The following is a 223,892-nucleotide window of genomic DNA, read 5'->3' on the forward strand; positions in this document are numbered from 1 at the left end:
GAGCGCCCGCTCCCGCCGTACGCCTGACGCAGCGGAGAGGTCGCGACGGGTCTCCGGGCAGCACCCTGGATAATGATACGTCGTCCACCGTGATCTACACTCCCTGGACTACACTCTTTCCCTCCCCGACGCTCTTCCGATCGGCATCGGTCACGCGGCCACCGCCTCGAAAACGTGCGGCGGCCCAGGGCCGCCGCACGCTCTCGTTCAGACCACAGTCCGCTCCACAGGGATCCACAGCTCCGCTTCCGCCTGTGTGGCGTCCTGCGACAGCCGGGTCCGCAGAATCTCCGGTCCCGGCCGGCTCCGGTATGGATTGGACGGGAACCATTGCGTGAACACGTCCCGCCAGAGGTACTGGAGCGCCTGCGGAAACGGCCCAGAGTTCTCGAAGACGGCCCACGTCCCGGCCGAAACGGTGAGCCCATCCATGTCCTGGGAGGCGGCGGCGCAGGTCACCACCCCGTGGTAGTAGTCGAGTTCGGTCCCTTCCGCCCGACTCGGGTCGAGGTTCTCACTCACCCCTACGATCCCCTGCGGCTCCTGATCAGACAGACTCTGAATGCGCTGCAGCGTCTCCTGCCCGATGCCACGGATGAAGTCGGCGATGGCAGGGTTCACCCCCTCGTGCACTAGCGGAACGCGCGCCTTCCTGCCGACCACACGGAACTCATCCTTCTCCACGACCCGGTATCGCATACTGCTGCTCCCTTCGACGGTGAGGCGGAAGGACAGCCGTGGCTGGGACTGCAGACTCGCACCGGACCGTCTGGCCTCGCCGGGACCGACGCCGTGCATGACGCGGAACGCACGCGCGAACGCCTCCCCCGACGTGTAGCCGTACCGCACCGCGATCTCCAACAGCGTCCGATCCCCGGCCAGCACCTCAGCACCAGCAACCGTGAGCCGTCTGCGCCGGATGTACTCCGACAGCGGAATCCCCGCCAGCGCGGAGAACAGCCGCCGCAAGTGGTACTCCGAAGTCACCACGATCCGCGCAAGGTCGGCCCCCTCGATCCGTCGATCAAGATGGCCCTCGATGTGCTCCATGGCCTGGTTCAGTCGCTCCAGCACCCCGGCCTCCTTCCCTTTCGATCACTCACGTTAGGAAGGACTCACCTTGCCGGACCCGACATCCTGTGCCCGATCCGGTCGGGTACGGGACGCTGCGATCACATAGCGGATGCTGCGGGCTCGGGAGGTCGCGAACATTCCCGTCATTCCTGAACCGGTCAGTGCTGAGCAGCGGGAAGAGGGGCCGTTGGACCCCAGCTGCGGCCGTGGCCGGGGCCGTTCGACCCTATCGGGACCAGGGGGCCGTCCGACGATCATGTGACGGCGGCCGGGAAGAGCCAAGTCCATGTCCCCCGTTGACGGCTCTTCCCGGCTCGTCAGCGACATGAGCAGACGGGAAGGACACCGTCCGGTGGACGAGGCACAGATACAGCAGGTCGGGACAGAGTGGCTGACGACCACCGACCACAAGAAGATCGGGACGATGTACCTGGTCACCGCGTTCGCGTTCTTCATCATCGGTGGCGTCATGGCACTGCTGATGCGTGCCGAACTCGCCCGTCCCGGACTGCAGATCATGTCGAACGAGCAGTTCAACCAGGCGTTCACCATGCACGGCTCGATCATGCTGCTGATGTTCGCCATGCCCCTGTTCACCGGCTTCGCCAACTGGATCATGCCGCTGCAGATCGGCGCCCCGGATGTGGCCTTCCCCCGGTTGAACATGCTTGCCTACTGGCTGTTCCTCTTCGGGTCTTCGATCGCGGCGTTCGGTTTCCTGACACCCGGCGGGGCGGCCGACTTCGGGTGGTTCCTGTACGCACCGCTGTCCGACGCCGTCCACTCGCCGGGCCTCGGCGCCGACCTGTGGATCATGGGCGTGGCCCTGTCCGGCTTCGGTTCGATCGCCGGCGCGGTCAACTTCATCGCCACCATCATCTGCATGCGCGCCCCGGGCATGACCATGTTCCGGATGCCCATCTTCACCTGGAACGTACTGCTGACCGCGGTACTGGTCCTGATCGTCTTCCCGGTGCTCGCCGCCGCCCTGTTCGCGCTGGAGTGCGACCGCAAGTTCGGCAGCCACGTCTTCGACGCGGCCAGCGGCGGGGCGCTCCTGTGGCAGCACCTGTTCTGGTTCTTCGGCCATCCGGAGGTGTACATCCTGGCGCTGCCGTTCTTCGGGATCATCTCCGAGGTCATCCCGGTCTTCTCCCGGAAGCCGATGTTCGGCTACAAGAGCCTGATCGGCGCGACCATCGCCATCGCGGGCCTGTCCGTGACCGTGTGGGCCCATCACATGTACGTCACCGGTGGGGTGTTGCTCCCCTTCTTCTCCTTCATGACGTTCCTGATCGCGGTGCCGACGGGCGTGAAGTTCTTCAACTGGACCGGCACGATGTGGAAGGGCAGCCTGTCCTTCGAGACGCCGATGCTGTGGACGACCGGCTTCCTGATCACCTTCCTTTTCGGCGGACTCACCGGCGTGGTCCTCGCCTCGCCGCCGATGGACTTCCACCTGTCCGACTCGTACTTCGTCGTCGCGCACTTCCACTACACGGTGTTCGGTACGGTCGTGTATGCGATGTTCGCCGGATTCCACTTCTGGTGGCCGAAGTTCACCGGCAAGATGCTCGACGAACGCCTCGGCAAGATCACCTTCTGGACGCTGACGGCGGGCTTCCACCTCACCTTCCTCGTCCAGCACTGGTTGGGCGCCGAGGGCATGCCCCGCCGCTACGCCGACTACCTGGCCGCCGACGGTTTCACCGCCCTCAACACCCTTTCCACGATCGGGTCGTTCCTGCTCGGCCTGTCGATCCTGCCGTTCTTCTACAACGTCTGGAAGACCGCCAAGTACGGCACGCCAGTCAAGGCCGACGACCCCTGGGGCTACGGCCGCTCCCTGGAATGGGCCACCTCCTGCCCGCCCCCACGCCACAACTTCGTCTCCATCCCCCGCATCCGCTCCGAGTCGCCGGCGCTCGACCTGCACCACCCGGAGTTCGCCGCCCTGGAACAGGCAGCGAGGTAGACCATGGCGCAAGCAGTTCTCGCCCTCGGCACTGCGATGGTGACCGCTTCCGGCTGCGTCTGGTACGTGCCGGCCCTCTGCGACCTGCGCGCGGGAGCCGACCGCCTGCTCTCCCGCCGCAGCGCGGCGGCAGCCTGCGTCAGCGGCTGGAGCACGACCGGGATCGTCGCCGTACTGCTGCTCCTGGCCGAGGCATGGTGGATACCGTGCGCCGCGGCCGTCGCGGGCGTACTCGTCACGACCGGCCTGTGGCTGCGTGCGGCCGTACAGCGGCGGCACGAGGTGCGGGAAGTCGCCCGCCAGTGGGGAGAGTTGGGCCACGCCCAGCCCCCGCCTGTCACCGACCGCTCCCGGTACGTCGTGCCCATCCTCGTCGGTACCGGGCTGACGGCCGCCGCGGTCACCGCGGCCTTCAGGCTGGCCACAGGGCCCAAGGACACCGCGGACTGGTTCGCGGTCGTCACCGCTTCCGCCACCGTCCTCGGGTTGTTTCTCACCATTGCGGTGACGTATACGCGCATGACCCGCCGTCGCACCCGGACGGACCATGGGCGGCCCTCTCAATAGAGGGAGCGTCGACTCCCCGTGAGCGGACGGAGGCAGGAGCCGGGCCTTTCCACAGGCAGACGGCCTCGTCGCCGTGCACGGTGGCCCGGTTGCTGGCCGACCGGCTCTCGCCCAGCATCCACCTGCACTACGTCGTCCTGCGCCCTGATCAGGGCACGACGCTGTACCGAGCGGCCAGCCGCGGAGGCGATGCGCTGACCGACCCGGAACCGATCCGTGCGCTACATCAGCAGTTCGCTGACATCCACTTACCTCCTCGAACCAAGGTCTGTCTCACAGTGAGCGAATGAACTGGTCCACAGCACTTGACGATTACATTTACCCGCGTGTCGCGTGCATCTCCTGGAACAACTCGAACTCGCCGTCGGGGGCGGCGCTGAACCCCTGCCAGCGGAAAGAGGTCGGCGTGACGTCGGTGAACGTCCACCGCGAGCGCCTGCCCTCCGAGTCGGTACCCTCCTGGATCATCCCACCGGCACCGTCAGGCCGGCCGATCTGTGAGAAGTACGACGGAAGCTTCGGTGAGATCCACGTAATCTGCCACAGCCCGGTCGTGATGTCGTACATGCGGATGGTGGTGCCGGGGTACCGATCGTGGAACTCCGGGCAAAAGAGCACGTCCTGCACCACCCGGCCGCCCAAGGCCCAGCCGAAACGCCACTCGCCCGCCGCGGTATGCCACTGTCCATCGGGGAACTGGTATCGGTTGCTGATGTTCCACGTTCCGACCAGCCTGCCGTAGAGCATCATCGCCTCGGCATGGTCCGGATCCGGGCCGTCGGCCGAGAGCAGCTCCAGCATCGAGTCACGAGACGACACAGTCATCAGGGCCTCAAACCTCCTGCTGATGGAACGCGGTTGACCCGCCAGAGGATAGCCCTCCCGTCTGACACGGCGACGGCGTTGGCATCGGCTGTGTCAGACGTGCGCGAGGAGGCGCTCCAACGGCCGGGGAACCCGCTCGAGGTGCAGGTGCCCGACCAGCGCCTGCGCGTAGAGCGCCTTGCGGCCGCTGTGCGTGCCCATGAAGCGTCGCAGCTGGTGTTCCACGGGCCGTTCCCGCTGTGCCGGCTGGCCCTGGAAGGTGCGGAAGGGGCGCAGCTCGCCCTGGGCCTCGATCACCTGCTGCACGCCCTCGGCCCCGACAGCGCGGATCAGCTCGTCCTCCAGGTCGGCGACGCACACATGGAACCCGAGTGTCTCCAACTTGGCCTGGGTGAGACCGGACCCGAGCCCGACCCGTTCAAGATGACGCCGGAAATGCCGCTCCTCGCCGATGTCGTAGAGACCGGCCAGCGGGAGGCCGAGCCCCGGAGGACCGCACACGTCCAGGAAACGCCCGATGTTCGTCGCGCCTCCGAGCGGTACGACCGCGACGCCCTCTGCACCGAGGTCGCGGCCGTAGCGCATGGCCAGCGCTTCGAGCGCGACCTGATCGCTGCTCCCCTCGACGAGCACGACCGTCCACACACCGCCGCCGGCCAGCTCCCGCGCCAGCGCGGCGGCCTCACCCGCCTCCGCTCCGCCCGCCGCCCACGCGACCAGCGCCAGGCGGAATCGCCTCAACTCGTCCACGAGACCTCGCTTCCCGGCGCCATCCTGGCACGGCCGAGATCCCGTACGCATGCACGTTTTCCGGGGCTGCCTCAACGCACCAGCCGGTATCCGGTGACCAGCTCGGCCTTGATGCGCACCACGTACTCCATGTCCCTGCTGACCCAGGGAGTGAGTTCCGCGTGGTAGCGGGAGAGCGTCGGCGGGTCGGTCACGCGGCTCGCCGTACCGGTGACCATCACGCTCCAGCCGGTATGACTGCCCTCGTCGATCCGGTCCGCCTCGTACACCACCACCTCCGACGCCGACGCGCTGGTCAGCAGGGCGGCCCCGGCATGCGTACGGATGACGACGTCGCCGTCGCCGGTGACGAGGTGGTTGACCGGCCGGATCACCGGCAGTGCCTGGCGGGTGAAGCCGACACGCCCCATGGACACGCTCGCCAGCAGCCTGAGCGACTCCTCCCGGCCCAGCTCGACCATGCGGGCGACAGCAGGGGAAGAAGGGGGCTGGCTGGTCATGACGGCTCTCCGCGAACGGCCTCGTGTTCGGCCCCCTGCGGCCAGAGCACCTCGACGTCGACGCCATGGCTGCGGGCATAGGCCACCAGGTGAGCCGTCGCGTCCCTCCCGTTGGACGGCGACCCGTCCCACACGGCCAGCACCCGTGCGCACGAGCGCAGCAGCCTCTCCTGGGCCGATATGCACGAGGTGCGGTCACCTGGGTCGTACTCCACCAGCCGCACCTGCTGTGACAGCAACAGCAGCTCCCCGGCCGCCTTGCGGTCCGGCTCGGCGACGTACGCGGGTACGCCGTTGCAGGACGGCAGCACCGTCACCAGGGCCAGCCCCGCCTTGCGCGCGGCCCGCCCGAACGCGAGCGGCAACCCCTTCCCGGCGCGGACCAGTCCCACTCGTCCCGCCCGGGCGAAGTCGGCCAGCCGGGAGCGCAGTTCCTCCTCCAGCAGCGCGAGCGTCGACGTGGCGAGATCGGGATGCCCCACAACAGCAATCACTCCCGGCTTTCCTTTCTCCCCATGCTCTTGATCTTCGTCACGCGCGGTCGGTGTGTGCAGGGGCCTGTCAGCCCCGAAAGCAGGGCCGTTCGGCCCTTGGGACTTCGGGAAGCGCGCAGCCACTCGCCGCTCCTCGGCCCCGCCTCAGCGCTCCCCGAGCAGCCGACAAGTCCCTACGGAATGGGAATGCCGCGTTCCCGCTCCCTTCGACGAGGTGGCAGCCCGGGCAGCGGTGCACATCGGAGCGGCACCCCCTGCGCCGACCCGGTGTGCCGGTGCAGGCCGGCCGCGGCGGCCACATAGTCCTGCGCCGTGAGCAGGCCGGTCAGTCGTCCGTGCGGGTCGGTGACCGGCAGCGCGTCCACATCCTCCTCAGTCATCACGGCCGCCGCGCGGAGCGTCGACTCCTCGGGATGGACCGTGACCGTGCGGCGCCCGCGCACGAGGTCGCGCACCCTCCGGCGGGACAGCGTCACCGCGGGGTCCGCGCAGGCGACGGCCAGCTCTGCGCGGTCCAGCAGGCCGGCGCAGCAGCCGTCCTGGCGGACCACCGGCAGATGACGCTGCCCGGACCGCTCGACCACCTCCCAGGCCATCAGCAACGTCTCGTCCTCGCTGATCGAGTACGGCGACCCGTTCATCATGGCGCCCACGGAAAGTCTCTCGTCCACGGCTGCCTCCTCCCGATCAGCGCCGACCGGGCCACGGGACGTCACCGGTGGCTTTTCCCAGGACGGTCAGGCGGCGGTGGTACTCGTCCTCGTCGATCTCGCCTCGGGCGAAGCGTTCGGCGAGGAGCTGCTCGGGGGACGGCCCAGGCGGCCGGGTGTCGGCAAGGTCCCTGCCCCCTTCTGGCCGCGCCAGGGCGCGGTACAGGAGGACGCCGAGGGTGATGATCAGGGCCCAGAAGAGGATCATGCCGGCTGACATGGCGAACCAGCCCCATCCGCCGACGTCGTGGTCGTACCAGAACATCACGGTGGCTCATCTCCTCCAGGGCGCCGGGAGCCAGGCCCCGGTGCCTGCGACTTTCGAAGTGTCCGCCTCTCACACTCGCCCGGACCGTGGAGCGCGTCATGGGCCGGTGAGGCCAACGCGCGGGGCCGATCAGCCCTCATCAACCGCTCCCCCGGCTGACCCTTGCGGCTCACAGGTGCAACGGCCCTCCCTGCGCACAGTGTGGCGGCGTGTTGTTGCCGCTCAGGTCGAAGTCCGCGCAGGTCAGAAACAGGTAGTTGAACTTGCCGAGCAGGAAGGCCAGGACTCCGACGGCGATGGTGACGCCCACTGCTCCCAGACGGTGAAACCGAGGAAGCTCCGCATAGTCGGGGAGCAGAATCTTCGACAACAGCCAGGCCAGCATCGGAGCACCCACCACGGTGAGGCCCACTTCGAGGTAGTGGAGGTACAAGGGGATGTGGGGTCCGGGTGTCAGGATGGCCAGGATGACCCACAGGGAGGGCAGCGCCAGAGCCAGCCAGCCTCCTGAGGGGACCGAGCTCTTCCTGTGCACAACCGCCCCTGAGAGGAGCACGGCGGTGGTCACGGCCCAGAGAGTGAGCAGGGCGTCGAAGAAGACGGCGTTGTACGCGCCCAGGGTGAAGGCGGGCCACCAGATGACGAGGGTTCCGCCCGTTGACGCGGCCGCCACAGCGCGCAGGCTCGGGTGCACACTGGTCCGACTGTCCTTCGGCTTCGCGTCGGAATCTTGTCGTGGTTCATCGGCCATGTTCGGCTTACCGTCCGAGTCGAGTGAGTGACGAAACCGCTGCGTGCAGCGAACAGCACCAGGACTGTCAGAGCAGTACCAAGACGGCGAAAATTTCCAGGTCCATTCAAACCTCCCGTCAGCGCTCGACCCGTCTGTCGACCACTCTCAGCCTGCCGGTTCCAGGTGCTGTGGGCGCGTTCTGTCGCCCGGACGGGTCTTCACCGAACCCTCGGCTCCACCGGCTCCACCGGCTGAGAAGGAACTCAGAGTTTGCTGTGCCAGGCTGACGCGCCCCTTCCCCTCTGGAGAGCGTCCCGATGAATCTGATCAACGGTCTGCCCGCCCATGTCCTGATGGTCCACGTGGTCGTCGTCCTGATACCCCTGACCGCACTGGCCCTGGTCGCGGCAGCGCTGTGGCCGCGCGCCGCCCGGCTGCTGGGGCCGCTGCTGCCGCTGGTGGCCCTCGTCGCCCTGGTCAGTGTGCCGCTGACCACGCACGCCGGCGAGTGGCTCGAACGGCACGTTGACGACGACGCCCTGGTACGCCGGCACACCGAGCTTGGCGACGGGCTGCTGCCGTGGGCCGTGGCTCTGTTCGTGCTGGCGGCGGTCGTGTGGTGGGCGGGCCGGCGGGCGCAGGCGGAGGCTGGCCGGGACAGCGGCATGCGCTGGTCCGCCCTGCCGGTACGCATCGTCGTGGGTGTGCTCTCGCTGGCCATTGCGGTCGGGGCGGTGGTGGATGTCTACCGGATCGGCGAATCCGGAGCGAAGGCCGCCTGGCACGACGCCTACTCGAAGACGGCGACGGGGTCGCAGGACGGTTCCTGATCCGGCCCGTCGGTCGGGGTCGGTTGCGTTGCCTCATGGTCGCGCCGCCGTGCCTGGACGAGGTTCGTGTACGGGCGGAATCCAAGGTCGGCTGGCCGCCGGAGGCGCGACTCGACGGCCCGCCTCAGAGCGGCCCCGGACGGAACGGGGGCTCGTCACCCCACAGACGTTCAGCCGTCCCAGCTCCACTCGGCAACCTCGGGCAGGTCGGTGCCGTGGGCGCGGATCCAGGCGTGGTGGCGGGTGCGGACGTCGACCATCGCCTGGCGTACGGCGGCGGCGCGTACGGCGAGGCCCGGGACGCGGTCGATGACGTCCATGACGAGCCGGTAGCGGTCGAGGTCGTTGCGGACCACCATGTCGAACGGGGTGGTCGTGGTGCCCGATTCCCTGTAACCGCGCACGTGGACGTTCTGGTGGCCGGTGCGACGGTAGGCGAGGCGGTGGATCAGCCACGGGTAGCCGTGGTAGGCGAAGATCACCGGCTTGTCCGTGGTGAACAGGGCGTCGTACTCGAAGTCCGTCATCCCGTGCGGGTGTGCCTCGTGCGGCAGCAGCCGCGTCAGGTCGACCACGTTGACCACCCGCACCGCCAGTTGGGGCAGGTGCCGGCGCAGCAACTGCGCTGCCGCCAGCACCTCCTGGGTGGGCACATCACCGGCACAGGCGAGTACGACGTCCGGCTCGCCGCCGTTCTCGGTGCCCGCCCACTCCCAGATCCCGGCGCCGCGCGCGCAGTGAACCCGGGCCTGGTCGATGCTCAGCCAGTCGAAGCAGGGCTGCTTGCCCGCCACGATCACGTTGACGTAGTCGCGGCTGCGCAGGACGTGGTCGGCCATGGACAGCAGGGTGTTGGCGTCCGGCGGCAGATACACCCGCACGACCTCGGGGCTCTTGTTGAGGACGTGGTCCACGAACCCGGGGTCCTGGTGCGAGAAGCCGTTGTGGTCCTGGCGCCACACGTGCGAGGTCAGCAGGTAGTTGAGAGAGGGGATCGGAGCCCGCCAGGGCAGTTCTCGGGAGGTCTTGAGCCACTTGATGTGCTGGTTGACCATCGAGTCCACGATGTGCACGAACGCCTCGTAGCAGGAGAACAGTCCGTGCCGGCCGGTCAGCAGGTAGCCCTCCAGCCAGCCCTGGCAGAGGTGCTCGGAGAGGACCTCCATCACCCGGCCGTGCCGGTCCAGGTGTTCGTCGACCGGCAAGGTCCCGGCCTGCCAGGCCTTTGCGCTGGCATCGAAGACGGCCTGGAGCCGGTTGGAGGCGGTCTCGTCCGGTCCGACGAGACGGAAGTCGCGGCGCTGCCGCGTGTCCTTCATGACCTGTGCGAGGAGACTGCCGAGGACCCGGGTGGGCTCGTGCAGCGTGCTGCCCGGCTTGTCGACGGGTACGGCGAAGGCGTCGAGGGACGGCAGCGGAAGGTCACGGACGAGGAGGCCGCCGTTGGCGTGCGGGGTGGCTCCGAGCCGCCTCGGCCCCTCGGGGACGCAGGCGAGGACCTGCGCGACGGGACGGCCCTCCAGGTCGAAGAGCTCCTCGGGCCGGTACGAGCGCAGCCACTCCTCCAACTGCCGCAGATGAGCCGGATTTTCGCGCACCTTTGAGAGCGGGACCTGGTGGGCGCGCCAGGTGCCCTCGACCGGTTCGCCATCCACTACGGCCGGGCCGGTCCAGCCCTTCGGCGTGCGCAGCACGATCACCGGCCAGTGCACGCGTTCGGTGACCCCTTCCTCGCGGGCGGTGCGCCGCATCAGTGCGATGCGGTCCAGCGCCTCGTCGAAGGCGCCGGCCAGGGCGCGGTGGACCGTGGCAGGGTCGCCACCGGTGACGTGCAGGGGTTCGTGCCCGTATCCCCGCAGCAGCGCGTCGAGTTCGTCCTCGGGAATCCGGGACAGCACGGTCGGGTTGGCGATCTTGTAGCCGTTGAGGTGCAGGATCGGCAGGACAGCTCCGTCGTGCACCGGGTCCAGGAACTTGTTGGAGTGCCAGGACGCGGCCAGCGGGCCTGTCTCCGCCTCGCCGTCACCGATCACACAGGCGACCAGCAGGTTCGGGTTGTCGAGGGCCGCGCCGTAGGCGTGCGCCAGGGAGTAGCCGAGTTCGCCGCCCTCGTGGATCGATCCGGGTGTCTCGGGTGCCACGTGGCTGGGCACGCCGCCGGGGAAGGAGAACTGCCGGAACAGCCGGGCCATGCCCGCCGCGTCGCGTGACACGTCGGGGTAGGTCTTGCTGTAGCTGCCGTCCAGCCAGGAGCCCGCGAGGACGGCCGGTCCCCCGTGTCCAGGTCCCCACACGCACAGCGCGTCCAGTCCGCGCGCCTTGATCACGCGGTTGAGGTGGGTGTACACGAGGTTCAGACCGGGCGAGGTGCCCCAGTGACCGAGCAGCCGCGGCTTGATGTGCTCGGGCTTGAGCGGCTCGGTCAGCAGCGGGTTGGCCATGAGGTAGATCTGGCCGACCGCCAGGTAGTTGGCGGCGCGCCAGTGCGCATCCAGGGCGCGCAGTTCCTCGTCGGTGAGCAGGGTGGCGTCCGGGTGGGCGGCCTTCGTCATGGGAACTCCTGTTTCGTCGTCCATGGGCGGAAAGTGTGCCGGGAATATCAGGAGACTTCGGGAACGACAGCCACTGGGCCCGCCGCGTCGTGCAGCACTCCGTGGGCGATGCGGTGGCGTTGTGGCCCTCGTGCGGCAGCGCGTGCACGGGTCCTCGGGCAGGACGTCGGATTCGACCGGGACGGCCGGGGCCTGCCGCCGGGCACGCTCCGTCGCGACGGCGACGATGGCAGTGGCAGACCGTGCATGGCCGCCTCGTCGGCCGCCCGGTCCCGCGACACCCACGACCAGGGGCAGACGCACAACCGCTCACCGCCTTTCGCCGGGCTGCGGGAACCTCAGCCGTCCGGTCCTGTTCTCACGCTCACACGGTCGACTCGGTGACCTCGATGGGCGGATCGGCCCTCGCGACCGGCAACGGACTCTCCCGAGCGGGACATTCGGCCCCGGGGCCAGGTCCGGACGGCCCCTGCCCCCGGGGAACAGGTGTCGCACAGGCTGGAGGCAGGACTCGGCATGCCGACCGGGTTCCTGTCGGCTGCCGAGCCGGGCACCCAGGGAGGCCATCATGAGCACGCCACCCTTCGACAGCTACAACGTCACCGCGCTGGTGGCAGCCGCCGTGGAAGCACCCTCGCTGCACAACGCACAGCCATGGAAGTTCCGTTACCTGCGCGACAGTGGTGTCCTGTGCCTCTACGCCGACCTGGCGCGTGCCCTGCCCCGCAGCGACCCGGACCACCGGAACCTGCACCTGGGCTGCGGCGCGGCACTGTTGAACCTGCGCGTGGCGGCTGCGGCGGACGGCCGGGGTCCGGTCGTCCGGCTCCTGCCAGAACCAGCCGATCCGGCGTTGCTGGCCGAGGTGGAGCTCGGCGGCACGGCGCCACCGGACGAGGCCCTCGCCGTGCTGCATCCGGCGATCCGCCGCCGGCACTCCAGCCGTCAGCCCTTCCGCGAGGAGGAGATACCGAGCGCGCTGAAGGACCGGCTGTGCGAGGCGGCCGGCGCAGAGGGGGCCCAGCTGCTCTTCCCCGGACCCTGGCATGTGGCGTCGCTTCTGGAGCTGGTAGAGGACGCCGAGGGCCGGGAGGCCCTGGATCCCGGCGTCCGGGGCGAGATGGCACGCTGGGCCCGGACGGAACCCGCAGCCGGCGCCGGGACGTCGGACGGCATCCCTCCTGAGGCCTTCGGGCCTCGCAGCCGCGTCGCCGGGACACCGGTACGAGATTTCGCCGCCGGTCGCCGGGTACCCGGACGGGGCTGGGCAGCCTTCGAGAGAGACCCCCAGATCGCCCTGCTGGGCACGGCTCACGACCGACCGACGGACTGGCTGCGCGCGGGCCAGGCGCTGGAGCGGGTGCTCCTGCGGGCCACGACGGACGGGCTGGTCGCCTCGGTGACGTCCCAGCCGCTGGAACGGGCCGAGTTGCGGTGGGCGGCCCGCGACCCGGTCTCGGCCATGGGCCATGTACAGATGGTGATCAGGCTCGGCTACGGGCCCGAAGGCCGTCCTAGTCCCCGTCGGCCGGTGACCGACGTGCTGGACGTCGTATGAGGCGGGACGCACCCCGGTCGGCACCCCGCCTCCGGGCATCCGACCGGAACGAGAAGCCGCATGAAGGTGTCCGCGGTGATGACCGCTCCTGCCGTGGCCGTCCCGCCTTCCAGTGATCGCGGCCGGGGGCTCAGGTCATGGCTTCTCGGAAGGTCACTGCTTCTCGGAACGCACGATCACGACCGGACAACTCGCGTGCTGCGCCACTCGCTGGCTGACCGAGCCGAGCAGGGCGCGCGCGAACCCGCCCCTGCCCCGGCTGCCGACGACCAGGATCTCGGCGCCTTCGGCGGCCCGCAGCAGAACGTCGGCGGGGTTGCCGTGCACCACCTGGCTCCGGACCGAGCCGGCCACGTCCGCGCCGAGCACGTCGGTCAGCTCCTTCCGCACCCGCTGCCGGGCCTCTTCCTCGTCGACGTCCATGTCCACGGCGGGGGCCGACCAGCCGTACAGGCCCGGCAGCTCCCACACCGCGACCGCCTCCACGGTGCCGCCGGCGAGGCCCGCGTAGCGCACGGCCCAGCGCAGGGCCTCGTACGAGGCCGTCGATCCGTCGACACCGACCACCACACGGCGCTCGGCGGCATCCCTGTCCATGTGTCCCGCCTCTCCTGCGGCTCTCCCGCCCTGTCGATCGGCCCCGTCGCTTCCACGCTGCACGCGATATCGCCATCTCGCCAGGCCAACGCGTCCGAGGCACTGCGGACTGCGCCTCGGGGGGTGATCCTCGGAGAAAGGGATGGCGACGGACGAGGAGTGAGTGCTTATGCGGGCGAACGCGGGTGACGTACCGCACCTCATGTCGCGGGAGGAGCTGTGACCAGGCGGCCCCTTGCCCGGTCGCCCGCCGAGTGGGGCGCCTGTAGCGCCCGGCTGCCGTCGCGCAGGGCGGCGCGCACCACCGCCGTGCGGGCCAAGGCCGCTACGGCGGAGGGCGACCGTGTACTGCTGCCCGGCGGCTCGTGGCGGCGCGTCGAGACGATCCGGGTACCCCGTCTGTTCGGCTGACCGCGCCGTGCGTTTGTGCCGCATACGCAGGCCCACACGCCAGTGCCCCCGGTAGTGCGGAGGCTCGCGCGTCGGCCTGCCTCGCGGAAGGCGAACCGCAGGGCTTCGGCGCCCGAGTCGGCGTCCCCCAGGCCGAGCAGGATCTGCTCGTGCGTACTACCGCCCGGCGGACAGGGATCGCCGCCCGCGCCAGGTCGTACTGCGGCGGTGTGACACCGGCCGGCGGCTTGTCGGAGGCGTTGTACGCGGGGCACGGACCAGGTCGCCTCACCCGAACCGGGTGAACGAGAGACTCATGGGTTCGAAGGGGGCGGTGTGTCGGCAGCGTCGGCGACCGGCCCCGTAGCGGCGGCGAGGACCGCGGTGACGGCCAGCACGGCCACGACCACGATGAGTACGACCGCCACCACGCCGACCGTGGGGTAGTTCCACAGCAGGAGAGCCAGGGCGCCCGCCCCGATGGTGACGCCGGTGGTCCAGGGCCGGTGAGCGGCCAGCCACGCTCCGGTGCGGCCGGTGCGCACGCCCACGCGGTGCAGCGCCTGCCCCGCGGCAGCCGTCCCCCGCCGCACCGCGGAACGCACGGCGCGCGCCACTCTGCCCGGCCCGTACAGGTAGGCGGCCACCGCCGTGATGAGGGAGACGGCGAGGAGCGAGCGGATGCTGTCGCGCAGGTAGCGGACGAAGGTGTCGTAGATCGCCGCGGCGGCGCCGGGTGGGAGCGTGGCCGGGGGGACCGAGTCGAGATAGATCCGCCGTACGACGGCCAGGGCGACGAGCAGCACCACCATCATCGCGCCGACGCCGAGGGCCGTACCCATCAGCATGACCCGGTGTCCGGGAGCTGCCCACACGGTCGCGGCGGCCACGGCGAGGGTCAGTACGGGCAGCCAGGTGCCGACGATGTCGAGCAGCCGCATCGCACTCTGAGCCTTGCTCAGTTGGTCGGTGCGGAACAGCGTGACCGTACGGTCGACGTTCGGGATGGCGGAGGCCTTGCCGAAGCCGGCGTCGACGAGGCGCTCCTTCACCTGGTCGACCACGACTCCGATGTCCAGCTGGACAGTGTCGCCCTTGGCCCGGAGCGCTCCCTGCCCCTCTCCGGTGAGCATGTACATCACCGAGGCCTGCGCCCGTCGGTTGGACTCCACCCAGGCCCGGTGGAAGAGGTCACTGGTGACGACTCGGTCGATGTTGCGCCGCGCGACGGTGCGTACGGCGGAGCGGAGCGGACCGGCAAGGGATTTCGAGGCGTCGACCACGCGGGGCGGCGCGCCATTGTCGGCTAGCACCTTCGTGAGGGAGGCCGTCACCGCATCGACGTTCACCTGGGCCACCACACGGTCGGTCAGCCGGTCGGCGACGACCTTCTGAACGGCCGGTTCGGACGCAAGAGGCGCGACGGTCTGCACATACCGGTCGGCGTCGGCGACCGTGCCGTGCACCCAGACCGCGACGACGGCCAGCGGGGCGAGCACGAGCGTCAGCACCAGAAGGACCGAGGCGCCGAGGTAGCGCAGGCGCCGGTGGCGTAGGCGCGAGGCACGGCGGAGCCGCAGGTACTCCGCGTGCTCCTCTTTGGTCAGGACATGACCGGCCTGCTCGGGCGAGCCCGAACGGGACGGCCCGGAGGCGGTGCCCGGAGCCATGGCTCCTCCTTAGGCATGCGACGGAGCGGACCAGGAGACACGAGATGACCGATCCAGTGGCTGCCCGGACGCCGGCCAACTCCGACCGGCCCTCGGCGAGGTGCGCGGCGGCGGCCAGCGACACGGGTGTGTGCCTCGGCCCAAGGGGACGCCACATCGGCTACGACGGCCCGGTCCGCCGCTTCGAGTGCGGCCTGCGTCTTGCCACGGGCCAGGAGGACACGCCCGGTGACGATGGACTCCCCCGCTTGCACCACCGGGTCCAGCAGCGGATGGCGCGCGTCCGCCGGGGCATCGAGGAGCGCCTCAGCCCGGTCCAGCTCGTTGCGGTCGACTGCCACTGCGGCCAGGACCAGCGACGCCAGCCGCGGCCCGGGCGCCGGGGGCGGGCTGCCACGGTCCGCCGCGGTGACCGCGGCCAAGGCCTTGCGCTCGGCTCTGCCCGGCCAGCCCCTGGGGTAGTCGATCAGGGCCAAGAGGCCCAGACACTCCTCGCGCGGTTGTTCCGTCGACGCCGCCCGGCCGGAGTTGACCACCGTGGTCAGGGCCGCGCGCGCGTCCCCGAATCGGCCGGCCCACAACCGTGTCGAGCCGAGATGAGTGAGCAAGAGCGCGATCAGCTCGGGATGTTCTTCCAGAAGCCGGCCGGGAACCTCGCGCTGAAGCTTCCCGGCGGCCTGGGCGGCCGTCTCCGCCCGTTCCGGCGAACCGGTCAGTCGCGCGGCCAGAGCTTCCAGGAGGGCACAGCTCAGCCGGGCCGCGGCCAGGTCGCAGACGTCGTCTTCGGAAGTTGCCTTCTGCCGCGCCAGGGCCTGTGCGGCCCGTTCCAGGCAGTACAGGCCACGCTCGACGTCGCACCGGGACAGTCCATGCGCCGCACGGACGAGGTCGGTGGCGGGACTCGTGGGTTCGGGCCCCATCCGTGAGAACAGCTCGGACAGTTCGCCGGAGTGCAGGCCGGTGAAGACCTCCCCGATGGCGAGATCGCCGACGAGGGCACCGGCGGCGGACTCCCAGTCGTCGGCTGCCGCCGCGTGGCCGACTGTCTCGTCGAGAGACCCTGAGCACCGCAGCCACTGCGCCGCACGGCGGTGGAGTTCGGCTTCCAGCCCGGGAGACTGCACCCTCAGGTGGGCGTGGAGGATCTCCCCGAACAGCGGGTGGAGCCGGAACCAGGCGTGTCCGAGGTACTCGACGAACGCATTCTCGCGGTGCAGACCGGTCAGGATGAGTTCGGCGTCGGTGCGCCCGGTGAGAGCGTTGGCCAAGTCGGGACAGAAACGTTCGAGGATGCTGATCCGCAACAGCAGATCCTGCGTCTCGGGCCTCTGCCGCTTGAGCACCTCGACCAGGAGGTAGTCGGCGATCGTGGTGCGGTCGGCCTCGAACTCCTTCAGATACGTCCGCGGATCCGTCTCTCCCCGCGCGGCCAGGGCGCTCAGCCGCAGTCCGGCTGCCCAGCCCCGGGTGCGCTCCACCAGCGCACCGATGTCGCCGGCCGGGAGGTGCAGCCCGTGCAGCGTCAGAAGTTCGGCCGCTTCGTCGGGGGTGAAGGCCAGCTCGGCGTTCCTGATCTCCGTGATGGCGCCGGCCGCCCGGTAGCGGTGCAGCGGGAGCAGCGGCTCGGTGCGTGTGACGAGGACCAGGCGCATGCCACGTCCCGCCTGCTGGGGGACGAATCCCAGTTGATCCGCGATCTCCGGGTCGGTCGCCCGGTCGTACTCGTCGACGATCACGATCACCGGCGCGTCCCTGGCACTCAGCTCGGCAGCGAGCCGTGTGAGAAGCACGTCGTCCACGCGGCCGGGTCGGGCGGGGGAACCGACGTCCGTGGACAGTGGCACGCCAGTAAGGCGCAGGGCCTCGAGGAGGTACGCCCAGAAGACTCCCGCTCCCTTGTCCGCCGACTGCGCGGTGAGCCAGGCGACGTGCCCGGCTCGCGCCGCTGCCCAGTCGGCGACCAGCGACGTCTTGCCCGCTCCCGCCGCTCCACCGACAACGGTCAACGGCGTCAGAAGGGCCTCGTCGAGGTGTCTGACCAGCCGGTCGCGACGCAAGAACGTCTCGGGACGCGTCGGTACGGCGAACTGGGTCCGGAGGAACGGATCTCCCCGGGGATCGGCATGCGGTGTGGGTGGAGCCAGTCCGTTCTCGTCCAGCACGGCCATGGTGAGCACCACCACTCATGATCGTCAGGTGGCGAACAGTGTTCCCGCTTCTCCATCATGCGTGTCCCGGTACTGCCACGCGCTACAAGGGCCAGTGGTCCCTACTGCCCGTGTCGCGCATGAAGTCCGTGCAGCAGTTGATCGATCTGGCCAGGGACCTGGGCGGGGTCGAGGGGTTGGTGGGCGACCAGGAGGCGGTACCAGAAAGGGCCCGGCGAAGGCGGGGTCCAGCTGGGCTTCCGCCATGAGGCCGCGCAGGGTCTTGACGCGGATGGGGTACGCGGTGACGCCGTACAGGGCAGTGACGAAGGCGGTCAGGTCGCCGGCGAGTGAGCCGGTGTCGGGTTCGCGCATCCGCTGTTCGACAGCCGTGCGGTAGGCGTCCATGACGAGGGGTGCCTTCGACTTCCGCCAGCAGTAGATGGTGCTCTTGGCGACGTCGGCGCGGGCGGCGACGGCCTCGGCGCGACCGCCGTTGTGACGCCCACCGGCGCACTTCGGGGCCATCCCGGACGACCACGTCGAGGTGCCGGAGGCCGTCCGCCTGGTCACCGAGCTGCTCGCGGCCTGACCGGCCCAGGGGCCTGCCCCAGGCAGGTGGCGATCTTCGTCGCCCACGTCCCGCACAGCGGCCCTCGCGGGTCCGAGGTGCGGGACGTGCTCATCCCGGTGGCACGCTCCTGCACTCAACCGCCAGGCGTCGTCGGCGTGGAGCGTCCCTGGGTCATCGCCGCCCGCCGAACTCCCAGTCGTGGACCTCGATGTCGGCATACCGGTCCGCGGTCAGGACGGCGCGTGCCGTGTCCGGGTCCACGGCCCGGACCAGCGCCGCCGTGCCCAGCCAGGTGGCGCCGTCGTCGGACAACAGTGGCCCGTAAGCGATCAATTCGTCCTGGTGGGCCGGCACGTCGACGTCGACGGACTGCCCCGAGCCGAGGCCGAGCACCAGGTACCGATTGCCGCCGGTCCGGCCACCAGGGAAATCCCACATGGTGCGCCCCAGCAGGTTGCGCCACCGACGCAGCAGCACGTCCCGGTACACGCCGGCCTGGTAGTTGGGCTCGTCGAAGGCGAACGCGCGGGCGGCAGCGGGATCCGGCAAGTCGACGATGTGCACGCTGCCGGTGGGCGTTTCGCCATCACTGGCGAAGGTCGGGCCGCGAGCGATGATCTCCTTCTCGTACCGGTCCATGTAGGACCAGTGCTCTTCCAGCAGCTCATGGCGCAACGCGAGGGATCCGGGCCGGTCGCGGTGGTAGCAGAAGTACTCCATGCCCCAGACCTTCCCCAACACGGGGCAGCGTCTCAACAGACTTTCGCAATGGAGGCCAGGCGCTCCACACGCGGCGCCGTCCCCTCAAACGGCCGCAGGGCCGGGCGTTGTCGTTCCCATCGCTAGAATCGTCGGGATGCCTGGACCGGACCGCAGGAGCGCCGTACCCGTGGGTAGGGCCCGCACGCTTGCTCAGGTGTACCGACACTTCGGTGAGGTCGACGCCGCCGGCACATCGCCGCTGTACGAGCGCGTCGCCGTCGCCCTGAGTGAGTCCGACGAGGCGCTGCGCGCCATCGAGGCGGCGCCGGCGCGCAAGCGGCACCCCACGGTGATCCTCGCCGCGCTGCACGACCTCGCCCTCGCCGGACACGCGCCGGCACTTGCCACGGCTTATGCCGCTGCGGACGGGGACGCTGCCGCCGGCGCTGCGATCGACACGCTGCTACGCATGACCGACGCGGTCGTGGCCACCGCCGGGCGCCGGAAGACGCGGACCAACGAGACCGGTCGCTGCGCCGTGCTGTATCCGGCCATCGCCGAGGCGGCGCGCCGGGCAGGCGCGGATGCGGTTGGGCTGATCGACGTGGGCTGCTCAGCTGGGCTCAATCTCAATGTCGATCGCGTCGGCATCACGTACAGCAACGGACAATCACTGGGCGACCCGTCATCTCCCGTGCAACTGTCGTCTTCGATCGTGGGAGACCGGCCCCTCCCGACGCGGGCGATGCCCGAGGTCGTCGCCCGGGTCGGCGTCGACCTCGCTCCGGTCGACGTGACCGACGCGGATGACGCCCGATGGTTGCGCGCCTGCCTGTCGCCGGATCAGCCGGAACGGGTCGCGAAGCTCGACGCGGAGATGGCGTTGGCGGCGACGGCTCCTCCGCTGCTGCTGCAAGGTGACGCCGTCGAGGTGCTCCCCGACGCCTTCGCCCGTGTACCCGCGGACGCCCTGCCTGTCGTCACCACGACGTGGGCGCTGTCGCACTTCCCGCTCGAGAGCCGCCTGCGCTTCCTGCACCGCCTCGACGAAGCGGCGGCCGGGCGGGCGGTGGCGTGGGTGTCAGCGGAAGGGGTCGGGGTCGCGCCGACGATTCCGACACTTGGCGATCGCCGCGCCTCCGGCCACAGCATCATCGGTCTGACGGTGTTCGACCGGTCGTCTCTGCGCGCCGAGGCCATCGGCCGCTGCTGGTCGCAGGGCCGCATGCTGGCGTGGCTGGCCGACTCCTAGTGTCCTGTCAGAGTTGAAGAGGCCGCATTCTGGCTGTCCGGATCCCGGGCGACCCACGCCTTGCGGATGCCAGAGCGACGCCTGCGCGCGCAAGGTTGCGGGCTCACTCCGGCGACCGGCGCGGCGGCGAATCCCGCAATGCCTGCGCAGTGTCGTAATACAGCGAAATCCAGGGGAATTTGAGGAGGTTTGACGGCCGGCGGCCCGGGAGATCTCAGCAGGTCGGGTGACGCCTGGGCGTTAGAATCGAGCTCAGAAATTCAGGTACCGCTCCAGTCGGATGGGCTCGGTGCTCCCCTTCACATAGACATCGGCTGTCAGGCTGAACATCCCCCAGGCTGCCGTGATGACCTCGAAGTCGGTCGAGCGATTCGTGACGGTGCGGTCGGGATCCCGAAAGGTCGGGTGCAAGTGGTAGACAACCCTGGCGACGCGGTCGAGATCGGATTCGCTGTCGCCCTCAAGGGCGATGCGGACCCGGAAGTACTTGTAGCCGTTTTTGTCGAGTGCGCTGTCACGGTGCGCGCTGTGAACCAGGTGAACTCTGGGAGCAGTATTGGTCGGGGCCTCGGTCAGTTCAGCCAGCGGCAGCGGTACTTCAAGGACAGGTTGCGCACCCGGCTGGGGCTCGGCCCCAGTCGGGGTCTGCGGGGACGAGGGGCCGAGCCTTATCCCTGATGCCCCCGCCTCGAAGGCATCGCCGCGCTCGACGCGGCTGTTGACCGCTTCGATGAGTCGCCCCAGCCCGCCGCGGAACTTGAACGCGAGGGTGAGCACCACGATCGGCCAGATCAAAGACTGCAGAAAAGGTATCCAGTCCTTCATTTCCCCCCTCAGGCCCGCCAGGTCGGCGCCGACCACCGACGCAGTCTCTCACCGGGCTTGCGTGAGTCACAACACAATCTGCGCCGCAGGATGGCGACGGCTCATCCCTGGACAAGGGCTCCCCCGAGTCGAGTACATCAGGGACTATGAAGCATGCGCCCGGATGACTGGCACCTCACCGAAGACGTCGACGACTTTCTCGCCCGTGCCGAAGACTTCCTGCGTTCACGCCCCGCTCTGCACACCACGCCGCTGACGTTGACCGAGAAACTGCGAACGCGTCGAACGGATGCGTACGCCGAAGCCACCGTATTCGGCCGACTGGAGTCAGGGGGCGAGGTCCGCGCCGTCTTTTACCGCCCTCCGTCCCACCGACTGACCCTCACCCCCCTCTCCCCCGAGCATGCCGACGCCCTCGCCGCCCACTTGGCCGACCTCGGCCACTCCCTCTCCGGCGTCACCGCGGACCACGACACCGCCACGGCTTTCGCCGCGGCCTGGCAGCGGCACACAAGCGCAGCGCCGGTACCCAGCTGGTGGGGCCGTCTCCACCGTCTCGGCACCCTCACCCCACCGGAGCCGCTCCCAGACGGCCGGGGTCGCGTCGTGGACGCGCAGGACCATGAGCAACTCATCCGCTGGTGCAGTGAGTTCGTCGCCGCCGTCGGAGAGGCCCCCTCCCCGGACGCCGGCTCCTGGGCCGACTCGCGCTTCGCCGACAAACACTTCACGTTCTGGGAGACCCCGGACGGCACTCCCGTCTCCATGGCAGGCTCGACTTCGATGGTCGGCGGCATGATCCGGGTTGACCCCGTCTACACCCCTGCCCACCTCCGGGGTCGCGGCTACGCGGGCGCAGTGACGGTCGAGGTGAGCAGAGCCGCGCTGACCGCAGGCGCGACGGACGTCGTACTGTTCACGAACCCCGCCAACCCCACCAGCAACGCCCTGTACCAGCGAATCGGATACGTCCCGGTTGCCGACTTCACCGAGTACGACTTCTCCTACCACGCACCAGAAGCCGGTTAGGAACAGACCGACTCCGACAGGTCATGGCGGAACATCAGCCACAACCGCTCCGCTATGGGACGGTCGGCGATGCCTGCGAGGCGAATGGATACGTCTGGCACGAGACTCCTTTGCAGAGGTGGTCGACTGGTGAGCGCCACATGCCCGGATCGGCGGTACCAGATCTCGGGACTGGTCCCCGGACAAGCGGCCCCAGGGCATGAAAAAAGCCTCCCAAGATCGCGTCCGTCGAACCGGCAGGGAATAACGAGTACCGGCACTTGGCCGATACGTGCACCCGGCCGGGGGCCGTTCGCATCGTCCGGGGGTTGCGCCGGGGCGGGTCCACTGTGACACGGGGCGGCTGATCGGGGGCCCCAGGTGGCGTTCCCGTCCGCGTCCGAGCGCCAGTACCAGCACGGGCTGCCGCCTTCGGGCCGGTCCTCGGGGGCGGCCCTGGAACAGGTCCAGGAACGGGACCGGGCCGTCGGGTCCGACGACCTCGACCGTCCCGTCGAGCTCCACCATCGGCAGTCGGCGGCGGGCCGCGGCGAGGGCGTCGCCCTCGCGGGTGTGGGCCTTCTCGCGGACCAGAAGCTCGTCACGGGCGGTCTGCCAGGTGGCCAGGTCGACGACGGGCGGGCGGCCGGGCAGCGCGATGGTCAGGTTCTCCGGCGTGGTCGTCATGGTGTCCGCCGTGGCGGCCTGCACGGACCACATCGGGCTGACGAGTACACAGACGCGCTCCGTGCTCTCTCAGCCGGCGTGAAGGATCCGGAAGCGATCGGATTCCGCCGGGTCTCGATCGACGACTTGGACTGGCGTCCAAGCCCATTGCCAAACGCTGATGCCTGGCGTGCGGGAGAACCGGATCTGCCCGCGGGTGCCTTCGACTGCAACGCGCGGCCAGGATTCGGCAGTGCGCGCCCGGCGCGGGCCGTGAGAACGCAGCACCTCGGCGAGGACGGCGACCGTGTCGTAACCCTCGAAGGCGACGAAGGAGGGCGCTTCGGCCAGCCGCTCGCGGAGGGCCGTCTCGACTCGTGCACCGAGCGGGCTGAGGCGCTCGGGCAGGTAGCGCAAGAACGGGATCGCGGCGCCGTCGTCGCCCAGCAACGTCGCCCATTCGGGGAACTCCGGTTGCCCGGCCGGAGCACCGATCATGAGCTCGGCGAGGCGCTGGTCGCGGCGGACGGACTTGACGATCGACACAGCCGGCTCCGGGTGGCCGACCAGAAGGAGGAGGGCTGTCGCGCGATTGGCGACGAGTTCGTCGCACACGGCCGTGGGGGCGAGCACGCGCATGTCGAGTTCGATGACGGTGCCGCCGCGTGGAGCGAGGTAGTCCCGCAGAATGCGGGCCCCAGACGCCCAGTAGACACTCGGCTCGGCTGCTACGGCGATTCGACTGTGGCCCGCGCTGAGGAGGAAGTCTGCGTAGATCCGCCAGCCGTGGGACTGCGCCGGGGCGAGGCGCGCCACCCAATCCGTCGGCTGTTCGGTGAGCGCGTCGAGAACCGCTGACGAGCAGAGGAACGGCAGGCCGAGGGCGTCAGCCCTGGCGGCAGCGGCGCGGGCGACGACGCTGTGATACTCCCCCGCCAGGGCAGCCACGCCCAGGCGAGCCAACTCATCTACGGCCGCCGCGGCCCTCTGTGGATCGGCCGCGGTGTCTCGGACCACCAGCTCGAGTGGCCTTCCGACGATCCCGCCGGCGTCATTGACTTCGCGAACGGCCAGCTCGAGTCCAGCGAGCAAGTGTTGGCCTGCCTCGACCCAGCCCGGCCGAGTGAGCGGAACGAGAGCGCCGATCTGGACGGATGATCCGTCAGTCCGCTCCGCTCCAGGTGGCGATGGTGGCGTATTCATGAGTGGGCGTCTCCCGTGTGGCGATTCGGTCGCAGTTTGCCCGGATCGCAGAGTGGCAAGGCCCGGTGGTGCGCGTTCTTCTCATCTCGCCGTGGCGGGCGCACCTGGGTGACCATGCCGGACATTGCATCCACCGCCATCGCCAACAGGCAACCGATTAATTGTTCGCTGAGCTGCCAGGCTGCAACAAGGGCTGCGGTCCACTCGCGCTCAGGAGCAGAGGTTCACGTGCCGGACGGCCAGGACGTGCCCCGCCGCGTCGATGAGGCGGCTGCGGGCGAGGTGTCCGCCGGCCACCGCATTGGTGATCGCCGAGGCGATCGAGGACGTTTGGGAGCTGACACTGCCCTTCAGGTCGAACATGACCATGTCGGCACCGGAGCGCAGGGCCTGGACGGCGGCGGCGGGGACGCTGAAGCCGGCGGCGGAGATCGCCTTGGCGCTGAGCGAGTCGGTGACCACCAGCCCCTTGAAGCCCAGCTTGCCGCGCAGCTCGGAGCTGATGACGGTGGGTGACAGGCTTGCCGGATTGGTGCCCAGACCCGGCACGATGTTGTTGGAGACCATGATGGCCGGGGCCCCGGCCTTGATGGCCGCCGTGAACGGCGGGATGCCCACCTTTTGCAGGGTGGACCAGGGCAGGGTGCGGGCAGGGCCGAAGTCGGAGTTGTAGCTGGAGCCGCCAAGGCCCGGGAAGTGCTTGACGACGGGTATCACATGTCCGGCGCGCAGCCCGTTCATGTACGCGACACCGTCCTTGGAGACCACCGAGGTGCTGCCACTGAAGGACCGCCAGCCGTCGGGGTTGGTCTTACTGGGGGCCTGGTTCCTGCCGTCGACGTCGACCACCGGCGCGAGGTCCATGTTGACCTGGGCGGCGGCCATCTTGGTGGCGACCTTCGTGACGTTCTGCTGGATCTGGGCCGTGCTCCAGTGCGTACCCATGTACGCGGGCCAGGGCAGGGACCCTACGAGATTCGCCATGCGCTGGATGCCGCCGCCCTCCTCGTCGGTCATCACCAGCAGGCCCAGTTTGCCGGGCACATGGGACTTCAGGGCGGTCAGTCGGGAGCCGAGGTCGGAGGGCGCCGTGCTGCCGAACAGCAGCACACCGCCCGCACCGGCGCTCACCTCGGAGGTGACATCGGACACCGAGGTCTCCGACACCGGCACGGCGATGGTCAGCATGGCCAGCCGGTGGTTCGACCACCCGGCCAGCTTCGTGCTGTTGGTGCACGCAGTGGCAGCGGTGGTGCGGTCTGGAGCGAGGGACGAAGAGGAGGCCGCCTTGGGGGCGCCCGTGCCACCGCACGCCAGGAGCACCGTCGCCACAGTGGCGGCGGTGCTCAGTCTGCGTGCGGTCGTGGCCCGGCCGGGGAGCTGCGGCCGTGCTGTCTCGCTTGTGCGGTCACGGTACGGCGGGACATTCATCGCCCGCCCTCCTTTCGCAAGACGCGACAGTGCCCGTCGCGCCGAGGGCCGTATGAGCATGAGGTGGGCTGCACAAAGCGTGAGATGCGCTCCAGCCCGCATTTGTTCGCTGGTCCGCGATCGGCCGTACTACCAGAATCTCGCGTCTCGGAGCAGGCCGAAAGTCCAGCTGCCGTGAGTGGCGGCCACGCGGGACTTTCCTTCTCCCAGGCTCCGGGGGACGAAGCTCCGGCCGCATCCCGCTCGCGGTGTCGCTGACCGGCGGAAACCGTGATCGGTGACCGGGGCTACGACCACTGGCCGAACTCCGCAGCCCGGTCCAGGTGGTCCCACAGAGTGAAGCCGCGGATGGTCAGGCGTTTGGCCAGGACGCTCAGCAGGTCACCCGGGCCCTCGTCGGGGTGGGCTGCGCTCTGCCGGTTGAGGGCTCCGCAGACCGCGATACGGCCGTGCACGTTCATGGCCTCGATGGCGGCGCGCAGCTGCTCGCCTCCCACGTTGTCGAAGTAGACGTCGACGCCGTCCGGGGCCGCTTCGCGCAGCCGGTCGAGTACCGGGCCGTCGTGGTAGTCAAAGGCCGCATCGAACCCGAGCTTCCCGGTCAGGTGGGCAACCTTGTCGGCGGAGCCGGCGCTGCCGATGACCCGGCCGGCTCCCTTGAGCCGGGCGATCTGACCCGCCATGCTCCCTGTGGCTCCTGCCGCGCTGGAGACGAAGACGGTGTCGCCGGGCCGCAGCTCTGCCGCGTCCATGAGCCCTACATAGGCGACCAGCCCGAATCCCAGGTGCATGGAGGGGCTCGGGTAGGCCGCCTTGTCCACGCGGCGGAACGCACCGGCCTCGGCCACGGTGTACTCCCGCCAGCCGAGCCGATGAACCACCAGCTCCCCCGCGCTCAGCGACGGATCGGCCGAGGCGACCACCTCGCCGACGGCGTCCCCGTACATCACCTCTCCCACCTCATAGCGCTGCGTCGGCAGCGGGGCGCCCGCGATCAACATGAGCATGCCGGGATCAAGCGACAGGAACAGGTTACGAACCAGCACCTGGCCCGGTGCGGGGTCCAGGACGGCAGCCTCAACGATCTCGAAGTGGTCGAGTGTCGGGAGCCCGTCGGGCCGTGCGGCGAGTCGGACCTCCAGGCCCGTCCTGGGCAGGCTGGAAATGGCAGGCGGCGTTGCGCTCTTGGCGACGTAATCCATGCCGCTGACGCTAGACATTGACCCATGCGTGAAGGTCAACCCAACCCGTCCGTGACTTGGTGCGCCAACGCGATGCCTCCACAGACCACGAGCCGTCAGTTTGCCCATGGCAGGACGGTGAGCTCCGGCCACTCGTCCTTCCATCGTGCGGCCTTGGTCTCATAGACCTCCCGCGGGGCAAGGACCGAGTTGGGTCGCACGACCAGGTTGAACACGTCGGAGAGCCCGTGAGGTGCGTAGACGCGCCATCCTCCATCGGATCCCAGCCGGACGCCCAGACAGCACGTCGTCGCAGCGAAGCAGTCGATCGCGGCCTCGGTGGACTCGTGGGGCGGACAGGGCACGCCGAACTTCTGCTCGTACCAAAGATGCACGCGGGCTTCGTTGCGGATCTCCACCTCGACCGGCAGGTCCGCGAACACATCCTGGCCCGCCTTGATCACGGTGTCCTCTGCTTCCCAGGAGAGGTCGCTGCCGTCGAAGTAGAAGACGTCGTAGTCCTTGATGCCGTTGGTCGGGGGCCTGCTGGTGACCACGTTCCACACCGTCTGGAACAGACAGCCCGCCGTCACGTACCAGCCGGGCAACTCCAGTGTTGCCGCCCTGGCCATCACGTCCGTCAAGATCTCGTTCTGGGAGAGCACGGATCGCAAGCCGTCGAGTTGTTCATCGAGAGGAAGTCGGCCAAGCATCCGCCTTGCCTACCACGATCACTGTGTCGCTGGTCAAGCGCGACATCGGCAAGGGACTTGGGCCACGAGGAAGAGCACGAGTCCGCAGGCGGCGACCAGGATCCAGCCAGGGCGGGACGCATGGGCCAAACCGGCCGGGGTGCTGTGCGCCACCAGGCTGCCGGCGAGGGCGATGCCGAGTGCGGAGCCGAGCTGTCGTGCGGTGGACGTGATCGCTCCTGCCACGGCGGCCCGTGCGGGAGGCAGCCCGCTGACCGCGGTGTTGGTGATCGGCGCGTTGGCGAAGCCGAACCCGGTGCCGATCAACAGATAGGCAAGGAGAAGCAGGGGCAGGCCCGTCTGCCGGTCGAGTCCCACCAGGCACAGCCCGCCGACCGTGATGAAGCCGCCCGCCAGGCTCAGGGGGCGCCGCGTTCCGGTACGACCGACCAGACGGCCGGACCACGGTGCGCAAAGCGTCGCTCCGACGGCCATGGGCAGCGTCGCCGCCCCGGCGGCCAGGGGTGTGAAGCCCCGGGTGTGCTGGAGATAGAGAGTGTTGAGCAGCAGCGTGACGTTCAGGGCGACGAAGACCGCCACTGCGCCGAGCACCGCACCGCTGAACCCGGGACTGCAGAAAAGCCGCAGGTCCATCAGCGGCTCGCGCCGACGGCACTCCACCCACACGAAACCGGCCCCCGTCACAGCGCCGAATCCATAGGCAGCCAGTGCCGCCGACGACGTCCAGCCGATACGCGGCCCTTCGATGAGTACGCCGACCCAGACAGCGATGAGTACGGTGAGGAGAACCTGTCCCGGAGCGTCGAGCCGCCGCGCCCGCGGCCCCCGGGACTCGGACACGAACACCGCGCTGAGCACCAGGGCGGCTGCGACGACCGGAGCGTTGATCCAGAACAGGGCCCGCCAGCCGAGCCCCGCGACGAGAGCACCTCCCGTGACCGGGCCAACGGCCATGCTGAGTCCGAAAACGGACGCCCAGACGCCGATCGCCTGCGCTCGCTCCCTCGGATCGGGCATCGCGTTCACCACGATCGCCAGAGCCACCGGGCTGAGCATGGAAGCGCCGATCCCCTGCACCGCGCGGGCCGCGACCAGCGCGCCCACCGAGCCGGCCGTGGCACAGACCAGCGAGGCCGCGCCGAACACGACCAGCCCCGACTGGAACACCCGTCGGCGCCCGAACCGGTCCGCCAGTGCGCCGGAGGAGATCAGCAGTCCGGCCAGGACGATGGCGTAGGCGTCCACGGTCCACTCAAGACTTCGCGTCCCGACGCCCAGGCCACGCCCGATGGCGGGCAGGCCCACATTGACGATGGTGGTGTCCAGACCCACCACGAACATGCTCAGGCAGCAGACGGCCAGCACCGTCCAGCGCCTGCGCGCGCTCAGAACGGCCTGAACAGGACTAGTCGTTGTGACGGTCATGGGCTGCCTCTCACCCCGGGGAGCACTACCCGGCCAGGCTCGGGCAGGACCACGACCACCGCCGAGCCCCTTTGCGAAGACCGCAAAAGATCTGACACTTAGCCGTATGGACACCGGACTGCAGCAGATACTCGATGCCATCGGGCCGAGGCTGCGCACACTGCGCCGGGACCGCGGACTGACACTGGAGGCGCTTGCAGCTGCCACCGGGCTCTCGGTGAGTACGCTGTCCCGTCTCGAATCAGGCAAGCGCCGCCCGACCCTGGACCTGCTCATCCCCCTCGCGCGTGCGCACCGCGTCGCACTCGACCAACTGGTGGACGCACCGGCCACGGGCGACCCCCGAGTGCATCTCACACCCCTGCGCAACAGACACGGCAGCGTCCTCGTGCCGCTGACGCGGTACCCGGGCCGCGTACAGGTCTTCAAGCACGTACTGGCCCCCCGCGAGCAGAAACTGGTGACCCACGAAGGCCACGAGTGGCTCTACGTCCTCGCCGGCGAACTACGCCTCGTTCTCGCAGACCGCGAATGCACTCTCCGCCCAGGCGAAATCGCGGAGTTCGACACCAGACAGCCTCACTGGTTCGGCCCGGCCGGCACACATCCCGTAGAGATCCTGCACCTGTTCGGACCGCGAGGCGACCAAGCCGTCGTCCGCACGAAGCCATCGTCCGCGGCCACCGCACCGCCGCCGTGATGTCAGATCGTCCGCTACGGCGCCGGGCTCATCGGAGAAGGCTGCGCAGGGCGGTGCCGATGAGGGCGATGCCTTCCTCGATCTCGTGGGCAGGGCCCGCCGCGTAGCCGAGGACCAGGCCCGGAGGGCCAGGGGCGATCCGGTGCCAGGACAGGGGGTGCAGCTTGACGCCCTGGGCCAGGGCGGCCTCCGCGAGGTCCGTGTCGCGGAAGCCGCTGCCACGAGCGCCGTCCCGCGGGTCGCCGAAGGTGACCATCAGGTGCAGGCCGGCGGCTGCCCCGTGGACGCGGGCGGTGGGCAGGTGCCTCTCGATCGCTCGCAGCATCACGTCCCGGCGCCGGCGGTGGCGCAGCCGGACATGGCGCAGGTGCCGTTCCAGCTCCCCCGAGTCCATCAGGCGAGCGAGGACGAGCTGGGTGAGGACGCCGTTGCCGAGATCGGCGTACCGCTTGGCCGCCACCAGGGCGTCCAGCCGGTCCGCCGGTACGAGGAGCCACCCCACCCGGAGCGCGGGCGCGAGCAGCTTGGAAACGCTGCCCGCATAGCAGACACCGTCGGGCAGCAGCGAACGCAGCGCGGGCACCGGCGGCCGGTCGTAGCGGTGCTCGGCGTCGTAGTCGTCCTCGATGACCACCCCGCCTTCGGCCGCCCAGCTCAGCAGTTCGCGGCGGCGCTCCCCGTCGAGGACGACACCGGTGGGGAACTGGTGGGCCGGGGTGAGCAGCACCGCCCGGGCGTCGCCGGCACGCAGCGCTCGCACGTCGAGGCCGCCCTCGTCCACGGGAACGGTCACGAGCTCGTGGCCGCCGTACTCCAACTGCTGGCGCGCACCGAGCGAACCGGGGTCCTCGACGGCGATGCGGCGGATTCCGTCGGCCCGCAGGATCTGCCCCAGCAGACCGAGAGCCTGCGCCACACCCGCGACCACCACCACCTCGCCCGGGTCGGCCCGAATGCCTCGGTTGCGGGCCAGCCAGCCGACCACGGCCCGGCGGAGAGCGGGGGCACCCCGGGGGTCGCCGTAGCCGAAGTCGGCCGGGGTGACGCTCGCGAGGACGGCGCGTTCGGCGCGCAGCCAGCTGGTGCGGGGGAAGGCGGCGAGGTCGGGGACGCCCGGTGAGAGGTCGATGCGGCAGGGCAGGGAGCGCAGAGCGTCGACCACTCCCTCGCGGTCGCCCGAGCCGAAGAGCGCGGGCCCGGATCCAGTCCCGGCTCCCGGACCCGCTACGTCGCGGGCGCGGGGCACGGCGGGCGCCGCCACGACCACCGTGCCGAGCCGGCCGCGACCGGCGATCTGGCCGGACTCGGCGAGCCGTCGGTACGCCTCGGTGACCACGCCCCGTGTGACGCGCAGTTCCGCGGCGAGCACCCGGCTGGCGGGCAGCCGGGTGCCGACGGGCAGCCGGCCGTCGGCGATGGCTGACCGCAGCCGGTCGGCGAGCCAGGCGGTGCGCCCACCGGGCGGGGCCGTGCCGATGTCCAGTTGCAGGAAGTCCGAGCCGACAGCGGCACTGAACGCCGGCGTGTTGTCCGCCGACGCGTCCGCTGCCGTCGCCGAGCCCTCCGGTCCGGCGGCCGGGCCGGTCCCCGGGTATGACTTTTTGGACCCCTGTACCGGTGGTGTTGTGGACCTGCCCATGCCGTCCATTGTGAAGGCACCGTGGACGGCATGGACTCACCTTCCGCTCCGTTCGCCCAGCTCGTCCCAGGCATGGTCGGGATGACGCTGGTCGGCAGCAGCGTCACCGTCTCGCACACGCTCGTCGACGCCCCGCTCTTCACCACCCAGGCGGTCCGGTACGTGGCCGCCACCGCGATCCTCCTGGTCATGGCCCGGATCACCGGTGCTCGCCTGGTGTGGCCGCGTGGCCGGGAATGGCTCTGGCTGGCCGGGATCGCGGTCACCGGTCTGGTGCTCTTCAACGTGGCCGTGGTCCGGGGCGTCGCCCACGCGGAGCCGGCGGTGATCGCCGTAGCAGTCGCCTGCGTACCGGTGGTGCTCGGGGTGGTGGGCCCGGTTCTGGAGCGGCGCAGGCCGAGCCGGCAGGTCCTGCTGGCGGCGCCTGTCGTCATGGCGGGCGCGGTGCTGGTGGAGGGAACCGGCCGCACCGATGCCATCGGAGTGGCCTGGGCGGGGCTGGCCCTGGGCTGCGAGGCCGCGTTCACCCTGCTCGCAGTGCCGGTACTGCGAAGGCACTCGCCGTGGGGCGTGTCCGTGCACGCGATGTGGCTGGCCGGCGTGCTGCTGGCCGTCCTCGGCGCTACGTCGGAAGGGCCTTCGGCGGTACGGGAGTTGAACGCGTCCCAGTGGGGGGCTGCCGGCTACCTGGCGCTGATGGTGACGGCGGTCGCCTTCGTACTGTGGTATTCGACGGTCCGCGCCGTCGGGGCCGGACGAGCCGGATTGCTCACCGGCATCGCGCCTCTCGCCGCAGCGGCCGTCGACACCGTCTCAGGCGGAGGCGCACCAGGGCCGTCGGTATGGCTGGGCATCGCCCTACTGATCCTCGGACTGGTCGCCGGCCTGCGCCCACGCAATCCTCTCGGCGCAGAAGTCGCGGACAAGGACCACTCGGCGATGGCGGCCTCTTCGCCCGCCTCGACACACTCCAGGTAGCGGCACGATGCGACCGCGCACTCGGCGTGAGGACGAACTGCGCTGGTTCACCACGGGCGTTCGGTTTGACGGGGACTTCGGCCCCCGTCACAGACGGGCGCGTCCGCGAGTTCCAGCATCAGCTTGTCGACGGCGGTCGCATCATCGAGGCCGGCACGCACCACGAACTGATGGGCCTCGGCGGCGAGCACGCCGCCATGCATGCCGAGCTGTTCCAGCCCGTCGCCGTGGTGGCATGCTCACTTCCTGACCGGAAGGCCGCATCCGGAGCTTCCTTCATGTGCTCGGCTGCTGGAGAACGCGCAGCTGTGCAGATCCGACCCGGAGGCCGTGTGTCGCCCGGCTCTGGCTGTCCGACACCAACACCCCTGCTTTGAGGTGATGATGTGTCGCCCAGTCCTTCCCGCATCGGCAGCACCATCGAGGCGTGCCGCACTTGGTTGCAGGCTAAACCAAGGCACGGGGCGGCGCTGCTGAGCACGACCTGCGGTGACGGCGTGGGTCACCGGGTGCGGTCGTGTCATCTGTGTCGAGGGACGTTAGCCCGGCGGAGCGACAGGACGCTGTGCTCCACGTTTGTCCGGGTACGGTCCATGCGGCGGTCGATTCGGGTCCTTCTTCCCTGACCCCGAGCCGTGTCCGGGCCGCCCCACCTCCGTGCCGACGCGTTCCCGAGGAGTGAGTACCATGGCCCAGCAGTCCGATCCGACGGTTCCCCAGGTGACCATGACGCTGGCTGCGCTCGCCGCCACCGGGGCCACCCCGCGTCCGTCCGGGGAAACCCTCGCGCAGCAGTCGGCGCGGATCTTCCAGGGCATCAAGACGCAACTGGCAAACCCGCAGCTCGCCACAGGGGGCACCTGGCAGCCGGTATGGCTGGCGCTGAGCCCGGACAACGCGAACATGGCGTACATCGCGCGCAACACCGACGGCTCGAACGAGTTCGCCGTGGTCACGCGTGGAACGACCGCCAGCTTGACCGACATCCTCGAGGACCTCGATGTCGGCACAGTCGTCCCGTTTCATGTGAACCCGTCGGCGAATCCCGTCGCCGTGTCCAAGGGGGCCATGGAGGCCTTCACACAGATCGCCAACGCGCCCTCGCTCATCCCGGTGGAGGACATGCAGGGTGTCGGGGCACGTGGGCCGGAGGCCGTCATTCCCCCTCTGGGCGGCACAGTCCGGGACGCGCTCGCAATGCTCCTCCAGTCGGTGCCTCCCTCCCCGCCCCCGACCGTCTACGTGACCGGCCACAGCCTGGGCGGCTGCCTGGCGACCATGATCGCTCCGTACCTGTGGACGGAGATCCCCCAGGCGAAGTTCGCGTTGATCACCTACGCCGCTCCCACCGCCGGACTGCAGAGTTTCGTCGACTACCTCAACACCTTCCCGTGGCTGATGAACGAGCGTCATGTCAACGCCTACGACCTGGTACCGCTGGCATGGGACGATCTCGCCGCTGCCAAGAACTGGTACCCGAGCCCGGGACCAGCGGCAACGGACGAGGTGAAGTTGCTTCTGGATGTGGCCGGCGGGCGCACGAAGGGCAACGCCTACGTCCAGCCCGGAGTCACCTCGCCGACGAACCCCAACTACACGGTTCTGGCGAAGAACCTGGTCAACAAGACCACCGCGGACTTCTTCGGCCAGGTCGGCTTCCAGCACGCCAACTCCACGTACCTGAGCCTGCTGGGGGCACCCGAGATCACCGCCGACCCCGTGGTGACCGGGGTGAGCCCGACCTTCGGTGAGTCAAGAACTACCGTGATCATCAGCGGCAGCGGTTTCACCTCGGACACTGTGGTTGACTTCGGCCCCATCCCCGTCCCCGTCAGCGACTTCGTCATCAATTCCGACACGCAGATCACAGCCACCGCGCCCCTCGGAACCGGCATCGTCGACGTCCGGGTCACCAACATGTTCGGCACCTCTCCAGCCGTACCGCTGGGGCAGTTCGCCTACAACGGACCCGCACCCGTGGTGGTCAGCGCGGTCAGCCCGACCAGTGGAAAGGCCCGCACCCAGGTCATGATCACCGGCTCGGGCTTCGGCTCCGACGCCACCGTGTACTTCAACAAGACCGCCGCGGCCTCGGTCACGGTCCACTCACCCAGCCAGATCACGGCTACCGCGCCGGTCCTGGTCGACGACAGCCAAACGGTGGACGTCACCGTGAAGGTCGGCCTCGCCACCTCTGTAACCAGCCCCGCCGACGAGTTCACCTACACGGGACTGTGACCCGCACACCTCACGAGAAAGGGGCAAGAGATGCCTGAAGTCACCACTCCGTACGCGACCGGCACCCCGTGCTGGGTCGATCTCATGGCGAAGGACCAGCAGGCCGCGCTGGACTTCTACCGCGACCTGCTCGGCTGGCAGGGCCAGCCCGGTCCGGCCGAGTTCGGCGGGTACGCGGTCTGCGAGCTGAACGGCAAGGCGGCGGCCGGCATCGGCCCGGCGATGGCCCCCGAGGGGATGCCGGAACCGCCGACCGTCTGGACCAGCTACCTGGCCAGTACCGACGCCCAGGCCACCCAGGAGCAGATCGTCAGCGCAGGCGGCACCCTGCTCGTCCCGGTGATGGACGTCGGTAACCTCGGCCGGATGCTGATCGCCGCCGACCCGCAGGGTGCGGTGTTCGGTGTCTGGCAGCCCGGCGAGTTCTCCGGCGCGCAAGTGGTCAACGAGGCCGGAGCGCTGACCTGGAACGAGCTGCACACCAATGACGTACCCGGCGCCACCGCCTTCTACGGCGAGGCGTTCGGCATCGAGATCGAGCCGCTGGAGGGCGCGGACTCGTACTGGACACTGCAAGTCGGCGGCCGTGCGGTCGGCGGCGTCACGCTCCTCGCCAACGACCCGCCGGGCACCCCGGCGCACTGGCTGACCTACTTCGCGGTCGACGATGTCGACTCCACCGTGGACGCCCTGGTCAAGCGCAACGGCACGGTCCTTGTCCCGCCGTTCGACATGATGGCCGGCCGGATGACGGTGGTCGCCGACCCACAGGGCGCCCCATTCGCAATGATCAAGCCGACCCCGATGTAATCCGCATCCGCGCCCCGCCCGCCCGCAGACCACGAGGCGGGCGGCGTCGGCACTCGGCGTACGATGCGGCTGACGCTGCGGCGGCTACGAGCCGGGGGATCTCAGACGGACACCTGTACCGCCCAACCGCAAGTCAGCGACGTTCAACGGGTCGGGCGGCCCTGTACCTCGTCAGGCCGAGCCGTGACCGCCCAGCAGGTCGATGACCTGCGAGCGGACGACCTCCCAGGCAGCGATCGGAAGGTCACCGAAGGTCGTGTCGCGCAGCGTCAGAAGGGCCCGTTCGGCACCGGTGTTGCACACCGTCGCGCCGCTGAGCACGTCGTAGCCGTCGCGCACAGCGACACGCAGGCGGACACCTGCGCCGTCATCCGTGTGCAGGGCCGAGGCGACGACGAGGGGCGGGCGTCCGTCCGGGCCGGAAGGCAGCTTGCGGTACGAGCAGGCGATCGGCTCACGCCAGTGGAGGCTGAGCAGCACGGGGCGCTTGGCCACCACTTCGCCCAGGTCGGTCTCGTGGACACCGTCCGACTCCAGCACTCTGGCCCGGGCCTCCAGGACGAGCGCACCGGGCAGCAGGCAGCGCAGTGTGCTGCCGACGAGATTGCCGCCGACCGTCGCGGTACGGCGCACGGCTCCCGTCCCCACCGTGGCAGCCGCCAGGCGCAGTACGTCCGGCACCCGGTCGTCGACGCGGTTCAGAACCACGGCGGAGCCGAGCGTCTCACGTCCGATGACGTTGGCATCCGGCAGGTCGCGCAACGACATGGCCAGTTCCGGGAAGCCGTCGCGCTGCCAGGTGGCCCACACGAGCGTCGCGCCACCGATCGGAACGGCCGCCTCGGCGAGACACTCCTGCGCTTCGGACAGGGACATGGGCAGACGCAACAGCACTCCGGTCGACCAGCCTTCCTCACGAGTTGGGCACTGGACAGGCTTTCGGCCACCTGCCCGCCGACAGGACGCAGTCTTCTCATACGGACAGGGGGCGCGTACAGGGCTCACGTCCGGATGCCGTGCGCCCTCATGCCAGGCCGGTGAAGCCCTGCCATGGCTCAGGGCCTTGCGCCGCACGCTGCGCTCGACGCCGACGCGATCACGGCATGGCCGGCACGGCTGGCACGGCTGGCACGGCCGGTTCGGCCGGTTCGGCCGGTTCGGCCGGTTCGGCCGGTTCGGCCGGTTCGGCCGGTTCGGCCGGTTCGGCCGGTTCGGCCGGTTCGGCCGGTTCGGCGCGGGGACGCCTCATGCGGCCCCGCCGCCGCGCTGAACCCGGTTCATCCTGCGGGTGATGCGGGCGGTGCGGACGGCTCGTTGGCAAGCAAGCAGGCGGCGAGGGCCGCGGTGTCGTCCGTCAGGCGGTTGTTGCTGAAGGCCAGCAGATCGTGGTGGAGCAGTGCCAGAAGCTCCTCGGGCGGGAGGGGGCCCCAGGAACGGAGTCGCTGGAGAAGAGGGTAGAAGGAACCGGCCGCGTCCCGCGTCTCCGTGACGCCATCTGTGTAGAGCAGCAGCTGCTCGCCGGGCCGGAAGGGGTAGACGTCGACGTGATGCGGGTCCGTGACCAGCATGCCGAGGTTCAAAGGCGGAGCTGACCGCCCCCGGTCCAGTTCGTGCACATCGCCGGCGCTGAAGAGGAGCGGAGGGGGGTGGCCGCAGTTGACGACTCGGACGTAATGGCCGCCGGTGGGGATCTCGGCGAAGACAGCGGTGACGAACCGCTCGCCCACCTCGCTTCCGCCGAGTTGCGTCGCCCTGCGGTGCATGCTCGTCTCCACGCGGTCCACCAGGGCCGGGAGATCGGGTTCGTCATACGCCGCTTCGCGGAACGCGCCGAGCAGGGTGGCAGCGGTCTCGACGGCGAGCAGACCCTTGCCGCGGACGTCGCCGATGAGCAACCGAACCCCGTACCCGGTGGGGACGGCCTCATAGAGGTCGCCGCCGATGCGTGCTTCCGCGGAGGCGGAGAGGTACAGGCTCTCCAGGCGCAGGTTGCCGATCCGGTGGGGAACCGGTCTGAGCAGGACGCGCTGCGCGATCTCGGCCACGAAGCGTACGTCGGCGAGCGTGCGCTCACGGCGGATCCGGTGGGCGGCCAGGATCGTGCCGAGGGCGCCTACCAGGCCGGTGCAGACATAGCTGGCCACGTAATGGCGGTCCCACAGGTAGCCGACGGGCCGGCCCGCACAGCACGGAGTGCCGGCCAGCACCCCTTCGAGGAGGACGGCGAACACCGCGGCGCCACCGACGACGACGGGTCCGTAGGCGAAGGCGGTCACCAGGGGCAGGGCGACCAGCAAGAAGCTGATCGGCCACTCCACAGGCGTGACCGGTTCGAGCACCAGAACGCCCGCGACGTACATGACCGGAAGCCAGAGCATCCACGCCGGAGGCGCGGACAACCTGGTCCGTGCGGCGATGCCGGCCTCGGTTTCCCGACCGGGACGTCCGTTCGTCACCCGTTACTCCAGAAAGTCAACGCCAGGGGACCGGGCAGAACGGCCCGATCGGCCTTGCCCGCGGGTGGTCGGCATACCGGACGGTTCCGCCTACGTGGTCTTCGCACACGGGACTCCTGTCACACGACACCGCCGAAGGTCCAGCCTGGTATGCGCCACCGCAGCCCGACGCTGATTGCTCCACTCAACGGCATGTTCCGACAGCTCGCCCGACCGGAGGCTACGACTCCCCGTGCGGGATGCGGTCTTACCGCCCCGCTCGGTTTCGGCCGACCCGGATGGCGGATCGTGCGCCGACTGGATACCGCGACGTCCCGTCCGAGCTTCCTGGACATCGACGACGCCGAGTGGCAACGGATCTTCGATATGACCCTGCTCAGCGCGGTCCGAGCCAGCCGTGCCGCGCACTCCGCGGCCAAGGCCGGGCTGGCCAAGTCACTGTCCGAGGAGTTCGCACCGCGAAGCGTCCGGGTCAACGCGATCGCCCCAGGCCGGCACCACCGCGCAGGAAGCCATCGATGTGGTCGTGCCGCAGAGCATGGGCATCTCCACCGGACGGGTCACGGTTCACCCTCGTGCCAGCGGGGGTGTCCACGGGTGCAGTCGTTGACCTTCCCAGCGGTGACTCGTGAAGGCCAGTGGCCGACCCTGCCCGTCACAGGCCAGATGGATCTTCGTGGTCGGCCCGCTGCGGGACGTCCTTGAGACGGCCGGTCACAACCAGGTTGCCGTCCGGGGTGCGCCACGCGAGGTTGCCGGTGCGGACGGAAAGGCGCTTGGGCCGCGATGTTTGCAGCCATCGCCGTGTGGTCGAAGCCCTGGTGCGTCGAGGGACCGACGTAGCCGACGGCTTCGGTGACCCGCACGACGTGGGACACCTCGGACGCGCGGTGCGAGAGCGGGCAGAACACGGGGACCGCGCCGACGCGCATCAGCGCGAACACGGTGATGACGAACTCGGGAACGTTCGGCAGCTGGACGACGACCCGTTGCCCAGCGTGTTGCCGCGCCAGTGCCCGGCCGCCCAGTAGCGGTCGACGAACTCCTCGGGCCAGGGCGTGCAGCCGCCGAGCATGGATGTCATTCGCTTCCTTACGTACCAGTTACTGAAGCGGAAGGGACGCGACCGGCCATTCGGCAAGTGTCGTGCCGGGTACCGCCGACCCGGTGCGTTGGCAACGCAATCGGTCAACACCCCTATACGCAATGCGCTTTCCCAACCAAGGATGCTGAATTCGATCAGCAGAAGGTCCAATGAGCGCCGCGCACCAGGAGGAACGGCCGGGGCCGCGGCATATCAGTCGTCCGGGGAGGGGCGGGCCTGGCATGGTGTTCGTCATGAGCTCCCAGCCCGCGCACCCCGAACAGGTCCGCCACCACGACCACGGCATGTGGCTCGTCCAGTTCACCAGCCGGGTGCTCGTTGTCTGCCCGAAGTGCGGTGGCCGCGCACTCGTCGTGCCCCTGCCCGGTCTCGCATCGCCGAAGTACTTCAGTGAGCTGCTCTTCCAGCCTCGCCGGCTCAGCTGCGCCGGCTGCGGCGCGGTGGCGGACTGGACCACCGAGCAGCGGGGCGCCGGCCTGGTCGGGGCTGTGGTCGGCGGCACCGAGGACCCTTTCTTCCGGCGTCCGCTCTGGCTTCAGACCCGCTGTGCAGGACGGATCCTGTGGGCCTACGACGAGGAGCACGTCGATGCTCTCGCCGCTTACGTGGGTGCCCGGCTACGCGAGCGTCACGCCTCCCCCACAATGGCGATGTTCGCCCGGCTGCCTGTCTGGATGAAGTCCGCTCGCCACCGGGACCAGGTGCTGGCCGGCCTGTCAACCCTCCGGACCCTCGCCCGGCGCTCGGCCCCGGCCGACCGCTCCGACGCGGCCCACGAACGCGGCGACCGCCCGCGCCACCACCACAGCGTCCTCTTCCGCGGCGGCCCCTACTAGGGCGCGGAAACGAGGAGGCTCTGGGATGGACTATGGGACGCGGCTCGAACGCGCCATCACGGCATGGGACGGGTGCGATGAGATCGAGATGGAACGACGGCCCGCAGACCGAGACCTGACGCCGGAGCGGCTCGCACTGCTGGCCGATACCGACCTCGTATTCGATCGGATCTCAGTGGGCTGTGGCACACGGCTCGACGAGGTCCTGCGGCCCTACCACTTCGCGGCCGACGAGTACCACGCGGAATGGATCACCGCGGATGACCGGGTTCGTGGCGAGTTCTGCCTGGGGAACCTTCACGACTGCCTGGTTGACGGCCATCTTCCGCTGACGGACGAGGGATTGAGCCCCGACGAGCGGCGGGGCTCGCCGAGTTGAGGATCTTCGATCAGGCTCCCTTCGGCGGCGCGGGTCAGGCGACCGGTTTGCGCGTTCACCAAGGGCACGTGGGGCTGGCAGTATCTCTTCGCCGACGTCGACCTGGCCGAACCCCAGTACCACGACGCCGCCGCGAACCTCGCCGCGATGTTCGAGGTTTTCCCCGTCCTGTCCCCCGAACACGACTACGAGCCATTGCGCGCACGTTGGCTCCGTCAGCGGTATGCCGACGCCCAGGACGATCGAGGGGACCCAATCGCAGGCAAGAGTGCAGCCTCGCGGTGACAGCCCGGCATCGCTTCGCGCGGGCACTGCGCGGCCGGACCCTGGGCTCAGATCCTCCGGCGCCGCCGGGTCGGCCCACGGCCCAGACTTACTTGTGCTAGCTCTATATAGGCCCTAGCCGATATTTGACACCATGGCTTATCCTGTGCTCCAGACACACCTGGAAGGAGACCAGCACCCCATGACCGCCACAGACCCCGCGCTGACTGCCCTGGCCAACGGATGGGGCGCCCTGTCTCTGCTGCACGGCAAGATCGAAACGCACATCGAGCGCGCCCTGCAGTCCCGGCACGACCTGAGCGTTCGCGAGTACTCGCTGCTCGACGTGCTCAGCCGGCAGCACGACGGCGAAGGAGGGCATCTGCAGATGAAGCAGGTCGCCGACGCGGTCGTTCTCAGCCAGAGCGCCACCACCCGCCTCGTCAGCCGTCTGGAAGACCGCGGCCTGCTGTCCCGGTACCTGTGCCCGACCGACCGCCGCGGCATCTACACCAACGTCACCCAAACCGGTCTCAAACTCCTGGAGGAAGCGCGGCCGACCAACGACGCCGCCCTCCGGGAGGCTCTCGACGAAGCCGCGAAGAACCCGGAGCTGACTCCGCTGGTCGAGGCGGTAGAAGCAGTGGACGCCCCGCCGGTACGCCCGTAGCACCGAGCACCCCGATCACTTCCGCCCCGGCCGATTCCAGAACCGCGCCGGGTTCCTGACGCAGCAGGCAGCCCGCCCAGTCCACGAGCGTCCCGGATTCGGTCAGATCGGCCCAGATTCGGAGGAATCCGCGTCGGGGGCACGCCGTAGTCGGCAGGATGTGGGCATGGACCTTGGGGATGTAGGGCCAGGCGGTGTGCGACCGGTGGTGGTGCGGGTTCCGGTGGAACCGGTCGAGGCCGCGGTGGAGGCCGACGCAGTCGACGCCGCCGTGCAGGCCGGCGCTGTGGCCTTCCGCGGTCCGCTGTTCGGTGTCGCCGCCCAGAGCGCGGACGACGGGCAGCGGTGGCGGGTGGTGGTCGCGGTGTCGGCCAACTGCCCGCAGATGGCGCGCGACAGCCTGAATTCGCTGCTCTGGTTCCGCGCGAAGGACGAGGCCCAGGACAGGGCGGAGCGTCGTGCGCTGCTGGCGGCGGTCGCCCGGCTGGAGAGGGAGCGCGTCGACGAGCTCAAAGTGCTCGAAACGCGCTACCGGATTGTGCGCGCCGAGGAGTACGCCGGTGCGGGCGCCAACGGTATCGAGCAGCCACGCCCGACCGATCCGGAGCCCCTCGCCCCTGACTGGAGCCCCGGCACCAAGGAGGCAGCGATCGACGACGGCCTGGTCCTGGACCCGGACGCGCCGCTCACCCCCACTCAGGCCGCGGAACGGCTGGCGCTGCGCAGTTTCGCCTACACCGGCTCCCGGTTTCCCGACGCCGTACGCAGCGAATCGCACCGGGCGTTGAAGACCCACCCCGACGTCCTGCTGCTGCCCGCGACGTTCACAGTCGTAGAGAAAGACCGCCCTGGGTGGCAGCCGGTCAGCCGCCCGCACGCCAGTGCGCATGGCGCACGCAAGACGCTGGACTTCTTCCTGACGTGGCTCGAGCCGCGCCAGCGCGGGCTCATCCCTGTGGACGCCGACCGGCATGTCGACGCCCGTACCGAGGTTGCCGAGAACGCCGGCTCCGCGGATGCGGAGCTGACCGCGTACGCAGAGGCCGCCGACCGGCTGCGCACCGGACGGGTCAACCAACTGGAGGTCCTGGACACCGTCTACCGGATCGCCCGCACCCGCCGCCTCCTGCGCTGGGGACCTGACGGGCCCGAAGGGCCGCGTCCGTCCGACGACAACGGTCATGCCCCCGACCGCATCCATCCCGTGCTCGACGAGGACGGCAACATCCACTACGAAGACGCTGAAGACTGAGCCCGGCAGGCACGCCAGAACGCCACGAAGGCCGGCTCCGTCATCAGCGTCCCGCGTGCGTGCCGCTCACGTACTGCACGGCTCGTCCTGCCACCGTTTGAAAGGCCAACAAGACAGCGCATCGCGCGTCGTGCAGCATGGTTGAAGGCCTTGCCTAGGGCAATGGGTGTGCGCGTGCGCGGCACCAGCGCCGCCATCGGGAACGTCTGGCGACACGGCCCGGCCTTTGTCAGCCGACGGCTGCGGCAATCCACTCCCACGAGCCGGTATTCCCCGGCGGGGTGGCTGGCTTCAGCGATCCGCCCGTACCGGCACCGTCATGTGAGGCGCCAGGCCCGCCACCAGCTCGCACGCCCATATGCACCACGACGACGCGGCAGATGCAGATGGAGGGACGAGCGATGACGACTGCGAAGGACATCATGCACCCGGGTGCCCAGTGGATACCCCAGCACGAGACGCTGGACCGCGCGGCGCAGATGATGCGGGACCACGGGGTGGGCGCGCTTCCGGTCAGCGACCCCAACAATCACGACCGGATGATCGGCATCATCACCGACCGCGACATCGTGGTGAAGTGCGTCGCTTCGGGTCACGACCCCGCGCGGATGACGTGCGGCGACCTGTGCGAGGGCACGCCGCGGTGGATCGACGCGGCTTCCGACATCTCTGAGGCCCTGCAGGAGATGGCGAGCCACCAGATCAAGCGCCTCCCTGTGGTCGAGAACAAACGAATGGTCGGAATGATCAGCGAGACCGACATCGCCCAGCATCTCTCCGACGACCAGCTCACGGAGTTCGTCCACCGGGTATACGCAAGGTGATCCTGGAGGATGCAGCACGCCTCCCGGCGTCGCTCTCCGCTGGTGATGCCTGATCCGACGACACATCAGGTTCGTCCTCGGGCCCACGTTGCGTGAACACCCGAAGTGGGCCCCCAGGCATCCCTTTTCCGTGCCCGGCCATGGGCCCCGCCCCTCCCCTGGCCACGCCTGCCGCCCCGACGTCCTGCTCACCGCGCACGGTCCGAAGATCTGAGAGCTCGATTTCGCACCCTCCGGTCGAGGCTGGGTGCCGTCCGGTCTGGTCAGCGACGCGGACCGGATCTCCTTCCTGCGGGAGTTCGCCCACTGGTACGAGGCCATGGGCGCGACCCGTGTGTACTACGCGACCGGCACCGTGACCGAATGCCGGAAGGAGGCCGACCTCTTCGCACGCGTCTGCGCGGCATGGTCGGCTTCGACATCACCTCGATCAACATCGATGTCGACACTCCCGCCCTCGCCTTCCTGCGCGAGGCGTGCATCGAGTCGTATCCGCTCGACGACGTCCTCTCGGACCTGGAGGCTTCGTGCCCTCTCTGGGCCCCTGTGTCTGCGACAGCACCCCTTCACGCACGGAACAGTGGACTCCCTGTCGATGTCTTTCCGGGCCAGGCGCGAAGATCATTCGTGAGCGGGGCGCGACGACGAGCTCATGCCGCTGATCGAACCACACGCGCTCCGAACTCCCGCTGCGCGCCCTGGAGATGGCGCTTCTGCGGAGGCGGACCATGACCGAGCGGCTACCGCCGCCTCTCACCCCGCCACTTCCTCGCACTGGCCATGCCGAAAAATTCCACTGAAACGGATATTCAACCCATGGTGCACATCACACGAAATATAGTTCATCCTTCAACTACATCGGCGTAGCCTCGTCAGTGCCTGAACAAGGAGGAAATGTCATGGCACACAAGATCACCCGCCGCGCCGCCCTCACAGCCGCCTCTGTCACAACGGCCGCGCTCCTCATCGCAGCGGGCCCTGCGTCGGCAGCCAACCATGGTGCTGGCGACAAGGCCGCCGCCGTTACGCATTCCGTGCAGTTTGCCGACGCCAACGACCACGACAGGCGCGAGGTCTGGGGCGAGGGCCGCGAGAGCCACGGCGGCGACCACGGCCACGGATTCCGGGGCCACCACCACGAAGGACGCCGCCACTGGGTCCGAGACCACGACCACGGTGACCACGCCGAGGCTCGCCGCGCCTGGGTCCTCGGGCAGGTCTACTGGATGCGTGACCACCAGGGCCTTTCCCTCCGATGGGACACCCACCACGGTCTGTACTCTCCTGACCACGGTCGGACGGCCGTAACGTCGACGGCTGTTTTCACTGACCTGGAAGGCAACCGCCAGGCGCGTGACTGACCGCGCCGCAGCATCCACCGCCCCCGGGTTGAACCGGCAATCCGCCACAGGAGCCGCGTTCCCCGGTGGAGCCGCTTCGACCCGCTGTCGCCAGTAACCGGCGCACAGCCGCCCGTAGTACATCGAGAGAAGCAACGCCATGGAGACCTTCGTCGAGCAGGAATGCGAGATGCGCCTGGTGGTCGCACCGGGCTCCAGCATCGGTGTAGCGACCCGTCTGTGGTACAGCCCGCATGATCCCTATGCCGTCTACGTCGATTTCCGCACCGGCCCCGATACCAGCACCACATGGGTGTTCGCTCGCGACCTGCTCGCCATGGGCACCGTCCGGCCGTCCGGAGACGGCGACGTGCGGATCTGGCCGACCCGTGCAGGCCGGCGACGCGTCCTGTGCCTGGCCTTGTCCGTGCCGGACGGACAGGCCCTGCTCCGCGCCCCCTTGGCCGCGGTGAAGCGATGGCTGGAGCGGACCTACCAGACGGTTCCAAGGGGTCAGGAATCGCAACTGCTCGATTTGGAAGACGAGTTGTGCGGGCTGCTGGGAGAGGCAGCCTGAACGGCCCGACAGCAGCCCGACCGGCCGCCGAATACCCCAACCTGGTCCTGATCCACGTACGGCCGACCATCCCATGGAACGCGACATCCGGACGACAGGGCTCAGGATGCGTGCCAACACGTACCGATGTGCGTGCCGGCTCCCTGTGACGGAGCAGCCGTGGTGGACATCACAGGATTAAAAGGGATAAAAGGTGCCATCATCGAGATCGTGCAGTTTTCAACCATTTTGCCGGGGGCTGCTCCACTGAAGGCGCCACGGCTGGCAGGTCGCCTCACGCGCGCGCTTCGGGCCCGTCAGCCCGGGCATGTGGTGAGCGGCGCCAAGACGCTGATCGCGGCCCTGCTCGCGTGGGGCGCCTCGGAGCCCTGGGCTCCGGCTGGGCGACCCTTCCTGGCCGTGGCAACGGCTTTGCTCATGGTCAACGCCTCCACGGTGCACCAGTCCGTGACGAAGGCGGTACACAGCGTGGCAGCGCGTGTGGCCGGCCTGGCCATTGCTCTCGGGGCTGCCCGGCTGCTGGGGCCGACTGCGGGCGCTGTGGTGGTCATCGCCCTCCTCGCGGTGCTGGCGGGCCCCCGCCGCACTGCCGATGATCGGCTGCAGATCGCCTCGACCGCGGTCATCGCGCTGACTGCCACGACGACCGGTCCCATGGACAGCCTCGTGTCCCCGGTCCTGGAGACCCTCATCGGAGCCGTCGTGGGCATCGTCGTGAACGCCGTCCTGCTGCCTCCGCTGTACATGGATGAGTCCGCATCCGCCGTGCGTGACCTTGCCCATGCCATGGGATCACTGCTGAGCGACATGGGAGCCGGTCTGGAGCACCGGCAGCTCAGGTCCAGGGCCCACGGCTGGCTCCACCGTGCCCGCAGCCTGGACAAACGTCTGGTTCATGCCGAGGAACAAGTGCGGCAGGCGGACGAAAGCCTTCGGTGGAACACACGCTGTGCGGCCCATACCCCGCGCAAGGAAGTGCCCTCCGGTGAGGCATTCCGGGCCTTGCGTGGGGTCGCTCTCCAGGTACGCGGCATCGCCCGGGCTCTGGCAGACAGCGCCCTGGACCGCCATGCCGATCACCACCTGGGCCACGAGTTCCTCGACCGCTATGCCGAGACCCTGCGGCTGGCGGGAGCGGCCGTCCAGGATTTCGTCGAACCATCCGGGCCGACCGGTTCATCCGACGCGATGCCCCGTGAGCGGCTGCGGCAGGCCATCGACGGGGTACTGGACTGGCACGACACCATGACCAGCCTCATCGGCCGGGGCACCCTCACCAAGCCCGGCGCATGGCACCTGTACGGCTCCCTCATGACCGACGTGGAAAGGCTCCTGGCCGACCTGAACCACGCGTTCGTGCACGCAAATCACCTTTCCCCACAGACTGTTTAGGGAAATTCGGCTATGGACCGCTGTGCCTGGCCGCCCGAGCGGCCAGTACGGCGACGGGCACAGCCGCCGCACCGCTACATGCACCGAACACCCGAACCCGTCACCCTCTGAGCCGCTCCGTGAGGAAGGCGATGATCTCGTCACGGGCACGCACCGTAGGGTGACCCCGCTCGTCCACGAGATGTGCCGTGACAACGCTGTGGGCGCACCCGACGACGTCGCGGAAGAAGGGCGGAGGGTTCGTGTTCGCCACGTCGGCGGGAAGCACGCGGCCGTCGAACGCTTCGCCGAGCAACGCTTGATAGGCCGCGAACCGCTGACCCGTACACCACCTGTCGTTCTCGAAGCGGTAGGCGAGTACCTTCACCCCGTCTCGTCCGATGCGTTCGGCCAGGGCCGCCGCGTCCTCGTCCCCGATCTCCAGGCCCCCGGGGTCGTCGAGCGGCAGCGAGGGATGATTGACGACCGGGGCGATGACGGCTGGTTCCAGCGCCATGGTCAGCGCGAAGTTGCCGGTGAAGCACAGCCCGACCGCGCCGACGCCCAGGCCGCCGCACTCCCTGTGCGCGTGACGGGCGAGGCCGCGCAGCCACGCCACGACGGGGCTGGTGCCGCCCCCGGCGAACGCGCGGAACTCGGCACTGACGCAAGCACGCCGGGCGACGGCCTCGCCTGCCTCGGCGGTCGGGTAGGCACCGTCGACGCCGAACAGAGAGGGCAGATACACACGGAAGCCGGCATCGCGTACCCAGCGCGCGAACCGCGCGACGTCGGGGCTGATGCCCGGCATCTCCGGCATCAGGATGACGCCGGGTCCCGTCCCGGCAACGTACACGATCTTGCTGACGCCATCGACGGTGACAACTCTCTGGGAGAAGTCGTCCAAGGGGTCGTCGCGCCGCGTTCGCATCGTTGTCATGATCGAGAGTGTCGCGAGACACTGTCCCCCACGAGAAGCGGCGAGATCGCCACATGGCGGGGTGATATCGCCACCTGCGCGGGGAGCCGGAGGGCCCATGAAACCGCTGCGCCTAGGCGTGCTGGCGTATCCCGGCTGCTTCGCCTCGGAGGTGTTCGGGATCCCCGACCTGCTGACCATGGCCGATCACATCGCGGCGGCGCACGGGTCGGACCGACCGCCGTACGAGGTGTGTGTCGTCTCGCCCCGGCGGCGGGTGGCCGCGTCCGGCGGCTCGGCCATCGAGGTCTCGGCACTGCGTCCTGTCGACGTCCTGATCGTGCCGGGTTTCGAGCTTTCGCCGAAACTCGATCTCGACGCGACGCTCGCGAACCTGACGCCCGAAGTGACGTCGATCCGGTCGCAGGCCGCCTCCGGTGTCGCCGTCGTGTCGATCTGTGTCGGCGCCTTCCTCCTCGCGGAGGCCGGCCTGCTCGACGGGCGCGAGGCGACGACGTCCTGGCTGTTCGCGGATCAGTTCGCCCGTCGATACGCCAACGTGAAGGTGCGCTCCGAGCGCCTGGTGGTCACCGATCGCGGTGTGACGACGACCGCCGCCTTCAGCGCCATGTACGACTTCGCGCTACAGCTGATCCGTGAGCACGACGGCCCCGGCATCGCCCGCAGCACCGCACGCATCGCCCTCGTCGACGACGCACGCTCCACCCAGGCTCCCTACGTCGACCTGGAACTACTGCCCACCGTCGGCCGTGAGTTCTCACGCGGTGTGAAGCGGTGGCTCGACCAGAATCTCGGGGCACGCTACGACCTGCCCGTCCTCGCCAAAGCGTTTCACGTGAGCACGCGAACCATGCTGCGTCGCTTCGGCGAGGAGGCCGGCCAGACCCCGCTCGCGTACTTGCAGTCCGCTCGGGTCCGCCGGGCTCGTCATCTGTTGGAGACGACCGACAGGACCGTCAGGCGCATCGCCGCCGACGTCGGGTACGCGGACACGAGCACCTTCAGCGCCATCTTCGCCCGGCACACAGGCCGACGGCCCCGGGACTACCGCGCCTCGTTCCGCCGGCCGCATCGCGAAGCGGGCCGCACCACCGCGCACGGCCCTGCTCTCCAGAGCCTGCCGACGGACTGACCGTTTGCTGCAGTCCCGCTGGTCGTTCTTAAGGCGCCGTATGCCAAGCTCCTCGCGTTCGCGACGTCCCTGATGGCGGCGCCGAGCGCGGCGCGGTTGGCGGCGGAGGTGACCATGCCCCGGTACGGGGTGCGCATGCGTACCTCCGCCTTGCCGTCGCCCAGCGTGGCCTGCTGGTAGGGAGTCTGTCGGTGCCGTCGTACCGGATTTCCCGAGGGGTGCGCACGTCGATGACCTTGCCGAGTCCCAGCTGGGCCAGCGTGGTCACACCGTCCGGCGGCATGCCGTCGTAGGTCGGATAGCTGCCGAGATCACGGGCGTTGACGGTGCCAGGGGCCGTTCGCATGCAGGACAGTCGGCTTCTGGTCGAGGCCGTACGATCGGCTCATGCGAGGGTGGACGAAGAGCCTGGACGCGGCCGGTGTCCGGGAGCCGGGGTTGCGTAGGGACTACGACCGTCAGCGGCACCTGGTGCGACGGTACCGGCGCACTGCGTACCTGGCGGCCAGAGTGCTGCTGCCACCGCAGTTGCTTCCGCACGTGGTCGCGGCGACCGCCGTGATGCACCACGGGGACAACCTCCTGGACACCGGGCCCCTGGCACAGCGTGAGACGGCTTGGGCGTCCTGGGAGCCGCAGGTGCGCGACGCGCTGCGCACGGGGACGAGTGACACACCGCTGCTCCGTGCGCTCATACACACCGTGTCCGCCCATCCCCGGCTGCGCGAGACCGTGGAGACCTACCTGGCGACCGCCACGGCCGAACTGCACTTCGCGGGCTTCGCCACCGAGGCCGACTACCAGGCCTATGTGGATGCCTACGTGTACCCCGCCTTCATGCTCGTCGCCGGAGTGCTCGCGCCGGGCGGCGACGACCAGCGGTACCGGGCCGCGTGCCGGACCTTCATCGACGGCAGTCAGCGGCTCGATTTCGTCAACGACCTCGCCGAGGACGTGCGGGAAGGACACGTGGGCATCCCGCTCGACACGATGGAACGTTTCGCGGTCACCGCGGACGATCTGGCGGCCGGTGTCGGCGGTCCAGCCCTGGAGGAGCTGGTGGCAGACCAGGTGACCACCGCCCGCGCCGCATTGGCGGCCGCGAGGGAGCTGCCGGCGCTCACCCCGGCATCTGGCCGACGGCTCGCGGGTGCGCTGGTGGAGATCGAACTGCTCACCGCGGACGCGGTGCTGGCACGCGGCGCCGGGGTGCTGCGCGGTTCCGTGAGCCCGCCGCTGGGCAGGACCCTACGCGTTCTCGCGCGCCGGTAGTGACGCCCTGGCGGTAAGTGCGGCTTTGCCCGCATGGCGCCAACGGAGGCACCTGCGTCGGATACGGTCTCTCTCGGCTGAGGGCGACGCGGGGATCTTCGAGCGACTTGAAACTGGCCGACACCCGTAACCGGTGCCGCCGATGCCCGTTGCGCCCGGCATGGACGAACTTCCTGATTCCATCTACGGCATGCCGGAGCTGCAGGAGCCGCGCTTGCCGCTGTTCACCCTTTCAGAGGCACACGAGCTGCTGGATGTCCTCCAGCACTTCGGTACGACCGACCATGACTGGGGTGCACGAGCCCGGCACTTCGCAGCCGAGCTGGCGGTGCGCGTGCCCTCACGCGACGCATAGTCTTCGGCGGCCCAGCCACCCTGATAATGGCACCAACACGGACCGAGAGATGAAGGATCAATGGCATTCGAAGTAGGCCAGCGGGTGAAGCTGGCGGCGGACCTCAGGCTGGCCGCGGCGGTCGCTCTGGCCGGGGACTCCGCGGCGGCGACGGGCACCGTCGCCGGCTCCCTGGCTCTGGCAGCGGGCACCGAGGGCACCGTCGAGCGGGTCGACGAGCCTCGGCACCCGGAACAGAGCCACGAGGTACGCGAGTACGTACGGCTCAAGGCGCTTCTCGACGACTTCGGCGTCCAGATGCCCCCGCAGAGCAGGAAGCAGCTCGAAGAGCAGATCGGCTCCCTGGAACCCGAGTGGATCGCCTACCAGGAGCAGAACCTCCGCGCGACCGTCCGCGTCCACTTCGACAACGGATTTGTCCTCGACGGTGCCCACGAAGACGTCTTCATCTCCGTCTGACTGCCTGCCAGACCACCTCGTCGATCGAGAGCCGAACGTAGCCGCGTCCCACAAGCGTTCGCTGGCGCAGGCCTTCGTCACCGCTCGGCCAACCCGGCGAACCTTGTGACGCAGTCAGAAGCTGCGGGACGCGAAGCGGGGCCGGGGAGAGAATGTGCCGCATGACGGACAAAGAGGCGACGAAGCTGCCACGCAAGACGTACGAGACCGAACTTCTGCGCCTGCAGACGGAATTGGTAAAGCTGCAGGAGTGGGTGCGAGCCGAGGGAGCCCGGCTCGTGGTCGTCTTCGAGGGGCGGGACGCGGCCGGCAAGGGCGGGGCGATCCAGCGCGTCACCCAGTACCTCAATCCTCGTCTCGCCCGGATCGCGGCGCTGCCCAAGCCGACGGAACGCGAGCGCACCCAGTGGTACTTCCAGCGGTACGTCGAGCACCTGCCGGCCGCCGGGGAGATCGTGCTCTTCGACCGGTCCTGGTACAACCGGGCCGGGGTCGAGCATGTCATGGGGTTCTGCACCGAGAAAGAGCACCAGCTGTTCCTGCGCCAGTGCCCGGTCTTCGAGCGGATGCTGATCGAGGACGGGATCCTGCTGCGCAAGTACTGGTTCTCGGTGAGCGACGCGGTGCAGCAGGAGCGCTTCCAACGCCGCCTGGAGGATCCGCTGCGACGCTGGAAGCTGTCGCCGATGGACCTGAAGTCGATCACCCATTGGGAGGCGTACTCCCGGGCGAAGGACGAGATGATGGTGCACACCGACATCGCCGAGGCGCCCTGGTACATCGTCGAGAGCGACGACAAACGGCGTGCGCGGCTGAACATGATGGCCCACCTGCTGACGTCCGTCCCCTACCGTGAGGTGCCGCCACCGGTGCTGGAGCTGCCCGAGAGGCCGCCGTCCACCGGCTATGAGCGGCCTCCCCGTGACCTGTACACCTACGTTCCCGACCACACGGGGCAGCTGTGAACTCCGTACGGCCGGGACCGGGTTCACAGGAACTCACGCGCGCGTAGCGAGGTCGAGGATGATGCGGGCTTTGACCGGACCTACGACGGTTACGGCACCGCCCGTGACTGCATGTGTTCAGTCGAGGACGGGTTATGGACCGGTTCGCCCACTGTTCGAACGTGTTCAGCCATCGCCTATCCATGTCGCGACAAGTCAGGGCAGTCGCGGGCCACTTGCGCTGGGATGTCCGCACCATTGCGAGCGACGTGGCGGGGTAAGAGATGAATGCTTTCGTGGAAGAGCCGACACGTTCGGCGGACCCCGCGGTCATGGAGCGGTGCCGGTGCCGCGCCCCGCTACCTCAGGGTGGTCCCTCGACGGCCGAGGAACGGTTCCGCGGACTTCTGGAAGCGGCGCCGGACGCCATGGTCATCGTCGACGACACCGGCATCATCAGACTGGTCAACGCCCAGACCGAGGCGCTCTTCGGATACCGGCGCGAGGAACTGCTGGGCCGGCCGGTCGAGTTGCTGGTGCCGCACCGCTTTCGGGACCACCACACCCGGCACCGCGACGGCTACGCGGCCAACCGGCAGGTGCGCCCCATGGGAGCGGGGCTGGAGCTGCACGGGCTGCGCAAGAACGGCAGCGAGTTCCCCGTCGAAATCAGCCTGAGCCCCATGGAGACGACGGACGGTCTGCTGGTGTCGGCGGCCGTGCGCGACGTCAGCGACCGCAAGGCGGCCGAGGCCCGCATCAACGAACTGGCCGCGCTCGTGGAGTCGTCCCAGGATGCCATCCTCGCCAAGACCCTCGACGGGGAGATCACCTACTGGAACGCCGCCGCCGCACGGCTGTACGGATACACCGCCGAGGAGGTCATCGGCCGGCATGTGACCCTGCTCGCCCCGGCCGAACTGCAGGACGACATCTGGGCACTGCTGGAACGGCTGCGGCACGGGGAGAAGGTCGAGCACTTCGAGACACTGCGGGTCACCAAGGACGGGTCGTTCCTGGACATCGACGTCACACTGTGGCCGACCAGGGACACCAGCGGGAAGGTCGTCGGCGCGTGCGCCATCGTCCGCGACATCAGCGACCGCAAGCGCGCGGAGGCCGAGTTGACGGCCCTGCTGGAACAGCAGCAGCACATCGCCCTCACCCTGCAGCGCAGCCTCATGGGAACCCCACCCGCCCTGCCCGGCCTGGACACCGCCAGCCGCTACCGGCCCGCCACCCAGGGCGCCGGTGTCGGCGGCGACTGGTTCGACCTCATACCCCTGGGCGCCGGGCGCGTCGGGGTCCTCATCGGTGACGTGATGGGCCGCGGGCTGGAGGCCGCCGCCGTGATGGGCCAGCTGCGCTCGGCCGCGCATGCGCTCGCCAAAACGGGCATGCAGCCCCGCCAGCTGATGCAGGCCCTCGACACGGTGGTCACCGACCTGGACGTCCCCGACCAGCTGGTCACCTGCTGCTACCTGATCATCGCGCCTGACGACGGTACCGTCACGGTCTGTTCCGCCGGACATCTGCCGACCCTCGTCGTCGGCCCCTGGGAGGGCGTCCGGGAACTGCCCGCGCCGGTCAACGCCCCGCTCGGCGTCGGCGACGTCCTGTACGAACAGTCCTGCACGGACATCACTCCCGGCGCGACACTCGTGCTGTACACCGACGGCCTGATCGAGACACCCGGCAGCGACATCGAAGCCCGGCTCGGTGAACTCACCACAGTCCTGGACACCTTCTTCCTGCATGACACCGGCCTGGAGGCAGCCGCCGACCATGTGCTGTCCGAGCTGCTCCCCGACGCCGAGGGCCACAACGACGACGTGACCCTGCTGCTGGCCCAGCTCCCGGCGGCGCCGCTCGCCGCCGTCACCACCGAGCTGCCCGCGACCCCGTCCTCCGTCCCCGACGGCCGTGATTTCCTGCGCCGGACCCTGGCCTCGTGGGAGTGCACGGTACCGGCCGACGACGCCCTCCTGCTCCTGTCCGAGACCCTCACCAACGCGGTTCAACACGCCGAGGGCCCCGTGGGGCTGCGCCTGTGCTACACCGCCACAGACCTCACCGTCGAGGTCAGCGACCACAGCCCGCACCTGCCCCAGCCCCGCCTCACCTCCGAGGACGAGGAGTCCGGCCGAGGCCTGTTCCTGGTACGCACCCTCGCCGACAGCTGGGGGGTACGGCCGACCGACGAGGGCAAGACGACCTGGTTCACCTTGAAGCTGTGAGCCACTGATCGCGCGATCGACGGCGTTCCTCGCCGAGGAACGCCGGATGTTGGGATCGCCGCGTCAGACCCCCGTGGCCACCATCACGGCCAGGACGACCAGGAGCAGGATGATGTACGCGGCCGAGTAGACACGGTCCGGGACGCGGCCGGTGACTCGCCGCATCACGGCGATGGTGGGCAGCGACCCGACGAGCAGGGCGGCGCCCGCGGTGAGATCGACGTAACCGAGCTGTCCTGCGCCGGTGGGTGTGGTGGGGGCGAGGACGTAGACGAGGGTGCCGGCCACGGCGACAGGGACGCTCAGGGGGTTGGCCATGGCGGTCGCCTCGGCCATGGGCAGGCCCCTGCGGCGCAGGAGTGGGACCGTCATGACGCTGCCGCCCACGCCCAGGGCTGCGGCCACCAGACCTATGCCCGTTCCGCCAAGGGTGACGGTGCCCCGACCAAGGGGCTTGGGACGCGTCTGGTGCGCCACGGAGAGGAAGCCCTTCCGCAACAGACTGTCGGCGATCGTCACCAGGAGGTAGGCGGCGAACAGCAGACCCAGCGCCGTACCGCCGATCAATGTGGCGGCGAAGGATCCGGCGGCGGCGCCGATCGTGATGTACGCCGCCAGCGGCCAGACGTATGCGCGGCGCAGCCGGCCCAGACGCCACTGGGCCAGCGTCGCCGCCGCGGCATTCACCACCATGACCGCTGCCGAGGTTGCCACCGCGACGTGCATGGCGTCCGGTCCCGGACGCGCCGTGGCGCTCAGGACGGCGTAGACGACGGGGACCGTGATGAAGCCGCCGCCGAAGCCGAAGAGCACGGTCGTGATGCCGGTCAGGCACCCGAACAACAAGAGAGTGGAAAGCGAGGTAAGCACTGGTGAAACGCTATGGATCACCAGGCTTGGCGGGCAATCGATGAATCGCCGACTTCCTACGCGCAGCAGACAGCCCGCGCGGTCCCACGTAACCTCGCGGCATGCGCAATGTCCCGGTCGCGGAGGTGGACGACCTCGATCGTGCCGTGCTGGCCATCGGCACCGACTACCCACATGACCACCTGCTCGTCTGGCACGAGCACCGCCGCGCCCAGGTCCTGTACGCGGCCACCGGTGTCATGCAGGTCGAGACAGCAGACGGCAGCTGGACGATTCCCACCGCCCGTGCAGTCATGATCCCGCCCCTGACCAGGCATCAGGTCACCATGACGGGGGTCAGCACCCGCAGCCTCTACATCGAGCCCGCTTCGGTGCCATGGTTTCCCGCCCGCTGCCGAGCCGTCGACGTTTCCACCCTGCTACGGGCCCTCATCCTGGAAGCCGTCGAGATGGAGCCGCGCTACCCAGAGCACAGCCGCGACGCGACAGTCGCCGCCCTCATCCTCCACGAGCTCAAGAACCTCGCCCCGCTGCCGCTCGATGTGCCGCTGCCGTCCGAGCCACAACTGCGCGGCCTGTGCGAGGTGTTCCTGCAGAAGCCTGACATCCATGAGCCGCCCGCACGTTGGTGCGCCGCCCTCAGCATCAGCGAACGCACCCTCGCCCGCCTGTTCCGGCGCGACACCGGCCTGAGCTTCTCGCAGTGGCGGCAACGCGCCTGCGTCCTGCACTCCTTGCAGCACCTCAGCGCTGGCGTGCCCGTCACGCGCATCGCGACCATGCTCGGCTACGACAACCCGGCCGCCTACACGGCCGCGTTCAAAAAGCTCCTCGGCCGACCGCCAACGGCGTACAGGAGTCCTGGCGCCAACGACCTCTAGTGCCGCATCAGCCATGAGGCATGGACGAGTTCGGCCCGCTCAGCCTCAAGCCCCACCGGGTCGGCAGTGGGCCGAACGCGGCGGCAGGCACAAGGACCCCGAACTGCGGGCCCCGGCCCCGCCGCCGGACGAACACCTACGAAAGTCGCCACCAGGACCAACGTTGCCTGATGCGGCTCAGGTGGCAGAGGCGCGGCGCCCGCCTCGGCGGTCGAGGCTGCGGCCTCCGGTGCCGACAGCACTACCCGTGGCTCCGCCGGCCGCCGCCCGTCGGCCGGACCCGCGGACAGCCTTGCCGGAGGCGGCCCCGGTTGCCGCACCGGCCGCGGACTGGCGGTCGGAATTGCGGCCGCCCGCTCCACCAGACCCTGTCGCCCCGGCCGCGGCCCGGCGGTCCGAGCCCCGGCTCTCCGTCCTGGTGGCAGCACCTGTCGCCGCTTTGGCCCCGCCGCCGTTTCGGCTTCGGCTGCCGGATCGCCTGCTGGGCTTGGTGCCGGTCTTCCGGTCCGGGCGGGACGCCGTCGGTGTCGCCGGCTGGGGGACCTCGATGGTGACGGCCACGCCGGAAGGCTCGCGGGCGCCGGTGATGGTGGCCAGTTCCGCGTCGCTCGACTTGATGCTGGCCGTCCGGGGCCGGATACCCGCATCCGACATGAGCCGGGTTACGTCCCGTTTCTGGTCGGGCAGGACCAGCGTGACCACGCTGCCGGAACCGCCGGCGCGGGCTGTGCGACCGCCCCGGTGGAGGTAGTCCTTGTGGTCGGTCGGGGGATCGACGTTCACCACGAGGTCGAGGTCGTCGACGTGTATGCCCCGGGCCGCGACGTTCGTCGCCACCAGCGCGGTGACCTGGCCGTTCTTGAACTGTTCCAGAGTGCGGTTGCGCTGCGGCTGGGAGCGGCCTCCGTGCAGTGCCGCCGCGCGGACACCGACCGCCAGGAGCCGCTTGGCGAGCCGGTCGGCGGACCTCTTGGTGTCGAGGAAGAGGATGACCCGGCCGTCACGGGCCGCGATGCGCGTGGTGACGGCCTTCTTGTCGGTCTCGTCCAGGACGTGGAGCACGTGGTGCTCCATGGTGGTCACCGCTCCCGCGGACGGGTCCACGGAGTGCACCACAGGGTCGGTCAGGAACCGCTGCACCAGGCGGTCGATGTTTCGATCGAGGGTGGCCGAGAAGAGCAGGCGCTGTCCGTCGGGCCGTACCTGCTGGATCAGCTTGGTGATCTGGGGCAGGAAGCCCATGTCGGTCATCTGGTCGGCTTCGTCCAGCACCGTGATGCGTACCTGGTCGAGCACGCAGTCCCCGCGTTCCACGAGGTCGTTGAGCCTGCCGGGAGTCGCCACGAGGACCTCGGCGCCGCGCCGGAGCGTACCGGCCTGCTTGGTGATGGACAGCCCGCCGACCACGGTGGCGAGCCGGAGGTTCACCGCCGTCGCGTAGGGGGTCAGCGCGTCCGTCACCTGCTGGGCGAGCTCACGGGTGGGCACCAGCACGAGGGCGAGGGGTGCCTTGGGCTCCGCGCGCAGTCCGGCCGTGCGGGCCAGGAGCGCCAGCCCGAACGCGAGAGTCTTGCCGGAGCCGGTGCGTCCTCGTCCCAGCAGGTCACGGCCGGCGAGCGAGTTGGGCAGCGTGGCGGCCTGGATGGGGAACGGGGTGGTCACACCTTGCGCGGTGAGGGTCTTCAGCAGCCCCGCAGGCATGTCCAGACCGGCGAAGTCCTCGACGGCGGGAAGAGCGGGGGTCGTGCTTTCCGGCAGCCGGAACTCTCTTGGTGACGACGCGGACGGTGGGGGTGACGAGGCACGCCGGTTCGACTTCTGGGGCCTGCGGGACATGCAGTGAAATGCCTTCCTGGAAAAAGCACAAACCGGGGTCCGCACCATGACGGTGCGGACCCCGGTGAGCGGATACGCGTCCGGCGATCAGGCGGGGAGGATGTTCTCCGCCTGCGGGCCCTTCTGGCCCTGCGTGACGTCGAAGGAGACCCGCTGGCCCTCCTGGAGCTCACGGAAGCCCTGGGTCGCAATGTTCGAGTAGTGGGCGAAGACGTCGGGACCGCCGCCGTCCTGCGCGATGAAACCGAAACCCTTTTCAGAGTTGAACCACTTCACGGTTCCCTGTGCCATGAACTTCTCCTTCTGTAGGCAGAGGCCCCATCCGGAGACGCCGGAAAACAAATAATGCGCCTGAGGAGAAGCATTCCCGTCAGGCGCACATAGGTTCATGGGTACCACAACTGCAACACCGAGACCCTAGCACAGCTCGGCGGCCCGTGGCCGGATCATCGAGGCGCGCGCCGGGGTTCCGCAGAGCCTTTCGGTGATCGTGACATTCGCCTGGCCGCCGCCTTCGGACACGGCCTGGAGCCCGAACCGGCCGTCGGCGACAGCCCGTTCGGAGGCGACACCTCGGCGATCTTCGGTTCAGGCCTTGCGGCGCGTGAGTGCCGCCAGCAGGACGGGGGCGGGGATGAGGTGCAGGGGGATCAGGCACAGGGCGGCGGTGTCGCTGACGCCGGGCTGGGAGGACGGCGAGGCGCCCAGCAGGCTGAGGGGCGAGGCGACGCTGAGCACCGCGAAGCCGACCGCGACGATGGTGAAGATCCGCTCCGGACGCGCGGCGAAGCGGCGTATCAGCAGAAAGACGCCGGTGCCCGCCAGCATCGTGATGAGCGTGGCCGCGATCACAGGCACGGGCTTCAGACCGATGAAACGCGAGTCGAGGTCGAACACCGCCTTCGCGGCGAGCGCCACTACGACGTTGAGGACCGCGGCGATGAGGGCCGCGACGGCCCCGCGGGCCCAGACGGTGCGGGTAGGGACGGCGGGAGCAGTCAGGGTGTCGGCGGTGGTCACGACGGGTCCTTCCAGGTGGGTCAACGGGGCGGAGCCGTGTGGCACCGCGGAAATATTGAAGCGTCAATATAACACCAGCAATTAGATAGCTGGCGAGGTAAATGTGAATGATTATCCTGTGGAGGCGTATCGCGCGCACTGAGGGATGACGGGAGCACATCAGAGTGACGGAGCCGACGCGACCCGACGGACAGGGTGGATGCACCGCGGGCGATGTCGCCCTGCTGGACCAGTGGCACACGCTGTACGCCGGCTTCCGTCGACTCACGGACGAGCTCCTCACCGACGTGGAGTCCGAGACGGGGGTCGCGCCGTCCTCGTTCGAGGTGCTGTGGTTCCTGACCATGAGGCCCAACCAGGCGGCCCCGATGCACCAGCTCACCAGGGTGCTCGGGTTCTCCACCGCGGGCACCACCAAGGTCGTCGACCGACTTGCCGAGGCCGGCCTCGTCGAACGTCACCCCTCACCGTCGGACCGCCGGGTGAACCTGGCCGCGCTCACCGCGGCCGGCGCCGAGGTGGCAGCCTCCGCCGCCCGGACCCTCGCCGGGGCGCTGCGCCAGCGGCTCCTCGAACCCCTCGGCAGCGAAGGCTTCGCAGCCCTGGCCGCAACCGTCGGCTCGCTCGCCACCTCGTCCGAGGGCTGCCCCGGGGACTAGGTCCCATCCGGCGGATCTTGCCGCAGACGCGGGTCGAGCCGCCCGGGGGAGAGGCATCACACCCTCCTCGCCGACACCCCTACCCGCCGCGGAACACGAAGCCCCGACCGGACTGCGGCCACCGTCCACCCCACCCACCCCATTTGCCCCATTCATCACAGGATGCGCACCTTCTGTAGCGACCTTAGGGTGATGTTCGCGAGGGCCGCGCCGTGTTCCCGCACCGGTGCCGCCCTCCAGCGCGTTCAGGCCGCACATCGCGAAAGTGAGGCAGAGATGGTTCGTCATCACGAGGAACCGGACCAGCGTCTCCGGCAGCCTCAAATACGCGCCACGCGCCGGCCGAACGACGACCTGACGGACGACAGACCGTGGCACAAGCCCGCCTACCAGGTGGTCGAGGCATCCATGGAGATGTCGGCGTACTTCCTCGCCGAACGGTAGGACGCGACACGGCAAGGAGAGATGAGGCGCCGTGCGGCTGCACCTGCTGGGTACGGCGGCCGGTGGCGGCGTCCCTCAGTGGAACTGCGCGTGTCCCGGCTGCACTGGGGCACGCGCGGTTCCGTACCGTCGCCGGCTGCACGCCTCGATCGCCGTCGAGACCGAGCCCGGCCGGGTCTACCTCGTCAACGCCACCCCGGACATCGCCGAGCAGATCGAGCGTTGTCCCTGGCTCCGCCCGGAAGGCCGCCGTACCCCGCTGGCCGGCGTGATCCTCACCGACGCCGAACTCGACCACACCCTCGGCCTGGCCCGGCTCCGCGAGGCCGACGAACTGGACATCATGGCGACCGACGCCGTACGGGGAGCGGTGAACGAAGGGCTACGGCTCGGGGAGATCCTCGCCCCGTACGTACGGCTGCGTTGGCGGGACGCCGAGGGGTTCGAACTGCTGCCCGTCTCGGACAAACGCCCCCGGTACGTCCGGGACTTCGCCGACGGCGGCTGGGTGAGCGCGCTGCGGCTCGGCGGGCTGCTGTACGCCCCGGCGATGGGTGTGTGGCCCGACGGGTTCGGCGAGGGCGCGGACGTCGTGCTGGCCGACGGCACCTTCTGGGACGAGGACGAGCCCCGCACGGCGGGCTTCTCGGCGAAGACCGCCACGGAGATGGGCCACCTGCCGATCCTCGCGACCCGGGACCGGCTGGCCGCACTGCCCGCCCGGTGCCTCTACACGCACCTGAACAACACCAACCCCCTCGTCGACCCGGACTCCCCGTTCCACACGGAACTGGCGGAGCGCGGAGTCGAGGTGGCCTCGGAAGGAATGGTCATCGCATGGTGATCGACTTCGAGAGCGAACTCAGGGCGGTGCCCGAACGCCGCTACCACCACCGGCACCCTTTCAGCCTCCGCATGCACCGAGGGGAGTTGACCCCGGCTGAGCTGCGGACCTGGATTCTCAACCGCTTCCACTACCAGCGGCACCTCCCCGTGAAGGACGCCCTTGTCCTCGCCAAGCTCGACGACCCCGCGCTGCGCCGCCGGTGGATCCGCCGCATCACCGACCACGACGGTACGGACGGCGACGAGGGCGGCATCGAGCGCTGGCTGCGCCTCGGCGAGGCCGCCGGACTCGACCGCGCCGACCTGCTCTCCGGAGAGAAGGTGCTGCCCGGCGTGCGGCTCGCCGTCGACGGCTACGTGAACCTGTGCCGCAACGGCACACCCCTCGAAGCCGTGGCCGCCTCGCTGACCGAGCTGTTCGCGCCCGGCCTGATGGCGACGCGGATCGCCGCCTTCGAGCGGCACTACACCTGGATCGACCCCGAGGGCCTGGCCTACTTCAAGGCCCGCGTCGACCAGGGCCGCCGCGACAGCGGCGAAGCGCTGTCTCTCGTGCTGTCCTGGGCTCGCACCCGCGCCGACCAGGAGGCGGCCCTCGCGGCGCTCGCCTACAAGTGTGAGGTGCTGTGGACCCTCCTCGACGCAGTCGAGCGAGCCCCGGTATGACCTGGCGTCCGGCCCTCAGCCCGTACGCCCGCCTGCGCCACTGCACGGTGCGGCAGAGCACGCTGCTGATCGTCCCGGAGCGGATCGTCGTCCTCAACGCCGAAGCCGCCGCGATCGTCGGCCTGTGCGACGGCACCCGGACCGTGCCGGAGATCGCCACCGAGTTCCCGGCCGAAGGCGCCGCTGACATCACGGTGTTCCTGGACGACCTCAAGGAGCACGGATGGTTGAAGTGAACCCGCCCTGGGCGATGCTCGCCGAACTCACCCACGGCTGTCCACTGCGCTGCCCGTACTGCTCCAATCCGACCCAGCTCACCTCCCCCCGTGCCGAATTGACGACCGAGGAATGGCTGCGCGTCCTTGAGGAGGCCGCCGGGCTGGGCGTCGCGCACGCCCACCTCTCCGGCGGCGAACCACTGCTGCGGCGCGACCTCACCGAGATCGTTGCGGGCGCGACCCAAGCCGGGATCTACGCCCAGCTCGTCACCAGCGGCCTCGGGCTGACGCGGGAACGACTGGCCGAGCTGACGGCGGCCGGGCTGCCCAGCGTCCAGCTCTCCGTCCAGGGCGCCGACGCCGCTTCCTCCGAACTGATCGCCGGACGACGGTCGTTCGCGGCGAAGCAACGGGCCGCCGCCCTGATCCGCGAGGCCGGATTGCCCCTCGGCCTCAACGTCGTCCTGCACAGCCGCAACCTCGACGACATCGACGCGATCGTCGAACTGGGCATCGCCTGGGGCGCGGTGCGTATCGAACTCGCCAACGTCCAGTTCTACGGCTGGGCGTTGGCCAACCGCGCCACCCTCATGCCCACCCGCGATCAACTGGTCCGCGCCCAGAGGGCAGTCGAGTCCTGGCGGGAGCGGACCGACCTGGAACTGATCTGGGTCGTCCCGGACTACTTCGAGGGCGTCGCGAAACCCTGCATGGGCGGCTGGGGCGCGATCTCCCTGACCGTCGCCCCCGACGGCCGGGTCCTGCCCTGCCCCGCAGCCTACGACCTCCCCCTGGACGCACCGAACGTCCGCGAGTCCTCCCTCGGCTGGATCTGGTCCGAGTCGCCCGTGTTCAACGCCTACCGGGGCACCGAGTGGATGCCCGAGCCCTGCCGGTCCTGCCCGCGCAAGGAGGCCGACTCCGGCGGGTGCCGCTGCCAGGCGTTCGCGCTCACCGGGGACGCGGGGCGCACGGATCCCGCGTGCTCCCTGTCACCGGACCACGCTCTGATCACCGAACTCGCCGCCCGGCAGGGCGGGGACTTCGTCTACCGCCGGTTCACTCGGAGACGAACGACGGCTCGACCGGCTGGCCGAGTTCCTCCAGTTCCCTGGTGACGGCTGCCGCCAGCCGCACCATCTGCTGCGTGTGGGAGGCGAGCCAGAAGATGTCGTTGGCTCTGCCACTTGGGGCGTGCGGATGGATGCGTGCCACACGAAGGGCGGGTTGTGGTGCTCTCCGGTGGCGAAGACGTCCAGTTCGACCTCGTCGGCCTTGCGCGCCCGCCGAGGTTGCGGGACGCACCGCCGACGAAGGCGACCTTGCCGCTGAGCGTCTTGTCCGCAGCGTCGGCCGGGCCGCGGCGGCGGGTCTTGGTCGAAGCGCTTGCCGCGCCGGTCAGTGCGCTTCCGGTGGCTGGTACCCGCCGGTGGCCGGGTCCGGTCCGAGGTGGCGGTGTACCGCGCCGGTGCCCAGGTCGATCGTGGCGCGCGTCCGCATAGGGCCGGCACCTCGGCGGGAGAGCAGTGCGACATCGGCTACACGTGCGTGCAGCACGCCGAGCCGGGCGGCGCATTCGGCCGCGAGGATCCTCGGGATGCGAGTGCGCCCGAGCGAGAGGTGCGGGATGAAGCGCGGGAAGCGGTCCGTGCAGTACGGGAAGGGTTCCGCCAGCGCGCGCCGAAGCTCCGTCCAGGGCTCGGCGCCGGCCGCCGCGGGATCGAGCCACACGGTGGAGTAGGAACGGTGGCGGAAGGCGCGGACCCCGCTGAGCCGGATGTCGAAGGGCAGGCACCCGGCGGCAGCGGCGGCCAGCAGCGGGAGCGCCGCCGGGAAGTCCTCCTCCGGTACGAAGCCGAAGATCAGGTTCACGTGGGGCGGCCAGCGGCGGATCTGCGGGTCGTGCTGGGCGCGGATGCGCTGGATGGCAGGCCACAGTCCCGCCGGGGGAAGCCACGCCACAGCGGTCCGAGGTGTGGGGGCCGACTCCAGGCGGCCAAGGCCGGAGGCCGGGCCAGGAACCTCGGCCGGGCCGGGCGTCGCAGGGCAGGGCACACCACCATCATGGCGCCGGCCAAGGGGCTTCACCATGCTTCACGGGAGTCCGGCCCGCTGAGCCTCGATCTACGGCGGTCGGGAAATCGATCAGATCCATGAGGGCCCTCTGAAGGCGCACCAGCCCGGGGTGACCATGGCCCACCGGGACGGATGCCAGCTCGCGGACACTCTCCGAAAGAGACTCGAACCAGGCAGCGAACTCGGGGTCGGAGGTGCCATCGACCTGCTCGGCACCAGCCACCCGGTCCTTGACCGCCGCCAGCTTCTCGGGGTCGCGTCCGGTCCCGTACATCTCCGAATCCCTGGAACTGTGTTGCGCTTGCTGGTGTTCTTGCCACCCTTCTATGAGCGATGGATTGAGGCGTCACTCGCGGCTCAACAGCGTTCCCGCGGCCCGTACAGCGCACTGTCGGATTCAGTGGCAAGGGCCCAGTAGCGATCGCCGAAGGACCAGTGCCACCACTCAGTGGGGTAGTTCACCAGCCCCACGGCGGTCAGTGCGGAACCGAGCATGCGACGGTTTGCCCGCGCTTCAGGGCCGACGTTGCCGGCGTGCGTGTAGCAAGCGCCGTCGCTCTCTTCCGGGCTGGCATTCACCCAGGTACCCATGTCGAGTTCCCGCCCGTCGACGGTGACGAGAGTGAGGTCCACCGCGGCGCCGGCGCTGTGCGGCGCGATCTCCGGCGGCGATACGTACCGGCTCGCGGCCTCGCGCACCTGCGTCGGCGACCAGTCCGGATTGCCGGCCTTCAGTTCGTCGGCGTAGCGTTCGAAATAGTGGCGCTGCAGCGCAGGCGGCCGGTACCCCTCGATGAACAGCAGCCGGATGCCGTGCGGGAGCAACTGCTGAGCCTTGAGAAGACGGGTCAGGACCCCTGCTCGCAGATGCGCGAACGCCCCTGAACCATCGGCTTTGCGCGAGTCGACGGCGAGAGATCCATCGAGCCGGACGTCAACGAGCGGTTCGCCGCAATCGGCTATCGGGACAGCCGCGACTTTTGGATCTGACATCAGCACGATCTCGTTCATGCACCGATCATTGCCGACCTCTCACTCAACGGAGGCCGCCCTGCGCGCCCTTGGCTAGAAGCCTTGCTCGGACTTCCACGCGAGAGCGTCTGCCGTCCGAGTTGCCAGAGATCCGGTCTGCCAGGATTCGGTGATGTCAGTCCAGTCGTGGAGGTAGGCGGTGCGGGCGCCGTGCTCTACTGACTGGTCGTAGAAGAGAAGGCATCTGTAGACCCTGCCGTCATCGGAGATGACCTGACCGTCCTCGTGATCTGGGCCGCCCTGCAAGAGGTCGACGACAATCGTTCGATCGGGATCGAGCCCCTGGGTCATCAGGAGTTCCCGCAGCCTGATCCAGAGGTCGTAGGTACTGGTCCGCAGTAGATCGGTGTACTGAACGACGATGCTTGACACCATGCACTCATGATCTATCTGGCGGCCGGTACAGGGAAGCGGTTCCAGCAGGCAGCTCATGGGGTCGTCCTCCCGGGGTGGTCGACTCGGTAGGTGCGGGTGGCGACGTCGTGGAAGAGGAGCTGCGGGTCGGCGTCGGAGCCGAGGACGTCGAGGAGGATGTGCGCGCTGCCGGGGGCGGTGATGCCGGGCTTGTCGATCGGATAGTTCGAGGCCCACATGGTCCGCTGGGGTCCGAAACAGTCGTGCAGGTGGCGGATGAGTGGTGCCGCGCGGTCCGCCAGCTCGCTGATCGAGGAGACGTCGTACGGGTGTCGGGGCACGTTGCCCAGGAGGGGCATGCCGAGACCCGAGTGCTTGGCGGCGACGTTCGGGTGTTGAGCCAGGGCGGCGAGGTCGTCCCGCCACCGGGCCAGGATCTCGGCTCGATCGCGGGCGGTGTGGCCGGTGTGGTGGCCTCGTGGACCGAACAGGCCGACCGGTGTCGCGTAGTGGTTGAGCACGAAGATGGTGTCCGGGTAGGTGCGGACGAGGTGCAGCGCCGTCGGCAACTGGTGGGCGTAGAGCCACAGCTCGAAGGACAGGTCGCGCTCGGCGATCGCGGCGAAGCCGTCGATGAACGCCCGGTCGGCCAGGGCTGCGGGAGCTTCATCGAAGCAGCGTACGGCGGGGTCGGGGTGGTGAGGCACCTGCTGCCTAACGCCTCTCACCAGCGGGCTCGCCGCGAGGTGCGCGTCCAGCACCTCGCCCAGCCTGTCCCAGCGTGGGTCGGCGTGGACCACGATGGCGCCCAGATTCGGCGTCCCGTCCTGCCCGAACGGCAGCGAGTCGACCCAGCGCGTCTCGTCGACCGATGACATCGGGTCATCGCCCAGCCAGGACGCCTCGACGTGCACCACGGAGGACACCGGCAGGTCGCCGACGTCGTGGCGGTACATCGACGGGAGGTACGGCTTGAGTACGTGGTGCGGGTCGCCGATGAACTCGCGATCGGGCCGAGGGACGAGCCGGTTGAGCGCGCGGGGGATCCGGGGCACCGGTCGCAGCAGGCGGGCCCGGCCGGTGACGTGCCGGGGTGTCCTGTACGGATCCCACTGGTGCATGTGCGGATCGACGACGGCCGTCGGCCAGAGTGCGGATGTGCTCATGGAGACCTCCTCGTGAGAGCGGTGAGGCGAACGTGGGGCAGCCCGTAGAGCTCGCGGAACGCAGTTGGATCGACCCTCCGGAGTGTCATGCCACCGCCTCTCTACACGTCGCAGGCGGCACCGGGACAGTCGTTGTCCCGCCACACGCCGCCGACATCACCGGCACGCTCGGTTGGAGTCCGTCCACAGAGGTCGCCTTGGTCATCCCAGCACTGTGGCGAGGGACCCTCGACCCGTGGGAGAAGTGACAAACGTTCTGCTGTCGGCCGATACCGTCGCGCCTCCGGCGGCATGGGCGACAGGATCCGACCGTGCGGCAGACAGTGATCAAGGAGCAGCCGACCCTGCCGCTGGCCTACTACGAACAGCACATCCCGGTCCCCGACGGCTGGGACGACCATCCCTGCTCCTACTTGCTGTTCGGCCCCCCGTACGACGACCTTGCCGCCGACGCACGTGAACGCGGCTGGCGTGTGGCGCACCTGCCCGGCGCACATCTCCATCAGATCCTTGATCCGGCCGGCACAGCCCGGCACCTCCTCGCACTCGCCGCTACGACGTGATCCCCCCTCCGACTCGCCGGTCTCGACGAGGAAGAGCCCGGGGCGGAGCGGTACTTGGTGCAGTACTGGTCGGAGTGACAGGTGCCCGCCGGGTGAAGCCGTGCCGGTCGCTCAGCCGCCGACCAGGGCGACGAGCTTGATGAAGACCAGGTCGGGATCGACGGTGAGGTCCACGACTTCTTCGAGGTCCTCGACCTGGCGGTCGCCGGCCAGCACGAAGAACCCGTTGGCCAGGAAGGCTCGTTCGGCGATCTCGGCCTGGCGCTCCCCCTCGATGCGGCGGGGTTCGCGGAGCCGGTAGCCGTTCAACTCCGTCTCGGCGTCGTCGGGGCGGACGAGGCCGTTGAAGCGGTCGCTGGGGCGGGCGTTGTGCCGGGCGACCTCGTGGTGGACTCGCAGCCTGATCAGCTCGCGTACGGTCATCTGTTCCGGCAGCCCGGTGACCGCCCACTCGGTGACGGGCTTGCCCGTCGCGGTCTCGTCCCGGAACGTCACGGTGGCCATCAGGCACCTCGCTTGATCTGCATGAGGATGGTCTCGTCGGTGATCTCGGTGTCCGCGGCAAGCAGGGAGGCCTTGCTGAGGATCAGCGAGAGGCGTTCGTCCTCGAACGGCAGAAACACCTTGCCGTCGCCCTTGCCGCGTGCCGGGACAATGCACAGGTAGGCGTCGTCCGGTTCCATCAGGATGTTGGCCGAGCCCAGGTGGATCCTGTACGTGCGCAGATCCCCGCGGACGACCAGGAAACGGCCGTCGAGCCTGCACCGGTCGGCGATCTTCAGACGCGGCAGGATCCGTTCCAGGGCATCGCGGCGGGCCTCGGCGCTCTCCGCCAGCTCGGCGAAGGAGGCCCGCTCCCAGTAGGTGCGCCCGGAGCCGCCGTCGGTCCAGTCGGGGTCGGCGGCGATCGAGGTCACGCCGACAAAGAGGTCCACGTCGCGCATCGCCTCGCTGAACACCAGCGGGGGCACGTCGGCGAGCGGTGCCGCGCGCCAGGCCCCCTCCCCCCGGCGGTCGAAGCGCACCTGGTCGGTCGAGGCCAGTTCGTCCTCGCCCGCCCAGTCGGCCCAGCTGTGGAAGAAGCGGACCCGCCACTCCCCCGCCGCGAGGGTACGCTCGGCCTCGTCGCCGTCCCCGCCGTCCCAAGGGCCGAGCAGGTCGCTCTTCCAGCCCCGGGCCCGGAACAGGGCGAACATCTTGCGGTAGTGGACGAGGTGCGCGGCGAAGCGGTTGGAGTAGACGCGGGTCTGCTCCTCGGCCGGGGTGAGCAGGTAGATCTCGCGGAACGCCTGCTTGAAGGGCTGCCGGATCCGCCGTTCGACGAGCAGGTCCCGCCAGGCCCGCACGGTGTCCGGCTGCGAGCGGATGGGGTGCCAGAGCCGCACGGATGCGTCGTCGCGCGCGTCGGGAAGGGGCTCGTCCGTCTCGGGCAGTATGGCCCGCCACTCGCCGGGGGCGACCTCGATCTCCCAGATCAGCCGACGTACCAGGGTCCGGGCCAGGGGGTGCCCGGCCAGCTCGGTGCGCCACCAGCCGTACGAATGGACGGCGTCGACGGTGAAGCCACCCTCCAACGCGCGTACCAGGGTGACGAGTTGGGCGTTGACCCGCTTCACCAACTCGCGCAGCTCCTTGACCAGGGCGGTGTGGTCGCGGCGGACCGGCGCGGGGACGCTGCGGAGTGGACGGCCGTCCTTCTCCCAGGTCAGCGTGGCGGTTTCGGCGACTGTGACGACGGCGTGGTAGTCGCCGGCCGTCCGGCGCAGGCGACCATCATCGCCGAACTCCAGCCTCGGCAGCCGGAGTGCCACGTCGGTGCGTTCGGCGAGGGCCGCGTCGACCTTCTTGAGCAGCTTGTCGAGCTGCTTGGGCACGCCGGCGTGCCGGACGGTCCGGCGCACGGTGCGGATCGCGGTCACCAGCTCGGGCGTCGGGAAGTCCTGCGCGGCGCGGACCACCTCGTACAGCAGGGCCTGCGACGGAAGCGTCTTGGCCGCCGTTGGGGCGAGGGTGACGCCGGGCAGCAGCCGCTCGAACAGCTCCGGCAGCCAGGGCTCGTCGCGCAGCAGCGCCACGCGCAGGGCCTGCCCGAGCGAGGTGATCTCCCGGTCTGTGAACGCCTTGTCCGCCCGGTAGGGGATCTCGCCGGCCCGGATCGCGTCGGTGCGGTCGGCCGCCGCTTCCAGCGCGCGGCGCGCGAACGCCACGTAAGCGGGGTTCTCGGCAGACCTGCGCCAGGCGAGCGCGACCGGCGAGGCCCACCTTTGGTCCCGGTCGATCACGGACAGCAGGGCCTGTTCGGCCGGGGGGAGGCCGGCGACGACGGTGATCTCGTCCGCGACGATGGGGCCCACGTCACGCGAGAGACGCTCCACGGCCGCGCACAGTGTCCCCTCGCCGGCGAGCCGCGCGACAGCGAGCAGCGCGTACGACTGACGCACGGTGTCCCTCTCCAGCCAGAACCCGACCAGGGCGCGGGCCGGTTCGGCCACGTCGGGCAGCGGCCCTGTACAGCGCTCCAGCGCGCCCAGGCCGAGGGTGAGGTCCGCCCAGCCGCGCTCCTCGTACTGTGCGACGAGTGCCTCGAACATCCCGCGGCACGCGTCGGGCGTATAGCGCGGCTGCCGTTCCATGGCCGCATCCTCGACCGCGAAGCGGACCCTCGTCATCGTGTGCGTGGCCGAGGCGTCCAGCCGGTGGGCCGCCACGAGCAGGCTGCCCAGCTCCTCGTCGGAGACCTGCGACAGATCCGGCTGTCTGTCCTCGTCCTCGAGTGTGAAGTCCGGGTCGGTCAGCGCGCGCATCAGCCGGGCGGCGACGTTCATCGGGCACCCCTCTTGATCTGGCGGAGGATGGTTTCGTCGGTGATCTTGGTATCGGCGGCGAGCAGGAGGGCCTTGCTGAGGATCAGGGAGAGGCGTTCGTCCTCGAACGGCAGGAACGCCTTGCCGTCGCCCTTGCCGCGTGCCGGGACAATGCACAGGTAGACGTCGTCCGGTTCCATCAGGATGTTGGCCGAGCCCAGGTGGATCCTGTACGTGCGCAGATCCCCGCGGACGACCAGGAAACGGCCGTCGAGCCTGCACCGGTCGGCGATCTTCAGGCGCGGCAGGATCCGCTGCAGAGCCTCGCGGCGGACCTCGGCGCTCGCAGACAGCGCACCGAACGTGGCCGAGCGCCAGTACCCGGCGTAGCGGTCCTCGCCCCGGTCGGTCCAGTCGGGATCGGCGGCGATCGAGGTCACGCCGACAAAGAGGTCCACGTCGCGCATCGCCTCGCTGAACACCAGCGGGGGCACCTCGGCCAGCGCAACCTCTCGCCAGCGGCGGCCGTCCCGCCGCTCGAAGCGGACCTGGTCCGTCGCGGCGTACTCGGGAGCGTAGCCGTCCTCGTCGGCGGGCTCGTGGTGGAAGCAGGACCGCCACTCGCCGTCGCCGAACTCGGCCCGTGCCGTCCCGTCGTAGCCGCCGTCGTGCCGGCCGAGGAAGTTGGCCTGCCAGCCGCGTTCCTTGAACAGCGCGTAGAGCTGCCGGTAGTGGACGATGTGGGCGGCGAACCGGTTGGAGTAGACGCCCGTTTCCTCCTCCGCCGGGGTGAGGAGGTAGATCTCCCGGAAGGCCTGCTTGAACGGCTGCCGCAGCCGATCGGTGACGAGCCTCTCCCGCCACTCCCTGATGTCGTCCGCCGACGCCCGGATCGGATGCCACAAGCGGACCCGCTCGGACCGGCCGGGCGGCTCAGCCATGGGTTCCGCCGCACGCCACTCGCCGTCCGCGTCCCGGAACTCCCAGATCAGGCCGCGGACGAGAGTCCCGGTGACCGGATGGTCACGGTAGTAGCGGCACCACTCGTCGTACGGCCACTCGCGCCCGGCCGACATCAGGGCCTCGATGCGAGCCCGCTCCCCCGACAGTGTCCCCCGCACTTCCTTCGCAAAGGCCTTCAACTCCCGCAACACGTCCGGAAAGCCGTCCTTCACCGCCGCCGGGGCCGTACGGGACGTGCTCCCGTCAGGGCGGGTGAACGTGAGCCGCACGGTGGCCGCTTCCTCGATCGACACCCGTACCCGGTGTCCGCCCAGCTCCCGTTCCAGCGAGCCGTCCGGCGCCAGTCCGTGGTCCGGCACGCTGCGTTCGACGAGCTGCGCCGCTGTGATGCCCTGCTTCCCCGCTGCCGTCACCAGCGCGGTGTCGAGCTGCTTGCGCAGAGCCCGGTGCTTGATCCGGGACTGCAGCCGCCACAGGGCCTCCAGAGAGGCCGGATCGCCGGTCTCGGCCAGCGCGTTGACCGCCGCGCCCGCGAGTTTGAGGTCGTCGGTCACACCAGTTCCGTGGCCGCAGGTCCGCAGCGCGAGCGCGGCAAGGTGCTGCACCACGGCCGGGCCGCCGGTCAGCGCAGCCGCCCAGACGACGCCGCGCGCCAGGTCACCGTCGTTCTGGTGGACGAGGTAGTGGTAGTGGTAACCGCTGTGCAGCCAGCCGGTGTGCGCCCCGCTTCTCCTGCTGCACAGCGGATCGTCCTCGGCCAGCGCCCGCAGGACGTCGGCCACGAGGTCCCTCGCCGACGCAGCGTCCGCGAGTTCGAGGCACGTCCGCCGCCACCTCTGCGCAGGACGCGGCCCCGACAGGCTCGCCAAGTGCCGTACGAAGCTCGCCAGTTCCGGTGTCGGAGAGGTCTTCGCGCGCTCGCTCAGCGGGGCGGCCCAGGGAGCGTCCGCGGGTATCAGTCCTTCGGGGATGTGCGCCTCGTCCACGGTCGCGAGCAGTGCGCGGAGGCGCTGGGCGAGCGACGCGTACAGGCGCGCCTCGACCGTGGTGTTCATGAGCTTCGTGTGTACGTGCCGCAGCCAGGGCAGGACCGCACGGCGGCCGTCGGGGTCGAGCTGATCCGCGGCGTTCAGCACCAGCCGCAGCGAATTGGCGAACCAGAACCCCATGTCGTACTCGGTGGCGCGGAGCAGCATCACCGCGACCTCGTCGGGCGTCCAGCCGCGCACCCGCGAGATCAGGCGCCCGAGCTCGGTCTCGTAGTCCCAGAAGCTGATGTCGTCGAAGCGGGCGGCCAGCATGAGGCACAGAACCGCGGCCCTGCCCTCCTCGTCCGTGCAGGCCGCGAGCCGCCCGTCGATCTCGGCCTCGGCCGACGTGCCGACCGGCTCGGATCCCCGGTGCTCGCGCCCCCTGGACCGCAGGAACTCGGCCCGCTGACGTTCCAGGAGGCCGGCGAGCCAGCGGACACGGTGGAGCGCGCCGGTCCTCACGGCGTCGAGCGAGTCGTTCCTTCGGGATGCGGCCACCAAGGCGTCGTAGAACATGGCGGGATGATGGCAGGGGGCACTGACATTGCGATCAGCGCGCCGCCCACGAAGTCGCGCCTGTCGTCGGACAGCCGCCTGCGATACGGCCCACCTGGTCGGGGCTGACCGCCAGCAGGCAGCTCGCGACGGGGTTCGCGTCGCGGACGGGTACGGCCAGGGCGCGGTCGGGCAGCCGGGTCTCGCAGCCGATCCGGTGGGTGAGCTTCTCGTCGGCCGAGCGGGCGATGCGGGCCAGGTGCTGACGGTCTGCCGCGGAGACGTCCTCGTAGTCGGCGCGGGCGGTGACGTCCAGCAGCTTCGGGGCCGTCGCGCTGCTGCCGGGTCCGCACACGGCGCGGACGGTGGTGAAACGACTCCTGTACCGGCCGAGGGCGTAGTCGCTGCCCTTGGCCCGGACCATCCCGCCCTGCAGGTCCATCACCGTGGCCCCGGACACGAGCCGGTTGCGCAGCGCGACGGCGCCCGAGGAGTCGATGCCGAGGTCACGGAAGGCGCGGAGTCGGCCGCAACGGCGGCCTGGTCGTCCAGCACCGCGGCGAGTTCGGTGCGCACCAACGTCATGAAGGCGCGTGGCAGTTCGGTGTCGGGCAGTGGGCGAAGCGGGAGGCGACGGCCGGCCGGTCCGGCTCCTGGGGTGCGCCGAAGTCGGCTGCGGGCAGCTCGACGGGGCGCGGGTCGCTGCCGGCGAGGCCGTCGGCCCAGTCCACCGACCCGCCCTGCACGTGGAGTTCGGCCATGCTGGTCAGGAACCGTGCCCGGCCGCCCTCGTCGCACCTCAGGGTGCCGACGACGGGGGCGTCGCTGCCGGCGTCGTCCAGGATCTGCTGGACGCCGAGGGTCAGCACGGGGTGCGGGCTGATCTCGATGAAGGCCGCGGGCTGTTGGGTGAGCGCGGCTCGGACGGCGGCTTCGAACAGGACGCTGCCGCGCACCATCTGGTACCAGTACTCGGCGCGGAGCCGGGTGGTGTCGTACCGGCCGCCGGTGAGGCCCGAGTAGAAGGGGACGGCCGAGGGGCCGCCGGTGATGGGGGCCAGGTCGTGCAGGAGCCGGTCGCGTACGGACTCGATCTGCGGGGAGTGGGCGGCGTAGCCGACCGAGATCAGCAGGGCGCGCACGCCGTCGGCGACGAGTTCGGCGCGCAGGGCGGTGACGGCCTCGGTGTCACCCGAGACGACGGTCCACGCAGGGCTGTTGATGCCGGCGATCGCGAGGCGGGCGCCCCACGGCTCCAGGCGCGGGCGCAGCCGCTCGGCGGGGAGCAGCACGGAGAGCATCTCGCCGTGGCCGACCAGGGACATCTGGGCCCGGCTGAAGGCGGCGACCGCGCGCAGGGCGTCGGAGAGTGCGAGGGCGCCGGCGACGTGGGCGGCGGCGAACTCGCCCGTGCTGTGGCCGACGACCGCGCCGGGTTCGACCCCGGCGGAACGCCACAGGGCGGCGAGGGAGATCATCACGGCGACGAGCGCGGGCTGGGCGACGTCCGGCCGCGCCCAGACGGCGTGGTCCTGATCAGTCGTCAGAACATCTTCCAGGGACCAGTCGACGTACGGCTGCAGCGCCTCGGCGCACTCCTCCAGGCAGTCCCGGAAGACGGGTGAGGAATGCAGGAGCTCGCGGGCCATCTCGGGCCACTGGGCGCCTTGTCCGGGGAACACGAACACCGGCGCCGTGCCGTCGTGGGTTGTTCCGGTGACGAGGTTGGGCGCGGCGGTGCCGTCCGCCAACGCCCGCAACCCAAGGCCCTGTTCGTCGCGGCCGGCGCCGATGAGCACGGCGCGGTGCCGTCCGGTGGTGCCGTCCGCGTCCGCGAGGAGTGCGTGTCCGATGTCAGCGACGGCCCACGCGGGCCGGACGTCAAGGTACTCCTGCAGCTGTCGTGCCCTCGCGCGCAAGGCCTCTTCTGTCGGCGCGGAAACAACCCAGGGGAACGCCGGCGAATCGTCGTTCATCCGTCCCCAAGAACGCGATTCCACCATGCCTACCCTGTCCCCCCGTAGTCGATTGATATCTCAACGGCTTTGCAACCGGGTGAAGGGTCGGCAATGCACAAGGGGAAACGATCGCAAATGCGCCACAAAGACCGGCGCGATAAACAAAACACAGCCCGCCGCCGCTGCGCACGTCACTTTCATCCCCCGTGTTGCACGGCGCGCTCAAACCCGCACCCCGTGATCAACTCGCTACCTAGCTAATACCGAGCCTCATCGCACTGTCAAGCGATGCCATTCCGCGCCGAACCCACGAAGAGTGACGCATTGAAGGACCGGCCCGCGGTCCTTCAACACTCCCCCTCTGTACGGCGGCGGCGCGTTCGTCACAGGCGGAGCCACCGGTGGCTCACCGAGGGCTCAAGGCCAGTCTCAGTGCGCCCGCGGCCTCGGACGTGGCCTCGCGGAAGCGGTGGCCGAGGCCCAGAAAGTTGATGTATCCGTGGAAGAGGTCCGGCTGGCGGCTGAGCGCGACCTTCACCCCGGCCTCGGACAGGGCTTGGGCGTATGCCTCGCCCTCGTCGCGGAGCGGGTCGAAGCCCGCGGTGGCGATGTAGGCGGGCGGCAGGCCGGTGAGGTCGGTGGCGAGCAGCGGGGAGAGCCGGGGATCCGTGCGGTCCACGCCCTCGGGCGCGTAGTGGTCGGCGAACCAGTCCATGTGGGCGCTGGTGAGGAAGAACCCGTCGGCGAACAGTTCCCGGGAGCGCCGATGCCGCGAGGCGTCGGTCGCGGGGTAGAACAGCAGCTGGAAGGCGGGCGCCGGTCCGCCGCGCCGGGTTGCCAACTGGGCGGTGACGGCGGCCAGGTTGCCGCCCGCGCTGTCCCCGCCGACAGCGATCCGCGCCGGGTCGGCGCCGAGGTCCGCGGCCTTGGCGTGGGCGAAGTCGAAGGTTGCCAGTGCGTCGTCGACGGCCGCGGGGAAGATGTGCTCGGGAGCCATCCGGTACTCCACGGACAGCGCTCGCACGCCCGCCCGCTGGGCGAGGAAGCGCACGGTGTTGTCGTGACTCCTCCGGCTGCCGATCACCCAGCCTCCACCGTGGAAGAAGACCAGCAGCCCGGACGACCCGTCCAGTCCGGCCGGCGTGTACAGGGTCGCCGCCAACTCGCCGTGCTCGACAGGGATGGAAATCTCCCGCGTGGCCACCGGCTCGAACGGCCGGCCGCTCACCAGATGCCGGCCGAGATCCAGCTCCGTCCGGGAGGGGCCGACCCCGCCGGGGCTGACCAGCTGATGGCCGGAGAGCTGCTGCAGGCGCAGCAGCAACTGCGCATCGAGGGCGAGCTGTTGACCGTCCCGCCGCACTGGCGCGCCCGCGATCAGCCGCCGCAGCGGACGGGGCAACGCAAAGGCTGCCCGTACGGCTGCTGCCTGGAGCCGGACCTGCACCGGAATCGTCATCGTGTCCTCCGCGGGCATCGGGGCGGTGCCCCGGCACGAATTATGCAACGGTGGCTCCGGTAAGGCTCCAGCTGGTCGCATTTTGCCATGCCCATCGGCGGTCACTGACGGCTGACGGTTCGCGTCACGCCGGTGATGACCGTCGTTGCCAGAATCCAGCCGGCGATGACGAGTGCGTAGGAGAGAGCCTGGTACCAGCCCTTCGGGGCGAACGCCCCTTCCTGGCCGAAGGAGATCACCGGCAACAGCAGGTCGAGCGTGAAGAACACCGGGCTGAAGTCGGGTGCCTCGGACGCCTTGAGCGGGGGTGGGTGGTGCAGGCCGTACGCGGTTGAGCCGACGGCCAGCAGGGACAGCAGCCACATGCAGGCGAGCATGGGACGGAAGCCGTAGCCGACCGTGACCTCTTGCAGGATCCCCCACACGCGGCCGTACCAGGGCAGGGTCCGGCGGTGTCTGCGGAGCTTGGCGAGCTGGACGACACGGGCGGCGTGGTCGTCGCCGACGCGGAGGAACGCGGCGGTCAGCTGCTCGTAGCCTTGCGGGAGATAGCCCTCGCTGTCGTTGTCCAGCATGGGCAGGCGGCGCTCTGCGGGCTCGTGCGGGGTGAGGTGGGTGTAGACGAGGCCGTTGAGGAGCACCGTGTCCGGAACCGCCTCCGGTTCCAGGAACAGCACCTCGATCTGAGCGCGGCGCAGGTTCAGGGTGCCCTGCATGGGCGGACTCCTGCGCACCCAGAGTTCCCCGATGGTGCAACTGCTCGCGCGCAGCGCCGCGTCGCCGGGGTTCGACAGATGTGCGTACGACAGGTCGAGCCGCCCGGTGACACGGGCGCCCCGCAAGCCGACCCAGCCTTGCGTGTGCACGCGCCGCAGGCGGAAGTCGGCGCCGACGACGAGGGTCTGCCCGTCGAGAGCGACGCTGTCCGGGTGGCTGAGCCGTGCGTCGTCGAGGCTGACCGACCCGGCGATCGAGGCACCGCTGAGACGCACCTCACCGTACGTTCGCAGTCCGGGTGCCCACAGGTTGTCGCCGATGGTCGCATAGTCGAGCCGGAGCGCAGGCCACGTGGTGTCCGGCGGGGTGATCTCGCATCCGTTCAGGAACAGCGCCCCGGCGATGTGTGCCCCGCCGAGCCGCACCGGCTCGAGGAACCGGCAGTCGCTCAACTGCACCATGCCCTCCACCCGCACGGTGGCGGCGGCCAGCCCGGGCAGTACGGAGCCGCTCAGGTTGAGCTGGCGAAGCCGGGCGGCGTACAGCAGAGGTGTTTCCTCGAAGTAGCAGTCGGTCAGCTCGATGGCGTGGTCGATCGTGCCGTACTGCACATCGAGGATCCCGGTGATCCGCGCGCCCTTGAGTCTGAGGGCGGGTATCTCCCCGTCTTCCAAGGGGCCGTTGAGAAGCAGAGCCCGCACCACGGCGGCCCTGACAGTCCGTTCCGGGCTCCAGTCGGCGCCCTGCGCCGTGTCCACGTCGTCCGCGGCCCGGAAGTCCACGGACATGCCCCTGGGAAAGGCCTGCCAGACCCGCAGCTCGGCAGACGTAAGATCGTTTATGTCCATCAGCCGGGACTCTAGCGAACCGGACCGCTGTCCGATTCGTTCAAGAGCGCTGGGCCAAGGGTCCGGGCGGCACCAACGAGAAGATCAGCGATCAGTGGGTCGCGCGTCGTCCCCCACGGGGCGCGTCACGGGGTGCGCGCCGCAATCGGCGTCACCGGGCAGTTCGCCGTTCCGGCACAGGCCCTGCTGTAGCCGTGGGGTGCGGTGGCCCATGCGATCACGGCGATCCGGACAACTCTGTCAGCCGGTCGTCGGGATGGCCCGTCAGCGTCTCGGACGCTGTGACGAAGGCGCGCACGAGGGGACGGTCGTCTCCTCGGCGGGTGGCCATGAAGATCCGGCTCACTGCGGGAGGTCCGTCGAGTTCGAGTCTTCGGACGCCTGGGGGGAGCCGTGCAGTGACGCTGTGCGGGGCGATGGTGACGCCGAGGCCGGCGGCGACGAACGTGATGATGGTGTGCCAGTTCGAGAACTCCTGGGCGGCCTGGACGTCGATGCCGGCGTCCCGCAACGGCTGCGTGTTCACGTCGAACGCGTGAGCCCCGGCTGACCGCGGGAAGAGGATCAGCGGATCGCCGCCCAGCGCGGCGGCCTCCAATTGTTCACCCCTCGCAGCGGGGTGCTCTGCCGGGACGACGGCAACGAACCGTTCCGCCGTCAACAGCGACAGGTCGATGTCGTCCCGCTCATCGGCGTCCCGCACGATCCCGACATCGGCCGTGCCCCTCTCGAGGGCCGCCAGGACGTCGACGGTGAACCCGTCGTGGAGCTTGACCTGGACGTCCGGGCGGCGGAGGGAGAAGGCCCGGAGCCGCTCGCTGACGATCGTCGTGGCGGAGGTGATGAAGGCGACGTCCAAACGACCGGCCTCGCCGCGACCGACACGGCCGGCTTCGTCGAGGTCGGCCGCCAGACGGCCCAGGAGGTCCCGCGCACGTGCCTGGAACGTCAGTCCCGCCTCGGTGAGGCGGACGCTGCGGGACGTCCGCCGGAGCAACTCGACGCCGACGAGCTTCTCAAGCTGTTTGATCTGCAGGGACAGGGCCGGCTGCGCGATGTGCAGCCGCTGGGCGGCACGACCGAAGTGCAGTTCCTCGGCCACGGTCAGGAAGTACCTCAGATGACGGAACTCGATGTGCCGATCCATAGCTTTAGCTTATCGATGGTGACCGGGATTTGTATTGGACGTATCGGTCGACGGGACCGGAGGCTGGTAAGCAGTCCCACCTGACCCGAAAGGAAGCCCGCCTGATGTCGTACACCTCTGCCCCGACAGTGGTCTCCTCGATCGCCTCACGGAGTGACGCCGACGCGTTCCGCGCGCTGAACGAGGAGTGGATCTCGCGCCTGTTCACCCTGGAGGAAGAGGACCGGGCCGTTCTCGGGGATCCGTTCGGCCACATCGTGGACCCGGGCGGGGACGTGCTCCTGGCGCGCGAGCCGGACAGCGGCACGGTTGTGGGGTGCGTGGCTCTGCTGGCCCGCCCGGACGGGGTGTTCGAGCTGGCGAAGATGGCCGTGGCCCCCGCCGCACAGGGACACGGCATCGGCCGCCTGCTCGTCACCGCGGCGATCGACCGTGCCCGGACCCTCGGCGGAAACCGCCTCTTCCTGGGCACGAACAGCAAGCTTGCCCCCGCCATCCACCTCTACGAGGACGCCGGGTTCGTCAGGATCACCCGCGACCGCCTGCCGGTGGCCGACTACTACGCTCGCGCCGACATTCTCATGGAACTCGACTGCTCGGCCGTGAACAACCGGGCTTCTTGATTCAGTTCATCACGGGCCCTGCGGGTGCCGGGGGTCAACGAGTTCCGCGCGCCTAGGGGACGAACTACCCGAGTAGCCACTAAGTTGTCCATTATGAGCAATTTGCCCGTACGTTCGAGCCGGGCCCATGTGTGCGTACGGCGGTGCTCCCCGTCTCCTCCCTGCCCGTCCCCACCGGAGTCGCCATGCCCATGACGCTCATTCAGGGCAAGTTCCGCCTGAAGAACACTCAGCCGGACGGAGACACCGTCCACTTCGTCGCCGACAACCCGAACGACTGGAAGCTCGTCGGCGGCCAGCACCCGGTCAATGCCACCACCACCGGCGAGGCCAAGCTCCGCTTCGAGGCCATCGACGCGCTGGAGACCCACTACGCCGGAGAACACCAACCTCTGCAGTTCGGTCACGCCGCCGCGGCGGAACTCCTCACGTTCCTCGGCTTCAACGACGTACAGCGCAAGCCGGACGAGACGGTCACCGCCTCGACGCCCGAAACCACACCCGGCTACGTCCTCACCGCGGGCGGCGACATCCACAACCGCGCCGTGGCCTTCGTCGGCCGGGGCGCCCCTCCCGCGGCCAGCGGTACGGCCGTCACGGTCGACGTGCCGCTGCTACGGCAGACCGCCAACCACCACCTGACCTCACTGGGCCTGGTGTACCCGACCTTCTACACCGGCCTGTTCCGCGACCTGAGGGAGGAACTCACCAGCGTCGCGCAGAGCGCCCGTACGGCCCACCAGGGTCTGTGGCAGGAGGACGTGACCACCTCCGGATTCAAGGTCAGCGACCTGTCCGCCATCACCGACAACGTCGTGATCCTGCCCAAGCTGTTCCGGCGGCTGGTGGACTACATGCACCTGGGCATGCCGGTCTCCTGTTTCCCCGCGTACCTCGCCGGCAAGGAGGACATGCTGACGGTCCTGTCCACCGGGGAGCGGCTCGTGGGCCTGCACCACGTCGTCACCGTCACCAACGGCCACACCGTCCGCATGACGCACCCGGCCGAAGACCTGCTCTTCGACGAGGGCTGAGAAGCGCGGCACCCGACGGCCGGGCTACTCGCTCAGTCCCACGACACCCCACCGTCGTCGGGCGGCTTCGGTGAGGACGTGTCCCCACTCCGTCAGTAGGCGCATGAACGCGCTGAAGTCGCCGACCCACCCGTCGGGGTCCGCGGCGTACTCGGTGAAGGCCCCCTCCATCCCGCCGAGGCAAGGCCGTACCCGTTCCCACGCTGCGGCCAGTTCCCGCACACTGTCCGGTGACCGCGCGAGCAGCACGCCGTAGGCATCCTCGCCGAAGAAGCCCACATCGGTGTGCTGCGCCTCGCCGTCCAGACCGCACCAGATCAACCCGCGCAGCAACGTGTCCACTTCGGCCCGCGCCACAGGATCAACATGGTCACGGACGGCTTCCCACCGCTGCCCTGCCCAGAAGTGCGCTTTGAACGAACCGCAGGTGTGCAGGAACTCGTACACGGCGAAGGAGGTGCGGTTGGACCCCTGCGGCCACACCCAGCCGCTCTCGACCTCCGGCGCATCGTGATCCCACAGCCCCGTCTCGTCGTCGTACCACGCATCCCTCAGCCGCGGCACCCGCTCCGATGGCGGAACCTCCCCCAGCCACGAACAGTCCGCAATCATCACAGTGATGTCCAGCCCCACGCTGGTGAGAGTACTGGGCACCCATACTCTTCTGGGCCCGCGCCCGTGAGTCGGTTGGCCATCGCGGCGCACCAGAGCAACGCACATACCTCGCGTGGAACGAACCCTGCCGTTCACCTCGCCGCGGGCGGCTCGGCCATCAGAGTGGTTCCAGGCCGTGTCGGGCCGCCGGGCCGCGACCGCTTGGCCATGCTGAGCCGAAAGCGGCACCACTCCCCCGTGACAAGGAGCACTGCATGCCGAGCGACGCGGTTCGACGATTCCTGGCGGCGCTGGACCCGGATCACCGGGAGACCGTCGGCGCCAAGCCGCGCGACGAACAGGAACGGCTCGCAGCCGCCTGGGAACGGGAACTGGAAGCGGACGACGAACTCGACACCCTCGACGAACTGTCCCCACCCGCCGCAGAAGCCGAAGCAGCCCGCCGCGTCCTCGACCGCGAGGCCCATCACTAGTGCTGTGACCGCATAGGTGCGCGGGGTTGGTCGGGCTGCTGGTGTGGGCGGTGTCGGCATGGTGTCCACCCCAGTCCCGTCCAACGTGCAGCCAGCGCCTTCCGCTTCTGTTTTTGTTCACTGGATGTTGGCCGGTTGACGCGCGTAGGTGCGGCTTCCGCTGCCAATGTTCCCGGCGTTCGGTTTCGCCCGCAGTCGGGAGGCATCCAGTGCAGTCGTCAGCCACAGGAGAGTCGGGAAGAAAGGCAGCGCGCCGAGTAGCGGCGGCAGCGGCCACCACGGCCGCCGTCGCCGCGCTTCTCGCGCCGTCCCAGGGCGCCGCGTACGCGGTGTCCCAGGACATCGTGATCAGCCAGGTCTTCGGCGGCGGAGGCAACTCGGGGGCCCCGTACACCAATGACTACATCGAGCTGTACAACCGCGGTACGACCGCGGTGTCCGTAGCCGGCTGGACCGTACAGTACGCCTCGGCGTCCGGCTCCGTCTGGTCGAAGACGGCGCTGTCGGGCACCATCGCGCCCGGTCACTACTACCTGGTCCAGGAAGCCGCCGGCGCCGGCAGCGGCTCGGCGCTGCCCACCCCGGACGCCACGGGCACCATCTCGATGAGCGCGAGCGCCGCGAAGGTGGCCCTGGTCACCAACACCACCGCGCTGACCTGCTCCACCGGCTGCGCGACCCAGGCCGGGGTGCGGGACTTCGTGGGTTACGGCAGCAGCGCCAGCTCGTACGAGGGCTCGCCGACCGGCAACCTGTCGAACACCACCGCCGCGCTGCGGGCCGGCGGCGGCGCGACCGACACCGACAACAACTCCGCGGACTTCAGCGTCTCCGCGCCCACGCCGCGCAACTCCAGCTCCACCGGTGGCGGCGGTGGCGGCGGCACCCACATCCGCGACATCCAGGGCGCCTCCCACAACTCCCCGCTCAACGGAAAAAGCGTCAGCGACATAGCCGGCGTGGTGACCGCCAAGTCCAGCACCGGTTTCTGGATGCAGGACCCGCAGCCCGACGCCGACCCCGCCACCAGCGAGGGCATCTTCGTCTACACCAGCACCGCCCCGACGGTCTCGGTCGCCGACTCGGTGACGGTCAGCGGGACGGTCAACGAGTTCCGCCCCGGCGGCACCAGCGGCACCAACAACCTGACCACCACCGAGCTCACCAGCCCGACGATCAAGGTCGTGGCTAGCGGTGTGGCGCTGCCCGCCCCCACCCTGGTGGGCTCCGGCGGCCGGGTCCCGCCGGCCTCCGTGATCGAGGACGACGCCACCGGTGACGTGGAGAACAGCGGCGTCTTCGACCCGGCCACCGACGGCATCGACTTCTGGGAGTCGATGGAGGGCATGCGCGTCGAGATCGACGACGCCGCCGTGGTCGGCCCGCGCACCAAGTACGGCGAGATCCCGGTCGTCCCGCAGGGCAGCACCACCCGCACCAACCGCGGCGGCATCGTGCTGCAGTCCAACGACACCAACCCGGAGCGGGTGCTGCTGGACGACGCGCTCGCTCCCACCCCGACCACGAACGTCGGCGACACCCTGTCCGGTGCCACCACGGGCGTACTCGACTACTCCTTCGGCGACTTCAAGCTGCTCCCCTCCACCACCCCCACGGTGACGAGCGGCGGCATCACGCCCGAGACCACCCAGGCACCCGCCGCCGGCGAGATGTCCACGGCCACCTTCAACGTCGAGAACCTCGACCCGTCCGACCCGCAGGCGAAGTTCGACGGACTCGCCGGTCAGATCGTGGGCAACCTCAAGTCGCCCGACCTGGTCGCCCTGGAGGAGATCCAGGACAACGACGGTGCCACGGACAGCGGCACGGTCGCCTGTGACCAGACGATGAGCAAGCTGATCGCCGCGATCACCGCGGCGGGCGGCCCGAGCTACAGCTACCGGCAGATCAACCCGCAGAACAACACCGACGGCGGCGAGCCGGGCGGCAACATCCGCCAGGTGTTCATGTACCGCGCCGACCGTGGGCTGGCCTTCGTGGACCGTGCCGGCGGAACCGCCACCACCGCGAACGCTGTCGTCAACACCGGTGGTGTGCCGTCGCTGAAGTACTCGCCCGGCCGCATCGACCCGGCCAACTCGGCCTTCTCCTCCAGCCGCAAGCCACTGGCCGGTGAGTTCACCTGGCAGGGCAAGCCGGTCTTCGTCATCGCCAACCACTTCAACTCCAAGGGCGGCGACCAGCCTCTGTTCGGTCACTTCCAGCCGCCGACCCGTTCCTCGGAGACGCAGCGGCACAACCAGGCGACCGTGGTGAAGAACTTCGTCGACCAGATCCTGGCCGTCGACGCGAACGCCTCGGTGATCGTGCTGGGCGACCTGAACGACTTCGAGTTCTCCCAGACGGCTGACATCCTCACCGCGAACAACGCCCTCACGGACCTGCCCCGCACGCTGCCCGACGCGGAGCGCTACACCTACGACTACGAGGGCAACTCGCAGGTGCTGGACCACATCCTGCTGTCGTCCGGCCTCGCCTCCAAGGCGTACAGCTACGACGTCGTGCACATCAACTCCGAGTTCGCCAACCAGCAGAGCGACCACGACCCGCAGGTCGTCCGCATCCCGCTGCCCTGACCCTCGGACCCGGCAGCTGCCCCGGTTCCCTGACGGCCTCTGTCAGGGAACCGGGGCAGACTTCCCTCATGCGTGCGAGCCGACTTCTGTCCGTCCTGTTGCTGCTCCAGACCCGCGGCCGGATGACCGCCCAGCAGCTGGCCGATGAACTGGAGGTGTCCGTCCGAACCGTGTACCGGGACATGGAATCGCTCGCCGCAGCCGGTGTCCCCCTCTACGGCGACCCCGGTCACGACGGTGGCTACCGGCTGCTCGACGGGTACCGGACCCGGCTGACCGGGCTGACGCGCGACGAGGCGGAGGCGCTCTTCCTGTCCGGACTGCCCGGACCGGCCGCCGACCTCGGCCTGGGCACCGTACTCGCCACCGCCCAGCTCAAGTTGACGGCCGCGCTGCCTGACGAGCTGCGCGACCGGGCCGACGTGATACGGCAGCGATTTCACCTGGACACCTCTGCCTGGTACGCCGTATCAGATCCCGCCCCGCACCTCGCCACCGTCACCGACGCCGTGTGGCGGCAGCACCGCATCCGGGTCCGCTACCGAAGGTGGCAGGCACCCCAGGAGGTGACCCGCACACTGGAGCCCTACGGGCTGGTGCTCAAGTCCGGCCACTGGTACCTGGTGGCGGGCCGACCAGACGCCGTCCGCACCTATCGCGTCTCCCAGATCCTCAGCGTCCAGGTACTGCAGGACCGCTTCGACAGACCCGAGGACTTTGACCTGGCCGCCCATTGGCGGTCCTGTCTGGACGAGTTCGACGCCCGCCGCTTCCAGGGCGAAGCGGTGGTACGGCTGTCGCCACAGATCCTCGAACGACTTCCGGACCTCGTCGAGCCGGCGGTGGCACACGCAGCCCAGAACAGCGCCGGGCCACCGGGCCCTGACGGCCGGATCCAGGTCGTCATCCCCATCGAGTCCGTCGAACACGCCGCCGGCACCCTGCTACGCCTCGGTGCCGAGGCCGAGGTGCTCACGCCCACGGAGCTACGGGACCTGATGGCGGAGACCATCGCCTCACTGGCCGAAACCTACCGGCGCCCGCCCAGCGCAGCTTGTCAGGACCGGGTGAGAGCCGAAACGAGCAGATCGGCGAGCAGCGCCGCGCAGGAGCCGTCCGGGTCGAGATCGGGGTCGTAGATGGTGATGTTGACCCCGACGCACCGCTGCGAACCGACCAATCTCCGTAGCAGCGGCGCGAGTTCGGCGGGCAGCAACCCGCCGTCGTCCGGGCTGTCCACGGCGGGCATCACCGATGGATCCAGGACGTCGGCGTCCAGGTGCACCCAGAAGCCGTTGAGAACCGGCGCCTCCAGCGTTCGCAGCGCCGCGTCGGCCGCCTGCCGGGCACCACGCTCTCTGATCTCCCCCACCGTCGTACTCGTGATGCCCGAGTCGGTGAGTTCCGTGCGCTCCTCGTCGTAGTCCCGGATGCCGAAGACCTGGACGTCGCTCTCCCGCACGTACGGCCGCAGCCCTTCGAGATCCGTGAGGTCCGCCTGCCCGCGACCGGTCGCGAGGGCCAGCTCCTCACCACCTGCGGCCCCGACGCGGTCGGAGTTGCCGGGATGCCGGAAGTCGGCGGATCCGTCGATCACGGCTATCCCGTACCGCCCGATACGGCGGAGCGCGAGCGAGGCACCGAGCTGGATGGAGCAGTCCCCGCCCAGAACCACGGGGAACTCCCCGGCGCGCACGTGCCGTTCGATACGGTCGGCGAGCTTGCGGGTGTACGCGGCGATGGCCTCCGCGTGGAAAACCCCGTCGCCCTCTTTCCAGTTCCCGCGGTCATAGCGGGGCGGCACGACGACTCCTCCCTCGTCGGCACCGAGCCGTGCCAGCAGCCGCTGCTCGCGCAGGGCACCGGCCAGCTTGTAACACCCGGGTACGGCCCCTTCGGCGGGCGGCCTGAGGCCGAGATTCGACGGGGCATCGAGGAGTACGAGACGACGGTCCATCAGCCCATTGTGGAGCAACAGCTAGCACAGACAACGCAATTGTCTCGTCGAGGCCGCGGCGCGCAACCGCCGCCTTCGACCGAGAGTTCACGAAGTGCCCACGCCCTCGGTGGTCATGGCCAGCAGGACCAGGGCGTCGTGCTCGGGCGTGCCGGGCGGGGCCTGGTAGATCAGCATGCGTCGGCCGTCGCCGACGGTGCCGAGCACCTCGTTGGCGAGCGTGATCGCGCCGATCACCGGGTGCCGGAACGCGGTCTGGCCGGCTCGCTTGACCCATACCTCGTGCCGGCGCCACAGCGCGGCGAACTCAGCGCTGCTCTCGGACAGTTCGGCGACCAGCGCGGCGGTGGGCTCCGGGGCGGTCAGTTGGGCCGTGTGCAGGTGCGCGACGCAGTTGCGGGCCACCCGGTCCCAGTCCGCGAACAGGGTCCGCGCGGCAGCGTGCAGAAAGGTGTAGCGGATCGTGTTGCGCTGCCCGGGTGGCCAGTCACCGAGCCCGGGCATCAGCGCAAGGCCCTCCGGGTTGGCGGCCAGTACGTCGTTGACCTCGTCGAGTACGTACGCCGGGCTGGGCCGGACCGACTCCAGCAGGAGCCGCAGGCCAGGGCCGGCCGATCGCGGGGCGGCGGGCCTGCGGCGCGGCGTCCGCCCGGCGACCTGGTCGGCGAGTCCGAGCAGGTGGGCGTGCTCGTCGTCGGTGAGCCGCAGGGCCCGGGCCAACGCGCCCAACACCGCGTCGCTGGGGGCCGTTTCCCGCCCCTGCTCGATCCGGATGTAGTAGTCCACGCTCACACCGGCCAGCGCGGCCAGCTCCTCGCGGCGCAGCCCGGGTGTGCGCCGGGCGCCCGGCCCGGTGGGCAGCCCGACGTCGGCCGGGCCGATCCGCCCGCGCCGGATCCGAAGGAACTCGGCCATCGCGTTCACGGTTTCGAGTCTGCCATGGGTGATCCACTCCTGGGTGGCCGTGGCGCACCCAGGAACCACGCGGCCTTCTTGCAACCGGTCCGGCAGCGCAGCCTCGACCCATGACTGACGCAATGATCATCGGTGGCAGCTCCGGCATGGGCCTGGCCCTGGCCCGGACTCTGCTCGCACAGGACCTGGACGTGACGATCGTCGGCCGGTCCGCGGACCGGCTTGCGAAGGCCCGGGCGGAACTGGAGCGTCCCGGGCACGGGAAGATCAGCACCATCGTGGCCGACATGGGGCGGGAGGAGGGCGTGGCCGAACTGTTCGCCCAGGTGGGGCAGGTGGAGCACGTGATGGTCACCGCGGCGGACGCGAACGGCGTGTACGGCCGGACCGCCGACGTCGCCACGGCCACCGCACGGGCCGTCCTGGACACCAAGCTGCTCGGTGCCTGGCTGGTCGGCAAGTACGCGTCCGGGCGGGTCACGGGCTCGATCACGTTCACCTCGGGCATCAACGCGTACCGGCCGAACGGGTCGAACACGATCATGGCCGCGGCCAACGGCGCGCTCGCGTCGCTGGCGTACGGGCTGGCGATCGAACTGGCGCCGGTACGAGTGAACGTGGTCTCTCCCGGTTGGGTGGACACCCCCATCTGGGACCAGCTCGGCATGGACAAACGGGCGGCCTTCGCCGAGCTGGCCGAGCGACTCCCGGCCCGACGGGTCGGTACCCCCGACGACATCGCCCAGGCATTCGTGTCGGTGATGCGCAACGGATTCATCAGCGGAACCGTGCTCCACGTCGACGGGGGACACCGCCTGACCTGACCAGGAGCTACCCGGTGATGGAGAAGAAGATCGTGTCCTGGGTGTACCAGTCGATGTTCTTCGTCGCGTACTCCCATTCGGTGTGCTCGAACTCGAGCTTCCCGATCAGCTCTTGCATGTCGTACCGGAAGCCCTGATCCATCTGGTCCAGCACGGCACGGTAGGCATCGGCAGCGGGCTTGGCCTTGGCCAAGGGGAACATGCCGATGTGCGGGCCATCCACGGGATAGGGGATGAAGAAGGGGATCTCCTCCGGTGGCCCCGAGAACAGGTGGTCGTGGAAGAGCAGATCGGCACTCACGTTCAGGCGGCGTAGTTCGTCGTCGACCAGACTGAAGAAGGTGGAGGGCTTGGAGTACACGCCCAGGTCGCTGGGATCAGAGCCGTTGCAGTCGATGATGTGCTGGAGGGCGCGGTAGTAGGCGCCGGCCGCGTAGCCGGCGTCCGAACTCGCGTGACCGGCCACGAGGTGGTCGAGCGCCTCGGGGATGGACAGGCCCCAGTCGAGGCCTTGGCGGTCGAGTGCGAGTTGGCTGTTCTGCGCCCTCTCGCGCACCATGCCGAGGACGCGCTGCTGGTCGGACGTGAGGTTTCCGGCGCCTCCGAGGAATCCCAGGACGTCGGCTTTGTCAGCGGTGTTGTACGAGATGATCCGGCTCATGATCTACATGCCGCCAGCCGCCACTGACACTCGGCGCAGGGCGTGAGCGGGTGTGGTCAGCGGTGGCCTTCTCGGCCAGGTCCCGCCCGTGCGGGGATGACGGGCGGGACTGCGGGCGCGGGAGCTATTCGGCGGTCAGATACATCCCGGTCGCGTCCTGGCCGGGGGTGTTGTGGCATGCGTAGGTGCCGGTCGGTCGCGCCCACAGGAGGGTCAGGCAGCGTCCGATCGCCTTCTGTCCGTAGTAGTTGGGGTGCATCGACTCCTGCACCGAGCCCTGCGTGGCTCGCAGGCCGCCCATGTCCAGGAACCGCGTCCACTCGCTGGTGGTGGCGGAGGGCCCACTGGTCGCTGCGGGCTGCCGGGTGGCCGTGGAACACACCTCGCGGCCCTGGAACATGTCCGAGAGGTCGAGGAACTGGACGTTCTTGGTGGCCGCAACCCCGGCCAGCGCCTTGGTGATCTGCGGCACCACGGAGTCCCGCGTCCAGTCCAGGTCGGCGTTCCAGAACGGGCAGCCGCCGATGTCGGAGCGGCTCGAACCGGTCTCCGGGTAGCGGCTCTCCGCGCTGCGCGGGAGCGGTGACGGGTACGACTGCAGCACCAGGCGGTAGTCACCCGGCGCGTAGCCGTCGTCGGACATCACGGCGCGGATCTCGTCGATCGCTTTGCCGACACCGGCCGTTGCGGCGGGCATCTTGGAGTCGATGGCGGCCTGTTGCGAGGCGTGGCAGGTGGTGCTCGAGGCGAGGTAGTCCGCGGCACAGGTGGCGATGACGTCCGCGAAGCCGAGATCGTTGCCGCCGATCGACAGCGTGATCTGCTTGACGTTGTTCTGCGCTGCCACGAGGGCGAGTTGGTCGCCCTGCGGGGCTTCGCCCCGGTACGGCTGGCCGCCGTCGGCGGCGCGGAAGACGTTGGTGGTGACGGCGCCGGAGCAGGCCAGGTTGATCTGCTTCTGCGTCCCGGTGGAGGCGCTGAGCACCTCGGCGACGTCGGAGCGGTCACAGCCGTTGACGGCCGTCGCACCGTAGACCTGGGCCGGGTCGTAGGAATAGCCGGTCCAGGCCCGGTCGGTGCCGTTGCGGCTGCCGGTGAAGGTTGCGGAGTTGCCCATCCAGCGGCCGGCCTCGCCGGAGATGTAGCTGTCGCCGAGGGTGACGCTCGCGGTCGGACCGCTCGGGGCAGCCGCTGCCGGTGCGGCGGCGGCCAGGCCGGCTGCCACCAGGCTGCCGGCGGCGAGTGGGAGGAGCAGGGCACGGGCCGTGACATGTCTGATCATGCGTACTCCTTCGAGGGGCGCACGGGAAGTGCGGAAGAGGCGTAGGCGCAGGTCCGGGGCCTGCCGGAGCCTGGGCCTGGGCGTGACGGACGCGTGTCCGGCGAGTTACCGGCCGGTAAGGCGTTGCTCCATCATGCGGGCGTATCGGTGCCGGTGATCCCGGGCCGGAGCCCAGAGTTCGGCGGGCCGGTGCTGTGACGGATCACAACATCGGACTCGTCGGCTGGTACGTGCGGACAGCCCGCGCCCTCGCTTCCTCTGTACTGCACATCACACGGCCGGAAGTCAACGGCGCCCTAGCATGGGCTTCGTGCCGAGTTCCCTGGTCGGCGCGGCGCGCCGCAGCACCGGAAGGCGTTGTTTGTGATGGCTCATAGCACACACGACGGGACGACCGGGCGAGCCATGGCCGAGCGGATGCTGGCCGAACTGCCCCGCCTGAAAACGGAGATCACCGCGCGGCTCATGGCCGAACAACCGGTCTACCGCCGGATGCCGGCCGAGCAACTGCAGCATGACGTCAACCGGGTCACCGAGCAGAGCATTCGAGGCATCGCCCAGTCACTGCGGACCGGTCAGCCTCTGGAGCCGGAGTGGCGTGCCTTCCAGCGCGCCTCGGCCGCCCGGCGAGCCGAGGAGGGCGTGCCGATCGAGGCGGTGGTCGATGCCTACTACCTCGGCGCGCAGGTGTGCGTCGACTTCCTGTGCACCGGGCTGCCCGCGGACCAGGTGGACATCGCCTACCGTGCTCTGCTGACCGGCCTGCGCGTCACCGTCGCCGAAGTCACCGCCGGCTACCTCGAGGAGCGGCAGGCCCAGGTCGGTGAGACCGGCGCCGCCCACCACACGATGCTCTCCGCGCTGCTGACCGGCAGCGACATCCACACCGTCGCCCGCCACACGGGCACCAGCCTTCCCCCCGCCTACCTGGTACTCGCCCTGGCCATAGGCACCCACCGCGACGAGCTGCGCGACGACGTCGACACCTCCGTCGCCGCCCGCCGGAAGATACGCAGGATCCGCGCCGAACTCGACCGGCGCATCGGCCGGCCCGTCCTCGCCCAGATGACCGCCCGCGAAGGCATCGCCCTGCTGCCCCGTACCGACGCCGCGGACCCGGACCATCGCTCGTGGCTGGCAGCCGCGATGGAGGATCTCAGCCGGGCCGCGGGAGTCCCGCTGACCGCCGGCGCCGCTCTCTGTGCGCCAGACCAAGTCCCGGACGCCGCCCGCCTGGCGACGGAGGTCCGGGACACCGCCGTCGTCTTCCAGCGGCCACCCGGCGCCTACCACCTCGACGAGCTGCTCATCGAGCACCAGCTCACCCGCCCCGGCGCGGCCCGCGACCACCTCGCCGAACTGCTGGCCCCCATCGCCGACAAGCCGCACCTCCTGCCGACGCTGCGGCTCTACCTCCAGAGCAACCTCAACCGGCGGCACGTCGCGGCCCGGCACCACATCCACCCCAACACCGTGGACTACCGCATCCGCCGCATCGCCACCCTCACCGGCATGGACCCCGCCGACCACAACGACCGCATCAAACTCACCGCAGCCCTCGCGGCCCTCGACACCCGGCAGAAGGAGAACACCTCATGACCGGGCCGGCCCCCTATGCTGCGGAAATGATCAAGCCCATCGAACTCGTCATATTCGACTGCGACGGCGTGCTGGTCGACAGCGAACGCATCGCCGCACGCGTACAGGTTGCTCTCGGCGCCGAGCTGGGATGGCCGCTGACGGAGGCGGAGGTCGTCGCGCGCTTCATCGGACGCTCGCACGCCGCCATCCGCGAACAGGTCGCCGAGCGGCTCGGCGAGGAGACGGCCGCGACCTGGTCGCAGAGGTTCGAGCAGTTGCACCGCGAGGCCGTGGACGCCGGGCTCACCCCGGTCGAGGGCCTGCCGGAGGCACTCGACGCGCTCACCCTGCCGACCTGTGTCGCCTCCAGCGGTTCCCACGACAAGATGCGGCACACCCTGGGCCGTACCGGACTCTACGAACGCTTCGCGGGCCGCATCTACAGCGCCACGGAGGTCTCCCGCGGCAAGCCCGCCCCCGACCTGTTCCTGCACGCGGCCCGGCAGATGGGCGTCGATCCCGCAGCCTGCGTGGTCGTCGAGGACAGCCGCCCCGGCGTCGAGGCCGCCCGCGCCGCCGGCATGCGCGCCTTCGGCTACGCCGGCGGACTCACCCCGGCCGAACGCCTCGAAGGCCGCGACACCGTCGTCTTCTACGACATGCGTAAGCTTCCGGCCCTCATCGCCGAGCAGTGACTCGACACGACGTGACCCCCTGCCCCCCTACGACCGTGCGGGCTGGTTGGCGATCAGAAGGGTGATGCCGGCAGGCCGGAAGCCCAGGCGGGAATAGATACGAGCGACGTTGTCCTGCGCGTAGGCGAGGAAGACGGTGCGCACCCCGTGGTCGCGGGCATGGGTGGCCAGGGCCGCCGTGACGGCCGCGGCCAGGCCCTGGCGGCGAGCGGTGGGGAGGGTGCCCACACCGCCGACCTCCGTGGTGCCGTCGGCCGGGTGGTAGTGGCCGGCAGCGAGCGGGGTACCGTCCGGGGCAAGGGCTGCGATGAGCACCTTGTGCCCGGCGCGGACACTGGGGCGAATGGTTGCGACCGTGCCGTCCGCGGTCAGTTCCTCGGCCACTGCCAACAGTTCCGCGCGGCCCGAGGACCCCACCGCCGTGCCCACCGCGGCGAAGGCCAGGCGGGGCAGGGCGAGCGTCTCGGGCAGGGCCGGGTCGTCGGCCGTCAGCACGCGAATCGTCACGCCGTCCGGCAGCACCTGCGCAGGCATCGGGGAGTGCGGGTCGAGGGCCATGAGCGGGCGCTCTTGCACCGGGAGGCCCGCCGCCTCGATCCGTGCACGCAGCATCGGCGCCGCCTCGGCGAGCCACTCGAAGGCTTCCGGCACGCCGAGTTCGCGCTGCCGTGCGCGCACCCGGGCGATGTCGGCAGCAGTTACGTTCCCGGATCCTTCTGCGGTGGGCTGAGCGTGACTCGGACCACCGTAGTACGGAGTTCCCGGCTCCTTACGTACGAACAGCCGCAGCGGACCGAAGTCTTCGGCGTCGGCAAACAGCCGGGGCACGGTCGCGTAGTACCGCTCGATACGAGCATGCAGAAGATCACTCATGCGGCGCATCCCACCACGGCGCGGCGACACGGCGCATCCGAAATCAACGGAGATCGTCATGGCCGCGCCGGACCGATCATGTGATGTGGGAACCCCGAACCCGCCCTCGCCGCTTCGGATCTGCACGTGGTGATGTGCTGTGCGTTGTGCACCTTTACCTGTACGCCGTGCTGAGCTGCGCTGTTCTGAGGGGAGTCGAACCCCCGCGTTGCTCTTCACGCGCCAGGAGTGGACCGGAAAACCGCCGGCCCTCGGTGTGTGCACGCCTCCGAAACGGCTACCTGCTCCACATCGTCATGCTCTGCCGGGACCGCTCAGTCCAGCAGATCGACCTCCCAGTTCACGCGCTGGATGCGCATGTCGATCTCCCGGATCTCCCGGGCGAGCACGTCCGCCTGCCGGCGCAGGTCGGCGACCGGAAGCGCGGGGAGCATCATCAGTTCCGACCGGAGCTGGCGGCCGTAGCCGCGCTCGCCGGTGCCCGCCGCCGCGTCTGCCGCGGCAGTGAGCACCGAGTGGCGCAGCCGCAGTGTGTCCCGGCGTGCGAGGGCATCGGTGAGGGTGCCGTCCTGGCCCATGTCCGTCAGGGCGTTGGTCTTGTTGATCCGCCGGATCAGCGTCTCCAGGGTGCCCAGTACGTCGTCGGCCTCGGCCAGCAGCTGGGCCGCATCCTCGGCCGGCGTCTCGCCCTCCTGATAGCGCGCACTGCTGACGATGCGTGCCCGTAGTTGCTCCACGCGGCGTGACGCTTCGGCCCTTTCGGCCAGCGCCTCGGCAAGCTTCACTGTGTCACTGTCCCGTCCGTTGCGAACCTCGCACGAGTATACGAACGGGAGCGGACGCGGCTGCACGCCCCGGCCATCCCTCATGGAAGCCCGGGGCGTGCAGGTTCCCCCTGCGGGCGGGTGCGTGGTTGGTCGGTTGAGGGTCGAGGTCAGCCGATCTTCATGGTCGCCATCATGCCCATCGCCGAGTGGTCGAGCATGTGGCAGTGGTACACGTACTCGCCCGCGTAGGTGTCGAAGGTCGCCTGGAGTTTGACCGTCTCACCGGGCAGGAGCACCACCGTGTCCTTCAGGCCCGATTCGGCGGGCCCCGGAGGGTTCCCGTTGCGTTCGAGCACCCGGAACTGGACCAGGTGCATGTGGAAGTTGTGCGCGGCCCTCACATTGGCGTTGGTGACGGTCCAGACCTCGCTGGCGCCGTAGCGGATCGTCGCGTCGATGCGGGCGGGGTCGTACATCTTCTCGTCGATGTATGCCTGGGGGTTGGGGCGGCCGTCCTCGTCCATGCGCAGCACGATGGTGCGGCTGTTGGTGGGGGTGGGCAGCGGCGGCAGGGCACGCAGAACGGGCGGGACGGAGCTGGGGTCGTCGGCGGTGCGGGTCACGTCGAAGCGCATCACCTGCCCGACCTGCTCGACGGGGCCGCGGCCTGCGGTGTTCTGCAGGACGATCTGCGTGCCGACGGGGTAACGCGAGAAGTCGATGACGACGTCGGCGCGTTCGCCCGAGGACAGGTACACGGACTTGGTGGTGTTCGGGCTGGGCAGCAGTCCGCCGTCGGAGCCGATCTGGATCAGGTCGCTGCCGTCGGCCAGGCGAAGCTCGAAGAAACGCATGTTGGAGGTATTGGCAAAGCGCAGCCGGTACTTGCGGGCGGCGACCTCGAAGTACGGGTAGGGGGCGCCGTTGGCCAGGAGGGTGTTGCGGTTGCGGTCGCTCATGGCGTACAGGAGCTGGCCGTTGGCATCGAAGTCGGCGTCGCGCAGCTGGATCACCACGTCGTACTCGCCCTTGGGCAGCGGCAGGGCGTTCTCGACGATGTCGCTGATCAGGTAGCTGCCCTGCAGGCCCCGGTAGACGTTCTCCGATTCCTGGTGGTGGGCGTGGTCGTGGTACCAGAGCGAGGCGTGACACTGCCTGTTGAGGTAGGTGTAGACGCGTTCGTCGCCGGGGTCGATGGTGTCCATCGGCCCGCCGTCGCTGTGGTGCTGCACGGAAGCGCCGTGCAGGTGGCGTGAGATGGGGACGTCCAGCCCGTTGCGCTGGCGGATGACGACGGGCCGGTACTTGCGGGCCTTGATCGTCGCGCCGGGGAACTGGCCATTGAAGGTGAACAGTTCGGTCTGGACGCCGGGCAGGATCTCCTTCGTGACCTTGCTCGTGGTGACCTCGTAGACGTCCACGCCGCCGATGGTGGAGACCGGTTGGGCCACCGGTATCAGGGGCATGGGCACCGAGAAGAGCGGGACGATCGGAGCCGTGGTAGCGGCCGGGGTGGTCGCGTCGGCGGCCTGGGCGCCGGGGGCGGTGAGCAGGGGCACGAGCGAGGCCCCGGTCAGTCCTGCGGCTGTGGTGGCGATGCCTGCGCCGAGCACACGGCGTCTGGTGACCATGGTGTGTCCTCCTTGAGCGTGCCTGTCGGGCGGAGCCGTCGGCAGGCGAGTGGGTCGCGGACGGCGTGGGGGCGGTGCGGCGAGGGGACAGTGTTGTTGCTTTGTGCTTTGAGGGGAGGCGTGCGCCCCGCCCCCGGGGGAAATGGGACGGTTACCGCCGACAGATGTGGCCTCGGACGCAGGGCAGGCGGGCTCGTCGGCGGGGGTGCATGCCGACGGGCTCACCTGGCGTGGGGGGCGGCCGTGTTGAGGGTGCGGACGGCACTCAACCGGCGTGACGAGGCGGGGGCATGGCTCCGGCCGGACGGTGGCACGAGTTGCCGGCTGTGGCTACGACTATGGGGCCACTCTGCTGTCGCGGGCGGTGTAGGCCCTCGTTCAGCTGCCCTTCCATAAGTTACCGTGCTCGACGATCAGCTCGTGCCGGTGAAGGCGGGCCGGCCCCGTCGTCTCCGCGAGGTATTTCTCGACGGTGGCGTGGTTCTTCTGGCGCAGTTCAACAGCGTCGGTGAAGCCGTGCGGTGCCGGTCAGCCATGCATTTCCCCCTAGCAGCGTGGCGTGGAGTGCGGTGCTGTGACAGCGCGACGGTCGGTCCGAACCGAAGCACAGGCGATTGTCGCGTCTACGGCTCGGCATTGACTCGGCGCACGCTCGGCGCTGACTCGGGCCTTGGTCGAGAGGCAGTCAAGAGCCCCTTGTGTGACGGGGGCCGGGGCGGATCGTCGTAGGCCGGCCGGGGGCCGGCTTCAGGGCTGGAGCCTCGTGGTCTCCCAGCCGGTTGCCGTGCGGTCGTAGCGCAGTCTCTCGTGCAAGCGGTCGGTGCCGTCGGACCAGAACTCCACGCTGGCGGGGGTGAGTTGGTAGGCCGCGAAGGTCGCTGGGCGGGGCAAGGGGCGCTGTGGGTCGCCCAGTTTGCGGGCCTGGGAGCGTAGTTCGGCGACGTGGTCGAGGTCGGTCAGGGGGCGGCTCTGGCGGGACACTGTGGTCATGGCGTGGGTGAAGACGGGCCGGGCGTACCACAGCCGCTCCGCCTCCGCGTCCGGCAGTTGGGCGACGGGCCCCGCCAGCGTGATCTGCTGGCTGGTTTCCCGCCAGTAAAGGACGCCGGACGCCCACGGGTTGTCGGCCAGCTCCCGGCCCTTTCGGCTGTCGGAGTGGGTGAGGAAGACGATCGACGTGTCGGTGACCGAGCTGAGCGTCACGATGCGCGAGGACGTACGGCCACGGGTGTCGGCGGTGGCCAGGGCCAGCGCTCGCGGCTCGCGCACCTCGTGGGCGATGCTGCTCTCCAGCCATGCCGCCAGCAGCCCCATCGGCTCGGCGGGCGGGGCGAGGAATTCAGGGAAGTCCGCCTCGATGGTGCCGGTGAGTGCCTCGGACCGGGTGGTGGTGCTCCCGCCCGGAGTTTGGCTGGACTGGGTGGGGTCAGACATGGAGGATCCCTTCGATGGTGACGACACCGTGGCCTGCGACCTCGACCACGTCGACGCGGTGGCCCGCTCCGCCCAACTGCGAACACCCCCGTAACGGCGAAAGCGGGCGAAGAAATCCCGCCGAATGTCTCCCGATCACAGGATGCCGAGTAAATCTCGTACGGAAAACAAGCATCCACAACCGAAATAGATGAATGGTCGATGGCCACTTGAGACACATTCGATTGAGGCCCCTCGCAGGATAGAAGACCGGGCGACTTGCTCCAGGGAGACGCGCGTCACACCCGTCCCCGTCACACTCCGCCGGGCCCTTTCGTCAAGGAGACGCACCCCGTACATCACACAAGGGAAACAGCATGGAAGCCCGTCTCAACCTCGCCGGCACCCCCGTCGTGGCCAAGGCCATGAAGTACTTCGGCTCGGCCAGCCGCACTCTCATCACCGACTCGACCCTGTCCGAGACCATCCAGAATCTCGTCATGCTCCGCGCCAGCCAGATCAACGGCTGCGGATTCTGCACCGACATCCACACCAAAGACGCCGCACACACCGGAGAAACCGCGCAGCGTCTGAATCTCGTCGCCGCCTGGCGCGAAACCAAGGTCTTCACCGAAGCCGAACGCGCCGCCCTCGAACTCACCGAACAGGGCACGCGCATCGCCGACGGCGCCGGCGGCATCACCGATGAGGCCTGGGACAACGCCGCCAAGCACTTCGACGAGGAACAGCTCTCCGCCCTCGTCCTGTTCATCTCGCTCATCAACGCGAGCAACCGCATGGGTGTCATCAACCGCCAGGCCGGCGGCGACTACCAGCCCGGCCAGTTCGGCTGACGGTCACCTGGCAAGAAAACACGCGGATCGGGGTGTCCTCGGGCATGGGCCGAGGACACCCTTCCGGTCTCACGGCGTGAGCGTGCCGCTGTCCTCGTGGGCCTCCGTGACGGCCAGGGCGAGGGCGTCCAGGAGGTCGCGCAGCTCGGCCAGGGTCTGCTCGTCCGTCAGCCGGCCGTTCGTGATCTTGCCGGTGGCCCGCGGGATGCGCAGGTCGCCGGGGAGGACGTGGGCACCCATCACGGTGAGGGTCTGGGTCAGCCAGGCGCGAGCGTGGTCGCCGCCGGTGTTCGCGGGGGACGCGCTCACCAGGGCAACCGGCTTGGCGGCGATCTCGCCGCCGCCCACCAGCCACTCCAGCGCGTTCTTCAGCACCCCCGAGGTGCCGTGGGCGTACTCCGGAGTCACGATGAGCAGGCCGTCCGCCGCGCCGACCGCAGCCCTGAAGTCCGCCACGCTCTGCGGCAGTGCGGTCATCTCCACATCGGCATTGAAGAAGGGAAAGCGTCCCAGATCGGGCTCGACGACGATTTCCCGCGGCGGGAGGGTTAATTCCACGGCCGTGCGCAGCACCGCCGCGTTGAGCGACTGCGAGCGCAGACTTCCGCACATTCCAAGGGTCTTCATGTCGATCAGCCTAGCCGGACCAGCGGCGCACCCAGGCCGTCGAATTTCCTCCCCGCGGACCGTTCAAAGTTTCCAAACCTTCCGGAAGTCAGCCACTACTCATTCGAGTAGTTGACTCACCTTTAGGGTTTGCGGTATTACGCGCACTTAATAGTTGGGTCCATGACTGTCACAACCAATTGGTTCTCCCTTGGCGAGATTGCGTTAGAGTGGCCCGCCAACGGCAGGGCATCGGGCCCAGCAGCTGTGCAAGACCTCGTTGGTCACCTGCTTTTCGGGCATCCGGCCGCCGTCGACCTTCTGACGAACCCTCAAATCTCGGGCGTCGCCGCGGGCCCGCCGGCGCTCCCGCCCGCCCGGGTGAAGGCGATGCTCCTGGTGGCGATGGCCGCGACGTTCATGGCGTCGATGGACTCCTACATCGTCAACGTCGCCATGCCGTCCATCCGCGCCGACCTGCATGCCTCCGTCTCGGCCACCGAGATGACGGTCGGCGCATACGTCCTGGTGTACGGGCTGTTCCTGGTCACGGCGGCCGACTCGGCGACATCGTGGGCTACTAGCGGATGTTCCTCGCCGGCCTCAAGCTCTTCACCGTCGCCTCCCTGTGCTGCGGCATCGCGCCCGGCCCCGAGGCCCTGATCGCCTTCCGCTGCGTCCAAGAGCTTCGCCGGAGCGCTGTTCTTCCCGCAGATCCTCTCCATCATCCAGACCTCGTTCGAGGGTGCCCAGCGCGATCGCGCGCTCGCACTGTTCGGCATCACCATCGGAATCGCCGCGATCACCGGCCAGTTGATCGGTGGCGTCCTGGTACACCTGGATCTCTTCGGCTGGGGCTGGCGTCCCATCTTCCTGGTGAACATTCCCCTGGGGCTGGCTGCGATCGTCGGCGCCGCGCTGACCATGCCCGGTGTCCGCGGCGCGCACCGGCCCCGCCTGGACCTGCGGGGTGTCGGGCTGCTCACGCTGGCTCTGCTGCTGTGGTCCTTCCCGCTGGCCGAGGGCCGGACGGCCGGATGGCCCGTCTGGTGTTTCGTTCTGATGGCGCTGTCCGTGCCGTTCTTCGTCGCATTCGGATGGTGGCAGCGCCGGCTGTCCGCGAGCGGCGGCCAGCCCCTGGTCAGCCCGCCGCTGCTCCGACTGCGGGGCTTCCGCTCGGGCAACGCACTGTTCCTCGCGTTCTTCGCCTGCAACGCCGGCCTGTTCTTCGTGCTCGCCATCCAAGTCCAGAGCGGCCTGGACTACTCGCCCCTGGAGTCCGGACTGCTGTTCGCCGTACTCGGCGTCGCGTTCGTGGGGACCTCCGCCGCACTGCCCAAGATCATGCCGCGGCTGGGGCTGCACATCCTGACCGCCGGATACGGCCTCAACGCCCTCGGCTACCTGATGCTGCTGGTCACGGCACTGATCACAGGGGACTCGCTGTCCGGGCCGATGCTCATCCCCGCCCTCCTCGTCATCGGCGTCGGGCAGGGCCTCGGCGTGAGCCCGCTGCTCGGCACCGCGCTGGCCGAGGTTCCGCCGCAGGAGGCCGGCAGCGCAGCGGGCGTACTGGAGACCGCGGGTCAGCTGGGCATGTCGGTAGGCATCACGCTGGTCGGGCTGGTCTATTTCACGACGCTCGGGGATTCCGAATCGCGGCACGCCTACGCGCACGCGTTCACGGTGACCCTGGTGCTCAACCTGGCGCTGTCTCTGCTCGCCCTGGCCTTCGTATCGCCACTGCGCAAGGCGGCAGCCAAGGCCACCGCCTGAATCCCCGGAGCCGACAGGAATGGTTCCGTGAGATCCGTCACATCGGGCACGCCCCTGAGCGCACCGGATAGGGGATAGCACTCTCTGAATAAACGGGATATGTCCGGTTTGCTTCACCGGTCGAGGTGCGCAAGATCCGAAAGCATTCCGCACGCTCGGATTTTCCGCCCATGCCTCTGAGGCTCAAGGACTTCTGACGGAACCACAGAATTCGAGAAAGAACGCAAGAGCCGGAACGAACACACCCCATTCCCCCGCATGGCCCTGTCAAAAATACGCGGCAAGGCAGTCCGAACCGTCGTTGCGCTCTTTGTGAGTTCTTTCTAAGAATGGCGACCCGCAGGACATCTCCGCAGTTCAGCAGCCGAGTCTGCGCAGGGCCCGCCGCACGAGGGGCGCTCGCGATCACCAGTGAGGTCACGCATGGGGAAGCATCGCCAGAAGCAACATCACCGGCGGATAATCATCGCCGCCATAGCCGTGGGCGTCGTCGGCGTGCCGACCGCCGCCATGGCTTGCGGCGCCTGGCCGGACAATGGCGGAGGCCGTCACGACGGCGCTGCCGGGCACGCGGCCGATGCTCCGTGGAACCGTCCCGACTGGTATCGCAACTGGCGCCACGACGAGGCCAAGGAGCCCACTCCGCTCGCCTCGACGACTCCGACCGCTTCGGCGCACCGGAAGACCGCCGCGCCGAAGCACAAGCCGAAGCACCAGACGCACCACCACCACGGCGCGCCGAAGGCCTCCGCCGCCCCGCACACGCAGACCGCCGCGCCGAAGCCCACGACGCCCGCTGCTCCCAGCACGCCGAAGCCCACCGCCACGGCGTCCGGGGTCGTCGCGCGCATCGTGCAACTGGTCAACGCCGAGCGCAGCAAGGTCGGTTGTGCGCCTCTGACCCTGAACGCGACCCTCACCAAGGTCGCGCAGGCGCACAGCGCGGACATGGCTGCCCACCAGAACATGTCGCACACCGGTTCCGACGGCTCCGCCCCCGGCGACCGGATCACGCGCGCCGGCTACAACTGGAGCACGTACGGCGAGAACGTCGCCTACGGTTACGCCACTCCTGAGCAGGTCATGGCGGGCTGGATGTCCAGCCCCGGCCACAGGGCCAACATCCTCAACTGCTCGTTCAAGGAGATCGGCGTCGGTCTCGCACAGCCCAACTCCTACTGGACCCAGGACTTCGGAACGGCCCGGTAGGACTGCGGGGCGCGAGTTCGGGTCACATCTTTTCGATGGTGACGGACTGGATGCTGATGTCCGTGAGGGGGCGGTCGTTTCGGCCCGTCGGGCTCTTCGCGATGGCGTCGACGACCTCCTGCCCCTGAACCACCTCACCGAAGATCGTGTGGCGGTTGTTGAGGTGCGGCGTCGGGCCCACGGTGATGAAGAACTGAGAACCGTTGGTGCCCGGCCCGGCGTTGGCCATCGCCAGCAGGTAGGGCCGGTCGAATTTCAGGGCGGGATGGAACTCGTCCTTGAACTCGTAGCCCGGGCCACCGCGGCCGTCTCCCTGGGGGTCACCGCCCTGGATCATGAAACCGTCGATGACGCGGTGGAAGATCGTTCCGTCGTAGAGCGGCCCCTCGCCCGGTGCGCCGGTCTCCGGGTTGCGCCACTGCCGGCTTCCGTCGGCCAGCCCGACGAAGTTGGCGACGGTTTCCGGCGCATGCTCCGGAAACAGCCGTACGACGATCTGGCCGAGCGTCGTGTTCAGGGTGGCCTTCAGTTCCTCAGCCATGGTCTCCGTCCCGTTCTCCGCGCCTCCCAGCGAGGCGGCCCACCACATCGAAGCACTCCCCCGACTGGCACGTCCCACAACACGCCATACGGGCGCGAGACGGCAGCCGGGCGGGGTCACTGGTCCAGGGCGGGCAGGCCGGCGAGACCGGTGTCCAGCATGATGCGGTCGACGGACCCGGCCAGCGTGCTGTCGGCGCCGATGACGGTCTCGCCCCCGCCGGGGAGCAGATCGAGCGGCCGGTACCAGTCACGCAACTCCGGCTCGCCGACCTTGTCGGCGATCGGCTTGGTGGCATGCCGGGCGAGCGTCTCCGTGAAGGGGACGTCGAGGTAGTAGCCGTGGGTCGGCCCGCGGTGGTCGGCGCGCAGCCGGGCGAGCATCGCGCCGTAGTGGTCGGCGTACAGGATGCCCTCGAGGATGACGTGATAGCCGGCGTCCAAGGCGTAGCGGGCGACGGTGTCGATCAGGCCGATGTTCGCCGCGCCGGGCCGGTCCCGCTCGCGCAGCACGGTCCGGCGGAGGTTGTCCTGGCCGACGATGGCCAGGCCGCGGCCGAAGCGGTCCCGGATGCCGGACGCGACGCTCGACTTGCCCGACGCCGAGTTGCCGCGCAGGACGATCAACCTGGTCTGTTCCGTGCCCACCAACACGGCACCCAGCCTACCGACGCACACGGACACCGGCCGGACGACAGCGACCGGGGGCGGCGTCAGGGCCGCAGGTGCCGGAGGGTGAACTCGGGGAGGGCGTAGGGGCCGGCCTGGGGGGCTGCAGGGTCGGCCGGGAGGTCGGCTCCGGTGATGTCCGCGGCGTGGAGTTCGGCGTTGTCTACGGGGGTGTAATCCAGGACCGCAGGGTCGGGGAGTTCCCAGAAGCGGCGGCTGTTGGCCGAGACGGCGTACGCCGTGGCGAACCGGACCGAGGGCGGCGCGGTCAGCGCGGCCCGGATGTAGCCGACGGCGTCGCGAGGGCTGAGCCATGTCGCCAAGTGCCGGGGCTCGGTGGGCCGGGGTTCGAAACTGCCGATGCGCAGGCAGATGACGGACAGGCCGAACTTGTCGGCGTACAGCTGACCGAGGGCCTCGATGGCTGCCTTGCTGACCCCGTACAGGCCGTCGGGGCGTACGGGCTCGTGCGGAGCGGTGCGGTGCCCGACGGGGTAGAAGCCCGTCGCGCGGTTGCTGCTCGCCAGCACCACGCGCTCGATGCCCGTGCGCCGCGCCGCTTCCAGGACGTGGTGGGTGCCGAGCACATTGGCGTCGAGGAGATCCGGGAGCGGCGCTTCGTCGGGCACGCCTCCCAGATGGATGATCTGGTCGGCTCCCGCGAGCGCCGACTCCACGGCGGCCTCGTCGCGCAGGTCGACGGTGTGTACGTCCTCGTTGTCGGCCTCCGGCCGCAGCGGCGCGCGGTCGAGAAGGATCAAGCGCGCCGCTTCACGCCGAAGTTCCCTGCGCACCACGGACCCGATGTTCCCCGCCGCGCCCGTCAGCGCCACCGCTCCCAGACCCATCACGCCTCCCCCAGTCGACGACACCCTCGCATCCTCGCTGCTCAAGATCGACCGGGCAACTCATAAAGGGGCGCCCAGTGTTGGGGGTATCGGAATGCTGCCTATGACGGCGCGCCGACAGTCGTACCGTCGCTGATGTGCAGGACCGCCTCGGCCCCATTGAGTGTCGTCGCGTCGAGGGGGTAGTAGCCCTGCTCCGGGGTGGTGTCGGTCCGCGTACGGGCCGGAGTTGCCGTGGTGCCCTTGGTGAGGCCCCAGGTGGGGATGCGGCGCCGAAGGAGTCCCTCGTGCGTATCCGGCTCGGGGTCTTCGAGCCCGACGGCTGCGCTGCGGCCCAGGCTGCCGGCGACGAAGGCGTACTGCTCGCCCAGCAGAGCCCCGACGATGGCGCCGGCGCAGAGCCACGTGAGGTCCTTGCCGTCGAGGTGCAAGGTGCTCGGTTCTCGCTGCAGATGAAGGTTGTGCGCGAAGACCAGGGTCGCGCCCCGTGGTGCCTCGATGCCTCGGATGTCGAGGAGGTTCTGGGCCATGAGCGCGTCCCGGGTGGCGATGAGGCGCGTCAACCGTGCGCTCTGGTCGAGGCGTTGTGCCGCCTCCTTGTGATAGCGCAGCAGGCCGAGGCCTGCGGTGAGGTGTGTCCTGACCCTGAGCCATGCGGCGCGTGAGGTTGCGGCGATCAGTTCCGGTGCGCGTGCGTCGAGCGAGTTGAGCAGGTGGTCGCCGATCGCTCGCACCCTCTCGGCCTCAGCCGTGGCACCGATCGACATGGCCGGGTCCATGACCGCTTCCGTGCGACTCCAGCGTTCGTCGTCACCGAGCAGGCTCGCGAGATCGGCATCGAGGTCGAAGTCGAGGTCATGTCCGAGGCGCAGGTAGTCGCGTGTGTGTTCCAGATAGCGCCGCGGGCTGGGTGCGCTCGCGTTCTCCGTCGGAGTGTCGAAGCCGTGGAACGTCAGTCGTTCCTCCGGCGGTCGGTTCTCGTTGTATTCGCGCATCCAGGCGATGAGTTGTCTGTTGGCGTCCAGCTTTCCGAAGTCGTGGGAGAAGCCTTCGCTCATCACCGTGTCGAAGCTGCCGACTCCCTCCTGGACGAAGTCGTTCACGCTGAGCGCGGCCACGCGATCGGTTTCGAGAGCGATCGACCGAAAGCCGCAGTCGACCAGTTGAGCGAACAGTTGGTTCCGGATCCGCCCGAAGGCCGGTTCACGGTGCGTCGGCTCACCAAGCGCCAGCAGGTGGCATGCCGCGGGTACAAAGTCTCGAATGTGCTGACTCATGAGCCTCAATCGTATCCTTGAAAAGACGGTTGAGGCTTTTTAGAGACGTCACCGCGGATTCAGCCGTCAGGCATGCAGTAAAGTCTCAAACCGGTGATCACCTTTGCGACCAACTGACCTCGCACGCGAACACGGCATCTCGACCCAGGCGGTCCGTAACTACGAGCGGGACGGGTTCATCCCACCCGCCGAGCGCACAGCCAGCGGCTACCGGGTCTACACCGAGGTGCACGCGGCAGCGCTCCGCGCCTACCTCTCCCTCGTCCCGGCCTACGGACACGCGGCCGGCGGCCAGATCATGAACGCGCTACACGGTGACCGTCTCGACGACGCCCTGACGATCATCGACCGCGGCCACAGCCAGTTGCTGCGCGACCGGGACACCCTCGACGCGGTGCGGAGAGCGGTGGATCACCTGACGGCGGAGCCCACGGAATCGGCGGGATCGGCGGAGTCGGTGGCGTCCGACGCCGCTCCGGACCGGTCAGCCGACCCCGGTGCCCGAACCGTCGGCGAACTCGCGCACCGGCTCGGCGTCACCCCGGCAACCCTGCGCAACTGGGAGGGGGCGGGCATCCTCACCCCCGTACGAGACCCCGTCACCGGCTACCGAGTCTTCGGCGCGAGCGACGTCCGCGACGCCGAACTCGCCCACCTCCTGCGACGCGGAGGCTATCCGTTGGACCGCATCGCGAGCGTGCTCGAGCAGATCCGAACGGCCGGCGGTACGGACGCATTGACCGCCGCGCTGGACGACTGGCAGCGCAAGCTCACCGCACAGGGCCTGGCCATGCTCAACGCGGCCACGCAGCTCAGCCGTTACCTGAGCCTGCTCGACCTCGCGGCGCCGCGGCAGATCGCGTACAACCCTGGGCCGCAGACGTGAGTCGTACTGCTGATCGGTGATCGAAGTGCGAGCTAAGGAACCACTACATGCGTATGCGATTCACGGTGGCCGCCCTGTGCGCCGCCGTGGCCACCGGCACGGCCCTCGCTCAGCCCGGCGCCGCCGCCACCGGGACTGTGCTGCCGGGCGACTACAACAATGACGGATACCCCGACGCGGTGATCGGCGCCGGCCTCGCGAACGTCGACGGCGTGACTCATGCGGGGTACATGACGACGCTGAACGGGTCGGCCCACGGTCTGACCACCAGCGGCGGCAAGCTGCTCAGCCGGGCCAGCCTTCCCGGGGACCCGCTGGCGGGCGAGGGCTTCGGCACCGATCTGGGCGGCTCCGCGGATCTGAACGGCGACGGGTACGCGGACCAGGTCGTCGTCGCGCAGGGGTATCCGCACCTGACGATCGTGTGGGGCGGCAAGGGCGGGCTGTCCGGCGGCAGCCGGGTGAGCGGCACCTACCCGTTGACCCCGAGCATTGCGCAGGCAGACGTGGGTGACGTCGACGGCGACGGCCACGCCGACATCGTCGCCCCGGCCGCCATCGCCGCCGACACCGCCGCGGGCCAGGGTCTCGCCGTGCTGCGCGGCCCGTTCAACCGCACCAACGGCCACGCGGCCTCCGCGGTCTTCTACCCCTCCCAGAACAAGGACGCCGTCCAGCCCGGGGGCGTCACCATGGGGGACATCAACCACGACGGCAAGGCCGACGCCGTGGTGCGCGGCTACACGGTCGACGCGGACGGCAAGCCGACCAAGCTGACGGTCGCCCTCTACCTGGGCGGCAAGGACGGCCTGGTCTACGCCGGCAAGCCCCTGGACGGCGTCTACCCGGACGACATCGCCATCGGCGACATCAACCACGACGGGTACGGCGACATCGTCGCCGGCACGTCCGGCACCGACAACGTGCCCGGCGGCCTCGGCGGCACCGTCACCGTCGTCTACGGCGGCCCGCAGGGGATGAGTACCAAGCTCGCCCCCCAGAAGATCACCCAGGACACGCCCGGCGTGCCGGGCACGGGCGAGGCACACGACTCGTTCGGCCGCTCCGTCTCGGTCGGCGACACCGACGGGGACGGGTACGCCGACATCGCGATCGGCACCCCGCGGGAGGCGATCGGCACCGGCACTGCCGCCATCCAGCAGGCGGGTACCGTGACGATCGTGCGCGGCGGCGCCGACGGGGTCACCGCCACGGGCGCGCGCCTCATCACGCAGGAGACGGCGGGCGTGCCCGGCACCTCGCGCTCCTACGACCACTTCGGCGGAGCGGTCTCCCTCATCGACGGCAACCGCGACGGCAGGGCGGACCTGGTCGTCGGCGCCTACCACAAGAACAACCAGTCCGGCCGCGCCTGGGTCCTGCCCGCGGCACCCGGCGGCATTACGGGCACCGGCTCCACCAGCTTCGACGGCACCGCCTTCGGGGCCCCCGCGGGCCGCGACTGGTACGGCGCCGCCATCTCCGACTGACGCAGCGTCACCGCACAACGGCCGGGCGGCCGGGGCCGGTTCTCCGGTCCCGGCCGTCGCCGTGTTCGCAGGGGAAGTTACGGCAGTTTCACGAACGGGGACAGGAAGGCTCGGGCTCCGGGTGTGTCCAGGCGGTACGTGACGTTCGTGGCGTAGCAGGGTGTGTCGCCGGTGATGGTGGTGGACGTGAGGATGTTCTTGCCGTCGATGACCGCGAAGTTGGGGCCGCCGGAGTCGCCGTAGCAGGCGCCGCCGTTGCCCTGCGGTGCGGTCATGCCGAGCCGGACCCAGGCGTTGTTGAGGGCATTGAACGTGACGGGCGCCTTCATGCGGACGCCACCGCCCGGATGCGTGTGGCCACCGGGGCCGTTGACGGCTTCCTGGGTGCCGTAGCCGGCGACGAACCAGTCGGTGGAGTTCAGCCGCTGCGGGGCGAGGTCGCCGAGCTGGTTGGCGGTCGGGAGCGTGGCCGGGGTGAAGGACCAGCGGGATGCGACCTTCGCGGCGTCGAGTTCGATGACCGCGATGTCGTGCGGGTCGGAGGCGGGGCCCGGGTAGTCGGGGTGGGTGTGGGCGGTGCCCTCGACGGCGACCGCGTTCGCCTGTGCGGCCGGATCGCCCGGGTACTTCTTCGCGGCGGCGTCGAGTCCGGCCTGGACGTCCTGGTCCAGCGACACGGAGAACCGGACACCGGCCGGCCAGTCGCTCGTGCAGTGCGCCGCGGTCAGGAACGTGTTCGCGTCGATCATCGTTCCCGAGCACACCCAGTCGACCCGGTCCGGGGTGGCCGGGTTGTTGTCGTCGTCCCAGGTGGCCACGAGCGCCCCGACCTCGGTGCGTTCGGGTGCGGGCGTAGCGTTGTACGAGTTGATCGCGGAGGAGGGCAGCGCGGCGGCGAGCACAGTGGCGCAGGCAGCCGCGGTGACGGCGGTGACGCGTGCAACAGTCAAGAATATCCCCTTGGTTGGGCGTGTGGGACGCGCGTTTCTCCTGTGGGAGGTAGGCAGCATTGAAATGCCTGGCGCCATCGCCGACAAGATGACGGAGGAGCACAGCTTTGACGATCAGGTGGCCGACGAAACCGGGGACGGTCAGCCCTGGTGGGGCGGCGGTTTCCGTGGTGTGCTGGTAGTGGCGGGAAGGACCCGAGACAGACGCGGAGAAGTGGCCGGCAGCCACGCACCGCGCAATCCGGATCCGCGAGAAGCGGGTGGCCCTTCCCGCCCTGCCTGTCGTACGCCTGGTGAGAGGCGCCCAGGCGTGGCGTTCAGCCCCTGCCGCCGCTCAGGTTCCCCCACCGGGGGCCGATCTGCTTCCACTCCTCGTCCCACTCGGCCATCCGCCGCCGGATGAGGCGGGCGCGGACGCCCCAGCCCACGACCCAGATCGCCGCACCGGTCGACGGGGCGACGAGGAGGCCGGTGAGCGCCGCCTGCACGGTGGCCGAGGCGCCGGTCACGGGGGCGGACACGACCTGGCCGGTGCGGTCCGTCCACACCGTGACCCGGCTGCCCGGACGGGCTCCCGGGAAGACCTTGGCGCGTTCTGTGTGCACCGTGCCGTGCGCGTCCGTCCAGCGCACGGTGGCCCACACCCGCGCGTCGTCGTATCCGGTCCCGGCGGGCGGGGTCCTCGCCGCGTCTCCGGTGAGCACGGCGGACACGGCGTGCACCTGGGCCCGGCGGGCCGCAAAGGCCGCGTCCGCGCTGTGGGCCGCCGCGAAGCCGGCGAAGGCCCCGCCGACCAGGGCGAGGACCCAGGTGGCGAGGACGATCCACGCCTCGACCACGTCGCTGTGCCGCCTGAGCGGATTGGCCCGCCACCGCCACAGCCGCACCCTGGCGACCGTCAGGGGAGGTGTACGTGTCATCGTCGCCGCCTCCTCCCAGTCGGCGGGGCTTGCGCGGCCCCACCGCTGAGCTTCACGACACCATCGTGCACCCCCAACCGGGTGGTCGGCGCGGGCTGGGCCGCGGTCCGGACGCTGAGGTGCGGTACTCCCCGAGCCGAGCTCAGCGGAGCGTAGGGCACCGACTCCGCCGCGCACACGGCCGAGTGCGTCGGGCCGATCGGCGCCGACGCACTCATGAGGCAGCGATGCCGCAGGTCAGCCGACCGACAGCGGGAACGGTCCCGCCAGCACCGAGTAGCCGTCGTTGGCGAGGTAGTAGACGTCGTACGTCCCCGGGCCGCTCAGTTTGCCGGTGGAGAAGGTCAGGGCACCGCTGGCGTTGGGGGCGTAGGCCCAGGTCAGCGAGGAGCGCTGGCCGGGGGTGACGCCTGCCGGGTAGATGCCGATCCAGTTCTTCGCGCTCACCTGCGAGGCGGAGGGCACCGCGTAGCGGAAGGTGACGTTCCCGCCGTTCGCGACCGCGTTCAGGGTGCCGGTGAGGGTCGGCGCGGTGGCCGTGGACGGCGCGAAGGCGGCGTTGAGCGGGGTGGCGTAGGTGTCATTGCCGGTCAGGCCGGGCAGGCCGAGCGCCGCCTCGATGGTGCGGGCGATGCCGTAGTGGTCGTAGTGGCTGGGGCTGCTGGTCCCGGCCGGGACGGTGCCCTGGGAGCCGAGGACCGTGGTGACCACGTGGTTGTACGCCTCGTTCTGGCTCTCGTCCCAGGTCAGGACGAGCAGCGAGCGCTGCTGGGTCCAGGCCGGGGAGGCCAGCACCGGGGCCAGGGTCTGCTTCAGCCAGCCGTCCTGCGTCTTGAGGCTGGTGGCGCTTCCGTTGCCGGAGGCCTCGCCGTCGTAGTAGTCGTCGGCGGCGATCCAGGAGAAGTTCGGCGTGGTCGACGCCGACTGCAGGTCGGTGGTCAGCTGAGTGGTGTCGAAGAGGTGGGCCGCGCAGCGGGCGGCGTCGCCGCTGGTGTCCGTGTAGTTGATGAACGGCGCGTCGTCGGGCTCGTAGTAGCTGTCGTAGGTGTTCTTGGTGTTGCAGGGTGTGCCCATGCCCTGCTCGTAGGCCTTCCAGGTCTTCCCGGCCGCTTCGAGGGTGTCTCCCAGGTTCCGCTGGGGGGAGTTGATGTTGGGCCAGTAGGTGGCGCCCTTGGCGTAGGTGTCGCCTCCGGCGATGGCGAGGTAGTTCTCGTCGCTCGGGTGGTACACGCCGTGGTAGTCCGTCAGGGTCGCGCCCTGGGACATGAGGCTGTGCATGTACGGCGTGTCCGCCGGGTCGTTCATGACCTGGGAGTAGTCGGTGTTCTCCATCATGACCATGAACACGTGGTCGTAGCCGGGCACTCGGGACGCGGGCGGGGTGACCGGGGGCGGCGCGGTGACCGGGGTGTTCAGGGTGAGGGAGAGGTTGTCGAGGTAGCCGGTCTCGTGGGCGCTCGACAGGAACTGGACCTCGACCTGGATGGACCGGGTCCCGGCAGGAACGGAGCCGGTGGTGGTGCGGGCGAGGAACTCGGTGGACAGGCCGCGGTCGGTCGCGGAGACGGTGGGCAGCTTGGCCGTCGCGCCGATCGGACGGCCGCTCGCGTCGTGGAAGTGGAGGCTGACGGCGACGTAGCCGCCGTAGGTGGTCCAACCGCCCAGCCAGCCCGAGAGGTTGTACGTGATGCCGCCGCCGTCGATGGCCGTGGCCGCCGAGGAGACGTCCACGGTCTGGGTCATCGCGCCGTCGCCGAAGTTGCCCGGCGCGAAGAAGGCCTTGCCGGGTGTCCTGCCGTCGCCGGGCAGTCCGAAGGATCCGGCGCTGTGGCACATGACGTTCGGACCGCCGGCCTCGGTGGTCCAGCCGGGCACGGTGCTTGCCGCCGCCCAGTCGTCGGTGCAGTAACCGCCGGTCTCCGCGTCGCCGTTGACGATCAGATTGCCGCTGCTCCCGGCCGCCTGGGCGGGGGCGGGAGCGGTGACTGTCAGTGCGCCGAGGAGGGTGAGGAGCCCGCCGAGGGATCTCCAGCGCAGTCGCATGCGTGTACCTCGTCCCGTTGATGAGGATGCCGTGCAGGGTCATGGCCTCACGGCCTGACTGTGCACATCGAACGGGACATGAGTACGGGATGCTGGCGTCAGCTGGAAGAACCGTGACCAAACTTGACCAGACAAGTTTGCGTCGGATGGGCACCCGGTGACGGGGTGGGTCCCGGCTGCCGCCTACCCCAGCGCGGCGAGCAGTACCAGGATCAACGTCATGGCGGCGCCGACGCCGTGGGCGACGACCACGGCGACCGGCAGATGCCGTTCGGCGGGGGTCGACTCCTCGTCGGCGCCGGCCGGAACGGCGGTGCGGTACACCGGGATCCAGCGGGCGAACATCGTGAAGCCGAGGATGGCGCCGGCGACGAAGATGACGAAGGACGTCCATGCCAGGGCCGCGCGGTCGGCCGCCAGGTAGATGAGCCAGACGACCAGTCCGGCGACGGCGAGCACGAAGTGGCCGAAGACGACCGGTGCCCGGAAGCGGGTCGTCCTCGACTGCTGCTGGCGCAGACCGCCGCGAGAGATCCAGCGGACGAGGAGGATGAATCCGCCGACGGCGGTGGCCACCCAGGCGATCAATGCGGCGATGTCCATGCAGGACTCCAGTGATTCGGGAGCGCGGCGTGCACCCCGTCAGGGCGGAGTGGACCCCGTCAGGAGGGTCGGGTGCGGTATCCCTCGGCCTGCACCGACTCCTCGGCTACGCGCACGCCGTAGCGGTAGGCGAGCTTGCCGCCGAGGTAGCCGGAGAGGCCGAGAATGGCGAGCGAGACGGCGGAGAGCGCCAGCTGCCCGTATCCGACGCACTGCCCTTCGGGGTATCCGCCGTGCTGCCGCCAGGCGAAACCGGCCGCGTAGGCAGCGGTGACGGTGAGGTTCAGGGACATGTGCACCAGGGCCGTGCGGAAGGCGGGCGTGCCGGTGGGGATGGCGAACAGGTCGAGGAAGCCGGCGCAGGCCGCCACCAGCGCGCCCAGTACGCCGATCGCGATCAGCCAGGCCGAGCCGTGCGTCAGGAAGGCCGGCCGGTCCACGATCCGCGAGGCGATGTCGAAGACCAGGCTGCAGACCCAGGCTCCGATCGGTACGGTCACCAGCAGCGGATGGAACGGATGGCCGTACGGTCCGGCCAGCGCGCCGCTGACCGGCTGCTTCGCCTGCCGATGAGCCGAGTTCAGCTCCATGCGGCACCTCGCTTCGCTACCCCGTGAGCTGTTTTCGCCAACAATGGTTGGCGTTATTCGGGGGGAGGGTCAAGCGGTTGGCGAGGCTGAGCAATTATTGCTAAGCGCCTCTGAATTTTTGACGCACCCGCATTCCGTTCACGGGATTTAATGCTCGACTCCCGGGTCGCAGCCGCGTACGGCGGCCTCCGGTCCTCGCGGGTCGTCGCCCCTCTCCCGCCGAGCCAGGTGAGGAACGTCAGCACGAACATCCCCTCGACGACCAGGGACAGAGCGCCGTACGGCGGCTCCCAACTGCGTTCGTAGTAGCCGTCGGGCAGCCCCACGGTGCGCGACAGCAGAAAGCCGACGATCATGCCGGCGCTGACGAGCGCTCCGGTGAACCAGGCGAGCGCGGGACGTTTCGCCATCACCAGCGCGGCGGCCACCACGAGCATGGTGGCAGCGCCCAAGGCGAACAGGACACCGATGTAGAACTTCTCCTGAAGGTGGGTGGGGACGAGGAGCCCATGCAGAACCGTGTTGCCGACGGCACAACAGGCTCCCAGTCCACGCAGGGTGATATCGGCGGCACGGGCGGAGGTCATCATCGCTCCAGCGCTTCACACGCGCGGATAAGGCGGCTCGGCGGGGCACCGACAGTTGGGAGCCGGAGCAGGGCGTGGCGTCGGCTCACCGCTCACAGGCGATGTCGGACTCCGGAGCCCCCTCGGTCCCGTCGTCGCCGCGCAGTTCGACGCAGCAGGAGTCGGGCCGGGGGGCGAGCACCGCTGTGGTCTTGTCACTTCCCAGGCCGTGCAGGAAGCCGGCCAGGAAGGCCTGATTGACCCCGCAGATCAGTTCCGGGGCCTTCGCTGCCATGGGGTGGAAGGGGCAGTTGCGCAGCCGTAGCAAGGTGGGCCCGACCCGCTCCGGTTCGAAGCCGAACTCGCCGAGCGTCTCGGCGGCCAGGCTCAGTCCCCGCTCTGCCCCGAGGCGTCCGGGGCGCACCCGCTCGCGCTCGGCGGCGCCGAGGGCCTCCCCGCGCTGGTGCGCCACGCGCAGCGCGGCGTCGTGCGCCGACTCGTCGTCCGTTTCCGTCAGCACGGCCTCGGTCAGTACATCGGCCAGCATTCCGTACCGGCGCTCGGGGATGGTCACCCCGATGGCAATGGTCACCGGCTCGTAGAGCTTGGGCCGGCGGCCGACCTTGACGATGCCGGCCGGGGACTCGCAGCAGGTGCGGAGCAGGCCGGCTGTCACCAGCTTGTCCAGGTGGAAGGCGGCGAGCTTGCGGGAGATACCGAGGTCTTCGGCGACCTCCTCGCGCGACACCGGCCGCCGCGCCTGCCGCGTGAACTCGAACATGCGCCGCCGCGTGGCGTCGCCCAGGACGGCCAGGGAAGTCAGCGAAGCATGATCCAGGCCCACACCGACAGTTTATCGCCAACGACCATTGGCGAAAAGTGCACTCTGACACCTTTTGACGATCCCCCTGACGATGATCACGCAATGTCAAGGTCAAGCTTTCCTGAAGCCTCACCCTCTGAGCTTGTTAGGTAAGGCTCACCTCCCTTACGTTCTGGGCGCTTCCTGTGCACGTCAAACCGGAGTCCCCATGTCCAGCACCAACATCGCCCTGCTCGGCGCCATCGCAGGGTTCACCATCTATCTCGGCCTGCCGCTCGGCCGCCTGCGCACCCCCACGCCCCGCCTCAAGGCCGGGCTCAACGCCGTGGCCATCGGCATCCTGATCTTCCTGGTCTGGGACGTGCTGACCCACGCCTGGGAGCCGGTCGACGAGGCGCTGAGCGACCACAAGTGGGGCACCGTCGCCTCCGGCGGCTTCACGCTCGCCGCGGGCCTGACCATCGGACTGGCCGGACTCGTCCACTACGACGCCTGGATCGCCCGCCGCCGGGCCGCCGCCGCACGCCCCGCGGGCCCCGGAGCCGCGGCCACCACCGAGCTGGCGCCGCGGACGCGCAGCCAGGCGGCTTCACTCGCCCTGATGATCGCGACCGGCATCGGCCTGCACAACTTCGCGGAAGGCCTCGCGATCGGCAACTCCGCCGCCAAGGGTGAGATCTCCCTCGCCGTCCTGCTGATCACCGGGTTCGGCCTGCACAACGCCACCGAGGGCTTCGGCATCGTCGCCCCGCTGGCCGCCGAAGGCGAGCGCCCCTCCTGGCTCACCCTGCTGTGGCTCGGCCTGATCGGCGGCGGCCCGACCTTCCTCGGCACGCTCGTCGGCCAGCACCTCGTCAACGACACCCTGTCGATCGCCTTCCTCGGCCTCGCCGCCGGTTCCATCCTCTACGTCGTCATCGAGCTGCTGGCGGTCGCCCGCAAGTCCGGACTCAAGACCCTCACCACCTGGTGCGTCCTCCTGGGCCTCCTCCTCGGCTTCGCCACGGACGCCGTCGTGACGGCGGCCGGAGCCTGAGACCACGTCGCTTCAGGGGCCTGATCCACACGACGGATCGGACCCCTGAGTGTTTTCGCAGTCCGGATGTACGCCGGTGGCGGGCGAGCTTCTCCAACTTACGGACGATCGGATTCGGATTGGCCCGGGCGGCGTACGCCGTACCCGCTGCCGTGGTCATTACCCGAATTCCCTGAATTCGCCGAGAGGTTGTGGCGTCACACCCTGGTCATGGCGTCCGTTCCCCCGCCGAGACCGGGCCGTGTATGGCTCAGCTTCGTCCGCCCTCGTAGGGTGATCGCCATGACGTCCATCAGCGTGACCAGCCACCCGGCGACCCGACCGCGCGTCGGGCGGAGTGGATTCCTGACGTGCGTTCCCCTGTACTGGGGCCTGGCGCGGAGTGCCGCTCTGCTGGACATCGACCTGGTGCAGGACACGCCGGACCGGCTGACCGGGCGGCTGCTGTCCGGGGACGTGGACGTCAGTGCGATCTCGTCGGTCGAGTACCTGAGGTACAGGAGCGATCTGGTGGTGCTGCCCGACATCGCCGTGGGGAGTGACGGCCCCATCCAGTCGTCCGTGATCGTCACGAAGGTGCCGCTCGACGAGCTGGACGGCCGTACCGTCGCGCTCGCCACCACGAGCCCCACCTCCGCGCAGATCTGCCGGCTGGTGCTGGAGAAGCAGTACAACGTTGCTCCCAGGTACGTGACGCAGCCGCCGGATCTGGAGGCCATGCTGAGTTCGGCCGATGCTGCCGTGCTGACCGGGGACGCCGCCCTGGCGATGACGCTGAGCCCGCCCGCTCGCCCCGGTCTCCACGTGTACGACCTCGGGGAGATGTGGAAGCGCTGGACGGGGCTGCCGCTCGTGCTGGCCGTGTGGGCGGTGCGAAGAGAGGCGGCGGAGCAACGGCCGGACATCGTCGACCTGGTGCACCGCAGCCTGCTGGCCGCGCGTGACCTGGCGCGGAGCGAGTCCGCCGTACTGGCCGGGCGGATGGCCGCGTGGGAGCCCTTCAGTTCCGGGAAGTTGGAGGACTTCTTCACGCGGGTGCTCGACTTCTCCCTCGGGAAGCGGCAATGGCTGGGGCTGAGGGAGTTCGCGCGCCATTCGGGCAACGGTGAACTCGCTCTCGCCGCGCCCGGGCCCGGGCCCGCCCTCTGATCGTCCGGGGAGGGGCCAGGCGCCCGCACCTGCTTGCCGCCTGCGCCGACTCGGTCGCGAAGCCGCCGTCCCCCCAGGGCAGTTAACCACAGTCGTATGCAGAGGCAAATACTGCTTCCGAGGCTGAAACAGATATCGTGACCCGCACCCCCGGTCGTTGAAGGAGTGTTGGCGTGGCCTTGAAGGCTCTGCGCTCGGCGTTGGAAGTGGTGTATGTGCGGCGCCTCGCCCGCAAGATGGAGGGCCTGCCCCGGCCGCGCCACGTCGCGATCATGCTGGACGGCAACCGCCGCTGGGCGCGCGGTGCCGGGCACGACGACGTGCGGGAGGGCTACCGTGTCGGCGGTGCCAAGGTCACCGACTTCCTGCGCTGGTGCACGGACGCCGGGATCAGGCACGTCACCCTGTGGATGCTCTCCGACGACAACCTCAACCGCCCAGCCAACGAACTCGGCCCTCTGCTCGGGATAATCGAGGAGACCGTGCAGCGCATCTGCTCGGTCGACGAGCCGTGGGAGATCGAGATCATCGGCGCGCTGGACCTCCTGCCCGGCGACACCGCCCGCGTCCTGAAGGAAGCCGTCTCCCGTACCACCGGCCGCAGCGGGCTGAAGGTGGACGTCGCCGTGGGCTACGGCGGGCGCCGCGAGATCGTGGACGCGGTCCGTACCGCTTTCGACAAGCACATGGCGGCCGGTGGCGATCCGCGCGACCTGGCGGCCGACTTCGACCTCGAGCACATCACCGACAACCTGTACTCGCCGACCGGTTACGACACCGACTTCATCATTCGCACCTCGGGCGAGCAGCGGCTGTCCGGCTTCCTGCTCTGGCAGTCCGCCTACGCCGAGGTGCACTTCGTCGATGTCCTGTGGCCTGCCTTCCGGCAGATCGACCTGCTGCGTGCGCTGCGCTCGTACGCGGCCCGCGACCGCCGATACGGCAGGTGACGGCACCCGCACCCGGACGACGGAGCCGCGGTCGGTCTTCGAGGGTCGACCGCGGCTCCGTCGTCGCTCAGGTGCCCGACCCCAGGGTCTGGGTCGTGTAGGCGCACTCGGTGTAGACGTAGCCGGAGCGGAGCTTGGCGGTGTCCGAGGCCGGCGTCGCGGTGCTGCCCCCGTGCGGCTTGTGCACGAAGTACGTGGTGCCGACGGGGAGGCTGAGCGTGCGCTGCGGGTAGTGCCTGCCACTGTCGTCGCAGGGCTTGAAGCCGTACCTGAGCGTGTCGCCGAGGCTGTACGACCTGCAGCCGCCGCACCCCTTGAGGGTGAAGCTGCCGGTGACGGGGCCGGTGTAGAGGACGGTGACCTCGTCAGGGCTGTCGTTCTTCACCGTGACCGAGATGCTGCCGCCGGAGGCGGTGGTGGGCAGCTTCTTCCCGGCGGCCGGGAGCGTCTGGGCAACCTCGGCGGCGATGGCGAACTTCTTCGCGCGGGGCACGTTCCCGTGGTGCTTGTTGTCGGCGACGAACTGCTCCATGGTCTTCTGGGCTGCTTCGAAATCGCCGTCCTTGTACTGGTCGACTCCGCAGGAGTACTGCCCCACACTGCCGCTCCTGTCGGCACGGTCCGCGGCCTTCGCCAGTCCGCCGTCCGTGTCGCCCGACGACGTCGACAGCTCGCCGATCTTCGTGTTCAGAGTGCGCAACCGCTCCACGGCCGAGCAGGGTTCGTCGCCGCGGACGGCCTTCTCCGCCGTCTTCACCGCCGAGTTGACGGCGGGTACGACCTTGGCCGCCGGCGCGGAGCGGGGGAACGTCTGGAGCAGGTCGCCGAAGTGGGTGTCCCAGTCCGCCTCGCCGGTGGACAGCCCGCTCGCTCCGCACTCGTACAGCGACGTGGCCAGCCGGTCGTCGGGCCAGCGGGCGAGCGAGCCGAGCTGGTCCTTCGGCATGGTGTCGGGCACGGTGCGCAGGTACTTCAACGCGTCGATGGCACCGCAGTAGTTCTTGTGGCTGTAGGCCGCGCCGACCGTGGTGTAGTAGCCGCGCAGCCGGTCGGGGACCTGGCGGGCCGCGAGCGAGCCGGAGTGGTGGAGCGCGAGGTCCCGGTAGGTCCTCAGGGCCGCCCGGTAGCCCGTTTCGGCTGCGGCGAAGGTCTTTCCGTCGCCCGCCGCGACCAGGTGGTCGGCCTGGTCCAGACGGTCGAGGAGCTGCTGCTCGACGGCCTCGTCGTGGGCGTCTTCGTACCACAGGCTCCCGCCGGCCGGTACGGCGAGCAGCAGCACGCCCAGCACGAGCGCCAGGGGTGCGCGCGCCGGCCAGACAAGCCTGGTGCGCCGGCCGACTAACGCTCCGTGGACGGCTGCCGCCAGCAGGAGGACGGCGTAGGCGGTCAGCGCTGCTCCTGGGACGCCGTCGGCGTCCGCGGGCAGGGCCACGAACAGCAGGGCGGCGGTCGCCGCCCAGCAGGCGGCCATCGCGAGCCGGCGCCGGACCAGTGCGTAGCCGAGGCCGAGACCGCTCAGGTTGAGCAGCGCCACCGCTGCCGCCCGCCAGCCGTCCGGGGCCGCGGGCGGCGGGCCCGGCGGTATCGGTGGCACCGGCGGCACGGCGAACCCGTAGCCCCCCTGGCTCGGGCCGTACGGACCTTCGGACATGATGGCTCCCCCCATCAACAATGCCCGCATGTCTGCGGATCCGCAGTTTATGGGGTTTCTGTACGGACCCGACAGAGGGGGAGCAACGGGACGCTGAAGTGTAACTTCCCCTGAGCCACCGGTAGTTGAATCCGGTAACCGCGTCACCGCGTCACCGCCACGGCCAGTACACAGGTCGGTTCATGAAGGCCGCTGGATGCCTTTGCAAGCAAGCGCATCCCCGTGCCGCCGCCCCAGCCGGCACCGGCGACCCATCACGGCCCGCAGCCACTCCCCGACTCAGCGTCACCACTCTGCGGCCCGGCGCGAGCATCACCCTTCCCGCCGAGATCGGGTACTCGCCGACGGCTACCGGCTGCACCTGGCGCTGGGCGGCTCCCCGGCAGGCGGAGCCTCACCTTCACCGTCGTCCACGACGGCGCCGTCCCGGCCTGGTCGGCCCAGCAGACGACGCACGTGGCCGACGTGACCAGCTCCGGCCCCGGATAGCCGACGGTCGGCAGGCGCACACAGGGGTACTCGTCCGGGGCCGTGCGGACATCGGGAGGAAGGGGCCGGCCTCATGCACCACGACGAGATGATGATCCAAGTGCAGGCCCTCGCCCAGCTGCCCGACCGGGCGGCGGCCGAGCGGGTCGCGCACGCTGTAGTGAGCACGCTGGCGGAGCGGCTGCCGTCCGGGCTCGTGCGGCATGTGGCCGCCCAGCTGCCGCCGGACATGGCGGAGGCCATGCGGCAGGTGGTGGACGCGTCCGCCGATGCCGACTCCGGCACGTCGGGCGAGCATTTCGGGCTGATCGTGTTCGCCGGGCGCATCGCGGACCGGACCGGTACGGACGAGGACACGGCGCTGCGCGAGGCCGCCGTCGTCCTGGAGGTGCTCGACGCCGCACTCGCGCCGGAACTGACCGAGCGGATGGCGGACGCGCTGCCCGCGGACATCCGCGAACTGATGCCGGTGGGACGTGCCACCGAGAGCGCCGGTGGCTGACAAGTTTCCCTGCGCGCCCGCGCCATGCCCCGACCGCCGATAATGATCAGTCGCGCAGGTGGGTACCGCCGGGGTCGGAGGGGATCGCGTGGGGGCTGGGCACAACAGGGAGGCGGCGGGGGCTCGTGTGACGCCGTTGGTCGGCCGGGCCAGGGCACTCGCGCGGCTGGAGGCGGTGCTCGCCTCGGGCGGTGAGCCCGGGACCTCGGTGGTGGACATCACCGGGGAGGCGGGCACCGGCAAGAGCCGGCTGCTCAGCGAGGTCTGCCGCAGGGCCCGGCAGCTCGGTTTTACGTCGCTCCGGTGCTGTACGGCTGTGCGCGCGGCGAGGCGGACCGGTCCCGGCTGCACCGGGCGACGGCCGCGCTGCTGTCCCGGATCAGCGGCCCCGGGCTGCTGGTGGCCCGCCGGGCCCGGCTGAGCCCGCCGCCGCTCGCCGCCTCACTGACCCGGGGCGTGGAGGCCGGCACGGTGCTGCGGCCGGGCAGGCACAGCCGCCGCCCGCGTCGGGCCTCACGTCCCTACTGCTGGAGGAGCTGGACCCGCTGTCGGCCGATCAACTCCGGACCCTGGACGACACGGACGGCCCGCACTCGCCGTATCAGGGGCTGCGCCCGACGGAGCGACCGGAGAGGTTCCGAACTACTGCGGATACGTAGGGAGTTACGTGGTACCACGGACGTGCGGGCCCCGAATGATCTGCGAGATTGACCGACGAGTTGAGGAAGTGCCCGCCCCTCGCGGACGGACCGTGGCCGGTGCGCGCGAGGCAGGCGGGGCGGAACGGAGAAGCGTGGGACACGCAGGGACGCACAGGCGCGGCGCGCGCCGGTGCGCGGTGCTGGCCGTCTGCGGGATGGTGCTCGCCGGATGTTCGAGCGGGGGTGACAAGGCGAGCGGGGACCACAAGACCGGCCGGAGCGGCGGAGCGAGCGCGTCGGCCGCTGCGTCGGCGAGTGCGCGGGCGGACGAAGATGGCGCCGCCGCGGCCGATCCGCGCTTCCGGGCGGACCCCGCGCGCCTGCCCCGGACCCCGGCCGCGGCCCTGGACCTGGTGCGTGCCGTGACCGCGGGTCCGGACAGCTACGGGCCCGGCTACGCGCGGCGCAGCCCCTACGAGAGCGACCCCAGCACCTGGCCGGTGCTCGGCGGCAACTGTGTGTGGCAACAGCAGCGCCTGCCCGGCGACGTGCTGGCCAGCCTCACCCGCTACAGCAGGCTCCCGGCCGGCGGCGGCAAGGGCGAGGTGCGCACCGCGGCGACGATCACCGTGCATCGCACCACCGCGCAGGCCGACTGGGAGATCGCCGAGACCCTGGAGGAGGCGCTGCGCTGTCCCGACCAGCAACTGCGGGCGACCCAGCGGATCTCCGGGCTGAACTCCGTCGGCTCCGGGTACGGCACCAACGGCAACACGTCCGCCGACGACGTCCTGATGGAGATGGGCAGTTACCTCGACCCGGCGCTCGGCAAGAGCGCGACGGCCTACCTGTGGTACCAGGTGCGGCTCGGCCCGGTGACGATCGCCGTCGCCGTCGAGGGCGGCAAGGGCTTCGCGCAGGCCGATCTGCTGACCGTGCAGGAACGGTCCGTGGCCGCGATGGAGACGAAGGTACGTACGGAGCTGGGAGCCTCGAAGTGACCGACCGTTCGCTGCGTCCCTCCGACCCGTCGTTCGTCGGTGGCCACCGGCTGCTCGCCCGGCTCGGCGAGGGCGGGATGGGTGTCGTCTATCTCGGGCGTACGGAGTCGGGGGCGCTGGCCGCCGTCAAGGTGATCCAGGCCGAGTACGCGCACGAGGAGGAGTTCCGGGCCCGGTTCCGCCGTGAGGTGCGGGCGGCGGAGCGCGTGGACAGCCCGTGGGTGGTGAAGGTGACGGGCGCGGACCCGGAGGCCGAACAGCCTTGGCTGGCCACCGCGTTCGAGCCCGGCCCGGCGCTTGCCGAGGCCGTCGCCCGGTTCGGGCCGCTGCCGCCGCGCGCCGTGCGGGTGCTCGGCAAGCTGCTGGCACGGGCACTGGGCGCGGTGCACGCGGCCGGGCTCGTCCACCGGGACGTGAAGCCCGGCAACATCCTGCTCGCCGCCGACGGACCGCGGCTGATCGACTTCGGCATCGCCCGCTCCGCGCACGACACCGCCCTCACCACGGCCGGGCTGGTGATCGGCACCCCCGGTTTCCTCTCCCCCGAGCAGGCCGCCGCCGAGCCGCTCTCCCCGGCGAGCGACGTGTTCTCGCTGGGCTGCGTGCTGGCGTACGCGGTGACCGGGCGGCCTCCGTTCGGCAGCGGGGCGACCGACGCCCTGCTGTACCGGACCGTGCACGACGATCCCGATCTCGAAGGCGTGCAGCCGGAGTTGGCGGCCGTACTGCTGCGCTGCCTCGCCAAGGAGCCCGGCGAGCGGCCCTCGCCGGCCGAACTGGACGCCGCGCTGGTGGAGGACGTGCCGTCCGGCACCGCGGACTGGCTGCCCGCCGATGTCGTCCGCATGATCGCGGAGCAGTCGGCGGCGATGCTGGCCCTGCCCGAGATCGAGGCCACCCTCGCCGCGCCACCGGCGGCGCCCGTCGCCTCCCGCCGGGGCTTCCTCGCCGCCGCGTCCACGGGGGCCGCCGTACTGGCCGCAGGAGGCGGGGTCGCGGCCTGGGCCGCCCTGCGCGGCGGTGGCGCGAGGAAGAGGTCCGCGCCAGGCTGGGCGATCGGGGTGCAGGCCGACCTCAGCGGTCCCGGTAAGGCGGCCGGGCAGGCCCAGGAGCAGGGCGCGCGGCTCGCCGTGGAGCAGTTCAACGCGCGCCGCGACAGGCCGTTCACGCTGGAGCTGCGCACGGCCGACGACGGCGGCAGCGCCGCACGCGCGGCGACAGCGGCACAGCAACTCACCGACGACGCCGATGTGTTGGCCGTCGTCGGATCCAGCACGGATGTCACCACGCAGGCCGCGCTGCCGGTCTACGACGCGGCCCTGCTGCCCGTGCTGAGCATGTCCGCCGGACAGAACCTGTTCCAGAACGTCCGGTCCTTCGTACACGGGCGCCCCCTGCACAACGCGGTCGCGATGAAGCTGGCGTTCCACTGGGCGGCCACGAGTGCGGCGGTGCCCGTCGGTCTGCTGCTGGACCGCAGCGGCGGCGATGTCTCGTGGATGAGCATCCAGATGGTCAACCTGATCGTCCGCAAGTACGGCGACCTGATCGTCCGGAAGCACGGCGACGCGACCCGTCCCCGGGTGATCCCCGCCGGTACGACCGACCTGGCGCCCGCGCTCGACGACATGCGGTCGGCGGGCATCAAGGCCTTCGTGTACGCCGGTCCCCTGGAGGGCGCGATCCGGGCCGCCCAGGGGATGGCCGACTTCGAGGGGCCCAAGTACGCGGCCGAGCCCGCCCTCGACGCCCGCTTCGCGGCCGAGCCCAGCGCGGCGGGCTGGACGGTCGTGGCGAGCGCGATCGGTCCCGCCGCGCCCCAGGTCCGCTCGTTCGCGCAGGCGTACCGCGCCCGGTACGGGCATGCGCCGGGCTTCTGGGCGGCCGAGGGCTACGACGCGGCGAACCTGCTGATCCGGCAGCTCACCGCGACCGGGGGGCGGCGGCCTGCGCGCAAGGCGCTGATCGGGCCGCTGATCAAGGCCAAGTACCACGGCATCACCCGTGACTTCGCCTACGATCCGCAGTATCGGCAGCTCAGTACGCCCGCCAGCTTTGTGCACCAGGTGCATGGGGGCGCCTTCCGCTATCTGGGTCCGGCCCCGGACAAGGCTCCGGCCCTGAAGGGGATGTGACGGTGCGTCCACTGACACCGGGCGATCCCGAGGCCGTTGGCGGCTACCGGCTGCTGGCGCGGGTCGGATCCGGCGGCATGGGCGTGGTGTACCTGGCGCGCTCGGAGGGTGGTGCGCTGGCCGCCGTCAAGGTCATCCGGGCCGAACACGCCGCCGATCCCGGGTTCCGGGCCCGGTTCCGGCGGGAGGCGCGGGCGGGTGCCCGGGTGGACGGCCGCTGGACCGCGCCGGTGCTGGCGGCCGACCCGGAGGCCGTCGCCCCGTGGCTCGCGACCGCGTTCGTCCCGGGCCCGTCGCTCGCCGAGGTGGTCTCCGGGCACGGCCCCCTGCCCGCGCCGACCGTGCGCGCGCTGGGGGCCCGGCTGGCCGAGGCGCTCGCTGCCGTGCACGCGGCCGGGCTGGTGCACCGTGACATCAAACCGGGCAACGTGCTGCTCGCGCTCGACGGCCCGCGTCTGATCGACTTCGGTATCGCGCGGGCCGGCGGCGCGACCGCGCTGACCGAGACGGACGTGGTGATCGGCACGCCCGGCTATCTGTCACCCGAGCAGGCGCACGCCCGCGACGGTGAAGCGGGCCCGCCGAGCGACGTGTTCTCCCTGGGCTGTCTGCTGGCCTACGCGGCGACCGGGAAGCCCCCGTTCGGCAGGGGTGTGCCGGCCGCGGTGCTCTTCCGTACCCTCCACGAGGAGCCGGACCTCGCCGACGTACCGGACGAGTCCCTGCGGGAGGTGCTCGCCCACTGCCTCGCGAAGGATCCGGCCGGCCGTCCCACCCTGCCCGAACTGCGTGCCGCGCTCGGCGACTTCGGCGCCGACGACTGGCTCCCGGACGGCCTGCCCGCGATCGTCGCCGAACGCTCGGCGGAGGTTCTGGAGCTGCCCGAGCCGCTGCGCGCCCAGGTCCCGGAGGACCCGCCGGCCGCGCCCAGCCGCCGCCGGTTCCTGCTGCTGGGCACGTCGACGGCCGGGGTGCTGGCGGCGGGCGGGGCCGGCGCCGTGTGGCTCGCCACGAGACGTTCCGCGTCCCCCGCTCGGCACGGCGCGCCGCCCTTGCGCACCATCGCCGTACATGCCGACCTGACCGGCCCCGGAAAGGCGCTGGGCACGGCGGTCGAGCGGGGCGTCCGGCTGGCCGTGGCCGAGCACAACGCCCGCGCGGACCGGACCTTCGGCCTCGCCGTCCAGGTCCACGACGACCGGGGCGACGCCGGCCGGGCGCGGGAGGTGGCCCGGCGGCTCGTCGCGGAGGGCCGGGTGTGCGCGGTCATCGGTCCGACGTCCGACGCCACCGCGCTCGCGGCCCGGGACATCTACAACCGGGTGCCACTGCCGATGATCACGGCGTGGGCGGGCGCGGACGAGCTGTACGTCACGGTGTCGACCACCGCGCCGGCCGTGTTCCAGCTCCGGCCCAGCGACTCGGCGCTCGACGCTCCGCTCATCCACTACTTGACCAGCGTCCGCCCCGCCCTGCGCACGGCCCTGATCGAGGACGGGGCAGCGCCCGGCTTCAGCTGGCTGATCGCGAAGTTCATCAAGGCCGCCCCGCCGTCGAAGGGCACGGTCGTCACGCACACGGTTCCCGCCGGCAGCGACGACTTCGGTCCGGCCGTGGCCGCCGCCCTCGCCGCTCGGGCGCAGGCCGTCGTCTACTGCGGTCGCTCACCCGAGAGGGCCGCGGCGTGCGCCCGGGCCCTGCGGGCGGCCCGCTTCACCGGTACGGCCGCGGCGACGCAGCCGGTGCTCGGCCAGGCGTTCCTCGACCACGCGGGCGCGGCGGCCGAGGGCTGGGTGTTCTCGGCGACCTACGTGGACCCGGCACGCATGAAGTCGGCCACCGGGTTCGTACGGTCCTACGAGCGGCGGTACGGCGTCCGTGGCGTCCCGGTCGGTGCCGCGGAGGGCTACGACGCCTCGGGCCTGGTCGCCGCTGCCCTCGCCGCAGTGGGCACGGGCACCGTGGATCCGGGCGCCCTGATGCACCGGGTGCGCGCACTTTCGTACCGGGGCGTCACCCGGACCTTCGCCTTCCGCAAGGGCCCCGGAGATGTGGAGATGCGCCCCGGGCTGTTCCTGTGGCAGGTGCGGAAGGGGGTGCCCGTCTTCCTGGGGCAGTACCAGACAGTGACGGCTCCCTGAGAGGGTCGGGCGCGTTGTACGGGCCACTCCCCCGGCTTGCCTTTACGGTTCTCTCGATGTGACCGACCGTCAGAGGCGGCCACGGAGAGGAGTCGGAGGAGTGGTGGGCGAGGGGCGCCGGTCGGGCCGCGCGGTGCTGGGCAGCCGGCCGGCCCACTCGGTCCGGCTGCCGCCGTCCGGCCGCGCCGAGCTGAGGGAGTCGCTGACCGAGCGCGGGATGGGTTGGCTGCGGGTCGCGGCGGCCTACTCCTGGCGGCTGATCCTCGTCGGCATCGTCGTCTACGGCGTCTTCAGCGTCCTCGGCCGCTTCCAGCTCATCGCCGTGGCCCTGTTCCTCGCACTGGTCGTCACCTCCGTCCTGCGCCCCCTGACGGATCTGATCGACCGGGCGCTACCGCGGCCCCTGAGCGTCGCCGTCGCGCTGGTGGGCAGCATCCTGGTCCTGCTCGCGGTGCTGGCCCTGGTGGGCAACGCGGTGGCGAACGAGTCGGCCACGCTGGTCGGCGAGTTCCGCCACGGCATCCACCGGATCGAGGGGTGGCTGCAGGGTCCGCCGTTCCGGCTCAGTCCCGGCAAGCTCGCCGACCTGCAACGCCAGGTGACGGACTATCTCACCGCGCACCGGTCCAGCCTGCTCAGCAGTGCCGTGACCGGGCTCGGCCGGGTGGTGGAGGTGGTCACGGGCAGTGCACTCGCGCTCTTCGCCTCCGTCTTCTTCATCCATTCCGGCGAGCGCCTGTGGGCATGGGCGCGCGACGAGTTGCTGCCCAGCCGTGCCCGCCCGGCCTGGGACCGGGCGGGGCGGGCGGCGTGGCGGACCTTCGCCGGGTACACGCGCGGCATCATCATCGTGGCCGCCACCAACGCCGTCCTCGTCGGTATCGCCCTGCTGGTCCTGCGGGTACCGCTCGCGCTGCCGCTGACGCTGCTGGAGTTCTTCGCGACGTTCGTGCCGCTGGTGGGCTCACCGGTGGCGCTCGGGGTGGCCACGGTCGTCGCCCTGGCCGGACGCGGACCGCTCACGGCGGGGGCCGTACTGATCCTCATCGTCGTGATCGGCCAGCTCGAAGGGCATGTGCTGCACCCGCTTGTGATGAGCTGGGCGGTCCGGCTGCACCCGCTCGTCGTGGCCGTGTCGGTCATCGCGGGCAGCATCGTGGCCGGCGTGATCGGTGCCGTGGTGGCCGTGCCGCTCATCTCCGTGCTCTGGGCGGTGCTGCGCGCGCTGCGCACGGTGCCGTCATGAGGTGTCAGCACGGGGTGTCGCCGTGAGGCGTCAGCGCGGGGTGGCGAGCGGGACGTCGTCCGCGTGGTCGTCGCCCTCGCTGTCGCTCAGGCCCACGCAACGGCCGTGGGGCTGACGGAGCCGCTTCCCCCGCCCGCGAGCGCCCGCCTCTCCGTTGCAGAGGCGGGCGCCTGCATGCCGGGCCCCGCGGATGACTTACGACCCGACGGTCTTCATCTTGTGCGTAAAGACCCAGGTGGCGATGTTGTCACCGAGTGTCATTCCGTCGCTCGCGTCCCACGGGTAGTGGACACCAAGCCAGACCCGGCTGTCCGCGTCCTCACGTGCGGCCTGGCTGAAGCTGGTGAACGTGCGCGTCTTGACCGGGGACTTGGGGTCATCGGTCGAGGCCGTGAAGGTGATGTCGTCGCTCTTGAAGTACTGCCGCATGATCCCCGCCCATGCGGCAGCGAAGGCGGCGTGGCCGGATGCCCACGCCGGGAAACACGGCGTCGTGCCCGACAGCGGCTTCCACGTGGTGTCCTTCAGGCCCTCGCGGATCGCCGAGACAGGACGCCAAAGGTCGATCGGCGTCTGGTACTTGACGTCCCACTCGGCGATGGCCGCGTCCGCCATGGCGATCGAGACCAGCGCGAAGAGCCGAGAGCTCTGATAGGTCGTCAGCCCTCGGTCCCGCGACACCCTGGCCGTGATGTCCAGCAGTTGGCCCGGCGGCTTGTAGGTGCCGTTCGGGTCATTGGCCCAGAACCAGGCCGCCGCGGTCTGGTCGGTCGTACGAGCCGTGGAGCCGGCGGCGCCGAGGGTCCGCACCTGCTCCACCTGCGCGGTGTAGGCCGGGCTGGCGAGCAGGCTCTCGTACGAGGCGTACTGCCCCGGAGTCGACGGCCGGAACTGGGAGCCGGAGGTCAGTGCCCACGGCTTGACCTTGCCCCACTCCGGGATGGCGGCCTGGCTCGCCTGGCTGCAGCCCGGGTCCGGCAGGTCGGGGTAGCTGGTGGGCAGCCAGGCGCCGGGCTTGCCGTCCGGGGTGTAGACGGCCTGGCTGTCCGAGCCGTCGGCGTTGCGGAAGTTCCACATGTTGGTGACGACCGTGTTGAGCACGGTGGCGTCGAGAATGTCGAAGTCCGTGGGGCTGGTGCCGAACCGTTCCTTGAACTTGTTGTCCAGATACGTCGTCTGGTCGGGAAACAGCTTGAGCAGGATGTTGTAGGCGGTGCGGCCGATCACCCGCTCCTCCTCGCCAGGACCCTCCAGCCACGCGGCGTCGTTGACCGCCTCGAGGTAGGGGTCGGAGGTCATGGTGTGCCAGCGGAGCTGGTAGGAGCTTTCGGCGTCGTAGATCGCCGCGTTCATCTCGGCGGCGGCCCGCGAGATCGGACCCGGGGCGCCCCCGGCCGTTCTGATTGCACCGATCAGGACGTTGTTCCAGTACAGGACCGGGTCGCCGGTGTAGTTGGGGGCCGCGGAGGCCGGCTGGGGCGTGAGGGCGAGCGCGCCCGCGGCCGTGGCGAACACGGTCGCGAAGGTCACGGCCTTGGCGCGTATGCGACCGCGTCTTCCTCGCTTCATACGACCTTGTGCGTGGCCTGACGTGCAGCTTTTCGTGCGGCTTTTCGTGCGGAACATGCGGGACAGTTCCTCTCTGCCGATGCGCTGTGCCTTGCGCGCCGCAATCTAGGCCGGGCCCGCTTCGGGACACATCGGGCAGGCGGCGGACACCACGGTCATCCTTGGGGCGCAGTGAACGCCGGTGTAAACCCTGGCGGTATGTCACCCGACCCTGGCGTCGGCCACGACTGCCTGGATGTCCGCCGTGACCGACGGGTCGGGCGTGCCCATGGTGATCCCGAGGAGGAACGAGGTGCGCTCTCCGCGGATCGTCACCACGGTCATCCGCAGGACTGCAGTACCTCCGTCGTCGGTGCTGATCCGGAGGACGACCGTGTGCGCGGGCTGGCCGTCCACCTCGGTCGCCTGGGACGTCGCGAGGGTGGCAGGCCGGTCCGGGAAGAAGAACTCGGCGTTGGAGCGGGCCGCCTCCTCCGTCGCCCGGCGCAGGTCGGCGCGGGCGACGGTCTGTCCGGCGCGGCCGGCCAGCACGGTGGCACCGTCGGAGGAGCCCGCGCCTGACGTCCGGCTCATCTGGGACGAGAACCCGTCGACCAGGTGCTTGTCCTTGGCGGCGTCGTGCTTCCAGCCCTCCGGGACGGCGTACGAGAGCCCGGCCCGCGTGTCGGTGACCCGGGGTCTGCCCGCGAGCGGACCGGAACTACCGTCCTGCATCCACCAGTTGGCGGCCACGGCACAGACGGCGACCACGACCAGCGCCACCAGTCCGATCAGCAGCCGACGCCGCCACCGAGGGGGCGCGGGCTGCGGCTGCGATGCTTGGCCCGGGTACGGGTAGGGCTGCTGGGCCTGGGGGAACGGTGAGGGCGAAGTCATGCCCTCAGCCTCCAAGAACTCCGTGGCAGGGCGCCTGAGTTGTCGTACTCATCTTCCGCCGGACCGTACCTGAGCAGCAGGCGGCAGCGACAGCAGGGCGGGGCGGGTGCGGTCGCAGTCGTCCTCGGCGAGCAGGCCGAGGACGACCGTCCGGCCTGGCGTCAGTGCACGTGCGGAGCCCCGGTCGTCTGCGGCCTGCTGTGCGGTACGAGGACCAGGCAGGCCAGGGCGCTCACCGCGGCGACGGCCGCACTCGCGGTGAACGCGTCCCTGAATCCGCCGACCGCCCCGTGCTCGATCCCGGATGCGGCGACCGTGGACAGTACGGCGACGCCGACCGAACCGCCCACCTCGTGGAAGGTGTTGACGACACCGGAGGCGAGTCCGGCCTCCTCCGGGGCGACCAGGGCGAGCGCGGTGGTCGTGGCGGTGACGAAGACCGCGCCGACGCCGAGGGAGGCGAGGACCAGGCCGGGCAGCAGACTGGCGTACACGCTGCCGTCGCCCGACAGCCGGGCGAGCGGCACCGTGCCGGCCGCCCCGACCGCCAGGCCGGCAACCGCCGTGACACGGCTGCCGATCCGGCCGACGAGCCGGGAGCCGAGGTGAGCGCCGAGACCCGTGCCCACGGCGACCGGCAGGAAGAGCAGACCGGTCCTGAGCGGACTGAAGCCGCGCAGCTGCTGGAGGTAGACCGAGCCGAGGAAGAAGAAACCGATCAGCAGCGCGGTGGCGACCAGCATCAGAAAGGCACCGGCCACCACCGGGCGCCGGGTGAGCATCCGCAGGTCCATCAGCGGGGCCCGGCTGGCGCGTTCGACGGCGGCGAACGCGCCGTACAGGACCAGGCCGGCGAGCAGGGGCAGGACGGCGGTCGTGCTCCCCCAGCCGGCGTCGCCCGCGCGTACCAGGCCGTAGATCAGCGCGCCGGTTCCCGCGGTGACCAGGACCGCGCCGGGCAGGTCGAGCCGCGCGGGCCGCGGGGCGTGGCGCGGGAGCAGGCCGGGCAGGACGATGAGCGCGAGGACGCCGACCGGGACGTTGAGGTAGAACACCCACTCCCAGCCGGGCCCGTCGGTCAGTGCGCCGCCGAGCAGGACGCCCGCTGCCGAGCCGGTGCCGCCGAGCGCGGCCCACACGCCGAGGGCCTTGTTGCGCTCGGCGCCATGGAAGCTGGTGGTGACGATCGACAGCGCGGACGGGGACAGCAGTGCGGCGCCGATCCCCTGGAAGACCCGCCCGGTCAGCAGCATCGGCGCACCGGTCGAGAGCCCGGTGCCCAGCGAGGCTGCGGTGAACACCGCGAGACCGGCGAGCACCGTGCGGTGGGCGCCCAGCGCGTCGGCAAGGCGGCCACCGAGCAGCATCAGCCCGCCGAAGCACAGGGTGTAGGCGGTGACGACCCAGGTGAGCGCCTCGCGGCCGAGGTGGAGGTCGGCCGCCATGTCCGGCAGGGCGACGTTCACGACCGTGACGTCCAGGACGAGCATGAACTGGGCCAGGCAGAGCACCGCCAGCATCGGCCGGCGGCGCGGTAGGGGCGGCGCGGACGTGTGCTCCGCGTGGATGGTGTGGTGGGCATGGCTCATGACGGTTCCTCCGTGCGGCCGGGGCGATCCCTGGCGGTCCCTGACGGTTACTGAACTGAACTGTACGGCTCAGTTCAGTTGAACTCAACCGTTCAGTTCAGGTACCCGGGTAGACTGCGCTCATGACCTCCACGAAAGCCGTGCCGCCCGCCAAGCAGCCCCCCACCGGCCCGCGTGCCGAGGCCAAGCGGCAGGCCATCGTCAAGGCCGCCCGCGAGCTGTTCCTGCGCGACGGATTCGACGTGAGCGTGGACGCCATCGCGACTGCCGCGGGCGTGTCCAAGGTGACCGTCTACAACCACTTCGGGAGCAAGGAAGCCCTGTTCATCGGGGCCGTCAAGGACTCGCTCGACGCCCCGCTGGGCGCCAGCCTGGCCCAGGCGATCGAGCACCTCACCAACGCGGGCGACCTGCGCGAGGCGTTCACCGCGACGGCCCGCGCCTGGGTGCACGGCATCCGCAGCAACCCCGATGTCCTCAACCTGCGCAACGTCGTCGCCCGCGAACTGCACCGCTTCCCCGAACTCGGCGCCGTCTGGCAGGGCGCCGGACCGGCACGCCACCACCCCGTCGTGGCCGGCGCGCTGCAGCACCTGGTGGACGCGGGCCGGCTCGACATCCCCGACCTGGAGGTGGCGATCCTCCAGCTGTACGCGCTGCTGCTCTATCCGCATCTCGTCTTCAGCGCCTACGGCACGACGATCGACGACGACCTCACCGACCGGCTGATCGCGAGCGGGGTCGACATGTTCCTGGGCCACTACATGCCGCGCCCGGGCGGGAGTTGAGGCGGACCGGTCTGTGCGCCGTACGGGACCCGGTCGGGGCCCGGCCGGCCGGACCCGGCAGGATGATCCCCATGACTCCGATCACCGGCATGGATCTGACCGGCTTCACCGCACGTGAGCCCGGCGTGTGGACCGACGCGGCGGGACTCGTGCTCTCGGTGCACTTCTTTCCGCTCGTGCCCGATCTGCCCGCCCCGCTGCACGAGGTGGACCGGCTGCAGGCAGGGCTGGCTGCGGGGGTCGGCGGGGCCGGAGGCGGTCTCATCGAGGCGGTGCCCGGCACCGTGGACGGGGTGCCGGCGGTCCGTCAGCTGGTGAAGGTGCCGCGGCCGGGCGGGCCCGGGCAGGTGTTCCTGGGCTCGTGGACGATGCCCAGGGACCGGTGCAGCACGGTCGTGAAGGTGCAGGCGGCGGAGGGTGCGACGACCGGCATGCGGGAGGCCATGGTGCTGGCCCAGGTGGGTCCGGAAGCGTACTTCCGTCCCCACCCCTACGGCGTCGGCGGGCAGTTCGGCGGGCTGCCGTATCACGCGGGCGACGACGGGCAGTGGGACGCCCACTTCCCCGACCACCCGCTCACCCTGGTCCGGGCCGCGCTGAACCGCATCACACCCACGGTCACGCTGGACGACCGCTTCAAGCAGCTGCCCGCCTTCCCCGGCCCGGCGTAGCCCGCCCGCCCCGCGCCCCTCACCTCAGGGGGCCGGCTCGGTGTCGAAGGCCACGAACCTCAACTCCGAGGTGTAGCGCCTGCCTTCGCCGTCAGTCAGCCAGGTCTGCTCCGGCGTCGGCAGCATCTCGGTGATCGTCACCGTGCCCTCGGGGTCCTTGCGGGCCAGCCGGCGCAGCGCCTTGGCGAGGATGGTGACGTACACGGGGCTGTCGAAGTCGACGTAGAACGGCCGTGATTCGGTCGGGGAGACGACGAACACGAATCGGGGCAGGCCGAGTTCGGCGCGCCAGTGACGGGCGCGGACGAACCGGCGGGCCTCGTCCTTCTCCTCGGCGAACTCCGCGCCCGCCGCGGGCACCCGCCAGGTCTCCCGGGCGACGACCATCCGGTCCACGGTCACCCGTGGCGAGTGGTCCGCCTCCGGGAGGAAGCGGCACAGGTCCATGGCCAGGGTGGTCAGGACGTGGGAGAAGACGTCGATCGCAGGGAACACCGAGCCGTCCGGGAGCACGACGACGAGGTCTCCGTCGCGCTCCTCGACCCGCGCGTCGGCGCTGCGCACCGTGCGCGGCCGGGCGGGGTCGGCCGTGAAGTCGGCCAGCGCGACCTGGTGGTCCTCGGGGCGTACAAGGGTGTGGCGGACGCGGGCGGACAGGCGGGCGCGGTGCTCCTTGGGGATCAGGGGCAGCAGGCGCGGGCCGGGGTGGTCGCGGTCGGTGAGGGCGAACAGTTCGCGCACGTCGGGGTGCTGGTGAGTGAAGAGGGAGGCGCCCAACGTGTTGGCGGCGATGTGGAGTTCACCGAGAACGAGGGCGAAGTCGCCGCGCGCGACGGCCTCGGCGCCGTCGGCGGCGATCATCAGGTCCGGACTCAGATAGCGGGCGGCCGTCCAGCCGCCCCCGCTCGTTCCGAACTCCTCGGGGACCCGGTCCTCGATGTCCGCGAGCCGTACGGACACCCTGCCGGCGCCCGGCGGTACGGCGAGGACGCGCTGCCAGCGCTCGGCGAACTCCCCTTGCAGGGCGGTGGCCGCCGCGCGGGCGGGGCCGTGCAGCACGGGCAGGCAGCCGAACCAGAACGACGCCAGGTCGACCGGGCCTTCGACGGCGAGCCGGTCGTGCACGCGGCGCGCCTCGGCCGCCACCGTCGCGGCCAGCCGGGAGGTGAGCCAGCCGGCGCTGTCCATGAGAGGCCGCAGCGGGCGCAGTGCGTCGAGGACGGCCGGGCCGAGGCGGGCGGTCGCGGCCCGGCGCGTGTCGGAGTACACCAGGGCCCGGCAGGGGGCGGTGGACGCGGACTTCTCCCGTACGGCGGGCGTGGCGGTCAGGTCGGTGAACTCGCGCTCCAGGTCGGTCAGGGCCGCGACCAGCTCGTCCACGTCCCGGGCGGCAGCCACCTGGGCGCGCCCCTGCTCCAGCCGGTCGAGGGCGGCGAGGCCGCGCTCGCGCGGTTCGCGTGCGCCGACGGAGTCCAGCCAGGAGCGCAGGGCGCGGTCGGGGTGGGTGCCGGCGGGGACTTCGAGGCGCCACACCACCCAGCGGCGGGCGACCAGGTCGGCCAGGACAGCCGGCACATCGACGTCCGGCAGCTCGGCAGCGACCTGCCGGGCGGGCCGGATGCCGTCGCAGCGGGCGAGGACCGCGGCGGCCTCCGGGGACACGGTCACCGGGCGCCGCCCGGGCACCCGGACCCGGTCGCCGTCCAGCGCGACGAAGGGCACCCGCCGGGGTGCGATCCACTCGCGCAGGGCCGGGTCGCCGTCCAGGGTCTTCGCGAGCGCGTCGATGCCCCAACTCGCCCAGTAGACCGTCGAGTCGGCGATCAGGCTGGACCCGGTGTCGACGGCGACGCCCTGTGCGGCCGGGTCCCAGCGGCCCCAGCCGACCGGGCCGAAGAAGCCGATGGTGTCGTTCTTCACGCAGAACCGCTGCCAGTAGTGGGCGACCAGTTCCTCGCGCTGGCGCGGCATGCTGCTGCGGCTGTCAACGCTCGGCGTCCAGCGCAAGAACGGGGCGATTCCCGAGGCGAGCACCGGGCGGTTCTGCCAGGCGACCGCCTCGCGGAAGGCCGGTATGCGGGCGATGTTCTGCAGGGTGTGGGCGGTCTCGACGGCGACGCCCGCGAACAGCGGGGCGAACTCCCGCCAGCGGGCGCCGTCGAGAGTGTCGCCGGAGGCGAACTTGTCGGCCGCCGTGGCGAGTCCGACCGGGGCGAGGCGCAGGACGCCGTCGGCGGGGAAGCCCGGCCCGCGCAGGGCGAACTGCTCCCACAGCCGCCAGCGGCCGAGGGACGGCACGAGGTCTTCGGTCATGGCACAGCTCTCCTTGGCGAGCGCGGGGGACGACGGGTGGACGACGAGTGACGGTCCTTGCCGGAAGGGCTGTTCAGGCGGCGCCGTAGTCCGCGTCGACGACCTCGGCCAGGTCCAGGGGCGTGGGGTAGGCAAAGACCAGGGAGACCGGGACGTCCACGCCGAGGACCTCCTGGAGCCGGCCGGTGATCTGGAAGGCGGTGAGCGAGTCGCCGCCCGCCTCGTAGAAGTCGGTCTCCGGGGTGAGGTCGGGCAGGCCCAGCACGTCCCGGAAGATGCCGACGAGCAGGTCGAGGGTGCTGGTGGCGGTGGCGGTGTTCGGGTTCATGACGTCTGCTCCTTAGACGGTGGAGGTGGTGGAGATGGTGGAGATGGTGGAGGTGGCGGAGTCGGTGGTTCGGAGGGCGTGCAGGCGGGCGGGGGTGTTGCCGCCCGAGACGACGGCCACGGCCCGTTCGCTGCGCCCGGCGCGCAGGGCGCCGGCGAGGGCGACGGCCCCGCTCGGTTCGGCGTCGACGCCGTACCGGCGCAGCAGGGCGGTGGCGGCCAGGATCTCGGCGTCGCCGACGGCGATCAGGTCGTCGACGCGGTCGCGGATGATCGGATAGGGGACGGTTCCGGGGCGCTGGCCGCGCAGCCCGTCCGCCACGGTGGTGCCGGGCGGCAGGCGGACCGGGCGTCCGGCGGCCAGGGAGCGGGCGTAGCGCGGGGTGAGGGCGGGTTCGACGCCGACCACGCGGACGGGGTGGCCGGCGGCAGCGAGGCAGACGCCGGCGAGGAGTCCGCCGCCACCCGTGGGGACGTAGACCGTCTCGGTGTCAGGGGCGTCGGCGAGCAGTTCGATGCCGACGGTGCCCTGCCCAGCCACCACCAGCGGGTGGTCGGAGGAGGGGATGAACACGGCGCCGCTCTCGCTCGCCAGGGCGCGGGCGCGTTCCTCCCGTTCGGCCACTCCGCCGCCTACCCGCACGGTCCGGGCGCCGAGGGCGCGGATGGCGGCGACCTTCGCCGGGGCCGCGCCCGCCGCGAAGACCACGGTCAGCGGGATGCCGAGGGTACGGGCGAGGCGGGCGAGGGCGAGGCCGTGGTTGCCGGAGGAGCCGGTGACGATCCGGTGGGCGCCCAGGGCGAGTACGGCGTTGGCAGCGCCGCGCACCTTGAACGAACCAGCGGGCTGGAGGTGTTCGGCCTTCAGCAGCAGCCGCGGTCCGCCCTCCGGCGCCGGTCCGGGCAGCAGCGGGGTGCGTACGACGTGCGGGGCGATGCGGCGGGCGGCGGCGCTCAGGTCGGCGCGGCCGAGGCGGAGGTCGGTGGCGGTCATGCGGTTCCCCCGGCGCCGTCGGCTCCCCCGACTCCGGACCCGGCCCCAACCCCGGCCCCGGCCCCGGCCAGCAGCCGGCGGTCCGCCTTGCCGCCCCGCGTGGTGGGCAGCGTGTCGAGGCGGACGAAGCGGCGGGGCATCAGGTGGGGCGGGAGCGACCGGGCGAGATGGCGGCGCAGCTCCGCGTCCGTGGTGCCGCTCAGGTCGCCGGTGACGTGCGCGAGGAGGTGGACACGCCCCCGGTCGTCGGTGTGGGGCGTGACCACGGCTCCGGTGACCTGCGGGTGGGCGAGCAGCACGCCCTCGATCTCGGCGGGGTCGACGCGGTAGCCGCGTATCTTCACCTGCCGGTCGGTGCGGCCCGCGTAGTGCAGGCCACCTCTGCCGAGCCAGCCGAGGTCCCCGGTGCGGTAGAGGCGGGCGCCGGGCGGGCCGTAGGGGTCGGGGACGAAGCACTCGGCGGTGCGGGCCGGCCGGCCGCCGTAGCCGCGGGCCACCCCGGCTCCGCCGATGTACACCTCGCCCACGGTGCCGTCGGCGACGGGCGCCAGGTCGGCATCCAGGATCCGTACGACGGCTCCGGCGCGGGGCGTGCCCACGAGGTCGGCGGACGGGTCCGGCTCGGCGGGCACTCTGTGCCGCGTGGTGGTCATCGTGCACTCGGTGGGCCCGTACTGGTTGACGAGCCTGCCGGGTACGAGGCGGCGCCCGCCGGCGGTGAGGAACGGCCGCAGGGACTCGCCGCTGGAGGCCACCAGGGTGACACCGGCCAGCGGATCGTCGAGGCCGGGCTGTCCGGCCAGGTGGGACAGGAAGGAGGGGGTCACACTCAGCAGGGCCGTCACCCCGTACTCGCGCACGGTCCGCACGAACTCCTCGGGGCGCAGCAGCCGGGCCCGGTCCACGATCACCAGCCGGGCTCCCGCGAGCAGCGGGGCGAAGGTGTCGCGGATCGAGGCGTCGTAGCCGAGCGGCGCCGTCTGCAGGGCCACGGTGTCGGGACCGAGGCGGAAGGCGTGGGCCGTGTCCCTCAAGTAGGCGTCCAGGGCACTGTGTTCGACCAGTACGGCGCTGGGCTCCCCGGTGCTGCCCGAGGTGTGGCTGACGTAGGCGAGGGCGCGGGGGTCGACCGGACGGCCGTACGCGGCGCCCTCCTGGGTCCCGGGCCGGTCCAGCAGGACGGCGGGCAGGTCCAGGGCGAGGGCGGGGGCGAGCGCGGAGGTGGTGAGCAGCAGGCGGGCGCCCGCGCTGCGGGTGAAGGCGGCCAGCCGCTCGCGGGGCTGCCCGATGTCCAGGGTGAGGAAGGCAGCCCCGCAGCGCAGGACGGCCGCGATGGCCGCCACCGCCTCGCTGCCCTGCTCCACGGCCACGGCGCACACGGTCTCCGGCCCGGCGCCGTGCGAACGCAGCAGGCCGGCCACTGCCTCGGTGCGGGCGGCGAGTTGGGCGTAGGTGACGTCCCCGGCGGGTGTGGTGAGCGCGGTGCGCGAAGGGTGCCGGGTGGCGTGCGCGGCGATGTCGTCGGCGACGGTGCGCATCAGGCCTCCCCCGTGCCCGTGCCGGTGACGGTCTGGTCGACGGCGACGAAACGGAGTTCGGAGGTGTAGCGCCTGCCCTCGTCGTCGGTGAGCCAGGCCTGTTCCGGGGTGGGCAGCATCTCGCTGACCTTCAGCCGGGCTCCGGGGTCCTTGCGGGCGAGCCTGCGGGCCGCCTTGGCGAGGATGGTGACGTACACGGGGCTGTCGAAGTCGACGTAGAACGGCCGGGGTTCGGCCGGTGAGACGACGAACACGAACCGGGGCAGCTCGTGCCGGCGCTGCCAGTGCCGGGCCCGGACGAAGCGCACCGCCTCGGCCTTCTCTTCGGCGAAGTCCACTTCGGAGACCGGGAGTTGCCAGGTCTCGCGGGCCACGATCATGCGGTCCAGGGTGATCCGCGGGGTGTGCTCGCCCTCGGGGCGCAGCGTGAAGCGGTCCATGACGCGCTGGGTGAGCGTGTTGGCGTACACGTCGAGCAGGTCGTAGACGGTGCCGTCGGGCAGCACGGCCGCCAACCGTCCGTTCCTGTCCTCGACTCGGACGTCGGCGGCGAGCACGGTGCGGGGGCGGTGCGGGTCCCCGGTCTGGTCGACGAGGGTCACGAAGTGGTCCTCGGGCCGGTCCAGGGAGGGCCGGCTGCGCGTCGACCACTTCAGCGGGAGTTCCTTCGGCAGCGTGGGCAGCAGACGCGGGCCGGGGAAGTCGCGGGTGGTCTCGGCGATCAGGGTGTCCCGGTCGGGGTGCTGGTGGACGAAGAGGGAGGCGCCCATCGTGTTCAGGGCGCAGTGCATCTCGCCGAGGACGAGTTCGACGTCGCCGCGGGCGAGGGCGTCGTCGTCCTCGGCGATCACCAGGACGTCGGGGCTGATGTACCGGGCCAGCGACCAGCCGTCGCCCGGCTCGTCGAACTCCCGGCGCACCCGCTCCGCCAGCTCCGCGGTCGTGAACCGCACCCGGCGCGCGTCCGGCGGCAGCTGGAGGATCTGGGCCCACTTGGCGCGCAGTTCGGCCTGGGCGGCATCGATCAGGTCACCGGCGTCGGGGTGCGGGGAGGGCAGGGTGTGCAGCCACAGCGAGCCGAGGTCCACCGGTTCGCCGCCGGCCCGCAGCCGGTCGTGGACGGTGCGCAGGCGGGTGCGGATGGCGTCGGCGAAGCGGTTGGTCATCCAGCGGGCGGCGGTCAGGCACAGTTGCAGCGGTTCCAGGTGGGCGAGCAGGCCGGAGCCGGCCGTGGCGGTCGCCGCCCGCCGGGCGTCGGAGTACACCAACCCCCGGCAGGGAGCGGTGCGTGCGCCCTTGGCCCGCTGGGCGTCGCTGTCGGTGAGGGCGGCGAAGTCGGCCTCCAGGGCGCCGATCGCGGCGGTCAGCGCGGTGGCGTCGGTACCCGCGGCGCGTACGGCGTCCCGGCCGCGCTCCAGCACGGCGAGCTTCGCCAGAGCCCGTTCCCGGGCGGCGGTGTCGGGGACGCGCTCCAGGATGGTGCGCAGGGCACGGTCGGGGTGGGTGGCGGCGGGCACCTCCAGGCGCCAGTGCACCCAGCGACGGGAGACCAGCTCGCCGACGATCCGGGCGGCTTCGCCCGGATCGATGCCGAGGGCTTCGGCGATGGCGTCCGGGTGCCGGGTGCCGTCGCACAGTCCGAGCACGGCCAGCTCGGCCGGGCCGATCGGCTGGGCCGGCCGTCCAGGAACCCGTACGGCCTCGTCCGCCCAGCGTACGAAGGACACGCGGCGCGGCGGGATCCAGCGCATCAGGTCCCGGTCCTCGGCGAGCACCTTCGCGAGGGCGTCGATCGCCCAGCCCGAGAAGTACACCTGCGACGCGGCGAGGAAGCCGTGCCCGGCGTCGAGGGCCACGGCTTCCGGCTGCGCCGGGTCCCAGCGGCCCCAGCCGACCGGGCCGAAGAAGCCGATGGTGTCGTTCTTCACGCAGAACCGCTGCCAGTAGTGCGCCACGAGTTCCTCGCGCTGGCGCGGCATGCTGCTGCGGCTGTCCGCGCCAGGCGTCCAGCGCAGGAACGGGGCGATGCCGGTGCGCAGGATCGCCGGGTTCTGCCAGGCCAGGGCGGCCTGGAAGCGGGGCTGGGCGGCGATCTCCTGAAGGTGCCGGGCAGTGTGTACGGCGGCCTCGGAGAGGTCCGAGGTGAACGCCTGCCACTCGGGTCCGGCGGGTTCGAACTCCGGGCCGAACTTGTCGGCGGCCTCGGCCAGTCCGGGCGGGGCGAGGCGCAGCACGCCCTCGGCGGGGAAGCCGGGGCCGCGCAGCGCGAACTGCTCCCACAGCCGCCATCCTCCGCCCGGCAGCAGGACCGGTGCGTGCTCGTCCGACATCGCGTGGCTCCTTCCGGAAAAGGGGGGTTCGCGGGTGGGCGTGGCCCGGCCGGGCGGCGGGTGCCGCCGTCGGGTGTTCCGGGGCGCCTGGCCCCCGCTACCGGTCAGCACGGTCCCGCGGCACGGCCGCCCGCCACCAGGGAAGATCCGGCAGCAACGCGCGCCACCGGGTCAGCGCGTTCGTCCCTGCCCTCGCGGGGGACGCCGGTCCACGCTGGCCTCGTCGGCCTCTGACCTGCGGCCGGCCCGACACCTGCGGGAGGTTTACCGTGACGCACGACAACTCCGCGACCGGCACGAGCGGCAAGGAGGCCCGCCCCGAGGCCGTAGGCCCGGACACCGACGAGGTGTATCTCGTGGTGCGCAACGAGGAGGAGCAGTACTCGATCTGGCGGGCGGACCGCGAGGTGCCCGCGGGCTGGCACCCGGAGGGCCGGCGCGGCTCCCGGCAGGAGTGTCTGGACCACATCGGCGTGATCTGGACGGACATGCGCCCGCTCAGCCTGCGCCGCCGCCTGGCGGCCGGGGCAGATGTCTGAGCCACACGCGGGTCCGCTCCTCTCTCTGCCGGCCCACGCCCCGCCGGACTCGCCGGGGCTCTGTCCGGCCGTACTCGACCTGTCCCGGCTGCACCGTCAGGCGTACGTGCCCCGGCGGCGCGCGCTGGAGAGGCCGCTGGAGCTGTACCTGGCGCAGGTCGGCGCGCAGGACGAGCGGGCGCTGCGTGACGCGCAGGAGCTGCTGGACGCGGAGGAGCGGGCGCGGGCGCGCGCGTTCCGGCATGCCCGGGACCGGGACGCCTACGTCGTCGCGCACGCGGCGCTGCGCAGCGTGCTGAGCGTGCTGCTGGGCATCCGGGCCGAGGCGCTGCCGCTGGTGCGCGAACCGTGCGCGGGCTGCGGCGGTCCGCACGGCCGGCCGGCGCTGCGCACGCCGGACGTGCACTTCTCCCTGTCCCACAGCGGCGACCTGGTGATGGTGGCGCTCGCTCCGGCGCCGGTCGGTGTCGACGTGGAGGGCCTGGCCAGCGCGCAGGCGGTCCTCGGCGCGCAGTCCGCGCTGCACGTGGCCGAGGCCGACGAGCTGGCGCGGTTGCCCGCGCACGAACGCCCGGCGGCGTTCACCCGGGCCTGGGTCCGCAAGGAGGCCTATCTCAAGGGCCTGGGCACCGGCCTGGTGCGCAATCCCGCGCTGGACTACGTCGGGACCGGTCCGCTGCCCGTCACCCCGGCACCGGACTGGACCCTGCGGGACGTGCTCGTCCCGGCGGGGTATGCGGCGGCCGTGGCCCTGCGGACGCCGTAGCGATGCGGACGCCGTAGTCGTAGGAGAGCCAAAAGCGGGGGCCGGTCTCAACGACCGGCCCCCGCTGGGCTGTTGGGAAGGGCTGGGAGAGCGGAGCACCTTCACGATTTCCCCACGTCCGGGGCAGGCACCACCGCGTTACGATCATGCGCGTGACCGCTGCGGAACCCACGATCCTCGCCACCTCCGGGGGCCACCGCGTGAGCGCACGCACCCGGGTGCTCTTCGACGGCCTGGTCCACCACGCGGTCGACCTCTCCGGCGTGCACGGCAGGCGTCCGCGGATCCTGTACGTCGGTACGGCGGTCGGGGACGCCGAGCACGTCACCGCCCGGATGCACGAGGCGGCCCGGGTGGCGGGCTTCGACCTCACCCCCCTGCATCTGTTCCCCATGCCGAACGTCGAGGACATCGAGGGCACGGTCCTCGGGCACGACGTGGTGTGGGTGATGGGCGGTTCGGTGGCCAATCTGCTCGCCGTGTGGCGAGTGCACGGCCTGGACGCCGTCCTGCGCCGCGCGTGGCAGGCGGGCGTGGTCCTCGCCGGCGTCAGCGCGGGCTCCATCTGCTGGTACCAGGGCGGCGCGACGGACTCCTTCGGTCCGGAACTGCGCCCGGTCACCGACGCGCTCGGCCTGCTGCCGTACGGCAACGGCGTGCACTACGACTCCGACGCGGGCCGGCGCCCGCTGATCCACGGGCTCGTCGCGGACGGCACCTTCCCGACGGCCCACTGCACCGACGACGGGGTGGGCCTGGTCTACCGGGGCACCGAGCTGGTCGAGGCCGTCGCCGAAGTGCCCGGCGCGGGCGCGTACGTGGTCACGCGGGAGGGCGAACGGGCGGTGGAGGAACGCATCGAACCGCGGCGGCTGCCCGCTCCGGCGTACTGAGCGGAACGGAGCCGAGGGGCGCGCGGGGTGACAGGCGGACAGGGCCTAGGTTCCCCGTACCCCGCGCCGGCCTCCTCACCGCGTCAGATCAGCCCGTGCCGTACCGCGTGGGCAACGGCGTGGGCCCGGTTACGGGCCTGGAGGCGGGCCATGACCTCGTAGATGACGTTCTTGACGGTGTGTTCGGAGCAGTCCAGCAGCCGGGCGATGTCCGCGTTGGCGAGGCCCTCGGCCATGAGGCGCAGTACGGAGGTCTGACGAGCGGTCAGGGAGGGCTTGCCGTCGGCCCGCGCCGGGCCCGCGGGCTGGGGGCCGCCGGTCAGCAGGTGGGAGAGCACCGGGTAGGGGATGCTCAGGTGCGGCTGTCCGGCGCGGCGCACGGCGGCCACCAGGGTCTCCTCGGTGAGGTCCGTGGTCCGCAGGACGACGGCTCCGGCGCGCAGGGCCGTCTTGAGACCCGTACGGGTGACGGTGTCGCACACGAGCACCAGGGGTCCGGGCTCCCGCGGGCCGCACAGGGCCCGTTCGGCGTCGGCGGCGACGAGCACGGTGACGGCGCGGGGCTCCCCGTGGCCGGGCACGCAGCTCAGGCCGGCGCGGCCGGCGAGGGCGAGGACGCGGTCGGCGCCGTGTGCGGTGCGGGCACGTACCCGGACGGAGGCGGCCGGGGCGGTGGTCAGCGTGGCCGTCACAGGAGGCCCGCCCGGAGTGCGTAGGCGACCGCGTGGGCGCGGTTGCGCAGCCGGAACCGCTGGGTGATGTCGTGCACCACGGTGGTCACGGTGCGCGGGGAGTAGGCGAGGCGCTGGGCTATCTCCGCCGTCTCGTGCCCGTCGGCGACCAGCCGCAGGACCGAGCGCTCGCGCTCCGACAGGGCGCTGCCCGCCCAGCCGCCGCTGCCGTGCCGGGCGGCACCAGGCCGGTCCAGCACCTGTTCCAGCAGGTCGGGGGGCAGGGTGCAGTCGTCGCGGGCGGCGGCCAGCACCGCATGGGCCAGGCGCGCGGCGTCGGCCTCGCGGCGCAGCAACAGGCCCCGGGCGCCGGCGGCCAGGGCGTGCAGAGCGTCGCCGGAGGCGAGGGCGCCGGCCACGAGAACCACGGCCGGGCGGCCGGGCTGGGCGCGCGTCGTGCGCACCGTGTCGAGTTCGGCGGGTCCGAGCCGGTCCACGGTGAGGACGGCGACCCGTGCGGCACCGGGCTCGCACACGGTCAGCTCCGGGCACGCCAGCAGGGTGCTGCGGGTGCCGGCCTCCAGCACCGGGTCGAGGGCGACCACACCGACGGGTACGGGTGCTCCCATGTGCTGCTCCTTGGAAGGTCGTCCGCCCTGCCGTGAGTGCTGCGGGCGGTGGGGGGTACTGGGCAGCAGCCTGTCGTGGGGTCGCGGTGGGGGCATCGGTAGTCGTTCCCCACCTTTCGCCCCGGAGCAGGGGGTCGGGGCCCCGGGGGTGGGCGCGGGCGTACGGCTCGGCGGACCCGCGCACGGTGGCGACGGGCTGCTCCGGGCCACTGGGCGTGCCGACTCGGCCTCAGCGGCGGCCGGGTGGGGGCGCCGGGCGGGTGAAGGGTGGCGGGACATGGGGGTGTGGGTGGGGGCCGGGGCGTCACAGGGGTGGGCGTGGGGGGCGTATCGGCTCCCCATAGGTACCGCGGGCATCCCCATGGGGGCTTGCGGCTGCCGTCGGCCGGCTGTGGGTGGACCCCGGCCGACCTGTGGTTTTCCCCGAGTTGGCGCGCAACGGCCCCGGCCCGTTCCCCAGTCTGGGCGTAGGTGGGGTGGGGGCCCGCAGAGAATATGGGGGACGGTTCCCCATGTGGGGGGTGTACGGGGTCTGCGACCTTCGTCTCGTGACCGATACCGCCAGCCTCCCGACTCCCCGGAGCGCCGGCCTGCCGCTCGCCTGGTGGGCCCCGGCGCTGACCCTCGCGGAACGGCTCGCCGCCCCGGACCTCCCGGCGGCGCCCGCCGCGACCGCCTCCGCCGGCCCCGCCCTTTGGGCCGCCGGGGACCCCGAGGGCTTCGCCGCACGGCTGGCCCACCTCGGGGTGGACGGCGCCATGGCGGCGGCCCTGACGGCGGAGCCCGCCGAGCGGCTGGCCGCCCGCACCGCCAAGCCCCGCTGGGCCACGTACGCCGAAGAGGCCCTTCACGCGGCGGGCGAGGCCGAGCAAAGCACCGCGGGCCGGGACGCACAGGCGGGCCCCGCCGAGAGTGACGGCCCCGACGCCTTCGCCCCCGCCGTACGACTGCTCGTCGCCCCGGCCGCCGCACGTCTGGACGGCGTCCTGGACGGGCTCCCGGAGGCCGAACAGGCCGTCTGGCGGGACGCGTTCGAAGGGCAGCTGACGTATCAGCTCGTTCGGCAGGCCGCCCGTACCCTGGTTCGCGAGCTGGACCGCGCGCGGCGCGCCGGACGGCTGGCCGGGGCCGGCCCGCGCGAGCGGTTCGCCTCCTTCGTCGCCGGGGCGGGCAGCCGGCGCGGCCTGGGTGAACTGCTGGCCGCCTACCCGGTGCTGGCCCGGATGCTCGGGCAGACCGCGCTGGACGCGACCGACGCGGCGGCGGAACTCGTACGCCGGTTTCGGGCCGACCGGGACGACCTGGTCGCCGGTCTCCTCGACGGTCGGGACCCGGGCGCGCTGACCCGGGCGGACCTGGGCCGCGGGGACACGCACCAGGGCAACCGGGCGGTGGCGGTGCTGCACTTCGCGTCCGGTGACCGGCTCGTCTACAAGCCACGCTCGCTGGAGCAGCACGCACTGCTGGACGGTCTCGTGGGCTGGCTCAACGCCAAGGTTCCCGGGCTGGCCCTGCGCACCCCGCGCAGCCTGCGGCAAGAGGCGTACGGGTGGCTGGAGTTCGTGGAGCACCGCTGGTGCCGCTCGGTGACCGAGACCGACACGTTCTACCGCCGCCAGGGTGCGCTGCTGGCGCTGCTGTACGCGGTGGACGGCGCGGACATGCACTACGAGAACGTGATCGCCTGCGGCGACCAGCCGGTCCTGGTGGACGGCGAGACGCTGCTGCACACCGGGCTGTCGCAGGCCATGACGGCCGGCGCCGACCCGGCGGCGGACGCCCTGCACGCCTCGGTGCACCGCACCTGCCTGCTCCCCCATCTGCTGATCGGCGAGCACGGGGCGCTCGACATCTCCGCGCTCGGCCGGTCCACCGACGGCACGTACCCGAGCGAGGGCCTGCGCTGGGTGGACAGCGGCACGGACACCATGCGGGCCGTCCGCGCCCCGGTGCTCAGCCCGGCCGCCCAGAACCATCCGCTGCCGGAGGGCAGCCCGCTGGACGGCGCCGACCACCGGGCGGCCCTGCTGGCGGGGTTCCGCACGGCGTACGCGGTGATCGCCGCGCACGGTCATGAACTGATCGGTGACGAGGGGCCGTTGGCGGCCCGGTCCGACAGTCCGGCGCGGCTCATCGCCCGCTCCACCCGGCTCTACACGACACTCCTGGAGGAGTCCGCGCACCCGTCGCTGCTCACCGACGCCCTGGCCCGGGAGAGCGTGTTCGCCGTGCTGTGGACGGAGTCGGAGCACGACGAGGCACGCCGGCGGCTCATCGAGCACGAGACGGCGGACCTGTGGCGCGGGGACGTACCGCTGTTCGCCCACCGGCCCTCCGGTGCAGGGGTCCGGGCGGCCGACGGGACCTGGCTGCCCGGTCTGCTGCCGGTGGCGAGCCTGGACGCGGTGCGGGCGAAGATCGCCCGGATGGACGAGGTCGACTGCCACGACCAGGAGTGGGTCATCTCGGCCACGCTCGCGGCCCGGGGTGCCGGCTCGCCGCTGGCGCGGCCCCGGTCCGAACTCGCGGTGGCGCCGGTACCGGCCGTCGTACCCGAGCCGTCCCGGCTGCTCGCCGCGGCCTGCGGGATCGCCGACGAGCTCGCCGCCCGCGCGGTGCGCGACGGCGGCCGGACCAACTGGCTGGGACTGGAACGGGTTTCCGGACCGCATTGGGCGGTGCTGCCCATGGGCGCCGGGCTCGCGCAGGGCTACTGCGGGGCCGCCCTGTTCCTGGCCCAGGCGGACGCGCTGGCCGGGGCCGGCCGGTACGCCACCCTGGCCCGCGAGGCCGTACAGCCGCTGCCCGCCCTGCTGAAGGCGCTGGCCGCCGACCCCGAGCTGGGCGCGGCGGCCGGACCCGGCGCGTACGACGGGCTCGGCGGCATCCTGTACGCCCTGGTGCGGCTGTCGTCCCTGCTGGACCCGGAGCTGACGGACTGTCTGCCGGACGCCCTCACCGCGCTCGGCCACGCAGCCACCGCCTGCCCCGACCTGGGGCTGGCCGGAGGCATCGCCGGGGCGCTGGCGGCGGCCGTCGTCGCACACGAGGCGACCGGGGCGCCGGAGGCCCTGCGCCTGGCGGACACCGTGGCGGACCGGCTGCTGGCCTCGGCGGCGGGCGCAGGCACAGACCCCGGGTTCGCAGGAGCCCCCGGATTCGCCGACGGCGTCGCAGGCATCGGCTGGGCGCTGCTGCGATACGCCGCCCGCCGTCCCGAACGCGCCACCGCACACGCGGGCACCGGCCGCGCCCTGCTGCGAGCCGCGCTGCGCAATGCCGAAGCCGTGGCGGCCGATCCGTCCTGGTCGTCCGGGCTCGCCGGGGTGACGGCAGCCGCCGCCCACCTGGCGTCCGGTGCCGACGTACGACCCGCAGCGGCCCGGCTCACGGACACCGGGGTGGGCCCGGACCTGAGCCTCGGGCACGGCGGCCTCGGCACGCTGGAGGCGCTGGCCGTGCTCGCCGACCGTGGCGACCCGACCGCGACCGGAACCCTGACCCCGTACACCGGGCGGGCGCTGGCGCTGGTCGAGGCGCAGAGCCACCGGTGTGCCACCCCCGACCACGTTCCCTCCCCCGGGCTGCTGACCGGACTGTCCGGCATCGGCTACGGACTGCTCCGCCTGGCCCACCCCGAGACCGTCCCGTCCGTCCTGCTCCTCGGCCACCACCCGGCCCACTGACCGCTCAACCGCCTCACCGCTCCACGGACTTGCTCCACCTCCCACCCCGTGCTCCCCGCACGGGACACCAGAAGGGGATCACCGTCATGGACCAGAACCTCGCCGCCACCGCCGCCACCACCGAGACCACCGACGCCGCCGCCACCGAGCAGGACGCCGCCGGCGGGATCACGCTCAAGGGCCGCAACCGCGCCTGCGCCCGCGCCCGCGTGCTGGCCGGTCTGGTGCTGACCAGCGGGGTCGTCATCACGCTGAGCACGCTGGACACCTCGGTCTCCGCTCCTCGGTGACCTACCGTCAGCCCTGAGAACTCGTGGTGGCGCGGACCCGCTCGGCGGGCCCGCGCCGTCCGCGTTCGTCCGAGGAGCGACCTGCCGCACATCCCGACATTCCGATTATCATCTGCGTTCATGCGTTCCCATGCGCCTTCCCTGGTCGGGCGGGACCCTCAACTGGGTTTGCTTGACCGCGCCTTGGCCGACGCCCGGCAAGGGCGCGGCGGTGTGGTCTTCCTCGTCGGCGAGGCCGGTGTGGGCAAGTCGCGGCTGGCGGCGGAGGCCGTGGGCGGTGCGCTCGGGGCCGGGATGCGGGTGCTGCGCGGGCGCAGCAGCACGACGGGCCCTGCCGTACCGTTCCGGCCGCTGACCGAGGCGCTGATGTCGCTGTTCCGCAGCGGCGAGCCCCTCGACGACTCGGCCCTCGGCCCCTATCGCCCGGTCCTCGGGCGGCTGATTCCCGACTGGGACACCGGGGAACGCGAGAGCAGCTCCATGGTGATCCTGGGTGAGGCGGTGCTGCGTCTGCTGATGGCCGCCGCGCGCGGCCAGGGTCAGCTCCTGCTGCTGGAGGATCTGCACGACGCCGACCCCGAGACGCTCGGTGTCCTCGAATACCTGGTGGACAACCTCGAGTACACGCCGGTCCTGCTGCTGGCCACCGTGCGGACGGACTTCAGCGACGCGCTCGACCTCGCGCAGTCGGCCCGCCGCCGCGGTGCCGCCACCCTGGTGGAACTGCCGCCGCTGACCCGCCCCCAGGTCCACGACATGGTCGCGGCCCAGCTCGGCGCGGACTCCCCCGGTGAGGTGCCGGAGCCGGTGCTGCAGCGGCTGTGGGAGGACAGCACGGGCAGCCCGTACCTGGTCGAGGAGCTGCTGCAGTCCATGATCGGGGCCGGCACACTGGTGCAGGGGCCGGAGGGCTGGCGGGCGGTCGGCGATCTACGCAGTGACGTGTCCTCCACGCTGGCGCGGGGCATTCTGCGGCGCATCGACCGGCTGGGCGCCGAGGGCCTGACCCTGCTGTCGGCCGCCGCCGTCCTCGGCCGGCGCTTCCCGCTGACCGTGCTGCAGCGCATGACGGGCATCGACGACCGGGCTCTGCTCAGCCATCTGCACGCCGGGGTGGCCGCCCGGCTGGTGATTCCGGACGAGCCCGCCCCCGACTGGTACTCCTTCCGGCACTCCCTCACCGTGGAGGCGCTGTTCACGCAGATGACGCCCGGCCGACGGGCGGAGCTGGCCCGGCGCGGCGCGGAGGCGACGGAGGAGCTGCATCCCGAACTGGGCGGCGACTGGTGCGCGTTGGCGGCCGGGCTGCGCTGCGAGGCCGGGGACCGCGCCGAGGCCGGACGGCTGTTCGCCGCCGCAGGCGGCCGGGCGCTGGCGGCCGGTGCGCTCGGCTCCGCGGTGACTCAGCTCAGCAGCGCAGAGCGGCTGCTGGCCGAAGGCGCCGATCCGCAGGCCCGGGCGGAGGTGCTGGAGAACCTGCTGCCGGCGCTCGCCGAGGCCGGTGACTTCGCCCGCGCCTTCGACCTGGCCGAGAATCTGCACGCGCTGGACGGCGCGGGGCTCAGCCCCGCCCGGCTGGCCACGCTGCACACCCGGCTCGCCAAGGTCGCGCACACGGCGGGCCGCTGGAGCGACGGCAACCGGCAGATCTGCCGCGCCCGTGAGGTGCTGGCGTCCGCGCCGGACGACGCGACCGCCGCCGCCGTCGACGTCACCGCCGCCTATCTCGCCCTCGACACGCCCGGCCCCGACCGCACCCAGCACGCGGAGAAGCTGGCCCGCTCCGCCGCCGACGCCGCCGAGCGCTACGGGCTGCCCGTGGTCGCCTGCCAGGCCCGGGAGCTGCTCGCCACGGTGGCCCGCGAGCGGGACCCGGAGGAGTCGGCGGCGATGCTGGAACAGGCCCTCGCCACGGCGGAGCGGCACCGGCTGCCGTTGCAGCGGATGTACGCGGCCACCCGGATGGGCGGCAACGCCTGGCTCGCCGACGGCGACACCGCGGGGCTGCTGGCGGCCCGCGAGGAGGCCCTGCGGCTCGGCTCGGTGAGCATCGTGCACACCGTCGACGGCATCCTCGTGCTCGACAGCGTGCTGCGCGGCGCCTACGACACCGCGCGCGAGGCCGCCGCCGAGTGCCTGGCCGTCGTACGCCGCCTGCGGCTCGCCCCTGCCGTGCGCTACGTGCTGATGGCCGAGGCCGCGCTCGCGGCGCACCTCGGGGACCGTACGGCGATGGAGGCGGCGCTGGCCGCGTTCGCCGAGTGGGACGGGGTCGGCTCGCAGGAGGAGCCGCTGGGCTTCGGCCTGGCCCGCGCGTTCTGCGCGCTGCTGGAGGAGGACCGGGAGCTGGCGCGGGCGGAGCTGGGGTCGGTGCTGACGCTGGAGGCGGACAACCCCTCCACCTACCATCTGAGCGGCACCCACGGCCTGGTGCTCCTGCTGGACGTGCTCGCCGGGGACGCGGACCGCGCCCGGCACGAGGAGATCAGCGCCACCGCTGTGGCCCGGATGCGCTGGAACCGGCAGTTCGTGCTGCTCGCCGACGCCGTGCTGCTCGGCCGGGAGGGCGCGGACGCGGCGGCGGCCGGGGCGGTCGAGTCGGCGCTGGCGGCGGCGGAGCCGTATCCGCTGGCCCAGCACCTCGGGCTGCGGCTGATCGCGGACGCGGCGCACGGGGACGGCTGGGGCGATCCGGTGGGCTGGCTGCGGCGGGCGGAGCACTACTTCCACGGCCGCGACATCCCGACCGTCACCGGTGCCTGCCGGGCCGCGCTTCGCCGGCTGGGCGCGCCGGTGCACCAGCACCGCACCGGCACCAGCGGCATCCCCGAGGAGCTGCGCGCCCTGGGCGTCACCGTGCGGGAGTTCGAGGTGTTCCGGCTGCTCGCGGAACGTCTCAGCAACAAGGATCTCGCCGACCGGCTGTTCATCTCCCCGCGTACGGCGGAGAAGCACATCGCGAGCCTGATGACGAAGACGGGGGCGGCCAACCGGGCGGATCTGTGCACCCGTTCGGCCGCTCTGCGCTCCTCCTAGCCCAACTCACGTACAGGCCGAGAAACTTCCCGCACGTCTAACGCATCTCCCGCACGGCCCGCGAGCCGAGTACGGCCACCGCGGTCAGGGCGAGCACGGCGGCGACCACGCCGAACAGGGCGAACGTGCTGGTGCGGGCCAGCGCGCCGCACAGGACGAGCGACAGCGGGGCCGCGGCGTAGCCGAGGACCATGTCCACGGAGACGAACCGGCTGAGGACGTTCTGCGGGATGGTGCGCTGGATCCAGCTCAGCCCGAACACGCCCTGGAAGCCGATGGCGAAGCCCATGGCGAGCACGGTGCCCACCACCGCCGGGGTGCTGTGCACCAGCCCGAGAACGGCCATGCCCACGCCGAGCCAGCCGGCCAGCCCGGCCACCAGCAGGCCCACCCGGGGCCAGCCGCCGAGGGCGCCGCCGGCCAGGGTGCCGAGCATCGCGCCCCCAGCGAGGGATCCGTTGAGGATGCCGAGGGTGGCCGAACCGCCGCGCAGCACCTGGTCCGCGAGGGTGGCGAAGCCGACCGTGAAGGGCCCGGCGTAACAGAAGTTGACGGCGGTGTCGAGGGCGACGATGGTGCGCAGCCGGGGGTCGCGCCAGGTGTAGCTCACGCCCTCGCGGATGCGGGCGCCCAGAGACAGGGGAGCGTCGGCGGCGGTCTTCGTCTCCGGGCGGACGGCCCGGGGCCGGGTGCGGATGCCGGCGACGCACCAGCCGCACAGCGCGAAGCAGACGGCGTCGACGAGGAAGGCCACCGGGGGCCTGGTGACGGCGATGACCACCCCGCCGATGCCGGGACCGATGACGGCGGCGGTCCGGGTCCCCGCGCCGAGCAGTGCGTTGGCGGGGGTCAGCAGGTCGTCGTCCACCACGGACGGCAGGATGGTCACGCGGGCGGGCTGGAAGAAGGCGTCCACCGCGCCGAAGGCCGCCGCCGCCGCGCACAGCATCCACACGGTCAGGTGCCCGCCGAGACCGGCCAGTCCGACCCCCGCCATGAGCGCCGCCCGGGTCCAGCTGGAGGCGGCCATGAGCGTGCGGGTGGACCAGGAGTCGCTGAGGGTGCCGCCGACGAGGGTCAGCAGGGCCCGGGGTACGGCCTGGAAGGCCAGGACGTAGCCGAGGGTGAGGGTGGAGCCGGTCAGACCTAGGGTGATCCAGGAGAAGGCGACGACGCTGAATCCGTCGCCGAGCAGGGACAACGACTGTCCCAGCCACAGGAGTTGGAAGGGGCGCTGCCGGGCGGGTGCCCACAGCCGTGGACCGGCACCGGCAAGGGTGGTGGCCATGGTCGAGCCTTTCGTGGAGGGGCCGCGGCACCGGGCGGGTGCCGCGGCCGGGGCATCGCCGGTCAGTAGCGCACGGGCAGGGCGGTGAGGCTGCGGTTGAGCAGGGAGGGCTGCCAGGTGAGCCGGTCGGGGTCGGTCAGGGTGAGGTCCGGGTGGTCGCGGACCAGGGTGGTGACGGCGGCCACGGCCACCAGTCGGGCCAGGGCGGCCCCGATGCAGAAGTGGGCGCCGAAGCCGAAGCCGAGGTGGGTGGGTCCGGTGCGGCGGACGTCGAACCGGTCGGGGTCCGGGAAGCGGGCCGGGTCGCGGTTGGCGGCGGCGGTGACGAGGAAAACCCGGTCGCCGGCGCGCAGGGTGTGGCCGTCGAGGTCGAGGTCGCGGGCGGCGGTGCGGATCGACATCTTGGACGGGCCGTCGAGCCGTAGCGTCTCCTCCACGGCGCCCTGCGCCAGCGCGGGCTCCGCGCGGACGGCGGCGAGCTGGTCGGGGTGGGTGTGCAGGGCGAGGACGGTGTTCGCGATGAGGTTGCTGGTGGTCTCCCCGCCAGCGAACGCCATCTGGGTGAGCATCCCGACGAACTCCTCCTCGCTGACCGACTCCCCCACCCGGCCCTCCCGCAGCACCTGGCTGATCAGGTCGTCACCGGGCTCGGCCCGGCGCCGGGCGACCAGCGCGCCCAGGTAGTCCTCCAGGCTCACCAGCGCCTGTAGGGAGGCGCGGTACTCGCTCTCCTCCTGGGCGGTGCCGAGGACGAGGTCGGCGACGCGGGCGTTCCAGTACCAGAAGGCGGGGCCGTCGGTGCGCGGGATGCCTAGCCAGCGGGCGAACACCAGCGCGGGCAGCGGTTTCGCGACGTCGGCCATCAGGTCGCCGCTGCGGCCCGGGGTGGCCCGGCGGGCGAGGACGGCCGCGGTCGCCTTCTCGGTGAAGGTCCGGTAGCGGGCGACGGCCCGGGCGGCGAAGGACTCCTGGAAGACCTGGCGGAGCCTGCGATGCTGCGGCGGGTCGTTGAAGACCATCCAGCGGGACAGGATCCCGAAGGCGCGCTCCGCGTCCTCCCGGGCGCCGAGCGGTACGGCGTCCATCAGCGGCCGGACCCGGTCCGCGGAGACCGCGGGGTCGCGCAGGCAGCGCATGACCTGGTCGTGGCCGGTGACCAGCCAGGCGTGGTGCATCGGGCTCCAGAAGACCGGGGCGTGCTCACGCAGGGCGTTCAGGTAGCCGTAGGGCTCGGCGAACGCGTCCGGGGACAGGAGGTACCTCTCGGTGAAGGCGGGGGCGGGGGCCGGGGTCGAGGTGGTCATCGGGCGCCTCCTGCCTCGACCTTGACGAGCAGTTCGGCGAGGCCGGCCACCCTCGGCTCGGCCATCATCGACATGTGGTCGCCGTCGCTGATGTGCAGGGTGAGGCCGCCTTCGGCCACCGCGCGCCAGCGTTCGACGTAGGTGTCGTAGTCGACGTCGAGGCCCGGCATCGTCCGGCCGCGCGGCAGCCCGGCGGCCTCGCTGCCGACCACCAGGTGCACATGGCCGGGGTAGGGGCGGGCCTCGTAGGCGGCCAGCGCCGCGAGCAGGGAGTGCCACACCTCGATCGGCGCGTTCTCCACGAGCGCGGCCTCGGCGGGGCTCATGCCGGCGCCCAGCAGGGTGGCGGTGAGTTCGGCCGTGGTCCGGTCGCGCTGGGGTGAGGGCGGCAGCTCGCGCAGCCGGTTGCGCATCCGCAGGGCGTCCCGCAGGTCCTTGGTGACGCCGTTGAGCCGGGCCCGTGCGGCGGCGTTGGGCAGGTAGGGCTCGATGAGGATCAGGGGTTCGACGCGGTGCCCGGCCTGGTGGAGCTGGGTGGCCATCTCCAGGGCGATGTTGGCGCCCATGGACCAGCCGAGGACGGCGTGCGGGCCCTCGCCGCCGCGGTCGGTGATCTCGGCGACGTAGTTGGCGGCAATGCCGGTCACGGTGCTCGGGTCGACGCCGCCGAGCAGTCCGCGCGCCTGGAAGGCGTGGACGGGGCGGCCCTCGGGCAGGGCGCGGGCGAGCGGCACGAACCAGGCGGCGCTGCCGCCGGAGGGGTGTACGCACCACAGGGGCTCCCCCGCGCCTTCGCGCAGCCGTACCTCGGACGTGACGGCGGTGGGCACCGGGTCGGTGGCCGCGCGGGTGGCGTGGGCGGCGAGCCGTGCGATCGTCGGGTGTTCGATCAGGTCGCCGACCGAGACGGTCAGGCCGCGTCCGGCGGCCATCAGGGAGACGCGGACCGTGGACAGGGAACTGCCTCCGATGCGGAAGAAGTCGTCGTGGACGCCGATGCGGGCCAGCCCGAGGACTTCGCGCCACACCTCGGCGAGGACCTTCTCCGCCGGGGTGGCCGGGGCGACGTACGCGGTGTCGCTGTGTCCGCGGTCGGCGGACGGCCGGGGCAGCGCCCGCTTGTCGGTCTTGCCGCTGCGGTTGACGGGCATCTCGTCGAGGAAGACGAACCGGGCGGGCAGCATGTAGGCGGGCAGAGAGGCGCGCAGGGCGCCGCGCAGCTCCTCGGGGTCGGGCTGCTCGGCACCGCGCATGACGAGGTAGGCCACGAGCGCGGGTTCGCCGGGCAGGTCGGTGCGGTGCAGGACGACCGCCTGCCGCACCTCGGGCAGCCGGCGCAACGCATGCTCGATCTCGCCGAGTTCGATACGGCAGCCACGCAGTTTGACCTGGCTGTCGCCGCGGCCGAGCCACTCCACCGAACCGTCGGGCCGGTGCATGCCGAGGTCGCCGGTGCGGCACAGGCGCGCGCCGGGGGCGCCGTAGGGGTCGGGGACGTAGGTGGCGGCGGTGAGCGCGGGCCGGCCGAGGTAGCCGCGGGCGACGGCCTGACCGCCGAGGTAGATCTCGCCGGGTACGCCGACGGGGACCGGCTGGAGGTCCTCGTCCAGGACGTGGACGCTGGTGTTGCGGATCGGGGTGCCGATGGGCGGGCGGCCCTGGCCGGGACGCAGTTCGGCGACCACCGACCACACGATGGTCTCGGTGAGGCCGTACAGGTTGTGGAAACGGCGCCCACGCGCCCAGACGTCGGCGAGTTCGGCCGGGCAGGACTCGCCGCAGACCTGGAGGACGCGCAGCTCGGGGAAGTCGTCCTCGCCGAGGACCGCGAGGGCGCTGGGCGTCATCACGGCGCAGGTGATGCGCTGCTCGCGCAGGGTGCGGGCCAGGTCCGGGCCGGGGAGCAGCGCTTCCTTCGGCGCGGTCACCAGGCGCGCTCCGTTGGCGAGGGACTCGGTGAGTTCATGGATCGAGACGTCGAAGCCGAACGAGGTGAACTGCAGCACGCGGTCCTCGGGGGTGATGCGGACGAGGTCGCGCTGGCCCTCGATCAGGTTGGACAGGCCGCGGTGCGGGATGCCGACGCCCTTGGGGACGCCGGTGGAGCCGGAGGTGTAGAGGACGTAGGCGAGGTTGTCGGCGCCGGCTTCCCTGCCCGGTACCGGGTCCACCGGTTCCATGGGTGCGTCGAGGTGGAGCACCGGCCCGTCGAAGGGCACGGCCTTGTCGAGCGCCCGCTGCGTGAGCAGCACGCGCATGCCGCTGTCCTCGGCCATGAACGCAAGCCGCTCGGTGGGCTGCTGGGGGTCGAGGGGCAGGAACGCGCCGCCGGAGCGCAGCACACCCACCGCCGCGCGCACCAGGTCGGGGCCACGCTCGACGCAGATGCCGACCACCGTGTCGGGCCCGACGCCCAGCCCGCGCAGCCGCCATGCCAACTGCTGGGTCTGGTCCTGGAGTTCGGCGTAGGTCAGCTCCTGCCCGAGGTGTTCCACCGCGACCGCGTCCGGGGTGCGGGCCGCCTGCGCGGCGATGTGCTCGTGGAACAGCAGCGGGGAGGAGGGGATGTCGGGTCCGCGCCCCCACACGTCGAGGGCGGTGGCGCGGGCGGCGCCGGTGAGCGCGGGCCTGCTCACGCGGGCATGCGGGTCGGCGACCATGGCCTCCAGCTGGGCGCAGAAGACGTCGGCGAGTTGCTCGGAGGTGGCGGGGGCGACGAACTCCGGGTCGGTGTCCAGCGTGAACGCGTTGACGCTCGCGTTCAGCATCAGCGGGAACGCAGTGCGGGCGATCTCCAGGGAGTCGTCCCAGGACTCGTGCGAGAGCCGGTGGAGGTTGACGTAGTTGAAGACGGCGTCGGTCAGGCTCGTCTCGGCCGGCCGCAGCGCGGCAATGCGGGCGAAGGGGACCCTGCGGTGCGGGAGCATCTCCTGCTCGGCCGTGAACACGTCCCGCAGGTAGGCGAGCCAGCTGCCGCGCGGGCGGGCCACACCGAACGGCACGGTGTTCAGGAACAGTCCGCGCATCCTGTCCGCGCCGGGGATCTCGGGCCGCCCGTTGGTGACCAGGCCGATGCTGTGGCCGACGGCCTCGTCGTCGCGGTCGGCGAACAGGCTCATGGTGTGGTGGAAGGCGGTGAACAGCACCGTACGGCGGGGCACTCCGGCCTGCTTGGCCAGCCGGCCGATGCCCTCGGCGAGGTGGGCGTAGGAGCGGCGTGCCTCGTGCACCGGCGGCTGCTGCGCCCCGGTGTCGGCCGCGCGCCGGCCGAGGGTGACGGGCCGCAGGTCGGCCAGGCACCGACGCCAGTACTCCAGTGATTCCTCGTTGTTCAGCGCGGCCCGCTCCAGGGCGACGTACTCGGCGAAGGCGGGGGCGCTCGGCGGCCGGGGGGCACTGCGGTGGGCCACGGCCTCCCTGTGCAGGGCGAGCAGGTCGGCGACGAGCGAGGTCAGGCTCCAGCCGTCCAGGACGACATGGCAGTCGGTGAGGACGAGGCGCAGGTCGTGGTCGCCCACGTGGTGGAGGTGGATGCGCACGAGCGGCGCGGCGGCGAGGTCGAAGCGGCGCTCGAACTCCTCGTCCACGAACGCGCGCAGCCGGGCCCGCTGCTCGTCCTGCGGGAGTCCGCGCAGGTCGGTGTAGCCGACGGGCAGGTGGGCGCTGCGGTGGACGAGCTGGAGGGGTTCGCGGTACGAGACGAGGTCGACGGAGGTGCGCAGGATGGGGTGGCCGGCGACGACCGCGTCCACCGCGGCCTGGAAGACGTCCAGGGAGAAGCCCTCGGGCACGGTGATCTTCAGGTCGGTGACGTTGTGGTAGGCGCCGCGCCGAGGATCGGCGAGCATCTCGTGGAGCATGCCCGCCTGGAGCATGGTGAGCGGGTAGGCGTCCGCGAGCCCGTCGGGCAGCCGGTCGGCGTCGGCCGGGTCCAGCTGGGAGAAGGGGGCGACGGGTTCGGGCGTGTCCCCGGTGTCGGTGACGAGCGCGGCCAGGTCCGCGAGGGTGCGGGCACGGAAGACGTCGGCGACGGTGAAGCCGAGGCCGGCCTGCCGGGCGAGGCCGACCAGGCGCAGGGCCAGGATGGAGTCGCCGCCGAGGTCGAAGAAGTTGTCGGTGCGACTGACGTGCTCGCTGCCCAGTACCTGGCTCCACACGACGGCCAGCGCTCGCTCCACCGGTCCCTCGGGCGGCACATGCGTGCCCTGCCCGGTGGTGGCGGGCTCGACGGCGGTGAGGGCGGCACGGTCGACCTTGCCGTTGGCGGTCAGCGGCAGCCGCTCGTGGCGGACGAAGAGGGCCGGGACCATGTAGTCGGGCAGGGTCAGGCGCAGGCCCTCGCGCAGCGCGGGCGGGTCGAGCGGGCGGCCCTCGGGGGTGACGACGTGGGCGACCAGGCGGGCCGCGGCTCCGTCCCGGCGGGCCACGACGGCGACGTCGGCGACGCCGGGCAGGGCGCGCAGGGCGGTCTCGATCTCACCGGGCTCGATGCGGTAGCCGCGGATCTTCACCTGGTGGTCGGCGCGCCCGACGTAGGCCAACTGGCCGTCGGGCAGGACCCGTACGAGGTCGCCGGTGCGGTACATGCGGGCGCCGGGCGCAGCGAACGGGTCGTCGAGGAAGCGTTCGGCGGTCAGTTCCGGGCGGTTGCGGTAGCCGCGGGCCACGCCGCCGCCCGCGACGTACAGCTCGCCGACGCTGCCGGGTGGCACCAGCCGGCCCCAGGCGTCGAGGACGTAGCCGTGCTGCCCGGCGAGCGGGCGGCCGATGGGCGAGCGGACGGCGCCGTGCGCGTCCTCCTCGGTGATCTCCCGGATCGTCACATGCACGGTGGTCTCGGTAATGCCGTACATGTTGACCAGGGCGGGCCGGTGTCCGGGAGCGCGGAACCAGGTCCGGTAGTCGCGCACGTCGAAGGCGTCGCCGCCGAAGATCACGGTGCGCAGGGCGAGTTGGCCGAAGCTTGCGCCGGTGTCCGCGAGGTGAGCGCGCAGGCCCTTGAAGGCGGCCGGGGTCTGGTTGAGGACGGTGACGCCCTCCTCGCGCAGCACCCGGTGCACGGCGACCGGGTCGCGCACCTCGTCCGCGCCGAGCACGACGACCCGTCCGCCGCTGGCCAGCGGACCCCACAACTCCCATACGGAGAAGTCGAACGCCGGGGAGTGCATCAGCGTCCACACATCGGCGGGCCCGAAGCCGAAGTGCCGGTCGGCCGCGCCGAGCAGCCAGGCGAGGTTGGCGTGGGTGACCTCGACGCCCTTGGGGCGGCCGGTGGAGCCGGAGGTGTAGATGACGTAGGCGAGGTCGTCGGGGGCGGGGCGCACATCGCCGTCGTCGGCGGTGTGGTGGCCGGGGTCCTCGGCGTCCAGCTCGATGAGACCGGCGGGCAGTCCCTCGACCGCCGGGCGGGTGGCCGTGTCGGTGACGATCCAGTCGATGCCGGAGTCGGTGACGGTGAACTCGCGCCGCGCTCTCGGGTGGGAGGGGTCGAGCGGAAGGTAGGCGGCTCCGGCGCGCCAGACGGCGAGCAGGGCGACGGCCAACTCGGGCATGCGGTCGAGGCAGACACCGACGAGCGAGCCGCGGGTGACCCCGACGGCGCGCAGCCGCCTGGCCAACTCTGATGCCTGCGCATCGAGTTGGGCGTACGTCAACGAGCGTCCCGATCCGCTCACGGCGACGGCGTGCGGGGTGGCCGCGATGTGCCCGGCAAGGCGGTCCGGCGCGGTGCTCGGGGCCGGTATCGCGTCGGCGCCGGTGTTGGCGGGGCCCTCAGGGCCGAGCAGGTGCGCGCGTTCGGCGGGGGTGAGCGGGTCGACGGCACTGAGCGGGCTGTCGGGAGCGGCGCAGAACGCCTCCAGCAGGGCCACCATGTGCCGGGCGAGCGCGGCGACGGAGGTCTCCTCGAACAGGTCGGGCCGGTAGACGAACACCAGGTCGGTGCGGCCGTCGCCGTCGCGCAGGTCGAGGGTGAGGTCGAACTTGGCGGTGGTGAGGTCGATCCGGTACGGCGTTCCGCTCACGCCGCCCAGGTCGAAGCCGCCGGGCGTGGCGTCGCTGTGCGTGTAGAGGACCTGGACGAGCGGGTTGCGGGCGAGGTCGCGCTGGGGGCTCAGCGCGTCGACGACCTGCTCGAACGGCAGCGACTGGTGCGAGAACGCCTCCAGGACCCGGTCGCGGGTGCGCGCGAGCAGCGCGGCCGGGGTCGGGTCGTCGGAGAAGTCGCCGCGCAGTACAAGGGTGTTGACGAAGAAACCGACGAGCTGTTCCGTCTCGGCCCGCTCCCGGTTGGCGACGACGGTGCCGACGGCGATGTCGCTCTGCCCGCTGTGGAAGGCCAGCGCGGCCTGGAACGCGGCCAGCACCGTCATGTACGGGGTGGTGCCGGAACGCCGGCCCAGCTCGGCGAGACCCTCGGTGAGCGTGGGCGGCAGGGTGACGGTGTGGGCGGCGCCGCGACTGCCGGGGGTGTCCGGGCGGGGGCGGTCGGTGGGCAGGTCCAGCGGGGTCAGTCCGGCGAGCCGGGAGCGCCAGTGGTCCAGCGCGGCGGACTGGTCGCTCTCGCGCTGCCAGATCGCGTAGTCGGCGTAGTCCAGGGGCAGTTCGGGCAGCTGGGCGGTGCGGCCCGCCGCCCTGGCCCGGTACAGCTCGGTGAGGTCGCGGACGATCAGGCCGAGGGACCAGCCGTCGGAGACGATGTGGTGCATGCCGAGGACGAGGACGTGGTCGTCGTCGCCGGCCCGTACGAGGGTGGCGCGGAAGGCGGGTTCGCGGGCGAGGTCGAAGGGCCGTACGGCGGCGGCGTGCACGGCGGCGGCCAGCCGCCGCTCGCGCTCCGCGACCGTCGCCCCGGTCGCCTCCACGACGTCCAGGACGGCGCCGCCCGCGGGCAGGAAGCGCTGATCCGGGATGCCCTCGGCTTCCGGAAACACGGCCCGCAGCTGCTCGTGCCGGGCGACCAGGTCCGTCACGGCGGCGCGCAGCGCCGGGATGTCCAGCGGGCCGGTGAACCGCCAGGCGGCGGGCAGCAGATAGGTCGCGGCGCCCGGGTCGAGCCGGTCCAGGAAGTACAGGCGCTGCTGGGCCGGGGACAGCGGGATCCGCTCCGGACGCGGCCGGATGCGGGTCGGGACGTCGGCCGGGGCGGCGGCCCGGCCGCGCAGCCGCTGTTCGAGCAGGCGCCGGGCCGCCGGGGACAGTCCGCCGCCCGGGACGGCGGGGCCGGGACGCACGTCGGATGTGGTCATGGGGGCACTCCGATCTCACTCTTGGAAAGGGAAGCTGTGGGAAGGGGCGGGGCGGCTGCGTTCAGAAGTCGACCGTCAGCGAGAGGTCGATCTCGTCGTCGCTCATCTGCGAGATCAGCTCCAGCAGCCGGCGCTCCACCTCGGCGGCGAGCCGTTCGACGGTGGGGTGCTCGAACAGGTCCCGGACCTGGAGCGGGCAGTCGAAGGCGGTGCGCAGGCGGGAGGTGACGGACACCGCGCGCAGGGAGTGCCCGCCGAGGGCGAAGAAGTCGTCGTGGACGCCGACCCGCGGCAGGTCGAGCACCTCGCACCAGATCTGCGCGACGACCGTCTCGGCCGGGGTGCGCGGCGCCACGAAGGCGCGCGGTGCGGGCGTCGCCGGTTCGGGCAGGGCGGCGATGTCCAGCTTGCCCTGCACGGTCAGCGGCAGGACGTCGAGGATCACGAAGGCCGACGGGACGAGGTAGTGAGGCAGCCGGGCCCGGCAGTGGGTCTCCAGGGACTCCGCGGACAGGCCGCTGCCGGCGGCATAGCCGACGAGGGCGGTTTCGCCGTGCGGGGTACGGACCACGACGGCGGCGGCCCGGACGCCGGGATGGGCGCGCAGCACCGCCTCGGCCTCTCCCGGTTCCACGCGGAACCCGCGGATCTTCACCTGGTCGTCGTTGCGGCCGAGGAACTCCAGCTCGCCGGAGGGCAGTCGGCGTACGACGTCACCGGTCCGGTAGAGCCGGCCGCCCGGGGAGCCGAACGGGTCGGGCACGAACCGCTCCGCCGTCAGGGCCGGCCTGCCCAGATAGCCGCGCGCCAACTCGGGCCCACGGACCAGGAGTTCACCAGGAACGCCCTCGGGGGCGAGGCCGCCCAGGGTGTCGACGACGTAGGCCCGCCGGCTGCCCAGTGCACGCCCGATGGGTACCCGGCCGCACGGGGCCTCGCCGACCGGGTGCGCGGTGGCGGAGATGACTGCCTCGGTGGGGCCGTAGGTGTTGACCACGGGTACCCCGGGCAGCCGCGCGAACCAGCGCTGGAGCGGGTCGGCGGGCAGTGCCTCTCCCCCGGTCACCAGCAGTCGCAGGGAAGCGAGTTGGGGCGCGAGCGTGTCCAGGCGAGCCACGACCTCGGCCCAGTAGGACGGGGTGAGTTCCATGACGGTGACCCGCTCGGCCGCAACCCGGGCGGCGAGTTCCTCCGGCGACCAGATCTCGTCCGGGCGCACGATCACCGTCGCGCCTGCGCTCAGCGCGGGCAGGATCTGTTCCATGGAGGCGTCGAACGAGGTGGAGGCGAAAGTGAGCACGCGGTCGCGGGAGGTCAGCGCGAACTCCTGGCGGGCCGCGGCCACATGGGCGTCGAGGGCGTGGTGCTCGACGCCGACGGCCTTGGGGCGTCCGGTGGAGCCGGAGGTGAAGATGACGTAGGCGAGGTCGCGGGGGTCGGGCACGTGCCGGGGTGCGTCGGGTGCCGGAGGCGGGGCCTGCTCGACGTCGATCGCGACGGCGCCGAGCCCGGTGACCTTCTCCCGGGTGCGCGCGTCGGTGACCACGTGCCGTACGCCCGCCTCGTCCAGCATGTACCGCAGTCGCTCGGCGGGGAGCTGGGCATCGAGCGGGACGTAGACGCCGCCCGCCCGCCAGACGGCGAGCATCGCCGCCACCGACCACACGCCCCGGCCGACGCAGACCCCTACGGCGTCGCCCGACCGCACTCCCGCGTCGGCGAGGGCAGTCGCCAACCCGCCGGTGCGGGCGCCCAGTTTCCGGTAGTCCAGAGTCGTCCCCTCGCACACCACGGCCGGGGCCTCCGGTTCCCCCGCCACCCGGAACCGGGGCGCCGGTGCCGCGTTCCGTCCGGCGCCCGCCACCAGGCGCTCCCGCTCCCGCGCGTCGAGCAGCGGGGCCTCGTCCACGCGGCTGCCGGGATCGTCGAGAAAGGCGCGCAGCACCCGCCCGACGTGCTGGGCGAACCGGGTCGCGGTCGCCGGGTCGAACAGGTCGGCGGCGTACTCGACGTTGAGGGCGAAACGGCCGGCTCGCACCAGGAAGGTGGCGGTCAGGTCGAACTTCGCCGACTCCCACGGAAGGGCGAAGGCGGTGGCGTCCAGCCCCGGCAGTCCGGAACCTCCGGTGGAGGCGTCCTGCACGTCCACCATGACCTGGAACAACGGGTTCCGGGACAGGTCCCGTTCGGGACGCAACCGCTCGACGACCCTTTCGAAGGGCACTTCTTGGTGGTCGAAGGCGCCCAGGACGACATCCCGTACCCGGTCCACGAGCCCGGCGAAGGTGGGCCGTCCGGACAGGTCGCTGCGCAGCACCACCGTGTTGACGAAGAAGCCGACCAGCGGCTCCAGTTCGAGCCGGCCGCGCCCGGCGACGGGGGTGCCCACGGACACGTCGGCCTGCCCGGACCAGCGGGCGAGGACGGCCTGGGCGGCGGCCAGCAGCACCATGAAGCGGGTCGCGCCGTGTGAGCGCGCGTAGGCGTCCACGCGCTCTACGAGCCCGGCGGGCAGCTCGACCTCGATCGCGCCGCCCCGCCCGGTGAAGGCCGCCGGCCGGGGCCGGTCCGTGGGCAGTTCGAGGGCGGGGGCCGCGTCCAGGGTGCGCTCCCAGTAGGCGAGTTGCGGCTCCAGTGCGCCGCTGTCGGCGCGGTCGCGCTGCCAGACGGCGAAGTCGCCGTACTGCACAGCAAGCGGTGGCAGCCCCGCACGCCGGCCGGCCCTCCGGGCCGCGTAGTGCTCGGCGAGCTCGTCCAGCAGGACGCCCTTGGACCAGCCGTCGGTGACGGCGTGGTGCAGGGCGAGGACGGCCACGTGGTCGTCGTCGGCCAGCTCCCACACGCCGGCCCGCAGCAGGGGCGGGCGGGCGAGGTCGAAGCGGCGCGTGGCCAGGGCACCGGCCCGCCGCCGTACGGCGTCCAGGCGGGCGGCCTCGTCCGGGGCCTCGGGCGCCGGCTCCCAGTGCAACGGCACCCGGACCGGGTCGCAGACCTCCTGCACCGGGCGGCCGTCGGACTCGATCAGCGCGGTGCGCAGCACCTCGTGCCGTTCGACGAGGTCGTCCAGGGCCTGCTGCCAGGCGGCGCGGTCGAGGCCGCCGCGCACCCGCCAGCAGTACCAGAGCAGGTAGGAGTCGCCGCGGTCGGAGGTGCGGTCGAGGAACCACAGGCGTTCCTGGGCGAAGGACAGCGGCAGCGGCCGGGTCCGGTCGACGGGCACCACCTCGGTGGCGCCGGAGGCGCGGGCGGCGGCCACGCGCGGGGCGAAGCCACGGACGGTGGGGTTCTCGAAGACGGTGCGCAGTTCGATCTCGCGGCCCAGGCGCTGGGCGATCCGGGAGACCGCCATGGTGGCGAGCAGGGAGTGCCCGCCGAGGTCGAAGAAGCTGTCGTCGATGCCGATCCGGTCCAGTCCGAGGACGTCCGCCCACACCTCGGCGACGATCCGCTCGGTCTCGTCGCGCGGCGCGACGTAGCCGGGGTCGGCGGCGGAACGGGAGTGGGCCGGGTCGGGCAGGGCGGAGCGGTCGAGTTTGCCGGAGACGCCGACCGGGAGGGCGTCCAGGACGACGAACTCGGTGGGTACGGCGTAGTGCGGCAGGTACCGGGCACACCAGGCGCGCAGTTCGGCCCGGTCCACGGTGCTCGGAGCAGCAGCGTCCTCGGCGGCGGCCGGTACGACGTAACCGATGAGGCTGCGCCCGGTGGCGCGGTCGGGGCGGGCGGCGGCAGCGGCGACCCGCGGGCAGGCGCGCAGCACCGTCTCCACCTCGCCGAGTTCGATGCGGAAGCCGCGGATCTTGACCTGGTCGTCGCGGCGGCCCAGGAACTCCAGGTCCCCGGTGGGCTGCCAGCGGACGAGGTCGCCGGTGCGGTACAGGCGGCTGCCGGGCGGCCCGTACGGGTCGGGCACGAAACGCTCGGCGGTCAGGGCGGGCCGGTTCAGATAGCCGCGGGCCACTTCCGTGCCGCCGATGAGGAGTTCGCCCGAGACGCCGACCGGCACGGGTTCGTCGTCGGCGTCGACGACGTACACCCGCCGCCCGCCCAGGGGGCGGCCGATGGGCACGGTGTCGGCGGGCGGGTCGTCGGCCTCGTAGGTGGTGGCGGTGACCGTGGTCTCGGTGGGCCCGTACGCGTTGCACACCCGCGCCCAGGGCACGGTGGCCCGCCAGGCGGCGAGGGTGTCGGCCGGGACGGCCTCGCCGCCCAGCACCAGCAGGCGCAGCGGGGCGAGGGCGGCGGCGAGGCGCCGGTCGAGGGAGAGTGTCAGCTCCGCCCAGTACGTCGGGGGCACGTTGACGACGGTCAGGGCGTGCCGCTGGACGATCTCGGGCACCTGGGTGGGCAGCCAGGGCTCGTCGGGACGCATGACGACGGTGGCGCCCGAGGTGAGGGCGGGCAGCACCTGGTCGAGGGAGGCATCGAAGGAGAAGGAGGCGAAGGCGAGCACCCGGTCGGCGGCGGTGATGCCGAGGCGCTGCCGGGCGGCTGCCGCGTGGGAGGCGAGGGCCGCGTGTTCGACGCCGACCGCCTTGGGCCGGCCGGTGGAGCCGGAGGTGAAGATGACGTGGGCCAGCTCGCGCGGGTGCGGCTGGTGCCGCGGCCCGTTCGCGTCCGGGGTGACGGTGGTGACGTCGACGATGACCGGTGCGAGTCCGCCGGCGGTCGCGACCGTCGCCGGATCCACGACGACACAGGCCGGTTGCGCTTCCTCGGCCATGAACTTCAGCCGCTCGGCGGGAAGTTCGGGGTCCAGCGGAACGTACGCCCCGCCGGCCCGCCAGACGCCCTCGATCGCCGCCGCCGACCACAGGCCGCGCCGCAGCAGCACGCCCACCGGGCTGCCGGCCCTGACCCCGGCCGCCGTGAGCGCGGCGGCGAGTCCGCCGGTGAGGGCGTTCAGCTCCGCGTAGGTGACGCTGTCGTCGCCGCAGATCAGCGCGGTCGCTTCGGGGGCGCCGGAGAAGGCGACCGGGGGCACCGGAGCGGTGGCCCGGTCGGGGGCGTGGTGCCACTCGGGGCGGGGGCGGGCGGGCGCGCCGGGACCGCTGGGCAGGGTGCGGGCCAGGTCCTGCACCGGCGTGCCGGGGTCGGCGAGGGCGGCCCGCAGCAGGGCCACGTAGGCGCGGGCGAACGCCTGCATGGTGGCGGCGTCGAAGAGGGCGGTGGCGTACTGCAGGACGGCGGCGATGCTGCCGTCGGTGCGCAGGGTGAGGTCGAGGAAGACGTCGAGCGGGGTTTCGGTCAGCGGCGGCTCGACGAGCCGCACGTCGAGTCCGGGCATCCGTACCGCGCGGATCGGGGTGTTGAGCAGGGTGAAGGATGCCTGCGCGAGCGGGTGCCGGGACAGGTCCCGGTCGCCGCCGACCGCGCCGACCACCTGGTCGAAGGGAGCCTCGGCGTGCGACAGGTCGGCGAGCACCCCGCCCCGCACCCGGTCCAGCAGGGTGGCGAAGCCCGGCCGGCCGGACAGGTCGGTGCGCAGGACGATCGTGTTGACGAGCGGGCCGATCAGGCGGTCGGCGCCCCGCGCGCCGCGGTCCGCAAGGGTGCTGCACACGGCGACGTCCGTGCGGCCCGACCAGTGGCCGAGGAGGGCCTGGTAGGCGGCGAGCAGCAGCATGTAGCGGGTGGCGCGCCCGGTGCGGGCGAGGGCGTCGACGCCGGCCACCAGGTCGGCGGGCAGGTCGAAGCGGACGACGTCGCCGGAGCCGTCCCAGACGCGGGGGCGCGGCCGGTCGGTGGGCAGGTCGAGCGGGGTCAGACCGGCGAGGCGCTCGCGCCAGTGGCCGAGCAGGCGCTCCAGGCGGGCCCCGGAGAGCCGTTCGGCCTGGGCGCGGGCGAGGTCGGAGTACCGCACGGCGGGCGGGGCGACCGGCTCGCCGCGGTATCCGGCGGCAAGTTCGTCCAGCAGGACGCCCCAGGACCAGCCGTCCACGGCGATGTGGTGCACCTCGATCAGCAACAGGTGGTCGTCGGGGGCGACTTGGGCGAGCGTGGCCCGGATCGGGGCCTGCGCGGACAGGTCCACGGGACGCCCCAGGCACCGGGCGTACAGGTCGTCCGGGCCGTCCACCGCGATCCGCTCCAGGGGGACGCCCGTGGGGGTGTCCACGACCGGCACCGGCTCGCCGTCGACGGCGGTGAACCGGGTGCGCAGCACCTCGTGCCGCGCCGCGATCCCGGTCAGGGACTGTTCGAGCCGGTCCGCGTCGAGGCTCCCGCGCAACCGCAGGACCAGTGGAAGCATCGACCCGGTGGAGGTGCCGGCGAGCTGGTCCAGGAACCACAGCCGGCGCTGCGCGAAGGATGCCGTACGGGTGTCGCCGTCGTTCGGTGCCCCTTCGGGGGCCGGGCCTGCTGTCACTGTGAGCCTCCAAGCCGTGTTTTGCAGCAGACTGCCGCCGGCGTTTCGGGGCTCATAGGGAAGAAGACGCAGCACCGGACGCAGACCGGGCTGCCGGGCCCTCCTTCTGGCTGGTCGGACTGGGGGTGGGCCTCAGCCGGTGGCGAGGTCCCGCAGCCCGCTCGCGGAGCCGTTGAACCGGTCGTGGTCGCCGACCGTCGGCCCGGTGGAGGTGTACTGCCACATCGCGTACGACGACCAGCCCGAGGGCAGCGTCCCCGGCGTCGAGGCGTAGCGGGCGATCCACAGCGGGTTGGTCGCACCGAAGCCCGCGTAGTCGCCGGTGCACTGGGTCCACCAGCTGGTGGCCGTGTAGATGACCGCGTCGCGGCCGGTACGCGCCTTGTAGCGGTTCAGGAAGTCACGCATCCAACTGACCATCGAGGTCTCGGACTTGCCGTAGCAGTCGTCGCCGTACGGGTTCCACTCCATGTCGAGCGCGCCGGGCAGGGTCTTGGCGTCCTTGGACCAGCCGCCGCCGTGGTCCACGAAGTAGTCGGCCTGCGCGGCGCCGCCGCTGCTGTCCGGGGTCGCGAAGTGATAGGCGCCGCGGATGATGCCCATGACGTACGAGCCGTCGTACTGCTGGGTGAAGTAGGGGTTCGTGTACGACGTCCCCTCCGTCGCCTTCGTGTACGCCCATCTGGTACCGGCGTTCCACAGCGTTTGCCAGGCCACCTCGCGCTGGTGGCTGGAGACGTCCACGCCCTCGGTCTGGCCGGCCCGGGTGTCGAGGGTGAGGGCGTCGGCACTGCCGTTGTCCGTGGCGCCTTCGCCGGCAGTGACGCCGTCGACGACAGCGGCGTCGCCCGTGGTGGCGTCGCCCGTGGTGATGTCGCCCGTGGTGGTGTCGGCGGCGGTGGCGTCGGCGGCGGCATCGCGTCCGTCGTGGGGGAGGACGCCCATGCCCATGTAGGCATTGCCCCGCACGGGTGTGTCCGGGTCGGACGGGTCCGGCGCGGACAGGGCCGCCGGGGTGGACAGGGCGAGGAGGAGGCCGGTCAGGACGCCGGTGACGGACAGGCGTGAGCGGCCGAGGCGGTGAGACGGGGACCGGCCGGTACGGGATCGGTCGCTTCGGAATATGTCGCTTCGGGATATGTCGCTTCGCACATCATCCATGTGACCCGCAGTCGGGCGGTACCGCACTCCGGGTACCGCCCAACGTAGCCCTGTCCGGCCAGGTTTGACCCGAATGGGCGAGCCCGGCCGGGGGCCGGGTCAGCCGTCGATGCGGTGCTGGGTCCAGAAGGACGTCAGGTCGGTCGTGGTGGCGGCCTGGGCCGCCGCCTTGAACTCGGCCGTGGTCGACACGCCGTACCAGTGGGCGGTCGCGTAGTCCTTCATCAGCTTGGTCATGGCGGTGTCACCGATGAGCCGCCGCAGGTCGTGCAGGGCACACTTGCCGTAGCCGTAGACCACGGTGGAGTAGCGGGAGGAGTTCGCGTCCCAGTAGGCCATCGAGTTGGTGATCTTCTCCGCGCTGGAGGCCCAGGACACGCTGCTCCAGCAGTTGGTGCCGGTCTTGCCGAGCGCGAGGTCGGTCGCGTAGTCGGTGAACGCCTCGTCCAGCCAGGGGCTGTTGTACTCGTCGTCACCGACGATGCCGTACCACCACTGGTGGCCGATCTCGTGGGTGAGCGCGGTGGTGCTGACCAGGTCGAGGACGAAGCCGGGGTACTCCATGCCGCCGAACCAGAAGTTGTTGTCGATCACCGCGTCCAGTTCGCCGTACGGGTAGGCGCCGAACCGGGCCGCGTGGGCGTCCACGGCGGACTTGGCCGTGCTGAGCATGGACTGGGCGCTGCTGGAGCTGATGCCCGAGACGGAGTACACGTTCACCGCGACGCCGGCGGTCGAGGTGCCGGAGATCTTGGTGAAGGGCCCGGCGGCCCAGGCGAAGTCACGGACCTTGGCGGCGGTCGCGGTCGTGATCGTACGGCCGCTGGAGCCGGGGGTGTCCGTGGAGGTGCCGGTGGCCGGGACCAGCAGGCTGCTGGGGTGGTCCAGGGTCACCTTGAAGTCGGCGGCCAGGGAGTAGAACGACTCGCCGTTGTTGGTGTACGGGTCCAGGTGCCAGCCCGAGCCGTCGCGGACCGCGAGGACGGGCAGGGCGTTGCCGATGAAGCTGAAGGAACCGTCGTGCCCGAACCGGTCGGCGCCGCTGGGCACGGTGATGCCGAGGTCGAAGCCGATCGTGGCGCTCTGGCCCTGGGCGAGGGGCGTCGACAGGTCGATCTTGAGGGCGGTGCAGTCCACGGAGAGGGCGCCGGCACTCCCGCCGGTGACGTTCGTGACCGTGATCGGCATCGCCGCGCAGGTGCCGTGGTAGTTGTCCCACAGCCGCAGGTACACCTCGCTGAGCGCGGTGGATGAGGCGTTGGTGAAGGACACGCTCTCGTGCCCGTTCCAACTGGTCCCGCTGCTGTCGCTGCTCAGGTTGACGGTGTACGACGGGCTGGCCGGGGTGCGGACGGAGTCCGAGGGCGGCGGAGTGGTGCCGCCGGAGGTGTCGAGGGCGATGTCGTCCAGCACGAAGCTCGTCTGGAGGCTGTAGTCCTCGGTTCCCGTGAAGGACAGGTTGACGGTCTGGCCGGCGAACGCCGACACGTCGACCGACTTCTTGACGTACCCGGTGTTCGCATTGAGGTTCGAGTACGTCGCGAGGGTCGTCGTGCCGATCTTCGCCGTCAGTTTGTCGTAGGCGACGGACGAGGTCGTCTCGTCGGTGTCGATGTGCATCCAGTAGGTGAGGGTGGCGGTGCTGCATCCGCTCGGGATCGTGACGCTCTGCGTCAGGGTGTCCGTGTGGGTGCTGCCCACGCCGTCCAGCCAGGCGTAGGAGCTGCCGCCGTGGGCGGTCTGTCCGGTCCGGCTGGTGATCACGGTGGACGAGGACTGCGTCCAGGGCGAAGTGCCGCTCTCGAAGCCGCCGTTGGTGACCACCTGAGCCGGAGTGCAGGCGGCGGCCACGGGTGCCGTCGCGGGCTGGGCGGCGGCGGGGGTGCCGGGGAGAGAGAGGGCGGCCAGCGCGGCGACGGTGAGGGCACCGGCACCGAGGGCCTTGTGGGGGATCGATCTCAACGCTGCTCCTTTACGGAGGCCGGGGTTCCGGCCTGCTCGACGGCCGCCGGCCGGCGGGGTGCGCCGGGGCGGCCTCGGACGGGGTCGCGCGATCGCTGTACGTGAGGTGCGCCGCGCCCTGATGGGGTCGGGGACACGGCTGCCGAAAGAGTGACAGATTTGACCAGGGCATGCCAGAAGATAAGGGGAAGTGAGGGCCGGTGCTCCTGATGCACCGGCCCTGCGCGTGACGGATCAGCCGTAGCGGATCTGTCGTTGTGGATCAGTCGTTGTGGATCTGTCGTTGTGGATCAGTCGTTGTGGATCACGATGAACATCGCCCGCAGACGGCCGCCGTCGGGCCCGGGCCAGCCGCCCGTCACGTGTCCGGCAGCCCCCTGCGGCGGCAGCGGCGCGTTCTCGGGGACGGGACGCAGGACCCGGTGCACCTGGAGGGTCGCACCCCCGGGCAGGGGCAGGCGTGTGCCCTCCGAGTCGTCGACGGGCTCGGGGGAGAAGCCGGCCAGGGAGAAGGGGGTGCCGGTATGGGAGCGGGTGACCTCCCGGTCGGGCGTGTCACTGAGGCTCTGGGCCTGCGCCTCGGCCCGGCCCTCGATCAAGGACAGCAACTCGGCGACCAGGACCGGGTCGTGGCAGCCGTCGTAGGCCCAGCGCTTGCCCAGCACACCGTGCTCCATCGCGCCGACGAGGGCACGCTCGGCCCCCTCCAGCGGCGCGCCGCGGTAGGTGAGCGGCACCAGGTAGGCCGTCCGCTCCGGGTCGGTCGTGTCGGTGGCCACCATGAACTCCATCCCGACCTCGCCCTCCGGGTCGTCCAGCCGGAAGCCGCCGGTCTTGTCCAGCACCGGCGCCGGTCCGCCCCGGTACCAGGGGCGGGTGGGCAGCCATTCGGCGAGCAGTTCGACCTTGGTCGGCTGGAGGGTGGTGTGATGGATCAGGGCCATGCCGGAGCTACTCCCCCGTTGCGTCGGACGTTGACCCTTGCACTTTTTCACATCGCCGACGCCGGTCATCCGCCCGCACGAGCGGCAGTATCGCTCACGTTGAGTGATGAACATATCACTCATAAAGGTGAATAGGCGGGCGTAGCCAGCAGATCGAACATACGGTCTTACTTGCTCGGCGTCTTCGGCGAGCAGGAATTGCCTGTCTCCGGCTTGCGGACCGCTGTCCTGTACGAGCGGACCACCGCGCCGGCACGGAAAGGAAAGAGGCGAGTTCGATGTTGCTGGCCCAGGTCGGTCTTGTATCCGAAACGAACCAGATAACCGACGCGCAGCTCAGTCGTGTGACGGCCGCGCTGCAGAAGCAGGTCACCCGGGACTTCGGCCCACTCTGGAACGTCTCCGCGACCGTGGACGCGTTCGACCGGCTGGAGGACGTCCCCGTCGGGTACTGGCCGGTCATCGTGGCCGACGACATCAATGAGCCGGCCGGTGTCGACGGAATCCACCTCGATGAGCACGGACAACCGTTCGCCCTCGTCCAGTACAGCGACAGCTGGTCGCTCACGGCGAGTCACGAGGTTCTCGAAATGCTGGCCGACCCGGCCGGCAACAGGCTGATGGCAGGCCACTCCCCCAAGCAGGACCAGGGAGTAGTCGAATTCCTGGTCGAGGTGGCCGATCCTCCGGAGGACCCGCAGTTCGGCTACACCGTGAACGGATTCCTCGTCTCGGACTTCATCACGCCGCACTTCTACGATCCGGTGACGGCCGACGGTGTCCGGTACAGCTTCGGGGGCAACATCAAGGAGCCCCGCTCGATCCGCGAGGGCGGGTACATCACCTGGCTCGACCGCACGACCAATCTCTGGTGGCAGCAGGTCTGGTTCGGCACGTCCAAGCCCGTGTTCCGCAACCTGGGCCGCATGACGAACCGAAGCGGCAGTATCCGGTCCGCCATCGATGCCAAAACGGAGACGGCTCGCCGCATCGCCCAGGCCGGACCGCAGTCCCTCAAGTTCGCCGACGCCCGGACACTGACCGCGCAGATCAAGCAGACCACTGCCTCGCGGGCGCAGGGCTGGCGGGACCAGATCGAGGCCCTGAAGGCAGGCAAGATCGTCGAGGCTTCCTGGGAGGGCGGCGAGGAGGAGAATGAGTAGTGCGCCATCCCCGGAACGGGAGGACTGCCATGGGCGAAGCAGACGAAAAGGCGAGAAGGGCTCGCGCGGCCAAGCTGCATCAGCAGATCGAGAGGATGAAGGCGGGGGCGTCGGAGCCACGGCAGCCCCGCACGGATGAACCATCCGACGGCGAGAGCATGCGCGAGTGGACCCAGCGACGCATGCGCGAGCGCGAGGCCGCCGAACCGGACGAGTAGACGGAACGGAATCAGCAGAAGGCCTTGGGCCGACGGTGAGACACCGCGACCCAAGGCCTTCGAACGTGTCGGGAGCCGGGTGAACGCCCCGGTCGAGGACGACGGTTGCGGCGCCGAGCCGCCGGGCACCGGCCGCGTGCACGTACAGCGGGATCAACTCATGGGTTCCCGCTTCTGGTCGGCGAGACCTACCGGGCGGTATACAGACCCAGTTGATGTCCCGGCCTGAGGGGGAGGATTCTTGGTGAACGAGACACGTTCGGAGAGCGGTTCGGGACGGCCGCGACGGGCCGCCGTACTCGGGGCCGCGCTGGGCGGCTGCGCGCTGGTCGCCGGTGTCACGACGCCGGCCGTCGCGCACCCCGGCCCCGGGCACGACCGCACCTACGCCGCCCTCGGCGACTCCTACACCGCGGGCCCGGCCATCCCCGGGCAGGTGGACGCCAACTGTGCGCGCTCCGACCACAATTACCCCTCCCTCGTGGCGGCGCAGCGGCAGGTGACGGCGTTCGCGGACGTGAGCTGCAGTGGGGCCACGACCGACGACATGTGGCAGGCGCAGGGCACCAACAAGCCCCAGCTCGACGCGCTGGACCGGAACACGGACCTGGTGACCGTCCAGATCGGCGGCAACGACGTCGGCTTCGGCTCGATCATCGGCACCTGCGCCCGCCTGTCCGTCCAGGACCCGGCCGGCAACCCCTGCGAACGGTCCTACAACGCCTCCGGTTACGACCAGTTGTCGCTCACGATCGCCAAGACCGCCCCGAAGGTCGACCGGGTGCTGCGCGCGGTGCACGCCAGGGCGCCGCACGCCCGCATCCTCGTGGTCGGCTACCCGGACCTGCTGCCCGACGACGGCGTCGGCTGCTTCCCGGCGGTGCCGTTCGCGCAGGGGGACTTCCCCTATCTGCGGGACACCGAGAAGCGGCTGAACCTGATGCTGCGGCTGGTCGCCGCCTGGAACCGGGCCGAGTACGTCGACACCTACGGGCCCACGGTCGGCCACGACATGTGCAAGGCGCCCGCCGACCGCTGGATCGAGCCGCTGCGGCCGGCCGCACCCGCGGCCCCCGCGCACCCCAACGCCCGGGGCGAGGAGGCCATGGCGCGGGCCGTGCTGGACCGGCTGGACGAGGGCCGCGGACGGGACTGAGCCGTACGGCTACGGCGGCCTCCGCGCAGACGTCGCGGAGGCCGCCGTACCGTGCGTCAGCCGCCGAGCGCGCCGAGGACGACGCCCTTGGCCTCCTCCTGGACCCGGACGAGGTGGTCGGCGCCGAGGAACGACTCGGCGTACACCTTGTAGACGTCTTCGGTGCCCGAAGGCCGGGCGGCGAACCAGGCGTTGGCCGTGGTGACCTTGATGCCACCGATCGCGGCACCGTTGCCGGGCGCCTCGGTGAGCACGGCCGTGACGGCTTCCCCGGCCAGCGTGTCGGCCGTGACCTGCGCCGGGGACAGCTTGGCCAACAGCGCCTTCTGCTCGCGGGTGGCGGGGGCGTCGATCCGGGCGTACGCGGGCTCGCCGAAGCGGCCGGCCAGCTCGGCGTAGTGCTGGGACGGGGTCCGGTCGGTGACGGCGGTGATCTCGGAGGCGAGCAGGGCGAGGATGATGCCGTCCTTGTCCGTGGTCCACACCGAGCCGTCCCGGCGCAGGAAGGAGGCGCCGGCCGACTCCTCGCCGCCGAACCCGAGGGCGCCGCTGACCAGTCCGTCCACGAACCACTTGAACCCGACCGGTACTTCGACGAGTTGGCGGTTCAGGTCGGCGGCGACCCGGTCGATCATCGTGGAGGAGACGAGCGTCTTGCCGATGCTCGCGTCGGCGGGCCACTGCTCGCGGTGCCGGTAGAGGTAGGAGATGGCGACCGCGAGGTAGTGGTTGGGGTTCATCAGGCCCGCGTCCGGGGTGACGATGCCGTGCCGGTCGGCGTCGGCGTCGTTGCCGGTGGCGATGCGGAATCTGTCGCGCTGCTCGATGAGGGAGGCCATGGCGTACGGCGACGAACAGTCCATGCGGATCTGGCCGTCCCAGTCCAGCGTCATGAACCGCCAGGTGGGGTCGGTGTACGGGTTGACCACCGTCAGGTCGATGCCGTGCTGTTCGGCGATGCGCCCCCAGTAGGCGACGGACGCGCCGCCGAGCGGGTCGGCGCCGATCCGGATCCCGGCCGCGCGGACGGCATCGAGATCGAGCACGCTCGGCAGATCGCCGACGTAGCTGCCGAGGAAGTCGTACCGCTGGGTCGTGTCCGCGGCGAGCGCGCGGGCGTAGGGCACCCGGCGTACGTCCTTCAGGCCGCCCGCGATGATCTGGTTGGCCCGGTCCTGGATCCAGGAGGTCGCGTCGGAGGCCGCGGGTCCGCCGCTGGGCGGGTTGTACTTGAAGCCGCCGTCCGCGGGCGGGTTGTGCGAGGGCGTGACGACCACCCCGTCCGCGAGGCCGGAGGCGCGGCCCCGGTTGTGCGTGAGGATGGCGTGCGAGACCGCGGGGGTGGGCGTGTAGCCGTCCTCGGTGTCGATGAGCACGGTCACTTCGTTGGCGGCGAACACCTCCAGCGCGGTGACCTTCGCCGGTTCGGAGAGGGCGTGCGTGTCGGCGCCCAGGAAGAGGGGGCCGTCAGTGCCCTGGGCGGCGCGGTACTCGCAGATGGCCTGGCTGGTGGCGGCGATGTGGTCCTCGTTGAAGGCGCTCGCCAGGGACGAGCCCCGGTGCCCCGACGTGCCGAACGCCACCCGCTGCGCCGGGTCCGCCGGGTCGGGGTGCAGCGCGTAGTACGCCGTGACCAGCCGCGCCACGTCGACAAGGTCCCCGGGACCGGCCGGCCGGCCGGCTCGCTCGTGCGGCATGAGTCCGTTCCTTCGCATCGGTGTGGGCGAAACACTCGGCGCCCATCCTTCCTCGTCGGGTGCCCTGCGTGCGAGTGCGCCCCACCAGGCACGACGGCGGCGGTCGTGCTGTTCCTCGTGTGGTTCGCCCGCTGCCGGCTCAACGCCGGCCTCCTGGCCGCCGGGCTGCGCGCCGGTGTCCCGGGTACCGCGCCCGACGGCCTTCCGCAGGCTTCCTGGCCCGCGCTGGCCCGCGCCGCGCGGCTCAGCCGATGTGGTAACTGTCCCCGTACACCTTCCAGTCCAGCGGCGTCCTCAGGTCGAGGTTGCCCTTGCGCAGGAAGACCCGCTGTTCGGTGTCGACGCGGCTGGTGTCGCTGTGGGCCTCCTCCTGCTTCATGGCCCACACCCGGGCGTCGAGGAAGGCGTTGAGGTACGTCGTCTCCTTGCCGCCCTGGGCCGGCGGCTTGGCGCTGCGCAGCGCCCGCTTGCGGATGTTGCGGAAGCTGGTGGGGTCGTCGCCGTCGCCGTGCATGACGATGGCGTCGTAGTAGCAGAACTGGCCGAGGGCGCGCAGGCCGTCCGTCTTGCCCTGGGCGACCGCGGGGTTGAAGTAGACGCGGTCGCGCTCGTCGTTCTGGGCCCGCTGGAACGCGGTGTCCTGGGCTGCCCTGCGCCAGTCCCGGGGGAAGTCCGGGTCGAGGCCCCTGTGGGAGTCCGTGCCGTTGACCCTGCGCAGGGCGGGCAGGTACTTGGCGAGGACGTTGCCGGGTTTGCGGTCGGTGTAGAGCTGGACGAGGTCGAGCATGTCGCCGGTGCCGGAGCAGAACCCGATGATGCCGGCGGTGTAGCCGCGGCCGTCGCCGATGTCCTCGATGTACTTGTACTGGGCCTTCCAGTCGAGCGACGAGTTCTCCGCGCTCGACACGAGCTGCATGGCGATCTCCTTCTTCGCCGGGTCGTCCAGGCCCGGCGCGGCCGAGGGCGCCGCGGCGACGCGCTGGACGCCGAGCAGGGCGCCGGAGGCGACGGCGCCGAACACGGCGACGACGGCCCTGCGGGAGACGTGGGCGGGCGCTGCCGTTTCGCGGCCTGCTGTTTCATGGTCTGCGTGCACCACGGGGACTCCAAGTCGGGGTGGGGGGTGGGGAGTTGGTTCGCAACCAGCTTCGATAGGAAAGTTTCCTATCAAACACGGGAGGCACCGGTAACCCGTCCCGCTGGAACTTCGTACGATTACACAGCACCGCTTCGCGCGACCCCGCCCTCGGCGATTCAGAAGCCACGGCACTGAATGCCATGAAGGGCATCGGTTGGACTTACGAATCATGGAGGCGCAGGGTGGAGACGCCCCGTCGCACACGACGGGCACCCCTACAGCACCACCCGGAGAAGACCCGATGACCCACGTCGCGGACCCCGAACGCTACAACGGCACCATGCGCTACCGGCGCACCGGCCGCTCGGGACTGGACCTCCCCGTCCTGTCCCTGGGCTACTGGCACAACTTCGGCGACGACCGGCCGTTCGAGACCCAGCGCGAGATCGCCCTGCGCGCCTTCGACCTCGGGATCACCCACCACGACCTGGCAAACAACTACGGTCCGCCGTACGGCTCGGCGGAGATCAACTTCGGGCGGCTGCTGAAGCAGGACCTCGCGCCGTACCGGGACGAGCTGGTGATCTCCACCAAGGCCGGCTGGGACATGTGGCCGGGCCCCTACGGGCAGGGCGGCGGCTCCCGGAAGTACGTGCTCGCGTCGCTGGACCAGTCGCTGCGCCGCATGGGCGTGGACTACGTGGACATCTTCTACTCGCACCGGCTGGACACGAGCACGCCCCTGGAGGAGACGATGGGCGCGCTCGACACCGCCGTCCGCCAGGGCAAGGCGCTGTACGTGGGCATCTCCTCCTACGACACCGAGCGCACCCGGCAGGCCGCCGCCATCCTCCGCGACCTGGGCACCCCCATGCTGATCCACCAGCCGTCGTACAGCATGCTCAACCGCTGGATCGAGACCGACGGCCTGCTGGACGCGGCCCAGGAGGAGGGCTTCGGTGTCATCGGCTTCACCGCGCTCGCCCAGGGGCTGCTCACCGGCCGCTACCTCGACGGCGTGCCCCAGGACTCGCGGGCCGCGCAGGGGACGTCGCTCGACGCCTCGTTGCTGACGGAGGACATGCTGCACCGGCTGCGCGCCCTGAACGACATCGCGGCCCGGCGCGGGCAGACCCTGGCCCAGCTGGCGCTGGCCTGGGCGCTGCGCGACCAGCGGGTCACCTCGCTGGTGATCGGCGCCTCCCGCGTCGAGCAGCTGGAGCAGAACGTCGCGGCGCTGGAGAACCTCGACTTCAGCGACGAGGAGCTGGCCGAGATCGACAAGCACGCCACCGACGGCGGCGTCGACCTGTGGCGGGACGCACGGCTGGGCAATCTCGGCTGAGACCGCCGGGAAGCGGCACCGAGTGGCACTCGGTGACAGTCGCCACTGACAAACGGAACAAAGCGGGACATAATCAATGACATCTGGACAGCGTTGTCCACCTGTGATGTCCCCGCGACGACCCGCGACGTCCTGCGATTCCAAGGAGCCACTCACCGTATGGCACACGGAGCCCACCGCAGTCCTCTTCAGCCTCCCCACCCGGACCTGACGCTCGCGCGCAACTGCGACCACTGCCTCGGCTGGGGAACCGTCGTCACCCGCGACGGGGAACACGCGCTGTGTCACACGTGCCAGCCCGATCCCGGTGATGCCGAGGACAGCTCCCTCTGCGCCTGAGCAGCAGCCCCGAGCGCGCCCCCCTGACCCACCACGGGCAGGGGGGCGCGCCGTTTCGGCGTAACGGCGGGCGTACGCCGGCTAGTCCGGGACGGGTCCGCCCGGCCCGGCGGGCCGGGGCCGGTCGCCGGTGTCCCGGTGCTGCTTGAGCTGCGGCGGGGCGTCGCCCGTGGTCAGGTGTTCCAGCACCTCGACCAGTTCCTGGCAGGCCTGTTCCACCGAGCGCCGGGTGTTGCGCTGTTCGGTGATCACGGCGGACAGCAGCAGCGCGGTCAGGGCCATGGCGCCGTTGAAGGCCTGGAGTTTCGCCATGATCTCGATCCGGGTCAGCTCCGCGAAGGCCCCGGCGCCGTCCGTCGCGGCGACGGTGGCCAGCACCGACGCCACCAGCGCGCAGAGCGTGCTGCCCACCAGTTCGAAGCGCAGGGCGGCCCAGATGATCAGCGGGTACACGAGGAAGAGCAGGCTGAGCGAGCTGTAGACGGCCAGCGGTACGAGGAAGCAGGCGACCACGGCCAGCGCGGTCGCCTCCTTCCAGCGGCGCCACGGTGGGGGCCAGCGGGCCCGGTGCAGCAGGAGCAGGAACGGGGTGACGATCAGGACGCCCATCGCGTCGCCCACCCACCAGGCCAGCCAGATCGGCCAGAAGCTGCGCGCGGGCAGCTTGTCGGCGGCGAGGAGCAGTCCGACGCCGGCGGTCGAGCTGATCGTCGTCGCGGCCAGCGCGCCGAGGAACACCAGGGCGAGGCCGTCCCGCAGCCGGCTGAGGTCGGTGCGGAAGTGGGCGCGGCGCAGCAGCAGTACAGCGCACAGCGGCGCGACGGTGTTGCCGACGAGAATGCCGATCACATCGACGTGGGGGGTGTTGATGGACCAGACGACGAGGAACGCGCCGAGCGTGATGCCGGGCCAGCAGCGCAGCCCGAGGATCAGCAGGGCGGCGACGGCGACGCCGGTCGGCGGCCAGATGGGGGTGACGACCGCGCCCTCGACGGTGAGGCGGCGCAGCAGCCCGAGCCGGCCGGCCCCGTAGTAGCAGGCCGCGACGGCCAGTACCTGGACGGCGTAGCCGCCCGGCCGGCGCAGTTCCTGGATACCCACCACAGCAGCAATTCGACACCGAAGGCCGGACGGCGGCGAGGCGAGCGGCGTCCCGTCCGGCCCTACGGCTGAACGCCGGGCTCGTCGAGGCCCACGACGAGCACGGCGGCGTCGTCCTCGTGGCCCACTCTCTCCGCACCCTTGATCACTGCGGCGGCCAGTGACTGCGGCTCCAGGCCGGCGACGGCGGCGATGCCCGCGAGCCGCACCACGTGGTCGAGCCCCTCCTCGATGCTCAGCGAGGGCCCCTCCACCACGCCGTCGGTGAGCAACACGAACATTCCGCCGGTGGTGAGCCGGTGCCGGGTGACCGGGTACTGCACGCCGTGCTGGATGCCGAGCGGCGGTCCGCCTTCGTCGTCGACGACGCCGGACTTGCCGTCGGCCGTGGCCCAGACGAAGGGGATGTGCCCGGCCCGCGCGCTCTCCAGATGGCCCGTGGCGGGGTCGATCCGCATGAAGGTGCAGGTGGCGAAGAGCTCGCTGCCCAAGGAGAGCAGCAGGTCGTTGGTGCGGCCGAGGAGTTCCCCCGGCTCGCTGGCGACGGAGGCGAGCGCGCGCAGTCCGGCCCGGACCTGGCCCATGAAGGCGGCGGCCTCGATGTTGTGGCCCTGGACGTCGCCGATGGTCAGCCCGATGCGGCCGTCGGGCATGGGGAAGGCGTCGTACCAGTCGCCGCCCACGTTGAGGCCGTAGCAGGCGGGCGCGTAGCGGACGGCCAGGTGCAGGCCGGGGACGGCAGGCAGGTCCCGGGGCAGCATGCCGCGCTGCAGGGCGATGGCCAGCTCGACCTGGGTGCGCTGCAGCTCCGCGCGCTCGCGTGCCTGGGCGGTGAGCGACCCGAGTCTGGCCAGCAGCTCGTCGCCTTGGTCGGTGGAGCGCTTGCGGGGCATCGATCACTTCCGGCGGGGCGGTCGCCGTTGCGGGCGACCGCCTGGATTTCCAGGCAAACGCCTAGATTTTACCGTTATAGGACGATCCTGCCCCAGGGGCGGCCGGAGGGCCGATGTACCCGGCCGTCACCCGCAAGGCGTACGCCACCGGAAACGAGCGCCCGGCTCACAGCGGGGAGTGGGCCACCACCGTCACATAGGCCCCGAACAGCAGGGAGACGACGGTCAGCGCGGCTCCGACGATGAGGACCTGGGCCGGCCGTGCCCGGAAGGTGTGGGTCAGGGCGCGCGCGGGCGGGATCAGCAGCGGGAAGTCCGGCAGCAGGAAGCGCGGCTTGGACGAGAAGGAACCGGAGCCGCCGACCACGAGCAGGATCAGGACTCCGGCGAAGACGACCAGGACCAGCGGGGCGCGGTCCAGGCAGAGCAGCACGAACAGCAGGACGCCGGCCGCGACGATCGCCAGGGCCGCGGGATAGACGAAGCCGCCGCCGTGCAGGAGCAGCGCCCGCAGGAAGCGCAGGGAACCGGCGCCGAAGTCGAAGCGCGAGTCCCAGGCGCCCTGAACCTTGAAATAGCCGCCGACCAGGTCGCCGGTGCGGTGCCCGACCCACAGCACATAGCCGAGCCAGCCCAGCGGGGCGAGCAGGGCCCCGATCCACAGGGCCACCGGGACCCGGCCGCGCATGCGCAGCGCCTCGTGCGCGGCGGCGACGCCCACGGCGACCGCGACGGCGAAGCCGGTCGGCCGGGCGAGGCCCGCCAGCGCGCCCAGCGCGCCCGCCCACAGCCAGCGGCCCTTGAGTACGCAGTACAGGGACCAGACGGCGAGCGCGGCGAACAGTGACTCGGTGTAGGCGATGGTCAGCTCGATGGCGTGCGGCTGGACGGCCCACAGGGCGACCAGCGCGGTGGCGACGCCCCGCCCGTACAGCAGGTGGCCGATGGCGTAGATGCCGTAGGCCGCCACACCTGCCGCGGCCCAGGCGATGAGCATCGCGGCCTGTCCGGGGGTGAGCGGCAGCAGCAGGGTCAGGGCGCGGATGAGCCCCGGGTAGAGCGGAAAGAACGCCCAGTCGGTCTGGACGGCGCCCTTCGGGGTGATCAGGATGAGGTGGCCGTAGCCGTGGGTCGCGATGTGCAGGTACCAGCGGGAGTCCCAGGAGTGGGCGAGGCTCTTGACCAGCGGGTGTCCGGCGAGGTGGTTGGTGATGACGACGGCGAGGAGCCCCGTGAGCCGGACGGCCGCGAACAGGGCGAGGGCCGGCAGGGCGCCGGGCGGGATGCGGTGCCGGGCGGCCAGGGACAGGGTCGGACGGTCGAGGGATCCGGTGGGTGCGGCCCGCTCGGGCCTGGGTACAGAGGACGTGCTCACCCCACGACCTTGATCACAACGCGTACGGGCACGCAATCGGCGACCCGGGTTTCTTACACTCTTCCACCCTGATTCAGGAATTGCTCGAATAAAGGGCGCGAATCGGACGCCGAACCGGGGGCCGAACGAGGTTCCGAACCGGGTATCGAACCCGGCGCCAAATGCGGACCAATCACCACGCCCGGCACCCCTGTGAGGAGCCCCATGAAGGGTCGCCGTAGGGTGTGGTTACCATATGAGCGCTGCCTAGCTCGAAAGATAGATCTGTGACTGTCAACGACGACTCGTTCACCAACTGGAAGACCCGCGAGGAGATCGCGGAGTCGATGATCCCGCTCATCGGGAAGCTGCACCGCGAGCGGGACGTGACCGTCCTGCTGCACAGCCGCTCCTTGGTGAACAAGTCGGTGGTCAGCATCCTGAAGACGCACCGGTTCGCCCGGCAGATCGCCGGCGAGGAGCTGTCGGTCACCGAGACCATGCCTTTCCTTCAGGCGCTGACCGCGCTCGACCTCGGGCCCTCCCAGATCGACCTCGGCATGCTGGCCACGACGTACCAGGCCGACGACCGCGGCCTGAGCGTGGCGGAGTTCACCGCCGAGGCCGTCGCGGGTGCCACCGGGGCGAACAAGATCGACCGCCGCGAGCCGCGCGATGTCGTCCTCTACGGCTTCGGCCGCATCGGCCGGCTCGTCGCCCGCCTGCTGATCGAGAAGGCCGGCTCCGGCAACGGACTGCGCCTGCGCGCCATCGTCGTCCGCGGTGGCGGCGGTCGGGCCGACGAGGATCTCGTCAAGCGCGCCTCGCTGCTGCGCCGCGACTCCATCCACGGCCAGTTCAACGGCACCATCACCGTGGACGAGGACACCAGCACGATCGTCGCCAACGGCAACGCGATCAAGGTGATCTACGCCGACGACCCGACGTCCGTGGACTACACCGAGTACGGCATCCGGGACGCCATCCTCATCGACAACACCGGCAAGTGGCGCGACCGCGAGGGCCTGTCCAAGCACCTGCGCCCCGGCATCGAGAAGGTCGTCCTGACCGCGCCGGGCAAGGGCGACGTCCCGAACATCGTGCACGGCGTCAACCACGACACGATCAAGCCGGACGAGCAGATCCTGTCCTGCGCCTCCTGCACCACCAACGCGATCGTCCCGCCGCTGAAGGCGATGGACGACGAATACGGCGTGCTGCGCGGCCACGTGGAGACCGTCCACTCGTTCACCAACGACCAGAACCTGCTGGACAACTACCACAAGTCCGAGCGCCGTGGCCGCTCCGCGCCGCTCAACATGGTCATCACCGAGACCGGTGCCGCCTCCGCCGTCGCCAAGGCGCTGCCCGACCTCAAGGCGCCGATCAGCGGCAGCTCGATCCGCGTCCCCGTGCCGGACGTCTCGATCGCGATCCTCAACCTGCAGCTGGCCCGCGAGGCCACCCGCGAGGAGGTCCACGACTACCTGCGTGAGGTGTCGCTGACCTCGCCGCTCAAGCGCCAGATCGACTTCACCACGGCGCCCGACGCGGTCTCCAGCGACTTCATCGGCTCGCGCCACGCCTCGATCGTGGACGCCGGCGCGCTCAAGGTCGACGGCGACAACGCGATCCTCTACCTCTGGTACGACAACGAGTTCGGCTACTCCTGCCAGGTCGTCCGCGTCGTCCAGTACGTCTCGGGCGTCGAGTACCCGACCTACCCGGCGACCGCCGTCTGACGGGTGTCGCTGTAGGCGTACGGCCGCCGACCGGGGTTCCGGTCGGCGGCCGTCGTGCTGCCGGGACGCGTGCGGTCAGGCCTTCTTCACGGGCGTGGCGCAGGCGCCCGCGGCACACGCCGTGAGCCACTGGTCGAAGTCGGCGTCGTAGCGGGTGCCGATGCCGTCGTTGTAGACGGCGTACCCGCCGGCGTAGTCACCGGCGCGGAAGCGGGCCAGCATGCGCTGGAGGTCGTCGGGGTGCCGCTCGGCCATGTAACGCACGGCCAGGTAGCCCCACGGGTAGGTGCGGACCACGTCGCTGTTGTCGTACGTGCTCTGGAACAGGGTGCTCAGCCGGTACGTGTGCTTGCCGGCCTCCTGGATCGCCTGGTCGTCGGCGAGGCCCCGGTAGCCGTAGGAGACGTACTCGGCGACGCCCTCGATCCACCAGATGTCCGGCACCGAGATCTGCTGGCCGAAATCGCCCTTCATGTCGTCACGGCCGTCGAGGAAGTGCGTGTACTCGTGGTTCAGGTTCCAGATCCGGGCCGTGAATCCATCGTCGTAGTTCTTCTGGTACATGATCGACATCGGCTGGTTGGCCGGGTCCGAGGGGTTTCCGTCCAGGGTCATGCCGCCGTTGTCGGTGCTGATGCCGTACATCGCGCCCGCGTAGGTCTGGTAGTCGGCGCGGCTGGCGTAGACGACGAGCTGGAGGGTCGAGACGTACTGGCCGGGTATCGCGCCGTCGGCCTTCACCAGGGAGCGGAAGTAGGCGTCCTGGTGCAGCACGCTGGCGCAGGCGGCGTCGAGGTCGGCGGCGGTGAGGGCCTGGGCGTGGATGCTGATGTTCGCGTCGCAGGGATGGGTGATCGGCAGAACGGCCTTGGTGAGCTTGCCGGGCAGGTCGCAGACGTCGTAGTACGCGCAGTCGGCGCTGTCGTAGTAGCTCGCCTGCGTGGCCACGGCGACCCACAGTCCGGCCGTGGGTCCGGTCATCGCCGTCCGGTCCAGCACCTCCTTGGTCAACGGCCGGACGGTGTCCCGCAGTTCCGGGTGCTCGACGTAACGGGCCAGGTTCTGCCCGGCGTTGGAGTCCAGGAAGGCCAGGTTGGTGCCGAGCTGGTCGGTGTGGGCGAGCGCGAAGTCGTGCAGGGTGCCGATGATGCTCGGGTCGGCCGCGACCGCCTGCACGTACGCCGGGTTCCAGTTGCCGCGCCACAGCGGCGTGTAGACGTCGTTGACGGCCCGGACCATGCTGTCGACGGTGTCGTAGGAGCTGTTGTAGCCACCGAGCAGTCGCCGGTAGACGGAGAGATAGCGGCCCTGCTGGTCGGCGCTGTCGGTGAGGATGACGGTCTCGCCGAGGACGTCACCGTTCGCGGCCGTCACGTCCGCGGAGTGGGAGCGGGCGAAGAAGGTGTCCAGGCCGCCCGTGACGGCGGTGGTCAGGCGCGAGGTGTACGAGCCCACGTCGCCGGGGTGGTTGAACTGCACGTAGTAGCCGGCCCGCAGGAACAGCACGAGTTGCAGCAGGCTGCCGGAGTTGTCGCCCTGGTACCGCCCGGCGGTGCGCGTGTACGCGTTCGCGACGGACACCATCTGCGACTGCCGGAAGATGTCGTGCGCGTCCTGGCCGGTGACCGAGAAGAGGGTGTTGACGCAGTCCGTGGTCGAGGACTTCACGAAGTAGACGAGGGCGGAGCCGGTACGGCTGCCGAAGTCGGCCGGGGTGCAGGAGGCAGCCCCCGCCCCGTGCCGCGCCACCGTGCTCCTGGTGCTCGACAGGGGCACCCGGGGCGGGAGTTCGGCCGGGTTGAGCCTGCGGGCCTGGGCCGCGGGGTGCTCGGTGACGGCCGTGGTCGCACCGGTGGGCGACGGCACGGAGGTGTGGCTGCGGGGCGTGGCGGCCTCCGGGCCGGCGTGAGCCTGGGGTGCTGCCAGCGCGGGCGTCGACAGCAGGCCGGCGACGGTGACGCAGACGGCGGCGGCACCGGCCACGCGTCTGGGCAGCGCGAAGCGATAGCGCATCTGGATTCCTCCACGAAGGGATGCGCCTCTGTGGGGTGTTGAGGCGTGTGAGGAACTGTCCCAGCGCACGACCGGCCCAACAATGCCGTGTGACATAGCACATGACACCGAATGCCCATAACACCGTGGTGTTCTCTGTACGTTGGTGTCTCCTACGCCCCTGCCACGTTCCAGGTGCGCGAGGCCCAGTTCCGCAGGTGCGGTGCCTGTGCGACGAGGTCGCGGTAGGCGGCGGTGGCCGACTGGAAGAGGGACTCCACCACGTCGTCGGTGACGGTGTCGGGCCGCCAGGCCAGCACGTACCGGCACCACAGCGGGGAGCCGACGAGCGGTTTGACCACGATGTGCGGGATCGGGCGCAGCGTCGGCTGCACGAGGGACACCCCGAAACCGTCGGCGATCATGCTCTGCAGCTGGGTCTGGTCGCCGAGGAACTCGTGGACCGTGACCGGCGTGAACCCGGCCGCGGCGCAGGCGTCGTAGAACACCCCCGGCCAGCCGGCACCGTCGTCCGGGGTCACGAACCACGCGTCCTCGGCCAGGTCCGCCAGCTGCACCTGGGCGGACTGGCGCAGCCGGTGCCGGGAGGGCAGGGCCACGAAGGTCGGCTCGGTGACGATCCCCCGGTGTTTCACGGCGGTCGTGTGCCGCAGCTCCATGCCCGGGTAGTCGGCGGCGATGGCCGCGTCCACCGTGCCCTCCTCCAGCAGCTCCACGATCCGCGAGGAGGCGTAGACGCTGTTCACCGCGAGGGACAGTTCCGGCAGCCGGGTGCGGACGCGGGACACCGTGCCGGAGAGTATGGGCGAGTTGGTCGCGGCCACCCGCAGGATCCGGCGGGCTCGGGGTGCGGCCGGCCGGTGCCCGATGGCGTCGGCGCGGGCCAGGACGTCCCTGGCCTGCGCGACGACCTCGGCGCCGTAGGGGGTCGGCCGCACCCCGCTCGTGCCGCGTTCGAAGAGCGGCTCGCCCAGATGGCGCTCGATGCGCCGGAGCTGGGTGCTCACGGCGGGCTGCGAGTACCCGAGCTGCGTGGCGGCACGGCCCACACTGCCCGCGTCGGCGATCGCGCACAGCACCCGCAGATGCCGCAGCTCCAGTTCCATCGGTCCACTCCCCCGCTCGTCCCACGACCGGTCCCGGGCGAGGGTGCGCCCTTGGCGAAACCGGTGCTCACAGCCACTGCCGGCCGTGGTCGCGACCGGCGGACCGAAGCGTTCCATTGTGCCCGTCGCCTGCACAAGTCGCGGGTTCGCCAGAAGCCGGCTGGTCACGGTGCGTGCGGGAGCGGGTGCCCCCCGTCGCCTCAGTGGCGGCCGATCACCTCGGCGACCCGGATGAACCCGTCCGTGCCGTGACCGAGGCCGATGACCCGGCGGGCCATGCCCTCCACGGCACGCATCACGCCCGCGTCGATGCCGTGCGTCTCCGAGACCTCGACGACATGGGCCATGGTGGAGACCGCCGAGGTGATGGGGTTGATCTCCCCGGAGTAGCTGCCGCTGTCGGCGTCCTCCGCGAACGTCTCGAAGAGCGGTGGCAGGATCGCGCCGATGCCCTGGGCGAAGGGCGCCAGTTCGCGGGCGGTGACGCCCTCGGCCCGGGCGATCGCCACGGCGTGCGCGTAGCCCGCCATCGCGGTCCAGAAGATGTCGAGCAGCGCGATGTCGAAAGTGGCGGCCCGCCCGGCGTCCTCCCCCAGGTGGGTGTGCGCCCCGCCCAGCGCCTCCAGCACCGCCCGGTGCTTCTCGTAGAGGTCGCGCGGACCGCTGTGCAGGAAGACGGCCTCGGGGGTGCCGATGCTGGGGGCCGGGGTCATGATGGCGCCGTCCAGGTAGCCGATGCCGTGGGCCGCCGCCCAGTCGGCGGTGCCCCGGGCGCACTTCGGGGTGTCGGCGGTGAGGTTCACGACGGTACGGCCCTTCAGCGCGCGGGTGACCTCGTCACGGCGCAGGATCGCGTCGGAGGCGGCGTAGTTCACCACGCAGACGACGACCAACTCCGCCGCGGACACGGCTTCTTCGGCCGACCCGGCAGCGTAGGCGCCCTGTTCGGTCAGCTCCCGGTCCTTGCCGGGCGTACGGTTCCAGACCGTGGTCCGCAGGCCCGCCTTCAGGAACGCGCCGGCGAGCGCGCGGCCCATCGGGCCGAGTCCGAGCACCGTGACGGCAGGAAGATTCGGCGAGGTGGACATGTTGCAACTCCCGTAGTCAGTAAGGAAAAAGAGAAACAGAGAAATACGGCCGGACGGCCGGTGGACAACCGAAGAGGACGACCATGACGCGCAGCCGTGCCCAGGATCCGAACGTCTGCGGAGTGACCGCTGCGATCGCCGTGATCGACGGCAAGTGGAAGACGTCGCTGCTGTGGCTGCTGGAGTCCGGCCCGCACCGGCCCGGCGAGCTGCGCCGCGGGCTGCCGGGGCTGAGCGAGAAGGTGCTGACCCAGGCACTGCGCGAGATGGAGGAGGACGGCCTGGTGCACCGGGAGGTGCACGACGTGCTGCCGCCGAAGACCGTGTACTCGCTGACCGCGTTCGGCCGTGACCTGGCCGAGGCACTGGACCCCGTGTCCGCGTGGGGCCACCGCCGTCTGGAGCGGCTCCGCGAGCGCGAAGCGGCCTCCTGACGCGCCGCGGCTGTCACCTCCTGTCCGTCCTACGGCAGCCCCTGACCTCGGGAAACAGCCTCCCCTGGCTGGGCCGGGCTGCCAAGTACCCACAAAAAAGTGGGTACTCGGCTCACACGAGGTGAGCGAAGACCACCAGGTTCTCGGTGTAGTCCTTGGCGGAGTGGTCGTAGTCCCCCGCGCAGGTGATCAGCCGGGCCTCGGGGCGACGTGTGTCGGCGTACACGCGCTTGCTGGGGAAGTCGTCCTTCTCGAAGGTCTGGGCGCTGTCCACGACGAAGTCCGCCCGGTGCCCGTCGGCCCGCTCGACGGAGAACCGGTCGCCGCGCTTCAGTTCGTCGAGGTTGGCGAAGACGGCCGCGGAGGTCTTCGTGTCGATGTGCCCGGCGATGATCGAGGTGCCGGCCTCGCCGGGCCAGGCGCCGTCGGAGTACCAGCCGACGAGGTTGGTGTTGCCCGCGGGCGGCGGCTGGAGCTGGCCCGAGGCGTTGATGGTCAGGGCGGTGAAGGGGGCGTTCACGGAGATCTTCGGGATGACCAGCCGGGTGGGCGCGGACCTGGGCAGCGCCTTGCCGACCTGGTGCGGGTCGGCCTGGCCCGCGGACGCGTCCGTGGTGAAGTTCGCCCCGTGATGGCCGCCGAGGACGCCGACGGCGAGGAGGACGGCGGCCACGCCCCACATCGTCAGCCGCCCGCCGGAGCGGGTGCCGGGCTCGTCCGGCGCCGGTGCGGCGGGGGCCGGGGAGGAGGGAGTTGCTGCCATCGGACACCACCTCACTCGGGCACGGCAGCACGGGGATCACGGCAGGAGATCGAGCCGGCGAGATCGGGAGTCGCGCGCCGACGGGCGCCCGAGTCGCCGGTGCCGGCTCCGGGCCGCAGGGGGCGCGGGCCGCCGACGTGGTGCGCTCGCCGGCAGCCCCGCAGCCCCTGGATCGCGGCAGCCGGTCAGGAGGCCGGTTCGCCGGCCTTGCGGCGGCGCAGCGCGTAGGCGCCGGTGGCACCCACGGCCAGCACGGCCAGCCCGCCCGCGGAGACGCCGGGCGTGGCGAGGGCGCCGCCGCCGGTGTGCATGCCGCCACTCGGCTTGTCGCGGTCCTCGCCCCCGTCGTTGTTGTTGTCGCGACCGCTGTTGCTGTCGCGACCGCTGTTGCTGTCACGACCGCTGTTGCTGTCACGACCGCTGTTGCTGTCACGACCGCTGTTGTTGTCACGACCGCTGTCCTGGCTCTTGTCCCGGTAGGTCTCGGGGTCGAACCGGCTGTCGCCGCGGTCGGAGCCCGAGTCGTCGCCCTTCACCATGGCGAGGGCACCGCCACCCGTGTGCATGCCGCCACGCGGCTCGTCGCGCCCACTGCCGCGGTTCCCGCCGGAACCCTCGTCACGGCCGCTGTCACGGCCCCCGCCGGAACCCTCGTCGTCCTCGCCGGAACCCTTGTCGCCTTTGTCACTCTTGCCTTGATTGCCGTTTTGATCCCGGCTGTGCGAGGAATCATCACGGCCGCCGTTGTCGCCCGCGGGCACCGCGAACGCGGCACCTGGCGTGGCGAAGGCGAGGGCGGCGGTGGCTGCCGCGGTGGCCAGGAGCATGCGGGCAGAACGCATATCTGGTGTCCTTCCGCCGTGGCCGGTCAGCGGATACCTCATCAGCTGGTCAGACCGACCCCGACATGAACCACCGTCAGTGAGTGACGTGCCGTGCACCATTCGGCGCCACCCAGCCGGGTCACTGCACCACCCATCTGCCCCAGCGCCTGCCCGATGAGCCGCCCGTCCTGAAGGTCTTGTTATGACCGCCGTCATAACGCAGGCTGGTCCCGAGAGCACGGCAGGCCGATGCGGTGGGAGGAAGCAGTGGCGGACGGGATGGCGCGAGCCATGTGGGAGCGGTACGAGCCGGTGCACGATCTCGTGTACTTCGCGCCGGAGGCGCGCGCGGCGGCGGACGCACTCGGGCTGCGCGGCTACTGGATGGGGTACTTCGCACTGCGCGCAGCGCCGCTCGGCGCGGTCGGCCCGTCCGTCGTGACGAGCTGTTTCTACGTCTTCGACCCCTCGCGGGTGGCACGTGCGCTGCCGGACGCCTGGACGTACGCCGCTCCGGCGGACGTGCTGACGGCCCGGTCCGAGGCCATGGACGCCGCGATGACCCGCCTTGTCGGTCCGGACGTCGTGGGCTCCGCGGAGTTCGCGGAGGCGGCGGACCTCGCCTGGGAGGCGGCGGCAGCGGCCGACGTGCCCGGCCGGGTGCTGGGCGGTGCGAACCAGGCGCTGGACCGCCCGGAGCGGCCCGCCGCGCGGCTGTGGCAGGCGGCGACGACCCTGCGGGAGCACCGCGGTGACGGGCACATCGCGGCGCTGGTGAGCCGGGGGCTCGGCCCGGTCGAGGCCATGGTCCTCAAGGCGGCGGCCCAAGAGTCCGACGCGGCGTTCCTGCGGGAGACCCGGAAGCTGGAGCAGACGGACTGGGACGCCGCCGTGGCCCGGCTGCGCGCGGACGGCCTTCTCGCGGAGGACGGCTCGCCCACCCCGGCCGGGGCGGCCCTGCGCGCGGACGTCGAGGCGCTGACCGACGCGGCGGCCGAGCGGCCGTGGACCGCCCTGGGCGCCGACCGCGCCTCGCGGCTCGCCGGGCTGCTGGAGCCGCTGGCCCGTGCCGTCGAGGACTCGGGGCTGCTGCACCCGGGCAACCCCGTCGGGGTGACCCGGTCGTACGCCACCGGCGGCTGACGGCCGTCGTACGCCGGCGTCCCCCGCCCGGGGTACCGGGCCGGGGACGCCGTACGCCTACCAGGTCACCGGCAGCCGCTCGGGGATGCGCTTCATGAAGCCGGTGCGCCAGACCAGTTGTCCGGGCGGCACGGCGAGCGCGAGATCCGGCAGCCGGTCGAGGAGGACCTCCAGGGCGATCCCGGCGTGCGCCCGGCCCAGCGCGGTCGCGGGGCAGTAGTGGGCCCCGCCTCCGAAGGAGAGGTGGTCGGCGGTGTTGTCGCGGTGGACGTCGAAACGGTGCGGGTCGGGGAACTTCTCCGGGTCGAGGTTCGCGCCCTCCACCAGGACTAGCACGAGGTCGCCGCGGCGCACCTGGACCTCGCCGAGCCGGACGTCGTCCAGGGCGAGGCGGGGCAGGGCGTCGCCGATGGAGAGGTTCACCCGCAGCAGTTCCTCCACGCCCGGGCCGATCAGGTCGGGGCGGTCCCGCAGGAGGTCGCGGGCGATGGGGTGGGTGAGCAGGTGGACCAGGGCCATGGCGAGGAAGCCCGAGGTGGAGATGGTCCCGGCGCCGAACATGGTGACGCCGACGGTGGCCAGCATCTCGTCGGTCAGGTGGGCGTAGTCGGGGTCCTCGCGCAGGGCGGCGAGTTCGCCCATGAGCCCGTGGGTGGCGGGGTCGTCGAGCAGGGTCGTCATCCGGGCGAGGTCCCGGTCCCAGTTGATCTTCGCGCCCGTGATCGGGCACGGCGCGTTCATGAAGGCGATGTCGAGGCTGCGCAGGAACCCCGGCGCCTCGGTCTGCGGGATGCCGAGGATGCGGCAGTGCATGCCCGCCGAGTACGGCTCACAGAACGCGCCGCGCAGGTCGGCCGTGGGCCCCTCGGCCACCAGCCGGTCCACCAGGCGGTGAGCCTCCTCGCGCAGCCAGACCAAGAGCCCCGGCGCCTTCGGGTTGAGCGCCCGCATCACCGCCCGGCGCAGCCCGGCCCCGGTGATGTTGCCCATGTTGTTCACGACCTCGGGCGGGATCGTGAGCGCGTACTGCCGGGGCACGCCGGGGGCGGAGGTGTCCTTGAGCGAGAACCGGTCGTCCTTCAGCACCTGTGCGCACAGCTCGTACGACGACACGAGCCAGGCCTCGTCGCCGGCGATGGTCCGCACGCGCCGTACGGGGGTGGCGGCGCGCAGCTCCTCGACCTCGGCGGGCACCCGGGTGCCGTCCCAGGAGAACGGGAAGTCCAGCAGCGGCGCTTCGGTGCGGATGTCGGGGGCGGTGGTCATGCCGCGGCTCCTTCCAGGGCGACGGGGGTGACGATGGCGTGGCCCTGGTTGCGGGAGGCGCGCAGACCGGCGCCGCGGGAGTACAACAGCTCAGCCATCGGCAGCAGTTGGTGGTAGCAGTTGAGCGAGGAGGGCACCTGGAGGATGGCCGGGGTGTCGAGGAACAGCGGGGCCTCGGCGCATACGTACTCCAGGCACACGGCGCGCTGCCGCTCGGTCGCCTCCTCCCCCCGGGCGTGCAGGAACCGGCCGACCAGGGCGTTGCAGACGGCGCGGAACTCCGCGTCAGTCTGTAGTCGGCCGGTCAGCTGCCGGTGGATGTCCTGGTAGGCGGGGTTGGTGCGGAAGGCGGACATCGGCTGCCAGTCGCACCGGGTGCCGTCCGGGTCGGCCGCCGACACGGCGTCACGGACCTTGGCCCGCACGCCGCGCAGGTTCTTCACGGCCTTGCGGCGGGCGTCGTCCGGCGGGTATCCGCAGGCCTCGTACATCTCGGTCACGTACAGGTCGGTGTAGACGAAGTCGACCCTGTCGAAGTGGTCCAGTCCCCAGCGGGCGAGGTCGTGCAGGCGCTGGGCGGAGAAGTAGCTGTTGCCCGGGGACACACCGATCACGGCGTGTGCGCCCTCGCCGAGGATGACCTCGCAGTGGGAGGTGTAGGGCTGGACTTCGAAGACGTCGGCCATCAGCACGGATGCTGTGGTCAAGGGGAAAACCCTCCGCCGCGCGCTAGTCCCGGCGGGGCCCTGTGCCCCTGGTGTGGCGACGCGGCGCCGCTCACGCTAGCCGTACCGGATCAACACGGGTAGTAACTACCGGGGATTGACTGAAAACAGTCGTAGCAAACGTCGAAGTACCGAGGAGGGGTACTTGATTGCGGTCGTACCCTGGGGCCGTGGTCAACCAAGACGAGGATCCGGCAAGGGCGGCGGCCCGGCTCACCGGGCGCCGGGTCACCGGTGCGCGAAGGCCGTCCGGGTCGCCCGCCGAAGTCGCGCTGGACGGCGGGACGGTGGTGATGGTCAAGGGTGGCCACGCCCCCGGCGCCGTACGCGCGGAGGTGGCGGGGCTGCGGTGGCTGGCCGGGGCGGGGGCGGTGCGGGTGCCGGAGGTACTCGGCCACGACGAGCGCTGGATGGTGACCGAGCGGGTCCCGACCGGGCATCCCGGCCCCGAGGCAGCGCTGTGTTTCGGCCAGGCACTGGCCGCGCTGCACGCCGCCGGTGCACCCGCGTTCGGGGCGCCGCCGCCCGGCGGACCCGAGGACGCGTACATCGGCCTCGCCCCCATGCGCAACGTCCCGGACGGGGAGTGGCCGCGCTGGTACGCCGAGCACCGCCTGCTGCCGTATCTGCGGGCGGCGGTCGACGCGGGCACCCTCGGCGCGGGCGAGGCCGCCCCCGTCGAGCGGGTCTGCGAGCGGCTCCCGGACCTCGCCGGGCCCGCCGAGCCGCCCGCGCGGCTGCACGGCGACCTGTGGAACGGCAACGTGCTGTGGGGCGCCGACGGCGAGGTCCAGCTGATCGACCCGGCCGCGCACGGCGGGCACCGGGAGACGGACCTGGCGATGCTCCAGCTGTTCGGCTGTCCGCAGCTGGAGCGGGTGCTGGCCGGGTACCAGGAGGTCTCCCCGCCGGCCGACGGCTGGCGGCAGCGGGTCGGACTGCACCAGCTCTTCCCGCTGCTGGTGCACGTGGTGCTGTTCGGCCGCGGTTACGTCGAACAGACCCTCGCGGCGGCGGGCGGAGCACTCGCCCAATGAGCCAAGGGGACCGAGGAGCCGCGGGGCGGGCTACTCCCCCTCGTCCGGGGCGGTGATCTGCCCGGACTTGATGTAGCGGGCCAGGTTGAGGTGGTCACCGTGCTCCTCGCGCAGCCCCTCCGCCCACAGGACGCTCTGCGTGCCCTCGTGCTTGACCATGCCGGGGCTCACGCCGATCCGGAAGCCGCCGGGCAGCGGCTTGCCGCCGCGGTACGGCAGGAAGTCGAGCGGGGTCGGGCCGGCGGAGGCGTACACCGCGCAGTCGGAGAGCACCGCGACCGGGTACTGGCCGGTGGCGCGAGCCAGGTTGAGCATCTTGCGGTGCATGTTGACCCGGGCCGTGGAGATGACGGCCGCCCGGATGTCGGGCCGCCAGGTCGGCCGGTCCAGTGCCGCCCAGCGCTCGCCGGGCCGCCAGCCGGAGCGGGCCCGCTCGCGCAGCTTGCCGATGCCGCCCTTGACGGTGGCCTTGATCGCCGCGAGGACGAGCGCGAGGTGCGGGTCGCTGCTCTTGTGCCCGGCCATCGCGGACAGGAAGTCCTCGGGCGCCATGCCGGTGGTGACTCCGAGGTCGGCCATCGTGGCGATGTAGGCGTCGCGGAGCCTGGTGTACCAGGCGTCCAGGTACGGGCCGTGCTCGGGGCGGACGTACGCCTCCAACGGGGCGACCTGGTAGCCGAGTTCGAGCGCGTACGCGACGGTGGGCGTCGCGTACCAGGCGGGGCCCTCGGGCGGCTCGCCGTGCGGGGTGAAGGGGCTCGGCAGCCGGGGGTCGAGGCGGATGTGGGAGAGGTCCACAAGCCAGGAGCCGGGCAGCGCGGGGTCGAAGTCCGGGTTGTGCACGTGCCGCGGAGCGCCGAGGCCGACGACGGTGCGGTTGGCGGCTGCGGCGAACGCCATGTTGACGTCGATGCCGACCAGGTACGGCTGCATGCACTCCTCGTCGGTCAGCGGCCGGGCCCAGTCGTACGCCTCCTCGACGAGCATCTCGCTCGGGGTGCGCTGGTGGAAGCGGGGCAGGTGGGCGAGGAGCGGGTGACCGTCCGGGGCCTCGCAGGGCGCGCAGTCGACGGCCTCGGCCAGGGCGCCGGGGTTCGGCGCGGACGCCCACTGGCCGTGCTCGTCCTTCGCGGCGCGGGTCGGCGGATGCAGGGCGGTCATCAGCTCCAGGCCGGTGACGGCGGTGGAACCACGCGGGGTGAGCACGCGGGTGGCGTAGACACCGAGGACGCGGGCGAGTTCGGCGGGCGGCAGCGTGGCCGCGTCGCCCCAGTACCGGGCGTCCAGGGCGTGCCAGGACGGCAGGCACAGCTGGACACAGTTGCGCCGGCCGCCCTCGGCGGGGCGGTAGATCCGGGCCCACGGTCCGAAGCCGCGCCTGGTGAGCCGCCAGTCGGCCTTCTGCACCTGCCGGACCACCGTGTGCGTGTCCGCGATCCGTCCGGCCAGCCGCTCCTCGTCGGTCAGCCGCGTCGGCAGCCCGTAGCGCACGCACGCCGATTCCGTCAGGACGACCAGGGGGTCGGCGTCCTTGCCGGACCGGTGCAGCCGGGACTGCCCGAGCCGCGCCTCGGCGAGCGTCCATTCCACCAGCGCGGACAGCGACTTGGCGGGCACGTCGAGCACCAGACCGCCGACGCAGTACGCGCTCACCCGGCCGTCGTCATCCACGTCGACGACGGCGAGCGGCCCGTGCGCGAAGCGGGGGTCGCCGCCCCCGGCCGCCGTACGGGCTGCGCCGGGGGCGGCCTTCCTGGCAGCGGGGCGGGAGGGGGCGGCGGTGCGGGAGACAGGGCGCGCGGCCGGGCGGGCGTCGGGTACGGGGGTGGGGGCATGCGCGGCCTGGGGCGACGGCGAGACACGCGGACGAGCAACAGCCCCTGCCGACTCCCCATGGTCCGGACCAGCCTCAGCATGACCCGGCTCCCGGCCCTCCGGCCCCTGCGTCGTGCCCGCCGTCGGCTCCGCCGGTGCTGCGGGGACGGTGGGGGGTGCCGGGTAGCGGGTCGCCAGACCGTCGAGGAGGCGGCGGTAGGCCTCTCTGCGGTCGTCCTTCGGTTCGGCGCGGCCCGCTTCCCAGGCTTGGATGCTGGGGACGCGTACGCCTAGGGCCTGTGCGACGGCGGCCTGGGTCAGGCCGGCTGCCTCGCGCAGGCGGGTCCGCTCCGCCGGGGCGGGCAGCACGGTGCCGCCGTCGACGGCGGCGAGCAGGGAGTCCACCGCCGCGAACAGCTCGTCGGGCTGGTCCGTCATTTCCACAACCGTCTTTCTACCTGACACCCTGGCGGATCTCTTCGAGCCGGGTCGTCAGCCGCTGGTGGCGCTGCGAGGCGGCCTGGGAGGAGTTCAGCCCCTGGTGCTGGGCGATCTGCCGCCAGTCCATACCGCGGCGGCGCGCCTCCATCACCACCTGGCTCTCCAGCCGGTCCAGTTGGAGCCGCAGTCCGTCGAAGAGGCTGAGGGCCGCACCGATGTCGTCGGGCGTGATCTGCGGCACATTGCCGGCGTCGGCCCGAGGCCGGCCGGTCGCCGCCAGCAGCCGGCCGAGGAGTGCCGCGTCCTCGGCGACCCGGTGCGCCGGGGCACTGTCGGCGGCGGGTCCCGCCGTGAGGGCGGCCAGCCGGGACCGGGCCACATCGTGCGTGTCATGTGCCATGCGGGCATGCTATCCCGGCCCGCCAACGGCCCAACGTTTTGTTGTTTCCTTGTTCCGGCACATTCTCCTTACCCTCTCCACAAGACCTTCTTGGCACCCTCTCGCACGCTGGTCACGCAGTGTAAGGAAACCAACCACTCGTTCGATTCGTATAAGGACGTGAAAGCCGAATCAGGGAGAGACCATGCAACCGTTCACGCTCAACTACGCGCGGCCCGCTGTGCAGTTGGACGTCACCACTCCGTACGCGTACGACTCCGGACTGCAGTTGAACGTCCTCCCGGACGGGCGGATCGCGGCCACCGACCACGCGACCTTGAGAGCGCTGGGCACGACGACGTCGACGGCCGGCTCCAAGACGCACTTCGACGACTGAACTTCGGGCGTACGACAGATGACCGTGCTCATCCTGACGAGCGAAGAAGATGTGACGGCGGACATGGTGGTCCTCCGGCTGACCGAGACCGGCGTGCCCGTGGTCCGCCTGAACCCCGCCGACCTCACCAATGGGGTGGCGCTGTCCGGCGAGTACGTGCAGGGCGCCTGTGGTGGACACCTGTCCGTCGGCGGGCGCCTGGTAAGCATGAACGGCCTGCGCTCGATCTGGGTGCGCAGGCCGGGCGACCCGGCCGCCCGTGCCGCGCAGCCGTCGGCCTGGCTGACCGAGGAGTCGGCGCAGGCCCTGTACGGCATGCTGCGCTGCACGGACGCACGCTGGATGAACCATCCGGACGCCGCCCAACGCGCCCGCCACAAGCCCTGGCAGCTGCGTCTCGCGCAGCGCAGCGGACTCCCGGTGCCGGCCACGCTCATCACGACGTTCCCGCAGGCAGCCCGGGAGTTCGCGGAACGCTTCCCGGACCTGGTGGTCAAGCCGGTGTCCGGAGCCCATCCGCAGGAGCCGCCGCGGGCGGTACCGACCAGCCGGGTCGCGCCGGACGCCGACTTCGCCGCGGTCGCCTACGGCCCGACCCTGCTGCAGCGGCGCATCGTGAAGCGGGCCGACATCCGGCTCACCGTCGTCGGCGACACGCTGCTGGCCGCGCGCAAGCCGGCCGACCCGGACGCCGGCCCCGACGAGGTGGACGTCCGGTTCGCCCGGTCGGTCTCCCCCTGGCACCCCGTCGACGTGGCCCCGCGCGTCGCCGAGGGCGTCCTGCGCTACCTGCGGGGCGCCGGACTGGCATACGGCGCCTTCGACTTCGCGGAGGACGCCGACGGGATCTGGTGGTTCCTGGAGTGCAACCAGTCCGGCCAGTTCGGCTTCGTCGAGATGGACACCGGTCAGCCGATCGCGGCGACCATCGCCAAGTGGCTTGCGGAGGAGGGAGGTCCGGCGGGCATGGGTGCCGACGGCGGCCCGGGCACGGCATCTTGAAGGTGCAGCGGGCGTTGAGCGAGCGGGGAACGGCTCGGAGGAGGGAACGCGACATGCGGATCGGACTGCTGGGAACCGGCCCGTGGGCCCAGGCGGCCTACGCCCCGGCGCTCGCCGGACACCCCGGCCTGGACTTTGCCGGGGTGTGGGGCCGCCGGCCGGACGCGGCGACCGCGCTGGCCGTGCAGTACGGCGTGCGGGCGTATGACGAGGTGGACGCCCTGCTGGCCGACGTGGACGCGGTGGCGGTGGCGCTGCCGCCGTCCGTGCAGGCCGAGTTGGCGGTGCGGGCGGCACGGGCGGGCCGCCATCTGCTGCTTGACAAGCCACTGGCGCTGGGGGTCGCCGAGGGGCGGGCGGTGGTGGAGGCGGTGGACCGGGCCGGGGTGGCGTCGGTGGTGTTCTTCACCACGCGCTTCCAGCAGGAACCGGAGGCCTGGATGGAGGAACAGGCTTCCCTGGGAGGCTGGTTCACCGCCCGGGCGCAGTGGCTCGGCGCGGTGTTCACGAGCGACAGCCCGTTCGCGGCCTCGCCGTGGCGGCGGGAGAAGGGCGCGCTGTGGGACGTGGGCCCGCACGCCCTGTCCGTGCTGCTGCCGGTCCTCGGCGACGTACGGCAGGTCATGGCGGCGGCGCACGGCCCCGCGGACACCGTGCACCTGGTCCTCGACCACGCCACCGGCGCGTCGAGCACGCTGACCCTGAGCCTGACGGCCCCTCCGGCGGCGGCCGGGGCGGAGGTCGAGCTGCGGGGCGAGTCCGGGGTGGCGCTCCTGCCGAGGGGCACCGAAGCCCCGGTCGCCGCCCTCGCCCGCGCCATGGACGCCCTGCTGACCGCCGCCGGCACGGGCCGCCCCCATCCCTGCGACGCCGCCTTCGCCCTGCGCGTCACCGAGATCCTGGCGATGGCGCAGGCCCGGCTGAACGGCGGCGCCGCATAGGGCTCGCCGGACGGCGGCGAAGCCGGGGCCGTCGGTCACCGCGCCGTCAGCGTGTCACCCGGCACGGACAGCGTCGGCCGCCCAGAAGTTGCGGCGTTCGCGTACAACGGGGTAGCCGGCCTTGGTGAAGTGCGCGGCCATGGGGAAGTTGCCCTGGTCGGTGGCGCCCGCGATGAACTCGGCGCCCCGTTCGGCCAGATAGTGGGTGCACTCGGCGAGCAGGTCGTAGGCGTATCCGTGGCCGCGGTGTTCCGGGAGGACGCCGATGAAGCCGATGCAGGGCCCGCTCGAATTGCGTGCGGGGATGTGGATGCCGGCCAGGTCGCCCTCGGGCGTGCGGGCCGTCTGCCACCACTCGCGCGGTGACGGGAACCACCGGAAGATGTCGATCTCCTCCTGGGCCGCCTGCTCCACTCCGCCCTGTTCGATGGCCCGGAGCGCGTGGGCGTCCAGGGTGACGGAGTGGATGCGGCGCAGGGCGTCGAAGAACACGCCGTCGTCCGGTTCGGCGGAGTAGACGAGGCGGGCGGGACGCTCGGGCAGGCCCTGGTCCGGGGTCCAGCGGTAGAGGAAGCGGTCGACCAGCGGTTCGTACCCCGCCATGCGCACGGCGGCCGTGCGCTCGTCGACGGCGGCTCGCAGGTGCGGGGTGTCGCGCCAGCCGGCGCGAAGGTCGAGTTCGAGTTCGGCGACCTGCCAGGGCGCGGTCCGCAGGAGCTCGGCTCCCGCGTCGGCCTCGCCTTCGGCCACGTCGAACCAGTTGATCAGAAGGGGCTCGGTGTCCTCGGGCCGGGCCCACCAGGCGGCCCGGGCGACGACCCGGCCGTCGCGCAGGGCGACGCGCTGCCAGTCGGGGCGGTAGCGGGTGGTGCGGTGCCGATCAGCCAGGCCGAGCGGGTCGGGCAGGGCGTCGAACAGGTGCGCACTGCTCTCGTCGAGCGCGCGGATGACCACAGCGGTCAAGGAATCCTCCGGGATGCGAACTGCGTGGAGCGCTCCCGGTCAGCCGTGACATGCCCAAGGGACGGGGAGGGGGGAGCGCGGGATGGGTGTGAACATGACGCTCGCCTCCTTCTTCCGTCCGTCTCGGGCGTGCTCGCACACGCTATGCGGACGCCCGCACCAACGTCCACCGCTTTTCCGGGCTCCGGCGTAGCGTGGGCATGTGAGGCCGCAGCGCGGCAGGTCGTCGCGTCGCTACGAGGAGGACCGCGGCTGGTTGCGGGGCGCACCGCCGCCGCGGTGGGTGCGGGTGCTGCCCGTGCTGCTGCTGGTGCTCGTGGCCGCAGCCGCGTCGGTCACCCCACACGCCAGCGATCTCGGCTTCCTGCTGGGCGCCATCCCGCCGCTGGCCGTGCTGTCGTACGGGCCGCTCGCCACCGGCGTCCTCGGCCTCCTGGTCGTGGGGCTGCTGAACATACCGGCCACGCATCTCAACCGGCCCGGCAACACCGACCTGCTGACCATCATGTTCGTGGCAGTGCTGAGCGTGTTCGTGTCGTACGTGCGCAGTCACCGCGACGCCCAGCTGGTCACCGAGCGCAGCATCGCCGAGGCGGTGCAGCGGGCCGTGCTGCCATCCGTGCCGAAACGGGTCGGGCCGCTCAGGTGCGCGGGCCTGTACCGGGCCGCGCAGGACGGCACGCTGGTGGGCGGGGACTTCTTCGACGTGCGGGAGGGGCCGTACGGCGTCCGGGCGGTGATGGGCGACGTGCAGGGGCACGGGCTGTCGGCGGTGGCGACGGTGGTGTCGCTGTTGGGGGCGTTCCGGGAGGCGGCGCTCGACCAGCCGGACCTGGAGTCGGTCGCGGCCCAGATGGACCGCAGGCTGGCAGTGGACTCGCGGGACGTACGGTACGCGGAGCTGTTCGCGACCGCGGTGCTGCTGGAGTTCTCCGCCGACCTGGCCGCGGTGCGGGTGGTGGCCTGCGGTCATCCCGCGCCCGTCCTGCTGCGCCAGGGGTGCGCCCGGGAGGTCTCGGTCGCCCCGGCGCCGCCGCTCGGGGTCGGCCTGGTCGGGGCCGATCCGCCGAAGGAGGTCACGCTCGCGCTGGACCGGGGTGACCTGCTGTTCCTGGCCTCCGACGGCGTGTGGGAGGCCCGGGACCACGCCGACGCCTTCTATCCGCTGACCGAGCGCTTGGCCGCCCTCGCCGGCCCGGACCCGGACCCGGCCGAGCTGCCCGGTGAGGTGTGGGCGGAGCTGGTCCCGCGGTACGACGTACGCGACGACGTGACCATGCTGCTGCTGTCGCTGCCCCCGGCCTGAGCCCACGACCCACACCCCCACCCTCGACTCCCTCCATCGACGAACCGACACTCGGAGTTCGAACATCGCACCGCAAACGCCATGCTTCGCCACCCCTTCCGCCACGTAGAAATATCTACGAGCATGCATATGCCGGGTTGGCGTGCAACCGCACCAAGTGCCCGGACACGGCCGTTCCCTTCCCTCATGTCGGACGAACGAGGATCACCCGGAGCAGTGCATGACGAACACGATGTTGATGCGGGGCGTGGAGTGGCTCGCCGCGGCGGCGGCCGACCCGCGCGCCTGCAAATGGGAGTGGGACCACGGTGAGGGCACCGCGCTGCTGGAGGCGGGCCGGTTCTGGGACGTGCTGAGCGTGCCCGAGCGGCTCGGAATGCTCACCCTGGACCTGCTGTGGCGGCCGGCGCCGCCGGTGCCAGGACCCACGCTGGTGGACACGGTGGCCGGACGGGTCGGCTTCTTCCTGCCGCCCGATCCGTCCGGGGGGTGGGTGGGCGCCGGTCTGCGATACGCGACCAAGGGTTCCTGGGTCGCCGTACCGCCGCCGTACCGGCGCGCCCGCTACCTGGAGTGGCTGGTCCCGCCCGACGGCACCGGCACGCTGCACTCGCCCGGCAGCCTGGAGGCGGCGCTGCGGGGGGCCAACGGCGCGCTGACGGCGCTCGCTCCGATGTGCGGGAAGTAGCGGCTCAGGTTGGGCGCTCCTATCCTGGCTGGGACGAGCTTCGACGTCTTCACGCCCACCGCACGTTCGGCTCTCACGTGCTTGGAGTCAGCCCATGTCGAAGACCTCCGCACGCCTGCGCAGGGGGGCCGCGGTCGCCCTCGCGGCAGGCACGCTGCTGGCACCGCTCGCCGCCGGTCCCGTCTCGGCGGCGCCCGCGTCCGTACCCGCCGCCCTCGCCGCCGGCTCGCCCAGCCCGGCTCCTTCGGGGCCGGGCGTCCGCAGCCTCACCCCGGGCGTGGCGCGCCAACTCGACGCCGCCGTACGGAAGGTGCTGCACGAGGCGAACGTGCCCGGTGTGACCGTCGGGATCTGGACGCCCGGACAGCCGGACTACGTCCGCGCGTTCGGTGTCGCCGACAAGCGCACCGGTAGGAAGATGGCCACGGACCTGTACATGCGCATCGGCAGCGAGACCAAGACGTTTACGGTGACCGCACTGCTTCAGCTGGCGGATCAGGGGAAGGTCGGTCTGGACGATCCGATCGGCAAGTATGTCGACGGTGTGCCCAGCGGGGAGGAGATCACGCTGCGTCAGCTGGCCGGTATGCGCAGCGGGTTGTTCAACTACTCAGAGGACGACGGCTTCTTCAAGGCGCTGACCTCGGACCCGAAACGCCCCTTCACGCCCCAGGAGTTGCTCGCCTACTCCTTCAGGCATCCGGTGCTGTTCCCGCCGGGGCAGAAGTTCGATTACTCCAACACCAACCTGATCCTGCTGGGTCTGGTCGTGGAGAAGGAGAGCGGCAGGCGCCTCGGGGACTACATCAAGGCACACATCCTCGATCCGGCGGGCATGAAGCACACGGTGTTCCCCACGGGCAACGAGTTCCCCTCCCCGCACGCGCAGGGCTACACGGACCAGACGGCGAACGGGAAGGTCGCCGTCACGACCGACTGGAACCCGTCCTGGGGCTGGGCGGCCGGCGCGATGATCTCGACGCAACAGGACCTGCGCACCTGGTCGCGCACGGTCGCCACGGGCCGGTTCCCGGACGGGAAGCGGATGATCAGCCGCGAGATGCAGAAGCAGCGGCTGACCATGCCGGCGACCCCGATCCCGGGCGTCGGGTACGGGCTGGGCATCTTCGATGTCCATGGCTGGATCGGCCACAACGGCTCGCTGCCGGGCTACGAGACCCTGACCGTGTATCTGCCGGCCACGCGGACGAGGCTGGTCGTGCTCCTGAACACGGACATCAACTACAAGGGCCAGGAGCCCAGCACCGTGTTCGGCGAGGCGATCACGAAGATCCTGTCCCCCGGGCACGTGTTCGACCTGCAGGCCGCACCGGCGGCCCGGTGAGGCACCGCCGACGAGCTGAGAGCTGAGCGCGGGGACCCGACCGGACCCCCGTCCCAGTCGCGCCCCGCGGACTCCAGAACTTACGTGCGGTTTTCACCGTGGGGTAGCGCACCGGTGCCCGCCGTGGCGCGTGCGGGGCTCACCAGTGCACAGGTGAGTCCGGATGGTTATGGTTTGCCCGGCTGAGCGCCGGCACGGGAAGGTCGCCGATGGCCAGATGGGCCAGGACGACCTCGTACAGATCGGTGCCGGCCGCCAGCAGCTGCCGTTCCAGGACGGGTTCGGCGGCCCGGGTGTGTTCCCGGACGGTCTGCGCGTGCACGCCTCGCGCGCGGGCGGCCCGTTCGGCGTTCGCGTCGGCGGCGAGCCAGGCACGCAGGGTGCCGCGCAGGTCACGGCCGTCCGTGTCGAGACGGCCCAGCAGCTTCCGGGCCCAGCAGGCCAGTTCGACACCGCCGAGCAGGTCGCCGAGGCCTGTCGGGCCGGGCGCGGGTACGTCCGTACGGTCGGGGTCGTACGGGCTGCCCGTCGCCGCGGTGTTGACGGCGAGGTGGGCGGCGGCGCGGACGGTGAGGACGGAGAAGTCGACGCCGAGCAGGGCGGCGACGCGGTCCATGCGGGCGCGAACGGTGTTGCGGCTGACGCCGAGGACCTTGGCCGCGCTCACGGCGGTGAACTCCAGGCCCAGCCGGGTGGTGGCGAGCAGTTCGGCGCGGATGTGGTGCGGCAGGGTGTCCAGCGGGCGGAGCACCTCGGCGGACCAGGCGCGCAGCGCGCCGGGGTCCATCAGCCGTTCGGGGTGGGTGCGTTCGGCGTAGACGGCGGCGTGGTCCGGGCTGAAGTGGGCGACGGCGAGGGCGCTGACGGCCTGCCCGTAGCCGGTGGCGGTGCGGGCGAGGCTCTGCCGGAGGCTGCCGCCGAGGAAGGTGCCGGGCCGCCCGCCGACGAGCGAGCGCAGCCGCTCCCCCGTCGCCGGTGCCGCGCTGACGACGATGACGTGACTGTCCATCGCCGGGCAGCGCACGACCAGCGCCTGGTCGCCGGTGACGTCCACGCACTCCTCGGCGAGCTGGTCCCGTTCGGCGGGCGAGCCCTCGACGACGTACACGTGGGCGCTGTCCTCGGCCAGCAGACCGGGCCACAGGCCCGCGGCGACGCGGCGGGCGGAGACGGTGTCCTCCACCATGAGCAGTTGCAGGATGGCCAGTCGCAGGTCCGCCGCGGCCTGCCGCAGCCGGTGCCCGGAGGCCGTCAGCTCCCTTTCCCTCAGCAGCAGTTCCAGGGCACCAGCGGTGTACCTCAGGATCTCGGAGAGCTGCCGGTCGAAGGGGGCCGGGCGGGCTACGGCCAGCACCGCGCCGGCCGCCGGGCCCCGCTCGGAGTGCCGTATCCCGACGAGCCGTACGTGCCGTTCGCCGTCCTGCACGGCGGCGGCGGAGATCCGGCCGGCGGCGATCTCGGCGACCACGGAGGGATCGAGCCGCAGGCGGTCTCCGGCGAGCAGGGCGCCGCCCGCGTCCCGGAGGCTGACCGTCGCGCCGACGGTCCGGGCCAGCCAGGCGACCACCCGGCGCGGGTCACGCCCGCCCGGGCGGAGCTGGTCGAGCAACTGCCGCGCCCATGCGCCGTCGGTGCCGTACGGCTCCTGCGCACCCGGGCCCTCGTCGGGTCTGCCGGTCACGGTCCCCTCTCCTCGTCATCGCATCGAAGTCATCACACCGACGTCATCACACCGACGTCATCACACCGACGTCATCGCATCGACGTCATCATTCGACCTGGTGAACGAACGTGGACCCTACCCGACCGGGCTCCCGCCCGTCCTCCGCCGTCGGCACCGGCACACGGCATAAGCTCGGCAGATGGCGAAGTACTTCGACGTGCACCCCGAGAACCCGCAGCCGCGCAGCATCGCCCAGATCGCCGACGCGGTGCGCTCGGGGGCACTCATCGCATACCCCACCGACTCCTGTTACGCGCTGGGCTGCCGGCTGGGCAGCCGGGACGGCATCGACCGGATCCGCTCGATCCGCCATCTGGACGACCGGCACCACTTCACTCTGATGTGCCGGGACTTCGCGCAGCTCGGCCAGTTCGTGCGCGTCGACAACGACGTGTTCCGGGCCATCAAGGCCTCGACCCCCGGCAGCTACACCTTCATCCTCCCGGCCACCCGCGAGGTGCCGCGCATGCTGCAGCATCCGAAGAAGAAGACGGTGGGCGTGCGTATCCCCGACCATGTGGTCACCCAGGCGCTCCTCGCCGAGCTGGGCGAGCCGCTGCTGTCCAGCACGCTGCTGCTGCCGGACGAGGAGGAGCCGCTGACCCAGGGCTGGGAGATCAAGGACCGGCTCGACCACTCCGTGGACGCGGTGGTCGACTCCGGCGACTGCGGCACCGAGCCGACCACGGTGGTGGACTTCTCCGGCGGCGAGGCGGAGATCGTGCGGCGCGGCGCGGGAGACACCACCCGCTTCGAATGACCGGCATAACTCCGGTGAAGCGTAAGGATCTTGCGTGGCAGCATGAGGGGGACCCGCAGCGCCGAGGGGCACCCGCCTCCCGGCGCCGAATTCACTGGAGGCTTCTCCGCATGACCGCCGTACAGGGCACAGCCGTCGACATCCCGGCCGCGGACGGCGTCGCCGACGCCTACCTGACCCACCCGGCCGACGGGGGTCCGCACCCGGCTGTGCTCTTCTACCAGGACGCCTACGGGCTGCGCCCGCACCTGAGGGCGATGGCCGACCGGCTGGCCGCCGCCGGTTACACGGTCCTGGTTCCGAACGTGTTCTACCGGCTCGGCCGCACCCCGGTCGTGGAACTGCCGGACTTCATCGACCCCGATGCCGACCCGGCCATCTGGGAGCGGCTCGGCCCGATCGTGCACTCGCTGACGCCGGAGCAGATCCGGCGGGACGCCGACGCGTATCTGGGCTGGCTCGCCGACAACCCGCTGGCGGCCGACGGCCCGGTGGCGATCACCGGCTACTGCATGGGGGCCCGGCTGGCGCTGCGTACGGCGGCCACCCATCCCGACCGGGTCGCCGCGGCGGCGGGCTTCCACGGCGGCAGGCTGGCGACCGAGGACCCGGACAGCCCGCACCAGGGTGCCGGGAACATCACCGCCGAGCTGTACTTCGGGCACGCCGACCAGGATCCGTCCCTGCCCGAGGAGCAGGTCCGGCGGCTGGAGCAGGCCCTCACCGAGGCCGGGGTACGGCACACCTGCGAGGTCTACCGGGGCGCGGTGCACGGCTACACCCAGGCGGACACCCCGTCGTACGACCGGGACGCCGACGAGCGGCACTGGGCGGCGCTGCTGGACCTGCTGAAGCGCACGTTCTGACGTGGGGCACGGCTCCCCTGGCTCCGCCGAGCCGACATGCGAAGGTCCCGCACGCGGACGGCTTCCGCGTGCGGGACCTCAGGGTGTGCGGGTCAGCTGGTCGTCAGGGCGGTGTCGTCCACGACGAAGCTGGTCTGCAGCGAGATGTCCTCCACGCCGTTGAACTTCAGGGTGACCGTCTGGCCCGCCAGCGAGGACAGGTCGAAGGTCTTCTGCACGTAACCGGTGTTGGCGTTCAGGTTCGAGTACGTCGCCAGGTTGGTCGAACCCGCGGAGACCGTCAGCTTGTCGTACTGGACGCTGGAGGTGGTCTCGGAGGTGTCGATGTGCAGCCAGAAGGTCAGGGTCGCCTTGCAGTTGGCCGGGATGCTCACCGACTGGGACAGCGTGTCGGTGTGCGTGCTGCCGTAGCCGTCGAGCCAGGCCTTGTAGGAGCCGCTGTGCGCGGGCTCACCGGCGCTGTTGTCGATGACCCCGGCGGTCGCGGTCCAGCCGGTGCTGCCCGACTCGAAGCCGGGGTTGGTCAGCCGCTGCGACGAGGTGCAGCCGCCGGTGGTGCCGACCGTCCAGGTGAAGGTCGCGGTTCCGGTGGCGCCGGTGGAGTCGGTCACCGTCACGGTGGTGTTGGAGCTGCCCGCCGTGGTGGGCGTGCCGGTGATCAGGCCCGTGGAGCTGTTGATCGACAGGCCGGCCGGCAGACCGGTGGCGCTGTAGGTGAGCGCGCCCGCGTTGGTGCTGCTCGCCTGGATCTGGAGGCTCACCGCGGTGCCGACGGTGGAGGACTGGTTACCCGGGTTGGTGACCGTCACGCCGTTGGCGGGCGGGTTGATGTGGCTGCCGACGTTGATGCCGGCGAACGCGTTGCCGACTCCGGCGTACTGGGTGGAGTTGGTGCCGTAAAGCGCGGCAGCCGCGTTCAGGGCGGCGGTGCGGGCGGCCGCGTAGTCGGTGGTCGACGTCATGTACGTCGTCAGCGCCTTGTACCAGATCTGCAGGGCCGCGGCCCGGCCGATGCCGGTGACGGCGACGCCGTCGGAGGTCGGGCTGTTGTAGGTCACGCCGTTGATGACCTTGGTTCCGCTGCCCTCGGAGAGCAGGTAGAACATGTGGTTCGCCGGACCCGAGGAGTAGTGCACGTCGAGGTTGCCGACGCCCGCGTACCAGCTGTCGGCGGAGCCGCCGTCCTTGCTGGGCTTGTCCATGTAGCGCAGCGGCGTGCCGTTGCCGTTGATGTCGATCTTCTCGCCGATGAGGTAGTCGCCCACGTCGGTCGAGTTGTTGGCGTAGAACTCCACACCCGTGCCGAAGATGTCGGAGGTGGCCTCGTTCAGGCCGCCCGACTCGCCGCTGTACTCCAGGCCCGCGGTGTTGGAGGTGACGCCGTGGCTCATCTCGTGGCCGGCGACGTCGAGGGAGGTCAGCGGGTCGGCGTTGGCGGAGCCGTCGCCGTAGGTCATGCAGAAGCAGGTGTCGTCCCAGAAGGCGTTCACGTACGCGTTGCCGTAGTGGACGCGGGAGTAGGCGCCGACACCGTCGTTCTTGATGCCACTGCGGCCGAAGGTGTTCTTGTAGAAGTCCCAGGTCTCCGCGGCACCGTAGTGGGCGTCGGCGCCCGCGGTGGCCGCGTTGGACGTGGTGCCGTTGCCCCAGGTGTCGTTGGTCTGGGAGAACAGGGTGCCGGTGCCCGAGGTGCCGTGGTTCAGGTTGTACGTCTTGTGGCCGCCGCGCGCCCCGTCGGTGAGCGTGAAGTTCGAACCCGACTGGGTCGTGGTCAGCGAGACCTGGCCGCTGTACTGGGTGTTGCCGATGCCGGTCTTGATCGCCTGGTAGCGGTACAGCTCCTTGCCGCTGGTGGCGTCGGTGATCACGTGCAGCTGGCTGGGCGTGCCGTCGTCCTGGAGGCCGCCGATCACCGTCTCCCAGGCGAGCTTCGGGGTGCCGTGGCCGGCCCAGATCACCTTGCGGACGCTGTCGGTGGTGGCCTTCTTCGCGTCGAGGGCCTTCGCGACCTTGAGCGCCTTGGTCTGGGCGGCGGACTTGGCGAAGGTCGCGGTGGTGGAGGCGACCTTGATCTTCTGCTTGGTGGCGTAGGTGGTGCTCACCGTGCCCTTGGCCAGGGAGGCGGGCGGGGTGTGCACGATCAGGTCACCGCCGAGGACGGGGAGACCGGCGTAGGTGCGCTCGTAACGCGTGTGCAGCGTGCCGTCGTTGTCCTTGGCGACGTCCTTGACGACCAGCTTCTCCTGCGCGCCGAGCCCGAGGGTGCGGGCGGTCGCGCCGGTCTGCTTCCGGGCGCTGTCGACCAGCGCGCGGTGCTGGGCGGGGCTGAGCTTCGCATCGAGGCCGCCGGTGCGCAGGGCGCTGGGGTGGGGGGCGGCGGGCTTCGCGGTCGCCGGGACCGCCTGGAGGCCGACGGCGAGGAAGGCCGCGGTGGAGATCAGGGCGGCTCCGGCCATGGCCCGCTTGTGGGGAAGGCGTCTGTGGGGAAGGCGTCTCACTCGAACTCCTCCTGCTGCGACCGCCGGGGTCGCGGCCGATGACAGACCGCGCAGACGGGTCATCTACGCGGGTGCGCTGATCTGGGCGAACGTGATCCGAGCCCAGAACGGGGAGCATCAGCGTGCGGGGGGAGAATGACAGTGGTGACCCGTTCATGTCATTAGGTAGCGCTGTCAATCGAGGGTTTTCCCTATGAGGCGGCTGTGAGCCGGACCGAATCGGGGCAATCCCGTGATCATGCGTGAAAGGTCACTGGGCACCTGCTCGCTGATGCCCCGGCCCGCGGACCGGCGCGGGTCTTGCGGCGCGGCAACACGCCCGGAATGCTGCCCCGATGATGACATCCGTCGTGGCGTTCGTCGGCGCCGCCTTCCTGATCGCCATGGTTCCGGGGCCGAGTACGGTCGTGATCCTGCGCCGGGCGGTGGTGAACGGCCGGAGAACCGGCATGGCCACGGTCCTGGGCAACGAGTGCGGGGTCCTGCTGTGGGGTCTCGCCGCGGCCTTCGGTCTCTCGGCCCTGCTGCTGGCCTCCAGGGTCGCCTACGACGGCATCCAGATCGGTGGCGCCGCGGTACTGGTGTGGATGGGCGCGCGTGCCCTGTGGCAGGCGCGGCGAGCCGGCCGGGCGGCCGGGGAGCCCGTGGCGGGGGCTGCCGCGGTGTCGCTGGGGCGGGCGTACCGACAGGGTCTGGTCACCAACTTCGCCAATCCCAAGGCGGGCGTGTTCGCGGTCTCCTTCCTGCCGCAGTTCGTGCCGCAGCACGCCGCCGTGCTGCCGACGCTGCTGCTGTTCTCGGTGATCTGGGCCGTGGTCGACCTGGTCTGGTACCTCCCGCTGGTCTGGCTGGCCGGACGCGTGGGCGGGGTGCTCAGGCGGCAGTCCGTCCAGCGCCGCATGGAACAGCTCTCCGGGCTCGTCCTGGTCGGTCTCGGCCTGCGCCTGGCCGTCGATTCCTAGAGTCTTACGTACCCTCAGACCCCGGCATCCCGGGCGTGATCGGCACGTTGTTACCGTGCACCGGTGTCTGACTCCTCACGCGATACCGCACAGGGCGCCGGCTGGGGCTCGGCCGAGCCCGGCGCCTACAAGCAACTGATGCCGGAACACGTCGAGAAGTTGTCGTGGCTGAACCCGCGGCACCTGTGGGCCGCCCGCAACGGCGTACTGGCGTCGTGGTTCGGCGACCCGACGGGCCGTGCCCGCAGCCGCTGGGTGGCGCGGCGGGAGTCAGCGGGTGCCCCCGCCGACAAGGTGATCCGGCGGGAGGCGGCGGACAGCTTCTCGTTCATGGTCATCGGGGACACCGGAGAGGGCGACGGGGCCCAATACGCCGTCGTCCCAGGATTTCTGAAGGTCAGTCGGGGAACCGACTTCGCGGTCCTCGCCAGCGATGTCATCTACCCCGTCGGCAGCACGGACGACTACGGCAGCAAGTTCTTCCAGCCGTACCAGGACTACCCGGCGCCCATCTACGCGATACCGGGCAACCACGACTGGTACGAGGACCTGGGCGCGTTCATGCGTGTCTTCTGCGCCGACACCCCGTCGCCCGGCCCCGCGCCCGCGCCCCGGCCGCTCACCCGGGCCTGGCTGCGCGGCCTGCTGTGGCACAAGCCGCGCCCGGCCGACGAGCAACGCCTCGCCGCCGCACGGGCGTTGCGGTCGGCCCCGGAGCAACAGGCCGTACAGCCCGGCCCGTACTGGGCGATCGACGCGGGCCCGGTGCGGATCGTCGGGATCGACACCGGGCTGCTCGGCACCATCGACGCCGAACAGGGCGCCTGGCTGCGCGAGATATCCGCCGGCCCGAAGCCGAAGATCCTGATCACCGGCTCCCCGCTGTACGTCGACGGCGAGCACCATCCGTGCCCCATCGAGGGCGGCGGCACGGTCGACGACATCGTCCGCGACCCGGACCACCACTACGTGGCCGCGATCGGCGGCGACATCCACAACTACCAGCGGTACCCGGTCGACGTGGCCGGCCGCACCGTCCAGTACGTGGTCGCGGGCGGCGGCGGGGCGTTCATGCACGCCACGCACACCATCCCCCGGGTCTCCGTCGCGAACGTCACCGAGCGGGAGTTCCGCTGCTATCCGCTGCGCGGCGACTCGCTGGCCTTCCACAGCCGCCTGTACGGCCACCGGCTGCGGCTGCGCCGCTTCTTCGCCCTGAGCGAGGCCGAGGCGACGGCGGTGATCGCCGAGTACCTCGGTATCGAGACGGGCCGCGCGGCGGGACCGGACATCCGGGTGACCCGGCGCATGCGGCTGATCGGGACCCTGCTGGGCGCCGGCGGCAACCCGGAGCGCACCTCCCGGTTCCGGCTGCCGGTGCGCAAGATGTACACCCAGCTGCTGTCACCGGGCTCGGCCACCTACAGTCCGCCGTTCTTCAAGTCCTTCCTGCGCCTGGACGTCACCCCGGAGGAGGTCCGGCTGCGCTGCTTCGCCGCGACCGGGAACCGTGCCCAGGAGCTCGAACCGCCGGTCGAGGACGACGTCACCATCCCCTTGAAGTGATCCGGCCGGTGGGCGTGGTCCACGGCATCGTCGAGGGGCCGGCGAGGTCGACGCCGGTGATCTCGGCGCCGATGTGCCCCGCCACCGGCTCTGCGACAGGGCCACGGCCGCTTCCGGTCAGCGCGCGATCACGCGTCCGGCAGCGGCTGCTCCGCCCAGATGGTCTTGCCGCTACCCGTCTGGCGGCTGCCCCAGCGCTGGGTGAGCTGCGCGACCAGCAGCAGTCCGCGACCGCCCTCGTCGTAGGCGTGGGCGCGGCGCAGGTGCGGTGAGGTGGAGCTGGCGTCGGAGACCTCGCAGATGAGCGCGCGGTCGCGGATCAGGCGCAGCTGGATGGGCGGTTCGCCGTAGCGGATGGCGTTGGTGACGAGTTCGCTGACCACGAGTTCGGTGACGAAGGCGGCCTCGTCCAGCCCCCAGACGGCCAGTTGCTCGCCGGTCGCCTGGCGCAGTACGGCGACCTGGGCGGGGTCGGGCGCGACGTCCCAGGTGGCGACGTGGTCGGCGCCGAGGGCGCGGGTGCGGGCCAGCAGCAGGGCGACGTCGTCGCCGGGCGCCTCCGGCAGGACGGCCTTGAGGACGGCGTCGCCGAGATCCTCCAGGGAATCGGCGGGTGCGCTCAGGGCACGCCGGAGTTCGGCGTCACCGGCGTGGTCGACGTCCCGTTCGCGGTTCAGGAGCAGGCCGTCGGTGTAGAGGGCGACGATGGTGCCTTCGGGCAGTCGTAGTTCCGTCGCCTCGAACGGCAGCCCGCCGACCCCGAGGGGTGGTCCCGCCGTCATGGGCACGAACTCGGCGGCGCCGCCGGGCAGGATGACGGCCGGGGCCGGGTGGCCGGCGGCGGCCAGGGAGAGGCGGCGCGAGATGGGGTCGTAGACGGCGTACAGGCAGGTGGCGCCGAGTTCGGCGGCCTCCTCGGCGCCGTTGTCGGAAGCCAGGTGGGTGACCAGGTCGTCGAGATGGGTGAGGAGTTCGTCCGGGGCCAGGTCGACATCGGCGAGCGTGCGTACGGCCGTGCGCAGCCGGCCCATGGTCGCCGAGGACTGGATGCCGTGCCCGACCACGTCGCCGACAACCAGGGCGACGCGGCTGCCGGAGAGCGGGATGATGTCGAACCAGTCACCGCCGATGCCGGCGAGCGATCCGCACGGCAGATACCGGTGGGCGACGTCGACCGCGGCCTGTCCGGACAGGCCGCGCGGCAGCAGGCTGTGCTGGAGGGCGAGGGCCGTGGAGCGCTCGCGGGCGAAGCGGCGGGCATTGTCGATGCAGACGGCGGCGCGGCTGGCGAGTTCCTCGGCGAAGAGGGCGTCGTCGGGGGTGTAGGCGTCAAGGTGCGTGGTGCGGACGATGACGGCGACGCCCAGCCGGACGCCGCGGGCGTGCAGGGGCACGGCGATCACCGAGTGGACGTCCCGGTTCGTGGGGCTGGTCCCGGGTGAGCGGGCATTGCGCTCGGTGATCAACTCGATGAACCCGAGCTCGTCGGCCTGGCTGATCACCGCGTGTCCCTCGCGCAGGGCGCGGACGGGCGGCGAGTCGGGCGGGTACGTGTCGCTCTCGCCGAGGACGACGGCGGGCTCGGGGGCGCCCTCGGCGGCGGAGGCGTGGGCGACACGGCGCAGTTCGAGAGGGCTCCCCAGGTCGACGGGGCGCTCCTCGGCACCGAGGACCCAGTCGAACAGATCCACCGAGGCGAAGTCGGCGTAGTGCGGAACGAGGAGTTCTGTCAGTTCCTGGGCGGTGCGGACGACGTCCAGCGTGGTGCCGATCGCCCTGGCGGCCTCGTTGAGCAGGGCGGCCCGGCGCCGTGCCCAGTACTGCTCGGTGCTGTCGAAGGCCGCGAGGGCGACGGCGCTCAGCTCGCCCCGGCCGTCCCGCAGCGGCCACATCTCGATGCTCCAGGCGTGCTCCTCGTTCAGCGTGGGGGCACTGGCGAAGCTCTCGTAGCGGACGGGCTCACCCGTCTCGGCGACCTCACGCAGATGGCGCAGGAAGCCCCGGTGGGGTTCGGTGTCCTCCACGGTGTCCGGAAAGTACCGGCCGAGCAGCTCCTCCTCGGGCACGTCCATCACCTGGCAGGCGGCCTCGTTGAGGCGCAGGTAGCGCTGGCGGAGGTCGAAGACCGACATGGACATCGAGGCCTGCTGGAAGGCCTGGGCGGCCAGGGCGGCGCCGGGCGGGCCGGCCGTGACGACGTACGCGGCGGACCGGCCGTCGACGTCGAGGACGGGGCAGGCGGTCAGGGCCACCTCGATCTGGTGACCGTCGCGGTGGCGCAGGGTGACGGTGCCGGTCCGTGCGGCGAGGGCCTCGGCCGACGTGGCTGCGCCGGATACGGCCGCGGTGGGCATGTCCGCGGCAAGGAGGCCGGCCGCGGGCCGGCCCACGACCTCCTCGGCCGGGTGCCCGGTGAGCAGCCGCGCGCCCTCGCTCCACCCGGTCACCCTGCCCTGGGCATCGATGATCGCCGTGGCCGCGACTTGCTCCATACGCCCCAGCATGGGCCGATTGTCCCGGCGCATCAAGCGCCGGGACGGCCGCTCCGGCCCCGCTGGGCGGCGCCGGACGAGCCGGGTCAGCCCCGGTGGGCGCGCAGCGCGTCCAGGGCCCGGTCGGCGTGGGTGTTCATGCGCAGTTCGCTGCGGACGACGTCCAGGACGGTGTGGTCCTGGGCGATGACGAAGGTGACACGCTTGGTGGGCGCGAGGGAGAAGCCGCGCTTGACGCCGAACCGCTCGCGGACCGCGCCGTCGGTGTCGGAGAGCAGCGGCATGCCGAGGGTGTGCCGCCCGGCGAACTCCTGCTGCCGCTCCACGCTGTCTCCGCTGATCCCGACGGGCCGGGCGCCGACGGCGGCGAACTCGGCGGCGAGGTCACGGAAGTGGCAGGCCTCGGCGGTGCAGCCGGGCGTCATGGCGGCGGGGTAGAAGAAGAGGACGACCGGCCCTTCGGCCAGCAGTTCGCCGAGCCGGCGCGTGGTGCCGGTCTCGTCGGGCAGTGCGAAGTCCTCGATCTTGTCGCCGACCTCGATGGCTTTCGTCACGACAGTCCTTTCCCGTTCCGGGCGACACCACGGGCCCACAGCACCAGGGGGACCTGGAGAGGCAGCCGCGCGAGGGCGGCCGTCCGCTGCGGGGCGGGCCCGGTGCCGCCAGTCGATGGCCATCTTCACATTGGCCGGGAACACCCCGGCGAAGAAGGCCGCCGCCTTCGCGGCCACCACGCGCGTCCGGGGCGAGCGTTCGGACCGGGGCACGGATCCTCCTCTGATGACCTGCTGCCGGATCCTACTGGACGGTAGCCGAGGGGGTGGCCCTGCCGTCCGGATCCCGCGGCGGGCCCGCACCCGTCGCCGTGCCTGCCCCCGTGCCCGTCCCGGGAGACGTCCCCGGCGTCCCACGGGACGCGGGGACGGCATCGCGACGGCCCGTCGCGGCAACGCTGGCTGTCGTGATCACTTCCCGTGGTCACGAGAACGACAGCCGGAGGTTTCCATGATCCGACGGACTCTCAAGAGCGGTCTGCTGGCCACGGTCGTGGTGCTCGCACTCCTGCCGACGGCGGCCGGGGCCGCCCCGGCGAGCACCACCACCCCGCTCCCGGCCCCCACCGCGACGGCCGGGCACCACACGCACCGCGCGGCGCACCCCGGCCGCCACAAGGCGACGCCCCGCCACCACTGCAAGCACACCACGCACCGCAAGCACGCAACGCGCCGCGTCCACCACCGCCGCCACCTGGCCCTGCCCGCCACCGGCCGTGTCGCCACGCACCGCGCCGCGCTGAACGTGCGCTCCGGCCCGGGCACCGGCTACCGGGTGATCGGCCACCGGCACGCGCACCGGCTGCTGGCCCTCAGCTGCAAGACGTATGGCTCCTCGGTGTTCGGCAACCGCACCTGGTACCGGCTGCGCCACCACAAGGGCTACGTCTCCGCGTACTACGTCCGCACCAACCGCATCCTCCGCTGCTGCTGACGGCCCCTCACCGCCGTACGAGCTGACCGCCGAGGCCTGTTCGGAAACCCCGTGTTCCCGAACAGGCCCTCGACATGCGCACGCCTCACCTTCCTCATACCTCGCCGGGCGTTGCGGTCGCCGATCACCCGGGAAGCCATTCCGGCATCATGGGCAAAAAGCGCCCATAGCGGAAAGGGAGTCGAGGGACGCGCAATGCGGCATCCCCACACATCGACCACGCCGGACGAGCCGCCGGACCAGCTACTGGCGGCGAGACTGCGCGAGTTGAAGGGCAGTACGGGACTGAGCCTGGCGGCGCTGGCCACGCGCACCCCGTACAGCAAGTCGGCCTGGCACCGCTATCTCTCGGGCGGCAAGCGGCCACCGCGGGCGGCCGTGGAGGCGCTCAGCCGGCTGGCCGGTGCCGATCCCGCCGCCGTACTGGCCCTGTGGGAGGCGGCCGAGGCCCCGCCCGCCGCGAGCCCGCCCCGGCGCGAGGGTCGCAGGAGGCCGAGGCGGGCTCACTGGCTGCCGCTGTCGGTGACGCTCGCGCTGCTCGGTGTCGCCGCCGCCGTGGCCCTGCCCGACCGGGACGACTCCCCCACCGCCCAGGTACTCCCCGCGGTTCCGCGCTGCCATGGCCGCTCCTGCCAGGGCGAGTTGCCCGACGCCTCGGTGTGCGCCCGGGACGCACGGACCACGAGCACGGTCACCGGCCCCGGCTACGTCGTGCGCCTGCGCTATTCACCGGCTTGCGGCACCGCCTGGTCGGAGGTGCGGATGCGCTCCGGGCAGGCCCGGAAGGTGTCGGTGCGGGCGGGCCAGGACGTGCTCTCGGCGAGCTATCCGGGGGACGGCGCCGACGAGAACACCAGCCCGATACTCCCGGTGTCCTCGCCGAGGGGCGTGGAGGCGTGTGCCGAGGTGGACGGGGAACTGGCGTGCACCGGGCTGGACGTACCGACCGGCGCGCAGGGGTGAAGCCGCTCCTCTATTGCGCCCGGTACAGCCCGGTGAGCAGTTCGAGTACGGTCTGCTGGGCCGGGTGCGGGTCCTCGCGCCACCAGGCGAGGCGTACGGCGACGGATCCGGCGTCCCGGACGGTACGGCAGTACGTCGCGGCACTCGCGCTGAGCGCCGCGCGCCGGCGGCTCGTCGCCGGGTGCGCGGTGCCGGCGGCGGGCGGGGTGGTCGTCCTGATGCGCCCGCGGCCCTCCGCCGACTACGTGGGCATGGCGTTGGGCCTGGTGGCGGCGTGCTGCTGGGCGTCGTACATCCTGCTCCACCGGCCGGCAGGGCAGCCGCTGTCGGGCCCGTTCAGGGGAACCGGTGAGGAAAGGCGCGTGCGGACGCCACCGGCGGTCGAGATCTTCACCCGTGACCGCCGTGCCCGCCGCGCCCCTGCCGCTCGTCCCGCCCATGCTCGCCACGCCCGGCACGCTGCCGCCCGCCGCCCAGGACGAGCAGTGGGCGTACGAGACCAAGCAGGACGGCCAGCGGGTGATGGCCTATCTGCCCGGCGACGGCAGCGTGCTGCTGCGGGCTCGCTCGGGCGAGGACATCACCGGCGCCTATCCCGAACTCCGGCCGCTCGGCCGCGCCTTGGGTGCCACGCCGACGATCCTGGACGGCGAGGTGCTGGCCCTGGACGAACTGGGGCGGGCCGACTTCCAGTTGCTGCAGAGCCGGATGGGCCTCGCGCACGCCCCCGCGCGAGCCGCCCGCCGGGCCGCCCGGGTGCCCGTGCATCTGGTGCTGTTCGACGTGCCGTATCTGGCGGAGCCGCTGCTCCGGCTCCCCTACGTACGACGGCGGGAGCGGCTGGAGGACCTGAGGCTCGCCGGGCCGTACTGGTCGACCCCCGCGGCCGTCGTCGGCCACGGCGCCGAGGCGCTGCGGGCCACCCGGGAACACGGCCTGGAGGGCATCGTGTGCAAGCGGCTGGACTCGGTGTACGAGCCGGGGGTCCGGTCCCGCGCCTGGATCAAGATCCGGAACCTGCGTGCCGAGGACGTCGTCGTCGGCGGCTGGCTGCCGGGCAAGGGGCGGCTGACCGGGCTGCCCGGGGCGCTCCTGCTCGGCCAGCGCGCGGGTGACCGGTTGCGCTACGTCGGCGGAGTGGGCACCGGCTGGAGCGAGGCGGAGCGCACGGAACTGGCGGGGCTGCTGCGAGCCGCCGCGAGCCCCCGGTGCCCCTTCGACCCGGAGCCGAGGATCGCGGGCGCCCACTGGGTGCTGCCCCGGCTGGTCGGCGAGGTCAGCTACAGCACCCGCACCCGGGCCGGACTGCTCCGCCAGCCGTCCTGGCTGCGACTGCGCCCGGACCTCACACCGGAGGACTCGGCGGCGGTCCTGCCCGAAGGCTTCGGGTGAGCGTGCCGGCCGCTGCAACTCGGCTTCCGCAGAACGATTTTGGCGCGCAACCGGCATGATGGCGAGATGGATCTTCACGGAGAACTGCCCCCGGCGGTGGACGCCGCCGGTCTGCTCGATCTCGCCGGGGGTCATCATGCCCGTACCGCCCGGGCCCTGGGGGTCCGGGAGGCCGCCGGGCACCTGGTGAAGGTGTACGCCCTCGCGGCACCGGGCCGCTCGGTCGACTCGGCCGCCATGAAGGCGGCGCTGGAACTCGCCGAGAGGCATCTGGCGCTCGGCCGGCTGCGCGGCTCGCTCGGGCTCGCGGTGCTCCTGGTGCATGCGGGCGGCGACGGAGACTACGTCCTGGTGCACACGTGGATCGAGGGCCACATGTCCGATCTCGCCGTGTTCACCGGCCCGGCCGGCAGACCCGCGGAACTGCGGCCGGGCCGGGCGGGCCTCGCACCGTGCGTCTGGGAGGCGGCCCTGCTAGCGCACGAGCGGGAGGCCTTCTCCCGGCACGTACTCGACGGGACGGGCCCGCTCGCCGAGCGCCTCACGGCCTGGGGATCGGACACCGTGGAGGGCGAGGTCCGGTGAGCGGCACTCCCCAGGTCCGGCACGCCAAGCCCGCCGACCTGCCCCGCGTCGTCGAACTCGCCGCCCTGCACGCCGAGTACGAGCGCGACGACCCGCCGGCTCCCGGCCTGGCCGGCCGGCTGGCCGAGCTGCTGTTCGGCACCCCGGCCCCGCGGCTGTGCTGCCTGGTTGCCGAGACCGCGGACGGCGAGGTCGTCGGCTACGCCACCTGCTCGCCCCAACTGTCCACCTGGGAGGGCCGCGAGTACCTGCACATGGACTGCCTGTTCCTGGCCCCCGGCCATCGCGGCCTCGGGCTCGGTGCGCTGCTGGTGGACGCGGTGGTCGCCGAGGCCCACCGGCTCGGGCTCACCGAGGTGCAGTGGCAGACCCCGGCCTGGAACGAGGGCGCGGTGCGCTTCTACGACCGTCTCGGCGCCCATGCGAAGAACAAGGTCCGTTACAGCCTGCGCCTGACACGATGACGGGCGCGTCCACGCCCTGTCGGCCGAAGGTCTATCGTGTCCGCATGCCGGTTCCCGATCTGATCCGTATCGTCTCCCGCGACTCGCCCATGGCGCTGGCCCAAGTAGAGCGTGTCCGAGCCGAGTTGGCCGTACTGCATCCGGGTGTACGCACCGCGGTCGTACCGGTGAAGACCACCGGCGACAAGTGGCTCGGCGACCTGTCCCAGGTCGAGGGCAAGGGGGCGTTCACCAAGGAGGTGGACGCCGCGCTGCTGGCCGGCGAGGCGGATCTCGCGGTGCACTGCGTGAAGGACGTGCCCGCCGACCGGCCGCTGCCCGCGGGCACGGTGTTCGCCGCGTTCCTGAAGCGGGACGACATCCGCGACGCGCTGGTGCACCCGGGCGGGCTCACCCTCGACGAGCTGCCGGCCGGCACCCGGATCGGCACCTCCTCGGTGCGCCGGGTGGCCCAACTGGCGGCCACGCACCCGCATCTGGAATGTGTGCCGTTCCGCGGCAACGCCAACCGCCGACTGGAGAAGCTGGCCGCCGGCGACGCGGACGCGCTGCTGCTGGCGGTGTCCGGCCTGGAGCGGATCGACCGCCGTGACGTGATCAGCGAGGTGCTGTCCCCGGAGACGATGATGCCGCCGATCGGCGCGGGCATCCTCGCCCTGCAGTGCCGGGAGGACGACACCGATCTGATCGACGCGGTCAGCGGGCTCGGCGATCCGGCCACCCACCGGGAGGCGACGGCCGAGCGGATGTTCCTGCACGTGCTGCAGGGCCACTGCAACAGCCCCATCGCCGGTTACGCTCGCGTGGACCGCAGCGGTGAACTCTCCCTGCGCGCCTGCGTGTTCACCCCGGACGGCAAGACCCGGCTGAACGCCCACGAGTGGGCGGGCCGGCTCGACCCGGCCACGCTCGGCACCTCGGTCGCGGTGGCGCTGCTCAGGCAGGGGGCGCGGGAGATCATCGACGGCATCGCGCACTGATCGACGGCGTCCCGCACCCGGCGGGGCGACGGAGAAGCGACGACCGGGTCAGGCGGTGTCCGGCCCGGTCTGGTCCCTCTGGAACTCGGTCTGGTCCTTCAGGAAGGCGCCGAGCTGGTGGGCCAGGCTGCCCGGCCCGGCGCCCGCCGGCGTGGCCGCCGCGGTCGTCTCCAGCACGCCGATGCCGCCCGCCCACAGCCGCCGGTCGGTCCACTCCTCGTTCACGCGCAGCTGGACCTGCACGTCCACGTGGGTGAGGGCGGCCTCGGGGCACGCCGCGTAGAGCACGGCGGTGACCCGGCGCAGCGGGTAGACGTCGAAGCCCTCGATGAACTGCGAGTTGCGCCAGTCGATGAAGGCGCCCTCCCCGTCCGGGCCGACCCGGACATCGGCCTGGCCGTCCTCCAGGTGGATGCCGTAGTGCTGCGCACCACGGTTCTCGACGGTCACCCGGACACTGAAGTACGTCAGTCCGGCGGCGGCGTCGTCGCGTCCGCGCGGCGGTTCTGTCGCCTCCAGGCGGTGGACGCGGACCCGCAGACCGGCATGCTCGTCATACTCATGCCAGTCCCCGACCACGTTCGGCTCGTACACAATGCCCCTCTCGACCTTCGAGAGGTGCTGTCTATCTGTGCGCTCAGCGCACTGTCAAATGAGCAGAATGCTCTGTGGGCAGCTGATTCGCCCGCTTTGATCACTGATCAAGCGCTGCCCAGGAAAAACCCGCGCGAGGGCCCTTCGGGCGGGGTGTCGGCGCGTGCCGCACATCACGTCCAGGCCGGTCCACACCCCTGCCCCATTCACACCTATATCTCCCAATTTGTTCGGCTATCTCCCTCTGTGGGATTCTGAGGTGAGTGCTTCGGACCTTCAGCACCTGCTGAGAGAGGTTCGCACCATGCGTGTCACAGGCAGCGCGAAAGCCCATCCGCACGACGACGCCCCCGACACGGGCGAGTCCTTCGAACGGCTTGCGGCGCTGCCCGACGGTCCGGAGCGACGGGCGCTGCGGGACGAGGTGGTCCGGTCCTGGCTGCCGATGGCGGAGCGGATAGCGGTGCGGTTCCGCGGTCGCGGGGAGTGTCTGGAGGATCTGTACCAGGTGGCCGCGCTGGGCCTGGTCAAGGCCGTCGACCACTACGATCCGGAGCGCGGTCGCGCGTTCGAGGCGTACGCGGTGCCGACGATCACCGGCGAGATCAAGCGCCACTTCCGTGACCACATGTGGACCCTGCACGTGCCGCGCCGGGTGCAGGATCTGCGCAACCGGGTGCGCGTCGCCGCGAAGGAGCTGGCGCAGACCACCCCGGGCCGGGCGCCCACCGTCGCCGAGATCGCCGCGCGCGCCCGGCTCAGCGAGGCCGAGGTGCGCACCGGGATGGAGGCGCTGGAGTGCTTCACGGCACTGTCGCTGGACGCCGAGGTCGCGGGTACGGACGGTTACGCCCTCGGTGACTCGCTGGGCGGGTCCGACCCCGGCTACGACCTCGTCGTCGACCGGGCCGCCGTGGGGCCGTGCCTGGCCGCGCTGCCCGAGCGCGAGCGCACCATCCTCTACCTGCGGTTCTTCCGCGGGATGACCCAGAGCCGGATCGCCGAGCAACTCGGCATCTCGCAGATGCACGTATCCCGGCTGCTGAGCGGCTGCTTCGACCGGATTCGCGAGGAACTGCTCGCCGAGGCCCGCTGAGCCGCACGTCTGTGCCGCACGTCTGTCACCCGGCTGGCCTCCGGCCACCGGGGTACTCGACCTGCGCCCGACCCCGTTGCGGTTGGACACTGGAACGAGAGCCGGGCCGCCGGGCCCCGAGACCAGGACGCGACTGCCATGAACCAAGACACGCCTGCCAGCGGTGCACCCAGGAAGCGCGAGGTCCTCTCGACGCACTCCGTCTTCGGCGCGCCGTGCTGGGTGAGCCTCACCAGCCGCGACCTGGAGGGCACCCAGGATTTCTACACGGCCGTGCTGGGCTGGCGCTGGCGCGGCGCCAAGCTCGGTGAGCACTTCCGGATCGCGCTGGCGAACGGGGTGCCGGTGGCCGGGATCGCCGCGATCGCCGCGATGTGGCAGATGGCGGTGGCCTGGACGCCGTACTTCGCGGTTCCGGACGCGGACGTGGCCGTGGCCCGGGCCCGGGAGCGCGGCGGTACGGCGGCGGTCGGGCCGCTGTCCTTCCCGCCCGGCCGGGCCGCGCTGCTCGCCGACCGGGACGGCGCCACCTTCGGGATCTGGCAGGGGGAACTGATCTCCAACTGGGAGTCGTGGCGGCGGGCGGCACCGACCTTCATACGGCTGCACACCCGCAACGCCTTCGACTCCGCGCTCTTCTACGGCGAGATCCTCGACTGGGCCTCGAACAAGCCGGGCTGCTGCGAGGTCGAGTACGAGGGCGGCGAGGTGGTGCTGCGCAGCCGGGGTGACGTGGTGGCCCGCATCGACTCGGGCGCGGCGGAGGCCGTCCCGGACCCCGAGGTGCGACCGCACTGGCAGGTCCACTTCGCGGTGGCGACGGTGGCGGACTGCGCCCGCGCGGCGGAGAAGCACGGCGGCAGCGTGCTGCGCGAGGACGAGTCCGAGGCGATCCTGCGCGACCCCGACGGTGCCCAGTTCACAGTGACCTCACACCCCACCCGCTGAGCCGTCCCGCGCGGGACGGGTCAGCGCCCGGCCCGCGATGAACGCGACGGACGGGACGGACGCGACGGACGGGACAGCAGGACCATGCTGCGGGCCTCCACGCGGAGCCTCGTGCCCGCCTTGCGTTCGCGTTCGTCGGGGATGCCCTCGGGGTCGGCGGTGTCGGTCAGGGTCGTCCAGCGTTCGCCGTAGGAGGCGTCGGGCAGGCGGAAGTCGACCGGTTCCCAATAGCCGTTGAGGAGCAGCAGGAAGGAGTCGTCGACGAGGCGGCGGCCGTAGGGGTCACGTTCGGCGATGGCGTCGCCGTTGAGGAACACGCCGACCGAGTGCGCGTCGTCGCGCTGCCAGTCCCGGCCGGTCATCTCGCGGGCGTCGGGCCGCAGCCACACCAGGTCGGGCAGCGGCTGCCGCGCGTTGGTCGCCGTCTCGCCCCGGAAGAAGCGCCGGCGGCGCAGCACCGGGTGCGCGGCGCGCAGGGCGATCAGCCGGCCGGTGAAGTCCGCGAGGGCCCGCTGCTCCTCGGTCAGCTCCCAGTTCACCCAGGAGATCTCGTTGTCCTGGCAGTAGGCGTTGTTGTTGCCGCGCTGGGTACGGCCGATCTCGTCGCCGTGGCAGAGCATCGGGATGCCCTGCGACAGCAGCAGCGTGGCCAGCAGGTTGCGCTGCTGGCGGGCGCGCAGTTCGAGGACGGCCGGGTCGTCGGTGTCGCCCTCCGCCCCGCAGTTCCAGGACCGGTTGACGCTTTCGCCGTCCCGATTGCCTTCCCCGTTCGCCTCGTTGTGCTTGTCGTTGTACGACACCAGGTCACGCAGCGTGAAACCGTCGTGCGCGGTGACGAAGTTGACGCTCGCGCGCGGCCTGCGCCGGCTGTGCTGGTAGAGGTCGGAGGAGCCGGTCAGACGGGAGGCGAACTCGCCGAGCGAGCCGGGTTCCGCGCGCCAGAAGTCCCGTACGGCGTCGCGGTACCTGCCGTTCCACTCCGACCACAGCGGCGGGAAGTTGCCCACCTGGTAGCCGCCCTCCCCCACGTCCCAGGGTTCGGCGATGAGCTTGACGCGACTGATCACCGGGTCCTGCTGGATCAGGTCGAAGAACGCCGACAGCCGGTCCACCTCGTGGAACTGCCGGGCCAGGGTTGCCGCGAGGTCGAAACGGAAGCCGTCGACGTGCATCTCGGTGACCCAGTACCGCAGCGAGTCCATGATCAGCTGAAGCACGTACGGGTGCCGCATGAGCAGGCTGTTTCCGGTGCCCGTGGTGTCGTAGTAGTGCGCCCAGTCGCCGTCGACCAGGCGGTAGTAGGAGGCGTTGTCGATGCCCCGGAACGACAGGGTCGGGCCGAACTCGCTGCCCTCGGCGGTGTGGTTGTAGACCACGTCGAGGATCACTTCGAGGCCGGCCGCGTGCAGCGCCTTCACCATCGCCTTGAACTCGTTGACCTGCTGGCCCCGGCTGCCGAAGGCGGCGTAGGCGTTGTGCGGGGCGAAGAAGCCGATGGTGTTGTAGCCCCAGTAGTTGGCGAGGCCCCGGTCCTGGAGCACACCGTCCTGCACGAACTGGTGCACCGGCATCAGCTCCACCGCGGTCACGCCGAGCGAGGTCAGATGCTCTGTCACCGCGGGATGCGCGAGGCCGGCGTAGGTGCCGCGCAGCCGTTCCGGAACATCCGGATGGGCACGGGTCATGCCCCGCACATGAGCCTCGTAGATCACGGAGTCCGCGTACTGCGTCCGGGGCGGGCGGTCGTCGCCCCAGTCGAAGTACGGGTCGGTGACCACGCCGAGCATGGAGTGCCCGGCGCTGTCGGCCGAGGAGCGGCCCTGCGGCGCGCGTTCGTAGAGGGAGGCGTGGTTGTCGATCTGGCCGTCCACGGCCCGGGCGTACGGGTCGAGCAGCAGCTTCGCCGGATTGCACCGGTTGCCGAGCGACGGGTCCCAGGGGCCGTGCACCCGGTAGCCGTAGCGCCGGCCGGGGCCGATGCCGGGGAGGTACGCGTGCCACACGAACCCGTCGACCTCGTGCAGCGGCACGGGGGTCTCGGCGCCGGCGTCGTCGACGAGGATCAGCTCGACCCGCTCGGCGACCTCGCTGAACAGCGCGAAGTTGGTGCCCTGTCCGTCGAATACGGCGCCCAACGGGTAGGGGTGCCCGCTCCACACGGGCACCCCTTTCCTGGCCTTGCGGGCCGTCACCGGCTGCCCTCCAGGACGTCGTCCAAGGCGGCGGCCGGGGCGGCGAGCACGACCGCCGGTTCCTCGCGCGGCACCTGGAGGCCCTGGGTCAGGGTCGGCGCCGGGGCGAGGGGCACCAGCGGGACGCGCTCACCGGCACGGGCCCGCTGCGAGAACCAGATGAGTTTGCTGCCGGTCTCCGGAGCGCAGCAGCCCCAGCCGTCGCTCATGGCCGCGATGTCCGTCAGGCAGGCCCGCAGATCCTGATCCGGGCGCAGGTCGGGATCGTCGCCCCCGAACGCGGTGATGAGATGCTGGCCGTTCCACCACAGCTCGATGGACGTGCGTTTGTCGGTCGCGTGCTCGTCGATCGCCCGCAACAGCAGCTCGGCGCCGCGGCAGACGGGGGCCACGAGGTTGTCGAGGTCCCAGTAGCGGAGATGGGCGGCCAGGATACGGCTGACCTGTCCCACCCGTTCAGCACTGACTTCCACGTCAAGGTGGTAGTAGCAGGGCACTGCGGTCTTCATAGTCGCTTGCTCCTCACCCGCGAAGCTCCCGCTCCCCTCACCCGTCCGGAAGGGATCCAGACACACAGCGTGAGCGCCGATCGCTTCTGAGTCACATCCACAGTGCGGCCACTACGCCATTCGTGCAACACGAGCACCGCGACACGACCGTGGTTGAAGCTCCAACAAGACGCTGCGTCCTCATGCGTGCACCATGAGTGAAAGCCTCGATCGCCGTAACGGTGCCGCGCCCCTCCGTGCGCGGACGCCACCCGAGGGTCGGGAACGCGCCCAGTCGAGAGCGTGGAGGGTGAAGAGGGCCATGCTGCTACCCGCCAAGGCCGAAGTGGCCCGGCAGTTGCGGCGTTACCGGGCGTGGGAGCGGATGATGCTCGCCTCGCCGCACGACCGCTCGCTCCGAGCCACCTTCGAGGACTCGGGCTACACACTGTGCGTGCTCATGGGCAAGCGCTGCGCCCGGGAGGCCGCGGACGCCGCCGAGCGCTATCTGCGCACCAACCTGGTCACCTACCTGCAGGAGCAGGACGGCCGGTCCAAACCGGCCCGGACCGCCAGAAGGAGGCCGCCGGAGCGGCGTTCCCCGGCGTCAAGCCCCTGACCTGGCACCGTACATGGCGTCTTTGCGGTTCGGCGGAAGCCGAACCGTTTTCTCGGATCGCGAGGCCGGGCCGGGTGCCCGGCTTCGCACACGGCGGAGGTGAACACATGCGCAGGACCCCGGACATCGGCCGCGTACCGGTACGTGACGTCCGGCCGGCCGTTGAGTGCGGCAGGCGCCCGGCGAAGGCGGTGGCCGGGGAGACCTTCCAGGTCACGGCCACCGTGTTCCGCGAGGGGCACGATGCCGTCGGTGCCAATGTCGTCCTGCGCGATCCGTGGGGCCGCCGTGGCTCCTGGACACCGATGCGCGAACTCGCCCCCGGCAGCGACCGCTGGGGCGCGGAGGTCACTCCGGACGCCACGGGCCGCTGGACCTTCCGCGTGGAGGCCTGGAGCCATCCGCTGGCCACCTGGCGGCACACCGCCTCCGTGAAGGTGCCGGCCGGGATCGACACCGGGCTGGTCCTGGAGGAGGGTGCCGAGCTCTACGAGCGTGCGGCGGCCGGCGTACCCAAGGGGCCGGAACGGCAGCTGGTCCTGACCGCGGCGCGCGCTCTCGGTGACGACTCGCTGCCGGTGCACGAGCGCTTCAAGGCGGCGCTGGCGCCGGAGGTGGACGCGATCCTGGCCCGCTATCCCTTGCGGGAGCTGGTCACCGCCTCGGACGCGATGCCACTGCTCGTCGAGC

The 223,892-nt window shown here is 71.1% G+C and carries 196 protein-coding genes and 8 pseudogenes; 91 read left to right on the forward strand and 113 right to left on the reverse strand.

The genetic code is table 11. The features are described 5' to 3' along the window. Nucleotides 1-207: 207 nt before the first annotated feature. A complete protein-coding gene (locus tag ACWD35_RS22150; RefSeq protein WP_451352996.1) occupies nucleotides 208-1,074 on the reverse strand; it encodes an AraC family transcriptional regulator in 867 nt (288 codons plus the stop codon). Nucleotides 1,075-1,399: 325 nt separating this feature from the next. On the opposite strand from ACWD35_RS22150, the gene ctaD reads away from it, so the two are divergent. Together ctaD and ACWD35_RS22160 are read left to right on the forward strand one after the other, a co-directional pair. Continuing rightward, nucleotides 1,400-3,049, forward strand: coding sequence for an aa3-type cytochrome oxidase subunit I (gene ctaD, locus ACWD35_RS22155; protein ID WP_451352997.1), 1,650 nt, complete (start codon nucleotides 1,400-1,402; stop codon nucleotides 3,047-3,049). Between the two features lie 3 nt (nucleotides 3,050-3,052). Further along, nucleotides 3,053-3,616 (forward strand): hypothetical protein, encoded by a 564-nt coding sequence (locus ACWD35_RS22160; protein WP_451352998.1) that lies wholly within the window; start codon nucleotides 3,053-3,055, stop codon nucleotides 3,614-3,616. A gap of 318 nt (nucleotides 3,617-3,934) precedes the next feature. Here the strand turns inward: ACWD35_RS22160 and ACWD35_RS22165 are convergent, their stop codons facing one another. The 7 genes from ACWD35_RS22165 to ACWD35_RS22195 form a co-directional block, all read right to left on the reverse strand. After that, a complete protein-coding gene (locus ACWD35_RS22165) occupies nucleotides 3,935-4,417 on the reverse strand; it encodes a hypothetical protein (protein ID WP_451352999.1) in 483 nt (160 codons plus the stop codon). 117 nt (nucleotides 4,418-4,534) lie between these two features. After that, a complete protein-coding gene (locus tag ACWD35_RS22170; RefSeq protein ID WP_451353000.1) occupies nucleotides 4,535-5,191 on the reverse strand; it encodes a TOPRIM nucleotidyl transferase/hydrolase domain-containing protein in 657 nt (218 codons plus the stop codon). Between the two features lie 71 nt (nucleotides 5,192-5,262). Beyond that, on the reverse strand, nucleotides 5,263-5,691 hold the full coding sequence (locus ACWD35_RS22175) for a pyridoxamine 5'-phosphate oxidase family protein (RefSeq protein WP_451353001.1): 429 nt from the start codon (nucleotides 5,689-5,691) through the stop codon (nucleotides 5,263-5,265). After that, entirely contained in the window at nucleotides 5,688-6,185 is a 498-nt protein-coding gene (locus tag ACWD35_RS22180) for a hypothetical protein (RefSeq protein ID WP_451353002.1), read from the reverse strand. Before ACWD35_RS22180 ends, ACWD35_RS22175 begins: the two co-directional genes overlap by 4 nt. A 173-nt stretch (nucleotides 6,186-6,358) precedes the next feature. Then, entirely contained in the window at nucleotides 6,359-6,856 is a 498-nt protein-coding gene (locus ACWD35_RS22185) for a CBS domain-containing protein (protein WP_451353003.1), read from the reverse strand. A 16-nt stretch (nucleotides 6,857-6,872) separates the two neighbouring features. After that, nucleotides 6,873-7,160 carry an SHOCT domain-containing protein gene (locus ACWD35_RS22190; protein WP_451353004.1) on the reverse strand — a complete coding sequence of 96 codons (288 nt, stop codon included), beginning with the start codon at nucleotides 7,158-7,160 and terminating at the stop codon, nucleotides 6,873-6,875. A gap of 172 nt (nucleotides 7,161-7,332) precedes the next feature. Next, nucleotides 7,333-7,836: a hypothetical protein gene (locus tag ACWD35_RS22195; protein ID WP_451353005.1), complete on the reverse strand. Its 504-nt coding sequence runs from the start codon at nucleotides 7,834-7,836 to the stop codon at nucleotides 7,333-7,335. A gap of 377 nt (nucleotides 7,837-8,213) precedes the next feature. Here ACWD35_RS22195 and ACWD35_RS22200 point away from each other — a divergent pair, with 377 nt between their 5' ends. Further along, on the forward strand, nucleotides 8,214-8,726 hold the full coding sequence (locus tag ACWD35_RS22200) for a DUF2231 domain-containing protein (protein ID WP_451353006.1): 513 nt from the start codon (nucleotides 8,214-8,216) through the stop codon (nucleotides 8,724-8,726). Between the two features lie 170 nt (nucleotides 8,727-8,896). Here ACWD35_RS22200 and ACWD35_RS22205 read toward each other — a convergent pair whose 3' ends face one another. After that, a complete protein-coding gene (locus ACWD35_RS22205) occupies nucleotides 8,897-11,278 on the reverse strand; it encodes a phosphoketolase family protein (RefSeq protein WP_451353007.1) in 2,382 nt (793 codons plus the stop codon). Between the two features lie 568 nt (nucleotides 11,279-11,846). Here ACWD35_RS22205 and ACWD35_RS22210 point away from each other — a divergent pair. Then, complete coding sequence (locus ACWD35_RS22210) at nucleotides 11,847-12,836, forward strand: Acg family FMN-binding oxidoreductase (RefSeq protein ID WP_451353008.1); 990 nt, start codon at nucleotides 11,847-11,849, stop codon at nucleotides 12,834-12,836. 153 nt (nucleotides 12,837-12,989) lie between these two features. Here ACWD35_RS22210 and ACWD35_RS22215 read toward each other — a convergent pair whose 3' ends face one another. Then, nucleotides 12,990-13,433, reverse strand: coding sequence for a universal stress protein (locus ACWD35_RS22215; protein ID WP_451353009.1), 444 nt, complete (start codon nucleotides 13,431-13,433; stop codon nucleotides 12,990-12,992). 219 nt (nucleotides 13,434-13,652) lie between these two features. Between ACWD35_RS22215 and ACWD35_RS22220 the strand changes: the two genes are divergently transcribed. Then, on the forward strand, nucleotides 13,653-13,844 hold the full coding sequence (locus ACWD35_RS22220) for a hypothetical protein (protein ID WP_451353010.1): 192 nt from the start codon (nucleotides 13,653-13,655) through the stop codon (nucleotides 13,842-13,844). A 293-nt stretch (nucleotides 13,845-14,137) separates the two neighbouring features. Here the strand turns inward: ACWD35_RS22220 and ACWD35_RS22225 are convergent, their stop codons facing one another. From ACWD35_RS22225 to ACWD35_RS22240, 4 genes and pseudogenes are all read right to left on the reverse strand, one after another. After that, entirely contained in the window at nucleotides 14,138-15,493 is a 1,356-nt protein-coding gene (locus ACWD35_RS22225) for a hypothetical protein (protein WP_451353011.1), read from the reverse strand. A 73-nt stretch (nucleotides 15,494-15,566) separates the two neighbouring features. Further along, nucleotides 15,567-17,661 (reverse strand): annotated as a pseudogene (locus ACWD35_RS22230) (helix-turn-helix transcriptional regulator); the annotation flags it as partial. A 24-nt stretch (nucleotides 17,662-17,685) separates the two neighbouring features. Then, entirely contained in the window at nucleotides 17,686-18,432 is a 747-nt protein-coding gene (locus ACWD35_RS22235) for a TetR-like C-terminal domain-containing protein (protein ID WP_451353012.1), read from the reverse strand. After that, the gene (locus tag ACWD35_RS22240) at nucleotides 18,386-18,934 is read right to left on the reverse strand and encodes a YciI family protein (protein ID WP_451353180.1); all 549 of its coding nucleotides are present in this window, start codon (nucleotides 18,932-18,934) and stop codon (nucleotides 18,386-18,388) included. Before ACWD35_RS22240 ends, ACWD35_RS22235 begins: the two co-directional genes overlap by 47 nt. Before the next feature lie 196 nt (nucleotides 18,935-19,130). Between ACWD35_RS22240 and ACWD35_RS22245 the strand changes: the two genes are divergently transcribed. Continuing rightward, nucleotides 19,131-20,168: a DUF2332 domain-containing protein gene (locus tag ACWD35_RS22245; RefSeq protein WP_451353013.1), complete on the forward strand. Its 1,038-nt coding sequence runs from the start codon at nucleotides 19,131-19,133 to the stop codon at nucleotides 20,166-20,168. 252 nt (nucleotides 20,169-20,420) lie between these two features. Here ACWD35_RS22245 and ACWD35_RS22250 read toward each other — a convergent pair whose 3' ends face one another. Beyond that, nucleotides 20,421-21,029: a pYEATS domain-containing protein gene (locus ACWD35_RS22250; protein WP_451353014.1), complete on the reverse strand. Its 609-nt coding sequence runs from the start codon at nucleotides 21,027-21,029 to the stop codon at nucleotides 20,421-20,423. A 117-nt stretch (nucleotides 21,030-21,146) separates the two neighbouring features. Between ACWD35_RS22250 and ACWD35_RS22255 the strand changes: the two genes are divergently transcribed. After that, nucleotides 21,147-22,022, forward strand: coding sequence for a GNAT family N-acetyltransferase (locus tag ACWD35_RS22255; protein WP_451353015.1), 876 nt, complete (start codon nucleotides 21,147-21,149; stop codon nucleotides 22,020-22,022). Between the two features lie 11 nt (nucleotides 22,023-22,033). On the opposite strand, the pseudogene ACWD35_RS22260 reads toward ACWD35_RS22255, so the two are convergent. The 7 genes and pseudogenes from ACWD35_RS22260 to ACWD35_RS22290 all read right to left on the reverse strand — a co-directional run. Further along, nucleotides 22,034-22,123, reverse strand: a pseudogene (locus ACWD35_RS22260) (GNAT family N-acetyltransferase); the annotation flags it as partial. 202 nt (nucleotides 22,124-22,325) lie between these two features. Next, a pseudogene (locus ACWD35_RS22265) lies at nucleotides 22,326-22,688 on the reverse strand (DUF899 family protein); the annotation flags it as partial. A 69-nt stretch (nucleotides 22,689-22,757) separates the two neighbouring features. After that, nucleotides 22,758-23,870 carry an ABC transporter substrate-binding protein gene (locus ACWD35_RS22270; protein ID WP_451353016.1) on the reverse strand — a complete coding sequence of 371 codons (1,113 nt, stop codon included), beginning with the start codon at nucleotides 23,868-23,870 and terminating at the stop codon, nucleotides 22,758-22,760. A gap of 210 nt (nucleotides 23,871-24,080) precedes the next feature. After that, entirely contained in the window at nucleotides 24,081-25,301 is a 1,221-nt protein-coding gene (locus tag ACWD35_RS22275) for a glycoside hydrolase family 3 N-terminal domain-containing protein (RefSeq protein WP_451353017.1), read from the reverse strand. A gap of 287 nt (nucleotides 25,302-25,588) precedes the next feature. Beyond that, nucleotides 25,589-26,503, reverse strand: coding sequence for an NADP-dependent oxidoreductase (locus tag ACWD35_RS22280; RefSeq protein WP_451353018.1), 915 nt, complete (start codon nucleotides 26,501-26,503; stop codon nucleotides 25,589-25,591). A gap of 95 nt (nucleotides 26,504-26,598) precedes the next feature. Then, nucleotides 26,599-27,195, reverse strand: a complete 597-nt coding sequence (locus tag ACWD35_RS22285) for a nucleotidyltransferase family protein (protein WP_451353019.1) — start codon at nucleotides 27,193-27,195, stop codon at nucleotides 26,599-26,601. A gap of 33 nt (nucleotides 27,196-27,228) precedes the next feature. Then, nucleotides 27,229-28,620, reverse strand: coding sequence for an MFS transporter (locus ACWD35_RS22290; protein ID WP_451353020.1), 1,392 nt, complete (start codon nucleotides 28,618-28,620; stop codon nucleotides 27,229-27,231). Nucleotides 28,621-28,726: 106 nt separating this feature from the next. On the opposite strand from ACWD35_RS22290, the gene ACWD35_RS22295 reads away from it, so the two are divergent. Next, a complete protein-coding gene (locus ACWD35_RS22295; RefSeq protein ID WP_451353021.1) occupies nucleotides 28,727-29,320 on the forward strand; it encodes a helix-turn-helix domain-containing protein in 594 nt (197 codons plus the stop codon). A 28-nt stretch (nucleotides 29,321-29,348) separates the two neighbouring features. Here the strand turns inward: ACWD35_RS22295 and pdxR are convergent, their stop codons facing one another. Beyond that, complete coding sequence (gene pdxR, locus ACWD35_RS22300) at nucleotides 29,349-30,968, reverse strand: MocR-like pyridoxine biosynthesis transcription factor PdxR (protein ID WP_451353022.1); 1,620 nt, start codon at nucleotides 30,966-30,968, stop codon at nucleotides 29,349-29,351. 21 nt (nucleotides 30,969-30,989) lie between these two features. Here pdxR and ACWD35_RS22305 point away from each other — a divergent pair, with 21 nt between their 5' ends. Further along, nucleotides 30,990-31,937, forward strand: coding sequence for a DMT family transporter (locus ACWD35_RS22305; protein ID WP_451353023.1), 948 nt, complete (start codon nucleotides 30,990-30,992; stop codon nucleotides 31,935-31,937). A 47-nt stretch (nucleotides 31,938-31,984) separates the two neighbouring features. Here ACWD35_RS22305 and ACWD35_RS22310 read toward each other — a convergent pair whose 3' ends face one another. Then, the gene (locus ACWD35_RS22310) at nucleotides 31,985-32,128 is read right to left on the reverse strand and encodes a hypothetical protein (RefSeq protein WP_451353024.1); all 144 of its coding nucleotides are present in this window, start codon (nucleotides 32,126-32,128) and stop codon (nucleotides 31,985-31,987) included. Between the two features lie 496 nt (nucleotides 32,129-32,624). On the opposite strand from ACWD35_RS22310, the gene ACWD35_RS22315 reads away from it, so the two are divergent. Beyond that, a complete protein-coding gene (locus ACWD35_RS22315; RefSeq protein ID WP_451353025.1) occupies nucleotides 32,625-34,175 on the forward strand; it encodes an IPT/TIG domain-containing protein in 1,551 nt (516 codons plus the stop codon). 30 nt (nucleotides 34,176-34,205) lie between these two features. Then, a complete protein-coding gene (locus ACWD35_RS22320; RefSeq protein WP_451353026.1) occupies nucleotides 34,206-34,985 on the forward strand; it encodes a VOC family protein in 780 nt (259 codons plus the stop codon). Nucleotides 34,986-35,156: 171 nt separating this feature from the next. Here ACWD35_RS22320 and ACWD35_RS22325 read toward each other — a convergent pair whose 3' ends face one another. The 6 genes and pseudogenes from ACWD35_RS22325 to ACWD35_RS22350 form a co-directional block, all read right to left on the reverse strand. Continuing rightward, nucleotides 35,157-35,879, reverse strand: a complete 723-nt coding sequence (locus tag ACWD35_RS22325; RefSeq protein WP_451353027.1) for an FAD binding domain-containing protein — start codon at nucleotides 35,877-35,879, stop codon at nucleotides 35,157-35,159. A 202-nt stretch (nucleotides 35,880-36,081) separates the two neighbouring features. Next, on the reverse strand, nucleotides 36,082-36,234 hold the full coding sequence (locus ACWD35_RS22330; RefSeq protein WP_451353028.1) for a hypothetical protein: 153 nt from the start codon (nucleotides 36,232-36,234) through the stop codon (nucleotides 36,082-36,084). Between the two features lie 28 nt (nucleotides 36,235-36,262). Then, a complete protein-coding gene (locus tag ACWD35_RS22335; protein ID WP_451353029.1) occupies nucleotides 36,263-37,441 on the reverse strand; it encodes a PP2C family protein-serine/threonine phosphatase in 1,179 nt (392 codons plus the stop codon). Nucleotides 37,442-38,037: 596 nt separating this feature from the next. Continuing rightward, nucleotides 38,038-38,137 (reverse strand): annotated as a pseudogene (locus ACWD35_RS22340) (IS5/IS1182 family transposase); the annotation flags it as partial. A gap of 134 nt (nucleotides 38,138-38,271) precedes the next feature. Continuing rightward, nucleotides 38,272-38,385 (reverse strand): annotated as a pseudogene (locus ACWD35_RS22345) (hypothetical protein); the annotation flags it as partial. Then, entirely contained in the window at nucleotides 38,373-38,525 is a 153-nt protein-coding gene (locus ACWD35_RS22350) for a hypothetical protein (protein ID WP_451353030.1), read from the reverse strand. The pseudogene ACWD35_RS22345 and the gene ACWD35_RS22350, both read right to left, overlap by 13 nt. 254 nt (nucleotides 38,526-38,779) lie before the next feature. On the opposite strand from ACWD35_RS22350, the gene ACWD35_RS22355 reads away from it, so the two are divergent. The 5 genes from ACWD35_RS22355 to ACWD35_RS22375 all read left to right on the forward strand — a co-directional run bounded on the left by ACWD35_RS22355 (nucleotide 38,780) and on the right by ACWD35_RS22375 (nucleotide 42,771). Next, on the forward strand, nucleotides 38,780-39,382 hold the full coding sequence (locus ACWD35_RS22355; protein WP_451353031.1) for a hypothetical protein: 603 nt from the start codon (nucleotides 38,780-38,782) through the stop codon (nucleotides 39,380-39,382). A gap of 25 nt (nucleotides 39,383-39,407) precedes the next feature. Then, complete coding sequence (locus ACWD35_RS22360; protein WP_451353032.1) at nucleotides 39,408-39,761, forward strand: hypothetical protein; 354 nt, start codon at nucleotides 39,408-39,410, stop codon at nucleotides 39,759-39,761. Between the two features lie 466 nt (nucleotides 39,762-40,227). Continuing rightward, entirely contained in the window at nucleotides 40,228-40,695 is a 468-nt protein-coding gene (locus ACWD35_RS22365; RefSeq protein ID WP_451353033.1) for a MarR family winged helix-turn-helix transcriptional regulator, read from the forward strand. Nucleotides 40,696-40,918: 223 nt separating this feature from the next. Then, a complete protein-coding gene (locus ACWD35_RS22370) occupies nucleotides 40,919-41,947 on the forward strand; it encodes a DUF5954 family protein (RefSeq protein ID WP_451353034.1) in 1,029 nt (342 codons plus the stop codon). A 401-nt stretch (nucleotides 41,948-42,348) separates the two neighbouring features. Continuing rightward, nucleotides 42,349-42,771 carry a CBS domain-containing protein gene (locus ACWD35_RS22375; protein WP_451353035.1) on the forward strand — a complete coding sequence of 141 codons (423 nt, stop codon included), beginning with the start codon at nucleotides 42,349-42,351 and terminating at the stop codon, nucleotides 42,769-42,771. An 872-nt stretch (nucleotides 42,772-43,643) separates the two neighbouring features. On the opposite strand, the gene ACWD35_RS22380 is transcribed toward ACWD35_RS22375, so the two are convergent. After that, nucleotides 43,644-44,273, reverse strand: coding sequence for a hypothetical protein (locus tag ACWD35_RS22380; RefSeq protein ID WP_451353036.1), 630 nt, complete (start codon nucleotides 44,271-44,273; stop codon nucleotides 43,644-43,646). On the opposite strand from ACWD35_RS22380, the gene ACWD35_RS22385 reads away from it, so the two are divergent. Both ACWD35_RS22385 and ACWD35_RS22390 read left to right on the forward strand, forming a co-directional pair. After that, nucleotides 44,272-44,688: an SsgA family sporulation/cell division regulator gene (locus ACWD35_RS22385; protein WP_451353037.1), complete on the forward strand. Its 417-nt coding sequence runs from the start codon at nucleotides 44,272-44,274 to the stop codon at nucleotides 44,686-44,688. The genes ACWD35_RS22380 and ACWD35_RS22385 overlap by 2 nt on opposite strands. A 159-nt stretch (nucleotides 44,689-44,847) precedes the next feature. Further along, nucleotides 44,848-46,080: an FUSC family protein gene (locus ACWD35_RS22390; protein WP_451353038.1), complete on the forward strand. Its 1,233-nt coding sequence runs from the start codon at nucleotides 44,848-44,850 to the stop codon at nucleotides 46,078-46,080. Between the two features lie 100 nt (nucleotides 46,081-46,180). Here ACWD35_RS22390 and ACWD35_RS22395 read toward each other — a convergent pair whose 3' ends face one another. Continuing rightward, entirely contained in the window at nucleotides 46,181-46,999 is an 819-nt protein-coding gene (locus ACWD35_RS22395) for a dienelactone hydrolase family protein (RefSeq protein ID WP_451353039.1), read from the reverse strand. Nucleotides 47,000-47,096: 97 nt separating this feature from the next. Here ACWD35_RS22395 and ACWD35_RS22400 point away from each other — a divergent pair, with 97 nt between their 5' ends. The 6 genes from ACWD35_RS22400 (at nucleotide 47,097) to ACWD35_RS22425 (ending at nucleotide 53,398) form a co-directional block, all read left to right on the forward strand. After that, nucleotides 47,097-48,131: a GlxA family transcriptional regulator gene (locus ACWD35_RS22400; protein WP_451353040.1), complete on the forward strand. Its 1,035-nt coding sequence runs from the start codon at nucleotides 47,097-47,099 to the stop codon at nucleotides 48,129-48,131. Nucleotides 48,132-48,518: 387 nt separating this feature from the next. Further along, nucleotides 48,519-49,403 carry a squalene/phytoene synthase family protein gene (locus ACWD35_RS22405; RefSeq protein ID WP_451353041.1) on the forward strand — a complete coding sequence of 295 codons (885 nt, stop codon included), beginning with the start codon at nucleotides 48,519-48,521 and terminating at the stop codon, nucleotides 49,401-49,403. Nucleotides 49,404-49,545: 142 nt separating this feature from the next. Next, entirely contained in the window at nucleotides 49,546-49,758 is a 213-nt protein-coding gene (locus tag ACWD35_RS22410; RefSeq protein WP_451353042.1) for a hypothetical protein, read from the forward strand. Nucleotides 49,759-49,818: 60 nt separating this feature from the next. Further along, a complete protein-coding gene (locus ACWD35_RS22415; RefSeq protein WP_451353043.1) occupies nucleotides 49,819-50,217 on the forward strand; it encodes a hypothetical protein in 399 nt (132 codons plus the stop codon). Between the two features lie 161 nt (nucleotides 50,218-50,378). Continuing rightward, nucleotides 50,379-51,182, forward strand: a complete 804-nt coding sequence (gene ppk2, locus ACWD35_RS22420; protein ID WP_451353044.1) for a polyphosphate kinase 2 — start codon at nucleotides 50,379-50,381, stop codon at nucleotides 51,180-51,182. A gap of 311 nt (nucleotides 51,183-51,493) precedes the next feature. Next, complete coding sequence (locus ACWD35_RS22425; protein WP_451353181.1) at nucleotides 51,494-53,398, forward strand: PAS domain S-box protein; 1,905 nt, start codon at nucleotides 51,494-51,496, stop codon at nucleotides 53,396-53,398. 63 nt (nucleotides 53,399-53,461) lie between these two features. On the opposite strand, the gene ACWD35_RS22430 is transcribed toward ACWD35_RS22425, so the two are convergent. Next, a complete protein-coding gene (locus tag ACWD35_RS22430) occupies nucleotides 53,462-54,241 on the reverse strand; it encodes a sulfite exporter TauE/SafE family protein (protein WP_451353045.1) in 780 nt (259 codons plus the stop codon). Between the two features lie 128 nt (nucleotides 54,242-54,369). Between ACWD35_RS22430 and ACWD35_RS22435 the strand changes: the two genes are divergently transcribed. Then, nucleotides 54,370-55,149, forward strand: coding sequence for an AraC family transcriptional regulator (locus ACWD35_RS22435; protein ID WP_451353046.1), 780 nt, complete (start codon nucleotides 54,370-54,372; stop codon nucleotides 55,147-55,149). A gap of 177 nt (nucleotides 55,150-55,326) precedes the next feature. On the opposite strand, the gene ACWD35_RS22440 is transcribed toward ACWD35_RS22435, so the two are convergent. The 3 genes from ACWD35_RS22440 to ACWD35_RS22450 all read right to left on the reverse strand — a co-directional run bounded on the left by ACWD35_RS22440 (nucleotide 55,327) and on the right by ACWD35_RS22450 (nucleotide 58,005). Beyond that, a complete protein-coding gene (locus tag ACWD35_RS22440; RefSeq protein ID WP_451353047.1) occupies nucleotides 55,327-56,985 on the reverse strand; it encodes a DEAD/DEAH box helicase in 1,659 nt (552 codons plus the stop codon). A gap of 87 nt (nucleotides 56,986-57,072) precedes the next feature. After that, nucleotides 57,073-57,276, reverse strand: coding sequence for a cold-shock protein (locus ACWD35_RS22445; protein WP_055710303.1), 204 nt, complete (start codon nucleotides 57,274-57,276; stop codon nucleotides 57,073-57,075). A gap of 297 nt (nucleotides 57,277-57,573) precedes the next feature. After that, entirely contained in the window at nucleotides 57,574-58,005 is a 432-nt protein-coding gene (locus ACWD35_RS22450) for a DUF6069 family protein (RefSeq protein WP_451353048.1), read from the reverse strand. Nucleotides 58,006-58,169: 164 nt separating this feature from the next. Here ACWD35_RS22450 and ACWD35_RS22455 point away from each other — a divergent pair, with 164 nt between their 5' ends. The 6 genes from ACWD35_RS22455 (at nucleotide 58,170) to pqqE (ending at nucleotide 61,956) form a co-directional block, all read left to right on the forward strand. Beyond that, nucleotides 58,170-58,664: a MarR family winged helix-turn-helix transcriptional regulator gene (locus ACWD35_RS22455; protein WP_451353049.1), complete on the forward strand. Its 495-nt coding sequence runs from the start codon at nucleotides 58,170-58,172 to the stop codon at nucleotides 58,662-58,664. 276 nt (nucleotides 58,665-58,940) lie between these two features. Beyond that, complete coding sequence (locus tag ACWD35_RS22460) at nucleotides 58,941-59,108, forward strand: hypothetical protein (protein WP_451353050.1); 168 nt, start codon at nucleotides 58,941-58,943, stop codon at nucleotides 59,106-59,108. A 31-nt stretch (nucleotides 59,109-59,139) separates the two neighbouring features. After that, on the forward strand, nucleotides 59,140-59,952 hold the full coding sequence (gene pqqB, locus ACWD35_RS22465) for a pyrroloquinoline quinone biosynthesis protein PqqB (RefSeq protein WP_451353051.1): 813 nt from the start codon (nucleotides 59,140-59,142) through the stop codon (nucleotides 59,950-59,952). Beyond that, nucleotides 59,946-60,620, forward strand: coding sequence for a pyrroloquinoline-quinone synthase PqqC (gene pqqC / locus ACWD35_RS22470; protein ID WP_451353052.1), 675 nt, complete (start codon nucleotides 59,946-59,948; stop codon nucleotides 60,618-60,620). Before pqqB ends, pqqC begins: the two co-directional genes overlap by 7 nt. Beyond that, nucleotides 60,617-60,856, forward strand: coding sequence for a pyrroloquinoline quinone biosynthesis peptide chaperone PqqD (gene pqqD / locus ACWD35_RS22475; RefSeq protein ID WP_451353053.1), 240 nt, complete (start codon nucleotides 60,617-60,619; stop codon nucleotides 60,854-60,856). Before pqqC ends, pqqD begins: the two co-directional genes overlap by 4 nt. Continuing rightward, entirely contained in the window at nucleotides 60,844-61,956 is a 1,113-nt protein-coding gene (pqqE, locus tag ACWD35_RS22480) for a pyrroloquinoline quinone biosynthesis protein PqqE (RefSeq protein ID WP_451353054.1), read from the forward strand. Before pqqD ends, pqqE begins: the two co-directional genes overlap by 13 nt. A gap of 280 nt (nucleotides 61,957-62,236) precedes the next feature. Here pqqE and ACWD35_RS22485 read toward each other — a convergent pair whose 3' ends face one another. From ACWD35_RS22485 to ACWD35_RS22500, 4 genes are all read right to left on the reverse strand, one after another. After that, complete coding sequence (locus tag ACWD35_RS22485; protein WP_451353055.1) at nucleotides 62,237-62,893, reverse strand: 2'-5' RNA ligase family protein; 657 nt, start codon at nucleotides 62,891-62,893, stop codon at nucleotides 62,237-62,239. Between the two features lie 378 nt (nucleotides 62,894-63,271). Continuing rightward, entirely contained in the window at nucleotides 63,272-63,925 is a 654-nt protein-coding gene (locus tag ACWD35_RS22490) for a M15 family metallopeptidase (RefSeq protein WP_451353056.1), read from the reverse strand. A gap of 54 nt (nucleotides 63,926-63,979) precedes the next feature. Then, entirely contained in the window at nucleotides 63,980-64,378 is a 399-nt protein-coding gene (locus ACWD35_RS22495) for a hypothetical protein (RefSeq protein WP_451353057.1), read from the reverse strand. Then, on the reverse strand, nucleotides 64,375-65,466 hold the full coding sequence (locus ACWD35_RS22500; protein ID WP_451353058.1) for an amidohydrolase family protein: 1,092 nt from the start codon (nucleotides 65,464-65,466) through the stop codon (nucleotides 64,375-64,377). Before ACWD35_RS22500 ends, ACWD35_RS22495 begins: the two co-directional genes overlap by 4 nt. A 311-nt stretch (nucleotides 65,467-65,777) precedes the next feature. Here ACWD35_RS22500 and ACWD35_RS22505 point away from each other — a divergent pair, with 311 nt between their 5' ends. Continuing rightward, nucleotides 65,778-66,029 carry a hypothetical protein gene (locus ACWD35_RS22505; protein ID WP_451353059.1) on the forward strand — a complete coding sequence of 84 codons (252 nt, stop codon included), beginning with the start codon at nucleotides 65,778-65,780 and terminating at the stop codon, nucleotides 66,027-66,029. 111 nt (nucleotides 66,030-66,140) lie between these two features. Here ACWD35_RS22505 and ACWD35_RS22510 read toward each other — a convergent pair whose 3' ends face one another. The 8 genes from ACWD35_RS22510 to ACWD35_RS22545 form a co-directional block, all read right to left on the reverse strand. Then, nucleotides 66,141-66,533: a hypothetical protein gene (locus ACWD35_RS22510; RefSeq protein WP_451353060.1), complete on the reverse strand. Its 393-nt coding sequence runs from the start codon at nucleotides 66,531-66,533 to the stop codon at nucleotides 66,141-66,143. Beyond that, nucleotides 66,533-68,854: a DUF4132 domain-containing protein gene (locus tag ACWD35_RS22515; protein ID WP_451353061.1), complete on the reverse strand. Its 2,322-nt coding sequence runs from the start codon at nucleotides 68,852-68,854 to the stop codon at nucleotides 66,533-66,535. Before ACWD35_RS22515 ends, ACWD35_RS22510 begins: the two co-directional genes overlap by 1 nt. Continuing rightward, nucleotides 68,851-71,343: a DUF4132 domain-containing protein gene (locus tag ACWD35_RS22520; RefSeq protein WP_451353062.1), complete on the reverse strand. Its 2,493-nt coding sequence runs from the start codon at nucleotides 71,341-71,343 to the stop codon at nucleotides 68,851-68,853. Before ACWD35_RS22520 ends, ACWD35_RS22515 begins: the two co-directional genes overlap by 4 nt. Before the next feature lie 34 nt (nucleotides 71,344-71,377). Then, a complete protein-coding gene (locus tag ACWD35_RS22525; RefSeq protein WP_451353063.1) occupies nucleotides 71,378-71,782 on the reverse strand; it encodes a hypothetical protein in 405 nt (134 codons plus the stop codon). Nucleotides 71,783-71,903: 121 nt separating this feature from the next. Further along, nucleotides 71,904-73,241: an acyltransferase domain-containing protein gene (locus tag ACWD35_RS22530; protein WP_451353064.1), complete on the reverse strand. Its 1,338-nt coding sequence runs from the start codon at nucleotides 73,239-73,241 to the stop codon at nucleotides 71,904-71,906. Nucleotides 73,242-73,686: 445 nt separating this feature from the next. Beyond that, the gene (locus tag ACWD35_RS22535; protein ID WP_451353065.1) at nucleotides 73,687-74,739 is read right to left on the reverse strand and encodes an alpha/beta hydrolase; all 1,053 of its coding nucleotides are present in this window, start codon (nucleotides 74,737-74,739) and stop codon (nucleotides 73,687-73,689) included. Between the two features lie 101 nt (nucleotides 74,740-74,840). Further along, the gene (locus ACWD35_RS22540; protein WP_451353066.1) at nucleotides 74,841-76,304 is read right to left on the reverse strand and encodes a membrane-associated oxidoreductase; all 1,464 of its coding nucleotides are present in this window, start codon (nucleotides 76,302-76,304) and stop codon (nucleotides 74,841-74,843) included. Nucleotides 76,305-76,521: 217 nt separating this feature from the next. Continuing rightward, nucleotides 76,522-77,451, reverse strand: coding sequence for a LysR family transcriptional regulator (locus ACWD35_RS22545; RefSeq protein WP_451353067.1), 930 nt, complete (start codon nucleotides 77,449-77,451; stop codon nucleotides 76,522-76,524). 104 nt (nucleotides 77,452-77,555) lie between these two features. Between ACWD35_RS22545 and ACWD35_RS22550 the strand changes: the two genes are divergently transcribed. Together ACWD35_RS22550 and ACWD35_RS22555 are read left to right on the forward strand one after the other, a co-directional pair. Then, nucleotides 77,556-78,074 carry a GNAT family N-acetyltransferase gene (locus ACWD35_RS22550; RefSeq protein WP_451353068.1) on the forward strand — a complete coding sequence of 173 codons (519 nt, stop codon included), beginning with the start codon at nucleotides 77,556-77,558 and terminating at the stop codon, nucleotides 78,072-78,074. A gap of 191 nt (nucleotides 78,075-78,265) precedes the next feature. Further along, nucleotides 78,266-79,108 (forward strand): nuclease, encoded by an 843-nt coding sequence (locus tag ACWD35_RS22555; protein WP_451353069.1) that lies wholly within the window; start codon nucleotides 78,266-78,268, stop codon nucleotides 79,106-79,108. Between the two features lie 24 nt (nucleotides 79,109-79,132). Here ACWD35_RS22555 and ACWD35_RS22560 read toward each other — a convergent pair whose 3' ends face one another. Beyond that, nucleotides 79,133-79,762, reverse strand: coding sequence for a hypothetical protein (locus ACWD35_RS22560; protein ID WP_451353070.1), 630 nt, complete (start codon nucleotides 79,760-79,762; stop codon nucleotides 79,133-79,135). A gap of 215 nt (nucleotides 79,763-79,977) precedes the next feature. On the opposite strand from ACWD35_RS22560, the gene ACWD35_RS22565 reads away from it, so the two are divergent. The 3 genes from ACWD35_RS22565 (at nucleotide 79,978) to ACWD35_RS22575 (ending at nucleotide 83,932) form a co-directional block, all read left to right on the forward strand. Further along, nucleotides 79,978-80,196, forward strand: coding sequence for a hypothetical protein (locus tag ACWD35_RS22565; RefSeq protein WP_451353071.1), 219 nt, complete (start codon nucleotides 79,978-79,980; stop codon nucleotides 80,194-80,196). Nucleotides 80,197-80,405: 209 nt separating this feature from the next. Further along, nucleotides 80,406-82,793: a lamin tail domain-containing protein gene (locus ACWD35_RS22570; protein ID WP_451353072.1), complete on the forward strand. Its 2,388-nt coding sequence runs from the start codon at nucleotides 80,406-80,408 to the stop codon at nucleotides 82,791-82,793. Nucleotides 82,794-82,861: 68 nt separating this feature from the next. Next, complete coding sequence (locus ACWD35_RS22575; protein WP_451353073.1) at nucleotides 82,862-83,932, forward strand: helix-turn-helix transcriptional regulator; 1,071 nt, start codon at nucleotides 82,862-82,864, stop codon at nucleotides 83,930-83,932. Here the strand turns inward: ACWD35_RS22575 and ACWD35_RS22580 are convergent. Together ACWD35_RS22580 and ACWD35_RS22585 are read right to left on the reverse strand one after the other, a co-directional pair. Further along, nucleotides 83,851-84,750, reverse strand: coding sequence for an arginase family protein (locus tag ACWD35_RS22580; protein ID WP_451353074.1), 900 nt, complete (start codon nucleotides 84,748-84,750; stop codon nucleotides 83,851-83,853). The genes ACWD35_RS22575 and ACWD35_RS22580 overlap by 82 nt on opposite strands. An 87-nt stretch (nucleotides 84,751-84,837) precedes the next feature. Then, nucleotides 84,838-85,665 (reverse strand): helix-turn-helix domain-containing protein, encoded by an 828-nt coding sequence (locus ACWD35_RS22585; protein ID WP_451353075.1) that lies wholly within the window; start codon nucleotides 85,663-85,665, stop codon nucleotides 84,838-84,840. 110 nt (nucleotides 85,666-85,775) lie between these two features. Here ACWD35_RS22585 and ACWD35_RS22590 point away from each other — a divergent pair, with 110 nt between their 5' ends. After that, entirely contained in the window at nucleotides 85,776-86,489 is a 714-nt protein-coding gene (locus tag ACWD35_RS22590; RefSeq protein ID WP_451353076.1) for an SDR family oxidoreductase, read from the forward strand. Nucleotides 86,490-86,496: 7 nt separating this feature from the next. Here ACWD35_RS22590 and ACWD35_RS22595 read toward each other — a convergent pair whose 3' ends face one another. After that, nucleotides 86,497-87,150 carry a DUF7691 family protein gene (locus ACWD35_RS22595; RefSeq protein WP_451353077.1) on the reverse strand — a complete coding sequence of 218 codons (654 nt, stop codon included), beginning with the start codon at nucleotides 87,148-87,150 and terminating at the stop codon, nucleotides 86,497-86,499. A 124-nt stretch (nucleotides 87,151-87,274) separates the two neighbouring features. After that, nucleotides 87,275-88,432 (reverse strand): GDSL-type esterase/lipase family protein, encoded by a 1,158-nt coding sequence (locus ACWD35_RS22600; RefSeq protein WP_451353078.1) that lies wholly within the window; start codon nucleotides 88,430-88,432, stop codon nucleotides 87,275-87,277. Between the two features lie 366 nt (nucleotides 88,433-88,798). Here ACWD35_RS22600 and ACWD35_RS22605 point away from each other — a divergent pair, with 366 nt between their 5' ends. Then, entirely contained in the window at nucleotides 88,799-90,031 is a 1,233-nt protein-coding gene (locus tag ACWD35_RS22605) for a PucR family transcriptional regulator (protein ID WP_451353079.1), read from the forward strand. Between the two features lie 26 nt (nucleotides 90,032-90,057). Further along, the gene (locus ACWD35_RS22610) at nucleotides 90,058-90,708 is read left to right on the forward strand and encodes an HAD family hydrolase (RefSeq protein WP_451353080.1); all 651 of its coding nucleotides are present in this window, start codon (nucleotides 90,058-90,060) and stop codon (nucleotides 90,706-90,708) included. Nucleotides 90,709-90,735: 27 nt separating this feature from the next. Here ACWD35_RS22610 and ACWD35_RS22615 read toward each other — a convergent pair whose 3' ends face one another. The 5 genes and pseudogenes from ACWD35_RS22615 to phzG all read right to left on the reverse strand — a co-directional run bounded on the left by ACWD35_RS22615 (nucleotide 90,736) and on the right by phzG (nucleotide 95,413). After that, nucleotides 90,736-91,581, reverse strand: coding sequence for a GNAT family N-acetyltransferase (locus ACWD35_RS22615; RefSeq protein WP_451353081.1), 846 nt, complete (start codon nucleotides 91,579-91,581; stop codon nucleotides 90,736-90,738). Nucleotides 91,582-91,895: 314 nt separating this feature from the next. Beyond that, entirely contained in the window at nucleotides 91,896-92,366 is a 471-nt protein-coding gene (locus tag ACWD35_RS22620; protein ID WP_451353082.1) for a DIP1984 family protein, read from the reverse strand. 149 nt (nucleotides 92,367-92,515) lie between these two features. Continuing rightward, the gene (locus ACWD35_RS22625; protein WP_451353083.1) at nucleotides 92,516-93,979 is read right to left on the reverse strand and encodes a multicopper oxidase family protein; all 1,464 of its coding nucleotides are present in this window, start codon (nucleotides 93,977-93,979) and stop codon (nucleotides 92,516-92,518) included. 378 nt (nucleotides 93,980-94,357) lie between these two features. Next, nucleotides 94,358-94,489, reverse strand: a pseudogene (locus ACWD35_RS22630) (PhzA/PhzB family protein); the annotation flags it as partial. A gap of 237 nt (nucleotides 94,490-94,726) precedes the next feature. Further along, on the reverse strand, nucleotides 94,727-95,413 hold the full coding sequence (gene phzG / locus ACWD35_RS22635; RefSeq protein ID WP_451353084.1) for a phenazine biosynthesis FMN-dependent oxidase PhzG: 687 nt from the start codon (nucleotides 95,411-95,413) through the stop codon (nucleotides 94,727-94,729). A 356-nt stretch (nucleotides 95,414-95,769) separates the two neighbouring features. Here phzG and ACWD35_RS22640 point away from each other — a divergent pair, with 356 nt between their 5' ends. After that, the gene (locus tag ACWD35_RS22640; RefSeq protein WP_451353085.1) at nucleotides 95,770-96,246 is read left to right on the forward strand and encodes a carboxymuconolactone decarboxylase family protein; all 477 of its coding nucleotides are present in this window, start codon (nucleotides 95,770-95,772) and stop codon (nucleotides 96,244-96,246) included. Nucleotides 96,247-96,315: 69 nt separating this feature from the next. Here ACWD35_RS22640 and ACWD35_RS22645 read toward each other — a convergent pair whose 3' ends face one another. Beyond that, nucleotides 96,316-96,873 (reverse strand): NADPH-dependent FMN reductase, encoded by a 558-nt coding sequence (locus tag ACWD35_RS22645; RefSeq protein WP_451353086.1) that lies wholly within the window; start codon nucleotides 96,871-96,873, stop codon nucleotides 96,316-96,318. Between the two features lie 416 nt (nucleotides 96,874-97,289). After that, on the reverse strand, nucleotides 97,290-97,580 hold the full coding sequence (locus ACWD35_RS22650; protein WP_451353087.1) for a hypothetical protein: 291 nt from the start codon (nucleotides 97,578-97,580) through the stop codon (nucleotides 97,290-97,292). Between ACWD35_RS22650 and ACWD35_RS22655 the strand changes: the two genes are divergently transcribed. Next, complete coding sequence (locus ACWD35_RS22655; protein WP_451353182.1) at nucleotides 97,579-98,628, forward strand: MFS transporter; 1,050 nt, start codon at nucleotides 97,579-97,581, stop codon at nucleotides 98,626-98,628. The genes ACWD35_RS22650 and ACWD35_RS22655 overlap by 2 nt on opposite strands. Before the next feature lie 423 nt (nucleotides 98,629-99,051). Beyond that, nucleotides 99,052-99,837: a CAP domain-containing protein gene (locus tag ACWD35_RS22660; protein WP_451353088.1), complete on the forward strand. Its 786-nt coding sequence runs from the start codon at nucleotides 99,052-99,054 to the stop codon at nucleotides 99,835-99,837. Nucleotides 99,838-99,859: 22 nt separating this feature from the next. Here ACWD35_RS22660 and ACWD35_RS22665 read toward each other — a convergent pair whose 3' ends face one another. The 4 genes from ACWD35_RS22665 to ACWD35_RS22680 all read right to left on the reverse strand — a co-directional run bounded on the left by ACWD35_RS22665 (nucleotide 99,860) and on the right by ACWD35_RS22680 (nucleotide 103,171). Then, a complete protein-coding gene (locus tag ACWD35_RS22665) occupies nucleotides 99,860-100,378 on the reverse strand; it encodes a peptidylprolyl isomerase (RefSeq protein WP_451353183.1) in 519 nt (172 codons plus the stop codon). A 116-nt stretch (nucleotides 100,379-100,494) separates the two neighbouring features. Further along, on the reverse strand, nucleotides 100,495-101,040 hold the full coding sequence (locus tag ACWD35_RS22670) for a kinase (RefSeq protein ID WP_451353184.1): 546 nt from the start codon (nucleotides 101,038-101,040) through the stop codon (nucleotides 100,495-100,497). A gap of 50 nt (nucleotides 101,041-101,090) precedes the next feature. Further along, on the reverse strand, nucleotides 101,091-101,894 hold the full coding sequence (locus ACWD35_RS22675; RefSeq protein WP_451353089.1) for an NAD-dependent epimerase/dehydratase family protein: 804 nt from the start codon (nucleotides 101,892-101,894) through the stop codon (nucleotides 101,091-101,093). 101 nt (nucleotides 101,895-101,995) lie between these two features. After that, nucleotides 101,996-103,171, reverse strand: coding sequence for an erythromycin esterase family protein (locus tag ACWD35_RS22680; RefSeq protein WP_451353090.1), 1,176 nt, complete (start codon nucleotides 103,169-103,171; stop codon nucleotides 101,996-101,998). A 103-nt stretch (nucleotides 103,172-103,274) separates the two neighbouring features. On the opposite strand from ACWD35_RS22680, the gene ACWD35_RS22685 reads away from it, so the two are divergent. Then, entirely contained in the window at nucleotides 103,275-104,057 is a 783-nt protein-coding gene (locus tag ACWD35_RS22685) for a MerR family transcriptional regulator (protein ID WP_451353091.1), read from the forward strand. A gap of 47 nt (nucleotides 104,058-104,104) precedes the next feature. Beyond that, a complete protein-coding gene (locus tag ACWD35_RS22690; RefSeq protein ID WP_451353092.1) occupies nucleotides 104,105-105,547 on the forward strand; it encodes an FG-GAP and VCBS repeat-containing protein in 1,443 nt (480 codons plus the stop codon). A gap of 77 nt (nucleotides 105,548-105,624) precedes the next feature. Here ACWD35_RS22690 and ACWD35_RS22695 read toward each other — a convergent pair whose 3' ends face one another. The 7 genes from ACWD35_RS22695 to ACWD35_RS22725 form a co-directional block, all read right to left on the reverse strand. Next, on the reverse strand, nucleotides 105,625-106,497 hold the full coding sequence (locus ACWD35_RS22695; protein WP_451353093.1) for a trypsin-like serine protease: 873 nt from the start codon (nucleotides 106,495-106,497) through the stop codon (nucleotides 105,625-105,627). 317 nt (nucleotides 106,498-106,814) lie between these two features. After that, the gene (locus ACWD35_RS22700) at nucleotides 106,815-107,417 is read right to left on the reverse strand and encodes an Rv1733c family protein (RefSeq protein ID WP_451353094.1); all 603 of its coding nucleotides are present in this window, start codon (nucleotides 107,415-107,417) and stop codon (nucleotides 106,815-106,817) included. Nucleotides 107,418-107,654: 237 nt separating this feature from the next. Next, nucleotides 107,655-109,460 carry an alkaline phosphatase family protein gene (locus tag ACWD35_RS22705; protein ID WP_451353095.1) on the reverse strand — a complete coding sequence of 602 codons (1,806 nt, stop codon included), beginning with the start codon at nucleotides 109,458-109,460 and terminating at the stop codon, nucleotides 107,655-107,657. A 183-nt stretch (nucleotides 109,461-109,643) separates the two neighbouring features. Continuing rightward, nucleotides 109,644-110,063 carry a hypothetical protein gene (locus ACWD35_RS22710; protein ID WP_451353096.1) on the reverse strand — a complete coding sequence of 140 codons (420 nt, stop codon included), beginning with the start codon at nucleotides 110,061-110,063 and terminating at the stop codon, nucleotides 109,644-109,646. Between the two features lie 59 nt (nucleotides 110,064-110,122). Continuing rightward, nucleotides 110,123-110,653, reverse strand: coding sequence for a DUF2231 domain-containing protein (locus tag ACWD35_RS22715; RefSeq protein ID WP_451353097.1), 531 nt, complete (start codon nucleotides 110,651-110,653; stop codon nucleotides 110,123-110,125). A gap of 53 nt (nucleotides 110,654-110,706) precedes the next feature. Continuing rightward, on the reverse strand, nucleotides 110,707-111,240 hold the full coding sequence (locus ACWD35_RS22720; protein WP_451353098.1) for a hypothetical protein: 534 nt from the start codon (nucleotides 111,238-111,240) through the stop codon (nucleotides 110,707-110,709). Nucleotides 111,241-111,325: 85 nt separating this feature from the next. After that, the gene (locus tag ACWD35_RS22725; RefSeq protein ID WP_451353099.1) at nucleotides 111,326-112,063 is read right to left on the reverse strand and encodes a helix-turn-helix transcriptional regulator; all 738 of its coding nucleotides are present in this window, start codon (nucleotides 112,061-112,063) and stop codon (nucleotides 111,326-111,328) included. 187 nt (nucleotides 112,064-112,250) lie between these two features. Between ACWD35_RS22725 and ACWD35_RS22730 the strand changes: the two genes are divergently transcribed. From ACWD35_RS22730 to ACWD35_RS22740, 3 genes are all read left to right on the forward strand, one after another. Further along, nucleotides 112,251-113,078, forward strand: a complete 828-nt coding sequence (locus ACWD35_RS22730) for a ZIP family metal transporter (protein WP_451353100.1) — start codon at nucleotides 112,251-112,253, stop codon at nucleotides 113,076-113,078. 282 nt (nucleotides 113,079-113,360) lie between these two features. Next, a complete protein-coding gene (locus ACWD35_RS22735) occupies nucleotides 113,361-114,227 on the forward strand; it encodes a menaquinone biosynthetic enzyme MqnA/MqnD family protein (protein WP_451353101.1) in 867 nt (288 codons plus the stop codon). 173 nt (nucleotides 114,228-114,400) lie between these two features. Beyond that, complete coding sequence (locus ACWD35_RS22740; RefSeq protein WP_451353102.1) at nucleotides 114,401-115,177, forward strand: isoprenyl transferase; 777 nt, start codon at nucleotides 114,401-114,403, stop codon at nucleotides 115,175-115,177. Between the two features lie 67 nt (nucleotides 115,178-115,244). Here the strand turns inward: ACWD35_RS22740 and ACWD35_RS22745 are convergent, their stop codons facing one another. Continuing rightward, nucleotides 115,245-116,828 carry a hypothetical protein gene (locus ACWD35_RS22745; RefSeq protein WP_451353103.1) on the reverse strand — a complete coding sequence of 528 codons (1,584 nt, stop codon included), beginning with the start codon at nucleotides 116,826-116,828 and terminating at the stop codon, nucleotides 115,245-115,247. A 562-nt stretch (nucleotides 116,829-117,390) separates the two neighbouring features. Between ACWD35_RS22745 and ACWD35_RS22750 the strand changes: the two genes are divergently transcribed. From ACWD35_RS22750 to ACWD35_RS22775, 6 genes are all read left to right on the forward strand, one after another. After that, nucleotides 117,391-117,819 (forward strand): DUF2267 domain-containing protein, encoded by a 429-nt coding sequence (locus tag ACWD35_RS22750; protein ID WP_451353104.1) that lies wholly within the window; start codon nucleotides 117,391-117,393, stop codon nucleotides 117,817-117,819. Between the two features lie 127 nt (nucleotides 117,820-117,946). Further along, nucleotides 117,947-118,240 carry an ATP-binding protein gene (locus ACWD35_RS22755; RefSeq protein ID WP_451353105.1) on the forward strand — a complete coding sequence of 98 codons (294 nt, stop codon included), beginning with the start codon at nucleotides 117,947-117,949 and terminating at the stop codon, nucleotides 118,238-118,240. Nucleotides 118,241-118,612: 372 nt separating this feature from the next. Then, complete coding sequence (locus ACWD35_RS22760) at nucleotides 118,613-119,461, forward strand: hypothetical protein (protein WP_451353106.1); 849 nt, start codon at nucleotides 118,613-118,615, stop codon at nucleotides 119,459-119,461. Continuing rightward, a complete protein-coding gene (locus ACWD35_RS22765) occupies nucleotides 119,458-121,596 on the forward strand; it encodes a bifunctional serine/threonine-protein kinase/ABC transporter substrate-binding protein (protein WP_451353107.1) in 2,139 nt (712 codons plus the stop codon). The genes ACWD35_RS22760 and ACWD35_RS22765 overlap by 4 nt, the downstream gene beginning before the upstream one ends. A gap of 2 nt (nucleotides 121,597-121,598) precedes the next feature. Continuing rightward, complete coding sequence (locus tag ACWD35_RS22770) at nucleotides 121,599-123,737, forward strand: bifunctional serine/threonine-protein kinase/ABC transporter substrate-binding protein (protein ID WP_451353108.1); 2,139 nt, start codon at nucleotides 121,599-121,601, stop codon at nucleotides 123,735-123,737. Between the two features lie 217 nt (nucleotides 123,738-123,954). Further along, on the forward strand, nucleotides 123,955-124,983 hold the full coding sequence (locus tag ACWD35_RS22775; protein WP_451353185.1) for an AI-2E family transporter: 1,029 nt from the start codon (nucleotides 123,955-123,957) through the stop codon (nucleotides 124,981-124,983). Nucleotides 124,984-125,178: 195 nt separating this feature from the next. On the opposite strand, the gene ACWD35_RS22780 is transcribed toward ACWD35_RS22775, so the two are convergent. The 3 genes from ACWD35_RS22780 to ACWD35_RS22790 form a co-directional block, all read right to left on the reverse strand. Next, nucleotides 125,179-126,513 (reverse strand): vanadium-dependent haloperoxidase, encoded by a 1,335-nt coding sequence (locus ACWD35_RS22780; RefSeq protein WP_451353109.1) that lies wholly within the window; start codon nucleotides 126,511-126,513, stop codon nucleotides 125,179-125,181. 240 nt (nucleotides 126,514-126,753) lie between these two features. Beyond that, complete coding sequence (locus ACWD35_RS22785; protein ID WP_451353110.1) at nucleotides 126,754-127,428, reverse strand: hypothetical protein; 675 nt, start codon at nucleotides 127,426-127,428, stop codon at nucleotides 126,754-126,756. Between the two features lie 161 nt (nucleotides 127,429-127,589). After that, on the reverse strand, nucleotides 127,590-129,017 hold the full coding sequence (locus ACWD35_RS22790) for an MFS transporter (RefSeq protein ID WP_451353111.1): 1,428 nt from the start codon (nucleotides 129,015-129,017) through the stop codon (nucleotides 127,590-127,592). Between the two features lie 122 nt (nucleotides 129,018-129,139). Between ACWD35_RS22790 and ACWD35_RS22795 the strand changes: the two genes are divergently transcribed. Next, entirely contained in the window at nucleotides 129,140-129,805 is a 666-nt protein-coding gene (locus tag ACWD35_RS22795) for a TetR/AcrR family transcriptional regulator (RefSeq protein WP_451353112.1), read from the forward strand. A gap of 71 nt (nucleotides 129,806-129,876) precedes the next feature. Further along, the gene (locus tag ACWD35_RS22800) at nucleotides 129,877-130,476 is read left to right on the forward strand and encodes a hypothetical protein (protein ID WP_451353113.1); all 600 of its coding nucleotides are present in this window, start codon (nucleotides 129,877-129,879) and stop codon (nucleotides 130,474-130,476) included. Between the two features lie 24 nt (nucleotides 130,477-130,500). Here ACWD35_RS22800 and ACWD35_RS22805 read toward each other — a convergent pair whose 3' ends face one another. The 5 genes from ACWD35_RS22805 to ACWD35_RS22825 all read right to left on the reverse strand — a co-directional run bounded on the left by ACWD35_RS22805 (nucleotide 130,501) and on the right by ACWD35_RS22825 (nucleotide 137,978). Next, nucleotides 130,501-132,789 (reverse strand): lantibiotic dehydratase, encoded by a 2,289-nt coding sequence (locus ACWD35_RS22805; protein ID WP_451353114.1) that lies wholly within the window; start codon nucleotides 132,787-132,789, stop codon nucleotides 130,501-130,503. 73 nt (nucleotides 132,790-132,862) lie between these two features. Continuing rightward, the gene (locus ACWD35_RS22810; protein WP_451353115.1) at nucleotides 132,863-133,117 is read right to left on the reverse strand and encodes an acyl carrier protein; all 255 of its coding nucleotides are present in this window, start codon (nucleotides 133,115-133,117) and stop codon (nucleotides 132,863-132,865) included. 12 nt (nucleotides 133,118-133,129) lie between these two features. Further along, nucleotides 133,130-134,110: a threonine ammonia-lyase gene (locus ACWD35_RS22815; RefSeq protein WP_451353116.1), complete on the reverse strand. Its 981-nt coding sequence runs from the start codon at nucleotides 134,108-134,110 to the stop codon at nucleotides 133,130-133,132. Then, entirely contained in the window at nucleotides 134,107-135,648 is a 1,542-nt protein-coding gene (locus ACWD35_RS22820) for an amino acid adenylation domain-containing protein (protein WP_451353117.1), read from the reverse strand. The genes ACWD35_RS22815 and ACWD35_RS22820 overlap by 4 nt, the downstream gene beginning before the upstream one ends. After that, entirely contained in the window at nucleotides 135,648-137,978 is a 2,331-nt protein-coding gene (locus tag ACWD35_RS22825; protein WP_451353118.1) for a lantibiotic dehydratase, read from the reverse strand. Before ACWD35_RS22825 ends, ACWD35_RS22820 begins: the two co-directional genes overlap by 1 nt. Before the next feature lie 347 nt (nucleotides 137,979-138,325). Between ACWD35_RS22825 and ACWD35_RS22830 the strand changes: the two genes are divergently transcribed. From ACWD35_RS22830 to ACWD35_RS22840, 3 genes are all read left to right on the forward strand, one after another. Then, nucleotides 138,326-138,517 carry an MbtH family protein gene (locus ACWD35_RS22830; RefSeq protein ID WP_451353186.1) on the forward strand — a complete coding sequence of 64 codons (192 nt, stop codon included), beginning with the start codon at nucleotides 138,326-138,328 and terminating at the stop codon, nucleotides 138,515-138,517. Further along, nucleotides 138,510-139,283 carry a 4'-phosphopantetheinyl transferase family protein gene (locus tag ACWD35_RS22835; protein WP_451353119.1) on the forward strand — a complete coding sequence of 258 codons (774 nt, stop codon included), beginning with the start codon at nucleotides 138,510-138,512 and terminating at the stop codon, nucleotides 139,281-139,283. The genes ACWD35_RS22830 and ACWD35_RS22835 overlap by 8 nt, the downstream gene beginning before the upstream one ends. A gap of 152 nt (nucleotides 139,284-139,435) precedes the next feature. Next, nucleotides 139,436-140,176 (forward strand): Type 1 glutamine amidotransferase-like domain-containing protein, encoded by a 741-nt coding sequence (locus ACWD35_RS22840; RefSeq protein ID WP_451353120.1) that lies wholly within the window; start codon nucleotides 139,436-139,438, stop codon nucleotides 140,174-140,176. An 83-nt stretch (nucleotides 140,177-140,259) separates the two neighbouring features. Here the strand turns inward: ACWD35_RS22840 and ACWD35_RS22845 are convergent, their stop codons facing one another. Next, complete coding sequence (locus ACWD35_RS22845; RefSeq protein ID WP_451353121.1) at nucleotides 140,260-140,868, reverse strand: response regulator transcription factor; 609 nt, start codon at nucleotides 140,866-140,868, stop codon at nucleotides 140,260-140,262. Continuing rightward, entirely contained in the window at nucleotides 140,865-141,476 is a 612-nt protein-coding gene (locus ACWD35_RS22850) for a LuxR C-terminal-related transcriptional regulator (protein WP_451353122.1), read from the reverse strand. The genes ACWD35_RS22845 and ACWD35_RS22850 overlap by 4 nt, the downstream gene beginning before the upstream one ends. A gap of 548 nt (nucleotides 141,477-142,024) precedes the next feature. Between ACWD35_RS22850 and ACWD35_RS22855 the strand changes: the two genes are divergently transcribed. From ACWD35_RS22855 to ACWD35_RS22865, 3 genes are all read left to right on the forward strand, one after another. Continuing rightward, nucleotides 142,025-145,162, forward strand: coding sequence for a type 2 lanthipeptide synthetase LanM family protein (locus ACWD35_RS22855; protein WP_451353123.1), 3,138 nt, complete (start codon nucleotides 142,025-142,027; stop codon nucleotides 145,160-145,162). Nucleotides 145,163-145,248: 86 nt separating this feature from the next. Next, nucleotides 145,249-145,452 carry a hypothetical protein gene (locus ACWD35_RS22860; RefSeq protein WP_451353124.1) on the forward strand — a complete coding sequence of 68 codons (204 nt, stop codon included), beginning with the start codon at nucleotides 145,249-145,251 and terminating at the stop codon, nucleotides 145,450-145,452. A 120-nt stretch (nucleotides 145,453-145,572) separates the two neighbouring features. Further along, nucleotides 145,573-148,488 (forward strand): AAA family ATPase, encoded by a 2,916-nt coding sequence (locus ACWD35_RS22865; protein WP_451353125.1) that lies wholly within the window; start codon nucleotides 145,573-145,575, stop codon nucleotides 148,486-148,488. 37 nt (nucleotides 148,489-148,525) lie between these two features. Here ACWD35_RS22865 and ACWD35_RS22870 read toward each other — a convergent pair whose 3' ends face one another. The 7 genes from ACWD35_RS22870 to ACWD35_RS22900 all read right to left on the reverse strand — a co-directional run bounded on the left by ACWD35_RS22870 (nucleotide 148,526) and on the right by ACWD35_RS22900 (nucleotide 168,764). After that, complete coding sequence (locus ACWD35_RS22870) at nucleotides 148,526-149,776, reverse strand: MFS transporter (protein WP_451353126.1); 1,251 nt, start codon at nucleotides 149,774-149,776, stop codon at nucleotides 148,526-148,528. A gap of 62 nt (nucleotides 149,777-149,838) precedes the next feature. Continuing rightward, on the reverse strand, nucleotides 149,839-151,080 hold the full coding sequence (locus tag ACWD35_RS22875) for a cytochrome P450 (protein WP_451353127.1): 1,242 nt from the start codon (nucleotides 151,078-151,080) through the stop codon (nucleotides 149,839-149,841). Continuing rightward, on the reverse strand, nucleotides 151,077-158,327 hold the full coding sequence (locus ACWD35_RS22880) for an amino acid adenylation domain-containing protein (RefSeq protein ID WP_451353128.1): 7,251 nt from the start codon (nucleotides 158,325-158,327) through the stop codon (nucleotides 151,077-151,079). Before ACWD35_RS22880 ends, ACWD35_RS22875 begins: the two co-directional genes overlap by 4 nt. A 61-nt stretch (nucleotides 158,328-158,388) precedes the next feature. Then, nucleotides 158,389-164,697: an amino acid adenylation domain-containing protein gene (locus ACWD35_RS22885; RefSeq protein WP_451353129.1), complete on the reverse strand. Its 6,309-nt coding sequence runs from the start codon at nucleotides 164,695-164,697 to the stop codon at nucleotides 158,389-158,391. 132 nt (nucleotides 164,698-164,829) lie between these two features. After that, complete coding sequence (locus tag ACWD35_RS22890) at nucleotides 164,830-165,858, reverse strand: lysozyme (protein ID WP_451353130.1); 1,029 nt, start codon at nucleotides 165,856-165,858, stop codon at nucleotides 164,830-164,832. Nucleotides 165,859-165,957: 99 nt separating this feature from the next. Next, a complete protein-coding gene (locus ACWD35_RS22895; protein ID WP_451353131.1) occupies nucleotides 165,958-167,820 on the reverse strand; it encodes a M1 family aminopeptidase in 1,863 nt (620 codons plus the stop codon). A gap of 290 nt (nucleotides 167,821-168,110) precedes the next feature. After that, the gene (locus tag ACWD35_RS22900) at nucleotides 168,111-168,764 is read right to left on the reverse strand and encodes a maltokinase N-terminal cap-like domain-containing protein (protein WP_451353132.1); all 654 of its coding nucleotides are present in this window, start codon (nucleotides 168,762-168,764) and stop codon (nucleotides 168,111-168,113) included. A gap of 344 nt (nucleotides 168,765-169,108) precedes the next feature. Here ACWD35_RS22900 and ACWD35_RS22905 point away from each other — a divergent pair, with 344 nt between their 5' ends. From ACWD35_RS22905 to ACWD35_RS22915, 3 genes are all read left to right on the forward strand, one after another. After that, complete coding sequence (locus tag ACWD35_RS22905; RefSeq protein ID WP_451353133.1) at nucleotides 169,109-169,927, forward strand: hypothetical protein; 819 nt, start codon at nucleotides 169,109-169,111, stop codon at nucleotides 169,925-169,927. 29 nt (nucleotides 169,928-169,956) lie between these two features. Beyond that, nucleotides 169,957-170,145 carry a hypothetical protein gene (locus ACWD35_RS22910; protein WP_451353134.1) on the forward strand — a complete coding sequence of 63 codons (189 nt, stop codon included), beginning with the start codon at nucleotides 169,957-169,959 and terminating at the stop codon, nucleotides 170,143-170,145. A 244-nt stretch (nucleotides 170,146-170,389) separates the two neighbouring features. Further along, nucleotides 170,390-171,301, forward strand: a complete 912-nt coding sequence (locus tag ACWD35_RS22915) for an SGNH/GDSL hydrolase family protein (protein WP_451353135.1) — start codon at nucleotides 170,390-170,392, stop codon at nucleotides 171,299-171,301. Nucleotides 171,302-171,357: 56 nt separating this feature from the next. Here ACWD35_RS22915 and pgm read toward each other — a convergent pair whose 3' ends face one another. Continuing rightward, nucleotides 171,358-172,998: a phosphoglucomutase (alpha-D-glucose-1,6-bisphosphate-dependent) gene (gene pgm, locus ACWD35_RS22920; RefSeq protein ID WP_451353136.1), complete on the reverse strand. Its 1,641-nt coding sequence runs from the start codon at nucleotides 172,996-172,998 to the stop codon at nucleotides 171,358-171,360. Nucleotides 172,999-173,242: 244 nt separating this feature from the next. Beyond that, complete coding sequence (locus tag ACWD35_RS22925; protein ID WP_451353137.1) at nucleotides 173,243-174,097, reverse strand: chitosanase; 855 nt, start codon at nucleotides 174,095-174,097, stop codon at nucleotides 173,243-173,245. Between the two features lie 280 nt (nucleotides 174,098-174,377). Between ACWD35_RS22925 and mgrA the strand changes: the two genes are divergently transcribed. Then, the gene (gene mgrA, locus ACWD35_RS22930) at nucleotides 174,378-175,421 is read left to right on the forward strand and encodes an L-glyceraldehyde 3-phosphate reductase (RefSeq protein ID WP_451353138.1); all 1,044 of its coding nucleotides are present in this window, start codon (nucleotides 174,378-174,380) and stop codon (nucleotides 175,419-175,421) included. Nucleotides 175,422-175,580: 159 nt separating this feature from the next. Beyond that, nucleotides 175,581-175,760 (forward strand): hypothetical protein, encoded by a 180-nt coding sequence (locus ACWD35_RS22935; protein WP_451353139.1) that lies wholly within the window; start codon nucleotides 175,581-175,583, stop codon nucleotides 175,758-175,760. An 81-nt stretch (nucleotides 175,761-175,841) separates the two neighbouring features. On the opposite strand, the gene ACWD35_RS22940 is transcribed toward ACWD35_RS22935, so the two are convergent. From ACWD35_RS22940 to ACWD35_RS22950, 3 genes are all read right to left on the reverse strand, one after another. Further along, the gene (locus tag ACWD35_RS22940; RefSeq protein ID WP_451353140.1) at nucleotides 175,842-176,864 is read right to left on the reverse strand and encodes an MASE1 domain-containing protein; all 1,023 of its coding nucleotides are present in this window, start codon (nucleotides 176,862-176,864) and stop codon (nucleotides 175,842-175,844) included. A gap of 59 nt (nucleotides 176,865-176,923) precedes the next feature. Continuing rightward, nucleotides 176,924-177,754 (reverse strand): PP2C family protein-serine/threonine phosphatase, encoded by an 831-nt coding sequence (locus ACWD35_RS22945; RefSeq protein WP_451353141.1) that lies wholly within the window; start codon nucleotides 177,752-177,754, stop codon nucleotides 176,924-176,926. Between the two features lie 166 nt (nucleotides 177,755-177,920). Beyond that, entirely contained in the window at nucleotides 177,921-179,129 is a 1,209-nt protein-coding gene (locus ACWD35_RS22950; RefSeq protein WP_451353142.1) for a hypothetical protein, read from the reverse strand. Nucleotides 179,130-179,395: 266 nt separating this feature from the next. Between ACWD35_RS22950 and ACWD35_RS22955 the strand changes: the two genes are divergently transcribed. After that, complete coding sequence (locus ACWD35_RS22955; RefSeq protein WP_451353143.1) at nucleotides 179,396-180,850, forward strand: glyceraldehyde-3-phosphate dehydrogenase; 1,455 nt, start codon at nucleotides 179,396-179,398, stop codon at nucleotides 180,848-180,850. 75 nt (nucleotides 180,851-180,925) lie between these two features. On the opposite strand, the gene ACWD35_RS22960 is transcribed toward ACWD35_RS22955, so the two are convergent. The 3 genes from ACWD35_RS22960 to ACWD35_RS22970 all read right to left on the reverse strand — a co-directional run bounded on the left by ACWD35_RS22960 (nucleotide 180,926) and on the right by ACWD35_RS22970 (nucleotide 185,057). Further along, complete coding sequence (locus ACWD35_RS22960) at nucleotides 180,926-182,863, reverse strand: collagenase (RefSeq protein WP_451353144.1); 1,938 nt, start codon at nucleotides 182,861-182,863, stop codon at nucleotides 180,926-180,928. Nucleotides 182,864-183,015: 152 nt separating this feature from the next. Beyond that, entirely contained in the window at nucleotides 183,016-183,969 is a 954-nt protein-coding gene (locus tag ACWD35_RS22965; protein ID WP_451353145.1) for a LysR family transcriptional regulator, read from the reverse strand. A gap of 200 nt (nucleotides 183,970-184,169) precedes the next feature. Then, nucleotides 184,170-185,057: an NAD(P)-dependent oxidoreductase gene (locus tag ACWD35_RS22970; RefSeq protein ID WP_451353146.1), complete on the reverse strand. Its 888-nt coding sequence runs from the start codon at nucleotides 185,055-185,057 to the stop codon at nucleotides 184,170-184,172. 83 nt (nucleotides 185,058-185,140) lie between these two features. Here ACWD35_RS22970 and ACWD35_RS22975 point away from each other — a divergent pair, with 83 nt between their 5' ends. Then, nucleotides 185,141-185,491: a winged helix-turn-helix transcriptional regulator gene (locus ACWD35_RS22975; RefSeq protein WP_451353147.1), complete on the forward strand. Its 351-nt coding sequence runs from the start codon at nucleotides 185,141-185,143 to the stop codon at nucleotides 185,489-185,491. A gap of 112 nt (nucleotides 185,492-185,603) precedes the next feature. Here ACWD35_RS22975 and ACWD35_RS22980 read toward each other — a convergent pair whose 3' ends face one another. Both ACWD35_RS22980 and ACWD35_RS22985 read right to left on the reverse strand, forming a co-directional pair. Beyond that, the gene (locus ACWD35_RS22980) at nucleotides 185,604-186,254 is read right to left on the reverse strand and encodes a class F sortase (RefSeq protein WP_451353148.1); all 651 of its coding nucleotides are present in this window, start codon (nucleotides 186,252-186,254) and stop codon (nucleotides 185,604-185,606) included. A 185-nt stretch (nucleotides 186,255-186,439) separates the two neighbouring features. Beyond that, nucleotides 186,440-187,096 carry a hypothetical protein gene (locus ACWD35_RS22985; RefSeq protein WP_451353149.1) on the reverse strand — a complete coding sequence of 219 codons (657 nt, stop codon included), beginning with the start codon at nucleotides 187,094-187,096 and terminating at the stop codon, nucleotides 186,440-186,442. Between the two features lie 261 nt (nucleotides 187,097-187,357). On the opposite strand from ACWD35_RS22985, the gene ACWD35_RS22990 reads away from it, so the two are divergent. Then, entirely contained in the window at nucleotides 187,358-188,221 is an 864-nt protein-coding gene (locus tag ACWD35_RS22990) for an SCO6745 family protein (RefSeq protein WP_451353150.1), read from the forward strand. Nucleotides 188,222-188,278: 57 nt separating this feature from the next. Here the strand turns inward: ACWD35_RS22990 and ACWD35_RS22995 are convergent, their stop codons facing one another. Both ACWD35_RS22995 and ACWD35_RS23000 read right to left on the reverse strand, forming a co-directional pair. Beyond that, entirely contained in the window at nucleotides 188,279-189,487 is a 1,209-nt protein-coding gene (locus ACWD35_RS22995; RefSeq protein ID WP_451353151.1) for a cytochrome P450, read from the reverse strand. Beyond that, nucleotides 189,484-190,194, reverse strand: coding sequence for a tRNA-dependent cyclodipeptide synthase (locus ACWD35_RS23000; protein WP_451353152.1), 711 nt, complete (start codon nucleotides 190,192-190,194; stop codon nucleotides 189,484-189,486). The genes ACWD35_RS22995 and ACWD35_RS23000 overlap by 4 nt, the downstream gene beginning before the upstream one ends. A 188-nt stretch (nucleotides 190,195-190,382) precedes the next feature. On the opposite strand from ACWD35_RS23000, the gene ACWD35_RS23005 reads away from it, so the two are divergent. Beyond that, nucleotides 190,383-191,249, forward strand: a complete 867-nt coding sequence (locus tag ACWD35_RS23005; RefSeq protein ID WP_451353153.1) for a fructosamine kinase family protein — start codon at nucleotides 190,383-190,385, stop codon at nucleotides 191,247-191,249. A gap of 30 nt (nucleotides 191,250-191,279) precedes the next feature. On the opposite strand, the gene tap is transcribed toward ACWD35_RS23005, so the two are convergent. Continuing rightward, nucleotides 191,280-193,502: a telomere-associated protein Tap gene (gene tap / locus ACWD35_RS23010; protein WP_451353154.1), complete on the reverse strand. Its 2,223-nt coding sequence runs from the start codon at nucleotides 193,500-193,502 to the stop codon at nucleotides 191,280-191,282. Between the two features lie 16 nt (nucleotides 193,503-193,518). Beyond that, nucleotides 193,519-193,905, reverse strand: coding sequence for a hypothetical protein (locus ACWD35_RS23015; protein ID WP_451353155.1), 387 nt, complete (start codon nucleotides 193,903-193,905; stop codon nucleotides 193,519-193,521). Nucleotides 193,906-194,089: 184 nt separating this feature from the next. Here ACWD35_RS23015 and tgmA point away from each other — a divergent pair, with 184 nt between their 5' ends. The 3 genes from tgmA to ACWD35_RS23030 are packed head-to-tail and all read left to right on the forward strand — an operon-like array spanning nucleotide 194,090 to nucleotide 196,224. Beyond that, complete coding sequence (tgmA, locus tag ACWD35_RS23020; protein ID WP_020938095.1) at nucleotides 194,090-194,281, forward strand: putative ATP-grasp-modified RiPP; 192 nt, start codon at nucleotides 194,090-194,092, stop codon at nucleotides 194,279-194,281. Between the two features lie 18 nt (nucleotides 194,282-194,299). Next, nucleotides 194,300-195,283, forward strand: coding sequence for an ATP-grasp ribosomal peptide maturase (tgmB, locus tag ACWD35_RS23025; protein WP_451353156.1), 984 nt, complete (start codon nucleotides 194,300-194,302; stop codon nucleotides 195,281-195,283). A 53-nt stretch (nucleotides 195,284-195,336) separates the two neighbouring features. Then, entirely contained in the window at nucleotides 195,337-196,224 is an 888-nt protein-coding gene (locus ACWD35_RS23030; protein ID WP_451353157.1) for a Gfo/Idh/MocA family protein, read from the forward strand. Nucleotides 196,225-196,278: 54 nt separating this feature from the next. Here the strand turns inward: ACWD35_RS23030 and ACWD35_RS23035 are convergent, their stop codons facing one another. Then, complete coding sequence (locus tag ACWD35_RS23035; RefSeq protein ID WP_451353158.1) at nucleotides 196,279-197,187, reverse strand: GNAT family N-acetyltransferase; 909 nt, start codon at nucleotides 197,185-197,187, stop codon at nucleotides 196,279-196,281. 202 nt (nucleotides 197,188-197,389) lie between these two features. Between ACWD35_RS23035 and ACWD35_RS23040 the strand changes: the two genes are divergently transcribed. The 3 genes from ACWD35_RS23040 to ACWD35_RS23050 all read left to right on the forward strand — a co-directional run bounded on the left by ACWD35_RS23040 (nucleotide 197,390) and on the right by ACWD35_RS23050 (nucleotide 200,526). Further along, on the forward strand, nucleotides 197,390-198,493 hold the full coding sequence (locus ACWD35_RS23040) for a PP2C family protein-serine/threonine phosphatase (protein WP_451353159.1): 1,104 nt from the start codon (nucleotides 197,390-197,392) through the stop codon (nucleotides 198,491-198,493). 220 nt (nucleotides 198,494-198,713) lie between these two features. Continuing rightward, nucleotides 198,714-199,181: a hypothetical protein gene (locus ACWD35_RS23045; protein ID WP_451353160.1), complete on the forward strand. Its 468-nt coding sequence runs from the start codon at nucleotides 198,714-198,716 to the stop codon at nucleotides 199,179-199,181. Between the two features lie 94 nt (nucleotides 199,182-199,275). After that, a complete protein-coding gene (locus ACWD35_RS23050; RefSeq protein ID WP_451353161.1) occupies nucleotides 199,276-200,526 on the forward strand; it encodes a serine hydrolase domain-containing protein in 1,251 nt (416 codons plus the stop codon). Between the two features lie 139 nt (nucleotides 200,527-200,665). Here the strand turns inward: ACWD35_RS23050 and ACWD35_RS23055 are convergent, their stop codons facing one another. Continuing rightward, a complete protein-coding gene (locus ACWD35_RS23055) occupies nucleotides 200,666-202,207 on the reverse strand; it encodes a helix-turn-helix domain-containing protein (RefSeq protein ID WP_451353162.1) in 1,542 nt (513 codons plus the stop codon). A 181-nt stretch (nucleotides 202,208-202,388) separates the two neighbouring features. Here ACWD35_RS23055 and ACWD35_RS23060 point away from each other — a divergent pair, with 181 nt between their 5' ends. Beyond that, a complete protein-coding gene (locus ACWD35_RS23060) occupies nucleotides 202,389-203,009 on the forward strand; it encodes an L-threonylcarbamoyladenylate synthase (protein ID WP_451353163.1) in 621 nt (206 codons plus the stop codon). 110 nt (nucleotides 203,010-203,119) lie between these two features. After that, the gene (locus ACWD35_RS23065; protein WP_451353164.1) at nucleotides 203,120-203,875 is read left to right on the forward strand and encodes a dienelactone hydrolase family protein; all 756 of its coding nucleotides are present in this window, start codon (nucleotides 203,120-203,122) and stop codon (nucleotides 203,873-203,875) included. 92 nt (nucleotides 203,876-203,967) lie between these two features. Here the strand turns inward: ACWD35_RS23065 and ACWD35_RS23070 are convergent, their stop codons facing one another. Continuing rightward, nucleotides 203,968-206,331 (reverse strand): M4 family metallopeptidase, encoded by a 2,364-nt coding sequence (locus tag ACWD35_RS23070; RefSeq protein WP_451353187.1) that lies wholly within the window; start codon nucleotides 206,329-206,331, stop codon nucleotides 203,968-203,970. 377 nt (nucleotides 206,332-206,708) lie between these two features. Here ACWD35_RS23070 and ACWD35_RS23075 point away from each other — a divergent pair, with 377 nt between their 5' ends. After that, entirely contained in the window at nucleotides 206,709-207,335 is a 627-nt protein-coding gene (locus ACWD35_RS23075) for a LysE family translocator (protein WP_451353165.1), read from the forward strand. 63 nt (nucleotides 207,336-207,398) lie between these two features. Next, nucleotides 207,399-208,901 (forward strand): metallophosphoesterase family protein, encoded by a 1,503-nt coding sequence (locus tag ACWD35_RS23080; protein ID WP_451353166.1) that lies wholly within the window; start codon nucleotides 207,399-207,401, stop codon nucleotides 208,899-208,901. A gap of 128 nt (nucleotides 208,902-209,029) precedes the next feature. Here ACWD35_RS23080 and ACWD35_RS23085 read toward each other — a convergent pair whose 3' ends face one another. The 3 genes and pseudogenes from ACWD35_RS23085 to ACWD35_RS23095 all read right to left on the reverse strand — a co-directional run. After that, nucleotides 209,030-211,393, reverse strand: a complete 2,364-nt coding sequence (locus tag ACWD35_RS23085; protein WP_451353188.1) for a SpoIIE family protein phosphatase — start codon at nucleotides 211,391-211,393, stop codon at nucleotides 209,030-209,032. An 86-nt stretch (nucleotides 211,394-211,479) separates the two neighbouring features. Beyond that, nucleotides 211,480-211,947: a peroxiredoxin gene (locus tag ACWD35_RS23090; protein ID WP_451353167.1), complete on the reverse strand. Its 468-nt coding sequence runs from the start codon at nucleotides 211,945-211,947 to the stop codon at nucleotides 211,480-211,482. Further along, nucleotides 211,944-212,139: pseudogene (locus tag ACWD35_RS23095) on the reverse strand (hypothetical protein); the annotation flags it as partial. The gene ACWD35_RS23090 and the pseudogene ACWD35_RS23095, both read right to left, overlap by 4 nt. Nucleotides 212,140-212,398: 259 nt before the next feature. On the opposite strand from ACWD35_RS23095, the gene ACWD35_RS23100 reads away from it, so the two are divergent. Further along, nucleotides 212,399-212,881, forward strand: coding sequence for an SH3 domain-containing protein (locus ACWD35_RS23100; protein ID WP_451353168.1), 483 nt, complete (start codon nucleotides 212,399-212,401; stop codon nucleotides 212,879-212,881). Nucleotides 212,882-213,076: 195 nt separating this feature from the next. Next, nucleotides 213,077-213,844, forward strand: coding sequence for a DUF2690 domain-containing protein (locus ACWD35_RS23105; protein ID WP_451353169.1), 768 nt, complete (start codon nucleotides 213,077-213,079; stop codon nucleotides 213,842-213,844). Nucleotides 213,845-213,854: 10 nt separating this feature from the next. Here ACWD35_RS23105 and ACWD35_RS23110 read toward each other — a convergent pair. Next, nucleotides 213,855-213,971, reverse strand: a pseudogene (locus ACWD35_RS23110) (LysR family transcriptional regulator); the annotation flags it as partial. 311 nt (nucleotides 213,972-214,282) lie between these two features. Between ACWD35_RS23110 and ACWD35_RS23115 the strand changes: the two are divergent. The 4 genes from ACWD35_RS23115 (at nucleotide 214,283) to hemC (ending at nucleotide 217,265) form a co-directional block, all read left to right on the forward strand. Further along, nucleotides 214,283-215,236 (forward strand): ATP-dependent DNA ligase, encoded by a 954-nt coding sequence (locus ACWD35_RS23115; protein WP_451353189.1) that lies wholly within the window; start codon nucleotides 214,283-214,285, stop codon nucleotides 215,234-215,236. A 66-nt stretch (nucleotides 215,237-215,302) separates the two neighbouring features. Beyond that, nucleotides 215,303-215,821, forward strand: coding sequence for a hypothetical protein (locus ACWD35_RS23120; RefSeq protein ID WP_451353170.1), 519 nt, complete (start codon nucleotides 215,303-215,305; stop codon nucleotides 215,819-215,821). Next, nucleotides 215,818-216,285 carry an N-acetyltransferase family protein gene (locus tag ACWD35_RS23125; protein WP_451353171.1) on the forward strand — a complete coding sequence of 156 codons (468 nt, stop codon included), beginning with the start codon at nucleotides 215,818-215,820 and terminating at the stop codon, nucleotides 216,283-216,285. Before ACWD35_RS23120 ends, ACWD35_RS23125 begins: the two co-directional genes overlap by 4 nt. A gap of 44 nt (nucleotides 216,286-216,329) precedes the next feature. Further along, nucleotides 216,330-217,265: a hydroxymethylbilane synthase gene (gene hemC, locus ACWD35_RS23130; RefSeq protein WP_451353172.1), complete on the forward strand. Its 936-nt coding sequence runs from the start codon at nucleotides 216,330-216,332 to the stop codon at nucleotides 217,263-217,265. Nucleotides 217,266-217,313: 48 nt separating this feature from the next. Here hemC and ACWD35_RS23135 read toward each other — a convergent pair whose 3' ends face one another. Continuing rightward, entirely contained in the window at nucleotides 217,314-217,859 is a 546-nt protein-coding gene (locus ACWD35_RS23135) for a hypothetical protein (protein WP_451353173.1), read from the reverse strand. A gap of 304 nt (nucleotides 217,860-218,163) precedes the next feature. On the opposite strand from ACWD35_RS23135, the gene ACWD35_RS23140 reads away from it, so the two are divergent. After that, a complete protein-coding gene (locus tag ACWD35_RS23140) occupies nucleotides 218,164-218,955 on the forward strand; it encodes an RNA polymerase sigma factor SigF (RefSeq protein WP_451353174.1) in 792 nt (263 codons plus the stop codon). 138 nt (nucleotides 218,956-219,093) lie between these two features. Beyond that, the gene (locus tag ACWD35_RS23145; RefSeq protein ID WP_451353175.1) at nucleotides 219,094-219,903 is read left to right on the forward strand and encodes a VOC family protein; all 810 of its coding nucleotides are present in this window, start codon (nucleotides 219,094-219,096) and stop codon (nucleotides 219,901-219,903) included. 20 nt (nucleotides 219,904-219,923) lie between these two features. Here ACWD35_RS23145 and glgX read toward each other — a convergent pair whose 3' ends face one another. Both glgX and ACWD35_RS23155 read right to left on the reverse strand, forming a co-directional pair. After that, the gene (gene glgX, locus ACWD35_RS23150) at nucleotides 219,924-222,095 is read right to left on the reverse strand and encodes a glycogen debranching protein GlgX (protein WP_451353176.1); all 2,172 of its coding nucleotides are present in this window, start codon (nucleotides 222,093-222,095) and stop codon (nucleotides 219,924-219,926) included. Beyond that, nucleotides 222,092-222,604 (reverse strand): pep a2, encoded by a 513-nt coding sequence (locus tag ACWD35_RS23155; RefSeq protein WP_451353177.1) that lies wholly within the window; start codon nucleotides 222,602-222,604, stop codon nucleotides 222,092-222,094. Before ACWD35_RS23155 ends, glgX begins: the two co-directional genes overlap by 4 nt. A gap of 301 nt (nucleotides 222,605-222,905) precedes the next feature. Between ACWD35_RS23155 and ACWD35_RS23160 the strand changes: the two genes are divergently transcribed. Both ACWD35_RS23160 and ACWD35_RS23165 read left to right on the forward strand, forming a co-directional pair. Beyond that, nucleotides 222,906-223,202 (forward strand): DUF5133 domain-containing protein, encoded by a 297-nt coding sequence (locus ACWD35_RS23160; RefSeq protein ID WP_451353178.1) that lies wholly within the window; start codon nucleotides 222,906-222,908, stop codon nucleotides 223,200-223,202. A gap of 107 nt (nucleotides 223,203-223,309) precedes the next feature. Then, nucleotides 223,310-223,892, forward strand: a 583-nt coding sequence (locus ACWD35_RS23165; protein ID WP_451353179.1) for a maltotransferase domain-containing protein, incomplete at its 3' end; no start/stop codon positions are given.

The sequence above is a fragment of the Streptomyces sp. NPDC002671 genome (assembly GCF_053592475.1).

Bases quoted from the DNA above. Each gene is read 5' to 3' on its own strand.
- ACWD35_RS23015 (WP_451353155.1), bottom strand. From the start codon at position 193,905: ATGGCACATGACACGCACGATGTGGCCCGGTCCCGGCTGGCCGCCCTC.
- ACWD35_RS22800 (WP_451353113.1), top strand. From the start codon at position 129,877: ATGACTCCGATCACCGGCATGGATCTGACCGGCTTCACCGCACGTGAG.
- ACWD35_RS22745 (WP_451353103.1), bottom strand. From the start codon at position 116,828: ATGTCCGAAGGTCCGTACGGCCCGAGCCAGGGGGGCTACGGGTTCGCC.
- ACWD35_RS22215 (WP_451353009.1), bottom strand. From the start codon at position 13,433: ATGGACAGGGATGCCGCCGAGCGCCGTGTGGTGGTCGGTGTCGACGGA.
- ACWD35_RS22935 (WP_451353139.1), top strand. From the start codon at position 175,581: ATGGCACACGGAGCCCACCGCAGTCCTCTTCAGCCTCCCCACCCGGAC.
- ACWD35_RS22415 (WP_451353043.1), top strand. From the start codon at position 49,819: ATGGCATTCGAAGTAGGCCAGCGGGTGAAGCTGGCGGCGGACCTCAGG.
- ACWD35_RS22285 (WP_451353019.1), bottom strand. From the start codon at position 27,195: ATGCTTGGCCGACTTCCTCTCGATGAACAACTCGACGGCTTGCGATCC.
- ACWD35_RS22660 (WP_451353088.1), top strand. From the start codon at position 99,052: ATGGGGAAGCATCGCCAGAAGCAACATCACCGGCGGATAATCATCGCC.
- ACWD35_RS22835 (WP_451353119.1), top strand. From the start codon at position 138,510: ATGTCTGAGCCACACGCGGGTCCGCTCCTCTCTCTGCCGGCCCACGCC.
- ACWD35_RS22710 (WP_451353096.1), bottom strand. From the start codon at position 110,063: ATGGACATCGCCGCATTGATCGCCTGGGTGGCCACCGCCGTCGGCGGA.
- ACWD35_RS22435 (WP_451353046.1), top strand. From the start codon at position 54,370: ATGCGCAATGTCCCGGTCGCGGAGGTGGACGACCTCGATCGTGCCGTG.
- ACWD35_RS22545 (WP_451353067.1), bottom strand. From the start codon at position 77,451: ATGGATCGGCACATCGAGTTCCGTCATCTGAGGTACTTCCTGACCGTG.
- ACWD35_RS22810 (WP_451353115.1), bottom strand. From the start codon at position 133,117: ATGAACCCGAACACCGCCACCGCCACCAGCACCCTCGACCTGCTCGTC.
- ACWD35_RS22590 (WP_451353076.1), top strand. From the start codon at position 85,776: ATGACTGACGCAATGATCATCGGTGGCAGCTCCGGCATGGGCCTGGCC.
- pqqC (WP_451353052.1), top strand. From the start codon at position 59,946: ATGGTGATCGACTTCGAGAGCGAACTCAGGGCGGTGCCCGAACGCCGC.
- ACWD35_RS22445 (WP_055710303.1), bottom strand. From the start codon at position 57,276: ATGGCACAGGGAACCGTGAAGTGGTTCAACTCTGAAAAGGGTTTCGGT.
- ACWD35_RS22500 (WP_451353058.1), bottom strand. From the start codon at position 65,466: ATGAGCACATCCGCACTCTGGCCGACGGCCGTCGTCGATCCGCACATG.
- ACWD35_RS22375 (WP_451353035.1), top strand. From the start codon at position 42,349: ATGACGACTGCGAAGGACATCATGCACCCGGGTGCCCAGTGGATACCC.
- ACWD35_RS22995 (WP_451353151.1), bottom strand. From the start codon at position 189,487: ATGACCACCGCCCCCGACATCCGCACCGAAGCGCCGCTGCTGGACTTC.
- ACWD35_RS22440 (WP_451353047.1), bottom strand. From the start codon at position 56,985: ATGTCCCGCAGGCCCCAGAAGTCGAACCGGCGTGCCTCGTCACCCCCA.
- pdxR (WP_451353022.1), bottom strand. From the start codon at position 30,968: ATGGACGGCATGGGCAGGTCCACAACACCACCGGTACAGGGGTCCAAA.
- ACWD35_RS22290 (WP_451353020.1), bottom strand. From the start codon at position 28,620: ATGACCGTCACAACGACTAGTCCTGTTCAGGCCGTTCTGAGCGCGCGC.
- ACWD35_RS22880 (WP_451353128.1), bottom strand. From the start codon at position 158,327: ATGACCACATCCGACGTGCGTCCCGGCCCCGCCGTCCCGGGCGGCGGA.
- ACWD35_RS22735 (WP_451353101.1), top strand. From the start codon at position 113,361: ATGACGTCCATCAGCGTGACCAGCCACCCGGCGACCCGACCGCGCGTC.
- ACWD35_RS22875 (WP_451353127.1), bottom strand. From the start codon at position 151,080: ATGACCACCTCGACCCCGGCCCCCGCCCCCGCCTTCACCGAGAGGTAC.
- ACWD35_RS22790 (WP_451353111.1), bottom strand. From the start codon at position 129,017: ATGAGCCATGCCCACCACACCATCCACGCGGAGCACACGTCCGCGCCG.
- ACWD35_RS22715 (WP_451353097.1), bottom strand. From the start codon at position 110,653: ATGGAGCTGAACTCGGCTCATCGGCAGGCGAAGCAGCCGGTCAGCGGC.
- ACWD35_RS22355 (WP_451353031.1), top strand. From the start codon at position 38,780: ATGAGCTCCCAGCCCGCGCACCCCGAACAGGTCCGCCACCACGACCAC.
- ACWD35_RS22160 (WP_451352998.1), top strand. From the start codon at position 3,053: ATGGCGCAAGCAGTTCTCGCCCTCGGCACTGCGATGGTGACCGCTTCC.
- ACWD35_RS22645 (WP_451353086.1), bottom strand. From the start codon at position 96,873: ATGAAGACCCTTGGAATGTGCGGAAGTCTGCGCTCGCAGTCGCTCAAC.
- tgmB (WP_451353156.1), top strand. From the start codon at position 194,300: ATGACCGTGCTCATCCTGACGAGCGAAGAAGATGTGACGGCGGACATG.
- ACWD35_RS22200 (WP_451353006.1), top strand. From the start codon at position 8,214: ATGAATCTGATCAACGGTCTGCCCGCCCATGTCCTGATGGTCCACGTG.
- ACWD35_RS22575 (WP_451353073.1), top strand. From the start codon at position 82,862: ATGCGTGCGAGCCGACTTCTGTCCGTCCTGTTGCTGCTCCAGACCCGC.
- ACWD35_RS22225 (WP_451353011.1), bottom strand. From the start codon at position 15,493: ATGGCTCCGGGCACCGCCTCCGGGCCGTCCCGTTCGGGCTCGCCCGAG.
- ACWD35_RS22775 (WP_451353185.1), top strand. From the start codon at position 123,955: ATGGGTTGGCTGCGGGTCGCGGCGGCCTACTCCTGGCGGCTGATCCTC.
- ACWD35_RS22850 (WP_451353122.1), bottom strand. From the start codon at position 141,476: ATGGGAGCACCCGTACCCGTCGGTGTGGTCGCCCTCGACCCGGTGCTG.
- ACWD35_RS22690 (WP_451353092.1), top strand. From the start codon at position 104,105: ATGCGTATGCGATTCACGGTGGCCGCCCTGTGCGCCGCCGTGGCCACC.
- ACWD35_RS22815 (WP_451353116.1), bottom strand. From the start codon at position 134,110: ATGACCGCCACCGACCTCCGCCTCGGCCGCGCCGACCTGAGCGCCGCC.
- ACWD35_RS22615 (WP_451353081.1), bottom strand. From the start codon at position 91,581: ATGAGTGATCTTCTGCATGCTCGTATCGAGCGGTACTACGCGACCGTG.
- mgrA (WP_451353138.1), top strand. From the start codon at position 174,378: ATGACCCACGTCGCGGACCCCGAACGCTACAACGGCACCATGCGCTAC.
- ACWD35_RS22330 (WP_451353028.1), bottom strand. From the start codon at position 36,234: ATGAGGCGTCCCCGCGCCGAACCGGCCGAACCGGCCGAACCGGCCGAA.
- ACWD35_RS22595 (WP_451353077.1), bottom strand. From the start codon at position 87,150: ATGAGCCGGATCATCTCGTACAACACCGCTGACAAAGCCGACGTCCTG.
- ACWD35_RS22410 (WP_451353042.1), top strand. From the start codon at position 49,546: ATGCCCGTTGCGCCCGGCATGGACGAACTTCCTGATTCCATCTACGGC.
- ACWD35_RS22605 (WP_451353079.1), top strand. From the start codon at position 88,799: ATGGCTCATAGCACACACGACGGGACGACCGGGCGAGCCATGGCCGAG.
- ACWD35_RS23070 (WP_451353187.1), bottom strand. From the start codon at position 206,331: ATGGCCGGAGCCGCCCTGATCTCCACCGCGGCCTTCCTCGCCGTCGGC.
- ACWD35_RS22805 (WP_451353114.1), bottom strand. From the start codon at position 132,789: ATGACCGAAGACCTCGTGCCGTCCCTCGGCCGCTGGCGGCTGTGGGAG.
- ACWD35_RS22675 (WP_451353089.1), bottom strand. From the start codon at position 101,894: ATGGGTCTGGGAGCGGTGGCGCTGACGGGCGCGGCGGGGAACATCGGG.
- ACWD35_RS23050 (WP_451353161.1), top strand. From the start codon at position 199,276: ATGTCGAAGACCTCCGCACGCCTGCGCAGGGGGGCCGCGGTCGCCCTC.
- ACWD35_RS22385 (WP_451353037.1), top strand. From the start codon at position 44,272: ATGGAGACCTTCGTCGAGCAGGAATGCGAGATGCGCCTGGTGGTCGCA.
- ACWD35_RS23075 (WP_451353165.1), top strand. From the start codon at position 206,709: ATGATGACATCCGTCGTGGCGTTCGTCGGCGCCGCCTTCCTGATCGCC.
- ACWD35_RS22270 (WP_451353016.1), bottom strand. From the start codon at position 23,870: ATGAATACGCCACCATCGCCACCTGGAGCGGAGCGGACTGACGGATCA.
- tap (WP_451353154.1), bottom strand. From the start codon at position 193,502: ATGACGGACCAGCCCGACGAGCTGTTCGCGGCGGTGGACTCCCTGCTC.
- ACWD35_RS22910 (WP_451353134.1), top strand. From the start codon at position 169,957: ATGGGCGAAGCAGACGAAAAGGCGAGAAGGGCTCGCGCGGCCAAGCTG.
- ACWD35_RS22510 (WP_451353060.1), bottom strand. From the start codon at position 66,533: ATGGCCACCGTGACGTTCCGGGACGAGACCGCGACGGGCAAGCCCGTC.
- ACWD35_RS22520 (WP_451353062.1), bottom strand. From the start codon at position 71,343: ATGTTCTACGACGCCTTGGTGGCCGCATCCCGAAGGAACGACTCGCTC.
- ACWD35_RS22235 (WP_451353012.1), bottom strand. From the start codon at position 18,432: ATGCCGACATCGAGGTCCACGACTGGGAGTTCGGCGGGCGGCGATGAC.
- ACWD35_RS22680 (WP_451353090.1), bottom strand. From the start codon at position 103,171: ATGAGTCAGCACATTCGAGACTTTGTACCCGCGGCATGCCACCTGCTG.
- hemC (WP_451353172.1), top strand. From the start codon at position 216,330: ATGCCGGTTCCCGATCTGATCCGTATCGTCTCCCGCGACTCGCCCATG.
- ACWD35_RS22700 (WP_451353094.1), bottom strand. From the start codon at position 107,417: ATGACACGTACACCTCCCCTGACGGTCGCCAGGGTGCGGCTGTGGCGG.
- pqqE (WP_451353054.1), top strand. From the start codon at position 60,844: ATGGTTGAAGTGAACCCGCCCTGGGCGATGCTCGCCGAACTCACCCAC.
- ACWD35_RS23155 (WP_451353177.1), bottom strand. From the start codon at position 222,604: ATGAAGACCGCAGTGCCCTGCTACTACCACCTTGACGTGGAAGTCAGT.
- ACWD35_RS22280 (WP_451353018.1), bottom strand. From the start codon at position 26,503: ATGGATTACGTCGCCAAGAGCGCAACGCCGCCTGCCATTTCCAGCCTG.
- ctaD (WP_451352997.1), top strand. From the start codon at position 1,400: ATGAGCAGACGGGAAGGACACCGTCCGGTGGACGAGGCACAGATACAG.
- ACWD35_RS22650 (WP_451353087.1), bottom strand. From the start codon at position 97,580: ATGATGGAGAGGATCTGCGGGAAGAACAGCGCTCCGGCGAAGCTCTTG.
- ACWD35_RS22380 (WP_451353036.1), bottom strand. From the start codon at position 44,273: ATGGCGTTGCTTCTCTCGATGTACTACGGGCGGCTGTGCGCCGGTTAC.
- ACWD35_RS22535 (WP_451353065.1), bottom strand. From the start codon at position 74,739: ATGACGATTCCGGTGCAGGTCCGGCTCCAGGCAGCAGCCGTACGGGCA.
- ACWD35_RS22640 (WP_451353085.1), top strand. From the start codon at position 95,770: ATGGAAGCCCGTCTCAACCTCGCCGGCACCCCCGTCGTGGCCAAGGCC.
- ACWD35_RS22495 (WP_451353057.1), bottom strand. From the start codon at position 64,378: ATGAGCTGCCTGCTGGAACCGCTTCCCTGTACCGGCCGCCAGATAGAT.
- ACWD35_RS22600 (WP_451353078.1), bottom strand. From the start codon at position 88,432: ATGATCAGACATGTCACGGCCCGTGCCCTGCTCCTCCCACTCGCCGCC.
- ACWD35_RS22965 (WP_451353145.1), bottom strand. From the start codon at position 183,969: ATGGAACTGGAGCTGCGGCATCTGCGGGTGCTGTGCGCGATCGCCGAC.
- ACWD35_RS22275 (WP_451353017.1), bottom strand. From the start codon at position 25,301: ATGAATGTCCCGCCGTACCGTGACCGCACAAGCGAGACAGCACGGCCG.
- ACWD35_RS22975 (WP_451353147.1), top strand. From the start codon at position 185,141: ATGACGCGCAGCCGTGCCCAGGATCCGAACGTCTGCGGAGTGACCGCT.
- tgmA (WP_020938095.1), top strand. From the start codon at position 194,090: ATGCAACCGTTCACGCTCAACTACGCGCGGCCCGCTGTGCAGTTGGAC.
- ACWD35_RS22565 (WP_451353071.1), top strand. From the start codon at position 79,978: ATGCCGAGCGACGCGGTTCGACGATTCCTGGCGGCGCTGGACCCGGAT.
- ACWD35_RS22165 (WP_451352999.1), bottom strand. From the start codon at position 4,417: ATGCTGGAGCTGCTCTCGGCCGACGGCCCGGATCCGGACCATGCCGAG.
- ACWD35_RS22960 (WP_451353144.1), bottom strand. From the start codon at position 182,863: ATGCGCTATCGCTTCGCGCTGCCCAGACGCGTGGCCGGTGCCGCCGCC.
- pgm (WP_451353136.1), bottom strand. From the start codon at position 172,998: ATGCCGCACGAGCGAGCCGGCCGGCCGGCCGGTCCCGGGGACCTTGTC.
- ACWD35_RS23060 (WP_451353163.1), top strand. From the start codon at position 202,389: ATGGCGAAGTACTTCGACGTGCACCCCGAGAACCCGCAGCCGCGCAGC.
- ACWD35_RS23085 (WP_451353188.1), bottom strand. From the start codon at position 211,393: ATGGAGCAAGTCGCGGCCACGGCGATCATCGATGCCCAGGGCAGGGTG.
- ACWD35_RS22665 (WP_451353183.1), bottom strand. From the start codon at position 100,378: ATGGCTGAGGAACTGAAGGCCACCCTGAACACGACGCTCGGCCAGATC.
- ACWD35_RS23100 (WP_451353168.1), top strand. From the start codon at position 212,399: ATGATCCGACGGACTCTCAAGAGCGGTCTGCTGGCCACGGTCGTGGTG.
- ACWD35_RS23065 (WP_451353164.1), top strand. From the start codon at position 203,120: ATGACCGCCGTACAGGGCACAGCCGTCGACATCCCGGCCGCGGACGGC.
- ACWD35_RS22985 (WP_451353149.1), bottom strand. From the start codon at position 187,096: ATGCGTTCTGCCCGCATGCTCCTGGCCACCGCGGCAGCCACCGCCGCC.
- ACWD35_RS22890 (WP_451353130.1), bottom strand. From the start codon at position 165,858: ATGGATGATGTGCGAAGCGACATATCCCGAAGCGACATATTCCGAAGC.
- ACWD35_RS22295 (WP_451353021.1), top strand. From the start codon at position 28,727: ATGGACACCGGACTGCAGCAGATACTCGATGCCATCGGGCCGAGGCTG.
- ACWD35_RS22990 (WP_451353150.1), top strand. From the start codon at position 187,358: ATGGCGCGAGCCATGTGGGAGCGGTACGAGCCGGTGCACGATCTCGTG.
- ppk2 (WP_451353044.1), top strand. From the start codon at position 50,379: ATGACGGACAAAGAGGCGACGAAGCTGCCACGCAAGACGTACGAGACC.
- ACWD35_RS22350 (WP_451353030.1), bottom strand. From the start codon at position 38,525: ATGACATCCATGCTCGGCGGCTGCACGCCCTGGCCCGAGGAGTTCGTC.
- phzG (WP_451353084.1), bottom strand. From the start codon at position 95,413: ATGTCTGACCCCACCCAGTCCAGCCAAACTCCGGGCGGGAGCACCACC.
- ACWD35_RS22395 (WP_451353039.1), bottom strand. From the start codon at position 46,999: ATGACAACGATGCGAACGCGGCGCGACGACCCCTTGGACGACTTCTCC.
- pqqD (WP_451353053.1), top strand. From the start codon at position 60,617: ATGACCTGGCGTCCGGCCCTCAGCCCGTACGCCCGCCTGCGCCACTGC.
- ACWD35_RS22785 (WP_451353110.1), bottom strand. From the start codon at position 127,428: ATGACTTCGCCCTCACCGTTCCCCCAGGCCCAGCAGCCCTACCCGTAC.
- ACWD35_RS23115 (WP_451353189.1), top strand. From the start codon at position 214,283: ATGCTCGCCACGCCCGGCACGCTGCCGCCCGCCGCCCAGGACGAGCAG.
- ACWD35_RS23045 (WP_451353160.1), top strand. From the start codon at position 198,714: ATGACGAACACGATGTTGATGCGGGGCGTGGAGTGGCTCGCCGCGGCG.
- ACWD35_RS23160 (WP_451353178.1), top strand. From the start codon at position 222,906: ATGCTGCTACCCGCCAAGGCCGAAGTGGCCCGGCAGTTGCGGCGTTAC.
- ACWD35_RS22305 (WP_451353023.1), top strand. From the start codon at position 30,990: ATGGACTCACCTTCCGCTCCGTTCGCCCAGCTCGTCCCAGGCATGGTC.
- ACWD35_RS22795 (WP_451353112.1), top strand. From the start codon at position 129,140: ATGACCTCCACGAAAGCCGTGCCGCCCGCCAAGCAGCCCCCCACCGGC.
- ACWD35_RS22400 (WP_451353040.1), top strand. From the start codon at position 47,097: ATGAAACCGCTGCGCCTAGGCGTGCTGGCGTATCCCGGCTGCTTCGCC.
- ACWD35_RS22750 (WP_451353104.1), top strand. From the start codon at position 117,391: ATGCACCACGACGAGATGATGATCCAAGTGCAGGCCCTCGCCCAGCTG.
- ACWD35_RS22860 (WP_451353124.1), top strand. From the start codon at position 145,249: ATGGACCAGAACCTCGCCGCCACCGCCGCCACCACCGAGACCACCGAC.
- ACWD35_RS22825 (WP_451353118.1), bottom strand. From the start codon at position 137,978: ATGTCGGACGAGCACGCACCGGTCCTGCTGCCGGGCGGAGGATGGCGG.
- ACWD35_RS22980 (WP_451353148.1), bottom strand. From the start codon at position 186,254: ATGGCAGCAACTCCCTCCTCCCCGGCCCCCGCCGCACCGGCGCCGGAC.
- ACWD35_RS22210 (WP_451353008.1), top strand. From the start codon at position 11,847: ATGAGCACGCCACCCTTCGACAGCTACAACGTCACCGCGCTGGTGGCA.
- ACWD35_RS22365 (WP_451353033.1), top strand. From the start codon at position 40,228: ATGACCGCCACAGACCCCGCGCTGACTGCCCTGGCCAACGGATGGGGC.
- ACWD35_RS23030 (WP_451353157.1), top strand. From the start codon at position 195,337: ATGCGGATCGGACTGCTGGGAACCGGCCCGTGGGCCCAGGCGGCCTAC.
- ACWD35_RS22870 (WP_451353126.1), bottom strand. From the start codon at position 149,776: ATGGCCACCACCCTTGCCGGTGCCGGTCCACGGCTGTGGGCACCCGCC.
- ACWD35_RS22315 (WP_451353025.1), top strand. From the start codon at position 32,625: ATGGCCCAGCAGTCCGATCCGACGGTTCCCCAGGTGACCATGACGCTG.
- ACWD35_RS22515 (WP_451353061.1), bottom strand. From the start codon at position 68,854: ATGAACGTCGCCGCCCGGCTGATGCGCGCGCTGACCGACCCGGACTTC.
- ACWD35_RS22900 (WP_451353132.1), bottom strand. From the start codon at position 168,764: ATGGCCCTGATCCATCACACCACCCTCCAGCCGACCAAGGTCGAACTG.
- ACWD35_RS23105 (WP_451353169.1), top strand. From the start codon at position 213,077: ATGCGGCATCCCCACACATCGACCACGCCGGACGAGCCGCCGGACCAG.
- ACWD35_RS23140 (WP_451353174.1), top strand. From the start codon at position 218,164: ATGCGTGTCACAGGCAGCGCGAAAGCCCATCCGCACGACGACGCCCCC.
- ACWD35_RS22460 (WP_451353050.1), top strand. From the start codon at position 58,941: ATGGTTCGTCATCACGAGGAACCGGACCAGCGTCTCCGGCAGCCTCAA.
- ACWD35_RS22945 (WP_451353141.1), bottom strand. From the start codon at position 177,754: ATGCCCCGCAAGCGCTCCACCGACCAAGGCGACGAGCTGCTGGCCAGA.
- ACWD35_RS22205 (WP_451353007.1), bottom strand. From the start codon at position 11,278: ATGACGAAGGCCGCCCACCCGGACGCCACCCTGCTCACCGACGAGGAA.
- ACWD35_RS23145 (WP_451353175.1), top strand. From the start codon at position 219,094: ATGAACCAAGACACGCCTGCCAGCGGTGCACCCAGGAAGCGCGAGGTC.
- ACWD35_RS22175 (WP_451353001.1), bottom strand. From the start codon at position 5,691: ATGACCAGCCAGCCCCCTTCTTCCCCTGCTGTCGCCCGCATGGTCGAG.
- ACWD35_RS22580 (WP_451353074.1), bottom strand. From the start codon at position 84,750: ATGGACCGTCGTCTCGTACTCCTCGATGCCCCGTCGAATCTCGGCCTC.
- ACWD35_RS22610 (WP_451353080.1), top strand. From the start codon at position 90,058: ATGATCAAGCCCATCGAACTCGTCATATTCGACTGCGACGGCGTGCTG.
- ACWD35_RS22240 (WP_451353180.1), bottom strand. From the start codon at position 18,934: ATGGAGTACTTCTGCTACCACCGCGACCGGCCCGGATCCCTCGCGTTG.
- ACWD35_RS22970 (WP_451353146.1), bottom strand. From the start codon at position 185,057: ATGTCCACCTCGCCGAATCTTCCTGCCGTCACGGTGCTCGGACTCGGC.
- ACWD35_RS22625 (WP_451353083.1), bottom strand. From the start codon at position 93,979: ATGGTCACCAGACGCCGTGTGCTCGGCGCAGGCATCGCCACCACAGCC.
- ACWD35_RS22405 (WP_451353041.1), top strand. From the start codon at position 48,519: ATGCGAGGGTGGACGAAGAGCCTGGACGCGGCCGGTGTCCGGGAGCCG.
- ACWD35_RS22360 (WP_451353032.1), top strand. From the start codon at position 39,408: ATGGACTATGGGACGCGGCTCGAACGCGCCATCACGGCATGGGACGGG.
- ACWD35_RS22320 (WP_451353026.1), top strand. From the start codon at position 34,206: ATGCCTGAAGTCACCACTCCGTACGCGACCGGCACCCCGTGCTGGGTC.
- ACWD35_RS22720 (WP_451353098.1), bottom strand. From the start codon at position 111,240: ATGACCTCCGCCCGTGCCGCCGATATCACCCTGCGTGGACTGGGAGCC.
- ACWD35_RS23120 (WP_451353170.1), top strand. From the start codon at position 215,303: ATGGATCTTCACGGAGAACTGCCCCCGGCGGTGGACGCCGCCGGTCTG.
- ACWD35_RS22730 (WP_451353100.1), top strand. From the start codon at position 112,251: ATGTCCAGCACCAACATCGCCCTGCTCGGCGCCATCGCAGGGTTCACC.
- ACWD35_RS22490 (WP_451353056.1), bottom strand. From the start codon at position 63,925: ATGAACGAGATCGTGCTGATGTCAGATCCAAAAGTCGCGGCTGTCCCG.
- ACWD35_RS22555 (WP_451353069.1), top strand. From the start codon at position 78,266: ATGACGCTCATTCAGGGCAAGTTCCGCCTGAAGAACACTCAGCCGGAC.
- ACWD35_RS22820 (WP_451353117.1), bottom strand. From the start codon at position 135,648: ATGCGCACCGTCGCCGACGACATCGCCGCGCACGCCACCCGGCACCCT.
- ACWD35_RS22425 (WP_451353181.1), top strand. From the start codon at position 51,494: ATGGAGCGGTGCCGGTGCCGCGCCCCGCTACCTCAGGGTGGTCCCTCG.
- ACWD35_RS22550 (WP_451353068.1), top strand. From the start codon at position 77,556: ATGTCGTACACCTCTGCCCCGACAGTGGTCTCCTCGATCGCCTCACGG.
- ACWD35_RS22255 (WP_451353015.1), top strand. From the start codon at position 21,147: ATGCGCCCGGATGACTGGCACCTCACCGAAGACGTCGACGACTTTCTC.
- ACWD35_RS22190 (WP_451353004.1), bottom strand. From the start codon at position 7,160: ATGTTCTGGTACGACCACGACGTCGGCGGATGGGGCTGGTTCGCCATG.
- ACWD35_RS22705 (WP_451353095.1), bottom strand. From the start codon at position 109,460: ATGCGACTGCGCTGGAGATCCCTCGGCGGGCTCCTCACCCTCCTCGGC.
- ACWD35_RS22585 (WP_451353075.1), bottom strand. From the start codon at position 85,665: ATGGCCGAGTTCCTTCGGATCCGGCGCGGGCGGATCGGCCCGGCCGAC.
- ACWD35_RS22540 (WP_451353066.1), bottom strand. From the start codon at position 76,304: ATGGACATAAACGATCTTACGTCTGCCGAGCTGCGGGTCTGGCAGGCC.
- ACWD35_RS22865 (WP_451353125.1), top strand. From the start codon at position 145,573: ATGCGTTCCCATGCGCCTTCCCTGGTCGGGCGGGACCCTCAACTGGGT.